138 protein-coding genes (1 of these 138 running past the window's edge) are annotated in these 171,663 nt (G+C 40.8%); 86 read left to right on the forward strand and 52 right to left on the reverse strand.

The genetic code is table 11. The features are described from left to right. Positions 1-922, reverse strand: the 5' portion of a protein-coding gene (locus QTN47_RS03880; protein ID WP_369328006.1) for an aconitate hydratase. 1,349 nt of this gene lie to the left of the window's left edge; 922 of the gene's 2,271 nt are visible here — the first part of the coding sequence; the start codon lies at positions 920-922; its stop codon lies off the left edge, out of view. A gap of 362 nt (positions 923-1,284) precedes the next feature. Here QTN47_RS03880 and QTN47_RS03885 point away from each other — a divergent pair, with 362 nt between their 5' ends. The 3 genes from QTN47_RS03885 to QTN47_RS03895 are packed head-to-tail and all read left to right on the forward strand — an operon-like array spanning position 1,285 to position 3,492. Then, positions 1,285-1,506 carry a PspC domain-containing protein gene (locus QTN47_RS03885; protein ID WP_369328007.1) on the forward strand — a complete coding sequence of 74 codons (222 nt, stop codon included), beginning with the start codon at positions 1,285-1,287 and terminating at the stop codon, positions 1,504-1,506. Between the two features lie 13 nt (positions 1,507-1,519). Next, positions 1,520-2,470, forward strand: a complete 951-nt coding sequence (locus QTN47_RS03890; protein WP_369328008.1) for a helix-turn-helix domain-containing protein — start codon at positions 1,520-1,522, stop codon at positions 2,468-2,470. Positions 2,471-2,481: 11 nt separating this feature from the next. Next, positions 2,482-3,492 (forward strand): helix-turn-helix transcriptional regulator, encoded by a 1,011-nt coding sequence (locus tag QTN47_RS03895; RefSeq protein ID WP_369328009.1) that lies wholly within the window; start codon positions 2,482-2,484, stop codon positions 3,490-3,492. 98 nt (positions 3,493-3,590) lie between these two features. On the opposite strand, the gene kdsA is transcribed toward QTN47_RS03895, so the two are convergent. Then, complete coding sequence (gene kdsA, locus QTN47_RS03900; protein WP_369328010.1) at positions 3,591-4,412, reverse strand: 3-deoxy-8-phosphooctulonate synthase; 822 nt, start codon at positions 4,410-4,412, stop codon at positions 3,591-3,593. A 331-nt stretch (positions 4,413-4,743) separates the two neighbouring features. Between kdsA and QTN47_RS03905 the strand changes: the two genes are divergently transcribed. From QTN47_RS03905 to QTN47_RS03950, 10 genes are all read left to right on the forward strand, one after another. Beyond that, positions 4,744-5,691: an NAD-dependent epimerase/dehydratase family protein gene (locus QTN47_RS03905; protein WP_369328011.1), complete on the forward strand. Its 948-nt coding sequence runs from the start codon at positions 4,744-4,746 to the stop codon at positions 5,689-5,691. A gap of 236 nt (positions 5,692-5,927) precedes the next feature. Continuing rightward, positions 5,928-6,830 carry a ribonuclease Z gene (locus tag QTN47_RS03910; protein WP_369328012.1) on the forward strand — a complete coding sequence of 301 codons (903 nt, stop codon included), beginning with the start codon at positions 5,928-5,930 and terminating at the stop codon, positions 6,828-6,830. Positions 6,831-7,026: 196 nt separating this feature from the next. Further along, the gene (locus tag QTN47_RS03915) at positions 7,027-7,956 is read left to right on the forward strand and encodes a hypothetical protein (RefSeq protein WP_369328013.1); all 930 of its coding nucleotides are present in this window, start codon (positions 7,027-7,029) and stop codon (positions 7,954-7,956) included. A gap of 37 nt (positions 7,957-7,993) precedes the next feature. After that, positions 7,994-8,884: a hypothetical protein gene (locus tag QTN47_RS03920; RefSeq protein ID WP_369328014.1), complete on the forward strand. Its 891-nt coding sequence runs from the start codon at positions 7,994-7,996 to the stop codon at positions 8,882-8,884. Positions 8,885-8,938: 54 nt separating this feature from the next. Next, a complete protein-coding gene (locus tag QTN47_RS03925; RefSeq protein WP_369328015.1) occupies positions 8,939-9,856 on the forward strand; it encodes a FimB/Mfa2 family fimbrial subunit in 918 nt (305 codons plus the stop codon). Positions 9,857-10,181: 325 nt separating this feature from the next. After that, positions 10,182-11,102, forward strand: a complete 921-nt coding sequence (locus QTN47_RS03930) for a hypothetical protein (protein ID WP_369328016.1) — start codon at positions 10,182-10,184, stop codon at positions 11,100-11,102. A gap of 43 nt (positions 11,103-11,145) precedes the next feature. Continuing rightward, positions 11,146-12,060: a FimB/Mfa2 family fimbrial subunit gene (locus QTN47_RS03935; protein ID WP_369328017.1), complete on the forward strand. Its 915-nt coding sequence runs from the start codon at positions 11,146-11,148 to the stop codon at positions 12,058-12,060. A gap of 38 nt (positions 12,061-12,098) precedes the next feature. Next, a complete protein-coding gene (locus QTN47_RS03940; protein WP_369328018.1) occupies positions 12,099-12,992 on the forward strand; it encodes a hypothetical protein in 894 nt (297 codons plus the stop codon). A gap of 32 nt (positions 12,993-13,024) precedes the next feature. Next, positions 13,025-13,954 (forward strand): hypothetical protein, encoded by a 930-nt coding sequence (locus QTN47_RS03945; RefSeq protein WP_369328019.1) that lies wholly within the window; start codon positions 13,025-13,027, stop codon positions 13,952-13,954. Between the two features lie 41 nt (positions 13,955-13,995). Then, positions 13,996-14,922, forward strand: coding sequence for a hypothetical protein (locus tag QTN47_RS03950; RefSeq protein WP_369328020.1), 927 nt, complete (start codon positions 13,996-13,998; stop codon positions 14,920-14,922). A gap of 69 nt (positions 14,923-14,991) precedes the next feature. On the opposite strand, the gene QTN47_RS03955 is transcribed toward QTN47_RS03950, so the two are convergent. Together QTN47_RS03955 and QTN47_RS03960 are read right to left on the reverse strand one after the other, a co-directional pair. Continuing rightward, positions 14,992-16,143 carry a M28 family metallopeptidase gene (locus QTN47_RS03955; protein ID WP_369328021.1) on the reverse strand — a complete coding sequence of 384 codons (1,152 nt, stop codon included), beginning with the start codon at positions 16,141-16,143 and terminating at the stop codon, positions 14,992-14,994. A gap of 152 nt (positions 16,144-16,295) precedes the next feature. Then, complete coding sequence (locus QTN47_RS03960) at positions 16,296-17,429, reverse strand: alpha/beta hydrolase-fold protein (protein ID WP_369328022.1); 1,134 nt, start codon at positions 17,427-17,429, stop codon at positions 16,296-16,298. Between the two features lie 104 nt (positions 17,430-17,533). Between QTN47_RS03960 and QTN47_RS03965 the strand changes: the two genes are divergently transcribed. Next, the gene (locus tag QTN47_RS03965) at positions 17,534-18,436 is read left to right on the forward strand and encodes a hypothetical protein (protein ID WP_369328023.1); all 903 of its coding nucleotides are present in this window, start codon (positions 17,534-17,536) and stop codon (positions 18,434-18,436) included. Between the two features lie 199 nt (positions 18,437-18,635). On the opposite strand, the gene QTN47_RS03970 is transcribed toward QTN47_RS03965, so the two are convergent. The 6 genes from QTN47_RS03970 to QTN47_RS03995 form a co-directional block, all read right to left on the reverse strand. Next, positions 18,636-19,619 (reverse strand): DUF6515 family protein, encoded by a 984-nt coding sequence (locus QTN47_RS03970; protein WP_369328024.1) that lies wholly within the window; start codon positions 19,617-19,619, stop codon positions 18,636-18,638. A 16-nt stretch (positions 19,620-19,635) separates the two neighbouring features. Further along, positions 19,636-20,370, reverse strand: a complete 735-nt coding sequence (locus QTN47_RS03975) for a DUF2092 domain-containing protein (protein WP_369328025.1) — start codon at positions 20,368-20,370, stop codon at positions 19,636-19,638. Positions 20,371-20,592: 222 nt separating this feature from the next. After that, positions 20,593-21,480 (reverse strand): 4-hydroxy-tetrahydrodipicolinate synthase, encoded by an 888-nt coding sequence (gene dapA / locus QTN47_RS03980; RefSeq protein ID WP_369328026.1) that lies wholly within the window; start codon positions 21,478-21,480, stop codon positions 20,593-20,595. A gap of 30 nt (positions 21,481-21,510) precedes the next feature. Further along, positions 21,511-22,482, reverse strand: coding sequence for an acetyl-CoA carboxylase carboxyltransferase subunit alpha (locus tag QTN47_RS03985; RefSeq protein WP_369328027.1), 972 nt, complete (start codon positions 22,480-22,482; stop codon positions 21,511-21,513). 217 nt (positions 22,483-22,699) lie between these two features. After that, on the reverse strand, positions 22,700-23,350 hold the full coding sequence (rpe, locus tag QTN47_RS03990; RefSeq protein WP_369328028.1) for a ribulose-phosphate 3-epimerase: 651 nt from the start codon (positions 23,348-23,350) through the stop codon (positions 22,700-22,702). A gap of 142 nt (positions 23,351-23,492) precedes the next feature. Then, positions 23,493-24,314, reverse strand: a complete 822-nt coding sequence (locus QTN47_RS03995) for a tetratricopeptide repeat protein (protein ID WP_369328029.1) — start codon at positions 24,312-24,314, stop codon at positions 23,493-23,495. Positions 24,315-24,647: 333 nt separating this feature from the next. On the opposite strand from QTN47_RS03995, the gene QTN47_RS04000 reads away from it, so the two are divergent. Then, entirely contained in the window at positions 24,648-25,103 is a 456-nt protein-coding gene (locus QTN47_RS04000; protein ID WP_369328030.1) for a hypothetical protein, read from the forward strand. Between the two features lie 159 nt (positions 25,104-25,262). On the opposite strand, the gene QTN47_RS04005 is transcribed toward QTN47_RS04000, so the two are convergent. The 5 genes from QTN47_RS04005 to QTN47_RS04025 form a co-directional block, all read right to left on the reverse strand. Then, entirely contained in the window at positions 25,263-26,063 is an 801-nt protein-coding gene (locus QTN47_RS04005) for an SDR family NAD(P)-dependent oxidoreductase (protein WP_369328031.1), read from the reverse strand. Beyond that, entirely contained in the window at positions 26,060-27,052 is a 993-nt protein-coding gene (locus QTN47_RS04010) for an SDR family oxidoreductase (RefSeq protein ID WP_369328032.1), read from the reverse strand. The genes QTN47_RS04005 and QTN47_RS04010 overlap by 4 nt, the downstream gene beginning before the upstream one ends. Before the next feature lie 548 nt (positions 27,053-27,600). Then, on the reverse strand, positions 27,601-28,005 hold the full coding sequence (locus QTN47_RS04015; protein ID WP_369328033.1) for an RrF2 family transcriptional regulator: 405 nt from the start codon (positions 28,003-28,005) through the stop codon (positions 27,601-27,603). Positions 28,006-28,141: 136 nt separating this feature from the next. Beyond that, positions 28,142-29,248: a carboxylate-amine ligase gene (locus QTN47_RS04020; protein ID WP_369328034.1), complete on the reverse strand. Its 1,107-nt coding sequence runs from the start codon at positions 29,246-29,248 to the stop codon at positions 28,142-28,144. A 61-nt stretch (positions 29,249-29,309) separates the two neighbouring features. Then, positions 29,310-30,284 (reverse strand): ATP-grasp domain-containing protein, encoded by a 975-nt coding sequence (locus tag QTN47_RS04025; RefSeq protein ID WP_369328035.1) that lies wholly within the window; start codon positions 30,282-30,284, stop codon positions 29,310-29,312. Between the two features lie 249 nt (positions 30,285-30,533). Between QTN47_RS04025 and QTN47_RS04030 the strand changes: the two genes are divergently transcribed. Then, positions 30,534-31,349, forward strand: a complete 816-nt coding sequence (locus QTN47_RS04030; RefSeq protein WP_369328036.1) for an alpha/beta hydrolase — start codon at positions 30,534-30,536, stop codon at positions 31,347-31,349. A gap of 178 nt (positions 31,350-31,527) precedes the next feature. On the opposite strand, the gene QTN47_RS04035 is transcribed toward QTN47_RS04030, so the two are convergent. After that, positions 31,528-33,252 (reverse strand): M14 family metallopeptidase, encoded by a 1,725-nt coding sequence (locus QTN47_RS04035; protein WP_369328037.1) that lies wholly within the window; start codon positions 33,250-33,252, stop codon positions 31,528-31,530. 54 nt (positions 33,253-33,306) lie between these two features. On the opposite strand from QTN47_RS04035, the gene QTN47_RS04040 reads away from it, so the two are divergent. Further along, positions 33,307-34,005 (forward strand): response regulator transcription factor, encoded by a 699-nt coding sequence (locus QTN47_RS04040; RefSeq protein WP_369328038.1) that lies wholly within the window; start codon positions 33,307-33,309, stop codon positions 34,003-34,005. Continuing rightward, on the forward strand, positions 34,002-35,360 hold the full coding sequence (locus tag QTN47_RS04045) for a HAMP domain-containing sensor histidine kinase (RefSeq protein ID WP_369328039.1): 1,359 nt from the start codon (positions 34,002-34,004) through the stop codon (positions 35,358-35,360). The genes QTN47_RS04040 and QTN47_RS04045 overlap by 4 nt, the downstream gene beginning before the upstream one ends. Positions 35,361-35,557: 197 nt before the next feature. Here QTN47_RS04045 and QTN47_RS04050 read toward each other — a convergent pair whose 3' ends face one another. Further along, complete coding sequence (locus QTN47_RS04050; RefSeq protein WP_369328040.1) at positions 35,558-36,805, reverse strand: metallophosphoesterase; 1,248 nt, start codon at positions 36,803-36,805, stop codon at positions 35,558-35,560. A 318-nt stretch (positions 36,806-37,123) separates the two neighbouring features. Between QTN47_RS04050 and QTN47_RS04055 the strand changes: the two genes are divergently transcribed. From QTN47_RS04055 to QTN47_RS04080, 6 genes are all read left to right on the forward strand, one after another. Next, complete coding sequence (locus QTN47_RS04055; protein WP_369328041.1) at positions 37,124-37,810, forward strand: metal-dependent hydrolase; 687 nt, start codon at positions 37,124-37,126, stop codon at positions 37,808-37,810. A gap of 70 nt (positions 37,811-37,880) precedes the next feature. Further along, the gene (locus QTN47_RS04060) at positions 37,881-38,681 is read left to right on the forward strand and encodes a ParA family protein (protein WP_369328042.1); all 801 of its coding nucleotides are present in this window, start codon (positions 37,881-37,883) and stop codon (positions 38,679-38,681) included. A gap of 181 nt (positions 38,682-38,862) precedes the next feature. Further along, the gene (locus QTN47_RS04065) at positions 38,863-39,795 is read left to right on the forward strand and encodes a ParB/RepB/Spo0J family partition protein (RefSeq protein ID WP_369328043.1); all 933 of its coding nucleotides are present in this window, start codon (positions 38,863-38,865) and stop codon (positions 39,793-39,795) included. Between the two features lie 15 nt (positions 39,796-39,810). Then, positions 39,811-40,482 (forward strand): DUF5683 domain-containing protein, encoded by a 672-nt coding sequence (locus QTN47_RS04070; protein WP_369328044.1) that lies wholly within the window; start codon positions 39,811-39,813, stop codon positions 40,480-40,482. A 177-nt stretch (positions 40,483-40,659) separates the two neighbouring features. Next, positions 40,660-41,376 carry a 4-hydroxy-tetrahydrodipicolinate reductase gene (gene dapB / locus QTN47_RS04075; protein WP_369328045.1) on the forward strand — a complete coding sequence of 239 codons (717 nt, stop codon included), beginning with the start codon at positions 40,660-40,662 and terminating at the stop codon, positions 41,374-41,376. Between the two features lie 771 nt (positions 41,377-42,147). Continuing rightward, a complete protein-coding gene (locus QTN47_RS04080) occupies positions 42,148-42,819 on the forward strand; it encodes a DUF5683 domain-containing protein (protein ID WP_369328046.1) in 672 nt (223 codons plus the stop codon). 86 nt (positions 42,820-42,905) lie between these two features. On the opposite strand, the gene QTN47_RS04085 is transcribed toward QTN47_RS04080, so the two are convergent. Next, positions 42,906-43,430: a hypothetical protein gene (locus QTN47_RS04085; RefSeq protein ID WP_369328047.1), complete on the reverse strand. Its 525-nt coding sequence runs from the start codon at positions 43,428-43,430 to the stop codon at positions 42,906-42,908. A 246-nt stretch (positions 43,431-43,676) separates the two neighbouring features. Between QTN47_RS04085 and QTN47_RS04090 the strand changes: the two genes are divergently transcribed. The 4 genes from QTN47_RS04090 (at position 43,677) to bioB (ending at position 47,817) form a co-directional block, all read left to right on the forward strand. Then, positions 43,677-44,156 carry an RNA polymerase sigma factor gene (locus QTN47_RS04090; protein ID WP_369328048.1) on the forward strand — a complete coding sequence of 160 codons (480 nt, stop codon included), beginning with the start codon at positions 43,677-43,679 and terminating at the stop codon, positions 44,154-44,156. Positions 44,157-44,158: 2 nt separating this feature from the next. Further along, positions 44,159-45,586: a porin family protein gene (locus QTN47_RS04095; RefSeq protein ID WP_369328049.1), complete on the forward strand. Its 1,428-nt coding sequence runs from the start codon at positions 44,159-44,161 to the stop codon at positions 45,584-45,586. Between the two features lie 132 nt (positions 45,587-45,718). Next, the gene (locus QTN47_RS04100) at positions 45,719-46,669 is read left to right on the forward strand and encodes a hypothetical protein (protein WP_369328050.1); all 951 of its coding nucleotides are present in this window, start codon (positions 45,719-45,721) and stop codon (positions 46,667-46,669) included. Positions 46,670-46,821: 152 nt separating this feature from the next. Next, on the forward strand, positions 46,822-47,817 hold the full coding sequence (gene bioB, locus QTN47_RS04105) for a biotin synthase BioB (protein WP_369328051.1): 996 nt from the start codon (positions 46,822-46,824) through the stop codon (positions 47,815-47,817). Between the two features lie 217 nt (positions 47,818-48,034). Here the strand turns inward: bioB and QTN47_RS04110 are convergent, their stop codons facing one another. Beyond that, complete coding sequence (locus QTN47_RS04110; RefSeq protein ID WP_369328052.1) at positions 48,035-49,042, reverse strand: WD40/YVTN/BNR-like repeat-containing protein; 1,008 nt, start codon at positions 49,040-49,042, stop codon at positions 48,035-48,037. A gap of 52 nt (positions 49,043-49,094) precedes the next feature. On the opposite strand from QTN47_RS04110, the gene QTN47_RS04115 reads away from it, so the two are divergent. From QTN47_RS04115 to QTN47_RS04125, 3 genes are all read left to right on the forward strand, one after another. Beyond that, a complete protein-coding gene (locus QTN47_RS04115) occupies positions 49,095-49,817 on the forward strand; it encodes a tRNA threonylcarbamoyladenosine dehydratase (protein ID WP_369328053.1) in 723 nt (240 codons plus the stop codon). 495 nt (positions 49,818-50,312) lie between these two features. Beyond that, on the forward strand, positions 50,313-51,158 hold the full coding sequence (locus QTN47_RS04120) for a helix-turn-helix domain-containing protein (RefSeq protein ID WP_369328054.1): 846 nt from the start codon (positions 50,313-50,315) through the stop codon (positions 51,156-51,158). A gap of 117 nt (positions 51,159-51,275) precedes the next feature. Next, positions 51,276-52,049, forward strand: a complete 774-nt coding sequence (locus tag QTN47_RS04125) for an MBL fold metallo-hydrolase (protein ID WP_369328055.1) — start codon at positions 51,276-51,278, stop codon at positions 52,047-52,049. Between the two features lie 177 nt (positions 52,050-52,226). Here QTN47_RS04125 and QTN47_RS04130 read toward each other — a convergent pair whose 3' ends face one another. Continuing rightward, a complete protein-coding gene (locus QTN47_RS04130) occupies positions 52,227-53,546 on the reverse strand; it encodes a 4Fe-4S dicluster domain-containing protein (protein WP_369328056.1) in 1,320 nt (439 codons plus the stop codon). Between the two features lie 340 nt (positions 53,547-53,886). Further along, positions 53,887-54,831: an NAD(P)-dependent oxidoreductase gene (locus tag QTN47_RS04135; protein WP_369328057.1), complete on the reverse strand. Its 945-nt coding sequence runs from the start codon at positions 54,829-54,831 to the stop codon at positions 53,887-53,889. Positions 54,832-54,963: 132 nt separating this feature from the next. On the opposite strand from QTN47_RS04135, the gene QTN47_RS04140 reads away from it, so the two are divergent. Further along, positions 54,964-57,576 (forward strand): DUF3857 domain-containing protein, encoded by a 2,613-nt coding sequence (locus QTN47_RS04140; protein WP_369328058.1) that lies wholly within the window; start codon positions 54,964-54,966, stop codon positions 57,574-57,576. Positions 57,577-57,721: 145 nt separating this feature from the next. On the opposite strand, the gene metG is transcribed toward QTN47_RS04140, so the two are convergent. Continuing rightward, positions 57,722-59,884, reverse strand: coding sequence for a methionine--tRNA ligase (gene metG, locus QTN47_RS04145; protein WP_369328059.1), 2,163 nt, complete (start codon positions 59,882-59,884; stop codon positions 57,722-57,724). 250 nt (positions 59,885-60,134) lie between these two features. Here metG and QTN47_RS04150 point away from each other — a divergent pair, with 250 nt between their 5' ends. The 3 genes from QTN47_RS04150 to QTN47_RS04160 all read left to right on the forward strand — a co-directional run bounded on the left by QTN47_RS04150 (position 60,135) and on the right by QTN47_RS04160 (position 62,643). Further along, positions 60,135-61,160 carry a S66 peptidase family protein gene (locus QTN47_RS04150; RefSeq protein ID WP_369328060.1) on the forward strand — a complete coding sequence of 342 codons (1,026 nt, stop codon included), beginning with the start codon at positions 60,135-60,137 and terminating at the stop codon, positions 61,158-61,160. Positions 61,161-61,392: 232 nt separating this feature from the next. Beyond that, entirely contained in the window at positions 61,393-62,301 is a 909-nt protein-coding gene (locus QTN47_RS04155; RefSeq protein ID WP_369328061.1) for a S66 peptidase family protein, read from the forward strand. A 63-nt stretch (positions 62,302-62,364) separates the two neighbouring features. Further along, a complete protein-coding gene (locus QTN47_RS04160; RefSeq protein WP_369328062.1) occupies positions 62,365-62,643 on the forward strand; it encodes a hypothetical protein in 279 nt (92 codons plus the stop codon). 480 nt (positions 62,644-63,123) lie between these two features. Here QTN47_RS04160 and QTN47_RS04165 read toward each other — a convergent pair whose 3' ends face one another. The 4 genes from QTN47_RS04165 to QTN47_RS04180 form a co-directional block, all read right to left on the reverse strand. Continuing rightward, complete coding sequence (locus tag QTN47_RS04165; RefSeq protein WP_369328063.1) at positions 63,124-64,194, reverse strand: dipeptidase; 1,071 nt, start codon at positions 64,192-64,194, stop codon at positions 63,124-63,126. A gap of 107 nt (positions 64,195-64,301) precedes the next feature. Further along, positions 64,302-65,402 (reverse strand): D-TA family PLP-dependent enzyme, encoded by a 1,101-nt coding sequence (locus tag QTN47_RS04170; protein WP_369328064.1) that lies wholly within the window; start codon positions 65,400-65,402, stop codon positions 64,302-64,304. Between the two features lie 141 nt (positions 65,403-65,543). Further along, complete coding sequence (locus QTN47_RS04175) at positions 65,544-66,005, reverse strand: RidA family protein (protein ID WP_369328065.1); 462 nt, start codon at positions 66,003-66,005, stop codon at positions 65,544-65,546. A 178-nt stretch (positions 66,006-66,183) separates the two neighbouring features. Beyond that, on the reverse strand, positions 66,184-67,500 hold the full coding sequence (locus QTN47_RS04180) for a gluconate:H+ symporter (protein WP_369328066.1): 1,317 nt from the start codon (positions 67,498-67,500) through the stop codon (positions 66,184-66,186). A 204-nt stretch (positions 67,501-67,704) separates the two neighbouring features. Here QTN47_RS04180 and QTN47_RS04185 point away from each other — a divergent pair, with 204 nt between their 5' ends. Then, positions 67,705-68,640, forward strand: coding sequence for a hydrogen peroxide-inducible genes activator (locus QTN47_RS04185; RefSeq protein ID WP_369328067.1), 936 nt, complete (start codon positions 67,705-67,707; stop codon positions 68,638-68,640). A gap of 209 nt (positions 68,641-68,849) precedes the next feature. Here QTN47_RS04185 and QTN47_RS04190 read toward each other — a convergent pair whose 3' ends face one another. Together QTN47_RS04190 and QTN47_RS04195 are read right to left on the reverse strand one after the other, a co-directional pair. Beyond that, complete coding sequence (locus QTN47_RS04190; RefSeq protein ID WP_369328068.1) at positions 68,850-69,158, reverse strand: rhodanese-like domain-containing protein; 309 nt, start codon at positions 69,156-69,158, stop codon at positions 68,850-68,852. 169 nt (positions 69,159-69,327) lie between these two features. Then, on the reverse strand, positions 69,328-71,355 hold the full coding sequence (locus QTN47_RS04195) for a KUP/HAK/KT family potassium transporter (protein WP_369328069.1): 2,028 nt from the start codon (positions 71,353-71,355) through the stop codon (positions 69,328-69,330). Between the two features lie 307 nt (positions 71,356-71,662). On the opposite strand from QTN47_RS04195, the gene QTN47_RS04200 reads away from it, so the two are divergent. Beyond that, positions 71,663-73,183 carry a hypothetical protein gene (locus tag QTN47_RS04200; protein ID WP_369328070.1) on the forward strand — a complete coding sequence of 507 codons (1,521 nt, stop codon included), beginning with the start codon at positions 71,663-71,665 and terminating at the stop codon, positions 73,181-73,183. A 161-nt stretch (positions 73,184-73,344) separates the two neighbouring features. Further along, positions 73,345-74,325 carry a DUF6427 family protein gene (locus tag QTN47_RS04205; protein WP_369328071.1) on the forward strand — a complete coding sequence of 327 codons (981 nt, stop codon included), beginning with the start codon at positions 73,345-73,347 and terminating at the stop codon, positions 74,323-74,325. Between the two features lie 239 nt (positions 74,326-74,564). On the opposite strand, the gene QTN47_RS04210 is transcribed toward QTN47_RS04205, so the two are convergent. Continuing rightward, the gene (locus tag QTN47_RS04210) at positions 74,565-75,593 is read right to left on the reverse strand and encodes a LacI family DNA-binding transcriptional regulator (RefSeq protein ID WP_369328072.1); all 1,029 of its coding nucleotides are present in this window, start codon (positions 75,591-75,593) and stop codon (positions 74,565-74,567) included. A 216-nt stretch (positions 75,594-75,809) separates the two neighbouring features. Between QTN47_RS04210 and QTN47_RS04215 the strand changes: the two genes are divergently transcribed. The 10 genes from QTN47_RS04215 (at position 75,810) to QTN47_RS04260 (ending at position 91,994) form a co-directional block, all read left to right on the forward strand. Next, positions 75,810-77,309 carry a xylulokinase gene (locus tag QTN47_RS04215; RefSeq protein WP_369328073.1) on the forward strand — a complete coding sequence of 500 codons (1,500 nt, stop codon included), beginning with the start codon at positions 75,810-75,812 and terminating at the stop codon, positions 77,307-77,309. A gap of 196 nt (positions 77,310-77,505) precedes the next feature. Continuing rightward, entirely contained in the window at positions 77,506-78,834 is a 1,329-nt protein-coding gene (gene xylA / locus QTN47_RS04220; protein ID WP_369328074.1) for a xylose isomerase, read from the forward strand. Between the two features lie 754 nt (positions 78,835-79,588). Beyond that, positions 79,589-81,148 (forward strand): hypothetical protein, encoded by a 1,560-nt coding sequence (locus QTN47_RS04225; RefSeq protein WP_369328075.1) that lies wholly within the window; start codon positions 79,589-79,591, stop codon positions 81,146-81,148. Positions 81,149-81,187: 39 nt separating this feature from the next. Beyond that, positions 81,188-81,871: a hypothetical protein gene (locus QTN47_RS04230; RefSeq protein WP_369328076.1), complete on the forward strand. Its 684-nt coding sequence runs from the start codon at positions 81,188-81,190 to the stop codon at positions 81,869-81,871. A gap of 73 nt (positions 81,872-81,944) precedes the next feature. Beyond that, positions 81,945-82,586: a hypothetical protein gene (locus tag QTN47_RS04235; RefSeq protein ID WP_369328077.1), complete on the forward strand. Its 642-nt coding sequence runs from the start codon at positions 81,945-81,947 to the stop codon at positions 82,584-82,586. A 722-nt stretch (positions 82,587-83,308) separates the two neighbouring features. Then, a complete protein-coding gene (locus QTN47_RS04240; RefSeq protein WP_369328078.1) occupies positions 83,309-85,528 on the forward strand; it encodes a peptidase domain-containing ABC transporter in 2,220 nt (739 codons plus the stop codon). Further along, positions 85,518-86,846, forward strand: coding sequence for an HlyD family secretion protein (locus QTN47_RS04245; protein WP_369328079.1), 1,329 nt, complete (start codon positions 85,518-85,520; stop codon positions 86,844-86,846). Before QTN47_RS04240 ends, QTN47_RS04245 begins: the two co-directional genes overlap by 11 nt. Before the next feature lie 181 nt (positions 86,847-87,027). After that, positions 87,028-88,659, forward strand: a complete 1,632-nt coding sequence (locus tag QTN47_RS04250; RefSeq protein ID WP_369328080.1) for a sodium/sugar symporter — start codon at positions 87,028-87,030, stop codon at positions 88,657-88,659. Between the two features lie 225 nt (positions 88,660-88,884). Continuing rightward, a complete protein-coding gene (locus tag QTN47_RS04255; protein ID WP_369328081.1) occupies positions 88,885-89,766 on the forward strand; it encodes an inositol oxygenase family protein in 882 nt (293 codons plus the stop codon). 188 nt (positions 89,767-89,954) lie between these two features. Continuing rightward, positions 89,955-91,994, forward strand: coding sequence for a M13 family metallopeptidase (locus QTN47_RS04260; protein WP_369328082.1), 2,040 nt, complete (start codon positions 89,955-89,957; stop codon positions 91,992-91,994). Between the two features lie 334 nt (positions 91,995-92,328). Here QTN47_RS04260 and QTN47_RS04265 read toward each other — a convergent pair whose 3' ends face one another. Beyond that, positions 92,329-94,020, reverse strand: a complete 1,692-nt coding sequence (locus QTN47_RS04265) for a M1 family metallopeptidase (RefSeq protein ID WP_369328083.1) — start codon at positions 94,018-94,020, stop codon at positions 92,329-92,331. Positions 94,021-94,048: 28 nt separating this feature from the next. On the opposite strand from QTN47_RS04265, the gene QTN47_RS04270 reads away from it, so the two are divergent. After that, a complete protein-coding gene (locus tag QTN47_RS04270; protein ID WP_369328084.1) occupies positions 94,049-95,719 on the forward strand; it encodes an ABC transporter substrate-binding protein in 1,671 nt (556 codons plus the stop codon). Positions 95,720-96,132: 413 nt separating this feature from the next. Here the strand turns inward: QTN47_RS04270 and QTN47_RS04275 are convergent, their stop codons facing one another. Next, on the reverse strand, positions 96,133-96,804 hold the full coding sequence (locus QTN47_RS04275) for a hypothetical protein (RefSeq protein WP_369328085.1): 672 nt from the start codon (positions 96,802-96,804) through the stop codon (positions 96,133-96,135). Positions 96,805-97,024: 220 nt separating this feature from the next. Further along, a complete protein-coding gene (gene msrA / locus QTN47_RS04280) occupies positions 97,025-97,594 on the reverse strand; it encodes a peptide-methionine (S)-S-oxide reductase MsrA (protein WP_369328086.1) in 570 nt (189 codons plus the stop codon). A gap of 324 nt (positions 97,595-97,918) precedes the next feature. On the opposite strand from msrA, the gene QTN47_RS04285 reads away from it, so the two are divergent. Beyond that, positions 97,919-100,027 carry an endonuclease MutS2 gene (locus QTN47_RS04285; RefSeq protein WP_369328087.1) on the forward strand — a complete coding sequence of 703 codons (2,109 nt, stop codon included), beginning with the start codon at positions 97,919-97,921 and terminating at the stop codon, positions 100,025-100,027. A gap of 161 nt (positions 100,028-100,188) precedes the next feature. Beyond that, entirely contained in the window at positions 100,189-100,605 is a 417-nt protein-coding gene (locus QTN47_RS04290; protein ID WP_369328088.1) for a response regulator, read from the forward strand. Between the two features lie 83 nt (positions 100,606-100,688). Here QTN47_RS04290 and QTN47_RS04295 read toward each other — a convergent pair whose 3' ends face one another. The 4 genes from QTN47_RS04295 to QTN47_RS04310 form a co-directional block, all read right to left on the reverse strand. Beyond that, positions 100,689-101,075, reverse strand: coding sequence for a DUF423 domain-containing protein (locus tag QTN47_RS04295; protein WP_369328089.1), 387 nt, complete (start codon positions 101,073-101,075; stop codon positions 100,689-100,691). Continuing rightward, entirely contained in the window at positions 101,068-101,625 is a 558-nt protein-coding gene (locus QTN47_RS04300) for a shikimate kinase (protein WP_369328090.1), read from the reverse strand. Before QTN47_RS04300 ends, QTN47_RS04295 begins: the two co-directional genes overlap by 8 nt. 145 nt (positions 101,626-101,770) lie before the next feature. Next, positions 101,771-102,127: a four helix bundle protein gene (locus QTN47_RS04305; RefSeq protein WP_369328091.1), complete on the reverse strand. Its 357-nt coding sequence runs from the start codon at positions 102,125-102,127 to the stop codon at positions 101,771-101,773. Positions 102,128-102,277: 150 nt separating this feature from the next. Beyond that, complete coding sequence (locus QTN47_RS04310) at positions 102,278-103,462, reverse strand: acyl-CoA dehydrogenase family protein (protein ID WP_369328092.1); 1,185 nt, start codon at positions 103,460-103,462, stop codon at positions 102,278-102,280. Between the two features lie 216 nt (positions 103,463-103,678). On the opposite strand from QTN47_RS04310, the gene QTN47_RS04315 reads away from it, so the two are divergent. Continuing rightward, positions 103,679-104,068: a YciI family protein gene (locus QTN47_RS04315; protein WP_369328093.1), complete on the forward strand. Its 390-nt coding sequence runs from the start codon at positions 103,679-103,681 to the stop codon at positions 104,066-104,068. Between the two features lie 310 nt (positions 104,069-104,378). After that, complete coding sequence (gene tilS / locus QTN47_RS04320) at positions 104,379-105,734, forward strand: tRNA lysidine(34) synthetase TilS (RefSeq protein WP_369328094.1); 1,356 nt, start codon at positions 104,379-104,381, stop codon at positions 105,732-105,734. 99 nt (positions 105,735-105,833) lie between these two features. Here tilS and QTN47_RS04325 read toward each other — a convergent pair whose 3' ends face one another. After that, positions 105,834-106,475 (reverse strand): rhomboid family intramembrane serine protease, encoded by a 642-nt coding sequence (locus QTN47_RS04325; protein ID WP_369328095.1) that lies wholly within the window; start codon positions 106,473-106,475, stop codon positions 105,834-105,836. A 388-nt stretch (positions 106,476-106,863) separates the two neighbouring features. Beyond that, positions 106,864-107,337: a 23S rRNA (pseudouridine(1915)-N(3))-methyltransferase RlmH gene (locus QTN47_RS04330; RefSeq protein WP_369328096.1), complete on the reverse strand. Its 474-nt coding sequence runs from the start codon at positions 107,335-107,337 to the stop codon at positions 106,864-106,866. A 434-nt stretch (positions 107,338-107,771) separates the two neighbouring features. Between QTN47_RS04330 and epsC the strand changes: the two genes are divergently transcribed. The 16 genes from epsC to QTN47_RS04410 all read left to right on the forward strand — a co-directional run bounded on the left by epsC (position 107,772) and on the right by QTN47_RS04410 (position 125,657). Further along, positions 107,772-108,581, forward strand: coding sequence for a serine O-acetyltransferase EpsC (gene epsC / locus QTN47_RS04335; RefSeq protein WP_369328097.1), 810 nt, complete (start codon positions 107,772-107,774; stop codon positions 108,579-108,581). A gap of 169 nt (positions 108,582-108,750) precedes the next feature. Next, the gene (cysK, locus tag QTN47_RS04340; RefSeq protein WP_369328098.1) at positions 108,751-109,662 is read left to right on the forward strand and encodes a cysteine synthase A; all 912 of its coding nucleotides are present in this window, start codon (positions 108,751-108,753) and stop codon (positions 109,660-109,662) included. Positions 109,663-110,369: 707 nt separating this feature from the next. Beyond that, positions 110,370-111,275, forward strand: coding sequence for a DUF4249 domain-containing protein (locus tag QTN47_RS04345; RefSeq protein WP_369328099.1), 906 nt, complete (start codon positions 110,370-110,372; stop codon positions 111,273-111,275). An 82-nt stretch (positions 111,276-111,357) separates the two neighbouring features. Continuing rightward, a complete protein-coding gene (gene trxB, locus QTN47_RS04350; protein WP_369328100.1) occupies positions 111,358-112,311 on the forward strand; it encodes a thioredoxin-disulfide reductase in 954 nt (317 codons plus the stop codon). Between the two features lie 613 nt (positions 112,312-112,924). Further along, a complete protein-coding gene (locus QTN47_RS04355) occupies positions 112,925-113,755 on the forward strand; it encodes a prephenate dehydratase (RefSeq protein WP_369328101.1) in 831 nt (276 codons plus the stop codon). 122 nt (positions 113,756-113,877) lie between these two features. Continuing rightward, positions 113,878-115,032 (forward strand): pyridoxal phosphate-dependent aminotransferase, encoded by a 1,155-nt coding sequence (locus QTN47_RS04360; protein ID WP_369328102.1) that lies wholly within the window; start codon positions 113,878-113,880, stop codon positions 115,030-115,032. Positions 115,033-115,384: 352 nt separating this feature from the next. Continuing rightward, entirely contained in the window at positions 115,385-116,224 is an 840-nt protein-coding gene (locus tag QTN47_RS04365; RefSeq protein WP_369328103.1) for a prephenate dehydrogenase, read from the forward strand. A gap of 217 nt (positions 116,225-116,441) precedes the next feature. Next, positions 116,442-118,109, forward strand: coding sequence for a DEAD/DEAH box helicase (locus tag QTN47_RS04370; RefSeq protein ID WP_369328104.1), 1,668 nt, complete (start codon positions 116,442-116,444; stop codon positions 118,107-118,109). 110 nt (positions 118,110-118,219) lie between these two features. Next, positions 118,220-119,308: a chorismate mutase gene (locus tag QTN47_RS04375; RefSeq protein WP_369328105.1), complete on the forward strand. Its 1,089-nt coding sequence runs from the start codon at positions 118,220-118,222 to the stop codon at positions 119,306-119,308. A gap of 183 nt (positions 119,309-119,491) precedes the next feature. Continuing rightward, positions 119,492-120,517: a 3-dehydroquinate synthase gene (gene aroB / locus QTN47_RS04380; RefSeq protein WP_369328106.1), complete on the forward strand. Its 1,026-nt coding sequence runs from the start codon at positions 119,492-119,494 to the stop codon at positions 120,515-120,517. A 122-nt stretch (positions 120,518-120,639) separates the two neighbouring features. After that, entirely contained in the window at positions 120,640-121,935 is a 1,296-nt protein-coding gene (aroA, locus tag QTN47_RS04385; RefSeq protein WP_369328107.1) for a 3-phosphoshikimate 1-carboxyvinyltransferase, read from the forward strand. 163 nt (positions 121,936-122,098) lie between these two features. Next, a complete protein-coding gene (locus QTN47_RS04390) occupies positions 122,099-123,103 on the forward strand; it encodes a chorismate synthase (protein WP_369328108.1) in 1,005 nt (334 codons plus the stop codon). A gap of 12 nt (positions 123,104-123,115) precedes the next feature. After that, a complete protein-coding gene (locus QTN47_RS04395; protein WP_369328109.1) occupies positions 123,116-123,421 on the forward strand; it encodes a DUF952 domain-containing protein in 306 nt (101 codons plus the stop codon). A gap of 134 nt (positions 123,422-123,555) precedes the next feature. Next, complete coding sequence (locus QTN47_RS04400) at positions 123,556-123,855, forward strand: thiamine-binding protein (RefSeq protein WP_369328110.1); 300 nt, start codon at positions 123,556-123,558, stop codon at positions 123,853-123,855. A 111-nt stretch (positions 123,856-123,966) separates the two neighbouring features. Beyond that, positions 123,967-124,347: a VOC family protein gene (locus QTN47_RS04405; RefSeq protein WP_369328111.1), complete on the forward strand. Its 381-nt coding sequence runs from the start codon at positions 123,967-123,969 to the stop codon at positions 124,345-124,347. A gap of 41 nt (positions 124,348-124,388) precedes the next feature. After that, positions 124,389-125,657 (forward strand): retropepsin-like aspartic protease, encoded by a 1,269-nt coding sequence (locus QTN47_RS04410; RefSeq protein ID WP_369328112.1) that lies wholly within the window; start codon positions 124,389-124,391, stop codon positions 125,655-125,657. A gap of 116 nt (positions 125,658-125,773) precedes the next feature. On the opposite strand, the gene QTN47_RS04415 is transcribed toward QTN47_RS04410, so the two are convergent. Then, complete coding sequence (locus tag QTN47_RS04415; protein ID WP_369328113.1) at positions 125,774-126,448, reverse strand: M15 family metallopeptidase; 675 nt, start codon at positions 126,446-126,448, stop codon at positions 125,774-125,776. Between the two features lie 81 nt (positions 126,449-126,529). On the opposite strand from QTN47_RS04415, the gene QTN47_RS04420 reads away from it, so the two are divergent. The 3 genes from QTN47_RS04420 (at position 126,530) to QTN47_RS04430 (ending at position 128,312) form a co-directional block, all read left to right on the forward strand. Continuing rightward, entirely contained in the window at positions 126,530-126,922 is a 393-nt protein-coding gene (locus tag QTN47_RS04420) for a septal ring lytic transglycosylase RlpA family protein (protein WP_369328114.1), read from the forward strand. 386 nt (positions 126,923-127,308) lie between these two features. Further along, positions 127,309-127,926: a hypothetical protein gene (locus QTN47_RS04425; protein ID WP_369328115.1), complete on the forward strand. Its 618-nt coding sequence runs from the start codon at positions 127,309-127,311 to the stop codon at positions 127,924-127,926. A gap of 155 nt (positions 127,927-128,081) precedes the next feature. Continuing rightward, positions 128,082-128,312, forward strand: a complete 231-nt coding sequence (locus QTN47_RS04430; protein ID WP_369328116.1) for a hypothetical protein — start codon at positions 128,082-128,084, stop codon at positions 128,310-128,312. A 305-nt stretch (positions 128,313-128,617) separates the two neighbouring features. Here QTN47_RS04430 and QTN47_RS04435 read toward each other — a convergent pair whose 3' ends face one another. The 4 genes from QTN47_RS04435 to QTN47_RS04450 form a co-directional block, all read right to left on the reverse strand. Then, positions 128,618-129,100 (reverse strand): hypothetical protein, encoded by a 483-nt coding sequence (locus QTN47_RS04435; RefSeq protein ID WP_369328117.1) that lies wholly within the window; start codon positions 129,098-129,100, stop codon positions 128,618-128,620. A gap of 184 nt (positions 129,101-129,284) precedes the next feature. Beyond that, a complete protein-coding gene (locus QTN47_RS04440; RefSeq protein WP_369328118.1) occupies positions 129,285-130,841 on the reverse strand; it encodes a S53 family peptidase in 1,557 nt (518 codons plus the stop codon). A gap of 385 nt (positions 130,842-131,226) precedes the next feature. Next, positions 131,227-132,549 (reverse strand): Gfo/Idh/MocA family protein, encoded by a 1,323-nt coding sequence (locus QTN47_RS04445; RefSeq protein ID WP_369328119.1) that lies wholly within the window; start codon positions 132,547-132,549, stop codon positions 131,227-131,229. Positions 132,550-132,573: 24 nt separating this feature from the next. Next, positions 132,574-133,527, reverse strand: a complete 954-nt coding sequence (locus tag QTN47_RS04450; protein WP_369328120.1) for a formylglycine-generating enzyme family protein — start codon at positions 133,525-133,527, stop codon at positions 132,574-132,576. A gap of 131 nt (positions 133,528-133,658) precedes the next feature. On the opposite strand from QTN47_RS04450, the gene QTN47_RS04455 reads away from it, so the two are divergent. Next, positions 133,659-134,582 carry a hydroxypyruvate isomerase family protein gene (locus QTN47_RS04455; protein ID WP_369328121.1) on the forward strand — a complete coding sequence of 308 codons (924 nt, stop codon included), beginning with the start codon at positions 133,659-133,661 and terminating at the stop codon, positions 134,580-134,582. Between the two features lie 616 nt (positions 134,583-135,198). Beyond that, positions 135,199-135,954 (forward strand): helix-turn-helix domain-containing protein, encoded by a 756-nt coding sequence (locus tag QTN47_RS04460; RefSeq protein ID WP_369328122.1) that lies wholly within the window; start codon positions 135,199-135,201, stop codon positions 135,952-135,954. Between the two features lie 286 nt (positions 135,955-136,240). On the opposite strand, the gene QTN47_RS04465 is transcribed toward QTN47_RS04460, so the two are convergent. Together QTN47_RS04465 and QTN47_RS04470 are read right to left on the reverse strand one after the other, a co-directional pair. Continuing rightward, on the reverse strand, positions 136,241-137,668 hold the full coding sequence (locus QTN47_RS04465) for a SusD/RagB family nutrient-binding outer membrane lipoprotein (RefSeq protein WP_369328123.1): 1,428 nt from the start codon (positions 137,666-137,668) through the stop codon (positions 136,241-136,243). Positions 137,669-137,678: 10 nt separating this feature from the next. After that, positions 137,679-140,939, reverse strand: a complete 3,261-nt coding sequence (locus tag QTN47_RS04470) for a SusC/RagA family TonB-linked outer membrane protein (protein WP_369328124.1) — start codon at positions 140,937-140,939, stop codon at positions 137,679-137,681. Between the two features lie 368 nt (positions 140,940-141,307). Here QTN47_RS04470 and QTN47_RS04475 point away from each other — a divergent pair, with 368 nt between their 5' ends. Next, positions 141,308-143,839 (forward strand): ligase-associated DNA damage response DEXH box helicase, encoded by a 2,532-nt coding sequence (locus QTN47_RS04475; protein WP_369328125.1) that lies wholly within the window; start codon positions 141,308-141,310, stop codon positions 143,837-143,839. Positions 143,840-144,176: 337 nt separating this feature from the next. On the opposite strand, the gene QTN47_RS04480 is transcribed toward QTN47_RS04475, so the two are convergent. Next, positions 144,177-144,959 (reverse strand): DUF4249 domain-containing protein, encoded by a 783-nt coding sequence (locus QTN47_RS04480; RefSeq protein ID WP_369328126.1) that lies wholly within the window; start codon positions 144,957-144,959, stop codon positions 144,177-144,179. 17 nt (positions 144,960-144,976) lie between these two features. Continuing rightward, positions 144,977-147,307 (reverse strand): TonB-dependent receptor, encoded by a 2,331-nt coding sequence (locus QTN47_RS04485; RefSeq protein ID WP_369328127.1) that lies wholly within the window; start codon positions 147,305-147,307, stop codon positions 144,977-144,979. Between the two features lie 867 nt (positions 147,308-148,174). Between QTN47_RS04485 and QTN47_RS04490 the strand changes: the two genes are divergently transcribed. Beyond that, positions 148,175-149,452 (forward strand): metal-dependent hydrolase family protein, encoded by a 1,278-nt coding sequence (locus tag QTN47_RS04490; protein WP_369328128.1) that lies wholly within the window; start codon positions 148,175-148,177, stop codon positions 149,450-149,452. Positions 149,453-149,579: 127 nt separating this feature from the next. Beyond that, a complete protein-coding gene (gene pdeM / locus QTN47_RS04495; protein WP_369328129.1) occupies positions 149,580-150,239 on the forward strand; it encodes a ligase-associated DNA damage response endonuclease PdeM in 660 nt (219 codons plus the stop codon). Positions 150,240-150,446: 207 nt separating this feature from the next. Here pdeM and QTN47_RS04500 read toward each other — a convergent pair whose 3' ends face one another. Continuing rightward, entirely contained in the window at positions 150,447-151,217 is a 771-nt protein-coding gene (locus tag QTN47_RS04500; protein ID WP_369328130.1) for a DeoR/GlpR family DNA-binding transcription regulator, read from the reverse strand. Positions 151,218-151,451: 234 nt separating this feature from the next. On the opposite strand from QTN47_RS04500, the gene QTN47_RS04505 reads away from it, so the two are divergent. From QTN47_RS04505 to QTN47_RS04520, 4 genes are all read left to right on the forward strand, one after another. Then, entirely contained in the window at positions 151,452-153,014 is a 1,563-nt protein-coding gene (locus tag QTN47_RS04505) for a glycerol-3-phosphate dehydrogenase/oxidase (RefSeq protein WP_369328131.1), read from the forward strand. Positions 153,015-153,116: 102 nt separating this feature from the next. Continuing rightward, positions 153,117-154,616, forward strand: a complete 1,500-nt coding sequence (glpK, locus tag QTN47_RS04510) for a glycerol kinase GlpK (protein ID WP_369328132.1) — start codon at positions 153,117-153,119, stop codon at positions 154,614-154,616. A gap of 108 nt (positions 154,617-154,724) precedes the next feature. Beyond that, positions 154,725-155,438, forward strand: coding sequence for an MIP/aquaporin family protein (locus QTN47_RS04515; RefSeq protein ID WP_369328133.1), 714 nt, complete (start codon positions 154,725-154,727; stop codon positions 155,436-155,438). 339 nt (positions 155,439-155,777) lie between these two features. Then, positions 155,778-156,545 carry a hypothetical protein gene (locus QTN47_RS04520; protein ID WP_369328134.1) on the forward strand — a complete coding sequence of 256 codons (768 nt, stop codon included), beginning with the start codon at positions 155,778-155,780 and terminating at the stop codon, positions 156,543-156,545. 150 nt (positions 156,546-156,695) lie between these two features. On the opposite strand, the gene QTN47_RS04525 is transcribed toward QTN47_RS04520, so the two are convergent. Together QTN47_RS04525 and QTN47_RS04530 are read right to left on the reverse strand one after the other, a co-directional pair. After that, positions 156,696-157,670, reverse strand: coding sequence for an ROK family protein (locus QTN47_RS04525; protein ID WP_369328135.1), 975 nt, complete (start codon positions 157,668-157,670; stop codon positions 156,696-156,698). Between the two features lie 83 nt (positions 157,671-157,753). Beyond that, positions 157,754-159,391 carry an MFS transporter gene (locus tag QTN47_RS04530; protein WP_369328136.1) on the reverse strand — a complete coding sequence of 546 codons (1,638 nt, stop codon included), beginning with the start codon at positions 159,389-159,391 and terminating at the stop codon, positions 157,754-157,756. 216 nt (positions 159,392-159,607) lie between these two features. On the opposite strand from QTN47_RS04530, the gene QTN47_RS04535 reads away from it, so the two are divergent. Both QTN47_RS04535 and QTN47_RS04540 read left to right on the forward strand, forming a co-directional pair. Continuing rightward, positions 159,608-161,026, forward strand: coding sequence for a glycogen synthase (locus tag QTN47_RS04535; protein WP_369328137.1), 1,419 nt, complete (start codon positions 159,608-159,610; stop codon positions 161,024-161,026). An 11-nt stretch (positions 161,027-161,037) separates the two neighbouring features. After that, positions 161,038-162,321: a glucose-1-phosphate adenylyltransferase gene (locus tag QTN47_RS04540; RefSeq protein WP_369328138.1), complete on the forward strand. Its 1,284-nt coding sequence runs from the start codon at positions 161,038-161,040 to the stop codon at positions 162,319-162,321. Between the two features lie 243 nt (positions 162,322-162,564). Here QTN47_RS04540 and QTN47_RS04545 read toward each other — a convergent pair whose 3' ends face one another. After that, positions 162,565-163,320: a GLPGLI family protein gene (locus QTN47_RS04545; RefSeq protein WP_369328139.1), complete on the reverse strand. Its 756-nt coding sequence runs from the start codon at positions 163,318-163,320 to the stop codon at positions 162,565-162,567. Between the two features lie 15 nt (positions 163,321-163,335). After that, a complete protein-coding gene (locus QTN47_RS04550) occupies positions 163,336-166,101 on the reverse strand; it encodes an outer membrane beta-barrel family protein (RefSeq protein WP_369328140.1) in 2,766 nt (921 codons plus the stop codon). A 531-nt stretch (positions 166,102-166,632) separates the two neighbouring features. Between QTN47_RS04550 and glgB the strand changes: the two genes are divergently transcribed. The 3 genes from glgB (at position 166,633) to QTN47_RS04565 (ending at position 171,176) form a co-directional block, all read left to right on the forward strand. Continuing rightward, the gene (gene glgB, locus QTN47_RS04555; protein WP_369328141.1) at positions 166,633-168,585 is read left to right on the forward strand and encodes a 1,4-alpha-glucan branching protein GlgB; all 1,953 of its coding nucleotides are present in this window, start codon (positions 166,633-166,635) and stop codon (positions 168,583-168,585) included. Positions 168,586-169,059: 474 nt separating this feature from the next. Then, on the forward strand, positions 169,060-169,665 hold the full coding sequence (locus tag QTN47_RS04560; protein WP_369328142.1) for a YceI family protein: 606 nt from the start codon (positions 169,060-169,062) through the stop codon (positions 169,663-169,665). 89 nt (positions 169,666-169,754) lie between these two features. Continuing rightward, positions 169,755-171,176, forward strand: coding sequence for a hypothetical protein (locus tag QTN47_RS04565; RefSeq protein WP_369328143.1), 1,422 nt, complete (start codon positions 169,755-169,757; stop codon positions 171,174-171,176). The last annotated feature ends 487 nt before the right edge of the window (positions 171,177-171,663 follow it).

The raw sequence follows: 171,663 nt of genomic DNA on the forward strand, positions 1-171,663 counted from the left end.
AATATTTTTCAGGGTCAGCGTAAACTTCAGCATCGGCGGTCAGGTGCTCTTTTACGCCATTTGCCATTTCTGCAACATCACCACGGCCGGTTGCACGCAGGTAACGTTCCATGCTTTCGTCGTAACCAAAGGTTGATGTGGTTGCACCAATCTCGGCGCCCATGTTACAAATTGTGCCTTTTCCGGTACAGCTCATGCTTGTTGCACCTTCGCCAAAATATTCTACAATACAACCGGTACCACCCTTTACAGTTAAAATGCCGGCTACTTTCAGGATAACGTCTTTAGGAGCGGCCCAGCCATTTAATTTGCCGGTGAGTTTAATACCGATCAGTTTGGGCCATTTCAGTTCCCATGGTAATCCTGCCATCACGTCGCACGCATCAGCACCACCAACACCTATTGCAATCATACCTAAGCCACCGGCGTTAACCGTATGGCTGTCGGTTCCTATCATCATTCCGCCAGGGAACGCATAGTTTTCCAGAACTACCTGGTGAATAATACCGGCGCCTGGTTTCCAGAAACCGATACCATATTTATTAGATACAGATGCAAGGAAATCATATACTTCCTTGCTCTCATTTACTGCTTTTTCGAGGTCAATTTTGGCTTCGGTTTTTGCTGTGATCAGGTGGTCGCAGTGAACGGTAGAAGGTACTGCCACTTTAGGGCGTCCCGCCTGCATAAATTGCAATAAAGCCATTTGAGCGGTAGCGTCCTGCATGGCAACGCGGTCAGGAGCAAAGTCAACATAGCTTTTACCTCTCTCAAAACCCTGTAAAGCCTGGTCTGTATGCAGGTGCGCAAATAATATTTTTTCTGATAATGTTAAAGGCCTGCCGAGGAATTTACGAGCGGCGTCAACTTTTCCTGGTATCTCTGCGTATACCTTCTTGATCATTTCAATGTCAAAAGCCATAATGATAAAATTTTATAGTATTATATCTGGGTTCGCAAATTGAAAATAGGTTAGATGCAGGATGCGTGTTACATGGCAACTTTCAATCTGCATTTTGCGTTGCGAATTTACGTTAAAAAAAATGTCTGAACCGGTATTTTTCACATAAAATGCCGCAGTATTGTTAATTACATAAAGCCGCAACGGTTAGAAAAGTCTTAAAACAAATGGTTATATGTTTTTGCCTTTTTTTATAATATATTGCCCTTAAGTATAGATAACCGGCCAAAATGCCAGATGCCTGAACAACAATTATTTAACCTATAATAGTTTTTTTGAAAAATTGATTGTTGCAAATTGAATCAATTTTTTAAATTGCGTATATGAACAAGTTGAGAAATTTCATCGAATGGCAGGCATTTGGTGTATGCTCAGCCATTGGGGAAAGACTGGGTATAGCTACCTCCCGTATCAGAATGTGGTTTATCTACATTTCTTTTTTAACGATGGGGTCGCCACTTATTGTGTATATGGTAATGGCCTTTTGGCTTAATATTAAAAAATACATGTTGAACGCAAAACGCAATCCTATTAAATACCTATAAAATCCAATAGCTTTTGCTTGAAGTCAATTATAACCAAACCAATTTTGAAGAACTCTTAAAGCATTTTTCCCGTACGTTTAAGGTGAAGGTGAAAACTGACACCATCTATTTGCCGGAGGACATCGGAGAAGGATATTTCCGCATTTTTTCAATCAACGGCCTGGAAATTCTTATATCCAACTATACGCTTAAACAAAATGTATTGTTCAAAAGGAATAAGATAGCTAAAGAGATTTACACTTTCAGGTTTGATGAAATGCTGCAGGAAACAGGCGAATCTTCGCCGAAATCTTCTGTGTTGCTATCCTGTACAACGCACGACTGGCTTTTTTTGCACCCCGCAGGCGTTCATCTGAACAGTGCATCCGTGATCATTTCTAAAGAGTGGCTACACAATTTTTTAGGAAGTGAAGAGAGTGCAAATGATATCCGGAAATTTCTGATGCTGCAAACAAACCTGTTTATTTACGAACCGCTGGATGCTGAATATAAAACGGTTTTGACGGATTTGATCTGCTGTTTGAATGACAAACGTTTTGAGCAACTGAGTGTTTTTAACAGAATAATGCTTCTTATTGAACGTTTTTTTACAAGAATTCTTTATAAAATCAATGAAACAAATTTTGATGTAAAAGTTTCAACCGAAGACATTGAGCGTTTGAAGAAAGTTGAGGCTGAATTATTGAAAGATTTTACCGCCGAGCCCCTGAGTATTAACAAGCTGGCCAAACTGGCCGCTATGAGTCCTACCAAACTTAAATCAGTGTTTAAGGAAATATATGGCATACCTATATACCAGTATTTTCAAAAATCACGTATGAACAAAGCGAAAGCGATGTTACTTTCTAAAAAATATAGTGTAAAAGAAGTAGGACTTGAATTGGGGTATACGAACATGAGTAATTTTGCGAAGGCGTTTAGTAAATCCTTCGGTCAGCTCCCCAGCGAAGTGTCCGGTAAATAAAAAAATAACCTGTGGAACTTTTATATAACAGCACTAACTACATTGACTTTCTGAGGCTGCTGGCGATCCAGTTTGGCGCGAAGGTGCACAATAATTTTATTCGTATACCAGACGCCATCGGAACGGGGTATGTTTGGGCTGAAAATCTTTCTGACGGGTTATCTATCCTGGTTACAGATGGGGTCCTTAAAAAGGAATATATTTTCAACCGGCATCCTTCACATACGCAATCATATATCCTGCATTTCAATGATATAAATGCCGAATCTGACGGAGGGGGTGATAATCCGGACCTTAAAAACGGCGATTCACAAATACTTCAGCAGGCGGTTTTACTGGCCAACATTAATATAGCTACCAAGTTTGTATTGCCTGCAAATGTGCGGCTGCGTACAGTAAAAATCATTTTTGAGAAAAACAGCCTGCTTCCTTACATGACCAGTGAAGTGTTTGATGAATTTGTGGGAAGTTATTTTTCTGAAATGGCTAAAACCCGTGTAATTGAGCCGCTCGATGCGGAATACAGGGATATTGTGGGGGAACTGATAAAGGAAAAAATAGATCATCCCCTCAGGAATATTTTTATTAATAACCGGGTTCGATTGTTGCTGGAAAGATTTGCCGTCAAAATTATGACACGCATATCTTCAAAATCCGACATGCAGAAATTGAGTGATGACGAAATTGCGCGGCTGATGATGGTGGAAGCGTTGCTGGTTAAGGATTACTCACTTTCTCCTCCTACGATAGATAAACTTTCCAAGCTTTCCGCAATGAGCCCGACAAAGCTCAAAAGAGATTTTAAATCCATGTATGGATCGCCGATATACGAATACTACCAGAAGAACAGGATGGCTTATGCAAAAAAGCTGCTAACAAGCGGCAAGTATTCCATCAAAGAAATAGGTATGCTCGTTGGTTATAGTAACCTTGGCCATTTTGCAGCCGCTTTTAAAAAGGAGTTTGACGTTCTACCCAGCGAGATGATCAATACCAAAGATATACGACTCGAATTTCAATAGCCGTGAGCTTTCAGCCATTAGCCGTCAGCTCACAGCCCTCTTACACGTCTTACTATCTTACGATCTTACTGTCTTACTGTCTTACGGTCTTCCCCGTCTCAGATGGCTTTCCTCAATCTCACCAGCTTTTCCAACAACCCTTCCAGCAGGTCCAGTTTCAGCATATTCGCTCCATCGCTTTTAGCAACGGCAGGGTTGGGATGTGTTTCGATGAACAAGCCATCCGCACCTGTTGCGATTGCTGCTTTGGCGATGGTTTCAATAAGCTGCGGATTTCCGCCGGTAACGCCTGATGTCTGGTTGGGCTGTTGCAGGCTGTGTGTGCAATCCATTATTACAGGAGCGTTGTGCTCTTTCATCCATGGAATGTTTCTATAGTCTACAACAAGGTCCTGGTAGCCAAAAGTGGTTCCGCGCTCAGTCAGCATCACCTTGTCATTGCCGGCCTTTCTAATTTTTTCAGCAGCGAATTGCATAGAAGGTCCGCTAAGGAACTGGCCTTTTTTTACATTCACTATTTTGCCTGTATCTGCTGCCGCCAGAAGAAGATCAGTCTGCCTGCACAAAAAAGCAGGGATCTGAAGTATATCAATGTATTCAGCCGCTACGGCAGCTTCATCATGCGCGTGAACATCGCTTGTTACCGGCAGTTTGTAATGTTCGCCTACTTTCTTCAACAAATGCAGACCGGTATCATCACCCAATCCCGTAAACGAGTTCGCGCTTGTACGATTGGCCTTTCTGTATGATGCTTTAAAAACGTAGGGAATGCCCAGGTTGCGACAAATGCCATATACTTTATCGGCAACTTCCATTACCAGTTCTTCACTTTCTACCACACAAGGTCCGGCAATAAGGAAGAAGTTATTGGAATCATATTGCTGATTGCTAAACAGATCTGAAAGAAATGGTGCTAACATAACTAAGTATTTGCTTTTTCAACTGCGAACTTACTGTAAGTTTTTCTTTTCTTTGCTGCCCGAGAAGAAAGGTTTGAACCACGGCGACACGAAGGCACGAAAATCGCCCAGATTCCAGGACATATATGTGGCGGCTACCAATAGGCTGATACCTGACAGCTGATACCTGATAGCTAAACGTGCATCTTATTGCCTTTGAGCCTTCGTGGCCCAAGCTGATAGCTCAAAGCTGATAGCTGACAGCTAAAAGAGTGCAAGCGATTGACTACTTTTCGAGCCATCGTTTTTTATACTTTCAATTTTTGAAAAAATACTACTTAAATATTCAGTCATGGTAAAAGAAAAAATTTTAGTGATAGGAGCCAGCGGCCAGATTGGCGTTGAGTTAACACTGGCACTCAGGAAGATCTACGGAAATAACAATGTCGTAGCTTCCGACCTGCGCGAGGAAAATGAACTATTGAAAGGCACAGGACCGTATGTTTCGCTGGACGTTATGAATAAAGAAATGCTGCACGTGCAGGTGATCAGGCAGAATATCACTCAGATTTATCTTTTGGCTGCAATATTGAGCGCGACAGGTGAGAAAAACCCAAATCTCGCCTGGCACCTGAATATGCAGAGCCTTTTGAATGTACTGGATATTGCGCGTGAAGAACATTTGCACAAAGTGTACTGGCCTTCGTCAATAGCTGTTTTCGGGCCAACATCTCCAAAGCAATATTGTCCGCAGCAGACAGTTATTGAACCAATAACGGTATATGGTATCAGTAAATATGCCGGTGAATTCTGGTGCAATTATTACAATCAGCGTTACGGGGTTGATGTAAGAAGCCTGAGGTATCCTGGTTTGATCAGTTATAAATCAGCACCCGGAGGAGGAACAACTGACTACGCCGTAGAAATATACCACGAGGCCCTGGAAGAAAAGAAATATGAATGCTTCCTGAAAGAAGATACTTATTTACCGATGATGTACATGCCGGATGCGATTAAAGCGACGATTGACCTGATGGAGGCTCCAGCAGAAAAGATCTCAATAAGAACTTCTTATAACCTTTCGGCAATGAGCTTTTCTCCAAAAGAAATCGCTACGGCCATCCAACAACATATCCCTGACTTTCAAATCGACTACAAACCGGACTATCGGCAGGCTATAGCTGACAGCTGGCCTCAGAGCATTGATGATTCTGTTGCCCGCAACGACTGGGGATGGAGCCATGAATACGATCTTGAACGCATGACAAAAGATATGCTCGAGAACTTAAAAAAAGCCTAAAGCATAGAGCTTAAAGCCTAAAACTAAATGTAGTCCCACTCGAGACACTCGCAGAATGAAAAGTGGATCTTAGGAAGAGGGTTAATGATAAAATCGGTTTAGTTAAAGGCTACCCGGAAGAAGTACATTAACTCAGGCGACAATAGTTTTAGGCTTTGGGCTTTAGGCTTTCGGCTTTAATTTTTTAGCTTTAAGCTCGCCCTCAGCTTTTAAAATAACTTCCTTATTTTTAGCACATGTTTGGAGTGACCATTTTAGGAAATAATTCAGCCATACCGGCTTATGACAGACATCCGACCGCCCAGGTGGTTACTCTGAACGAACAACTGTTCCTGATTGATTGTGGCGAAGGTACACAGATGCAATTGAGCCGTTTTAAAATAAGAAGGAGCAAGATCAATCATATACTTATTTCCCATCTTCACGGAGATCACTATTTTGGTCTTGCGGGTTTAATCACCAGCATGGGACTTCTGGGCCGCGATCATGACCTTTACCTGCATGCTCCTGAACCGCTTTGGGAAATAATACAACTGCAGCTGAAAGTTGCCGATACCAGGCTGCCGTTCAATTTACACTTTCAGCCACTTATTGAAGAAGGGCTTATTGTAGACAATGATAAGTTTACAATTGAGTGTTTTAAAGTCTATCATCGCATACCGTGCTGGGGATTTGTTATAAAAGAAAAAAAGAAGCCGCGCAAAATTGACCGCGAAAAAGCTGTGGAATATGAGGTGCCCGCTATCTTCTACGAACGTTTAAAGAATGGCGAAGATTATGTAGTGAAGGATGGTAATGTTATTAAAAATGAATGGGTGACAATTGCCAACACACCACCCAAAAGCTATGGGTATTGCGCTGACACAGTTTACACAGAATCAATAGCGGACAAGGTAAAAGACTGCACGTTACTGTACCACGAAACAACCTACCTTAAAGATTTAGAAGAACGTGCAGCTGCACGTTACCACACCACTACTGTCCAGGCCGCCCAAATTGCCAATCTGGCAAATGCCGAAAAACTACTCATTGGCCACTTCAGCAGCAAATATGAATTGCTGGATGAGTTTTTGAATGAAACGCAAGAAGTGTTTGCTTCAACGCAACTGGCGCTGGAAGGGGTGACTTACCTTGTTTAACGAATTTTAATTTTAATTTGGTTTAAATATAGAGGGATATATATTTGCTGTTAGAACAACATGCAATGCCTACACCTGTGATAAAGCCCAACAAAATCAATCCTTTTTTTGAAGAACCTGCGTACATATTCTCTCATGAAACACCTCTAACCAAATTCAAAACAAAAATTAATTACCTTTTTTAACTAACCTTCACGTGAAAGCAAAACTACCACTGTTATTTATTGTATGTACTGTTGCCGTATTAGGTTGTGCCAAGTCTACCAACAAACCAGACGTGCAGAATGAGCCCAATTCAGGGGACAAGCAGGTCTTACACAGGGTAAGCCTGAATCTTGGCAAATTTGAAGTCGACTACGCACGGAAAGCCAACGCAAAAGAAATGAGTGCAGCCGAGTATTTGCAGTATTTATCCTATTCAATATTCGATTCAACAGGAAAGCGGGTACACGGAATAGAACAAAGGAGCTTTGCTCCTCCCTATCTTCCGGTAACGGGCGTTATATCGGATTCTTTGCCATCAGGTATGTACACCGTTGTATTGGCAGGAATGAAGATCGACAATGATTCCAGCATGTTTATAAAATCACCCGAAAATATTATGACCATGCAAATTCAAAATCGCCGAGCGTTGTGGTATGGTGGTTCAAATATATTTTACAAAAAATTTGCTTTAAGGGTATCTAACAGTGACACGTCATTAAGCAGTATTAAACTTGACAAAATAACCGGAAAGCTTGAACTGAATTTGCTTGACTCAGCTCTTCCCGCTAATGTTTACGGAGTATCTCTTGAGTTTCGTAACACACCTGCTTTCTTTAATGTTGGTAATGAATTGGTGTCAAATGTTGATACACTTAACAGGTACTATTTTTGGCCTGCTCCAGGACATGTTTTTCCTGATATGAGTAGTTTTCATATTGGATCGGAAAACAGGCTTGTTGTTACAATACGTGCTTATGACAGACAAGGAGCACTCCTAAAGGAAAAGGTAGTAGGTGGTGTCATAATTTACAAGAATAAAAGAACGATTCTTTCAGGGAAACTTTTCCCCGGTCCGGCAGATGTTGAAATTCCGGTAACGGTGGATCCTGATTTTCCCGAAACTACATATCAGACTTTCTAACAAAAAAACGTTTTTAATTTATTACAGTAAATCAGATATGGTTAGATTATTAGTTCTTATTTCGATTATTTGTTCTGTTGCAGTTAGCTGTAATAAAACGAATGACATTCAGCTTAAAAATAACAGTGTACTTACTAACGGAAATATGCACAAGGTCAGTTATAAACTGAATGGCCTCGGTGATTTGGGCAACGGCAGGACAAATAGCAAAGAAGTTGCAGCTGGTAGTTATCTGGACTATCTTTTTTACGCCGTTTATGATTCAACAGGAAAACTGGTTCACAAAAAAGAGCAAAGAAAAATATTCTCACCGGATAACTTTGGTTTTATTTCTGATTCACTATTGACCGGATCATACAATGTTGTGGTGGCAGGAACGAAAGATTCACTTCTGTTTGCTAATGGATATAATCAGCTAAATACACTGCAACTTTCGGGTAATTTTCCGCAGGATGTTTTCTGTTCAAAGTTTTCTCTGTCTGTTGGAAATAAGGATACATCGCTGAATAATATTCGACTGGACAGACTAACGGGGCAACTTGAGATCGTACTGACGGATAGCCTTTTGGCGCTTTTATATCAAACAATAACATGCTCCGTCACAAACCATCCCCAGGCATATAACGTAATGGCAGATTCAACGGTGGGTAGTACATATGCGGGTCGTACTTTTTATGGTTATCAGATGGGACAAAAAACATCCGTTTTTGATGCATTCTTTTTGGGATCGGATTCAACTTACACGATAGAAATTCTCGCTAATACAGGTTACTTAGGGGGAAATGTGTCTAAGAAAATAAAAAATGTAAAGCTTTACAGGAATAAGAAAACCATCTTAACGGGTAGCTTTAATAATGCATCATCAACTGTTAATGCGAACCGAGCCGGTGATGTTACGGACAAACATTTCATCATTCAACATTTTTAATAATCAGGTCGTCCAATTGGACGGCCTGTTAATCCAAATATCAACTTAATAACCATGAGATTAACTTCAATTGTACCGCTTGTATTTCTTTCTTTGATTTTTAATTCGTGTTCAAAAAACGCGGGTATCGATCAGCAGCCTGTTGACCAAATACCCGATCTGTCCAAAACGCATAGTGTAGCATTTGATTTTAGCAATTTTAAAGTCAGTTATAACGAGCGGGCATCTAACAAGGAAGTTGCGGCGAAGGATTACCTCTCAATAATATCTATAATAGCTTTTGATTCCGCCGGTAATCATGCAAATAGCGTTGTACAAAGCACTTACGGTGGTAACACTTCCGGTTTTGATGCAATTTCTCTTCCATTAAAAGCAGGTACTTATACTTTTTTAGTTGAAGGAACTGCCAAAGAAAACCAGCAACTTTTTACCGATTTTTCGGAGCTGAGCACAACCCGGTTGATGACATCTTTAAGTCATGATGATCGCCATGGTTCTGATGTTTTCTACAACAAATTCGTTTTAACAGTTGGCGATCGCGATACAACAATAAACACGTTAAGGCTCGAGAGGTTAACTGGACTGTTAGAAATTCAATTCACAGACACTTTGCCGGAAAACGTAGAAAGGGTAGACGTTAAACTGTATGATGCTCCATTCTCTTATTACGTGGCTGAGGATAGCGTAAAAGGTAGGGACAGCATGTTTGTTGGGCAAATAGCAAGAAATACAAACATAGATTCACTGAAGGTTAGCAATTTCTTTTTTGGAACAAATACACCGGTGACTGTTGTAATAAAGACATATGATAAGAATGGCAATTTTATGTTTGAAAAACGTGTTGATAACATATTTGTTTACAGAAATAAAAAAACTATCCTTAAAGGAAAATTGTATCCGACAAATTTATCTGTAGGAATGCCGGTGACAGTTGATCCTGACTTTGCGGAGATAATTAATCAGAGTTTCTAACGAAAGCAGCTCAATTGCTTTTTCTTTTATAATACTTATTACCCGGCTCAGACTTAAGGAGCCGGCTTAAATGCTTCAGGACACCTTACGCTAGAAGGTATTACTTGTTTAACAAATTTTTAAAATTTAATTTGATTGAAATATAACCGGCTATATATTTGTGCCATTCTAACTAAATGATTAAACTCTAAACCTGTGAAGCTAATCCGTAAAAATTACATTCCTTTTTTGAAGAGACCAGATAATTCAACATCACCTGTTTTTTTAATTGTAAAGCAATAAGCCGACTTTTTGCTGGAATGTATATTTTTTAATAAACCTGGATATGAAGACAGAAGCATCAATATTATTACTTGCTTGCAGCTTTACCTTATTTGCGTGTACAAAATCTTCCGAAAAGACTGAAGAAAACGCACCGCTTCCAATAGAACACACATTTGATCAAGCCAAATATGCCGTTACTTTTAGCCTTGGAAATGTTGATGTTGACAAAGGTGGACGAATGGGCAATAAAGAAATGCAGGCGAGTGACTACTTGTGGTCATTCTTTTACGCAGCATATGATTCAACTGGAAAAATGGTGAGTTCTCTGATCCAAAATAAATTTGATGAGAATGATATGCCCACATCCCATTTCGGTCTTGTATTAGATTCTCTTGCGACAGGAAGCTATACTATCGTTCTGGCAGGGTCCAACAAGTTTATTGAAAGCCAGGCAATAAACTTGGAAACCTTGCCTGGTCTACAATTTAAGAACTTTTTTGGAACGGATTTTTTCTATAAAAAACTTAGAGTAAATGTTGTAAATAAAGATACCTCATATACAACGGTAAAGTTGAACCGGCTGACAAGTCGTTTACACGTTAAATTTAAGGACACATTTCCTCAAGCTGTTAACCATGTTGTTCTGACGATAGATAATATGCCATCACTACTTTCTCCGGTTGATGATTCTTTAAGTATGCCAGTCTCCGGGGATTTTAATATGGGACTTGTGGATAATGTAATGCAACAGGAAGCCGATTTGGATTGCATTGGATCGTACAATGGACTTCGCATTACAATTAAAGCTTACGACGTTCACAACGTGATTCTTCAACAAAAAGTAGTCGATAATATTTACCTGTATCCCAATAAAAAAGTAATCCTAACAGGTAATCTTGATAATATTTCCGACGGCGGTTCGAATCCAATTGTAGTTACGCTTGATCCGGATTACGATGAAACAAGTACGGTAGAATTTTAATAAACATAATAAAACTTCTGAATCTCTAAAAATATTTAAAGAAATGATCGCAAAATTATATTTGATCGTATCCGCGGTTTGCATAGCGGCAGTCGCTTGTACTAAATCAGCAAGTAAGCCGGATATAGAAGCCGAAAAGCCAGCTATCGTTGAAACTGAACCACAATTGCATAGAATAAGCTTTAATTTTTCTGATTTTGAAATAAGTTATCAAGGTGGAAAAGCGATAGCCAAAGAGATGGCTGTGAAAGATTTTCTCAAATCCTTGTATTACGCGGTATATGATTCCACAGGTGAAGAGATTAAAAGGATTGACTTTGGGAGTAACTCTTATCCAAATAAACTAGTACCCGCGCAAATTCAAGATTCGTTGAAAGCTGGCAAATACACTATTGTATTTGCTGGAGGAAAGGATACCCTTTGTGTAAATCCAGGCAAGACTACTTTATCCGATCTGTCGATAATGAATTGGTTTAATCAGGATATATTTTATAAAAAATTTGTCTTAACGGTTTCGGATCATGACACTTCTCTTACTAGTATTCGCTTGGAGCGAATAACTGGCAGTCTGGAAGTAACGCTGAAAGATTCTGTGTTGCCTGCTAACGTGGCGAGCTTGGTCTTTTTGACCAGAAATAGACCTGGCTACTTTGGCGTGATGCAAGACGTTATAGTAGGGCTTGATAGTTCGTATGCTGGTGATTTTAACCCGGGTTTTAATTCGTATCCAGTTAACATTACTAGTTCTTATTTTGGATCCAATAGCAACTTGCAAGTTGTAATTCGTGCTTACGATAAAACTCGTGCAATCATAAAAGAGAAAATTGTTGATGGAGTACACGTATATGTAAATAAGAAAACCGTGCTTTCTGGAAAGCTGTTTCCGACACCCTCAGAAGTCGAAATACCCATAACAGTCGATCCTGATTTTGCAGAAACAATCAACCAAACTTTCTAATCACAAGTTCACTTCAATATCAACCTCAACCAATAATTATGCTCAGGATATTTGTTTATTCATTGCTCGGTTATGTTATTGCAGCCGGTTGTAAAAAGGATCTGGCAAACACTGTTGCACAAGACAATTACCAGGGTCAGGAAAAAGTGTATCAGGTTAGCTATAGTATGAAGGGGTTTGGTATTACGGATAAAAGCAGTTTGACTAACAAGGAAACCGCGGCTAATGACTACCTTGATTATCTCTTTTATGGCGCCTACGATTCAACGGGTAAACTTGTACGCAAAATTGAGCAGGCAAAACGTGCGGGGACTGAATTTGGAACGATTTCCAATTCATTGAAAAGTGGTAATTATACTATCGTGCTGGCAGCGACAAAGGATTCAATCTTATATACATCAGGCGTCGATCAATTGAATACCTTGCAATTGTCAGGACAGTTTCCCCAGGACATTTTTTATAAAAAATTCTCGTTGAATATTGCAGATCGCGATACGTCATTCGATAACATTCGTCTGGACAGGTTGACTGGACTGCTGGAAATAGTGCTTACAGATACCGTCACATACACTAACATTTCAATGTTAGTTACCAGTATAGACAACTCCCCGGGATTTTATAACGTAGCGGGGGACTCATTAACCGGAACGATTGCTACCTACCATGAATACCATAGTCTCTTATTCGGGTCGCAGGATCCGTCGACGTTTTTTGACGGATTTTATTGGGGTACGAATCAGCCGTTGACTTTAAAAATTATTGCACTGGACTGGAGCCGTCATTTTTACATGCAAAGGATAATACAAAACGTGCATATATACCCCAATAAAAAAACTGTTCTCACCGGCAATTTTATGAGCGGTACTGAAACAAGCACTGCCAGCAGGATTAGTTATTCGGTTGACAAACGTACCGTCACTCAACATTTTTAACTGTCCATTTTAAACACCTTAAGTTAACGGTAATGAATAAAATATTATTAACTGCAATAGTCATAGGGTTACTAAGTGCGACATCATGTTCCAAATCTACTAATAACCCAGGTTCCAATCAGCCTGAGCCTCCTGATCCCCCGCAGCAACCTGAACAGCCGGTCACAAAAACAAAATATGGGATAACGTTTAAGTTTTCCAGTATTGATGTGCAGGCAAACGGCAGAGTTAGTTATAAGGAAATGCTGCCTTCAACCTATCTTAAATATGTATTTTACGGTGCATACGATTCGAGTGGTACATTGGTGAGTAAAAAAGAATTGGATAAAGTAAACGGAACCTACAGCGGCAGTTTTGATGCGGTATCCGATTCATTGAAGCCGGGAAAATATACTGTGATACTGGGAGGTTCAAACGGCACTATATTGGAAGAGAACACAAGTAGTTTATTGAAGTTTCTTCAATTTTCAAGTAAACATTCTGAAGACGTTTTTTATAAAAAAATGCAGGTAAATGTATCTGCAACAGATAGCACTTATAATGGCGTACGATTGAACCGCATAACAAGTCTGCTGGAAGTTAAATTGACAGATACATTGCCGGGCTTCATAAGCCACGTGTCTGTTGCAATAGATAATCAACCGACAATTTTTAATGTAGGTACTGAAACTTTCACTAATGCTGATTCTGTAAAAAACGTAGCTGATTATCTCCAATCTCAGGATCCTTTGCTTACCGTTTTATTGCGATGCTTTGCTTCTGACAATAAACATACCGTAACCATTACGGCATATGGCAACGACGGCAACCCCGTTTTTCAAAAAACAATCACTAATGTAACTGTTTCTGGCAATAATACAACTCAGCTCACTGGAACGCTTTCAGATGCGCCAGTAGGGTTAAAACCTTTTGTCGTAACACTTGATCCGGACTATGATGAAACCACAACGATCGAGTTTTAATATTTAAATACAATTTCATTCTTATTAAACGCTTAAATAACATGAGCAAAAAATTTTATGTAATTGCATTGGCTGCATGTATCGCGGCAGTTGCATGCAGTAAATCATCGTCCAGACCAGAAGAAAATCAGCCAGGGGGGGCACAGCCACAAACCGGCTCGTCATCTGTCAAATATCCTGTGCACTTTAGCATCGGAAATATTGAGGTGACCGAGAATGGGCGCACAGGAAACAAAGAAGTTCCCGCAGCAAATTTCCTGCGTTATTTCTTCTACGGTGCTTATGATTCTTCAGGCAGACTGATCAGTAAAAAAATACAAAGTGCGGATGATGTTATTGCTTATCCATGGAATAATGGAGAGGTATCAGATTCATTGCCTGCCGGAAAGTACACGATCGTTTTAGCTGGTGCCAACTGGTCTTTTTTTGAGGAAGAGAATCGCGAGGATAGCTTGCTTAATGTACTTAAGTTGGCGTCAAAACATGGCCAGGATATCTTTCACAGGAAATTTGACGTCACTGTTTCAGAAAAAGATACAACTTATGGAAATGTTCGCCTAAGCAGGCTGAGTGGCTTGTTTCAATATAAAATAACAGATACATTACCTGATGAGGTGATTGCGATTTCTGTGCTAATTGATAACATGCCTACTTATTATAGTCCTGCTAATGATTCACTCACTGCAATTGATAATATTAGATTTTATAATTACTACGATCGTGGAAACAGTCCGTTTATATCCGGTCAGTTCAGTTTCCTTGGGTCTCAAAATAAACACAGAGTAACCATTTCGGGACGCACAGCTTCTGATAAAACTTTATATGAAAAAGTAATTGAAAATGTTTTTATAACACCTAACAAGATAACCATCTTAAGAGGTACATTATCTGATGCTCCTGTCGGTGGAAATCCAATTATTCTCACTGCAGATCCGGATTATGCGGATACAACCTATGTAAACTTTTAATAAAGTCTGTAGAATTACTGAAAGCGAAAAAAGAGTAACAATAAAGCTGGTATCCACAAAATACCGGCTTTATTTATTCAAATACCCCACAAATCCCTTAATTAACTCACTCATGCTATTAATGCTATTCATAGGCAGTGCGTGCGATACATCGAACACATCATGGTAAGCAGTGGGGCCGCCCATTGTGTACATGAAAAATGCCGGTACGCCTGCTTCGCTGAACCAGTAATGGTCGCTGTTGGCAGCTTTTCCGCGGGATTTGATTTCAGGAACCAGCTTTTGAGAGTTGTTTATATTTTGCAACGCTGTAAACGCTTCGGGATATTCGGTGGCGTTTACAACTGTAATGCCTTTTTCGCCGGTTCCAAGTAAATCAAGGTTGACTACAAAACGAATTTTATCAAGAGATACCAGAGGGTTCTCTACAAAATAACGGGATCCGATAAGCCCGGCTTCCTCTGCCGCAAAGCAGATAAATCCAATAGAATATTTTTGAGGATGTGCGGCATAATAATTAGCAAGTGTTAGCAATAAACTTACACCGCTTGCATTATCGTTGGCACCCGGAAAAAATACATTATTCCCCATACCGCCTAAATGGTCATAATGTGCAGTGATAAAAATGATTGAATCCGGCTGTTCTGTTCCTTTCACAAAGCCGCAGACGTTGGCTGCAGTAAAATCGCTGACTAACTCGTTTTGTATGTCAGTCTTTATTTTTCCTGGTATTCTCCTGACTCTGTTCTTGTCGATAATAATGGTGGTTTGGTTGCTTTCTTTATGTGCTACTGACCATGTTAGCTTGTTAGCGAGAATTACCTCGATCTTTTTACTTGTATCAAAAAAGTGAATGCTATCAGTGGCCGTTAATCTTCCTTTTGCTTTAGTTCCTTTGCTATCCGGAGATACTATAAAATCTTTCCCGGCATAAAGGCGTTTACCGTTAAGCTTCACTTTCATCTTTCCGGGGAAAGTATTTACGGGAAAAGCAAATGATTGGGTGTATTCCTCTCCATTCAATGGTCGCAAGCCAATTGTCTTAAACTGCCGTTGCAGAAAATCAGCTGCTTTGCTCATTCCATTTTTCGTGTATCCGCGTCCCCAGTACGCAGCACTGGTTAACGTATCTACAATCTTACGTGCATAAGTGGAATCATCGGCATGCACACCGCAAACAATAAAACACAATAATGCAAAAATCAAAACCTTCTTCATCATACTTACATTTCAAACCTGACACCAGTATGAACCTTGTGTCTTCATTTGGCTAAAGCCATTGATGTCAAACGAATTCTCATCCGTCGGCTAAAGCACGACGGTAATGAACCAGAGCTTGCAGAAACCAGGTAATCTCAAATTTCAAATCTCCATTACCTCACCAACCACCTGTAAAACTCTGGAAAATATCTTCTCCATGTTTCTTCATTATGTTGCCCTAGCGGGAACGTGACTTCACGAATGTCATATTTGCTTTTTGTACTGATCAGATCAGTCATCTTCTTCATGTCGTTTACCATCGTTTCACTTTCTTTATTTCCGGCATAGAAGAAGAACCGAGGATTGGTGGTCCATTTAGTTTTTTGTACTTCATCATACATCTGGGGAACAACCTGGAATGAAGGAGAAAAAACGCCCACAGCTCCAAATACATTAGAGTACTTTAACATCGCGTAAAGGCTTATAATAGCGCCCATACTGCTTCCGGCAATGTAGGTGTGTGCCGGGTCTTTAAGTGTTCTGTATTGCTTGTCGATATAGGGCTTTAGTGTTTGAGCAAGAAAATCAACATACTGTGCGCCTTCACCTTTACCATATTTGCTGTCAAATGGATTGTATTCAGTCATTCTTTTATCTCCGCCATTTTCAATACCAATAACGATGCACTCTTTATGTAGAACGTTACTCAGAGAGTCGAGGCATTCATCAATTCCCCATTCGCCAAAAGCTGCTGTTCTTTCGTTAAAAAGATTTTGTCCATCCTGCATGTACAGAACAGGATAGGCTTTTCCTTTGGTCTGGTTATAACTTTTTGGAAGATAGATCCATATTTTTCTTGTACGGTTCAATTGCGGAATGAAGAAGGCGGAGTCCATTAGCGACACTTGCTCCGTGGCTGTGAACGGTTTCACTTTATCCGGGTAATCATCTTTCCATCCTTTAATAAAAAACTCCATGGTAGTGTCGGCTGAAACTTCAATAATATGATTGTCTATCTCAGTTCCGTTTGCTGCTGTCTCTACCTTTTCAAAACTTCCCCTGGTGAACTTAAATTCATAATGTCCGGGAGCAACGTTTTTGAGAACAATTGCTTTCCTGGTTCCACCAAATGGTTTGAGTTTGTAGCCGGCATCGTTTGGGTTCCAGTTATTGAAAGTGCCGGTAGCGTATATGTCTTCAAGCTTTTTAGTAGCGCTGTTTGTTACAACGAGCCGAACGGTATATTGTGTAAAAGCAGCCACCGATAAGAATATAAAGGTTAGAGAAAGCAATGTTTTTTTCATCATTCCAAAATTATTCGAGGATGGAAGTTAAGTTATAAAATGGTTGATATTTTTTTCTTTTGACATAATTGAAATTCCTTTTCTTCGTTAAAGAAAAAACAATTTCCATGAAAAACACGCTTGTTGCCCTGGGGGCAATACTGTTGCTTGCATCGTGCACCAAAGAGCAACAAACCAACTCATCCACTGCTAAACTGGTATTTAAATTCAAGTTCGATTCTACACAGGTCAGGTTGAATAATGTAGGACAGCCCGCTGTTATCCCTGATGGAAATGCAGGTCAAAGTCCGAGGTTCAATTCCATGAGTTCGCATTATATCGAGCTGACTCCCACAGGATTAACGCCTTTGGGTAAAGGTGCGGTCGTATACAAAGCCCCTGAAACAACAGCAGGCGGAGCGAATGCGATCGACTTCGAAAAATCAACACTTGCAGGTAACAATGAAACTTTTTATTCTGCTCCAATTAGCGGAATAGCTCCGGGAAGTTATGAATGGTTGAGAGTTTCATTGGCTTACCAGAATTATGATATTACTTACCATGTAGATACAACAAACAGTCATTTTTCTTATAAAGCTGACTGGACGGGCACCATTGCTTCCTTTATTGGGTTCAATACCTATATCAAAACATTAACTGTAAAAACACAATCAGTAGATGTAAATGCGAATAAAAAGCAAGGCTTTTGGGCATTTGAATTTCATCCTGAATTAAATCTGAAATTACCGGTTGCGACGGGGCAAGCGCCTGAGGGAGCAACAACTGTAGTAAATCCGATTTTCGCCACATCGCCCATTCCGCAGGGATCCTGCGTTGTTACGGCGCATATGCAGCCTGGCAAACTTGTAATTACAGGAAAGGAAACTGAAGATATTGTGATAGAGGTTTCTCTTTCTACCAACAAAAGTTTTGAATGGAAAGAAGTTGTAAAAGACGGCAAATGGGAGCCACTAAAAAAGGAGCAGGTAGTTGATATGGGGATAAGAGGAATGATCGCCACAATTAAGTAGTTGAAAGTTGAAAATTGACAATTGAAAATGATGGGCCCGTTTTTGCATTGATGACCATTCATTTTCAATTGTCAATTCAACAATCTCCCAAAGTTGACGATCCGTCCTAATTAAAAGATTTAAATCAATAGTTGAAAATAATGTCTAACTCTCCGCTCCGATCATTATCCATTTTCAATTGTCAATTTTCAATTAAACCTCAGCTTCCCTGCTCAACCTGTGCCACTTCATATTTCGGCTTGCCATCAACCTGCACCGGCTGATAATAAGTTTCTCCAACTTTGACATAAGTCTGATCGCCAATCTTGACTTCTTCTCCACCTTCCGGAAGGTTATCTACAACAGCTCCCGCAGGTGGCGGAACAACTTTGTATTGGGTTCCTGATTGTTGATAATATGCACCACCATAATAGTAGTTCGTAGTATTATTTACAACCACCGTTTGGGCATTAGAAGGTATGGTAGTAATCGTTCCTCCAACCGGTGCCTGAACTACAGTATAGCCTCCGCTGGAAGGAGCATACCATACGCCCTGATCATAATGATAAGTTTCGTTTGCAACTGCAACTACGATGGCTGTTGTAGCAAGCGTTGCTATAAAAAATCCCCAGGGATGCCATACCGGTCCCCAATAAAACGGCCGGTAAGGATGATAGTAATACGGGTGATAGGCATAATAGCGCGCGCCTCCCCAAACATAGGGCGGGCGGGTATATGTAGCTATTGCATTTCTTTGTACAACTGTATTGCGGTTGTTAACTACATTTACATCTCTGCTTCTGTCAACATTTATATTAACAGTATTGCCACTTATGTTCGTGTTATTGCTGTTGCGGGTATTGTTGCTGTTGCGGTTGTTTACAGTATTTGTTTTGTTGCCGACATTCTGCCTGCCCGTATTGGTTCGGTTACCAATATTTTGATTGGTTGCGCCCGGGATATTTCTGTTGGTATTGTTCGTTCTGTTTGTTGCTCCTGAAAGATTTCTGCTGGGTGCAGCTGCGGGCCGGTTGTTTGTTCGAATACTTCCGCCGTTGATTGAACGGTTGTTTGCAGCTGGCCTTGACATTGCACCGCGTGAGGCACCATGGTTCATACGTTGTGCTTCGACCTGGACACTGCTGGTCAGCACTAAAATTGTGACTGCAAAGAAAATGGTATGTATGTTTTTTACTTGTTTCATGGCAGGTGTTTTTGGTTTACTGATCGTTCTTTGACATGATCCTGATTTCATGTGCATTGGGTGGTGGCAAAAATGTAAACATCGCAGCTGGTAAATCAGGATTGATCTCCCACTCAGAAAATGAGGCAAGGTATTGCGGACTACCTTTTTGTGTTTTATAAGTGATCACAAATCTCGCCGGAAGGGTATAGGCATCATTGCTGATCCAGAATTCAAAATTCTTTTCCTTGCCGGATGCCTGTATATCAAAATATTCTTTGCCTCCGACTGTAACGATTCCGTTGTAACGTATTATGTCTGCATCTTCCATAAGATCATCAGTAAATGCAGGGTAGAAAAAATCAGCTGCAGGAAATTCCACATCATAGTGTGTATGAACGCTGTCGATCATTTTTATAATGGTTTCAGGCGCAGGTATAAGACCATAGTTATTCTCGTCAAAAGAATAATAGGCAACCTGGCTACCATCATACATGTATTGCCTGTGACCTTTATGACCATGTGCGTTGATCAGCATTTTATCCGGCCCGCTCATGTACACTGAATAATCAGAAAATTCTTTTCTTAAACCAAACGACGAATCAGCATAATCGTTGGCCGCGTTTAATTTAAAACTACAGGACCGTAGATCACCAATAACATCGGCCATCCTGTCGATGATCAACAAGGCAGTGGTATCAAACTGCTTATTTTGTGCGGATAAGGTAAGAGAGATAAATACCGGCAAAAAACAACCCAAAAGCTTTTTCATACTTGTTGTTTTATACTCAAAGTGTGATTTGGCGTTAACCAATCTTTGTTGTGTAACAACTAATTGTTGGGAATGTTTGAAATTGCTGTGGCGTATTTGACGATGAAGGGAAGATATATGTTATGTGGTTGCAGGTAAAAAGCAACGTTTTAGGGCTGATCGCGAATAAAAAAAGCATTCCGTTATTGCGGAATGCTTTTAAATTTTATTTGTTCTTGCGACTTACTTATTCGTCACCATATAAGCTTTAATCTTATTAAACAATTCGTCACTTACCGGTGTAACGGGTAAACGAAGTGCGTTGCTTATTAAGCCTGCATTTGCCATAAATGCTTTAACGCCGGCAGGATTATTCTCTGCAAACATCAGATCATAGGCTTCGATCAGTTTATCATTCATCTGCTTCGCTTCAACAAAATCATTGCGAAGACACTGACGGATCATTTCGGAAAATTTGAATGGATAAGCATTGGCGGCAACGCTTATGATGCCTTCCATGCCACATGCAATTTGCGGTAATGCCAAACCATCATCTCCACTCACAACCAAAAAGTCTTCCGGCTTATCACGCAATATTTTCATCACCTGCGCCATGTCGCCGCTGGCTTCTTTTATCCCAGCAATATTTTCAACTTCCCGGGCGAGTTTCAATGTAGTAGCGGCTTCTACATTACGGCCAGATCTTCCTGGAACATTATACAGCAATATTGGTTTCGGAGCAACTTTGGCCAACGCTTTATAGTGCTCGAAAATTCCTTGTTGAGAAGGTTTGCTGTAATATGGCGATGCACTTAAAATAGCGGTAGCATCATCCAGCGGAAAGTTGCCCAGCTCATTTTCCAGCTCTTTTGTATTATTTCCTCCGATTCCAACAACTACAGGTACACGCTTATTCACGCGCAGGTAAGTATATTTTATTATACTTGTTTTTTCCGTTTTATCCAGCGTAGGAGTTTCACCTGTCGTGCCTAATGTTACAATGTATTCTACCTTGCCATCAATAACATGATCTATTATTTTACCAAGAGCATCGTAGTCTACGTCACCGTTAGCATTAAAAGGAGTAACAAGTGCTACCCCGGTTCCTTTAAGTTGATTGCGTAAAGACATTTATGTAATTGTTGAAATTATTTGTAGTTCCTACTCGTTCCAGAAGCCCATTCTTCCAAATTTTTCGATTCGCTGGTTAACGCGATCTTCAGGAGAGATATTCTTTAATTCATTAAGTGCTTTAACGATAGAGTCCTTAAGATATGCAGCGGCTTCGGTATAGTTCCAGTGAGCACCGCCGCTTGGTTCTGGTACGATCTCGTCTACCAGTCCAAATCCCTTCATATCTGTAGAAGTTAAACGTAATTGTTGTGCTGCAACTTCCTTTTTTTCCCAGCTGCGCCAAAGGATAGCGCTACAGTTTTCAGGCGAAATAACTGTGTACCATGTGTTTTCCATCATTAAAACCCTGTCTCCGACACCTATTCCTAAAGCTCCGCCACTGGCACCCTCACCAATGATTACGCATATCACCGGGACTTTCAGCCGGATCATTTCATATATGTTGCGTGCAATTGCTTCCCCCTGTCCGCGTTCTTCGGCTTCCTGACCAGGAAATGCACCCGGAGTATCGATCAGTGTAATTACAGGTTTGTTGAATTTTTCGGCCAGCTTCATCAGACGCAACGCTTTGCGGTAGCCTTCCGGGTTGGCCATACCAAAATTGCGTTGCTGACGCATTTTGGTATTGATACCTTTTTGCTGACCTACGATCATTACCGTGTGGCCATCAATTTGGGCAAAACCGCCAAGCATCGCTTTGTCATCGCGCACATTTCTGTCGCCATGCAGTTCAACGAAACCCGTGGTCATTTTTTCAATATATTTCATGGTGTACGGCCTGTCCGGATGACGGCTCAGCTGCACACGCTGCCATGGTGTTAAGTTGGCGGTGATTTCCTTACGTTTTTCAACAATCAGATCTTCTAATTGCTGAATATTGGAAGAATAATCAATTTTTGTATTTTTCTCAGCCATCTTTTTGGTCTGGTCGATCTGTTCATACAACTCCCTGATCGGCTGTTCAAAATCTAAAAATTGTCTATTTGGGTATTGCGGCATACTCGATTTACGAATGTTGGGGGGTAAAATTACAGTTTCAATACATACGGAGAACTAATTTTTAAAATTAAGTGAATAAAATGGACAACTGTCTATATTAACAAATATTAGTAATTATGCCATTGACTCACTTTCGTTATGGGTTGAAGTATTGTTAGCTCCTGTTAAACGGAATTTCGTTCACGCATAATTCAGGATTTACATAAGCCAGGGACCGTTAGCCGATAGACTTTAGCCTTGCAATTGCTGCTTTGGGATCCTTATCTTTAAATACGGTACTGCCTGCAACAAGAACATCAGCTCCGGCGGTAACAATCTCTTTCGCATTTTCAAACGTTACACCACCGTCTATTTCAATTAGAACAGAAAGTTTTCTTTCCTGGATCATCTGCCGTAACTGCGCAATTTTGGTTAGGGTAAAAGGAATGAATTCCTGCCCGCCAAAACCGGGGTTAACACTCATCAGGTTCACAAAATCGATGTCATGAAGTATGTCAGAAAGAAAATTTACCGGCGTATGCGGGTTAACGGCAATACCGGCCCTCATTCCCAGAGATTTTATTTGCTGGATATTGCGATGAAGGTTCGGGCACGCTTCTATATGTACGCAAAGATTGTCGGCCCCCGCATTTTTAAAAGCTTCTGCATAGTTGCCCGGCTCTTCGATCATCAGGTGAACGTCGCATACTTTTTTAGTGGTTTTGCGTATTGCGGCAACTACCGGAAGCCCAAAGCTGATATTAGGAACAAAACGTCCATCCATAATATCCAGGTGAAACCATTCCGCCTCACTTTCGTTTACCATAGTGCATTCATCCGCCAGGCGTAAAAAATCCGATGCTAAAAAAGAAGGAGCGATTATGGGCATATGATTCGTTTAAACAAAGTAAAAAGTAAAAAGTCAAAAGTCAAAAAGTGAATAGTGAATGGTCAATAGTCAAAAATGCAGCATCTTGAATCTTGGTGCAGCCTTAATTTCAAATTTCAAATCTCAAATTTCAAATCTCCTCTTATTCTCCCAATCTTTTCAATCCCTCTCTGGCTTCGGTAAGATTTTTATCAAGGCTAAGCGATTGTTGATATTTCATGATGGCGCTGTCCTTTTTGCCGGTCATTTCGTAACAACGTGCAATATAATAATATGCATCTGCATATAGATTATTAACGGAGGAAGCAAACTGAAAAACTTTCAGGGCCTCATCATATTGTTTGTTATCAAAATAAACCAGACCTTTTTCTATGTAAGCCGGCATATAAGTAAAATCTGCGGCAATGCACTGATCAAATAACTTAACGGCCTCGGCTATATGTTTCATTCTGGAATGATAAATGCCTGCAATGAAATTGCAATGTGCATCGTATTCACGGCCCAGCCCCATATCAAGAATACGGTTGCAGATTTTGAGTGCCTTGTCATTCTTTTGCTCCGCATACATATTGGCGAGAGCCAGTTGTGCATCAGGAGAGGGATATATCCTTATAGCATTGATATAACTTCTTTCTGCGCTGGCAGAGTCTTTTGCGTCTTCTTCAATTTGTCCCCGGGTAAACCAAAGGCCATAGTTGAGGCTGTCTTTCCTGATCAGCGTGTCCAAATGAATAAGCGCCTCTTTATACTGACCAATACTGTCCAGCGCCGTAACATATTTCAGGCGCAGGCCAACACTATCAGGTTGAAGTGCTACAGCTTTTTTCAGACCTGTTACGTAAGCTGGTATTTCGTCTTTTTTAGCGACTTCATTTGCCGCTTGCTTTTGATCATTACTGCCGCAGGATGAAAACAACGTCACTAGTGCAAATACTGTGATAGAAGTAAGAATATATGTCCTCATGGAGGCAAATGTAATAAGCTATTAGCTGTCAGCTATCAGCTATCAGCTTTCAGCCGGAAAAAAATCACCGGATGTTGACCCGCAATAAGGTTGCATAGTAGGATTTGTCTTAAGAAGCCTTCGGAATATCAAGATGCAAATCAGAATAGAAAAGAAGAAATGTTTCAATAAACTTTCCGGAATATCAAGTTGTCAATATTGATTAACCGGACCAAAACTGAACTGGCTGATAGCTGATAGCTAATAGCTGATAGCTTGTTTTTCCACTTTATGCTCTATATTCGCATGGGCTGAAGAATAGTGGGTTTTATTCCGTTGCTAAATATTTAAAACATGTATACAGGACTATTGCATTTACACAGTTTTTTAAGATGGATTATTTTAATCTTACTTCTGGTAAATATCTTCAAACATTTTTCAGCAGGAAACAGGCCTTTTACTGCAGGTGATAAAAAAGCCGGATTGTTTTTAATGATAGCGGCTCATACTACTTTTTTGGTTGGTTTGTATTTATGGTTTGCAGGCGCACGAGGCTACCAGCTTATTGCAAATAATGGCATGTCGGTAGTAATGAAAGACAGCACAATGAGATTTTTTGCAATAGAGCATATTACGGCAATGCTAATCGCGATTGTACTGATCACAATTGGCAGAGGCGTATCAAAGAAAAATCTCCCAGATGCTACAAAGCATAAGAGATCAGCAATTTTATTTTTGATTGCCCTGATCATTATTCTCGCTTCTATTCCGTGGCCATTCAGAGCTGCACTAGGCAGTAACTGGATCTAGTCAAAATATTTGATCTGAAAATATAAAGCCCCACCGGTTAAGGTGAGGGCTTTTTTAATTTATAAAGAAAGATTTAATCGACAAGCATGTATGGAAATAATTAACCTCGCGTGTTTGATGCGCCCAGCTGATAGCTGATAGCTAAAAGCTGATAGCTACCTAATAATTATGTTTTCCGACATGTTTGAACGCCCGGCGAATAAAATAGCTTTTTACAAACTCAGGTACAATGCAACTAATACTATAGCCTAATCTGTTTATTGTTCCGGGAATAATTCTTTCTTTCCTTTTCAGCATTTGATCTATCGCTATAAATGCTACTTCCTCCGGCTGAAGAATAGATTTTTTAGCAAGCCCTTTCAGATCAGCATTGATTGCAGTTGTATTCGGATTACTATCGGTTCCTCCGGGACATAGCACGCTTACAGAAATATTGTAATCTCTTAATTCCAGTGCGAGGGATCTTGAAAACGTATAAATATATGCTTTGGACGCAGCATAAACAGATTTATGTGGCATGGCGAAAAAACCGCCCATACTACCTGTATTCAGAATATGAGAAGGTGCGTTTTGCTTAAGATCATCCATAAACAAACGCGTAAGAGAACTGGTTGTCGTTACGTTGAGATGAATCTGTGAAACGTAAAAATCAAGCGGCAATTTTTCAAAAGCGCCTTTTGATCCAACTCCTACGTTATTGATTAAAACATTTACCCGGTAATTATTTTCCTTTACCCAATTATACACTGCGGTAGATGAACAATGCTGCGATAGATCGATTCCGAAACCGTTACACGACACGTTGAATTTATCTCTTATGTATTCAACAAGTGAATCCAGTTCTTTGCAGGGAAGGGATATTAGCAGCAGGTTCATTCCACGTTTAGCACATTCTATAGCCAGTGCTTTGCCAATGCCGCTGCTGGCTCCTGTAATTAAAGTGAAATAGCTAGGTGTCATTCTTTATTTTGTTGTTTTATCCAGTCAACGGTTTTTTGCAGACCTTCTTTTAACGGAATATAAGTATAACCAAGTTCGCGTTCAGCTTTTTCGCAGCTTAGCGACCAGTTGTAAAAATATTTTTTGATCCATTTGGGGGTTAGCAAGGGAGCCTTTCCAGTGAGTTTAGTTCTAATCATCAATGCGTAGCCGGCAAGCATCATCGCCCAAACAGGTAAATTTATCAGCTTCAGTTTCTTTCCTGTTATATCTCCTAATATATCAAAAAATTCATTGTAAGAAGCATTTACGCCCGATAAAATATACCGTTCTCCACTTCTGCCTCTTTGCATGGCAAGTATATGCCCGTTTACAATATCATCTATGTACACATAGCTACCGGTTTTGGTGCCGTCACCAGGCATTATTTTCCATCTTCCACTCATGTATAGTTTAGTAAGCCTTGTTACTGCGTTACTTTCCGATTCTATCCCAGGGCCATAAATACGTGGCGGATTTACAATAACGATATGCATTCCGTATTTGTTACAATACTCCTTACACAATTCTTCGGCTTGTGTTTTTGTGTCTTCATATTCGTTAAACACATTCCCTAACCTGGCGTCATCTTCTTTAACCGGATGACTGCCTGATGGTCCTAAAACGCCTCCTGTCGAGGTAAACACAATCTTCTGAACGCCACATTTTCTGGCGGCATCTAAAACAAAGCGTGTTGCTTCCACATTCATTTTGTAAAAGGTACTTACATCTTTGGCCCATACCCTGGCGAATGCAGCCAGGTGATACACCTGTTCACAACCTTCCATTGCTTTTTCTAAAGAATCGGGTTCTGTAATGTCCCCTTCAAAAAGTTTAATGTTAGGATGATTCAGCAGGGGAGCCTTGTTTACCGAACGGATTAATGCATGAACCGTATTACCTTCCCTCGCGAGCCTTAATGCGAGATTATTTCCTATATATCCTGTTGCGCCTGTTATAAATATTCTCATCCGTAACAATTTTATTTAATAGAACAATCTATCCGATAAGTCCGGGCAATAGTAATACAACGGACATAACAAATACCCCTATTGCAAGGATAAATTTTATTTTTATGAAAGATAGGGAAAAGCCGTCAGGTGTGAGCTATCAGCTGTCAGCTATGAGCTATTAGCTTGGGGAGGTATCAGGTATCAGGTATCAGGTATCAGGTATCAGGTATCAGGTATCAGGTATCAGGTACCAGGTGTGAGGAGTAGGGTATAAGGCATGAGGTATCGGTATGTTAGGATATCCGGGTGAAATTTTTTAACAATAACTGTCCGGGCAACAGTCGCGATCTCAAAATTAATTACTTCGTAAATCGTACTTCATACTTGCGGCACACTTACATTTTGATGCAACCCTATGCAATAAACGTGTTAAAGAAATTATAGTGATTTCAAAATTGAGTACTTCGTAAATCGTACTTCGTACTTGCGGCATGCACATTTCACATCTAAAATAGTACATCTGACACCGTACATCTAACATCGTACATCTAACATCGTACATCACCTCACCTTATGTCTTCTACTGTTTTTTTCTCCAGTATTGCAAGATTGGCGTCCCGTACCTCGCACATAACGCGATTGAGACCGCAGTGTTTTTCATCGCAGTTCTTGCATTTTTCGTAAAAGTGAAGGCTAACGCAGGGGAGGAGGGCAATGGGACCGTCGATTAGCCGCAAGACTTCCGCCAGGTAAACTTTGGCCGGATCTTTAGCAAAAAAGTAACCGCCGCCCTTTCCTTTCTTACTGTCAAGAATACCCGCTTTTTTTAATTCTAATAGGATGTTTTCCAGGAATTTCAAGGGAATTTTTTTCTTCTTTGAAATCTCAGCTATTAAAACAGGGCCTTCTTCTTTTTGTTGTGCCAGATACATAAGCGCTTTAAACGCATATTGAGTCTTTTTCGAGAGCATGAAACTTTTATTAAACAAACAAAAATGAGAAAATTTATTCGATTAGCAAGTTTTATACGGTTCTCCGATGCTTTTAGTAGGAATACGAGATTGAATTCTTGCGCTTTTTTACTACAGAAGGTTTATAATGAATGTGTTATTTAAGGAAATTATCATGAATATAATCCACTACGCTCACCAGGCTGTTAGTGCTGTTGTACACTTCCAGTTGTCTGTCGGCACCTGTGCCATGTTCAAGTATCTTGTGGATATAGGATATTGCATGGCGGCTTCCAAGATGATCTACCACGTCATCAACAAAGTCTAACAATTCAAATATCAGCACCCTGGTATTGACTTCAGTTTCCTTACCAAAGTCAATTAGCGAGCCATCAATGCCGTAACGGCTGGCGCGCCATTTATTTTCGTTAATTAATGCGCGGTGATAGGAGATAAAGTTCATGTTTTGCGTCCGTAGCTTATACAGCTTTACACAAATGGCCTGGAAAATCGCGGTGATAGCAATTGTTTCGTCTACAGTGAGGGGTACGTCGCAGATCCGGAATTCAACTGTGTTGAAGAAAGGATGCACGCGCAGATCGTACCAGATCTTTTTTGCATTGTCAATGCAATTGGTTTTAATCAAAAGGTTGACATAGTTATCGTAGGCTTCAATGCTTTGAAAATGATCCGGGATGCCGGTACGGGGGAACTTATCAAATATTTTCGAACGATAAGATTTGTAGCCGGTTAACCTTCCTTCCCAAAAAGGTGAATTGACACTCAATGCATAAACGTGAGGCAGAAAATACCGGGCGGAGTTGGCAATATGCAGCGCCATTTTCCTGTCTTCCATACCCACATGCACATGCAGGCCAAATATAAGGTTGCTGCGGGCTGCTTCCTGCAGCTCATTTACTATCTGGCTATAACGGGCGTGGTCCGTGATAAGCTGACTTTGCCAGTGACTAAAGGGATGGGTACCTGCGGCGCCCACCCAGTAACCGAGGTCTCCGGCTATTTGAGAAATGGTCTGGCGCAACGTCATCACATCATGATAGGCATCCTCCACATTGCGGCAAATATCAGTGCCAACTTCTACCACTGCCTGGTGCATTTCCGCTTTCACCTTGTCTTTGATCACTTTGTGTCCCTCGTTCACAATCTGCTGCTCATGGCTCTTCAGCTCCCTTGTTACGGGATCAATTACCATGTATTCTTCTTCAACACCGAGTGTGAAATTGTTATAGTTGATATCTGCCATTGCTGTCTTTGTTTTCAGGCGGGCCAAAAAAAGGAGTGTAAATTAGGTTGATTTTTTTACTTTAAATGTTCTGCTCATCATTCTTTTCAGCTGCGTGTACACTGTGCTTCACAAATGCGCCCCACGTTAAATTGTTTGCTCCGTTACCAGGATTAAATGCTTTTGCTTTTTCAATGGCAAAATTCCCCATTGCTTCTACCACCCAGGCAAAATTTTCTTCGCCAACACTGTTCCGGTCAGCATCCGGAGCCGGATTGCAAAAATCGATAGCATAAGGAACGCCATCACGAATAGCCAGTTCAACAGTGTTAAAATCGTATCCCAGGTTTTGGTTGATACGCAAAACAATGCTTTCCATTTCTTTATACAATTGTTCCGAAGGCGTAAAACCAGCCGAATACCGCAGGTGATGCGGGTTGCGCGGTTCATATGGCATTATGTGGACATGTTTGCCTCCTACACAATAGCAACGGTAATATTCAGTAAAAACAATTTCCTCCTGTAAAAGCATTACCAATCTCCCGGTTTCTGCATATTTAGAGAAGAAGTCAGTCGTATCTTCCAGTTTGTATACGCTTTTCCAGCCTCCACCCGCGAAAGGCTTCATGTATGCAGGAAATCCTATATATTCAAAAATGCTGTTCCACTCAAGTGGGTATGATAGATTGTTGAAGGACTCTTCTGTTGTTTCTTCCGGCATATCATGTGATGGAAGTATTACTGTTTTAGGTACCGGAACGTTTATTTTAGTGGCAAGACAGTTATTGAAAAATTTCTCGTCTGCGCTCCACCAAAAAGGGTTATTGATCACTGCGGTGCCATTTAGTGCAGCATTTTTAAGATAGGCGCGATAAAAAGGAACATCATGGCTGATTCTGTCGACTATTACTGCATAGGGAGAAGGAGCACCCTGTTCAACCTTGTTGATATTTACGGACTCCGCCACTATGTCCGGCAAATTCATACGATTGATATATTCAACAAATCCCTGAGGAAATGTTCGTTCCTGGCCATAAATAATACCTATTTTTTTCATAAGCGCCAGTTATATTGTCCCGTTGCTATTACCGGTTAAGAGTGCGTAGACATGCATATTTCCTTATGCCCGGAGCAACAATATTGACCTTTTGGTAATAAATATTTACCCACTGAATGTAGAATATTTTTTGTTTTTCCTCAACTAAAAGTGTTTGAAAAAATAATGATATGTTGACCCACAAAAAAATAACCGGTCTCTGATTTTGACCCATGTACCCGTTTGTTGCTTATTTTTGGAAATATGAGAATGTCGCGAACCCGTGTGTATAACAGTTTGCTGGTGCAACAAAAAGTTTTTTACTCCGTATTTCTGGAAAGAGATATAACGATAGATGCATATTTACCAAAAAATATCGCTCGACCTGAAAACCTGAGTCTGCTGCTGATCAATGACGGGCAGGATCTTGGTTCAATGGATTTTGGATCGCTGCTTGACGACATGATCTCAGCCTCAACTATTTCTCCTCTTATCTGTATTGGAATTCACTGCGGCGAGGAACGAAAAATGGAATATGGTGTGGCATATAGTGCAGATTACCAGGGACTGGGCGCAAAGGCGGGATTGTATAGCAAGTTCATTCTTGATGAACTTATTCCTTTGATTCGCAAATCATATAATATAGCTTCTTTCAAAGAAAAATGTTTCGCGGGATTTTCTCTTGGAGGATTGAGTGCCCTTGACATTGCATGGAATCATGCCAGAGAATTCAATAAGGTTGGCATTTTTAGTGGTGCGTTATGGTGGAGAAGAAGATCTTATGAGGATGGATATTCGGATGATAGAGACCGTTTGATGCACTTGCAGGTCCGCAATGGGTACTACTATCCCTGGATGAAATTCTTTATTGAATGCGGAGCGCTTGACGAAACTGCGGATCGCAACAACAATGGTATTATTGACAGCATTGACGACGCGCGGGATCTTATCAAAGAATTGAAAGGCAAAGGCTATACAGAAGAACAGATCTGCTATAAAGAATTACCTGACGGCCGCCACGACGTTGCCACCTGGGCGAAAGTGATGCCAGAGTTTCTGAAATGGGGTTTTTCTGTTGAAAATTGACAATTGAAAATGACCGGTCTCTTGCAAAACACTATTAATCTCTGTTGCAGGTTCTGGGTAGGACTACGTGTGAAGCGCTTAATATTATAACTCTGACTAAACGACTTAGAACTGACAATTGAGAATGCTGGCGCCACTACCTTCATTTTCAATTGTCAATTTTCAACTGTCAATTAAATTAATTGATCTTATAAACCGGGTATCTCAAATGCGCTGGTTCGTAATACGGAGAATGTGTATACACAAATCTCAATTGCTCTTTGGCGGATGCGGCAAATACGCTATCCTTCTGCTTTTTTTCATTCAGCAGTTGCTTAACCTCAGGGTGAGCTGCAATGTATTTGGCTGCTACGTCTTCCCACCGGTAGTCACTGTAACCTTCCTTTTGTTGTAGTATGGCATCAAAAAAATTCCAGCTAAAAAAACTGTCGTCGCTTTGAGGTTCAAGCGTTTCAACGATATAGCGGTCTGTTGCCTGACCAGTATAAATTAGATAATCTCCTTGTCTGAACTGGAGCGATTGTTTGCTGGTGGCAAGCTTTACATCATAATTGCGGTGGTGCTTTTCAAATGGTTTGGGATAACTCTTATAATCTTCTATACGATAAGCTTCTACTTCAATTGTCGTGTCAGTTTTTAACTGCTGCATTTTCACTCCGTTTAATGCAAGCAGATCGGTTACATTGTGCCATCCTTGCGGTATAATGTATGCTTTTGCTTTTGTGGTAACATTTACGGGATTGAGATAGTTGTAAAATTTAACCGCTGTTTCAAATGGCTTTTCATGGTTATAGAATAAACGCTTCATACCGGTAACTGCGCTAACAATGCTGTCACCTGTGTAGCCTTTAAAACGGATCATATCAAAACGCGCAGTATCAGGTTTCCAGCTTAACGCAAACTCCATTTGTTTTTTTACATCTTCTATAGAAGCCTTTCTTGTAGCAATGATCTTATCTGCATATTTAGATGCTTCTTCAATCATTGTCTGCATAAGCGCGTATGTACTTAATACCCTGTCTTTAAAAGGTTTTAGCATATGGGTTTCGGACATAAATGAAATAGTCTGAAACAAAGTAGCATAACCGGTGCTATATCGCGGCGCGTCATAAAAAGCGGTCCAGCCTTTTTGCATATTTCCGTCTTCAAAATTCACGTACGGCGTCATTAACATGTTCTTTTTGTTCATGCCTTTGTACAGGGCTGGTTCGAACTCATCGTGTAAAAATTTGCCAACTTCACCACCAAGTTTATCGTGTTGAGTTGTGAGAAGCGTCATTGTATATTGATAGTCTGCTCCATCACTTACATGGTTATCCAGGAATATATCAGGGTTTACTTCGTGAAATATTTGTGTAAAAGCAATGGCGTTGCGGCTGTCACATTTAATAAAGTCCCTGTTCAGATCCAGGTTTTGCGCATTGCCTCTGAAACCGTAGCTCTCGGGTCCATCTTGGTTTACGCGGGAATAAGTGTTGCGGTTAAGACTTCCTCCGATATTATAAATAGGTATAACGGCCAATACTACATTTGGTGGAACTTTAATTGCTCCCGTGCAGGCATCGCGCAACAACATCATGCTGGCATCTATGCCATCAGGTTCACCGGGATGTATGCCATTGTTTATAAGCATTACAATCTTGCCCTGCTGGTGCCATTTGCTGGGATCAAATTGCTTATCCGAACTGTAAATCAATAAATGTAAGGGTAAGCCTGCGTCTGTAATGTTTTTTTTAGTTATTTTTAAGCTACCAAAACTGGCAGATAAAGCGTGATAGAACTTAATGCAATCAGAATATGTAACTGTTTGTTTTCCGGAGCTTTTTTCAAAAGTTGTTAATGGGCTTTGTGCATGTAAAAAGTGTATAAAGAAAATAGATAATGTTAAAATCGTTTTTTTCATTAAATTGTATTTAATTTTCCTTAAATATTTCTTATATAAAATCAGGTAAAAATAATGGAAAACACTTACCGTATTCTTTTAGCTGAGGATGAACCTAAACTTAGCCAGGTTATGCAGGATGAGCTAGCCCGCCAGGGATACCATGCCGATGTTGCTTATGATGGATTGATTGCCGAAAAGATGTTTAGACAGCATAACTATTCCCTTGTCATATTGGACATCAACCTGCCCTACAAAAACGGTCTGGCATTGTGTAAAGAATTCAGAACCCTTAACAAGAACGTTCCTATTATTATGCTCACCGCTTTAGGTGAACTGCAGGATAAGATGGATGCTTTTAACCTGGGCGCTGATGACTATATAGTAAAGCCTTTCCATTTCGATGAATTGTTTGCACGCATTAAGGTGTTTCTGAAAAGAGCCGATGCTGCAAGCGAACCTGCGGAAAAAGTAACTGTTGCTGACCTGGAGATTGACATGGAAAATAAAACTGTGACAAGGGGAGGCAAAAACATTAATCTTACTGCAAAAGAATTTGCATTACTGGTATTGTTGTGTAAGAATAAAGGAAAAGTGATTGCAAAACAGGATATCCTGGAAAAGGTGTGGGATTTGAGTTTTGATACTGGTACCAATACTATTGAAGTATACATTAGCTTTTTACGGAACAAGGTTGACAAACCTTTTGAAACCAAATTAATACATACCAAACCAGGCTTCGGTTATTATGTAAGAGAAACATCGCTTTCATGAATTTAAAACTCAAGTTTACTTTATTATTATGTTTACTGGTTTCGGTTGTTCTTATTTCGTGTATTAGTGTAATCTATCTGCTTTACGCCAATACGCGGAAAGAAGCATATACCAACAGGCTTTGGTCCAAGGTGTGGGGAACCTACCAGCATGAGTTTAAAATCGACAGCCTGCCTGCGCGCGTGCAGGATCAGGTGGAGCGATACCCTGCGGGCTATTTTGCAGATGTATATGTGATTGGGGTAGATAGTACCGGCTCAATTTTTTACAGAAATCCGGATTCACTTTTTGTAAAAAGGCCTTCTTCGCAGTTATTGGATGAAATAAAGCGTCGGCCGTCTTTTGAATTTGAAGATGGTGAAAGAGAAAATGTCGGGATTTACTTTAAGGACCAAAACTGCATATTTATAGCATCCGGCTGGGATTTAAACGGAAAGGGAAGACTTGAGAAACTAAGACTTATCATGGGAGGAGTGTTGCTGGGCGGCATTGTGCTTGCTGCTTTTGCAGCATTTGTATACGCTAACCAGGCAATCAAACCTTTGGTAAAGCTGGGCAACCAGATGGATAGCATCTCTGCCAATAATTTAAAGGAGCGTATTAATGTAGGTGACAGTTATGAAGAGCTGAAACTGATCGTGTCTAACTTTAACGATATGCTTGACCGGTTGGACAAATCTTTTGAGACGCAGAAAAGCTTTGTGCATCACGCATCTCACGAATTAAGAACGCCCCTGGCAAGTATGCTGTCTCAAACGGAGTCGGCTTTGCGAAGAGATCTGGATAACGGTGACTTCAATAAAGTGTTGCTGTCTTTAAAAGAAGACCAGCAGAACATGATTGATCTTACGAATTCACTGCTTACTCTTTCTCAATACGAGCGTATCACGCACAATAAGGAGTGGAATGTAATCAGGCTTGATGAGATTCTTTATGAAGCCATTGCTTTTGTAAAGAAATCCTTCGCTGATATTAATATAACCGTCGATTTCCTCACTGTTCCGGAAGATGAACTTTCGCTCTCCATTCACGGCAGTGAGCCTTTGTTGCGCTCCGCTTTTTTCAATCTTTTGAAAAATGCTTATTATTATTCCGATAATAAAAGTGTGGAAGTAATACTGGCAGAAGATGAGCATTATATTACGTTATCATTTCTAAATACGGGGCAAACCCTTACGGAAACAGAACAGTCTCGTTTATTTATCCCTTTCTTCCGTGGAAGTAATTCACAAAGGGAAAAAGGCTTTGGTCTTGGTTTGCCAATCGTTAACAGAATAGTTAACGTACATAAAGGAGAAATCACTTATTCAATACAAAACGGCAAAAACTGTTTTAGGGTTTCATTCGCTAAGTAGCTAATAGGTGTCAGCTGTGAGCTATCAGCTATCAGCTACTTAGGTGTAACCTGTTAATGTTTATTTGAGAAACACTAACTGCCGAAAAGGCTCTATCACTTCCTTTAATTTGCAATAGAAAATCTTCAAATATTTGTTTGAAACTTATGCAAAACGTAAGATCCGAGATCAAAAAATCAGACATCAGCGATCTGCTTTTAAGCCAGCTCGATCAACGTGATCTCCGGCAAAATGCCCACACGGCCGGGATAACCAATAAATCCGTAACCGCGGTTTACATATAATTTTTGTGATCCTTCACGATATAGGCCGGCCCATTGTTTATATACCCACTGTACAGGGCTCCACTTGAAATAATGATTTTCCACACCGAACTGCATGCCATGCGTATGACCTGCAAGCATCAGGTCAATATCCGGATATTTAACCCTCACTTCGGCATCCCAATGGCTCGGGTCATGACTCATTAAAATCTTAAAAGGATATTTTTCAGAACCCGGGTAGGCCTGGTCCATTTTTCCATATTTAGCGAAATTGGCTTTGCTGCTCCAGTTTTCAATGCCAATTAACGCAATAGATTCACCGTTTTTTTCGAGAGGGATATGTTCATTCATAAGCAAACGCCATCCCAGATCCTTGTGTACATTCTTTAATCTTTCCAGGTTTTCAATTTTGGCTTCCTTGCTGGGCCATTGAACGTAATCGCCGTAATCGTGATTGCCCAATGTGCTAAACACACCCAGTGGCGCTTTTAATCTGCTGAACACATCCATGTAATCAGTCATCTCTTCGGCTCTGTCATTTACCAGGTCACCTGTAAATAGTATCAGATCGGCATTTTGTTGCAAAATCAGGTCAACCCCATGGCTAACCGCATGTTTATCATTGAAGCTTCCGCTGTGTATATCGCTTATATGAACAATCTTCAATCCCTTAAATGATGAAGGAAGATTTTTGAATGCCAGTTTTACTTTTTTTACGTGGTAGTTGTACTTGTTGGAAAAACCATACATCAGGCTGGAGAATAAACCACCACCAACAATAAGGCCCAGCCAGCTTAAAAAAGTGGAGCGGCCAAGTTTGTTTCCTGGTTCAACCACGTGGGCACCGGTTGTTGAAAATATTTTAGTCATCAACCAAAGGGCGCCACGCCTGACGTCGTCAACCAAAAAAAATACTGTCGCCACCACTTTTGCCAGGAAAAGTCCGACAAGAATTGCAAAAACATAATTTCTGAAAAAACGATGAGTCTGCAGCCACTGCCAGTAGGGGAAGAGCATGATTGTGATAAGCGCGGCCCCCGAAATGACCCAGTAAACCGAATAGATGATTATCCTTGTTTTTTCGCCAGCATTTTGAGTTAATGAACGAATGGCAGAAAAAATATATAGATCCAGCAGCAGTAAAATGAATAGAAAAATCCAGAGACCTCCTTTGCTACGCATAAGAAAAATTTCAGTGATGAGTAAAAATAAAGCAAAATCGTGTTGAAAGATGGCTAAAATCCACTAACGGACAATGCTTTTGGTAATGGTCAGATTAACGACGCCAATTTCCGAAGCCATCTTGCCCGGACATCCGATGCTGGGACTACGGCGACAAGGGTGTCAGCCAAATCTGCCAAAAATGTGGGTAAAATTATGCTTATCTATACTGCTAAAAGAATAATATTGTTTCGCTAAGTGGGCACGAAAAATTATTTTTGCTGCCTTTGAAAATATAGCTGCTAAAAAAATGGCAGGTATACATTAAAAAATAATCCGATGAAACTTACGTTCTATGCACATTCTTGTTTTGCTGTTGAAATAAAAGGAAAAAGAATTTTGTTCGATCCGTTTATTACAGGCAATCCAGCTGCGCAGGGGATTGACGTGAATAGCATCGGGGCGGATTTCGTGTTTTTATCTCATGGTCACGGCGATCATGTGGCCGATGCTGCAGGAATTGCAAAAAGAACGGGTGCGCTGTGCGTGGGAAATCCCGAAGTAATGGGATGGCTGGAAAGACAAGGCGTAACCAACACAATCCATATGAATCATGGCGGCCCGGTATCGCATGATTTTAGTTTCGGAAAAGTAAGAGGTGTTAATGCTGTGCACTCTTCGTCCCTGCCGGACGGAAGTTATGGTGGCAATCCGCTGGGTTTTGTATTTAACACAGAGGAGGGCGATTTTTATTTTGCCGGTGATACGGCTCTTACGCTGGATATGCAATTAATTCCGCTTTGGGCCAAACTGCAATTTGCTGTTTTGCCGGTTGGCGGTCATTTTACCATGGATGCAACAGATGCACTAAAGGCCAGTGAGTTTATAAAATGTGATACTATTGTTGGTGTGCACCATGGCACTTTTGGAATAATTAAGATTGATACCCAAAAAGCGGAGGATGATTTTAAAGCTGCCGGAAAAAAGCTTTTGCTGCCGGCTCCGCTGGAAACCATCAGCTTTTAATGAATCGGGGTTAATTATTCGGGAAAAAGCAACAACATCAAAATCCTTCAAAGGGAATAAGGATAAAAATATGGCAAGAATAATAGGCGTAGCAAATCAGAAGGGAGGTGTAGGAAAAACCACCTCGGCCATTAACGTGGCCGCAAGTTTTGCTGTTCTGGAGTACAGGACTTTGCTGGTGGATGCAGATCCTCAGGCCAACAGCACTACTGGTGTTGGATTCGATCTGCACAATATTACAAGCAGCTTGTATGACTGTATGGTGAACAATGCCACTGCTTCAGATGTGATATTGAAAAGTGAGATTCCTAATTTAGATCTGATCCCTTCACACATTGACCTTGTTGGAGCTGAGATTGAAATGATCAATTATCCCAACAGGGAAATGGTAATGAAAAATATACTTGATCCGGTTAAGGATCAGTATGACTTCATTATTATCGATTGTTCACCCTCGTTGGGTCTTATAACTGTTAATGCGCTTGTAGCCGCAAATAGTGTTATTGTACCTGTACAATGTGAGTTCTTTGCCCTGGAAGGTTTGGGTAAGTTATTGAATACTATAAAGATCGTTCAAAGCCGTTTAAACCCGGATTTACAAATTGAAGGTATTCTGATGACCATGTATGACGGCCGTTTGCGCTTGTGCAACCAGGTAGTAAGCGAAGTAAGAAGGCATTTTGATGAAATGGTATTTGATACAATTGTACATCGCAATACCAGGCTGAGTGAGGCTCCCAGCGTTGGCAAGCCGGTAATATTGTATGACGCTGAAAGTAAGGGTTCAGTTAACTATCTGAACCTGGCAAAAGAAATTTTGCAAAAGAATAATCTCACAAAGATGACCAACGAAGAACGGATCATCGAGTAGAACAAAGCAGTGTTACTTAGCCGCTTATGGAATGAATGTTGTTTGATTCATAAGCAAGGGCTGCGGACTGCAATTCGCAGCCGGAATGGCGAAATTCCAAATAATATTGCGATATAACCCCTGGGATTTACTTTTGCACCGTGAAAATGAAACAAGCCGTTTAGAAGTTGATGTACAAATTATGAAAAAAGAAATGAGCGCACCCAAACAAAATAAAGAGTTATTAGGTAAAGGCATAAGGTCTTTATTACAAAATATAGATGCTGATTTAAAAACTACAACCGGTAATTTAAAGAACTCGGTTGTGGAGCAGGCTACAGGCGTAACACGCATAGCTCTTACTGAAATTGAAATAAACCCTAAGAACCCCCGTAAAGACTTCGACGAACAGGCATTAAATGAACTGGCCGCATCAATTAAGTTGCACGATATTATTCAGCCACTTACTGTTTCAAGATTAGCCAACGGTAAATACCAGCTTATTGCAGGGGAACGCCGTTTCAGGGCATCAAAGATTGCCGGTATAAAAGATGTGCCTGCATATATCCGACAGGCAAATGACGCCGAATTGCTGGAACTGGCGTTGTTGGAAAACCTGCAGCGTGAAGACCTGAATGCTATTGAGATTGGCCTGAGCTACAAGCGTATGATGGACGAACTGACTTATACGCAGGAGCAGGTTGCCGAACGCATGGGCAAAGAAAGGAGTACTGTAACCAACTATATACGCTTACTCAAATTACCACCGGATATTCAACTTGGTGTGCGCAATGGAACGATGAGTATGGGCCATGCGAGAGCGCTGATCAACATAGATACAGTTGACAAACAACTGTATGTTTTTAACGAAATAAAGAACAAAGGACTGAGTGTTCGCCAGACAGAAGAATTGGTTCGCAACTTATATAAGGCTGAAAATAAGGATGTTAAAGTTGCACCAAAATCAGATCTGCCTCCTGCTTACAAAAGAATACAGGATAATTTAGCTTCTCATTTTGGAACTAAAGTTAAACTGGCGCATAACAAAAAAGGTTATGGAAGCATAACCCTTGAGTATTACTCATTGGAAGAATTGAATAAACTTCTTGACCTTATGAGTGTGCAAGCCAGCTAATAAGCGTAGCATTTCATGAAGATCCATTTTATTTTATTGATATTGATTACGCTCGTTCTGCGCGTAAACGCGCAGGATGCTAAACAGCAGCTTGGACAAACAAATACTTTTGACACGACAAAGCAGGCTAATATTAAAGCCGATAGCATTGTTGGTGTAAAAAAAGATTCTATTGTCGTAAAAAAACATCACGATCCCCACAAAGCCACAAGGCGCTCCGCCATTATTCCCGGTTGGGGGCAGGCATACAATAAAGAGTACTGGAAGATTCCTATTGTTTATGCTGCTATTGGAATTCCCACTTATACATTTCTGTACAATAACGAATGGTATAAAAAAACGCGGGATGCGTACAGCATTGTTGTTAATAAGGAATATGACCGTTATGACGAGATAGATCCTGCATTGATCAACAAAGAAACCGGCCTGCCTATTGACGCGAATGCGTTGCAGAACTACCGTAATGAATTTAGAAGGAACAGAGATTATTCAATCATCTTTTTTATGATAGCGTGGGGATTGAATGTGGTAGATGCGACCGTTTTTGCGCATTTAAAAGAATTCGATATCAGCGAAGACCTTAGTATGCGGGTAAAGCCAGCTTACGATTTTAATACAAAGGCACCGGGACTTACATTTGCATTCAATTTCAAAAATCCGGTTCCGAAGCAGTGGATAGTTAAGTAGGAATTGAAAATTGACAGTTGAAAATTGACAATGTGGGCGGTGATGACAAGTTGAGCCTGTTAGATTTAAGGAAACAAGATTGTGATTAGGTACTTCGTACTTCGTAACTCGTACTTAAAATATTTATACCAAAGCTGATAGCTCATTAATTGCTTTCAGCTCTTAAACGAATTGAATATGAAAATTGCGCTTATTGGATACGGCAAAATGGGTAAAGCCATTGAAGAAATTGCATTGGAAAAAGGCCATGAAATAGTGTTGAAAATTGATGCTGACAATCAGGGTGATTTTACTGCTGACAATCTTAAGAAAGCGGATGTTGCAATTGAATTTACAAGTCCGCACAGTGCAGTTGAAAATATTAAAAAGTGCCTGGAGTTTGGCGTTCCGGTAGTTAGCGGCTCAACAGGCTGGCTTGAACACTGGAACGAGGTAAAAGAAAAATGTGAGGATAAAAATGGTGCACTTCTTTATGCAAGCAATTATAGTGTGGGAGTGAACATATTTTTCGAACTGAACAAATACCTCGCTAAAATGATGCAGCCACACCAGGAATACGATGTAATGCTGGAGGAGATTCATCATACGCAGAAAAAAGATTCGCCAAGCGGTACTGCCATCACACTGGCCGAGGGTGTTATGCAGGCTTTTAAAAACAAAAAGCAATGGGTTAACCATATTAGCGATAACGTGGATGATCTGGAAATAATCAGCGAAAGAGTAGATCCTGCTCCTGGCACACACAAGATCAAGTATCGCTCTGCTATTGACGATATTGAAATCATTCACACCGCCCATAACCGCAAGGGCTTTGCCGGCGGCGCCGTATTAGCGGCAGAATTCCTGGTAGGGAAGAAGGGTATTTATAGCATGAAAGAGGTGTTGGGACTGTAAGTGAATGTGCGAATGAGTAAATGTGCAGATGTGCGAATGAAGGAAATACAGATGCCCATACTTTATAAAAAAGGGTTTAAATGAATAAATAAAAAACTTGCCTTCAGGCAAGTTTTTTATTTTAATACTTCGCTTCGATAAACGTATAACGTAAAACTTATAACGTACAACGTCAAAGCCCGATCCTGAACCCCGCCTTAAATGAAAACCACGAATTCCAACCTGAAGAAACGCCGTTGGTTCCGGCAAATCCATCATAATTAATTCCAAGATCTAACGGTCCGACCTTTGCTCCAAGGCCTGCATCAGCGGTAAACCGGGCAGAAAAGAAATCGGCGAACCGAAAAAATAAAGAGTTAGATAAGCTCCACTGTTTACTGCCGGATATAAAATTGGATTTAAAATCGTATGATTATTCATAGAGTTTCTGTAATAAAGAATCTGTGGCGTCAATCGCTCACCCTATCAGAAAGGTGGAGAAATCCAAAAATCACTCAAAGAATTTGTTGAAATAAGTGTTGATTGACTTAATGTTTCATAAAGCTTCACATTATTGTCAATCTCTTAGTGTCATAGCAATTCCATCTAAAAGATTATAATATTGAAAATAAGTATGTTAAAGTTTGATAAAATGACATATATCATTTATTTATCAAGGCATACGGGGCAACTTGTCTTATTCTTGGGAAGCGAAGTAAAGCTGCCACATAGTAAAAAAGGATATGGCAGTATAGTCTCAAGTATAGCTAATTAAACAAGTTGTATTATTTCATGAAGATGCGCTTGACCCTGTCTATATTGTTATTTATTTCCATGCTGTATATCAATGCCCAGGAAAGCAGACAACAGCTTAAGCAAACTAATGAGTTCGATAGTAGCATTAAAGCTCCAATTAAATCAGAAAACGCTGCAAATAATAAAAATGACTTCCCAGTTGTAAAGCATCACAATCCACATAAAGCCACAAGACGTTCTGCTGTGTTGCCCGGATGGGGACAAGCCTACAACAAAGAATATTGGAAAATTCCTATTGTATATGCTGCTATCGGTATTCCTACTTATACATTTTTATACTATAATCAATGGTATAAAAAAACAAGAAAAGCTTATACAATTGTCGTAAATAAGGAATATAATCGGTATGATGAAATTGATCCAGCTTTAATTAGCAACCGAACCGGATTACCTATAGATCTCAACTCGTTGCAAAATTATCGTAATGAGTTTAGGCGAAACAGGGATTATTCGATTGTATTCTTTGTAATTGCCTGGGGACTGAACGTTGTAGACGCAACGGTTTTCGGACATTTAAAGGAGTTTGATGTAACTGAAGATTTAAGCATTAGTGTGCAGCCTGCTTTTGACATTGCCACCAACTCGCCTGGACTCACATTCGCATTTAATTGGAAAAACTCTTCACCCAAGCAATGGTTAATTAGATAGGGGAAACGCCCAAAATTTAAAGCATCAACTAGCTAATTCTACTTCGCTTCGATAAACGTATAACGTAAAACTTATAACGTACAACGTCAAAGCCCGATCCTGAACCCTGCCTTAAATGAAAACCACGAATTCCAACCTGAAGAAACGCCGTTGGTTCCGGCAAATCCATCATAATTAATTCCAAGATCTAACGGTCCGACCTTTGCTCCAAGGCCTGCATCAGCGGTAAACCGGGCAGATCCACTCATCAGCTTGTTGTCGACGCTGGCAACGCCCGCATTCAGGTTAAAGAACAATAGTTTTGTGACAAGGTAATGCCTCAGGCCGACTTTTATAGGTACATATTTAAGATCCCCCGCTGGGCTTCCACTCTTGTTGAAAAAGTTTGTATAACCAATAGTGCCTGTGAGAAATGTTTTATTTAGGCCTATACCAACGCCGCCCTCTACACCTAATCCATAATTGTAATAATTAGCCATCGAGCCGGTTGGCGCATCGTAAATGCCATGCCCGAAAAGAAAAACGAGCTTTTGAGCGTTCAGTTTTTGCATGGAAAAGCCAAAAAATAACAGGAGAAATAAACAGGATGATTGAATTAACGTGCGCTTCATGCTAAAAAATTTTATATGTAAAATTGTCTCTCTTATGCCTGTTCTAAATATTATGCCATGTTTTTGTGAAGAGCGGCGTTAAAATTACCCGGCGGACAGCGTTGAAATTCAATACAATTTTACCTTGCAGGCAACGTTTTGTGCGAGGATGGTATCTTTTTCACGTAGATGTTTTAAAACTGAATTTATTTGACGGAGCAGGAGATGATTAAAGGGTGCATTCAGAAGGATGCAAGCTGCCAGCGTATGCTGTTTAACACATATGCCGGCAAGATGATGACTGTCTGCCTGCGATATGCCTGCGACCACGCTGAAGCGGAAGATATTCTACAGGAAGCCTTTATAAGAGTGTTCACATACATAGCCCAATACAAGAACGAAGGATCCTTCGAAGGTTGGATAAGAAGAATTGTAGTAACTACTGCACTGAAAGTAATCAACAAAAGAAAGATAAGGTTTAATGAATTGAATGATGTGGTTGAAGGCTCCGCACATACGGAATCGTATGCGCTGACAAATCTTAGTGAAGAAGAGTTGTTGAAGATGATAAACGCGTTGCCGGATGGATACAGGCTTGTATTTAACCTGAATGCCATTGAAGGATACAGTCATGAAGAGATCGCGAAAATGCTGAATATTCAACCTGGAACAAGTCGCAGTCAGTTGGTAAAAGCCAGGCGCATGTTGCAGGACCAGATAAAATTATTTCAAAAAATTGCCGTATAGTTATGACAGAGAACGAATTTGACGAGTTTTTCCGGCGAAAGTTGCACGACTTTGAAAGTCATGTGCCGGAGGACAGCTGGAGTAAGATACAGCGACGGGTTGATGACGACAGGAGGCGCCCATTCCTGTGGTGGACGCTCGCGGCGGTACTGTTTATCGGAATAGCTACCGGGGGGTACTTTATGCAGCAGCAACATGGGCAGCGCAACGGCCAGCTGGCAGGAAAACATCAATCAACACAAGAAAAAGATCAAACAAAAACAAATGCGAATGATTTAAATTCTACACAAACAGATTCATTGGTTTCTACAGATACAAACAACAATAACTCATCTGAAAATAAAGCGGCTGAAGAAAATACGGCAAGTGACAAACGGGCCGGCATTGCCGCAGTAAATGCCCCTGCCGGAAAAACTAAATTGCAAGCCAACGATAAAAGCACAATCGCAAAATCTTATGGCAGGGACAACCCGGCGTTGATAAAAGATGCAGAAGCCCATACTCAGGTGCCTGGCAATGCAGAAAAAGCAAAGAGCATTGACGAAAAAAATGAATTGAATGCGTCTGATGTTACAGCAAAAACAAGCAATGATCAAACAGTATTGGGCGTTGACACGGCTGCGGGTAATGCTGTGGTAGCCAATAAAGCTGTGCCTTCTACACAAAAACAAACTACAGAAACTGCGGTAACCAAGAAGAAGGAAAAACAGTCCACATCAACATCGAAGGACAGGTTTATAGAAGTATATGCTTCTCCTGCTTATAGCTGGCAGAAAACTGATGCAAAAGCAGGGTATGAAAATTATGTTTCTGAAAAAAATGCAGCAGAAAAATCATCAATATCATTCAATGCAGGCTTTCGACTCACACAAAAATTGAACGATCACTTTTTTATAAAGTCAGGTCTGCAATACACCCAGGTCAATCAAAAATTTACATACAATACACCAAATGTGTACAGGGATGTGCCGGTAACGGTGCAAAGGTATATCACGACCGATGCAGGTGCCGTTAATTCATTTGTGAGTGTAAGCATGGCCCGTATGATAGGCTATAGCACGGTGACTGTTAATAATCACTACTCGAGTCTTGAATTACCGGTGCTGGTCGGGTACGAAACCAATGGAGATAAGTTTAAAGCGGCTTTTTCGGCCGGTGTAATCTTCAATCTTCATTCGTGGTACAACGGCTCTATTGTCGATACATTTTATAATGCAAGCAGTATAAAAGATTTTGATCCGTACAAGAATAACATGGGATTAAGCTTGTATTTCGGTGTGGGATTATCAAGAAAACTATCAGAACGAGCATCATTGTTTGCAGAACCTTATTTGCAATACAGATTGGGCAATATGACAAAATCGTCGGCGCCCTTTACGCAAAAGATTAACGTGGGAGGCTTGTCGCTGGGTTTAAAATATAAATTTTAAAGCACAGGCAACGATTTAAAGTGAGTAGTTATCTATTTGATACCACATGTTTGGGCAACGATAAGCTATGTCAATCTTAAAAAATATCGTGTTGGTTACATGTGGTTAAACTATCAATTTTTTACAAGATATATGAAGCGGATTTTCTTATACTCATTTATTGTCTTTTTGCTGGCAGGCTGTGCCAAAGAAGCATCCAATGAGTTTGTGGCTTATCCGAATAATCCGCAGAACGACACTTCGTGGAAGGCATCAATCAGTAACGACGCTCCCGTTAATGCTTTATTATCCCTTCTTTCATCACCGCCTGTTGTGGACTCGTTTGATATAAGTACAGGCGGTGTTTTGCATTGTGCAGAAAATGCTGTGATCATCTTTCCTGCAAATTGTACAAAAGAGACAGTTTCCGGTAAAATTATAGTTGAGGCCATCTTCCTTAAATCAAAAGGTGATATGGTTCGCTTTGGCAAGCCTACTGTAAGCGATAATTATGTGCTGGTTAGTGGTGGTGCTTTTCACATAAAAATTGTAAAAGACGGGCAGGAATTGCACGTATCGGATGCTGTGCGTATTTCTGTTAAATATGTCAGTCAGGAGTTGGATAAGAAAATGAAGGTTTTTTACGGAGACACATCTGTAAATGCAACAGATGGATTTAATTGGGTTCCGGCAACCGATTCATCCCGCATTGATTTGTGGCAGGATGGTGCATTGTCGGGTTATAATATCTTCCCAAAGAATATAGGTTGGATCAATTGTGACAAGTTTGCCGACAGTACGGTGCCTTCAACAAAGCTAAATGCAGTACTTCCGGTTAATTTTACCAATATCAATACAGCTGTTTTCATTGTGTTTAAAGATCAGTGGTCAGTGCTGCGGATGAGTGCTGATGTGCCTAACAGGTATTTTTATACACATAAGGTTCCGCTTGATAAAAAAGTAATAATTGTAAGCATTTCTCTTATCGGAACGGATCTTTACATAGGAGCAAAAGACACGGTTGTTACGGCTGATGCGGTAATTGAATTGCAGCCTGTGGTTAAGAGCAAAAAAGATATTATAGATTTTCTTGCTGCCTTGTAGCATTGCAATAAATAACTTGTATTTGTGAGGTGTTTTTAGCCTTGTCATTTTGGGGGATGACAGGGCTTTTTTGTTTTATAGAAAGATGCTACTACCCTCTGTGAATTTCTCATTTAATTTTACACCTTTATATTTGCCTTCAAATTGATGTTATGAGTATAGCAATAAGAAACGACTGGACCCTTGAAGAGATTCATGAAATTTACAATACACCGTTGCTGGAGTTGGTTTTTAAAGCTGCTAACGTTCACCGTGAATATAATGATACTGCCGAAGTGCAGGTTTGTACACTATTAAGCATCAAGACGGGTGGTTGCACCGAGGATTGCGCTTATTGCCCGCAGGCTGCGCGCTATAACACAGGTGTTAACGTACAGGCATTGATGAAGAAAGAGGAAGTGCTTGCTTACGCTCAAAAAGCAAAAGATGCAGGAAGTACACGTTTTTGTATGGGAGCTGCCTGGCGCGAAGTGAGGGATAACAGGGATTTTGACCGTGTGTTGGAAATGGTGAAAGGAGTTAATGAGATGGGAATGGAAGTTTGCTGTACGCTCGGTATGCTGACTGAAGACCAGGCCAAGAAACTGGCTGACGCGGGTTTATATGCTTATAACCACAACCTGGACACATCCAGCGAATACTATGAATCAATCATTACTACCCGTACATATGAAGAGCGTTTGAATACGTTGGATAATGTTCGCAAGGCCGGTGTTTCCGTTTGCTGTGGTGGTATCATTGGTTTAGGTGAGACGCATGAAGATAGAATTGGCATGTTGCACACACTGGCCACAATGCCTCAACATCCTGAAAGCGTTCCCATCAACGCGTTGGTTCGTGTTGCCGGAACACCGTTGGAAAATAATCAAAAGACAGATATTTGGGATATGGTAAGAATGATTGCCACTGCACGCATTCTGATGCCAAAAACTATGGTGAGATTAAGCGCCGGAAGAACAGAGATGAATGTGGCAGAACAAGCGCTTTGCTTTATGGCTGGCGCGAATTCAATTTTCGCGGGCGATAAACTGCTTACTACGCCAAATCCTTCATTTGATGAAGATAACCGGATGTTCGATTTGCTTGGATTGAAACCAAGAGAATCATTCAAAGCTGAAAAACAGAAGTTAGCGGAAATGTTTGAGTAGCTGTGAGCTGTCAGCTATAAGCCATTAGCTATTAGCTATCAGCTATTAGCCTTCAGGTCTGACAAGTTCAAGTCATCTATACAAGAAAGCGCCAGTGGAGTTCTCTTTACTGGCGCTTTTGTATTATAAGTTTTTAGATCTTGCCAGTCAATCCTTATATGCAGAAGAAACAAGGAGTGCGACGAATAGCTAAAAGCTGATAGCTGACAGCTAATAGCTACTTCACCATTCTCCCAATCTTTGTATTGCCCCCGACAAAAAATACGGCATCGCTGTTCTTTGCTTTACGTACTGCGTGAAAGCTTTCAGTTGAAATGTTCTTCCACGTAATACCATTATCGCCGCTGATATCAACACCGTTCAAACCGCAGGCAATGATCTGGGCAGAAGAAATAAAGGTTACGCCGGAATGGTAATTAAAAGGTGTTTTAGGAAAAGTTGCAAAGCGAAGACTTCCCGCCTTTCTGAATTCATCAAAGAAAACATAGCAACTGTCATGTCTGTCGCGCTGGTTGAAATCTCCCCCGACAATTGAAATACTGTTGTTGAATACGGCCAGTGCATTGGCGCCGGTTGATTCTTTTCCTTTCATGAGAGGAAGATTGTATGGCGTGGTATTATAAAAGAGCCTTGAATTTTTTCCGCCTGTCACCGCCAGGAAATTCTTCCCGCGCATCAGTTTTATATTGCCGCCACTGGAAGCAAAGCAAGCTTCGCCTTCATCAACTTTCGGGCGTTTTTCCATGGAGGCTGCCTGCCATGTATCGCCATTGTTGTCTGTAAATGCAATAAACAATTTACCGTCGATTGGGTCGCCTACAACCACACCTGTGTTATTGTCGTAAAAGTCCATTGCATCGAGAAACATACCTTTTGTACTGTCGAGAAATACAGTTTTCCATGTTTTGCCGGCATCGGTTGTTTTCAATATGGCTGCTGGCTCTGCAATAGCTATAATGATGGCCGTATTGGCGTCGAAAGCCTCAATGTCCCTGAAATCACGTGTTTCAAAACCTTTCACTGTTTTCCATTCCCATGTTCTGCCGCCATCTGTAGAGCGGCCAACATTGCCGTTGGAACCACTTGCCCACACTACGTTGTCATCAATGGGAGAAACGCCTCTTAATGAAGCTCTTGAGCCTGTAGAGAGCACTTCTACATGCTGGGCAACAGCAGTGAAACCAAGGAAAATAAAAACAATCAACAAGATTTTTGGCAATTTCATATAACTCTGTCCAATTTTGCAGCCTCAATTTAATACATAATCTAACAAGAATATGATTCCTTACTGGATGAGCAGAACGCAATTGCTGCTTGGAGATGAAAAAGTTGAAAACCTGATGAACAAGCATGTGCTGGTGGCCGGCTTGGGCGGTGTTGGTGGTATTTGTGCAGAAATGATCGTGCGTAGCGGTGTGGGTAAAATAACTATTGTTGATGCAGATGTAGTTGATCTTAGTAACTGCAACAGGCAGGTAGTGGCGCTGCAAAGCAATGCGGGTAACCTGAAAGCTGAAGAGATGGCTTCAAGGTTGCAGGCAATAAACCCGGATTTGCAAATTACTGTTGTTACGACTTTCCTGAATGTAGAAACAACAGCCGGAATTCTGGATGCACATCCGTTAGATTATGCTGTTGACTGTATTGATACGCTGGGTTCAAAAGTTTTTTTTATAAAATCCTGCATGGAAAGAAATATCCCCATTGTAAGCTCGATGGGTGCGGGCGGCAAGGTAGATCCGTTACAAATAAAAATAGAAGATATTAGTCGTAGTTATAATTGCACACTGGCAAAATATGTTCGTAAGAGACTGCACGAAGTAGGAATTCGGACCGGTTTTAAAGTAGTGTTTAGTCCGGAAGAAATCGACGAGACCCGCGTAATCGTTACAGAAAAAGCGCATCCCAAAAAAACATTGATCGGCACCATCAGTTACATGCCAGCGATTTTTGGATGTATGGTGGCAAGTGTGGTGATAAGGGGCATGATGGGGGAATAGGATGATGTGAATAGTGAATAGTCAATGGTGAAAGGTGAATGGTCAATAGTGAATAGTGAAAGGTGAAACTTGCTGATAGGTGTGCTTGTTTGATTAGAGCCCAGAGAATAGTTGATAATCAGATTATGTCCAAATAGTTTCGTGTTGAAAAAACGCGATCATTAACGTTACGATTCAACTTTTTATTTAGCGGAGTCAATTACACAACATGCCTGTGTGATTGAAGTAACCACAATGCCCAAAACAGGTTCATGCGTGGAAGGCAGCCCTGAAAGGGCGTAAGCACCAGCGCAGGGCAACGCCCTGTGTATTTTAAGCAAAATACAATCAAGCCCTGAAGGGGCGCAAGCGTCAATTTTATCACAACAATAGTATTAATCAACAGCGTTCCGACTGCACACGTATTCCCGGATCGTTACAATCAGTTCCTGAGCTTTGGGCTTTAGGCTCTAAGCTTTAAGCTTTGCCTTTCCCCTTTCCTTCTTAACTTTAACCATGCAGTTTCCAAAAGATATTATTGCGCGTTATTGCAACACAGGCGTTAGGCGGGCAGAAATGAAAGCGGTGGTTATTCCTGCTGACAATTCATTTAAAGGTGGTGATGTGTTGCAGACAATGCACTGCCTTGAATTAGTAATATCGGGAAACCTGCATGTCCGGTACAATGACGAATTGATAAAGATTGAAAAAGATGATATCCAATTCCGTAAACGCGGCAATTATATTATACATCCATCCATAGATTATTCTGCGATATTGTTTTTTATGGATGACGAATTTATACGTGACTTCATCAAGGAGATTGACATCTTTTCAAAAGAAACTTTTACTGCGGAATTGCCGCCGTTTGTTTTCAAAAGTTCTGCATTCATCAATCACTCGATAGAGGAATCAATCGGTAAAATAAAGCGCCAGGAAGTGTTTACACCATGCATAGTAAAGCTAACTGCATTGCAGGCAATGTTTCATATTTTCTCTAACGAGCCATCCCGGACTTTTGCAACTTACCTGCGATTTCTCGTGAGTGAACGGAAGATTGATTTATCCTACTTTATGGAGACGAATTTTTCCCAAAACATGAGTCTCGAGGAAATGGCGAAACTTACCGGACGCAGCCTGAGCACTTTCAAAAAAGAATTTTCTGAATTGTATAACGATACGCCGCAAAAATGGCTGATTAACCGCCGTCTGCAGCATGCGCACTATTTATTAAAAGAAACCAATCAGCCTGTAACCCAAATAGCCTATGACTGTGGGTTTGAGAATAATTCCCATTTTTCAAAAGCATACCGCACCAAATACGGGGTGGCGCCAACTTCCTCACGCGCCCAACTACAATAATTTTTTCTACTGACTTTTCAGCACACAATAAAAACTTTTCAGCAAACAGGAGAGAAGGGATGTTCTGCAATTTTGAATTGCAAATAATTATTCAAATCAAAGATGAAAAGTCAGGTTATGAAAAAAGATATAAACGTACGATTGATAAGACACGCAACAATTGTTATAGAGATCGGTGATGTAAAATTTTTAGTGGATCCGCTTCTGGCTGCAAAAGATACTTATGATCCGGTTGCAAATTCCGGTACGCAGATCCGCTATCCGAGGATCGAATTGCCCATCGGGCAGGACGAACTAACAGCCTTAATTAAAGATGTTGATGCAGTGCTTGTGACACATACACATCGTGACCACTGGGATGATCTGGCGCAACAAATGATTGATAAGGAAAAACCTTTATTTTGTCAGCCTGCAGATTTGGAGAAAATTCAATCACAGGGTTTTACAAACCTGAAGGCCGTTGCAGATGAACTATCTTTCAAATCGATAAAAATAAACAGAACTGGTGGTCAGCATGGCACCGGCGAGATCGGTAAAAAAATGGGTGTCGTTTCTGGTTTTGTGTTGAATAACGGAGCTGCCTCTGTGTACGTTGCTGGCGACACAATCTGGTGCGGGGAAGTAAAAGACGCTTTACAAATGTATCATCCCGATGTTACTGTTGTAAATGCAGGTGCGCCTCAATATACCACCGGAGATCCGATCACCATGACTTCAGCAGATATCGTAAAAGTCTATAAAGAATTGCCTTCAACAGATATTATTGCTGTACACATGGACACTATCAGTCATGCTAAAGTCAGCAGAAAACAACTCAGGGAACAATTGACCGAATGTGGTTATTTGGAGAAAGTGAGTATTCCGGAAGATGGAGAGGTGGTAAGACGGTAAGACGTGTAAGACGTGTAAGACGTGTAAGACATGTAAGACATGTAAGACATGTAAGACCGTAAGATAGTAAGAAGGAGATAGAAGTGCAAGATTAATAAGATAATAAATGTCTGATCCTTGGCTTATGCCTTACGCCTTATGCCTCAAACCTGAAACCTGACACCTGATACCTCACTGCTACTCCGCCCACGCATCGCGCTCATCTGGGGAGAATTTCCAGGGGGCGAAATTGTTTTCGGTATTGCTGAACATGGCGTTCCACTCCTGGGGTGCATTGCTTTCTTCCATAACAAGGTAGCGGCGTAATTGTAAAATAATATCAAGCGGATTAATGCTAACAGGGCATTGCTCCACGCAGGCATTACAAGTGGTGCATGCTCTTAATTCTTCTTCGGAAATGTAGTCCCGCAACAATGTTTTGTTATCGTCAACAAAGGTTTTGTTCTTGTCAATGTTTCGTCCGATTTCTTCGGACCGGTCACGGGTCTTCATCATAATTGTACGCGGACTCAATAATTTTCCTGTAATGTTTGCCGGGCAGGCATCGGAGCAACGGCCGCATTCTGTGCAGCTATAAGCGTCCAGCAGATTTTTCCAGCTCAGATCGGCTACGTCTTTAGCACCGAATTTTTTATGATCGGATTGTGCAGCGTCTCCGGCAGGTGCCAGTTCCGGCTGCATGGCATACAATACTTCGTTCTGGATCTCAGGCATATTGGTCATCTTGCCTTTCGGTTCCAGGCGTCCGTAGTACGCATTTGGAAATGCAAAAATGATATGCAAATGTTTAGAATAAGGCAGGTAATTGAGGAATGCAAAAATGCCTGTAATATGTAACCACCAGCAGATCCGTTCAAAAACTACAATCGTCGAATTGCTGAAACCGCTTAATAACGGATGCAGCATTTGTGAAAAGAAAAAATTGCCTGTAAGATGTTCGCCGTAATCGCCATAATTCTGTTGCTGGAGATAAGTGTCGCATGCATTCATTTTCAGGAAAAGGATCATTAACAAGATCTCAGTGATCAGAATATAGTTGGCATCGCTTCTTGGCCAGCCATCCAGATCTTTACTGATGAAACGACGCAGTTTGATGATATTTCTTCTGATCAAAAAAGCCGCACAAACGATAATAACACCAACTGCCAGGAATTCAAAAGCATTGATCAGCCAGGTATATACTTCGCCCATTGGTTCTGCAAAAAGCCGGTGCTTCCCTAAAATGCCATCCAGGAAAATTTCTGCAACTTCGAGATTAATAATTATGAATCCCGCATAAACAATAAAGTGCATTACCGCAACCAGCGGTTTTTTAAACATCTTTTTCTGGCCAAATGCAAGCAACAATACATTCTTCATGCGCTCAGACGGACGATCATTGATCTGTTCATCTCTGCCCAGCAAAATGTTTCTTCTTATTGCAGATATCTTTTTTGAGAAGAGCCAGATAGCAAATCCTGCAAGCAGTATAAATAATGTTTCCTGAATCAAATGCATACGGCCAAGTTGTGTGCTAAGATAATGCTTTTAAGCTATCAGCTGTCAGCTTTCAGCTATGAGCTTTGTGCTTTCGCAATTGATGAACAGCATCCAATTACAAGAATAATTTAGAAACCGCTTAGAAGATCAATCTCCATGGTAAACGAGAAATAGCTGAAAGCCGATAGCTGTCAGCTTTCAGCTATGAACTTTGTGCTTTCGCAATTGATGAATAGCATCCAATTAAAAGAATAATTTAGAAGCCGCTTAGAAGAACAATCTCCAGGGGAAACGAGAAATTGCTGATAGCTGATAGCTGATAGCTGATGGCTGATTGCTGATAGCTGAAAGCTGACAGCTAAGAAAGCGCCAACGCGAGCGCCGTAACATCATAATCTCCCATGCCTTTCTCTATACATTTATTCATCTGCTGCTGCAGCAACTTTCCCAACGGCATGTTGGCTTGCGTTTCTGAGGCCTGTTCTGCTACCAGGTTTACATCTTTTAGTGCAAGCTTTAAACTGAATGCCGCAGGCTGATAGGCTTCTTTCAACAAAAGGTTGCCATAGTTGATGTATGCCGGTGCTGCAAAAATGGTCTGTGTAAGCATGTTCATCCATTGTTCTGCATCAATGCCGCTGTGCCTGGCAAGGCTAATGCCTTCAGACATTGCCTGTATGGCAGATACAATCAAATAGTTGCTGCAGAGTTTGGCTGTATTGGCTGCGCCTGCATCTTCTCCATAGGTCCATATATTAACAGCACCAGCATCATGCAGAATAGGTTCAATTACATCCTGTAATTCTTCGTTGCCTGATACGAGAAAATTAAGCTTCCTTGCTTTTGCTGCTTCGGGTCTGCCAAGTATTGGAGCTGTTATATAATTGTTGTTATGTTGCTGATGCAGTTGCGCAAGTGCAATTGAAGTGGCAGGCAATATGGTGCTCATGGAAATATGGATGCCTTCGGCTTTTAAATTGGCTGCAATTCCGTTTTCGCCCTGCGTAATATTATTAATGGCAGCATCGTCAGATACAATACTGATAACAATATCGCACAAGGACGCCAGTTCCTTTACTGACTGGCAAAGCGTTGCTCCTTTGGCGATCAAATGCTGTGCTTTTGCCGCAGTTCTGTTGTAGACATATAGTTCTTTCCTTTTCTCCAGTAAATTTTCTGCAATAGGCGTACCCAGGTTTCCTAAACCAATAAAGCCGATTTTCATACATTGATTTTTGTGGTGAGGAATGACGTTTTTTCTTACACGGACCTTTTTCAAATATAAAAAACTAGGGTCATACAAGTACCGGTTTGGACTTAACTTGTTTAAAAATTATTATAAAGTAATATGTGTTTGAGGCAAATATTTTAATCGGCGGAACGATTTGCGAATTTCATTTTACTGTATGTTTGGCAACTAATTTATACCTTAACAATGTCTGCAAGATTAGTACCCTTTTTACTCTGTATCCTGTGTAATGTACTCTATGCCTCGGAAAAAGTATCCATCAAACCAGCGCCTTCATGGCTGCTGAAGATGCATGTGGATTTGAATCGCAAACCAAATCAGCGAAATATAAGTGATGGATATTATATGGAGTTGAGTGACAACCAGGTAAATATTTCTCAGCAAACATCTTACTTCCATTTTATCCGGCACATTGTTAATGAATCCGGCGTTCAAAATGGTTCGGAGGTCTCGGTGACTTTTGCGCCCGCCTATGAAAATGTTTCTTTCCATGAGATTACGATCTGGCGTGAAGGAAAAGTAGTAAGTACACTTTCAAAAGAGCAGATAAAGATTGCCGAGGAAGAATCCGACGCATCTTCTTATCAATATAATGGAACAAAGCGGACGTATGTTCTGCTGAAAGATGTGAGAAAAGATGACCGCATAGAAGTGGCTTATTCCGTCAAGGGGTTTAATCCCGTATTTAGTGGCAAGTATGAAAGTGAATTTTATTTTGTTAAGACCACGGAGATCTGCAATTATTTCAGGACTGTAATTGCACCGAAAGGAAGAACATTCTATTTCAAATATTTTGATCATGCACCCGCCCCTGTAGAAAGTGATCAGGGAAACGATCATATTTATCAGTGGGATAATCCAGAATTAAAACTGTATGAGAGCGAAAATAACACGCCAGGATGGTACTATGGTTATCCCTATGCATCGATGACTGAATACAGCAATTGGAAGGATGTAGCTGACTGGGGATTACAAACATTTAAAAACTATGACTATAATATTTCTGGTGCTTTAAAGGAGAAAATTGCACAATGGAATAAGGAGACTGCAGGCGATCAGGATGCATTTATTGAGAAAGCTTTGCAGTTTGTGCAAAACCAGGTCCGTTATCTTGGGTTGGAGATGGGGGAGAATACACACAAACCACATTCGCCGGACGAAGTTTTCAAGAACAGGTTCGGAGATTGTAAAGACAAATCCCTGTTGCTAACTGCAATTCTTAAGCAGCAAAATATCTCCGCCTATGTTGTGCTGGTGAATACCAATATGCGTAGCAAATTGACAGAATCAGCGCCGGGCGCAACGCAATTCAACCACGCTATTGTTGCCATTGAAAGAAGTGATGATTTATACATTTATGTCGATCCCACTTTTACGCATCAGATGGGAAGCATCGCAAACATCTATGTGCCGGCATTTGAATGGGGATTGATGTTGCGGAAGGGAACCAATGATCTGAGCCGGGTAGTTCAGGGAGGCATCACATCAACTGCTGTTAAAGAAACATTCTATATCACAGCAAAAGGCAAGGGTGAAAGCAGGATGGAAGTTCAATCTGAGTATAAAGGTGGCGCCGCTGATGATATGCGAAGCACTTTCTCAGAAAACAGTTTCCGGGATCTTGAAGACAGCTATGTGAAATATTATGCAAAAAGCTATGAAGGCATTAAGCAGACGAATGAATTTAAGATAGTGGACGATAGTCTTGCCAACAAACTCACCATCAACAAGTATTATACAATACCCCAGATGTGGACGACCGAAAATGGTGTGGACAAATTTAACGTTACCAGCTTCCCGATCTACAACAGCCTGCCCAATCCAACTACCTTAACAACTGATGTTCCACAGGTTTTGGAATTTCCGTTAAATATACAGCATACGTTGAGCCTCAACATGCCTTCGGAGTGGTCATTCGACTATGATCCGGTAAGAATCTCCACTGATTCCTATGAGTTTGTTTTTTTGCCATCGGTGGTTGGTAATAAAATAGAACTTGTTTATAGCCTTAAAACACTTAAAGATCATGTACCGGTAAAAGATCTTGCAGCATATAAAGAAGATTATAAAAAGATGGTTGATCTGTTAGAGTTTAAGTTTACTTCGAATGGAAATGTGCCGTCCAAAAAACAGACGCATGGTGTTAGCGGTGATGCGTTTAATACTTGGTCCGCGTTATATGCCGCAGTAGCGCTTGCGCTTTTTTTCCTGCTGTTCATCTATTTAAACAAACAGTCTGTTCATACAGAAGCTTTTCAACATTGGCATGAGGAACCTCGTTTGACAGGATGGGTTATAGTACTGGGTATAACGCTGGGTCTTTCGTTGCTATTGAACGTGGTAAGTTTTGTAAAGATCAACTACTTTAGCAATGGATCATGGGAGGCAATTACTGCTTCAGGGGGCAAAACCATGCAGTTTATTTATGTGTTTGAGCTTGTCTGTTTTCTTTTCCGGATTTGCGGATTAATCGCATTGCTCTATTGGTACTTTCAAAAGCGGGATATATTTCCGCGTATGTTTATAGGCTTCAATGTAAATGTAATTATGCTCAGCTTTTTACTGACAACAACCTATAGTACTGTAAAGTCAAATCCAACGTTCGGCGATCTTACCAAAAACGGCGTGACCTCGACTGCCCGAGCCTTTTTTTATGCAGCAATCTGGATTACTTATGTACTTAGATCGGAACAGGTGAAAAGAACGTTTATCTACCCATTCAGCAAAAAAGGAAAAGCGAATCAAGGTAATGGCAATAGAGTAGCCGAAGCACTCGAAGAAGAGTTTAAAAATGAATAGCGTAGCTTGTTCTTCATAAAAGAAAAACCGCAGACAAAGTACATCATCTGCGGTTTTTTTATATAGTTAAAAGTTCAACAGTTTTAAAGTAAAGTGACCTGTTCAAAATTGAGCACCTCGTACTTCAAACATCGTACTTCGTACTTTAACTGACTCCTGCGCCAGCGTTGATCTGCTCTTCAGGATTTACAAAATGAAGTTTGCCACTTGCATCTTCAGCCATCAATATCATGCCGTTGCTTTCTATGCCGCGCATTTTACGTGGTGCAAGATTTATAACAACAACAACCTGTTTGCCGACGATATCTTCAGGTTTGAAATGCATTGCAATACCTGATACAATTGTTCTTGTTTCGAAGCCTAGATCGACGGAAAGCTTCAATAATTTGTCTGCTTTCTCAACTTTTTCTGCGGTAACGATTTTTCCCACGCGAAGATCCAGTTTGGCAAAATCATCATATACGATTTCTGATTTCACCGGAGCCGTTTCTTTTACCGGTTCAGTAGCAGGTGCGGCAGTAGCTTTCTGTTTGGATGCTTCCTGCAATTTTGTGATCTGGGCTTTTACTTCATCATCTTCAATTTTTCTGAACAGCAATTCAGGAGCGCGGAGTGTGTATCCTACACTCAACAATTTCATGCTTCCTGCATTGCTCCATTCCAATACTTTATCAACCAGCTTCATCATGTGCAGCATTTTCTTGGCTGTGAATGGAAGGAAAGGATTGATAAATATTCCCAGGTTACCACACAGTTGCAGGCAAATATGCAGTGTATTGTCAATTGATTTTTGCGCATCAGGATTTTCTGCAAGTTTCTTTGCTACGATCCACGGTTCTTTATCCTGCATGTATTTGTTACCCTTGCGCGCAAGATCAATTACTTCAAACAATGCCTCGCGGAACTTATACTGTTCTAACAGTCCCTCAACTTTTGCTTTGGTCTGCTGAATATCCTCTACTATTTTTTTGTCAGCATCGTCAACAATATCAGTATGCAGTACTGGCACTTTGCCGCCACACAATTTGTGCATCAGTACAAACGTGCGGTTTACAAAGTTGCCGAATATGCTCACAAGTTCACTGTTGTTGGCATCCTGGAAGCCTTTCCAGGTAAACTCACTGTCCTTTGTTTCAGGAGAGATAGTATTCAGATAATAGCGTAAAACGTCCGCCATCTGGCTTCCCCCATTTTCTTTTTTGATAAAATCATCAATGTAATCCTGCATATCCAGCTTCCAGTTTCTGCTGGTGCTCATTTTATCTCCTTCAAGATTCATGAATTCATTGGCAGGCACATTTGCCGGAACAATATTTCCGTGCAGCTTAAGCATTACGGGGAAAATGATGCAGTGGAAGACTATATTATCCTTGCCGATAAAATGGACAAGTTTAGTGTCTTCGTTATACCAATAGGGTTTCCAGTCTTTATTATTGTCAATTGCCCATTGTTTTGTGGCACTGATGTAGCCAATAGGAGCATCAAACCAAACGTACAACACTTTGCCTTCTGCATCGGGCAAAGGAACTTTAATACCCCAGTCAAGATCACGAGTGACAGCACGTGGTTGTAGTCCACCATCTATCCAGCTTTTACACTGACCAACTACGGTTGGGCGCCAGTCGCTTTTATGTTGTTCCAGGATCCACTCGCGAAGCCATTCTTCATGTTTGTTCAAAGGGAGATACCAGTGTTTGGTAGGCTTTTTTATTGGTGCTTTTCCGCTGAGTGTACTAACCGGGTTGATCAGCATGTCTGGACTTAGCGATGTTCCGCATTTTTCACACTGGTCGCCAAATGCATTTTCAAATCCGCAGTTAGGACAAGTACCTTTTATAAAACGGTCAGCGAGGAAGGTTTTTGTCTCCTCATCATAATATTGCTCGCTGTCTATTACTTCCAGTTCATTGCGATCATTCAGGTAAGTGAAAAACTCCTGAGTTGTTTCATGGTGAATGGGTTCGCTTGTTCTGTGGTAGATATCAAATGAAATTCCCAGGTCATCAAAATTCTGTTTAATGATGGGATGGTATTTGTCAATAATAGCCCTGGCAGTTGTTCCTTCTTTCATGGCCTGAATGGGGATAGCAGTGCCATGCTCATCACTTCCGCAAACAAAAACAACATCTCTTTTTTGCGCGCGCAAATATCTTACATAAATGTCCGCCGGAAGATATGCACCCGCAAGGTGCCCTATGTGCTTTAAACCATTGGCATAAGGAAGCGCCGCCGTAATTAAATATCTGGTGGGAGTATTCGTCTTTTCTGTATTTGCCACTGTATCAATCTTGCCTGTTTCTGTACTCATTAGTCGTAATAATTTTTGTATTTGCTCGAATGTGGTTCGTCCGCCCCAAAACGAACAAACGGCTGCAAAAATAAACAATTAAGGGCAAAGGTTCGTGGAAGGGTGAGTTTGGGGCTAAATCCTTCAAACTCATAGCAGAAAAATATTTAATTTACCGTTCTTAGAAGTTTTACGTTGTAAGTTATACGTTGTACGTTTGCTCAAGCGGTGTTTAGTCGGCTTACAACCCTTATACATAATTTATTGTCAGGTGAATAGAAAAAACTTCCTTCAACATACAGGCCTACTAATAGCTGGGGCGGGTGTATCCAACAGTGTGATGGCTGCAACAAACTCTTCAGCACATTCCTGGATCATTCCACCATATTTGCAAAAAGGTGATACGATCGGGATAACATCTCCTGCAGGGTATATTCTTGAAAAAGATATTCAGTCCGCCGTTCAGAAGATCCAATCCTGGGGCTTTAAGGTTGAAATAGGAAAGACGATTGGTACACGCGACGGAAGTCTTGGTGGTACAGATGCCGCGCGACTGACCGATTTTCAAAACATGCTTAACAGCCGGCATATTAAAGCAATTTTATGTGCGCGTGGTGGCTATGGCCTGGTGCGGATCATCGATCAGATGGATTTTAGCAAGCTGCGTGCTCATCCAAAATGGATCATTGGATTTAGCGACATAACGGTGCTGCATTGCCACATCAATAACAATCATCGGATTGCAACTATTCATTCGAAAATGTGTAATAGTTTCCCGGATGACTGGGCAAAAGCAGATCCCGTTCAGGTGCAAACAATTGAATCCATACAAAAGGTTCTTACCGGCACAAAAATGAGCTATAATGCGCCTTATAATGCTTTCAACAGAACTGGAAAAGCTTCGGGTATTTTGGTTGGGGGCAATCTTAGAACAATGGAAAACCTTGCTGCTACAGATTCTGATATTGATACGCACGGCAAAATATTATTTGTGGAAGATACCGGGGAATATCTTTACAATATAGACCGGATGTTCTGGAGTTTTAAACGCACAGGCAAATTAAAGCATCTTGGAGGGTTAATTGTTGGCGGCTTTAATACCAAAGCAGAAACTAATCCTGACGATGAGTTTACAAAAAGCCTGTTTGAAATAGTGATGGAAAAAGTAAAGCCTTATAACTATCCCGTTTGTTTTGATTTTCCTGTGGGACATCAGAAGAATAATTTTGCGCTGAAATGTGGTGTGAGACACAGGTTGACTGTGGCGAGCGAGGGAAGTTCTTTAATTGAAAATTGAAAATGGACAATTGAAAATGATGGCTAAATGTGCGAATGTGCGAATTTGTAAATGTGCGAATCCGTGTACTTCGTATTCGTACTTAAAACGATTTATTAGAAAACAATATTCATAATAATTACAACATTCAATTGAGTTAGTAGAGCTGATAGCTGATAGCTGATAGCTCAAAGCTATTTTCAATTGTGTCGATAAAGCTGACAGCTGATAGCTGAAAGCTCAAAGCTCTACTATGATTATTCCTCCTTATCTTAAAAAAGGTGATACTATTGGCATTGTTTGTCCTTCAGGATATATGCCATTTGAAAAAGCGCAGACCTGTATTGATACGCTGCAACAATGGGGCTACAAAGTAAAAGTGGGTAAAACATTGGGCAATCAGTCCAATTATTTTTCAGGAACTGACGAAGAGCGGCTTGCTGACCTGCAGGCTATGCTGGATGATAAAAGTGTGCATGCTATATTGTGTGGAAGAGGAGGATATGGTTTAAGCAGGATTGTTGATGATATAGATTTCCGTCATTTTAAAAAACATCCGAAGTGGATCATTGGTTACAGTGATATTACACTGCTACATGCGCATTTATATACAAAATTGAAAACGGCGTCCCTGCATTCTCCGATGGCTGCAGCGTTTAATGATGGCGGTGCTAAAAATGAATTTGTGCTGTCTTTGAAAAAAGCGTTAGAAGGGAAACACTCCCAATACAACACACTGCCACATGCATTAAACAGAAAGGGTGTTGCACAGGGAGAACTTATTGGGGGAAATCTTTCCTTAGTGATCAATATCATTGGATCAGTTTCAGACTTCAAAACAAAAAGTACAATATTGTTTTTGGAAGATGTGGGTGAATACATCTACAGCGTTGACAGAATGATGATGCAATTAAAGCGCGCCGGTAAATTAGATAATCTTTCCGGTCTTGTAGTCGGTGGATTTACCGATATGAAAGACACCACGATTCCTTTTGGTCAAAACGTATACGACGCCATTTACGATAAGGTTAAAGAATATAGTTACCCTGTCTGTTTTGACTTTCCGGTGAGCCACACAGATCGCAATTATGCCTTAAAAGTTGGTGTAAATCATGAACTTACGATAAATAAAACCAAGGTATTGCTGAAAGAATTACATTAATGCTGTACCGTTAATTGTGGCTATGCTGGCACAGAATTTTCATTACAATTCTAAACGTTAGTTATGAAAAAGGAAGCTGCAAAAGATACCCATCCCATCACAAAGAAAGAGGATGTCCAAAAAAGCAATGACGAACATATAGACCAGGATTTTGAAGGTTTTCCTCATAATCCCGCGAAAGAAGATATCATCAATCCAAAGACAAAAGAAGATGCAAAAACGGCAGGCTTAAAGAAAGAGGATATCAAAAAGATGGAAAAGAAGGATGATGACGAGATATATTCCGTTGGCTCCGGCGGCGCATTTGACGCAACGGAAGATGTGAGCGAAGACGAAGATTAGGGTGAACCACGGAGACACGACGACACGAAAGAAACACAAAGGTTTTTGAAACCCGTCCGATCCGGCACGGGCGGGCACGAAAGCACGAAGGACACAAAGGTGCACAAAGTAAGTATTGCATATTATGCTTGAACGCCACTAATATATACAATTGAACCAGGAAGGCGCACTACCTAAAGAAACATAAAGGTTTTTGAAACCCGTCCGATCCGGCACGGGCGGGCACGAAGGACACAAAGGTGCACAAAGTAAGTGTTCCATATTATGCTTGAACGCTATTAATCTATATAATTGAACCAGAAAGGCACGCGACACGAAAGAAACACAAAGGTTTTTGAAACCCGTCCGATCCGGCACGGGCGGGCACGAAGGACACAAAGGGCAAAAGCGTCAAGAGATTTTCCGCTCCGATCATTGTCAATTCTCCATTTTCAATTTTCAATTAACTAAGTGTTCCTCCGTGTCGCCCTGTCTCCGTGGTTACAAAGCTTTGCGCATGAAGCGCAGCCAGTTGCCGTGCATCACGTTTTTAATATCTTCCTGTGAATATCCCCGTTTGCTTAACAACACAGGAACTTTCTGTAAATCTGCTATCGTTTCAAGATCATAAGGGCATTGCTCTTTTCCAAAAGCGCCGTCAAGATCACTGCCAATTCCAATGTGAAGTGCGTTGCCTGCAAGCTGGCAAATATGATCCATGTGATCCACCATCTTTTCCAGGTTACAATTCATCTGCTCCGGTGTAGACTGGTGGCGTATCCAGCCGGGAACCATCATCCATGCATCAAGCGCACCGCCGATTACAGCGCCTCTTTCAATCAGTACTTTGATTTGTTCATCGCTGAACTGGCGATTGTGATTCACCAGTGCTCTACAGTTATTATGGCTGGCCCAGACATTTCCTTTGAAAATTTCCATGGCATCCCAAAAGGCATCATCACACAAATGTGTTGCATCCAGGATCATATCCAGCCGGTCCATCTCTTTTAAAAGTTGCTTGCCTTGCTCGTTCAGGTGACCAGTTGCATCAGTTCCATTTGCATAGCGGCCGGGTCCGTAATGAGCTGGTCCTACGGCGCGCAAACCATTTGCATAAGCCCGTTCAAGATGTTGTATTGTAACGAGGGAGTCGGCGCCTTCCAGACTAAGAATAAAACCAATGGGTTTGGCTGTGTTCTCAATGTCCTCGTTTGTCCATAAAGTAATATGCTGCTCAAGGCCAGCAACATTTTTTATCATTACCATTTCGCCGGCTGCTTCCATTGACTTATACCATGATAATTGTGCCTGAGTTTGCGCCCAGGCCTGTTCAGGTGAATGCCACCCCGGTAAAGGATTGTCCGGTGCAACATATCTCGCGATCTGTGTAGCCACCACAAGACCAATATTTCCCTGTCTCAACGCGGGCAGCGACACCGTTCCTTTGGCTCTGTCCGGTTTATCAGTAAGGCCTTTTTCTCTTTCCCTGATGTTTGCAATGCTCTCGCGCAGATCCCTGTTCCACTCCATTGCATTCATGCTTAAATCTAAATGAGCGTCTATTGTAAACATATTCAAAGTTCAAAAGATTGTGTAATTGAAAATTGAAAGTTGACAATTGAAAATGATAGAAAACCGGCAGTAACCTTCATTTTCAATTTTCAATTGTCAACTTTCAATTAAATGTTTATTTTTCTTTTTCTCGCAACAACATCCCAAAAGCCAACTGCATTGTTGTTTTCTATCACAACAGCAGTATCATATAAGGCAACGGTGGGGCATATATGTACCGGTACGGCATACAAAACATCCCCGATGGTATATATGGAAGCGTCCGGCACTTTAATCACCATATGCTCCTCACTTTGTGAAACGGGTAATGCTTCAGGTGCATTGAGAAAAGCTACCCTTGGCAGGGGATTTTCAGCAGCAACAGATTTGTGCCCCAGATCAAGACAGACAGTCTGATGATCAATCAATGAGATTACACGCGTAATAACAAGTGCCGCGTATTCAAAAGGTTCATCCGGTGCGATCTGTTTGTAACCCCAATCCCAGAAAACAAATGTCCCGGGACTACATTCGACATTTTCGCGATGTATATGCGTGGGGAATGTTGGCGTGCCACCCACTACCACGGTCAAAGGGTGGTTCGTTACAGACTCAAGGGCTTCTGAAAGTATAAGCACTTTTTGAAAAGCCTCGTCACTTTTATGTTGGCGAACGGTCAAATCAGTATCGCGAATGTTGCCATCATATGCATGCAATCCAATTACCCTTATGAATGGCAACAATTGAATCGCTTCGAACAAATACAAAGCGTGTGCTGGTTGTATACCGGTTCTGTTCATGCCGGTGTTTAAGTCGATGTACACATGTATTGTCTGCTCATATTTTTGACCCAGCTCTGACAAATGCTGCGCAGGGACGATGTGATCAACAAGACAGGAAAAATAAGTAGCCGGATACTGCTTGATGAGCTCAATAAACCTTTCGGCTTTTGGACCAACAGGTTGATAAGCCAGCAATACATCTTTTGCGTTTATCTGTGCAAGCATCTCGGCTTCAGCAATGGTTGCGCATTTAAACTTGCTGATGCCTGCATCCATCATCAGGGAGCAAACTTCCGCAATCTTGTTTGTTTTAACATGTGGCCGCAACTTATTTGGATCGCCAATCATTCTAACGGCACGCGCAATATTTTGTCTTACGCGATCCCTATAAACAACCAATGCAGGAGAGTCTATCGTGGAAATATTTTCTATCTCAAACCAATCCATAGAACTTACGTGTTTTGAGAAAAAATAAAATTGAAGTCAAAATTCAAAAATCAAAATTCAAAACGATGAATGTTTGTAACTGGCTTAGTTGTTTGCCTGCGGGATACTATTTTGAATTTTGACTTTTAACCTTTGAATTTATTACTCTAGTTCAAATAAAGCTTCTATTTCAACAGGAATGTTTTCTGGCAGTGAGCCCATGCCCACGGCGCTTCTTACGCCGATGCCATTGTCCTCGCCCCAGATCTTTGTAAATAATTCGCTGCATCCGTTGATGATATAAGGATGTTTTCCAAAATCAGGCGTGCAGTTCACCATACCCAGCACTTTAATCACTCTTTTTATTTTATCCAGCGAACCAAGATTGGTTTTTATGGTAGATAAGATGGTCAGGCCAACCTGTTGAGCAGCCAGTTTTCCTTCGTCTTCATTTAATCCCTGGCCAACGCGGCCAAAAATTAAAGTGCCGTCAGTCTGAACAGGACCGTGTCCCGATACATAACAATGCTTGCCATCTATAACTAAAGGCTTATAAACACCCTTGGGTGCCGGAGCTGGAGGAAGTGTCAATCCAAGTTGTTCGAATCTTTCGTCTGCGGTCATTGTGTTGATTTTTATAAGAAATAGGTCAAAAGTAAAAAGTCAGAACTAAAAAAACATCACAGCCGGGAGTCACAGTTCAACTACCTAAAATACTATATTTTTTCTGTGATAGCGCCGCAAAGGTTTTTAATGCATTCACGCTAATGAACGTGCGAGGATGCAGAAGCGTTCAGCACATTTATTTTACAAAATAGTTCAACATAAATACACCAATTAACCCGACAACGGAAACGATGGTTTCCATAAAGCTCCAGGTTCTTATTGTTTGCTTGAAAGACAGGTTGAAATATTCTTTGAACAGCCAGAAGCCGGGGTCATTTACATGAGAAAACATCAGGCTGCCGGCGCCGGTGGCCAATACCATCAAACTGGGGTTTACACCACTGCTTGCAATAAGTGGTGCTACAATACCTGCCGTTGTGAGGCCTGCAACAGTTGCAGAACCTACGCTTACTCTTATTATGGCGCTAATGCTCCACGCAACAAACAGCGGATGAACGTTCATGGTTTGCAGAGAGCTTGCAATCTGGTTGCTAATGCCTGTATCTGTAAGCACTTGTTTTAAAGCACCTGCGCCGCCTATTACAAAAATGATCATTGAGATGTCCTTAACCGCATCACCTAGTGAATTGCTTACATCGTTAACGGTCCTCCCTTGACGAACACCCAGTGTATAAATACCGGTGATAACGGTAAGCAGCATTGCGGTAACCGGTTCGCCGAGGGATATGATAATTGTTTTTAACATGGATTCTTCGTGAAGAACCGATTTGGTTATGGCTGCGGTTGTTATTAAAATAACGGGAAGAAAAGCTGTTATAATACTATTGAACATGCCCGGTAGTTCATTTTCCTGTTTGTGTTTAACAGCAAAAGTATCTATTGGTTTGGCGTTGAAATTTCGCAATGTCATAGCAAATACAGGACCTGCAAGTATAATAGCCGGTACAGCTACAATCAATCCTAACAGCAATGTTTGTCCCAGGTCTGCATGAAACTGTTGCACCAAAGCTGTCGGAGATGGGTGTGGTGGCAGATATCCATGTGTAACAGATAATGCGGACAGAGCCGGCAATCCAATATAAACAGCCGGTAACTTGTATCGTGATGCAATGCTGATAATCAAAGGAACAAGCAGAACAAATCCGACATTGTAAAATAGCGGAATGCCAATTACAAAAGCTGTAACTACCAGTGCCCAAACCAGGTTTTTTCTTCCGAACCCCTTCACCAATCCATTGGCAATTCTTTCGGCTGCCCCGCTATCAGCAACCAGCTTACCCAGCATGGCACCAAGGCCGATGATAGCAACAAGCGACCCCAATATATCGCCGATCCCTTTTTGAACCGAAGTGCTTATTGAAATAATATCCTGTCCATGCGCAAGACCAATGAGAATAGAAACGACAAGAAACGAAAGAAATGCATTTAGCTTAACACCCGTTATTAAAACGATCAACAAAATAATTCCGGCAATAAGTATGATATATGACATGCAAGCTAGTTGGTTGTTTTAAGTAATAGAAAAGGAAGATAGCCAATATTTGCCTATTAATATTCCATCATTTCGGTGAGATTGGAATTTTTAAGGATATGGCTGTTGATTAGTTGGCATGAATTGTTTATCGAACTTCCCGGCACGATTCATTATCGGAATCAATTAACTTTGCGTTTTAATAGATAAAAATTATCAGTAGAGATGACCTTTACACAGTTAGAATATATAGTTGCGGTAGATACATACAGACATTTTGCAGAAGCGGCTTCACAATGCTATGTAACCCAGCCAACCCTGAGCATGCAGATTCAGAAGCTGGAAGAAGAACTGGGCGTTAAGATTTTTGACAGGAGTAAACAGCCGGTATTGCCAACCGAACCTGGCATTGAAATTATTGAACAGGCAAGAAAAGTTCTTGCTGAACGCGATGCACTTACCGAAATGATAGAAGCTAAAAAAGGTATTGTAAATGGCGAACTGAAAATTGGCATTATTCCAACGTTGGCGCCCTATTTACTGCCCTTGTTTATACCCGGATTTGCGAAGAAATATCCCAAAGTGAAAGTTATTGTGCACGAATTAACTACAGATCTGATACTGGCTCGGTTGCGTGAAGGGAAAATAGATGTGGGCGTACTGGTTACTCCGTTGAATGAGCATGGTATTAAAGAACATATTCTCTTCTATGAAGAGCTGCTGGTGTATGTTTCTAAAAACAACGATGCGTACAAAAAGAGTTATGTTCTTGCAAAAGATATTGACCCCAGCAAATTGTGGTTGCTGGAGGAAGGCCATTGTTTCCGTTCCCAGATCATTAACCTGTGCGAGCTGAAGAAAAGTAGTAAGGAAGGTAATCTCTTCGAATATGAAGCAGGAAGCCTGGAGACATTGCGCCGGTTGGTGGATCTAAATGATGGCATAACCATTCTTCCGGAACTGGCAACGATGGATATTTCTCCCAAACAGCAACAGAACCTCCGTTATTTCAAAAATCCCGTTCCTGTAAGGGAAGTGAGTATTGTAACACACCGTGATTTTGTAAAAAAGAAATTGGTGGAGCTGTTGAAAAAAGAGATCCTTGCTTCAATACCGGATAAAATAAAGAAGAATAAAAAGACGACGGTAGTGCCTATTTAATGGAGAATTGAAAAGGGAAAATTGATAATGGGATTAGAGTTGTCTGGATCCGGATTTATGGGATGAAAGGATTGTCAGGATTAGAATCGTTTGGTGAATGGCGACAGCACAATATTTAATTCAGATATCCGGGCATCCAACATCAGACATCCCAAGATCAGAGATCAACAAATCAGACATCAGCGATCAATAAGTCAGAGATCATCATCTCAGGCCTCTTTCTCAAATTCTTTTCTCCACGCGTCCATACCACCCTTTAGGTTAAAGAGATTAGTGAATCCAAATTTTTGGTGCAGACGTTGAATGGCTATGCCGCTTCTGATGCCCTTGCGGCAATAAAAAATGACGGGTTTATCTTTGGGTATTTCTTCCGCGCGGGTCATAATGTCTTCCATTGGAATTAACAGACCGCCGATGTTAAATTCTTCGTGCTCATGAGGTTCACGAACATCAATTAAATGGATATTTTCTCCGGCCTCCATTTTCTCCTTCAACGCTGTAACAGATATCTGATGCATACAAAAAACAGGGCCCACTGAAATCTCAATGGGCCGAATTAAGTTCTATAATTATTGAAAAGCTACGAAAGAATTAGCGAGCCTAAGATTAGGTACTTCGTACTTCGTAAATCGTACTTTGCGAAAGTTCGAGGTAAGACAGCACCGGTTCACCATTCACTATTCACGCTTAAATGTGTTCATGTTCCGAGAAAATCCGCTTCAAAGGAATAGTCGCAACAGGCGAAACGATCAATGGGAATTTTTCAACGGTAACAAAGCTGGGGTCAAGTCCAAAGCCTCTCTCTTCGCTCAGGCTTATTTCCTTCAGCCAGAAGTAAAGCTTCATGATCATCTTTTCGAAGATGGGCAGCTCGTTGTCACTGGACAGATACTTTTCCATCACAATAAACTGGAAGTCGCCAACAACATTGTTTTTCTCCAGGCTCTCGTACCGGCTCGTGATGTTTACTTCCTTGTTATTTACCAGTTCTTCCACAACTTTTCTGAACATCAGGTTGATCTTTTGCTCAACACGGAAGCCAACCCTGAACTCGATACGGATGATATCGTTCGGAATAATGTGATCAACAATATACTCGCAAGTGTAAGGATCGTCCAGCACATCTACGTGCACAAACCAATAGATATCCGCCCGTTTGGGCTTTTTATTCAAAATGGAGTAGATGATCTTATGCTCAATTTCCTTAGGGTTATTGGCACTGGTCATATACACCAGGTGCGTAGCATATTTTGGAACAGTTTTGTCGTTGCTTAGTTCCTGGATCATTGGCAGATAATGTTCCAACCGCACAAATTCCACATAGCGATTCTTGATCTTCCTGCTGCGGAACCAGGTATACATAACACAAAAAAGCCCACCACCCATAATAAGTGATACGAAACCGCCGTGCGGGAATTTATCCAAATTAGCGAAAAGGAAACTGCCCTCAATAGCGAAATAGACAAAGAGATACAGATATATTAATGCCGGATGCGTTCGTTTCGAGACGAGATAATTGGCAAACAAAACAGAGGTTGCGATCATACACATGGTAATGGCCAGACCGTAAGCCGCCTCCATGTTGCTTGATTCTCTGAAATACAAAACAATGCCAATACAGCCAAAGAACAATAACAGGTTAATGCCGGGAATATATAATTGCCCCCGCTCTTCTGTAGGATAATTGATTTTCATCTTTGGCCACAGGTTGAGTCGCATAGCTTCACTGATCAATGTAAAGCTTCCGCTGATCAACGCCTGGCTCGCAATAATGGCTGCCGCGGTCGCAATTACTACACCCGCAATGGTAAACCATGGGGGCATAATGCCATAAAATGGATTGATTAGCGAAACCGCATTTGGAAATTCTTTGATGAAAACCGGATCATGCAACATTTTGTCTGTTGCGAATACGGTACCGTGATGATGGGATAAAAGCCATGCCCCTTGTCCGAGGTAGTTAAGTATCAAACAGGTCTTTACAAATATCCAGGAGTACCTGATGTTCCATTTACCACAGTGGCCAAGGTCAGAGTAAAGCGCTTCGGCCCCTGTAGTACAGAGGAAAACGGCACCCAACAGCCAAAATCCTTTAGGATAAGTGATTAGTAATTTAATACCATAATAAGGATTCAGCGCCTTGAAAATCTGCATATCATCGCTTAGGTGCGAAATACCGAGTATCGCCAATATGGTAAACCACAAAAACATGATAGGCCCAAATAGCTTTCCGATTGAAGCAGTTCCAAATTGCTGAACAAAAAACAATATTGAAATAATAAGCACTACAATATATACAATGGTATTGGGGCCCATAAGATGTTCAAGCGCTGGCATTCTGCCAAGCTCCTCAATTGCAGAAGTAACAGTAATAGGAGGGGTGATCATTCCATCCGCCAAAAGCGCGGCTCCTCCAAGCATTGCCGGTATAACCAGCCATTTTTTTCGCCGCCTTACCAACGCATACAATGAAAAAATGCCACCTTCACCCCGGTTATCGGCTTCAAGGGTCAGTAGCACATATTTGATGGTAGTTTGTAAAGTTAGCGTCCAGATAATGCATGAAACGCCGCCAAGAATAAGGTTTTCTCCAATTGGTTTGCCTCCTATTATGGCGCTCATTACGTATAAAGGAGAGGTTCCAATATCTCCGTAAATAATTCCTAAAGCAACGATTAAGCCCGCCATCGTTACTTTATTGTGATTCTTGCCCACTTAGTAATAATTTGTCTTAAAATCTAAAAATCTTAACAAATGTATAGTGAAAAAGTTATGTGACTGTAAAAATGATTTTCAGCAAAAAACGTTACTGAATGTTATTTGAATTATTTAACCAAATAATGGACCGTTTTATGCTCGTTTAACGTTTTTTTGTAAAGCAAAAAGGTTAAACAGGTTTTGTTTCGTTATGAAAATTCTTTGATTTAACTTAACCTCTCCTTTACTGAAGTTTGTTGTTAATTATAAAAATTTTGCAAGCTTTAAGCTTACATTTGTTAGGAAAATATTAAGCGGCCAGATTATGATTAGAAGGACATTATTTTTTGCTACTTTATTGCTTTGCCTGTTCTCATTTGCAAATGCCCAGAAGATAACTTATTCCGACCCGGATAAAGACGATCCCAGACAAGTAAACTTTGATATAATTGGTAGATTGAATGATCATTTTCTTGTGTATAAGAATACCAGGAACGCTTTCAACATTACTGTTTATGATAGCGAAATGAAGCAGGTTGGTAAACAAGATCTTGCATTTCTTCCCCAGCGTACACTAGGGGTAGATTTTTTGGCTTACAAGGATTTTGTGTATGTGTTTTTTCAGTTTCAAAGAAAAAACAGCGTTTATGCAGCTTACGTTAAATTAAATGCTGAGGCGAAATTGATGATGGACCCGGTTATTCTGGATACGACTGAGGTAAATTACAGCAGTAGTTCCAAGATCTATACATTCATAAACAGTGATGACAAGAAGAAGATTGCAGTATTCAAGATCAACAGTAAAAATGATCGCAGCTATGTGGTAACAACAGTGTTGTTTGATCACGATATGACCAGGGTGAATAAACGTCAGGTAAAGGTCGCGATGGATAACAAAAATGATTTCCTGAATGAGTTTACAGTTGATAATGATGGTGACCTGGTCTTTTTACGTTCTTCCGGTTCCTCTCAGAAGAACAATATAACAAAACTTACATTGTTCTATGCAGGAGTGACGGAAGATTCTGTAACTGCATACGACCTTACATTGTCCAAAATTTACCTGGATGATATTCGTGTAAAGGCCGATAATATCAATAAGAATTTTCTCATCACTTCTTTTTTCAGCTCAGGGAAAAAAGGCAATGTAGACGGTTTGTACGCAACATTGTGGAGCAAAACAAGCAAAACAGAAAGGGCTACAACCAATACGACTTTTAACGAAGACCTGCGTAATGAAGCAAAAACTGAAGGCAGCCTTAAAGCCGCTTTCAATAATTATTACCTGCAGAACATAGTAATGAAAAAGAACGGTGGATTTTTTGTGGCTTCTGAATCCGTGTACACTTCTTCCCGGGGTGGTATGTACAACCGTTGGGATTACATGTACGGATCACCCTTTATGTCGCCGATAGATTACTATTATTACAGCCCATACTACAGCGGTTATTACCCCTGGGGAAGATGGGGTGGCTTCAATAATATAACAAGGTATTATGCGGACAATATCGCTATCCTTTCTTTTGACTCTACTGCAAACCTTGATTGGGGAAATGTGATCACCAAATCACAGTTTGATGATAATACCGATAACTTTATCGGCTATACAACTTTCAATACTGGCAGTGAGGTTCATTTTATTTACAACCTGTCAGAAAAAAGAACCCTTTTGTTAAATGATCAAAGCATTGATATAAAGGGACAGATCACCAGAAATCCAACCTTCCGCAACCTGGATAAGGGTTACGAGTTTATGCCAAGGTATGCGAAGCAGGTTGGTTCGCATACTATGATAGTTCCCTGCCAGTACCGGAACTACATCTGTTTTGCAAAGATTGAATTCTAAATAGTTGAACAAATATTAACATCATAACGTTAGTACATTATGCATTCGCCGGATAAAACGAAGAATCGTTCCGGTGATTAAGTGAGAACCGGACTGTGAAGATTTTAACATTAGCAAGCTGAGAGCACTCTTTCAATAAGGCTGCTTATAAACAGATAGATTTGATATCAATTTTCAGGGACCGTTCATCGGCAAATGTTTTCTGGTTAATATTTTTCAGCGTGTTGCTGCACGCACACTTTCTTGTGCGCCCCGTAGAAGTTCCGGCCTTTGTAGAACAGGGCTTTTTAGGGTATTTTGTTCAAAAATATATCTCTCCACTACCTTCTGTGGCGATTACCCTTCTTTATCAGGTCATCGTGTTGCTTCAGGCACTGCGTTTAAATTATATTTTGAATGATGTAAGAATGTTTCAACGGCAGTCGTTCACGCCTGCATTGTCTTATGTGCTGCTAACGGCTTTGCTACCCGAATGGAACACACTTTCGCCTGCACTTATCGCCAACAGTTTTATTATTTGGCTGATCTACAGATTGCCAAAATTGTACAATACGCAAAGTCCCAAAACGCTTATCTACAATATGGGTATCATTGCAGGTATTGCTGTAATGGCCTATTACCCGTCATTACCGCTTATTTTGGTGGTCTATTTCAGCATTGCAATTCTGCGGCCTTTAAAACCCAACGAATGGTTTATATTGTTGATGGGAATACTTACGCCCTTTTATTTTTGGGCGGCATGGTTGTTTATTAATGACCGTTTGCCAGACATTAAAGCGTTTATTCCCCGTTGGCAACCTCATATAATTGTAGTGAAAAATTATGTGCACGCAATTATCACATACAGTCTACTGGGCATTTGTATTTTAGGCGGCTTAATAACATGGCAGAACAATAACGGCAGAATGCTTATACAAGTAAGAAAAGTCTGGGCCGTTCTGCTCATCATGCTGGTATTGTTTATTCCCATGGTTTTCCTGGTACCCAACGTTTCAACAGAAGCATTGTTGTTAAGCATTGTGCCTGCCGCGGCTATTCTGGCCAATCTTTTTCTTTACCCAAGAAGTTTGGTTTTACCCACGATAATATTTGTATTGTGCATAGCCCTCGTTATTTATAACAACTGGGATTTAGGCTTTTAGAATTTTCAGTAATGAGTTTCGGATGGCTTATGTCGGATCTTGTGATCTCTGATTTCGGTGGTAATGATGGTTCTTGCATTTATTGAAAATGCAAGTGATCGAGTGTGTTTGTTTCATCTTAGAATAAGAAGAGTCAAATATCGTTTTAAGGTTGAACAGGAAGAAATCAGACATCAGAGATCCTCAGATCAGCGATCCTCAAATCAGAGATCATTCAACTGCCCGCCACTTATAGCTTCTTATTTTTTCTTCAGCGAAGATTTACGCACGATCAGCTCTGCATCAACAAAAACCATTTCCGGCTCATGATGTTCATGTGGTGCACGCAATTGTTCAACCAGCTTCAAAGCGGCAGCTTCTCCTATTTTGATGCCCGGGTAATTGATCGTAGTTAGGCGCGGCTCTACGATCTTGCTGATAACGTCATTGTTAAAACCAACAACGGCAATATCTTCAGGGATGCGTATTCCTTTTTCCTTAAGCGTTTGCATTACCACTGCGGCGCAGAAATCGTTCGTGATAAAGATGCCGTCTGGCATCGGATTCATTGACGCAATTGTATCGGCAGCTTCAATACTTGCATGTTCACTCAAATCGTTAATGATCACCAGCTCTTCTTTATAGCAAAGCGCGTTATCGTTAAGCGCCTGTTTATACCCCTGAAGCCTTTCGTTATATACATTTCGTTTTAAGCTGGCCGTAATATGTGCAATGCGTTTGCAGCCTTCATCTATCAAATGTTTTGTAGCGGCGTAGCCTGCTGCGTAGTTATCTATCACAACTTTGGTTGCAGGAGTGTCTTTATCCACGCGGTCAAAAAATACAACGGGAATTCCTTTTTTCAGAAAAGGGTCATAGTGCTGAAGACTTTCAGTATCGTACGCCAACGATGCAAGCAGCCCGTCAACTCTCTTATGAAAAAGATTGTTTGCATTGGCAGCTTCTTTTTTGCTTGTTTCGGAAGAGTGACCAATGATAAGATCGTAACCACTTTCTGTAGTAACTTTTTCAATGCCTGCGAGAACCGAGGTAATAAAGTTACTGTTCAGTTCATGCACAATAACGCCAATGGTATGTGTCTTTTGCTGGCGCAGGTTACTGGCAAAGTTGTTGGAGCGGTATCCCAGTTCTTTGGCAAGTTCCTGGATCTTATTTTTGGTCTCCATTTTTATGGCAGGATGGTTTTTCAGTCCCCTGCTCACGGTAGCAGGCGAAATTTTCATAATCCGGGCCAAATCGTAAATGGTAACTTCTTTTTCTCTTTTCATAAGTGTTCAGTCCACAAGCTAAAATTGTTTATTTAATTTCAAAACAAAAAATCAATGCAATCGGTTGCAAATTTGAAATTTCCTATTATATTTACGTCCGCTATCAGTTTTTAGAGGCAAATTAATAGTATTGCATCGCCATATGGACAACTTTCTGCTGCATAGCCCGCCAGAATCTTCCATGAGTAACATTGATAGTTAAAATTGAACCATAATATGCTATTGCTGGGAATAGATGTAGGAACATCATCAATAAAAGTGTCTGTGGTAGATGCAAATTCACAACGTTGTGTTGCATCCGCCTTTTTTCCGGAAACAGAAGCGGAAATTATATCGCATGAAAGTGGTTGGGCTGAACAGTCTCCCGATTCGTGGTGGAATTTCGCCCGTCAGGCGATAAAAAAGGCGCATGCTTCTAAATTGTACAATCCGAAAGATATAGCTGCAATTGGTATTGCTTACCAAATGCACGGATTGGTACTGGTAGATAAGGATCAGCAGGTGTTACGGGATTCGATCATATGGTGCGACAGTCGTGCAGTTCCTTACGGTGACAAAGCGTTTGCAACTATTGGAGAAGAAAAATGCCTGAGTCATTTGCTAAACTCCCCGGGGAATTTTACCGCAGCCAAACTTGCCTGGGTAAAAGAAAACGAGCCGGAGGTTTATGAAAAGATTTATAAATTAATGTTGCCGGGTGATTTTATCGCCATGAAATTAACCGGTAGTATCTCTACAAGTGTATCCTCTCTGTCAGAAGGTATTTTTTGGGATTTTAAGGAAGATGCTTTGTCAGAAGACGTGTTGACTTTCTTCGATTTCGATCGCAGTGTAATCCCATCTATACAAAATGTATTTAGTGAGCATGGTCGGGTATCCCAAAGTGTGGCGGATGAATTGCAATTGACAGCGGGTATTCCTGTAAGTTATAAAGCCGGTGACCAGCCCAATAACGCATTATCTCTAAATGTTCTGGAACCAGGTGAAGTTGCTTCAACTGCAGGTACATCCGGAGTTATTTATGGAGTTAGCGACCAGCTTGCGTACGACCCGCTATCAAGGGTAAACAGCTTTGCACACGTTAACTACACAAGCGATAATAAGCGGATAGGTGTGCTGCTTTGCATTAACGGCACAGGTATATTGAACAGGTGGTTGAAAGAAACTGTGGGAAGGAATGAAAGTTACGCGGCCCTTAATGAAGCTGCTGCCGACATTAAACCGGGCAGCAACGGATTATCCATTTTACCTTTTGGAAATGGTGCCGAACGCATTTTAAATAACAAGATCGTGGGCGCACAAATTCATAATATAGATCTTAACAAACATACTCCGGCCCACATTTACCGGGCAGGGCAGGAGGGAATTGCTTATTCCTTCAGGTATGGTCTGGATATTATGCGCGAGAACGGAATGACGCCATCGGTGATACGCGCCGGTAAGGCAAATATGTTTTTGAGCGATGTGTTTGCCAGGGCATTTGTGAATGTTACGAATGTACCGGTTGAATTATATGATAACGATGGTAGCGTTGGTGCTGCGCTGGGTGCAGGCATAGGATGTGGCTTCTTCAGTACGCAAAAAGAAGCATTCACAAACATGAAGCGTTTGACGACCATAGAGCCTTCGGCCAATAACGACGGGTACGAAGCATATTATCAACAATGGAAAACAATTTTAAAAAATGTTATTGGCGGTGTAAGGCTTGAGGTGTAAGGTATAAGGTGTAAGGTATAAGGTATAAGGTATAAGGTGTAAGGTATAAGGTGAAAGGTATGAGGTTTTCTGGTGATGAACATAACTGGTTATGCGGGAGAAAAGGCGCTAACATAATCCGTCAATCCCCAAATCTGATAAATCCAGATACAAACAAAATTCCAAATCAATTTCATAAATAATAAATCAAACAACTATGTCAGTATTACTTGGTGAGAAAGAATATTTCAAAGGCATCGGGCAAATTAAATACGAAGGTGCACAAACAGATAATCCGCTTGCTTTTCGCTGGTATGATGAAAACAAAGTAGTGGCAGGCAAAACCATGAAAGAGCATTTGCGTTTTGCATGCGCATACTGGCATAGCTTCTGCGGTAACGGTGGCGATCCTTTTGGAGGCCAAACTCATTTTTTTGAGTGGGACAAAAAAGCTGATGCAGTTGAAAGAGCAAAAGATAAAATGGATGCTGCTTTTGAATTCATCACCAAGATGAATATGCCTTACTACTGTTTTCATGATGTGGATGTTGTTGATTATGGTAATGATGTAGTTGAAAATGAAAGAAGACTACAGGCATTGGTTGATTATGCAAAGGAAAAACAGGCAGCCACGGGCGTTAAACTGTTATGGGGTACAGCAAACCTGTTTTCCGCAGTGCGTTATATGAATGGTGCTGCAACCAATCCGGATTTTAATGTGCTAACGCATGCTGCGGCACAGGTAAAGGCTGCGCTTGACGCAACAATAGCTTTAGGTGGAGAAAACTATGTGTTCTGGGGCGGAAGAGAAGGCTATATGTCATTGCTGAACACCAACATGAAACGCGAACAGGAGCACCTGGCAATGTTCCTGCATAAAGCCAAAGATTACGCAAGATCGCAAGGGTTTAAAGGAACATTCTTTATCGAGCCAAAACCATGCGAGCCAACCAAACACCAGTATGATTATGATTCAGCAACAGTAATTGGTTTCCTGCGCCAGTTTGATTTAATTAATGATTTTAAACTGAACGTTGAGGTAAACCATGCTACATTGGCGGGACATACTTTCCAGCATGAATTGCAGGTTGCCGCGGATGCAGGCTTACTGGGTAGCATTGACGCTAACCGTGGTGATTATCAAAATGGCTGGGATACTGACCAGTTCCCCAACAACATCAATGAGCTTACTGAAGCAATGCTGATCATTCTTGAAAATGGCGGTTTTGGCGGCGGCGGTATCAACTTTGATGCTAAGCGCAGAAGAAACTCTACAGATAACGAAGACTTGTTCTATGCACATGTTGGTGGTATGGACACGTTCGCAAGAGCGTTGATCGTTGCTGACAAAATATTACAGAACGGTGAATACAACAAGATCCGCAATGCCCGCTATGCTTCTTTTGATAACGGCGATGGTAAAGCGTTTGAAGAAGGTAAGCTGTCATTAGAAAATCTTCGCGACCTTGCAGCTAAAAACGGCGAACCTGCAGTTACCAGCGGCAGACAAGAGTATTTGGAAAATTTGATCAATAGATTTATTTAGTGAAAAGTGAATGGTGAATGGTGAAGGGTGAATAGTGAATAGTGAAATGTGCGGCACCATAATAATACGCCTCCGGTTTACTTGATTGAAGATATTGACGATAAAAGTTTGACGAAATTGTCCGATTTATATAACAGGCTACTTCGAAAAGAGGTAGCCTGTTTGTTTATTGCCCACTTTGGTGACTTTGGTGAAAAGTGAATGGTGAATAGTGAAATGTGTGGCACCATAATAATGCGCATCCGGTTGAAGACATTGACGACAAAAGTTTGCCGAGATTTTATATAACAGGCTACTTCGAAAAGAGGTAGCCTGTTTGTTTATTGCAATCCAGTGACCATGGCCATTGAAACGATTCTTATTCACTATTTATAGAACAATCTATAAAATCGGATATCTTTTCTTTTTTTGAATCATTTTGTGTTTTGGCCATTAGCATAAACTTAAGCTTTAGGGCTATTTTAGTGGCTTTTGCGAATACTTTCCCAGATAAGGATAATGAATCTTTCTTCAAAGATGGCAATCCGAGAATTTGTATTCAATTTTCTTGTAGCTGCTTAGCCCCATTTCACGGGTATTTATATAATTTTTTCGACGCCTTTACATTCTTTATCCATACTACTTTTACTTTATATGCATTTACTTTTATAAGTTAAAGCTAAATGTGTGAAGGGTATCAGGCTACATTAGATTTTTAGCTTTCATACCAAATCTTTCGGATAGAATTAAGCAATCCCATAAAAATAAATACGGTTTGGAGAAAAAGGATTTAATACCAATTTTAAAACAATATTTCCCGCATTCGGTCGGATGCATGTTGAATGGCAGCCAAGTAAGAAATATTCAACTTTCGTCAGGATCGGACATCGATGTTTTTATTTTTGATCTTTTGTTCTCACATATAACGACCTATTCATTTGAGCACGACGGATATTTGTTGGATGTAACAATTATCCCCCTTATTGATATCCAAAATGTTCTTTCTGACGCTTGTAATGAAGTGCGAGGCGCAATGCTAACGGCTATTATAGAGAGCGAAATTCTAGATGATACCAATTCAATAATTAGAGATATTCAACATAAGGCAACTGAGTATTATACGATACCTAATCCCGGGAGGGCCATGATTTATAATGACCTGGTATATCAGTTAAAGAAGATTGCAGTTAAGGCAAAGAAAAAAATATCGCCACTTGAAAAAATAATTTATGTTTCAGATTTTATTGGCCACATAACCAGTGTCGAATGTTTTCGTGCCTCAGGATGGATTCCAACCAAAAAGGCAAAAGCAGATTTTTTGTTGAAAGAGAGGCCAGATTTTGCTGAAAAAATAATACATATTTTTAATGAGGTTGTAGTCGAATCAAAACTGGACTTTTTGTCTCAATACGTTGAGGATTATCTGAAAATGATACCACCCATTGAAAACTTTTTTACAGCTTCGGATGAACTTGTACTGGATATTTCTATCGGTGGCATTGAAAGAAAAGACGATGCTTTTAAATTGATATTCCTTATAAAAGACAACAGTCTGCTCAATTCTCATTTTAGGTATTTTTTCTTCTCGCCTAAAAAATATTTTCACACATTCAAAAACGACATCTGCATTGTATTTAAATGTCGCGATCTTTCATTAGAGCTTGTACTGCTGGACGCGTTGAAAAAACTATATTATTCTGCATTCCATAACGAGTTGGTCTGTTATAAAATATTTGGTTGGCAATTCCGCCTTTTAGCTTCTAATGTCAAACCTTATGTCGATGCGCTAAAAGAGCAGATCTGCAGCTTTCTTTTAATCACATACATTGAAAGGAGGAATGAAACTCTTTTTCTTGCATTTATTATCTGCGTGTTAGAAGAGGTTTTAATGCAATGCCGGACTGAGTTGCAAGATTGCATTAAGGCTAATTTTATTTTGATGCAACGGTTGTTATTTGCAACAGGACAGGAGGCCGATATAAGATCTTATACCGAACTAATAAACGAACGGAATTTCAGGTATGGCTTTTTAGAAGATAAATATATGAATATAGCTAATGAACTTAAACTGCTTATTGAAAAACAAGGACGCCTGCCATGCAATATGGTCGAAACTATTTCTCAAATGATTGCTCATAGCAATGAGTATAACAAATCATTACCACCGTATCTGAATTCAGTATTACAGTTGTTTGAAATAAAACCGGTCTCCGTTGTGACCGTATATATGTTGCTAGTGGAAGAAGTGTTATCAATGTGTTACAATTCTGATGATGGGCTATTAGTTTTATACTATTTAACAAAAATGCATCAATCCAAAGATAAACGTCTATAACACAACAACATGTTTTTTTAATCTCAAAAAATATAGCGTATGAAATTTGTAGAGTTTCTTACCCAGTTTCCTGTAATGGACGACGCTGAACTGCAGTCAATTAAAGGCGGAGGAACACTTCCGCCGGTAACAGTTACAACCTATATCGGTGGAGGGGGGAGCGGAGGAAGTGGTGGAGGCTCCTATGATTCCAGTCAAATAGTGAGTATAAGCCAAGGATTTAATGATACATCTCAACCCACTTATACAACTTCCATGGATTATTTTAAAGCGCATTTTCAAAATTTTAAAACTAATCATCCCGTTGTTTTCGTTGACAATGAAGCACCGCCCGGATATACAATGAATGGGGATAGGAGATTTGTAGATGCCAGAGGGAACGTTTCAGATGCTGCTACCAAACTAGTTAACGGATTTATATTTATTTATGTGGATAGCTACGTTTTGAACACAGAAATGCCAGATTTTGTAAGACAGGAAATCTTAGGCCATGAACTAGTGCACGCAAAGCAAATTGAAGAACATTATGACATGTATGTTAATAATAATGCTCAATTTACATTAAACAGTGAATACGCGGCATATCAATATTCTCTAAATTCCGCCAAAGCAGCTGGTGATCAGGTCGGTATCCAGTTTTTTCAAAATCTTTTGAATACAGACTATTCGGGTGGAAAGGCTGCGAATTGGACTAGTAATTATTCTGACGTACCGACTAGATAGAGCATTTTAAAATTCAAATTTATAAAGCTGCCATTTGATGTGAGTGGCAGCTTACTAACATAAAAGATAAAATATGACTAAATATAATCTAGTTCTCCTGGTGTTTATCCTATTTGGATATACTTCAAGTGCTCAATCTGGCTTTCGATCGAAAGTTGAAGTAGAATTGAAGTTAATTCAAAAACAAGACAAGCAGTCTGGACAAATTATGGCGCTCAGTTTGACTATTATTAATAGGTCGGGGAGTGATATTTTTATACCTGGTTTTTCTGCAGAAATGATTTCTGGTCTAACTGTTTACAAAAAAGAATTAAGCGGGTACAAGAAGACTTCATTGTATCCCACGGTTGCGGGGTGTGCCGTGCCTCCAAGGCCGAATAAAATTGTTGGAATGTTGCTTAAGCAAGATAAATTGCGCTTTACACTTCAGGACAGTATTTTCCAGGCATATTTAAAAACAGAAACCTCAGATAACAGACTAAGACTAAATAATGCTATTGATCAGCCTTTTTTTTTGAAAGCAAATCAAAGGGTAGAAAACTATACCGTAGTTGGACTTGAAGAATTATTGAAGACTAATGCAGAATACAAAATCTGTTTTGAACCAAGAGTTCATGAGAATGCTAAGGAATTTCCTGACAACATTTTTAATTATCAAAAGTATATACCAATTGAAGTCGAAGCTAACACAATATATTACCAGGTAATAAAATAGAAGGTTGCAATAAAAAAAATAGTTTTGGCAGCTATAATGCTGTTGAAAAATGCAAGTGCAGGGGATGATTCAATCCGAAAAATCCACGCACAATTATACCTCATTCAAAAAAGCGTGATAATAATACTTGTAAGTGCTTGCCTGTGGGAATATCAGTTTTTAACGACTCGGATGAGGATGTTTTTGTTCTGTTTTTTTAGCCAGATTGGGCGACGGATACATATTTGTAAAAAAGATTCCGTTGATAACTTAAAGAAAATCTCCTTATTGGATGAAGTGAAAGGATGCGACATCTGAAAAAAAATGTCATCATCATTATTGCATATGCGCTTTTTACTTTTATGATAAACGGAATAGCCAAATCACTAGGCGGTCAATGCAAGAAACAAATCGAGCTCAGTGTAGTATTTTTAATGCGTTAGTCCAATCTGAGAATACTGAAAAATACAGTTCAAGTAAATGAGGAGACTGACCAGCCGTTATTTTTAAAGGTAAATGAGAGTCTGAAAAATTGGCGGGTAATTGCTTTAGTCAACATCTTAGTACGTCAGCGGAGTACAAGTTCATCCATACTAAGAGTAATCGTGATGCTGCCGAAGTTTTCTTGATGCCATCTTTGCATAAAAACGTTACATCTTGGCTAAAGTAGAGTATAATAGCTTTATTGCGAGGTGATGCATTAGAGCTATTCTCCAATGATTAACTTTTAAATCCTTAACGCCTTGTTTCCACACGAATACCAGCTAGATGCAAAAGATTGCGGCCCTGCATCAATTAAAATTATAGCTAAATACTATGGGCGTTTTTATAGCCTGCAATTTTTACGGGATCTTTGCGGCATTACACGCGAAGGCGTAAGTTTCTTGGATATTAGTCACGCTTGTGAAAAAATAGGCCTTCGCACACTCAATACAAAAATAACCTGGGAGGAATTGCAAAGGGCGCCGCTTCCGTGTATAATACATTGGAATGAAGATCACTTTGTAGTCTTGTACAAGATTAAAAAGAGAAAGAAGTTTATTGGACAAAGCAGCAATGAGCCAAATCATACAGTTTATATATCTGATCCTGCGAAAGGATTATTAAAATATTCACAACAAGATTTTAAAAAAGGTTGGCTCGGTAACAGGGATCGTTGGGCTGTAATGCTGATGGAGCCAATGGCAGATTTTAAACAACGAGATGTTGTTGAAAAGAAGGAAAGACTAAAAACGGTGGAAAACGTTCTGGGCTACTTTACTCCCTACAAAAAGGCCTTCAGAACCCTGCTGTTTGTAATGTTGATTGTAACATTGCTTCAGTCGCTGTTGCCATTTATTTCAAAGTCGGTAATCGATGTAGGGATCCAAACAAACGACGTCAATTTTATTTATCTTGTTTTAATCGCAAACATAGTTATCATTCTTAGTACGCTTCTTTGTAACGTGGTGCGAGACTGGATTCTGTTACATCTTACCTCAAGAGTCAATATTGCGATTATTTCTGATTATCTCATTAAGTTAATGCGATTGCCCATTACATTTTTTGAAAATAAACTTGTTGGTGATATTATTCAAAGAGCCAATGATCATGAACGTATTCGGGCTTTTGTGATGAACAACTCACTAAGCTTTCTATTTTCAACACTCACTTTTTTTGTGTTTATCGGTGTATTATTCTCATATAACCAGTTATTAGCTGTTATTTATATCGTTGGAAACGCTCTTTATATTGGCTGGATATTCCTGTTCTTTTCAATCAGGAGGAAATTAGATTGGGAGTATTTTGAGCTTGTTTCAAAGAACCAAAGTTTTTGGGTTGAAACTATCGGCGGTATCCTTGATATAAAGGTTAATAACTATGAGAACAAGAAAAGGTGGCGGTGGGAAGGTATTCAGGTGAGAATGCACAAACTCAACCAGAAAGTACTCGCGATAAATAGCATGCAAACGCTAGGAGGGCAATTTTTTAACCAGCTTACAAATTTATCTATAACTTTTTTTTGTGCAGTTCAAGTGCTGAAAGGTCAAGCGACTTTCGGAGTTATGATTGCTACACAGTTTATAATTGGCATACTCGGTGGACCCATTGCTCAATTCATTTCTTTTATCCAGTCGTTCCAATATGCAAAAATTAGTTTTTTTCGTTTAAATGAGGTTCATCAACTTGAAGAAGAAGAGGAACGGGTAACTGGTTCGGTTTTATTTCCTGATAGCAAAAGTCTTTTTTTAAAGAATGTTAGTTTTCAGTATTCTGTAAATACAGCTCCCGTACTACGCAATATTTCATTGATCATTCCGCAGCATCAGGTTACCGCAATTGTAGGTGATAGCGGAAGTGGAAAATCGACACTTTTAAAGGTTATCATGCGACTGTATAAACCAACGTATGGAAATATTTATATAGGAAATACGAATCTGGAAAATATCAGCCTACGTGACTGGCGAAACAACTGTGGCGTGGTACTGCAAGATGGAAAAATTTTTAATGACACTATATTAAACAATATTGTACTTGAAGATGATAATATCGATTACAGTCGTTTAAGAAAAGCAGTGCGAGTCGCAAATATAGAGGGTGAAATAGACGCAATGCCGTTAGGGTATCAGACAATGATGGGTGAGGAAGGCAGAGGTCTCAGTGGCGGGCAAAAACAAAGAGTATTAATAGCGAGGGCCCTCTATAAAGATCCTGATTATCTGTTTTTTGACGAAGCCACAAACTCTCTGGATGCGATAAATGAACAGAAAATAGTTGATGCGTTGGATGCAGTGTTTAATAATAAAACAGTGATTGTAATTGCGCACCGTTTAAGCACTATTGTCAAGGCTCAACAAATCATTGTCATCCACAAGGGAAGTGTTGTAGAAATTGGGAATCACGACATTTTAATGAAAAAAGAAAACGGGCATTATGCTGCTTTAGTGAAAGCTCAAATGGGAGGAATGTTATATGCAAGCTGAAAAAGAAGCAGTAATGCACTTATCTTTACGACAGCATAGGTCCGAAGAAGTAACGCACATTTTGGAGCGTATGCCGAACAGATTTGGAACAGTCATTTGTGTTATTGTTTTTGTTTTAGTATCTGCAATGTTGTTCTTTGGATGGATTATTAAATATCCCGATGTTTTAAGAGGAGAGGTTACTATCAACAATTTATCTGCTCCTGTTAAATTAGTTTCTAATAGTGAAGGTAGATTGTCGTTATTAACCGATACTGGTAAATATGTTAATGAAAGTGATTATATAGCTGTAATAAAAAATCCAGCCGGCATTATAGACGTTCTTCATGTTGACAGTCTTGTTAAGAACGTAGATATTCGCAAACTAGCTTACAACGTGCACCGGCATTATTTTCCCGAAACTGTTTCGATAGGAGAAATTAATCAACCGTATTTCGATTTTTTGACTTCACTCTATCAATATCTGGATTATTATCACGAAAAGCCCTTCGAGATTCAGCGAAGCATTTTGCAAAAACAATCATTGTCGCAGCAATCATTATTGCGAAATGCACATAATAATTATAAAACAGAGCATGAAAAATATAAATTAAGTCAAGGATTTTATTACCGCGACTCAATTTTATTTCATCAAAAGGTTATTTCTGCTGATGAATTTGAAAAAAATAAACTGGCCCTGGAAAACGGCAAACAGCAGTATGAAGCACTGGAGAGAGATATTACATCTAGCAAATACCAGATTGAAGAGACCAATAGTAAAATACAGCAGCTTAATGTGCAACAAATTGAAAAGGAACATAACCTGGAGATAATTCTATATAATGCTTATTACCGGCTTGTAGATGCGATTAGGCAATGGGAGCATAAGTATGTTTTCGTGGCCCCTTTCGCTGGCAAAGTTGAATTTTTAAATTTCTGGAAAAACAATGATTATATAGAGAAAGGAACTGAAACATTTTCTATAATACCGGAAACGTCCGCATTAAGGGGCCAAGTTCATCTTCCAACCAGTGGTGCAGGGAAAATTAAAGTAGGTCAAGACGTAATTGTTAAACTCGACGATTATCCTTATATCCAATTTGGTTCAATTCAAGGGCGGGTACAGGGCATATCGCTGATTGCGAATCAGCAAATGAATGTGAATAATCAAAGGGTAACCAACTACCTCGTAACAATATCGTTTCCAAATAGTTTAAAGACAAATTACGGCTCATTGCTGAAATTTCGATCTGAGGCAAGGGGAACAGCTGAGATCATTACAGAGAAGAGACGCTTAATTGAGAGGATATTTGACAATTTAAAGTATTCCGTGCATTAATGCATAGTTTAAAATCATGATGAATCATTTTGTCATGATTAAAGCCGAGCATTGATTGCTTTGGTCTACTAGATATTGTATGAATTCAATCTGAAATCACTTCCGCTTCTTCACTATTCACCATTCACTATTTGGCTTTCTGATGAATTTGTTATAAATTCCTCACTCATTTAACTTGCTTATGAATCGCTTGCTAACCGCAGACTATATCGTTTTTGCCATTTACTTTGTCATTGTTGCCACGTACGGTTATTTTATCTATCAAACCAAGAAAGCCAAAACACTTAATTCAAAAGATTTCTTTTTAGCAGAAGGATCTCTTACCTGGTGGGCAATCGGCGCATCGCTTATTGCTTCTAATATTTCTGCGGAACATTTTATCGGTATGTCCGGTTCCGGGTTTGCTTTGGGATTAGCCATATCAACCTATGAGTGGATGGCAGCAGCTACACTTATAATCGTCGCAATCTTTTTTATTCCGGTGTACCTGAAGAATAAGATTTACACCATGCCGCAGTTTTTATCGCAGCGGTATAACGATACCGTGAGTACAATTATGGCGATATTCTGGTTGCTGGTATATGTGTTCGTTAATCTTACTTCCATCATTTACCTCGGCGCGTTGGCTGTTTCTTCGATTTCAGGAATAAGCTTTGAATGGTGCATGGTAGGGTTAGGAATCTTTTCCATTATTGTAACATTGGGAGGGATGAAAGTGATCGGGTACACCGACGTTATCCAGGTGTTGGTACTTATTATGGGAGGACTAGTGACGACCTATCTCGCTTTGAACCTGGTTAGTGAGCGGTTTGGTTATGGGAAAGATATTTTAAAAGGACTAAGTGTAATACATGAAAAAGCTTCGTCACATTTTCACATGATCTTCGATAAGTCGCATCCTTATTATAAAGATTTGCCTGGCCTTTCTGTATTGATCGGTGGTATGTGGATCAACAACCTGAATTATTGGGGATGTAATCAATATATAACCCAACGTGCATTGGGTGCGGATTTAAAAACGGCAAGAAGCGGATTGTTGTTTGCAGCTTTTCTAAAATTGCTTGTACCATTAATTGTTGTAATTCCCGGCATTACCATGTTCGTAATGCATCAGAATGGAATGTTCCAGAAAGAGATGGTTGATGCCGCAGGCGTAATAAAACCTGATCAGGCCTATCCAACTTTAATGAACCTGTTACCTCCGGGTTTGAAAGGGCTGGCTTTCGCTGCGCTTACTGCGGCAATTGTGGCATCGTTAGCTGGTAAGGCGAACAGTATTTCAACCATTTTTTCGCTTGATATCTATCACAAATATTTTAAGAAAGATGCAACAGAAAAGCAATTGGTAACAACCGGGAGACTAACAGTTGTTGTGGCGATGTTACTCGCTACAATTGTTGCTCCTGCTTTAAAATCGCTGGACCAGGCTTACCAGTTTATCCAGGAATATGTTGGCTTTATTTCTCCTGGTGTATTCGCTATTTTCCTGTTGGGCTTTTTCTGGAAGAGGACGACTTCTGCAGCAGCACTTACTTCAGCGTTGTTAACCATTCCGCTCTCAGCGGTGTTGAAGTTTTTGCCGGTTTGGACAAACGGAGCTTTTCCTGATTATCCTTTTCTGGACCGCATGACCATTGTTTTCGCAATTCTGATTGCACTTGTGATTATCATAAGCCTGTTAAGTTCGCCCGGAAAAGAAGAACATAAAGCCCTGATCGTTGATAAATCCATGTTTAAAAGTTCGCCCGGATTTATTTTCGGCTCAGTGATCATTATGGGGATTTTGACGGCCCTGTACACAATTTTTTGGTAGTTTTTTTTAAGCTTAAAGCCTAAAGCCTAAAGCCCAAAGCCTAAAGCTGGTGGTTCAGTTTTAAACATGCTGATGCATTTTAGGGCACTTTAGCGTAAAACATTCATTAACAACTCATAAACAGACTTGCATCATAGACGGTTTAGTTTTAAGCTTTAAGCTTTAGGCTTTGAGCTTTCTTCTTTCCGCTTTTTTTTGTAAATTTCACTATTAAAAACCGCTTGCATGAAAAACGAAACGACATTTTCGGCTGATGAAATAGCCCCATTACATAGTATTGAGCAATGGGAAGATGACGTGTTGGAACGCTATCCCGAACCAGGAGAGCCCGCAAAAACAAAAGAAGAATTTCGCAATTATGATAATCCCGGACGTGATACCGTACGGGAGTTTTACAGGCTGAATCACAAATACCAGACCTACGATTTTGTTATAGAGAAAGAAAAAGATTTTCTTCAGTTCAACCGCAAAGAATTGAAATGGTGGGACGCGATGGAATTTCTGAACACATTGGTAGATGATTCAGATCCTGATATTGATCTGGATCAGCTGCAACACTTGTTGCAGACTGCAGAAGCTATCCGCGCCGATGGTCACCCTGACTGGTTTGTACTGACAGGTTTCATTCATGATATGGGTAAAGTTTTGTGCTTGTTTGGAGAACCCCAGTGGGCCGTTGTTGGAGATACATTTCCTGTGGGCTGTAAGCATTCAGACAAAATTGTTTATCCTGAATTTTTCAAAGACAATCCGGATTCATACGACGAACGTTATAATACAAAATATGGTATTTATGAACATGGTTGCGGATTAAGAAATGTTCATATGTCATGGGGGCACGATGAGTACCTCTATCAAATGCTCAAGGATTATATGCCCGAACCGGCATTGTATATGATCCGCTATCACTCTTTCTATTCCCAGCATCGTGAAAACTCCTATGATCATTTACTGGATGATCATGATCGCGAGATGTTTGACTGGGTGAGAAAATTTAATCCTTATGATCTGTATTCAAAGAGTCCGAAACCTCCGGTGGTTTCAGAGCTAAGGCCTTACTATGAAGATCTGATCGCGAAATATTTGCCTTCAACAATCAAGCTGTAAGCTATTAGCTGTCAGCAATGAAGGTCAGTCTGCAGGTTCCGGAGTTCGCAATAAATCAGACATCCGGGATCATAACATCAGACATATCCAATCTGATTCCGGATAAAAAAGTTGAAAACACCACGTTTTCAACTTTTTTTGTTTATCCTCATTACTGCCTCTATTTTTACCCGTTATTCAACATTCACATGAAAAAGAAAATACTCCTGGCCACAGCTTTAGTGGCCATATTTGCCGCCTGCAAACAGGCTGACAATAAAAAAGAAGGCCTACAGGGTGATATCCTTATTACAAACATGGACACAACCGTAAATCCGGCACAGGACTTTTTTGACTTTGCCAACGGAGGATGGCTGAAAAAGAATCCGATTCCGGGTGATGAAACCGGTTGGGGGATCGGCCAGCTGGTTAACAAAGAGCTATACGAGCGCAAGCTGAAAATTAACCAGGATGCGGCCTCAAAGAAAGATGCCAAAGGTGTTGAACAACAAATCGGCGATTTTTGGAAAGCCGGGATGGACACAGTCAGCATAGAAAAAATGGGACTTGATCCGCTTAAGTCCGGGTTGGCAAAAATTAACGCCGTTTCAAATATTGCAGGGTTAATGTCTGTTGCTGCGGAGTTACATAAAATGGGCGTAGGCGTCTTCTTTGATGAAGGAATTTCCCAGGACGCGATGAACAGCGATGTCATGTCATTTCAATTGTGGCAGGGTGGACTTGGGTTGCCTAACCGCGATTACTACTTTAAAACAGATGAGCGTACTACTAAAATACGCAATGCATACCCCGGTTATATATCCAAAGTTTTTCAGCTAGCAGGTAACGATACAGCAACAGCCGCAAAAAAAGCAACAGCCATTGTTGCGCTGGAAACGCAGTTGGCAAAAGCTTCGCGCAAGTTGGAGGACCTGCGTGATCCTTATAAAAATTATAATAAGATGAGTGTTGCCGGTCTGCAAAAGACTGCGCCCGGCGTTGACTGGAACAGGACCTTCCTGGAAATTGGATTGCCTAAATTAGATACTGTAATAATTGGTCAGCCGGAATTCTACAAAGCGCTGAATGAAGTAGTAACGAAAGAGTCTTTACAAACCCTGAAGGACTATATGTCTTTTCATTTGGTGAATGATTTTGCTCCATATCTAAGTAAGGCATTTGTTGACGCAAAATTTGATTTCTATAATAAGACAATCCGTGGCGCACAAGAGCAGCGTCCGCGTTGGAAGCGTGTGCTGGATGCAGAGGAAGGCGCCATGGGAGAAGCGCTGGGACAATTGTTCGCGAAAGAATATTTTAACGAGAAAGCCAAAGCCCGTTATGAAGAAATGGTTGAACGCGTACGTTTAGCTTACAAAGCGCGCATAGAGAAACTGGACTGGATGGGCGATAGCACAAAACAGAAAGCCCTTACTAAATTAGCCGGTATCAAAAAGAAAGTTGGTTACCCGGATAAGTGGAAAGATTTTTCTGCAATGAAAATCACGCCAACATCTTACGTGCAGAATATCATTGCATCACGTGAGTGGTGGAACCAATACAACATCAATAAACTTGGTAAGCCTGTTGATCGCGATGAATGGGACATGACACCGCAGACATACAATGCCTATTACAATCCCTCCAACAACGAAATTGTTTTGCCTGCCGGACAGTTTACTGTGCCTGGTTACAGGGATGAACAATTGGATGATGCGTTGGTGTATGGTTATGCTGCTGCATCAACTATTGGTCATGAGATTACGCATGGTTTTGATGATGAAGGCCGCCAGTTTGATGAAAAAGGTAATCTGCACAGCTGGTGGACAAAAGAAGATGAAACCAAGTTTACGCAGCGTGCACAATTGCTCGTTAATCAGTTTAATAACATTGTTGCTTTGGATACGATGCATCTGAATGGCAAAGCATCATTGGGAGAAAACCTGGCTGATCTTGGCGGAATCCTTATAGGGCTTGATGCCTTCAAACAAACAGATGCCTACAAGAAAGGAGAGAAGATCAACGGACATACACCGCTGCAGCGCTTCTTCCTGGGCTATTCACTTGGATGGCTGTATCAGAATCGTAAAGAACAATTAGCCAGCCAGATCCTGACTGATGTACATGCGCCTGCTAAATTCCGGGTAAATGGTCCGTTTCCCAATGTGCCTGAATTCTATGAAGCATTTAATGTTAAACAGGGCGATAAAATGTATTTGGCGGATAGTTTGAGGGTGAAGCTCTGGTAATTGACAATTGAAAATGGAAAATTGAAAATTGGGTAGATGTGCAAATGTGCAAATATGAGAATGTGAGGATGTGCAAATATGTAAATGTGCAAATGCAATAACCGTGGACTACTGACAGCCTTGCTAAAACCCGAAGGGTTGAAATTATTATAGCTCTTACATAATGAGATGAACTAAAATCCCGAAGGGATGACATTATATGAAGATGGGTTCGATAACCACCTATGGATTGATAGAATAAAGAAGGTTGAAAGTTTTTACGCTTTCAACCTTTTATTTATCCAACAATTTCTGTGTCAGTGCTTAAACAAATCAGACATCAGCAAATCAGAGATCAGCGATCCTTCTTATTTTTTGTTTCTTTCGCCGTCACATAAAACATCTTCTCAATTCCCTCTTTCGTGATCAATGCTTTTTGACCTTCTGAAATATTGCTGCTCTGCCATTTTGTGGTTGGCTTAATGGAGATTGAGCTGCTTTCATTCTGCAGCACTACCGGCAGGTTAAAGCTGTTGATGCAATTGGTCCATTTATAAGATACTTTCTTGCCATCTTCAGAGAAATAATATTCCAGAACGGGAATAGTTGTATTGCGTAAATACTGATCAAATACCGGCGCGAAATTTATTCCGCTTTCTTTGATAATGTATTTCTCTATCTCCTGTGTTGTTACAGTTGAATGGTAGAACGTCTTACTCAATCCGCGCAATATATTTCTGAATTTTTCATCATTGTTAATTGCATGGCGGATTGTATGCAGCAGGTTGGCTCCTTTGGGATACATATCGCCGCTACCTTCCTGGTTAACGCCATAATGCCCGATAATGGTCGCCCTGTTTTGAATACCACGGCGTTGTCCGTAATTGTATTCATTCGCTGCTTCTTTACCGCTTTGGCATTCAGTGAACAAGGTTTCGCTGTAGTCAGTAAATCCTTCATGCACCCACATATCAGCTATGTCTTTGCTGGTAATGTTGTTACCAAACCATTCATGGCCACTTTCATGAACAATGATATAGTCCCATTTCAATCCCCAGCCTGTACCTGAGAGATCCCTTCCGAGATAGCCATTCATAAACTTATTCCCGTAGGCTACTGCACTTTGGTGTTCCATGCCAAGGTGTGGCGACTGAACAAGCTTATAGCTGTCTTCATAAAACGGATAAGGTCCGAACCAATGCTCAAAGCAGGAAAGCATCGGCTTTACTTGTTTAAATTGTTCTTTAGCCTGATCTAAATCCTCCTGCAATGCCCAGAAGCTCAGATCAAGTTTGCCTTTTTCGCCATCAAACGAATCAGTAAAGTTCACATACTTACCTATGTAAGGTATAATGTCGTAGTTGTTAATTGGATTTTTTACCTCCCATTTATACGTAGCCAGTCCGTTTTCTTTTTTAAGATCTGTCATTCGTCCGTTGCCAACCGCTACTAATGTGTCAGGCACAGTTATGGATAGACTTGCTCCATTATCCGGCTCATCGCTCTGATGATCTTTGCATGGATACCACACGCTGGCCCCCAGACCCTGGCAGGCCACACTCATCCAGGCATTACCGTTACGGTCATGTTTCCAGATCCAGCCACCATCCCAGGGTGGGTTCACCGCTTCTTTGGGAGTACCATGGTATTCAATGGTCATTTTTCTTTCGCCTGGTTTTATCTTGTACTTTTTATTGGTATCGCGTACATAAGCCCAGCATACGTTATCCTCCTGTTTAAAGGAGATATCTTCATTTTCGTCACCTTGAATTTTGTCAACAATTAAGGGCTTCTGCAAATCAATCTGCATAGTATAAACGCCGCTGTCGAAATAAGTGATGGTCGTTTTTCCCAGGATGCTTTTGGTACTATAATCAGGTTTTACCCAGATGTCATATTTCAATACATTCCAGTTTCTTCTTTCTGGGGTTATTGAGCCACGCAAAGTATCTGCGTGCGTGTATTTTGCGTGATCAGTCATTAATTGAGCATGTAAATCGTGTCCACAGAGAAATGCCACGGAAAAAAATAGTAATAGTTTCTTCATAAAATAAAAATAGGATATTCGATTAATTATGGCAGAGAAGTTTTACAGGAACGGCGTAAGAAGCTACGCTTATCACAATAAATGGTCAATATTTGGCTATTTGATGATAGTGTTTGTCTGTGCCTGTATTTCCTGTAATTCCGGGAGAACTGAAAATAAACAAGTGTTCATTTATAATGAAGTTACCGGTATTGCCACACTTGATCCCGCCTTCGCAAAGAACCAGTCCGTTATGTGGGCAGTTCATCAACTCTACAACACATTGATTGAAGTAGATGAAAACATGAAAATCGCTCCATCCCTTGCAACGCGTTGGGAGATCAGCGATGACAGGCTTACATATACATTTCATTTGCGTACAGATGTATATTTCCAGGACAATGATGCCTTTCCCAATGGCAAAGGGCGCAAAATGACCGCGACTGATATCGCTTATAGTTTACAACGAATAAGAGATGCTAAAACTGCAAGCAGTGGTGCATGGATCTTTAACAACCGGGTTGCTGAGGATGGTTTTGTAGCAGTAGATGATTCAACTTTCAAGGTTAAGCTCATCAGGCCATTTCAGCCAATTCTCGGCATTCTCAGCATGCAATATTGTAGCATCATCGCGCGTGAAGCTGTAGAAAAATATGGGCCGGACTATAGGCGTCATCCGTGTGGAACCGGACCTTTTCAATTGAGTTTGTGGGAAGAAGGCCAGGCGATGATTCTGCAGAAGAACCCGCATTATTGGGAAAAAGATACTAACGGAGCTGCATTGCCGTACCTGGATGCGGTGAAAATAAGTTTCTTCGATAACAAGGCAACGGAGTTCCTGTTATTCAGGCAGGGACAGTTAAGTTTTATCAACGATATTGATCCTTCTTTTAAGGATGAAGTACTCACTAAAAAAGGAGAATTGCGTAAGGAATGGCAGGGAAAAATTGTTCTTCAAAAGCATGAATATCTGAATACAGAATATTTCGGGATACTGGTGGATGATAAAAGTAATCTTCTTGCAAATTCACCGGTAAAGATCAAGGCTGTGAGGCAGGCCATGAACTATGCAGTCGATAAGAGGAAACTGGTAATGTATCTCCGCAATTCAATCGGGCTACCTGCGGAATCAGGTATTGTGCCGGATGGATTTCCTTCTCAAAATGTACAAATGGTAAAAGGGTATACTTATGATCCATCGAAGGCCGCAGCCTTATTGAAGGCTGCGGGGTTTGATAAAGGTCAGGGATTGCCGCCGGTTAAATTGCTAACAATACCGATCTATGAGGATATTGCCAGCTTTTGTGCAAAGCAGATGGAAGAAGTTGGTTTAAAAGTCCAGGTGGAAGTAGTGCAAAAGGCATTGCTGCTTGAACAGACCGCAAAATCACAAGCTTTATTTTTCAGGGCGAGCTGGATGGCAGATTATCCTGATGCGGAAAATTACATGACGATGTTTTATAGCAAAAATCCCGCTCCGCCAAACTACACAAGATATAAGAATCCAGCCTTTGATGTATTGTATGAAAAAGCGTTGCAGGAAACCAATGATTCTTTGCGCTATGCTTTGTACCGGCAAATGGATCAAATGGTAATTAACGACGCCCCGGTAATGCCGATATTTTATGATGAAGTAATTCATCTTGTAAACAATCATGTCGAAAACATGCACGCCAATGCGTTAAATCTGTTAGAACTGAGGAAGGTAAAAATTAAGTAGATTTTTTTATTGAACTATATAAGTAAGGTGTGGCCGCGCCAACATTTCTTTGTAAACAACTGAGAAAGCCCAAAGCCTAAAGCTGACCGAAGCGAAGTTTTTTAAACCATATAAGTCATATAAGGGCGTGTAAGACCTTACCACCCGAGGTTAATGCTGATTAGGGTAGTTTATGCCTACTCAGCCAGTTTGTGCCCTTCACCATTGACCAATTGACTATTCACCAGTTGTTTAGAAGATACATAAGAAAATATAAGGTTTGTGACTGGATTACCTGAAAACTTACTGCTTCTAATACTCAAATAATTAAATCCCTAATTGCATTAAATTATTGTAGGACGGTGCAAGAATTCTCGCTCGCAAACTTAAATGTCCTTATATGTCTTATATGGTTCAAAAAAAATCTTATTGTTTTAAAAGCTGAATTTGACGCCAAGTTGAGGCAGCAGCATGTCTGTTTCAGATGATTTTTCAGTAAACACAACATTGCCCGCGTCATCTATTTTAGGATCTGTGAGGTATTTGTTATTCTGCCCAAGCAGGTAAGACATTTTAGCTTCCAACCATAAATTGCCTCTTTTGTTTAACGCAATGTCAACGCCGGCGGAGCCTCCATATGCCAATGTCCATCTTGCTTTGCTGGAATTGGAATAGCCATTGTCATAGTCGCTGTAGTAAGAACTCACGTTAATAGAAGAATAAAAATCATTAAATCCAAACATGCCATCAATAAAAGGTTTAACAGTCGCTTTGCCCGGAGGCTGCAATCGCATGTTGAAAAAGATAGAAAAAACATTGCTGCTGGCCGTAATTCCATACTCATCATAATAACCGTTTACATAGCCATAAAATGTTGAGGATCTAAGACCTCTTACCTGGTAGCCTAGCTCAAGCCCAACATAAACAGGCGCCATATCTGAGGGCTGGTACAAAAAATTGAATCTCGCGCCAACAGCCGTTTTATCACTTACATCCTTGAACTCACCCACAGGAATACCTGCGTTTACATTAAACACCGCGGAAAATTTCTGCCCAAACGAAAACTGTACAAGGCAACAGGCAATTATTACTATAATAACTCTCATTTGTAAGTTTGATACAATAATACGACGGCCGTGATGTATGTCCATGTCCGTTCATCAAAAATGCAGCTTAAAAAGGGACTCGCGAGGAGGAAGACGATCGATCGGGAAGTCATTTACGGGGCAGTGCCGTTCATCAATCTAATTGAAACAAAAAAAGCCAATGAAAGAATTCATTGGCCTTTGGTTTTAAAATCATAGGGGGAAGATTTCAAAACGGTATTTATTTTTTAAGCTTATCCTTAAATATTTTTTCAAATTTTTCAACCTTGGGCTGGATTACATATCTGCAATACATCTGTCCGGGATTGCTGTTGTAGTAATCCTGGTGATATTCTTCCGCCGAATAAAAAACTGTATAAGGTTCAATTGTAGTAACCACAGGTTTGTCGTATGCGCCGCTTTTATTTATCTCATCTTTATAATGCTGCGCTTTTTCTTTTTGTTCTTCATTATGATAGAAAATAGCGCTGCGGTATTGTGTTCCCACATCATTTCCCTGCCTGTTAAGTGTGGTTGGATCGTGCGTTTTCCAAAATACCTCCAGCAATTCATCATACGTAACCTTTTTAGGGTCATAAATTATCTGGCACACTTCTGCATGATTGGTTGTGCCAGTACTAACCTGCTCGTAGGTAGGGTGAGCAACATTGCCTCCGCTATAGCCGCTGACAACTTTTACAACTCCTTCCAGTCGTTGAAACACCGCTTCGGTACACCAAAAACAACCAGTGCCAAAAGTGGCAGTGTCCGTCGCGACATGTGCAGCCGCCAAAGGTTTGTCTTCGCTCATACTTTTCTTCTGATTTATTTGACCTGCACAGGAGGTTAATACCAGTGCGGTGATGAATGTAGCATTAAAAGCTTTAGATAATCTAGACCACATGGCTGCAAATAGCAATTATTATGTTGGTTGAACAAGTTAATTAACATTTTTACAATAATGCAGCCGGAATAGAAGAAAGTTATGGAAATTAGGAGCTAATTTAAATAACAACAACCGACAGCTAATTTGTTTACCCGGCGTTTGATCGATTTTAAGAAAAAGTTGTAAAAACAGCAGTTTGTATGCGACTGAACAAATAAATTAACTTTGCCGGTCAATTGGATTTATTACATGAAATTATACCCGGAATCAGCGAGCACGCAGTTGGAGTTTGATAAGGTAAAGGCGTTATTAACAGAACATTGTAGAACGGTTTATGCTAAAAATAAAGCAGAAAACTTACGTATACACACCAAAAAAGAATTTATAGATACGGAGCTGCAACAAACGAATGAGTTTAAGATGTTGCTGCTGCAGAGCCAATATTTTCCCAACGATTTTGTGCTGAACATAGCCAGAGAGATTAAACTGCTCAGCATTCCCGGCAGCATGCTGGGAGGGGAGCAGCTTATGTTTGTGCGTAAACTGGCCGATTGTGTTCAGAATATTTTCAGATGGTTTGATAGCGAAAAACGTCTCGCCTATCCGGCGATGACCAGGGTGATAGAAGGTACATATTATGAAAAAACTATTATAGAGCTGATTGATGATGTGCTGGATGAATATGGAAATGTAAAAGACAACGCATCGCCGGAATTGCAGAAGATACGCATGAGTCTCTTTAGAAAACGGAACGAATTGCGCCGTGTTTTTGAAAGGGTGATTGCTAAGCTGGCAAAATCCGGCTACACCGCCGATATTGATGAAAGCTTTAGCAATGGGAGAAGGGTTGTGGCCGTTTTTTCAGAATACAAGAGACAGGTAAAAGGTATTCTTCACGGTGAAAGTGATAGCAGGAAAACAGCTTACATTGAGCCTGAAGAAACCATCGAACTGAATAATGATGTGTTCTCCCTGGAGAACGAGGAGCAAAAGGAAGTAACCCGGATATTGCGTGAGCTTACAGCAAAGCTTTCAGTATATAGCGCGTTACTGCAAGTCTATCTGCAGGTAGTTGGTGAATTTGATTTCATCAGGGCGAAAGGGAGGCTTGCCGTTGACATGAACGGAAACTATCCGAATGTGCTGGATAAGGCGATCATTGACATGAAAGATGCTTATCATCCACTATTGTTTCTCTATAACAAACAATCAGGAAAGCCTACTATTCCGGTTACATTAACGCTCGATGGTAATCAGCGCATTCTTGTGATCAGCGGTCCGAATGCTGGTGGTAAAACTGTAACCATGAAGACCATCGGATTGAACCAGATGATGTTGCAAAGTGGTTTACTGGTGCCTGTTAGTCCTGTTTCTCAAATGGGTATCTTCAAGCAGTTGTTTATTCACATAGGCGATACACAAAGCATCGAGTTTGAGTTGAGTACGTATTCATCTCACCTGTTGCATATGAAGCATTTTATTGAAAATGCCAATGGCAAAACAATGTTCTTTATTGATGAGCTGGGAAGCGGGAGTGATCCCAACCTTGGTGGTGCTTTTGCCGAAGTGATTATGGAGGAATTGGCGCGCAGGCATGCTTTTGGAATTGTAACCACGCACTATCTCAATCTTAAAGTGATGGCGAACCATACGATTGGAATTGTGAATGGTGCAATGGCTTTTGATGAAAAGAACTTGCAGCCCTTGTATAAATTAATGGTAGGAAAACCCGGAAGCTCCTACACTTTTTCGATAGCGGAACGCATCGGTTTACCGCAACATCTCATTAATCGCGCAAAAAAGCTGGTTGATGAAGATCATTTCAGACTGGATAAGTTGTTAAACAATACGGAGCAGGATCTTCAGAAGCTGGATAAGGAAAAACGTGATCTGCAGCGTTTATTAAAAGAGAACGAAAAGCTGAAGAAAGAGATGGAGGTGGTGCTTGATAAAGAAAGGCATAAACAACAGGTTGAATTGATCAGGCACCAAAACAAGATTACAGAGGAACGCATTAATGAATTAAAAGATACTGAAAGGAAGCTAAAACAGATCGTATTAGAGTGGCGCAAGTCTGAGAACAAGGAAGAAGTGATGCGCAACGTGCAGAACCTGCTGTTTAAAAAGAAAGAGCAGGTAGTGAATAACAAGCTGGCGAAAAAAGTTGAATCTAAATACCGTGAGACTGCCGCTGAAATAGCAATTGGCACCAAAGTGAAAATGAAAAAGAATCACCAGGTGGGAATTGTAAAGGAGATCAGGGGACGTCGTGCTGTTGTTCAGATCGGGTTATTACCGATGAGTGTGGATTTAAAAGATCTTGTTGCAGTTGAAGAAAAAATTATTACAACTGAATAAAGGTTTTATATTTGATAATTATGTTGTTTTCGGGATCATTCCCGGAAACAACATAAAATCAAAACGATAGCTTATGATGCCTGATTACTCAGGTAGTTGAGTAATTATGCCATAGCGCCGTTTATCAGCATTAAATTCCCAATGAAACACTCAAATATCCCATGGCTAGCTTTAACAACGTGTTGTTAATTGAAGACGATCCTGTAACGGTAATCGTATGTGACCGCATTACTAAGTCAACCGGATTTTCCAAATCTTTTAATTACGTAGAAAACGGTCTTGAAGGACTTAACTACATCAAGCGCAAGGCAACTGAAGCAGATCCGAGCCTGCCTGATTTAATTCTGCTTGATCTGAATATGCCTGTTATGGATGGGTGGGAATTTCTGGACCGGTTTAGTGAAATCGCGCATCTGTTTCCTAATCAGCCAGCCGTTTATATATTGTCATCTTCTGTAGATGCTGAAGATCAACACAGGGCACTTGCGTATCCTATGGTGAAAAACTTTCTTTCCAAGCCGCTCAATAAAAAATATCTCGAGAAGATTACAACGGAATGCAGTGTGAGTTACTATTAAGAATTTCAGCAACTAAATGATATAATACATAAAGGCAATCGCGTTATGAGAAGATTACGCGGCTGCCTTTATGTAAATTGACATTATTTCTTTATAACTGCGAATACCAGCAATAACCATCCTGCAATAAAGCATAATCCGCCAATAGGAGTAATAGCCCCCAGCCAGTTCATGCTGGTATTGTTATTCGCTCTGAAAAAAGTAAGCAGGTATAATGATCCACAGAAAAGCGCAGTTCCAGCAATAAATAATCTTCCGCTCCAAAGCAATGCACCACTGCCAAAACTTTGGAAAAGTATGCTTACTGCCAGCAGTGCAAATACGTGATAGAACTGATATTTTACTGCTGTTTCAAAAATGTTCAGTACATCTTCTCCTACTTTACCTCTAAGACCATGAGAACCGAACGCACCCAATGCAACGCTTAGCGCGCCGAGAAGGCCTGCTACAACCAGGAATGTTTTATGCATGTTGTTTAATGATTTCGATGATGTTCTTTTCTGAAAGCTTGTCGCCCGATAAACGGTATTTTGCCTGCGAATAAGCCGGAGTTCTTTCGACCAGTTTACTGCTTAGGAAGTCTACTAATTCATTATCAGATAAATCGCTGATCAATGGTCTGTGAGCTTTTCCCGGTTTCAATCGTTCCGCCAGTGTTTCAGGAGTCTCATCAATCCAGATGGTAATACCATTCTTGTTCATCCACTCCATGTTGTTGTTCAGGCAGGGCGTGCCACCACCTGTAGCAAGCACAAAACTTTTCTTTTCACCAAACCATCTCAAAAGTTTTGCTTCTGCTTTGCGGAAGTATTCTTCACCATCTTCAGCAAATATTTCTGCTATGGATTTTTCTTCAAGATTTTCAATAAGGTGATCAAGATCGTATGATCCGCACTTTAACTTCTTCGCTAATTTAGAGCTCCAATAGCTCTTGCCCGAGCCCATCATTCCGATTAAGAAAACTTTATATCCATTAACCGCTGTCTCCGTAGCATTATTTGTTGCTGTCTTCTTTTGCATGTTTGATTGTTATACTTAAGGGATGCGCAAAAGTAGGGAAATGTGCGAATGGGTAAATGTGCGAATATGCGAATGGAAGAAAACTTGTCTCCCGAAAATGCAAATGATAATTTCCGGAATTTTTTATGCAATGAATATGTGCGGATTATAAAGCCAGCGTCTTTTTCGATGTGGAAATTATTTTCCCTAAAATTTTGAGAAGTGTTTCGAGTTGAAGTAAGAGTCTATTCGGATTAGGATATGATTTTGATGCCTCGCAAAGTTTCAGCCAATAAATTGTTTCTTCCGCTTCTTTGTATGCAATCTTCATCTTGTGCACAAAATCCTTTTTGCTTTCTGCAGCCTGAGCTTCTTTTACATTGGCTCCTATGGACGTGCCGCTTCTTAATAATTGATTAGCAAGGGTGTACTTTCTTTTTTCTTCCAGCTGGTCGCAAAACTCAATTATCTCTAAAGCAAACGCAAAACTGAGCGTTACGATTGGGTTGGGTTGACCATTCATTGTTTTGACTATTTATAGGGTTGTTCTTTAAAAAAGATAAAAATTAATGCTATTACCGCACATTTTCATACTCGCACATTTGCACATTCACCCATTTGCACATTCGCACATTTACTCATTCGCACATTTACTCATTCGCACATTCACCAGCTATTTGAATGCATTAAACCCTGTCACATCCATTCCCGTAATTAACAGGTGAACATCGTGTGTGCCTTCGTAAGTGAGAACGCTTTCAATATTCATCATGTGGCGCATAATGGAGTATTCGCCGGTAATGCCCATCCCGCCGAGAACCTGCCGCGCGTCGCGGGTAATGTCTGCCGCTATTTCACAACTATTGCGTTTGGCCATACTTACCTGTTGAGGTGTTGCTTTTCCTTCATTCATTAATACACCCAATCTCCAGACAAGCAGCTGGGCCTTTGTAATCTCAGTGATCATCTCGGCCAGCTTTTTTTGTTGTAACTGAAAAGCTCCGATGGGTTTATCAAACTGAATGCGTTCCTTACTATAGCGCAGAGCTGTATCATAGCAATCCATGGCTGCTCCTAATGCACCCCAGGCAATGCCATAACGTGCTTTTGTGAGGCAGCTCAATGGTCCTTTCAATCCTTTAATATCTGGTAGCAGGTTTTCTTTTGGAACTTTTACATCGTGAAAGACGAGCTCTCCGGTTGCACTTGCTCGAAGGCTCCATTTACCATGGGTTGTCGGCGTTGTAAAACCTTCCATGCCGCGCTCAAGAATTAGTCCGCGGATCTCGCCGGCTTCATCCTTCGCCCAAACGACAGCAACCTGGGCATATGGCGCATTGCTGATCCACATTTTAGAGCCGTTCAATACATAATGATCTCCTGCATCACTGAAATTTGAAAGCATTCCGGATGGATTGCTTCCATGGTCAGGTTCTGTAAGACCAAAACAACCGAGCCATTCGCCGCTAGCCAGCTTAGGTAAATATTTCCTGCGCTGCTCTTCTGAACCGTACGCATAAATAGGAAACATGACAAGAGAACCCTGCACACTGGCAGTAGAACGAACACCGCTGTCGCCCCTTTCAAGCTCCTGCATCATCAGGCCATAGCTAATATAATCAAGTCCGCCGCCACCATATTCCACAGGAATCGTTGGGCCAAAACACCCCAATTCGCCCATCTGCCTGACAATGTGTTCCGGAAATTCAGCGCGTTGTGCATAATCCTCTATAACAGGAGAAATTTCTTTCTTTACATAACTGCGCACTGTATCCCTGACCATCTTTTGCTCTTCAGTCAACAACTCATCCACCTGAAAATAATCGGGCGATTGAAATAAATCTGTTTTGGCTGCCATAGACGTTTTGCTTTTTGTGGTTGCCCGGTGAACGGGCCGAATATGTTGTTAGGGTAAAATAACAAATCAGCATCGCCAGCCCTGGCTATTTAAAAATCATTCTGCTTCACACTAAGGCCAACGCGAATTAAAATACTAACCTTTGTTCACAAATTTATATGTATTCGCTATATACTCGTCATTATTGTACTTTTATTTCACACCAAAAACCTGCGTATGAAAAAATTATTTTGCTCCCTTATAATGCTTTTTCCACTATTGTTGTTTGCTCAGACTAAGGGAAAAAATGACAATGAAAAATTCGAACCCATCCAGCTATATTTCGTTATGCTGGTAAAAGGGCCTAACCGGACACAGGACTCTATTACCGCGGCCAAAATTCAGGAAGGTCAGATGGCCAATATTGGAAAGCTGGCGAAGGAAGGTAAGTTAATTGTGGCCGGTCCTTTTATGGATGATACAAACTGGAGGGGACTTTTTATATTAAAATGCCAGGATGCCGCTGAATGTGAGAATTTGTTGAAGACGGATCCCGCAATATCTTCGGGCAGACTGACTTACGAAGTCCACCCGTGGATGACGGGTAAAAATTGTCTTTTTAAATAATTCCTGTACAGGCTGGCAATAAAAAGCTTGCACATGTATAATGTGCAAGCATCTATCGAAAAAGGAAACCAAACTCCAAATAAAAACAGTTAGTATCACCCAAGAAATCAACCTGGTCACAAGGCAGATAATTCCGGAAAATACTTCGGAACACCCGAAGAGAATTAAAATAATACAATACACAGCATATTAAAAGAACTAATGATTGATTGGTAGTATCAGTTGTGTGTACGGCAGACTGGCTGCTATAAAAGCTAATTAACAGGAATGAATTTGTCGCGTTTCAACTGCCGCCCTCTATTTTTGTACCATGGACCTACTATTGAAGTTCAAACAATTTATCGCGAATGCGGTTCCTCAGCTACATCCTTCAAACGATGAACTATTGGTTGCGGTGAGTGGAGGAATTGACAGTATTGTGCTGACTGATCTTTTAATAAAAAGCAAGTTTGATGTAGCCATAGCCCATTGTAATTTTCAGCTTAGAGGAGCTGAAAGTGACCGGGACGAGGCTTTTGTTCATCAATTGGCGGATCGTTATGGTGTCCCGCTTTTTGTACAACGATTTAATACAAAACAATTTGCGGAGGAGAACAAATTATCCATCCAGGAAGCTGCGCGCAAACTCCGGTATGACTGGTTTGGGGAAATATTAGAAAACAAGACAGCGAAATCCGGTAATCCTGCTTATCTGGCAACAGCACATCATGCTGATGATAATGTTGAAACAATGCTAATGCACTTTTTCCGGGGAACAGGTATACAAGGATTGACCGGCATGCCCTTTTATCATAAGGAGAGGAGAATGGTTCGTCCATTATTATTTGCCTCCAGGGAGGAGATTCTGGTTTATGCGAACGACCACAGATTGGCATGGGTCGAAGATTCTTCCAATGCGTCTGATAAATATACCCGTAATCTTTTCCGCAATAAGATCATCCCGTCTCTTAAAGAAGTGTTTCCTCAATTAGAAGAAAACTTGCAGGGTAATTTGCAACGTTTTTCAGAGATCGCAGAATTGTATACTGAGGTTGTAGCACAACATAAAAAGAAATTAATTGAAACCCGGGGAAGCGAGGTCCATATTCCTCTTTTAAAACTGCAGAAGACCAGTCCTTTAAAGACAATAATTTTTGAAATCATTAAAGAATATAATTTCTCGAGTGCCCAGGTTGATGAGCTGATCAAACTCTTTGATGCCGATAACGGAAGTTTCATTGAATCAGCATCCCGCAGGATTATAAAAAATCGCGGCTGGCTAATTATAGCGCCTAAAAAGAATGATATAGCTGATCATATAATAATCGAAGAAAAAGAGACGCATGTTCATTTTTCCAATGGCGAGCTGCATATCAAAAAACTTGATGGTGCAAACATTCAGGTGTCAGCAGATAAAGACGTTGCCCTACTCGACGCTTCGGCAATCCGGTTCCCGTTATTGTTACGCAAATGGAAGCAAGGCGATTATTTTTATCCGCTTGGCATGAAAAAAAAGAAAAAACTCAGCCGCTTTTTTATCGACCAAAAATTATCTCTTGTCGATAAAGAAAGCGCCTGGGTGTTGGAGATGGATAAAAAGATTGTGTGGGTTGTTGGCCATCGCATAGATGACCGTTTCAAACTTACACCCGGAACGAAGAATGTGATTGCGATTAAGAAGCTGTGAGCTTTTAGCTCTCAGCTATCAGCAATGGAATCATGTGTTACCCGGTAGTATCCTCAGAAGTAAGTATTGACTTCATTGTCAAATATCTATTTTCCATTGTCAATTGAAGTAGCTCTGTACCTGGAAAATAAAGTTCTCCACCGGTCTGTAATCGCTCAGGAAATAAGACATTACTATAACGAAAGCAATGCCGAAAACAGCGCCCCAGAAGTGGGCTGAATGATTGATATTGTCACCGCCTCGTTTAGACATATAGGCTGTTAAGCCAAGATAAAGTGGACCGAAAACAAATCCGGGAATAACGGGAGGAATAATAAACAATCCAATTTTTGCAAGCGGCACGAGGAAGATGCCGGCAAAAACAACAGCAGATACAGCACCGGAAGCTCCGAGACTGCGATAATAATAGTTGTCTTTATTCTTTGCATAAGTTGGGATCATACAAACCACCAATGCAATTACATACATTGCCAGGTATAACAACTTGGCTCTCTCTCCGAAGATCTGATGAAAATATTTTTCAACAAGATCTCCAAACAGGTATAAGGAAAACATATTAAATGCGAGGTGGCCAAGATCGGCGTGAATCAAACCACATGTGATAAAACGATACCATTGGTTTTGTTTGCTGATAGCCGGTGGATAAAAAATCAGATCCTCTGTAATCTTGGAATTGGAAAAAGCCGTAAAAGAAACAATACAAGTTATGATGATGATGATAAGTGTTAATGATAAAGCCATTTACGCGGTTTAAGAAGGATAAAAATAGGGAAATGATTTGGATAGTCTGGATCTGGATTTTTTTCTGGACCGGGATTTTGAGGATTAAATGATTAAAGGATTGTTATAATTGAAAATGTGCGAATGGGTGAATGTGCGAATATGCAAGTGGGAGAATATGCGGATGTGAAAATGTGCGGATGTGAAAAATGCGAATATCTGATGTCGGATTTTTTTATGTCTGATTTCTCTCGGTTCAGGAGGCTAATTGAGCGCTATCAACTTTGGAAAGCACGCTTAGCTGAAGTAATATTTTCAATTGCCTGAAATCAGTCTGCTCCCGCACCTTACCCCTTACGCCTAACGCCTCATACCTCACGCCTGATACCTGATACCTCACGCCTCACAGCTACACATGGTGATACTTCTCATTTTTAATGATCGTACACGCCCGGTAGACTTGTTCGGCAAGGATCAATCTTACGAGCATGTGCGGGAATACAAGTTTGGAAAGGCTCCAGGTATAATTTGCACGTGCAGAAACTGTGGCATCAACGCCAAATGCACCGCCGATAAGGAAGACGATACGTTTGGTGCTTTCGTTGGCTCGTTGCTGAATAAATGTAGCCAATTCGGGCGATGTTAATTGTTTTCCTCTTTCATCCAGCAAAACAAGAAAATCGTCTTGTTGAACTTGCTGAAGGATAAGTTTTGCTTCCTGCTTTTTCAGTTCTTTTTCGTCAAGCGATGCGGCATTTTTTGGCGGCGCAATGATTTGCCAGTCCGCACTGAAATACCTGCTCACCCGTTTGGTGAAATCATCTACCCCTGCCTTTATGTAGGCTTCATGCGGTTTGCCAACTGAGTAAAATTGAATTTTCATATATTAGGTATCAGGTGCCAGGTATCAGGTGTGAGGCTTGAGGTGTAAGGCTTGAAGTGTAAGGATTCGCCCTCACATCGTACACCGTACCCGCCCGAACGTGCCGTCGGTACGGGCGGGCATCTAACATCGTGCATGTCCCTCACATCGTACATCGTACATCTCACATCGTACATATCCTCACATCGTACATTCGCCTGCCGTTTACACCGCGAAAGTAACTACTCAACACGTTTCCCGCGCCATCATTGTAAAATGTTTTCATTTCTCGTTTGGGTTATGTAATTTAGTCCACCAATTTAGTAGTTAAAAGAAAATGCTATGCGTGGTAAATTCTGTTGTTGTTGCGGAGTGAGATAATAAGAGAGAATTTAAAGGCAAACGATATTATGCCCTTCTCTCTGTGAGAAGGGTTTATTTTTAATACACCAAATATGCGATATCCGGGTTTTATTTTAAGTGATAACCTGCCTTCCAGCAAAGAGATTCACACTTTTACAGAATCCCTTATAGCATATCTTTTTCCTGTTACTGATGAACCTGAACTGTTTTTGGAACATCACGAGGCCACGATGTACAAGTTGCAAAAGCAACTTGCGTGTTTAATTGAATCCGTAGATCGAAGTCAGGAGTTGGAAAAAGAACTAATAGCCGACGATTTTTTTAATTCCCTGGAAGACATAAAAGATCTGTTAGTAAAAGACGCGCAGTTGATCCTTGATTTTGATCCTGCGGCAACATCACTAGAGGAAGTTATCTTGTCATATCCCGGTTTTCAGGCTTTGATGGTTCACCGGCTGGCGCATAAATTATACCAAGCAAAGGTTCCGCTCATTCCAAGAATTATAAGTGAGTGGGCACATAGTAAAACAGGGATAGATATAAATCCCGGAGCTCAAATCGGTTCACCGTTCTTTATCGATCACGGTACTGGCGTAGTAATTGGCGAAACCACCGTCATCGGTAATAACGTAAAAATATACCAGAGCGTAACACTTGGTGCGCTGGCTGTGCGTAAAGAAGATGCTTCCAGCAAACGTCATCCCACTATAGAAGACAATGTGATCATTTATGCAGGGAGTACAATACTTGGTGGCAACACTGTAATAGGTCATGATAGTATTATCGGCGGAAATACCTGGATAACAAAAAGTATCCTCCCTTTCAGCGTCGTTTATCACAGAAACCAGACAGTGGTTAATGACAGAAAGGATTTTGAAGAGCCGATCAATTTTGTAATTTAAGAGCTGTCAGCTATCAGCTATCAGCTTTTAGTTTGTTGATGAGTTATGATCAGCACGCTTTAATTCATCAGTATATAAGGTTAGTAGAAAAATAATTAATAAATCAATACTCAATGAGCCAGGGCTGAAAGCTAATAACTGACAGTGGCAGCTCCAAAAATCTCAACGGATGAAAGCAAACAGTATCCTTGAAACGATAGGAAATACCCCGCATGTAAAGATCAACAGATTGTACCCCTCCAACATAGAAGTTTGGAGCAAACTCGAAAGAGCAAATCCGGGTGGCAGCATTAAAGACCGTATTGCATTGTCAATGGTTGAAGATGCAGAAAAAAAAGGATTGCTAAGTTCTGACAGTGTTATAATTGAACCTACGTCTGGCAATACAGGTATCGGGCTGGCAATGGTTGCTGCTGTAAAAGGCTACAAACTTATTCTTGTAATGCCTGAGAGCATGAGTGTTGAGCGCAGAAGACTGATGAGCGTTTACGGCGCTACATTTGAGCTTACGCCACGCGAAAAAGGAATGAAGGGTGCAATTGAAAAAGCAAAGGAACTGGTTGAATCAACACCTAATGCATGGATGCCACAACAATTTGATAACCCGGCAAACGTAGATGTACATATCAGGACAACCGCGGAGGAAATAGTAAAAGATTTTCCTGAAGGTCTGGACTTTTTAATTACAGGTGTTGGCACCGGCGGACATATTACCGGCGTTGGTGAAGTGTTGAAAAACCATTTTCCTAACCTGAAGGTTTTTGCAGTTGAACCTGAGCTTTCTCCGGTTATCAGTGGCGGAAGTCCCGGTCCGCATCCTATACAGGGAATTGGTGCAGGCTTTATTCCTGCAAACCTCCATACAGATGTACTTGATGGCGTGATCCTCGTTAACAAAGATGAAGCTTTTGAATACACACGAAGAGCAGCAACAGAAGAAGGCATTTTTCAGGGTATTTCAAGCGGCGGCACTATGGCTGCACTTGCTAAGAAATTGCCTGAAATTCCTGCAGGTAGCCGTGTGCTGATCTTTAACTACGATACGGGTGAAAGGTATTTGAGTATTGAAGGACTTTATTAGAAGACCGTAAGACTGTAAGATAGTAAGACCGTAAGACAGTAAGACAGTAAGACGTGTAAGATGGGTAAGATGGGTAAGAAAAATAAAACCTGTCAGGATTGTCAGAAATGGTAAGATTTGTCTGATGGGGTGTAAGATGAAAATAAGCAAGATGAATACAGGTACTTCGTACTTCGTAAATCGTACTTGTTTCCAATCAAGATTGTCAGAAATGGTAAGATTTGTCTGATGGGGTGTAAGATGAAAATAAGCAAGATGAATACAGGTACTTCGTACTTCGTAAATCGTACTTGTTTCCAATCAGGATTGTCAGAAATGGTAAGATTTGTCTGATGGGGTGTAAGATGAAAATAAGCAAGATGAATACAAGTACTTCGTACTTCGTAAATCGTGCTTGTTTCCAATCAGGATTGTCAGAAATGGTAAGATTTGTCTGATGGGTGTAAGATGAAAATAAGCAAGATGAATACAGGTACTTCGTACTTCGTAAATCGTACTTGTTTCCAATCAAGATTGTCAGAAATGGTAAGATTTGTCTGATAGGGTGTAAGATGAAAATAAACAGGATGAATACTGGTACTTCGTACTTCGTACTTCGTAAATCGTACTTGTTTCCAAATTAACGGTACTACTTTTGCTATATGAACGAGCGATTGAAGCAATGCGATCCTGAGAAGATGGCATTGCTTTTTCAACGTTAACATAGCATGAAGAACAAACTTTCAATATTCCTTGTATTTTTTATCAACTGGTTCTGTTCGTGTGAAAAAACAATTCACCTGACTGTCGCAGATCAGCCGGCAAAGCTTGTTGTTGATGGCAGTATTGAAAATGGACAGCAACCTCTCATTTTTCTCTCAACATCGCTCAATTACTTCAGTACGATTACACCAGAAGAACTGGCTTCGAGTTTTGTACACGATGCAGTGGTGACTATTAGTGACGGAATAAAAACGGTCAGGTTAAAAGAATTTTCTTACAAAGATTCAGTATCGGGATACACAGGTTATTTTTATACAACAGATCCTTTGTTGCCTTCTCAGGCATTTAGAGGTAAAGTAAATACAACTTATTCGCTACAAATACAAACTCCGGATTCAATTACTTATACAGCTTCTACTACTATCCCGGCAATTGCAAAAAAATGTGACTCTTTGTGGTGGTTGCCCGCGCCAGCTGCAAATGACGACACAACCCTGGCAGTTGTTATGGGGCGTTTTACTGACCCACCGGGACTTGGAAACTATGTAAGGGGATATACGCGCGTGAACAGCGAACCCTTTTATCCACCGGCAAATTCAGTATTTGACGATCAGTTTACCGATGGAACCACGTATGATTTCCAAATTGTTAAAGGACAGCGAAAAGGAGGCTCCAATACCTTTAATAATGATACAGATGATTTCTTTCACAGGGGGGATACTGTTACACTCAGACTTTCAAACATAGATAAGGCTACTTACGACTTTTGGCGTACCTGGGAGTTCAGCTATCAGAGTGTAGGTAACCCGTTTGCCTCGCCCACAAAGGTTTTGAGCAATATTTCGGGTAACGCTCTGGGCGTTTTCGCAGGTTATGGCTCTCAATACAAAACCATCGTTATCCCCAAATAAATCACCATTAACGCATCTATTACGGAATTAATAAATATTGAATCCTTTGGTTCAATATTTTTGCAGACTTAAATAAACCAGTATGGAAAATGAAGTTGTAGAAAAAGTACATTGTTTGATCATTGGTTCTGGTCCTGCAGGCTATACAGCAGCCATTTATGCAGCGAGAGCAAATATGAAACCTGTATTGTACCAGGGTATTCAGCCTGGTGGACAGTTGACCATAACTACAGAGGTAGAAAATTATCCCGGGTATCCCGAAGGCATACAAGGACCAGAAATGATGGTTCATTTTGAAAAACAGGCCGCACGCATGGGGGCCGATATCCGTTTTGGACTGGCTACAAACGTAGATTTTACCGGTCCTGTACATAAAGTTCAGATTGATGAAGACAAGTGGATAGAAGCTGACACAGTGATCATTTCAACCGGCGCTTCAGCAAAATGGCTTGGCCTGGAAAGTGAGCAGCGTTTGAATGGTTACGGTGTAAGTGCCTGCGCAGTGTGTGATGGATTTTTCTTCCGTGGAAAAGAAGTAGCGATCATTGGTGCCGGCGACACTGCCTGCGAAGAGGCGGTTTATCTTTCAAAACTTGCGACTACAGTGCATATGATTGTGCGTAAGGGTGAAGACGGAATGAAGGCAAGTAAAGTAATGCAGGACAGGGTAAAAAGCACACCTAACATCAAGGTCTACTGGAACTCTGAAACCGTTGAAATACTTGGTGAGCATAAAGTTGACAGTGTTAAGATCAAAAACAATATCAGCCATGAAGAGCAGACGATTCCTGTAAGTGCATTCTTTGTTGCGATAGGCCACCAGCCTAACAGCGACATATTTAAAGGATGGCTTGAGATGGATGAGACTGGTTATATTCAAACAATTCCAGGTACATCTAAAACAAATATCGCTGGTGTATTTGCAGCAGGCGATGTGCAGGATAAGATCTATCGCCAGGCTGTAACCGCCGCTGGCAGTGGATGTATGGCAGCACTTGATGCAGAGAGATATTTGAGTGAGAAGGGCGTTGTATAGGAGGAGGGCTTAAAGCTAAAGCGCAAAGCTTAAAGCTTGGTGAGTTGTACGTTGTAAGTTATACGTTGTACGTTGATCGAGGAGTGAGGTAGAAGGCTTGAGGTATGAGGTATAAGGTCTAAGGTATGAGGCATGAGTAAGATTGCCGTACTTTGATTGAAGAGCAGGTTTTGAGTGACAATAGGTGTTTTAAACCTAAGCCTTTGTGTTCTTTAGCGCATTCGCGCCTTCTTTAAAAGGTACTCAATTTCTTTGACTCCTTTGTGTCCTTCGTGTCTTCGTCTTTCAAACTGTATTTCTCACTTGTTTGTAACAAAAACAGCATAAAAAAAATTATGCACTCTTATACTCTGAACAGTAGCTGATAGCTGATAGCTCATAGCTGACAGCTTACTAACATTCGTTTAAAACTTGTGAAAAAAATTTGTTGCGAATTACATTGTAACTATATTTGAGCCTCAATGATGACAAAAGCAAATACATACGGTTACTTTTACTTCTTTTTCTTTTACTTTTTTAGAAGCAAGAGCCGGGTCGTGTTTGCTACGATATAAGATTAAATAAAAAAATCAGCAATACAGTCCCGGCAAAAAGCCGGGACTTTTTTTGTTATATGGCAACGAAAGTCTCAATACAAGGATACGAAGGCAGTTTTCACCAGGTGGCTGCACAGCAATATTTCGGCAAAGATGTAGAAGTGATTGCCTGCGCAACATTTAGAGAAGTAGTTAAAATTGCAGCTAACAAAAAGGAAAGTAACGGCGGTGTAATGGCCATCGAGAATTCCATCGCCGGAAGCATTTTACCCAACTACACGTTGTTACAAAAAAGCAATCTGAAAGTGGTGGGCGAAGTTTACCTCCAAATCAGGCAACATCTTTTAGTTAACCCCGGTGTTAAGTTTGAAGACATACGTGAGGTGCACTCTCACCCCATTGCCATATTACAGTGCATGGATTACCTGGATAAACACAACTGGAAACTTGTAGAGACAGAAGATACAGCCCTGAGTGCAAAACACATCCATCAGCACAAAAGCAAACATATAGCAGGTATAGCAAGCAAGCTGGCTGCAGAACTTTTTCAACTGGAGGTAATCGCGCCCAATATTCACACAATGAAAAACAACTACACACGTTTTCTTGTGTTGCAGAGAGAAGATGAGGCGCAAACAGTTCCGGATGCAAATAAGGCATCCGTTAATTTTCATACAGACCACTCAAGAGGAAGTTTAGCCAGAGTGCTTACTACCATTGCAGATGGCGGTATCAACTTAAGCAAACTGCAAAGCTTTCCTATTCCCGGAACGGAATGGAAGTATAGCTTTCATGCAGACATGGAATTTGATTCTCTGGACCAGTTTGAATCCGTGCTGGGCAAGATGAAGAAAGTTACCGAAGACATGAAAGTGTATGGTGTATATAAAAAAGGAAAAACGATCTAAAGCAGCAAGTACGAAGTTAGAAGGACGAATTACCGGATCAACAACTTGCTCCTTTACAAAACTTCCAACAAATTGCAAATGACAAAAAACGTACAACGTAGAACTTATAACGTATAACTAACATGACAACGGCGAAAAGACTAAACGGCATAGGTGAATATTATTTTTCTCAAAAGCTAAGAGAAATAGACGAACTGAATAAGCAAGGCAAAAACATTATCAACCTGGGTATTGGAAGTCCGGACCTTCCGCCACATCCTGATGTGATTAAAGTTCTGCAGGATGAAAGTGCAAAGCCCAATGTGCATGCTTATCAGAACTACAAAGGTTCTCCTGTATTACGTAAGGCTTTCGCTGATTGGTACAGCAAATGGTATGGAGTTGAGTTGAATGTCGATACGGAAATACTACCACTGATCGGAAGCAAGGAAGGTATTATGCATATCTGCATGACTTACCTGAACGAAGGCGATGTAGTATTGGCACCCAATCCCGGTTATCCAACGTATAGAAGTGCAGCTAAGTTAGCCGGTGGAACTATCAAAGAATATTCTTTAAAAGAAAGCACCAACTGGTTTCCTGATTTTGAAGAGTTGGAAGCTTTCGTCAGGGAGGGTAACGTTAAGTTGATGTTCGTGAACTATCCGCAGATGCCAACAGGCCAGCTTCCTACAACTGAGTTGTTTGAGCAGTTGGTGGCATTTGCTAAAAAGCATAATGTCCTGCTTGTTCATGATAATCCGTACAGCTTTATCCTGAATAACAATCCCCAAAGCCTGTTAAGTGTGGCGGGCGCAAAAGATGTGGCGATTGAACTAAATTCATTAAGTAAATCACAAAATATGGCGGGCTGGCGCGTAGGGGTGCTGGTTGGTGCTAAAGATAGAATTGATGAAGTATTGCGTTTTAAAAGCAATATGGATAGCGGCATGTTCCTTCCTGTACAACTGGCGGCTGCAAAAGCTTTGAGCCTGGAGCAGGACTGGTACGATAGCGTAAATAAAGTGTATGGGGAAAGACGTTCTAAGGTTTATGAATTACTCGATACACTAAAATGTGAATATTCAAAGGACCAGGTAGGTATGTTCATGTGGGCGAAGATTCCTGATGATTATAAAGATTGCTATGCAATTGCAGATGAAGTGTTGTACAACAGCAATGTGTTTATAACACCCGGAGGAATATTTGGAACAGAAGGCGAGCGCTATATAAGAATTAGTTTGTGCGGTTCAATCGAACGCTTTGAAGAAGCAATAAGGAGGATATCTGATGTCTGATTTTTTGATCGCTGATCTCTTAAGTGCAACAGCAATAGTAGATATCAAAACGGTTGATTTTCGGACTTTATAAAATTAATCAAAAGCTTAGCACCAACGCAGATCAGACATCAGACATCAAAAAATCTGAGAACGAAGAAGAATCTCTGATTTTTTGATCGCTGATCTCTTAAGTACAACAGCAATAGCAGATATCAAAACGGTTGATTTTCGGACTTTGTAAAATTAATCAAAAGCTTAGCACCAAAGCAGATCAGACATCAGACATCAAAAAATCTGAGATTAATAATTGTCACGCTCTCGCATTAAAACAAATCAGAGATCGGACATCTAAAAATCAGCGATAAAGAAAATGGTTGTTACAATAATAGGCATAGGATTAATCGGGGGTTCAATGGCTCTGACATTGAAGGAGAAGGGTTTTGCCGATAGTGTAATCGGTGTGGATGCAAAAGAAGAACATCAGCAAAAGGCGTTGGAACTGGGACTTGTAGATGAAATACTTCCGCTGGAAGAGGCAGTAAAAAAATCAGACGTTGTTGTGTTGGCCATCCCGGTAAATGCCTGCGTTAAAGTATTGCCGCAGATCCTGAACTGGGTAGACAAACAAGTGGTGATAGATGCAGGTTCAACGAAAGGCAGTTTAATAGCAGCCGTAAAAAATCATCCTAAAAGAAAAAGATACGTCCCTACACATCCGATGTGGGGGACGGAGTATTCCGGACCTGAAGCAGCAATAAGAGGTGGTTTCGTCAATAAGGCAACTGTTATCTGTAGCAAGGAGGATAGCGATGCGGACGCGGTTGAGGTTGCAGAACAATTGTACAAAACACTTGGTATGCACCTAGTGTACATGAATGCAGAGGCCCACGATGTACATGTGGCATATATCAGTCATATTTCTCATATAACATCATTCGCCCTGGCTAATACCGTATTGGAGAAGGAAAAAGAAGAGGACGCCATTTTTGAACTGGCAAGTGCGGGTTTTGAAAGTACTGTGAGGCTGGCGAAAAGTAACCCGGCCATGTGGGTGCCGATATTCATGCAGAATAAAGAGAATGTATTAGATGTTTTAAATGAGCATATTTCCCAGTTGCGCAAGTTCAAAGCCTGCCTCGAAAAGGAGAACTATGAATACTTGCAGGAGTTGATTGAGAATGCGAATAAGATCAGGAGGATCATTAAATAATTGATAATGGACAAGTGATAATTGACGATGCGGTTCGGTTTGGGATGGAATACGATTTAACAAATAGCGCAGCGGAGATAACTAAAAGCTCACAGCTGATAGCTTGAAAATCAGCATGAATTATAAAAAAAATAATATAGCATAGAGCAAGGATAATCCAACAAATCAATTGATACGTGCTTTTTCGGGGTTACCTTTGCGCAAATATTAAATAGTAATGATAACATTTGAAGGATTGGGATTAGAAGAGCGATTGGTAAAGGCTACCAGTGAATTAGGCTTTGTTAATCCTACTGCCATACAGGAAAAGGCTATTCCTGTTTTGTTAAGTGGCACAAAAGATTTGATTGGTCTGGCGCAGACCGGTACGGGTAAAACAGCTGCATTTAGTTTGCCGTTGTTGCAGTTGATTGATGCGGAACAAAAGCATCCTCAGGCGTTGGTGGTTTGTCCAACACGTGAGCTTTGTCTGCAGATAGTTAAAGAAATAGAGCAATTTAAAAAACATATAAAAGGTGTTCATGTAGTTGCGGTTTATGGTGGAGCTTCAATCGGATTGCAGATAAGAGATTTGAAAAGAGGTGTGCAGATTGTTGTGGCAACTCCGGGAAGATTGATTGATCTGATTGAGCGTAAAGCCATCAACCTGGAAGAAATTGAATATGTGGTTTTGGATGAGGCGGATGAAATGTTGAACATGGGCTTTAAAGAAGATATCGAATTCATTCTTCAAAACACGCCTAAACGTGAAAGTACCTGGTTGTTCAGTGCGACAATGCCGCCAGAAATTCGCAAGGTGAGCAAACGTTACATGACAGACCCGATTGAGGTTACAGTTGGCAAGGTTAACACCGCCAATAAAAACATCGATCATCAGTACTACGTAACAACTGCACATCAACGTTATCAGTCGTTGAAAAGACTGATCGATTTTAATCCTGGTATCTATGGCATCATCTTTACGCGTACCAAAGCTGATGCCCAGGAAATTGCAGAGAAACTTACTCGTGAGGGTTATGATATAGATGCATTGCATGGTGATTTAACCCAGCAACAACGTGATAAGGTAATGGGGCAGTTCCGCGATAAAAGTCTGCAGTTATTAATTGCTACGGACGTTGCGGCAAGAGGTATAGATGTTCAGGGAATCACACACGTAATTAACTATGAGCTTCCTGATGATGTGGAAGTTTACACACACAGAAGCGGTAGAACAGGACGCGCGGGCAACACTGGTATTTGTATGAGCATTGTGCATGCAAGGGAATTGTACAGGCTAAGACAAATTCAGAACATTGTAAACTCGCCTTTCAACAGGTTGGAAATACCAAGCGGTAAAGATGTTTGTCGCAAGCAGTTCTTCTACTTTATGGATAAATTACTGCAAACAGATATCAGCCATGGGGACTATGAAACTTATGTTCCAATGCTCGCTGAAAAATTTGCAGACGTTTCTAAGGAAGAAGTACTGAAGCGGGTAGCGGCAATGGAGTTCGATAGATTTTTGAAATATTATGAAAATGCCGAAGATCTGAATGTTAGAGAGCAATCACGTGATGCCCGCGGAAGAGACAGGGCTGGTGCTAGAAGAGACGATCAAAGAGGTGGCCGTGAAAGAGGAAATTACAATGCAGCCGGTAACGGTGAAATGACGCGACTCTTTGTAAATCTTGGAAGCAAAGACGGTTTCTATAAAGCAAGTTTCCTTCAGTTCATTCTTGACATGAGTGATTTGAGAAAAGATGTGTTAGGAAGAATAGACATGAAGGAAATGAATAGCTGGATCGAAATTGACAAACGTGCAGCTGGACAAATGATCAAAGCCATTGATGGTAAAAACTACAAAGGCAGAAGGATCAGAATGAACGACGCAAACAGCAGATAGTAATTGATAATTGACAATGGATAATTGACAACTGACAATTAATTCCAAGCGTTCATTTTCAATTATCCATTTTCAATTTTCAATTAAAAAAATAAAGTAAAGACCACGATATGCAAGCAACACAATCAGCAGCCAAAGAATTGGTGCAGGAAAAATGGAACAAGCGTCCATTGATTATTTCCGGTCCGTGCAGTGCCGAGACCGAAGAGCAGGTATTGGAAACAGCCGTACGTTTACATAAAACAGGTAAAGTAGATGTAATGCGCGCAGGTATTTGGAAACCCCGTACCAGGCCCGGAAGTTTTGAAGGCATTGGAACCAAAGGCTTGCCCTGGATGCAACAGGCTAAAAAATTAACCGGTATTCCGGTTGCAGTGGAAGTTGCTACAGCTAAACAGGTAGAAGATGCATTGCATTTTGATGTAGATATTCTTTGGATTGGTGCACGCACAACCGTGAACCCATTCAGCGTACAGGAAGTTGCAGATGCTTTGCGTGGCGTAGATGTTCCTGTATTGATCAAGAACCCGATCAACCCTGATCTGGAACTGTGGATCGGTGCAGTTGAACGTGTAGCCAAAGCAGGTATTAAGCAAATCGGTTTAATTCACCGTGGCTTTAGCTCTTACGGTAATACAGAATACCGTAACGCGCCAATGTGGCACCTGGCTATCGAAATGAAACGCCGCAATCCTGAGTTGATGATGATCAACGATCCTTCACATATCTGCGGCCGCAGAGACATTCTTCAGGATGTTGCTCAAAAAGCAATTGACCTGGATTTCGATGGTTTGATCATTGAGAGCCATATCGATCCTGATAAAGCATGGAGCGATGCTAAACAACAGATCACTCCTGAGCGTTTGGCTGAAATGCTAGACAGCATTGCATGGCGTAAAGAAGATGTTGCATCTGAAGAGTATCATGCAGCATTGGAAAAATTACGTCAGCAGATCAACCACCTGGATGATGAGTTGATGCAGATTCTTGGTCAGCGTATGAAAATTGCTGAGAACATAGGTCAGTACAAGAAAGAAAACAACATCACCATCCTTCAGACAAACCGCTGGAACGAGATCCTGGAAAGAGCTTACAACAGAGGCGAGAAAATAGGATTAAGCAAAGAGTTCATCACCAAATATTTTGATGCGGTACACATGGAAAGTATCAACCATCAGAATAAGATCATGAATTCATAGTCAATACAAAGTACGAGTTACGAAGTTAGAAGTACTTAGTTTTTCGGCTTCGTAACTCCATACTTACCCGTTTCCAACCATTTCAGCGTGATCGATTAAGTGAACGGCTTACACCTGGGTACTTCGTACTTCGTAATTCGTACTTTAACCGCCTTCTCGCTTTAACCAACGCTTCGCCTCGTAATGACAAAAAAAGTTATTAGTTTTTCCACGGCATCAACTTCCTTTTACTTCGATGCATCTTTTGATCTTCTCGAAAAGCTTACATCAAAAGAAAATTCAGTCATCATTACTGATGAAAATATCTTCAACAAAAACGGTAAGAAATTCAAAGGCTGGAACACAATTGTATTAAAAGCCGGAGAAGAATTTAAAGTGCAGGCAACTGTTGATTCTATCATAGACCAGATGATCAGTTACGGCCTGGACAGAAAATCTTTTGTGGTAGGTGTTGGTGGAGGTGTGGTTACGGATATTGCAGGATATGTGGCTAGTATTTACATGCGTGGTGTTAAGTTTGGCTTTGTGCCAACATCCATACTTGCAATGGTAGACGCTTCCATAGGAGGTAAGAATGGTATTGATGTAGGAGCCTATAAAAATATGGTTGGCCTTATTCGCCAGCCTTCTTTTTTGCTGTACGATTATTCTTTGCTGAAGAGCTTGCCTAAAGAACAATGGGTAAATGGATTTGCTGAAATTATTAAACATGCCTGCATTAAAGATGCCGCCATGTTTAAACTATTAGAGCAACATAAACTTACCGATTTTCAAAAGGATAAGATTTTGCTGAATAAACTCATTCAGCGTAACGCATTGATAAAAGCCAAAGTAGTTGAGCAGGATGAATTTGAGCAGGGTGATAGAAAACTGCTGAACTTTGGTCACACACTTGGCCACGCTATTGAAAATAAATACCAGTTACCACACGGTTACGCGGTATCAATAGGAATGGTAGTAGCGGCTTACTTAAGTGTAAATGAGGCTGGTTTTAAAGGAGTAGAAAGATTGGTGAGCCTGATTGAAAAATATGGCCTGCCTGCTTTTGCTCAATTCGATGTAGAAGAAGCGATCCAAATGATGCGTGCAGATAAAAAACGCATCAAAGATGAATTGCATTATGTGCTGTTGGAAAAGATTGGCAAAGGCATCATTAAACCATTAACAACAAAAGAAATTCAGCCGATTCTTGAGCAATTGGCAGGGTAGAGGTAGTGAAAAGTGAATGGTGAATAGTGAAAGGTGAAGCATGCTGATAAAACTCAAGCCTTACACCTCAAACCTTACACCTGAAGCCTTACACCTGGAACCTTACACCTAATACAACAAACATGAGCGACACACATACATCATATAAAGCAACGGTACAACCATCAGTATTAAAGGGAAATATTTTTGCGCCGGCATCTAAAAGCTCCATGCAAAGAGCATGTGCTGCTGCGCTGGTAAGAAAAGGAGAAAGCAATATCACCAACCCTGGTATCAGCAACGACGATAAAGCGGCACTTGGCGTAATAGAAGCACTGGGAGCAAAATGGAAAATCGAAGACGAGATTTTAAAAGTGAACAGCGAAGGCGTTAATGCTGCCGGAAATGAGATTAATTGCGGCGAGAGTGGACTTGGTATTAGGATGTTTGCGCCACTGGTTGCATTAAATAAGCATGAAATCACCATCAATGGGGAAGGAAGTTTGCTGACAAGGCCGATGGACTTCTTTGATGAAGTACTTCCTGCGTTGAGCGTTTCTGTTAATTCTAACGGAGGCAAATTACCGTTGAAGATAAAGGGGCCTTTGCAACCTTCAAATATTACCATTGACGGATCACTGAGTTCTCAGTTTTTGACCGGTTTGTTGATGGCTTATGCAGCTGCAGATGCGAGTGATGTGAGCATTAAGGTAATTGATCTTAAAAGCAAGCCTTATGTAGACCTTACATTGAAAGTGATGCAGGATTTTGGCCTGAAACTGCCTGAGAACAGGAATTATGAAGAATTTTATTTTCCTGCAATACCGGTAAATCAAAATGCGACGGTAATTGATTACACTGTGGAAGGAGACTGGAGCGGCGGCGCATTTTTACTGGTAGCCGGCGCTGTTAATGGTGATATTGTTGTGAAAGGATTGGATGTGGCTTCTACACAGGCCGATAAGGCTGTGTTGCAGGCTTTGATTGATTGTGGCTGTAAGATTTCCATCCAGGATGCACAGATTGAAATAAGCAGTGCTCCGCTAAAAGCATTTCATTTTAATGCGACGGATTGTCCTGACCTGTTTCCTCCATTAGTAGCTTTGGCTTCTTATTGCGAAGGGACAACGGTTATTGAAGGCGTTCATCGCTTAACACATAAAGAAAGCAATCGTGCATTAACGTTGCAGGATGAGTTCGGTAAGATGGGCGTGGAAATAGAATTGCAGGATAACCTGATGCTGATTAAAGGCGGCAAAGGTGTAAAAGGTACGAAAGTGCATTCCCGTTACGATCACCGTATTGCAATGGCTTGTGCTGTAGCAGCATTAAAAGCAGAAGGCGATACAGAGATCGAAGAGGCTCAGGCGGTAGGAAAATCCTATCCTAATTTCTTTGAGCATATTCAACAACTAGGCGCGAAAGTGGAGAAAGCGTAAAGCGTAAAGCTTAAAGCCCAAAGCCTAAAGCTGAAAACTTAGAACTCATTGAAGATTGTAAACATATTTAAAGTTGGGTACTTCGTACTTCGTAATTCGTACCTGGAACAAAGTGTGATTGAATAGAAAGCACGATCTCAACTATTAATTTAACTAACTTGATATGAATAGCTTCGGACGTATATTTCGTGTAAACATTTTTGGTGAATCGCACGGCGAAAGTGCGGGTATTAATATTGACGGTGTTCCGGCAGGATTGGCATTGAGTGTTGAAGATTTTTTAGAGGATATTGAAAGAAGAAAAGGTGGTACACAAAAAGGAACAACACCAAGACAAGAGAGCGATCTGCCTATTTTCAAAAGCGGCATTTTCAATAATACGACAACCGGTGCGCCCATCACCATTTTGTTTGAAAACAACAATACACGTTCCGGTGACTATCAAAAGCAACGCGCTGTTCCACGTCCGGGTCACGCAGATTTTGTTGCACATAAGAAGTTTGGTGGATTCGAAGATTATCGTGGCGGCGGACATTTCAGCGGCAGATTAACTGTTTGTCTTGTTGCTGCTGGTGTTATTGCAAAAAAGTTGCTGGATCAAATCACCGTAAAATCAACCATCCTTGAAATTGGTGGTGAAGCTGATCTGGAGAAAGGCCTGCAAAAAGCTATTGATGCAAAAGATTCTATTGGTGGTATTGTTGAATGCCGGGTGAATGGTTTGCCAATTGGATTGGGAGAACCATTCTTTGACAGTGCTGAGTCCTTACTGGCCCATGCCGTGTTCGCTATTCCTGCTGTTCGTGGTGTTGAATTTGGTACAGGTTTCGCGGCTGCAAAAATGTTTGGTGTAGAACATAACGATGCAATCCTTGACGAAAGCGGTAAAACACGCACCAACCACGCCGGCGGTATTGTTGGTGGCATCACAAACAGCAATGAACTGGTATTTCGCATCGCTATAAAACCAACATCATCTACACCAAAAGAACAACAGACGTGGAACTGGGAGACAAATGAAATTGAGTCGTTCTCGGTTAAAGGTCGTCATGATCTTTGCATAGCGTTACGCGTGCCCGTTGTTTTGGAAGCAGTAACTGCCATGGTTCTTGCCGACTTAATGTTGCTTGAGCAGCATATTCCGAGAATTTTACCAGCTAAAGCTTAAGAATCTTCAGCTATGAGCAATAAAATAATTTATCACGTAACAACAAAAGGAGAGTGGGAGATAGCGTTAGATAATGGCTTCTATGAAGCCCCCTCTCTTTACGCTGAAGGTTTTATTCATTGCAGCGAAGAACACCAGGTGGAAGGTGTGCTAAAGCGATATTTTGAAGGAAAGGCGCCTTTAATTAAACTGGTAATTGATCCAAATAAATTAAACCAGCGGCTGCAGTATGATTTTTCGCCGAAAATGAATGATACATTTCCCCACATCTACGGCAGGATCAATATTGATGCGATCATTGAGGCGATAGAGTTATAACATGACGGCTAATTCAGACGATTTTTTTTGGGATAATATTTGTTCTACACTTTCAAAGTCATAGCTTATTTGTCCTACACTTTGAAAAGTGTAGGACAAATAAGCTGATTTTTGAAGCCTTCAATAAATATTTTATGCATGATTTTATCATAAACGCATCTATTCAAATTGTTCCGGTTGTACAGGACAGACATCCCTATGAGTGGGTAGATGAAGCCATCGCCGTTATTCAGCAATCAGGCATCAAATATGAAGTAGGAGCTTTTAATACGGTGCTGGAAGGGCGATATGAAGACGTGATGAAAGTGATCGACGATGTAAATGAATTCCTCTACTTTAAAGGATGCAGTGAATGGATCAGTAATGTGCAGATCCAGATCCGCAGTAACGGCGATATAACTGCTAATGAAAAGACCGATAAATTCCGGCAATAAATTTTTTTCAGATCGTCGCTAAGCGGCACCTTTAGACAATACACATATTTATAGCGTCGTCTTGCATTTTCTTACTATCTTACGGTATTACTGTCTTACTATTTTAATACTATGGCGCAAAACAAATGTCTTTTTAATCACGGCATAGATACCGTAATTATCAGGGTGTCTGATATTAAGGAAGCAAGAAAGTGGTATTGTGATGTTCTTGGATTAACGCCGGTTTGGGATGATCCTGTCGAGGATCTTGTAGTATTTGAAACGGGCGGCATGACAAGTCTTACAATATGGCAAAGTGATCAGCCCATTAAAGTTGATAAAAAAACAGGTTCTTATCCCATCTTTAAGACTACAGAGATAGAAAAGGCTTATCAGCAATTGAAAGATAAAGGCGTTAATGTGGACGAGCTGGTTGATGAAACATTGTTGAAATACTTTTTTTTCTATGATGGAGACGGAAATATCTTGGAGGCATGCCAGGTAGAGCAGTAATTGCATTTACTGATTATCGATCAACGGTCAAATTCAAATCCATGAAACGGGGCATCCTTTTATTTCTGTCATTTATAGTCTCTGTCCACGCTTTTTCGCAACAATCCATAAATCAACTGATCCTCAAAAAAGACTATCTGTCTGTTAAAGAAAGCTTGCTCCAACAACAAGCACCGGTACTTTCCGGGGATCAATTTGCTATTTATTCCGCCGTACTTTTAAATGCGTTCGGCAATGCGGACAGCTCTATGCAAATACTTAGCCGGCTTGAAAGAATAGATGGCATAAAGGATGATACGTTGGCGTACCTGTATTATAAAACGGTATATGATAATTACATAAAACTTTTTGAGTACAAAAAAGCGTTTGATGCGGGGACTGCATTGCTTCAACGATATCCGCAGTTTATTGATCCAGGTGATCTGGAAGATGAAAAAGAAGCCCTTAAAATCTGGCAAATGGTTCAAAATATTCCTCCTCAAAAAATACTTCAACCAGATAAAACCAATATTCATTTTACAAAAGATAAAGCCAACTTGTGGAATCTTCCGGTAGCTAATAAAGACAGCAGCTACGATTTTGTCTTTGATTCAGGAGCCGGTATTTCAACTATTACGGATACCTATGCCGGGTTACTTGGTCTTAAGTATATCAACAATGCGACTGTTAGTATCAGAAGTGGTATCACTGGCATTCCTACCCGGGCGAAAATGGCCTATGCAGAGTCATTGCGTATTGGCGATATCGAAATAACGAACAGCTTGTTTCTTGTCTTTCCGGACACTGCATTAAGTTTTGCAAATGGTGCATATAATATCAATGGGATCATCGGCTTTCCCGTTATTAAGGAAATGGGAACACTTAATTTTTCAGAAAATGAACTAGAGGTTACCAGGAGCCGGCGAGAAAATGATCCTGCTCCCAATCTGGCAATGGATGAATTAAAGCCGGTTATTTATCTTAGTTACAAAGGGGGATTGCTGCCGTTTACATTTGATTTCGGCGCTCAAAGCACCATGTTTAGCGATGTTTTCTACAGATCTTTTAAAAGCGATTTTCAGACCAATTGCGTAGACACAGTTTTACGCGTTGGAGGAACCTCAGGAGAAAAAGTAATGCAGGTTGTTAAATGTCCGATGCTGGAATTGAAATGTAATAATGCAGTAATAAAGTTAACGGATGCAATTGTCAGCAAGGACACACTTAGTACCAATGCAGATATTTATTATGGCAATATTGGCCAGGATGTAATCGGGCAATTCAAAACCATGATCATCGATTTTAAGCAGAGCTATGTAAAATTTGAATAACTAAATACAGTTACTCAGAGTAATACGGAGTAGACGTGGAGTAGACGTGGAGTTGCACAGAGATAAAACCCAACGTAAATGAGGACAGATTTCATCTAAACGAAATTGTAGTGCTATTACTTGCCTAAATCATCAAAACTCACATCAAGCGCTTCAAAGTTTCCGGGCCATGAATAATGCCACCATTCAGTCTCAAGAGGCTTAAATCCATATTTGATCATCGTTTCTTTTAAAAGCTTTCTGTTGGCCAGAACTTTTGGAGGTAAAGCAGTGTAGCTGTGATGCGCCGAATCCGTAAAGTTGTCAAAAGCCGTCCCCATATCCAATTCTTTCTTTGTCTTCAGATCAATGATCGTCAGATCCACCGCCGCACCTTTATTGTGACCGCTCGCTTTAGCCGGATTTGCAACGTAGCGCTCATCATTGATAAGCTCCCAGAATTTTTTGGTAACGCTATAGGGTCTGTATGCATCAAATATTTTGAGTCCGTAATTTTTTGAAGAAAGTGCTGCCTGTACTTTCTGCAAGGCTTTAGCTGCAGGCAATCGCAAATATGTATCGTTGGTTTTAGAAGGGTATAATGCCTGGTGTGTAAAGTTATTGGTGGATGCATAAGAAAGTTCTATGGCTATGTCAGGAATAAGCGTTGATAAGGATACCATCTGTTTATTGCTGTCAAGATCAATAGTATGTTCAAGCAATTTTTTTGTAGTTATAACTGCTACCTTATATTTGTTTTTCGGCACAATAATTGACGATTGGGCCGCGACATAACCCGAAACCAATAACATGACAAGGAATTTCAAGAAAGAATACCTATATTTCATCATAGCAACGCAAGGATACAAAAGAAAATATCAAATAGCTTGATTATGAAATTTGGCGCTGTAATTATTTTTTTACTGTGTGTTTCTCCATTGCTTGCTCAGTCTGACGCTGCAGATAGCAGCCATGTTGTTTATGGAATAGCCAGTTTCTATAGTAAAAGTCTCCAGGGAACCAAAACGTCTACCGGGGAAAAATTCGATCACGATTTGCCTACTGCGGCCAGCAACAACTTTAAGCTCGGCACATGGGTAAGAATAACAAATCTGCGCAATGGTAAATCTGTTGTTGTGAGGATCAATGACCGCATGCATAAGAGCATGTCAAAGAAAGGGCGCGTTGTTGATGTAACCCGATCAGCGGCTGTTGAACTTGATTTTGTCAAACGAGGCCTTACGAGAGTAAAGGTAGAGGAGGTACCGAAGGGAACGACAGAGTGAGGAGGATGTACGATGTTAGATGTACGGTGTTAGATGTAAGGAGATGTCTGATTTTTATGTATGATGTACGATTTTAGATGTTCGATGTAGATGCAATGTTAGATTTAGATGTACTGGTTAGCGATATGTGTGATGTATGTTTTTTTATTTTCCGATTTTTTTGATATCTGACTTGTAGGTGCTGATTTCGCCTTCACCTGAATTGATACCTGGACAACAGAAGATTAGCTCATAGCTTACAGCTTACCTGATACCTTACGCCTGATACCTAATGCCTCACGCCTCCTGCCTTCCCAAAATTTCTTCTCCACTCAATGAAACATATTTTAAAATTTGTGCTATTTTAGTAAGATTGAAAATCACTGTACCTATTATAAATTGCGTGTATGAAGAAAGTGATGCTTTCTCTTTTTACATTTACCCTTGTTTTTGTTCATGCCCAAAAGACAAGTTTTAAAAAGAAGCCCACTCTTGCTATACATCTTGTGCTGAATGATTTCAATACTGCAGACCTTATCAAGAAAAATTCTTTGGGATCTGTGCTGAATAATAAAGACTGGAGCAGGATAAAAGATATGGACGCGGGATTTGCTCTCCAATATTTACAGGGAATAACGAACGGAATAGATCTCGCTGCAAGAATGGATATAACATACCTTGATTATCTGTTTAAGAACAGACCTCCTTTGGGTACGGATAATCCGTTGCTTGAAACAGACTTCAGTGCACATGCCAAGTTGCTTCCGGACAATTATCTCGTTTCTCCTTATGTTGCATGCGGAGTAGGTATATCCAAATACACCTCATACTGGGGCCTGTATATGCCGCTGGGCGCCGGCTTACAAATAAGTCTTGGTCCTGCGGAAGTTTATTTCTTTACGGACTTTCAATACCGTGTTCCACTTACATCGAACGTAAACAATCATTTCAACTATTCTATAGGGTTTGGTGCACCAATAGGTGGAAGAAATAATGATAAATCGACTCCTGTATCTCCATTTTAATTTATACTCAACTGATAGTTTGTGAGTTAACTGATTGGTGTTTCGGCGCTGATAAATAAGTTGCTATTGCGTAGCGTTTTTCTTAAATTGTATATTCAATCCCGTGTTGTTAAGCGAGTGTTGCCCTAATTTGTTCACCATTAAAACAAGTGCCAATGAATATTGAATTTAAACATATCGGGCAGTTGGTAACTGCAACAGTAATCCTCAAAACCGGTCAATTGCGTGACACCGTTTTGGTTATCCCGAAGAAGATCATGCAGGGTATAAGTGAGTTGCTGTTTTACCAGGATCCGGATGGAGAATGGCGCACTGATACAGAGTTCGAAAAAGATTATCCTGCTACGGTAAATAATATCAAATCAGCCATTTTTTACGATTGCTAAATTGCCCGGACTTTTGAAACGATTGCCTGTTATTCAACTCTTTTATTGCCATTACTTCTGTTTCCAGTCCTGACTATCTTACTACATACTTAATATTAGCCTGCTTTAGGTAAAGCAAGATTTAAAATTATGTACAAAAATAAAAGGCCGTTAAAGGCCTTTTATTTTTAACTGTACCTGGTATATGATTGGTTTGTCAAACCTGGAGTTGTTGAAAGGAATGAAGCGCCTCATAATTATGTACTTCGTACCTGCCTGAACGTGTTCAGTACGGGCAGGCTTCGTAAATTGTACTTGCCATACGATTAATCATCATGTCCATGACCATGTCCGCGTCCATGACCTTTATAATGTCCGTTGCCGTTACCATGACCACCTTTGTATTCTTTTACTACATAGTGCCTGTTGTCACGAATAACCTGTTGTTTGCCATACCATCCTCTGTAGCATGAATATTTATCACGATAGTAAGGAGCACGCAAATAGGGTCTTGGCTCATTAACTACAACTTTATAGCCTCTGTACATATCGTAATTCCTGTAGCGTACTGGTAAAGATGCAGCAAAGATCCATCGGCCACCGTCCAGGTAAACATACTGGCGTTGCGGTACATTATAATAGACGTCAATATCCGGCATGTAGTAATAGTCTACGTAATCGTATCCTACAGGGCCCCAGGCTGGCTGGCTGCCAATATTAAGATTCACATTTACTCTAACCTGTGCAGAAGCATTATTGTAAATAAACCCTGCGGCCATTACCATTGCTATTAGTGTTATCTTTTTCATTGTTAGTTGTTTACTGAAACTAATACCTAATAGCATGCCAGTGGCAATTTGAATTTGTTTAAGAAATGTGAAAGCATTTAAAAAATTACAGGTTTAATCTAATAGCCGAAAAGTCTGCGCATTTTGCCGTAATATCCCAACTAAAATGGCGGCATAAACGCAATTTTTTTAAAAAAAATCTGTTTCAAATCGAATTCATCACGCCCCATCCGGTGCACGCATCCCAGCCTTTTTTCGCCTTGTATCCTTGCTGGGTTGACGTGGTAATGTTGTTACCTTTTGTAATATCTCTGCAAAACTTAGCCGGTGTGCTATACAAGCCCGGGTGTACATAGCCGGCAGCCATGCCTTTCGCCTCGTTAACCAAAGCAATTAAGCCGGCCATTAACGGGGCCACCGCACTTGTGCCTCCAATGGGAAATGTTTGTCCGTCAACCCGCACTCTGTAGCCGGTTTGAGGATCGGCGTTTCCTGCTATATCCGGCAGTCCTCGTCCTTTAAAACCGGTACTTACAGATTTTGGAATTTTTGTTTTGGACTGAAAAGTTGGTCTTGTAAAGAAATCACTTACTCCGCCTCCTGTTGCACCCATATTTTTAGCTGATTCGTTCCAAACAATTTCAGAGGAAACGGCATTGTTCTGAATGGCCAGTTTGGTGCCCCCGCAAGCAAGTATATAAGGACTGGAAGAAGGAAAGTCAACATGTGCTTTTCCGTCGCTCACGCGGTCTGCAGAACCGTCATCCCCTGCTGCTGCGCAAATCGTAATGCCAAGCACTGCTGCAGCTTTGAAGGCTTCATTATAACTGTTTAGTGATTGGGTTGTCCATGCGTTTTCTGCAGCTCCCCAGCTGATTGAAATAACCGATGGCTTGTTCTTCGTATCATGTACTGCGGTTGTAATTGCATCGAGAAAGCCCTTGTCCGTGTTGGGAGCGAAGTATACTACTATTTTGGACTTAGGAGCTATTGCGCCGGCTACTTCAATGTCCAGCGCCACTTCAGCATCCGCGCTGTTGATTTCTCCTGTTGGCGTATTTTTTCCTCCATCAATTGACACAGCTTTCACTGAAGGGCTGCTCACGCCTATACTTTTGAAATAAGCAGTAAGATCCTTTCTCTTATAACCTCCCCCAAGTTCAATTATGCCGATGCATTGTCCCTCGCCTGTCTGGTTAGGCGGAAATCCATAAGCCATTCCTACATCCACTGGTGAATATCCCTGGAAAGTGGCTGCGTTAGGGCGTATCATACCAACCGGCTGACTCATTCTGAACATTGGCCTGGCCACCGGACGGTTATCCAATCCAAATACACCTTCTATCACGTTTTCCAAATCGGCCGGTACATTGATGTAGCCGGTGCGTGTTCTGAAAACAGTGCCGTCCGGATGCTTGTGATGGGACAGCGTAAGTTGAAAAGCTTTTTCAAAATCGATGGCTCTTCCATGTGCAATAATTGTGCGGCGGGCGCTGTCAGATTCCACAACTGAAAGTTTATTTTCTTTGAGAAACTTTTCAACCCGGGCCATATCTTCTGCAGATGCACCGAACATTTTCTCGTATTCGGCATGCGAGTATCTTTTTCCCTGTTCCAATGTTTTTTCAATGCTTTGTTTTCTTCTGACCCGGATGGTGACATCCATTTTTTCGTTCCTGCTACCTTTTGTGGTTGTAGTTTCCGGGGATGGCGCGGCTTTTGCGCTGCCACGCAGTTGTACATAATTTGTTTTTGTTGGCATATAGCAACGTTTTTTATGCCTACTCTTGTTCCGTTTTCGGCTTTCCGGTGCTTACTTGTTTTTTTAAAGTCGTGTTTCTGCGATTAAACGACTATTATTCAGCAGGGAAATTGAAAAGACCTGGCAGCTAATCCTTCGTGCATAAAACAATAGCGGTTTTTGTTAAATGAGTGCATCATTTTTTTGCCGTCTATGCAACAAAGTATTTGCTTATGCATTGGGGGTACTTACAAAATATTATTGAAGGTTGACAACTATCTACCGGCAGCAGGAGAGACTACAAAGTTTGAAAATGCCCGTGAAAGTTGCAAGTAGAAAATGTGAAAATTAGGGCATAAAAAAAGACCGGAAAAATTCCGGCCTTCCTGAATATTGATTGTTTCTGTTAAACATATTTGGTAACACCTGGTTTTGCAACGGCGTAGTAGCCTTCTGCATCAGGGGTAACGGGAGGAACAGTATCCCATGTATAAGTTTTAGGATGAAGATCAAGACCGCTATTGATAGCTTTGTCCCATTCAATAATCTGTCCGCTATAAGTTGCCATTCTACCCAGAATTGATGTCATAGAGCTTTTGGCGCCGTTTTCAGCCTGGTCAAATTTGTATTCACCTTTGGCAATTGCTTCAAACAGTTCATCATGCTCTGTCTGGTATGGGTTATTTTCAGCTTTTCTATCGTACTGGTATAACACTTTTCCTTTATGATCAACAATGTTAGCAGCACCTGTTTGGATCTTTCCTTTGGTACCTACAAACAGCTCATCCACTTTGCTCATAGTACCAGGAATGTGACGGCACTGGCTGTTCAGAATAAATCCATCAGCATAATGGAACTCAACATAGTGGTGGTCGAAGATTTCGCCGTACTCTTTACCGGTACGTACCTGTCTTCCGCCCATACCTTGCGCCTTGATTGGATAGCTTCCTTTAAACCAGTTAATAACGTCAAGATTGTGAATATGTTGTTCAGTGATATGATCACCACACAACCAAACGAAATAGTACCAGTTACGCATTTGGTATTCCATTTCAGTTTGACCCGGTTTGCGCGGACGAACCCAAACGCCATCGTTATTCCACCACGCCTGTGCAGATGTCATTTCACCGATCAGGTCTTTACGTTTGATCAGTTCGCGGTATGAATTCTGGAAATGGCGTTGCAATCCAACTACCACATTCAGTTTCTTTTGTTTGGCAGTCTGTGCCGCAGCTAAAACCCTTTGTACACCTGCAGGATCAGTAGCCACAGGTTTTTCCATGAAGATGTGCTTGTTTTGTTTTACAGCTTCTTCAAAATGGATGGGGCGGAAGCCGGGAGGTGTAGCCAGGATAACTACATCGGCTAACGCTATGGCCTTTTGGTAGGCATCAAAGCCTACAAATTTGCGGTCCTCAGGAACGTCAATACGGCTGGCGTCAATTTCGCCATTGGTAGTAAGTTCTTTGTATGCACCGTCAAGCCTGTCCCTGAAAGCATCAGCCATGGCAACAAGCTTTATGTTCTGTTTGGTAAGCAGAGCCTGGCTTGCAGCGCCGGTTCCGCGGCCGCCACAGCCAATTAGCGCGATTTTTATTACATCGCTGGAGCCGGAAAAGTAATTGGCTCTTGTGAGAAAAGGAGCAGCCATCAAGCCGCCTGCGATAAGTGATGTTTGCTTCACAAAGTTGCGGCGTGAAGTTTGGTTGTTGTTTGCATCGTTAGTCATACAAAATTTTGTTTTAAAGTGGTTTTATTTTGTACCGAGATATTTATTGAAAAAAGCGTTTATTTCATCTGCCGAGGGCTGCTGTAAAGGGCGAACCAACCTGAATCCAACCTGCATGCCGTCTGTCAGCCACCATTTGCTTTTGGGCATCTGTGGGTCTCTTTTGTTCCATGAAGCTAGCGATTTATCACGAGCTGCGCATCTTAAAGCAGATGCATTATCCATGTAACCGCCGCCTCTTACTGACTTTGGATATTTGCTTGCGGGTGGAATAACAGGATTATTTGCGGTGGCGCCTATTGTTGTAAAATAATTTGCATCATATTGATCAAGCGTCCATTCAGCAACGTTGCCGAGCATATCGTATAATCCCCATGCATTGGGCTTCTTTTGCCCAACCTGGTGATATTTATTTCCACTGTTTGATGCGAACCAGGCGTATTCTTTCAATTTAGAACTGTCATCTCCAAAATAATAAGCTGTTGGTTTACCTGCGCGGCTGGCATATTCCCATTCAGCTTCGCTTGGTAAACGGTAGAACTGACCGGTTTTCTTGTACAGCCATCTGCAATACATTAAAGCTGTCATATGAGACATGCTATTTACGGGATATCCGCCAACCTTACCCATTCCCCAGCTTAGATCTATATATTGTGGTGTTGGTCTTGTTACTGCATCAACCTCTGAGTTTACGCTGGTATTCTGATCATTAAAGAAAAGGAGAAACTCATCATAAGTAACTTCATGCTCGCCCATCCAGAACGCGGCAATTGAAACACTTTTTTGGGGTCCTTCATCGGGTTTATGAAGTTTGTCTTTATCACTGCTTCCCATTGTGAATGAACCACCCTGAATAGGAACCATTTTAAATTTTACTGAAGAACCCGGAATAGTTGTCTGATAAGCGGTAAAATCTTTGTTTTGAGCGTTAATAACTGAAAATAATAGTAATCCCTGTAAAAGAAGTAAACATTTCATGATGGTATAGTGCAATAATGAGGGCTAAATATATTCAACATTCGGTTTTAAACCGCGCCCGGCTAATAATTTTTTGCTAGTGTGAAGCGTTTGTGCTTAAATTTAAACCTCAATTATACAATTATTAATCTATGCAACGTAGAAAATTTGTGCACCAATCACTGCTTGCGGGTGCCTCTGTTTTTGCTGCCTCTGCCGTTAAAGCTGCCAACGATGAAAAAGATCTGTCAGTTAATGCTGACAAGCCTTTTAACCTCAATTACGCTATTCATGATGGAATGTTTAAAAATAATGGCGGCAAAGATTTTGTCGATCAGATAAAATACGCTTACGATTTGGGATTCAGATCAATTGAAGATAATGGCATGACCGGCCGCTCAGTTGAAGACCAGAAAAAAATAGGTGATACACTGACAAAACTCGGTATGACGATGGGCGTTTTCGTAGTAGATAAAGGTGGCAACTCTGCAAATTCACTTTCTACCGGTAAAGCCGAATACCTGGAAATATTTTTGAAAGGATGCCGCCAGGCCGTTGAAGTTGCCAAACGTGTAAATGCAAAATGGGTAACTGTTGTTCCGGGAAATTTTGAAAGGCATTTGCCGATTGGGATCCAAACCGCGAATGTTGTTGATGCCTTACGCAAAGGCGCAGCCATTCTTGAGCCAAATAATATTGTGATGGTGCTGGAACCGCTGAGTGACTCGCCTGATCTGTTCTTACAGACATCTGATCAGACGTACGAAATATGTAAAGCTGTAAACAGCCCGTCCTGCAAAATATTGTTCGACATGTACCACATGCAAAAAAATGAGGGAAACATGATCCACAATATTGATCTCTGCTGGGATGAAATAGCTTATTTCCAGATAGGTGACAACCCCGGAAGAAATGAACCAACAACTGGTGAGGTTAACTACAAAAATATTTTCAAACACATCTACAATAAAGGTTACAAAGGCGTTCTCGGTATGGAACACGGCAATTCTCAACCGGGTAAAGAAGGTGAGATGGCATTGCTGAAAGCTTACCGCGACAGTGATAGCTTTATGTAGCTGTGAGCTATCAGCTCTTAGCTCTTAGCCGTTAGCTGCAAATTTTTTAAGGCCGTTCACATTTTTGTGAGCGGTTTTTTTTGAGGTATCAGGTTTCAGGTGTCAGGTATCAGGTAGCACAAAGTGTGAAGCATAAGGTATAAGGTGTAAAATATAAGGTATAAGGATTAAGGTATAAGGATTAAGGTATAAGGATTAAGGTATAAGGCGTAAGTTAAGAGTGCTTAGGTTTAAGAGCCAGGTAAGGCTGTGTCAGGCAACTATAATTTTTAATTTAGCTATAGCTGTGCTCTAAAGTTGATTGCACCCAATTAGCCTGCTGCACCGAAAGAAATCAGAGATGAAAAAATCCGACATCAGACATTCGCATATTTCCCATCCGCACATTTGCACATCTACACATTTGCACATTCGCACATTTTTCCATCCGCCATTTTCCCCGCCTGACTGACGCAGTCGGGCAGGAATTCTCCACTTTCAATTTTCAATTATATCAATCCTTAAATCCACCAATCCCCTAAATCCCGGTCCAGAAAAAAATCCCAATCAAAAAAAATCTTTCCAATCTTAGCGTTTGACTAAAAAAATTAGTATTTTGCAGCTAAATCACTTAGTTATGAGTTATGCCGGAAAAAATCTTCGTTATCTGCGCAAACTTCGCGGCTGGACACAAGAAGAATTTGCGAACAAACTTAAAATTAAACGTTCGCTGGTAGGTGCTTATGAAGAAGAGCGGGCTGAGCCACGCCTTGATGTGCTTGAAAATATCTGCAGCATTTTTAAGTTGAGCCTGGATGACTTGCTGTTGAAAGATGTTACAGCGCAAAAAAGCGGAGGCAGCTACTTAGATAAAAGAAGGCAGTTAAAAATGAGCTCTGACAGCCAGGTGATCCATTTTGTTCCTGTTAAGGCTGCAGCCGGCTATCTGGCAGGTTATGCAGATCCTGAGTTTGTGGACGAGCTGAATACTTTTACTTTACCAATGCTGGCGCCGGGCCATTACCGCGCGTTTGAAATTGTCGGCGATAGTATGTTGCCAACACCCAGCGGCAGTGTTATTGTAGGAGAGAAGGTGGAAGATGTGGAAGACTTGAAGACAAACAATACCTATATAGTTATATCCAAAAACGAAGGCATTGTTTATAAAAGAGTGGTCCGCAACAACAAAGTAAAGACCCGTGTAACACTGGTTAGCGATAACCCGCAGTTTGAGCCGTACCAGGTTAGCGTAGAGGACATTCTGGAAGTATGGAAAGCACAAATGGTTATTACCAAAGCCAATACTGTTCAACGCTGGGATGTGAATCACCTTGCTTCTTTGGTAACAGATTTGCAGGACCAGGTGAGTAGTTTGAAGAAGAAAATGAACTAGGAGGCAATTCAAAATTCAAAAGTAAAAATTCAAAAATAGTTTCGACTATAAATGAAACTATGTTTCACTTGAATATTTGAGTTGACGATTGGCAGGTAAAAAACTAAAGCTCTTGCAAATGGTCATCGTTTTGACTTTTGACTTTTGACTTTTGACTTTTGACTTCGCCGACCATCACGCGATTACTTTTAACTATTTTGGCTTTTTCATTGGGGGTTATAAATTAAGAAAGGGTTGCAATTGCAACCCTTTCCATTTGACCTATCTAAGCAAACATGAGAACATCTTAATACTTATCCCAGAAAAGTTTGGTTTCAACATCGTCGCCACCAATTTTAGACGCAGCGCTTGTGTAGTTTTTACCATTTAACTGTTGCTCGTTACTTGGGTAAGTAAGCCTGGTAGGGAAGCCTGATATAGCAGCCACAGGAGGCGTTAATTTAGGATAATCCATTCTTCTCAATTCAGTCCATCCTTCATACGGGCGGTTGTACATTGCCAGCCATTTTTGGAAGCCGATTTTTTCTTTCCAGTCACCTTTTGCAGTTGCATAAGCAACATCAGTTCTTGCTAAATAAGCGTTAGCATCAGCTTCAGTTCCACCCCAGCCAATGATTGACGCCTTTATTGCGTTATTGTAATGAGATTCTGCAGTACCTGATACATTATATCCACGTTCTTTGGCTTCTGCACGGTAGAATTCTGTTTCTACATAATCCATAAATACCTCTGGTGCAGTAGCGGCAGAAACTTTATCACTTGGTTTTGACATGTCAGAGAAGGTATTAACTTTCCCAACAACACCACCTTTATATAATCCATCATTGTTAACACCAAAGTAATTCGCCTTTCTTGGATCACTCATAGAAATAAGAAGGTTCATTAGATCTTCTGATGCAACATAGTCCGGACGTCCGCCTAAAACTATATCAGCATACAGTGGATTTGTATTGGGAGTGCTACCCTGGTAAGTCACCTTTGCATCATCTGCAGAAGAAGACAGCGCCGCTGCATCTGAAGCTTCAACATTTGCCTTAGCTGTGTTGCCATCACTATCAGCCAGAAGCATACCCATTTTCATGCGCAGCGAGTTGGCGAATTTTTTCCAGCTGCTAACATTTCCTTTGTATAACAAATCTTCAGAAGATGTAAATGCTACACCGGCTGTGTTTAGTTTGGTCATATCATCAGCAACCCTTTTCAATAGATCTGCATAAACGGTTTGTGCATCATCATACACAGGGAAAAGATTGCTTGGGTTAAGCGCCTCTGTATAGGGGATATCACCAAAAGTATTTACAAGTATATCAAATGTATAAACCTGCATCAGATCGATAATAGCCAGCTTGTTGGCTTTAACAATCGGATCTAAAGTGTTGTCAGCTGTAATAAGCCTTGCAGATTCGTTCAGATCAGCCAAAACATCCTTGTACATGATTGTCCACCATGTTTGAGGAATATTACGTGTTGCAAAATCGTACTGAGCCTCGTCCTGGTAAACGGCCATTGCCCAATGCTTTACTGTAAACCTGAAAACGTTGGTGTTAACGCTCGCTGAAGCCAATGCATCAGACAGGTTTCTTGTTGCATTAGAAAACAAAGTTGGCGCAGGAACGTTGGCAGGCCTTTTTGTTTCATCGTTGAAGTGCGATATATTCTTTGTGCAGCTCACAAAGAATAAACCCGATGTTATTATAAAGAGTAATTTTTTCATGTTGTTTTTTTTAGAACTTAACTTTTAAGTTTACACCAATAGATCTTGTAGTTGGGTAAGCGCCACTTTGAACACCCTGAATGTTACCTGCAGTAAGGTTTTCTTCAGGATCTGCATAAGGCAGGTTTTTGTAAATCAGCCACAAGTTTCTGCCTACCAGTGAAAAATCTGCGCCTTTGATAAATCTTATGTTGTTAAACATTTTTTGAGGGAAAGTATAAGTAATAGTAGTCTCTCTCAGCTTTACATAACTTGCATCGTACGCATAACCTGCACGTGGCATTGCTGGGGAGTTGGCATCTATTACAACTCGTTGTGTATTTACTTTTCCATCAGCAGTAACGCCATCCAGAATTCTGCCACCGCCATCTGCCAGGCTGTTTCTTACTGGTTTGCCCAGATCATTCAAGCCTGCGCTTTCAGGATAAATACCTGTGTAGTTGGTACCATAAAACATGTCTAATGACCATACTGTACCGCCACTGCGTGTATCTATCAAAAAGCCCAGGGTTACGTTTTTGTATTTGAAGCTGTTGTAAACACCACCGATCCAATTAGGGTTGTAGTTACCCAATACATTGGTTGTTGTAGTGGTTGTAGCATAATAGCCATTATCCTTAACAAGTTTGGGGCTTGATCCGTCCCATGCTTTAGTTTTTGTTGGATCTTTAGGATCTATCATCATCCATGTGTTGCCCTGAATTGTTCCATAAGGCTGACCTTTAGTAGCGTTTACGGTAATCCCAGCCTGGAAAGAACCTAGCAAAAGGTTTTCGCTCTTGTCATACAATTCAACTACTTTATTTCTGTTCATGCTCCAGTTTACATTAACATTCCAAACGAAGTCTTTTGTTTTAACCGGAGTGCCATAAACTGATAATTCAACACCTTTGTTTGCTACTGTACCGGCATTTACATACTTGGTTGAAAAACCGGTAGCTGTAGATGTTGCAGCCGGAATAATCTGGTTGATCGTATTTGTCATGTAATAAGTTGCATCAAAACCAATGCGACTCTTCAAGAATGACATTTCCAAACCAATCTCTTTACTGGATGTTATTTCAGGTTTTAAAGTGCTGTTGTTTTTTGTGTTTGGTAACGAGAACAGGATTGTGCTTCCAAATGCATTAGGCTGGTCGTATATGTCTTTAATACTTCCCCAGGGCGCACCGTTACCTACTGTAGCGTAGTTGAGCCTTAATTTACCTGAAGAAAGCCATGTTAAATCCTGTAAATGATGAGAGAACAACCAGCTACCTGAAACACCGTAGTAATTGTATGCGTTGTTATCAGCTGGTAACGTGGAGAATCTGTCCCTTCTGATAGTTCCGTCAAGTGTTAAGAACTCTTTATATACAAAAGTTGCACCTGCAAAATAACCATCAACAGCTATTGGCTGATTAGTTTCTACGGGGTTAGGCAATGTACCTTTAGAGTTGGCTATAGAATATAAATCCGGAACAATTAAGCCACCTGAAGTTGTTTGGTAATTGGTTCTGATATTGTTTCTTCTGATATTGGTACCGGCAACCGCTTTGAAATTCAGGTCCCTTGTCAGTTGCTTGTCAACATTGGCCATCAGGTCATAGTTGGTTTCGCTGTAATTTTTGTCAAGGCGGCTGTACATGGGTGTGTTTTGGCTACCTACAGCTATACGTTCTTCCTGGAAGTCAGTATAAGTATCAAGTGTTACTCTTCCCAACAGGTTTAACCAATCGGTGATTTTATAGTTCAATGCTACGTTTCCAAAAACTCTGGATCTGCTATCTTGTTCATAGTTCTTGTAAACGGTCCAGTAATAGTTGTCGGTGTACGCTGGTACTGTTCCGGCAGCTGTTGACGGATCTTTCCAGTTCCATGTAATGTTTTGGTTGTTTCTAAAATAAGCTGCTTTTTGTTCCTGGATATCTACGTTAGTCTGGTACCATTGGCGGAAGTTTTGGTTTACGTTTCTACCACTATAGCCGGTGCCATAACGTCCTTTACCATTTATTAAGGAATAGTTTGCAGCAGCACTAACACTTACTCTGTCGGTAATGTTATAAGATGCACCAAAGTTGATGATGTTCTTTTTGATGCTACTGTTGGGCAACGTACCTCTTTCAATATTGTTTGTGTAGCCAAGTTTAAAAAAGCCTTTATCTGAAGCCGTGTTCAAAAAAATGCTGTTGTTGGTAGAAACAGCCGTTTCATAAAATGTTGACGGATCATTTTTTGCTGCAACCCACGGTGTTGCTTTGTGATAAGTAGGAGAAGATGGATCAAATGCATCCCATTGGTATACCATCAGATTAGGATCGAACTTGGCACCATAAGAAGCATCTTCTGCAGTTGGTGTAACAAGATCCTTAACGCCGTCTCCATCTACATCAAAATAATAAAAACCATCTTTTTGATAAGAATCAGAATAACCAGCGCCATAGCTTTTCTGGTATTTAGGGAAGGTTTTTTTGTCAATTTTGCCAACGATAACGCCAGAGTTAACAATGATGTTTAATCCTTTCTTACCTTTCTTAGTGGTAATCATTACTACACCATTAGCTGCTCTTGAGCCATATAGCGCTGTAGCTGCGGCGCCTTTTAACACGTTCACAGACTCAATGTCATCAGGGTTAATATCTGCAGCGGCATTTCCATAGTCGTAACCGCCGCGCCCTCTTGCCTGATCAGTGTTTCCTTTTGTAGTAGAAGTTTCGGTGCTGGCAATTGTATTGTCAACGGGTACACCATCAACAACAAATAATGCCTGGTTATTACCTGTAAGCGATTTAACGCCACGCATTACAACGTTAGTAGAACCACCGATAGAATTGCCTTGCCTGATTTCTAAACCAGATATTTTACCAGATAAAGCACTGGCAAAGTTACTTCCTCTTGTAGCACTTACATCGTCGCCTTTAATTTGCTGAGCTGCGTAAGGAAGTGAGTTTTTACTTCTTTTAATACCTAACGCTGTTACAACAACTTCTTCAAGTTTAACGTCAGCAGCAGTAAGTACAATGGTGAAATTTGATTTGTCTGCGATAGTTACTTCCTGGTTATTATGGCTAACTGAAGTAACGACAATAGCCTTTGCATTAGCTGGAACACTAAGTGTAAAAACACCTTCCTCGTTGGCTGAAGTACCAACACTAGTTCCCTTTACTTTAATTGATGCAAGGGGGATAGGCAGCCCTTTGTCATCCGTTACCTTTCCGGTAATTGTCCGGTTTTGAGCATGAGCCACAATAATACATAGGCACATACTCATGAGTACGAGCAATTTTCTCATGTGATCGTTTTTTTTAAATTGAAAATTGAAAAAGAAAAAAACTTATATGAATGGTTACAGTATTATTTTTTCAATGGGATTTACGTATGATGGACTGATTGGAATTGGGACGTAGCACGTCTTTGGGTACAAATAAATCATTTGCATTGAAGAGTATTTTTTTCATGTTTGTTTGGCCAAAATAGTCATAAAATGATGTTAACAAATCGTTACGGATTTTTTTTATCCAATTTTAATTCCTTTTAATTGGTGTAAACGGGGAGATTAAAAGAGATTAAAAAAATATTAATGCATCAATGTTGGTGATTTGAAAAAAACACCCGGGCACTTTTAAAAACAGCTATATTCAGCACGAGGAACAAGGCGAAATGAAATTAGAACAGACAAAAGGATATAACATAATTCAAAAGTGGTTGAGGGCCAAAGGGTTTAAAGCTTTTGATTTTCAAAAGCAGGCCTGGCAATACATCGTTAATGATGAAAGTGGACTTGTTAATGCTCCAACAGGGTTTGGTAAGACTTTTTCTGTCTTCCTGGGAAGTGTCATTCAATTTATTAACGATCATCATGAAACATATCTAACCGCTTCCAAAAATGGCCTTCAGCTCTTATGGGTAACGCCTTTGCGGGCTTTGGCTAAGGATATTGGCCGCGCGATGGAGGATGTGATTAATGAATTGGGTATGCAATGGAAAGTGGGCATCAGGAATGGTGATACGGATCTTAACGAGCGCGCCAAACAAAAAAGGCAAATGCCTGAGGTTCTTATCATTACACCGGAAAGCCTGCACCTATTGCTTGCACAAAAAGAGTATCCGTTAGTATTCAGAAACCTGAATGTGATTGCTGTGGATGAATGGCATGAACTGTTGGGAAGCAAACGTGGCGTTCAGGTGGAACTTGCTTTATCAAGAATTGTAAGCATGCGTAACAATGTGGAAGAGATAGAAGTGAGTAAAAAGAAACGGTCGTCAAGAAAACTCTGCCTGTGGGGGATAAGCGCTACTGTCGGTAATCTGCATGAAGCTGCGGACGTTTTGTTGTCGCCGTTGAAGCGGTTCATAAATGACGAAGGTGATGAGAAGGGCTATTTCATTATAAAAGCAAATCTTGATAAGAAGACAGATGTGTTATCTGTTATTCCGCCAGAGATTGAGAAATATCCATGGGCTGGACATTTAGGAATTAAATTGGCCGCGCAAATAGTTCCTATTATAGAGCAAAGCAATACCACCCTCATTTTTATCAATACCAGGGGAATGAGTGAGTTGTGGTATCAAACCTTATTAAATGTAGCGCCCCAACTTGCAGGGGCTATTGCACTTCACCACGGCAGTATTGAGCAAGAGTTGCGGATTTGGGTAGAGGAGGCATTGCATACACAAAAGCTAAAGGCAGTTGTGTGTACCGCAAGTCTTGATCTTGGTGTCGACTTTCGTCCTGTTGATACTGTTATCCAGGTTGGATCTCCTAAAGGTGTATCACGTTTTCTGCAACGCGCAGGCCGCAGCGGTCACAGGCCCGGAGATGTGAGCAGGATCTATTTTTTGCCAACGCATTCGTTGGAGCTGGTTGAAGCAGCTGCGCTTAAACAGGCCATAAAACAGGGATTGATAGAAGGGCGGGAACCGCTTACGCTTTGCTTTGATGTGTTGATCCAGTACTTATGTACACTCGCAATTGGCGAAGGTTTTAAAGCTGAAGAAATATTTGAAGAAGTAAAAAGCACTTATTGTTTTGCAGATATAAATGAGGCAGAATGGCTGGAAGTATTACACCATATCACAAACGGTGGTGATGCTTTGCAGAATTATGATGAATACAAAAAAGTGGAACTGGAAGATGGTTTGTACAGGATGAAAAGCAGGCGCATGGCCATGCGCCACCGGCTACATATAGGCACCATCGTTAGTGATGCTATGATGAAAGTGAAATTTATGGGCGGAGGTTATATCGGTGTAATAGAAGAGTATTTTATCAGCAGGTTGGAGCCGGGTGATGTATTTACATTAGCAGGAAGAAACCTAGAGCTGGTAACTATTAAAGACATGACGGCCTTTGTGCGTAAATCATCTGCAAAAAAAGCAATTGTGCCGAGCTGGATGGGGGGACGCATGAGTCTGACAGCAAACCTGGGGCGCATTCTACGCTACACCTTCGATAAGATCATTGATAACAATTACGATGAAATTGAATTAAAAAGCCTCAAGCCTTTGTTTGATCTGCAACGCGAACTGTCTCATATTCCCAAGGCGAATGAATTGCTGATGGAGCATTTTGAGGATGGCGACGGATATCACCTTTTGGTGTATCCTTTTGAAGGACGTCAGGTGCATGAAGCAATGAGTTCGCTAATAGCTTATCGCATCAGTAAATTCAGACCGATCACATTTTCCATTGCTATGAATGATTATGGCTTTGAATTGTTGAGCGATCAGCCCATTCCTGTAGACGATACAAATGCGTATGATCTTTTTACATCGGACAATCTTATGGCAGATATACAGCGTAGTGTGAACAGTGTTGAGATGGCTTCGCGTAAATTCCGTGATATTGCTGTAATTGGCGGCCTGATCTTCCAAGGATATCCGGGAGAACAAAAGAAAGCGAGACATCTGCAATCTTCAGCATCTCTTTTGTTCCGGGTTTTCTTAGAGCATGATCCGGATAATCTTTTGCTGCGCCAGGCATACCAGGAAGTCTTCTCTCAACAAATGGAGGAATTGCGTTTACGCAATGCCTTAGAGCGTATTCAGCAGAGCAATATAGTTATAACCGTTCCCGAAAGATATACCCCGCTTTCATTTCCGATCATTGTTGATGGATTAAGCCGGTATAATCTTTCTTCTGAAAAACTCGCCGACCGTATTAGAAGAATGCAGGTGAGAATGGAAAAATAATGGACAATTGAAGTTGATAATTGAAAATGAGGGAGAATGTGCGAATGTGCGAATGTGTAAATGTGCGAATGAAGGCATTGTCAAGCTGAGATCTATGTGAATTAATAATTACTGTAATTGTTCGTTTTCTCTCTGTGTAACTGTATTTTAATCATTTACATAAATCCCAAAAAAATAGTTAGACCAATTAAGATCTAACTATCAATTAAAACATTGTATATAGCACTGTTATTTCATTGTGCATGTTTCACATTTGCACATTTACTCATTCGCACATTTGCACATTCGCACATTCGCACATCATTGTCAATTATCAACTTTCAATTGTCAATTGATCTCACTTCACAACAATCTCTGCAATTTGGCTGGTGTGCGCACTAAAATAACCTAACGCACCACCCTTTATGTTGCTTACAGGGTTGGCCGGTGCTGTGCCTGATCCTGTAGATTGTTCAAGACTTGTCCAGTAGTTATATACATTATCATCAACGCATTGCATTTCCAACCGGGCAATGTCGTTTGTTTTAAAAGCACTGTCGCTTTCATTCATGATCAGCGGTCGTGAATTAACCTTGCCATCAGAAAATTCATCGTTCTGACTATATAAGGTTTTATCAAGAATACCATTTTTGTATTGTTCAAAATGGTAGTTGTTCTTTGCATTCTTCGGGTCTGTAAATGCTGGTATCAGACATTTAATTGTGCTTCCAAAAAAGTCAAGCGAGGTAATGTAAATGCTGTCCAGGTTCACTTTTGCAGGCATGGTGGAAGATGCAGAAAAGGAACTGCTTCCAATATTTACCAGCAGGTTATATGTGCGTCCTTGTAGCCCAATTATACGGCTGGTAGTATAGCTGCCGCTGGATGTTTCCTTGAGTGTGTCTTTAATGCCGGTGTTGTCAGAAATAATAACCTGTGCGCCGCTAATGGTCGCAAAGTTGTTATCGGCTGAAAAGCTATTGGTCTGCGAGATCTTGACTGTATATGGGCCGGCGCCATCATTAATGATGCCTTCAATAACATACTTTTTATCGGCGTCTTTAAGATCAATGTTGACCACTTTCTGGCAGGCATATAATGTAACTGCACAAAAAATAAATATGTATGTAAGAACTTTCATGCTAAAAAAGTTAAGCGTTAAAATTTGAAGTTGTAAGAGACAGAAGGCACCCATTTGAATAATGTAGTTTGCACTGCTTCTGTTTTATTGGGGTCATTTTCTCCTTCACGGAAAGTGATCGTGTAAGCGTTCTCCCTTCCATATGCGTTGTACAGACTGAATGCCAGCTCTGACGAAAATTTCTTTGTTTTCTTTAGCTGAAGTGTGGCGCCAAGATCAAGTCTGTGGTACGCTGGCATGCGATATCCGTTGCGTTCTGTGTAATAGAAGATAACACGGTCATCAACCTTGTATTTGCCGCTTGGGAACGTTACAGCATCTCCGGTATAATACACCCAGTTGGCTGATAAGCTCCATTTTTTGTTGAGTTGATAAATGCCCACAATAGCAATGTCATGCGTTCTGTCCTGCCTTGCATTGTACCATTGAAAGTTATTAATGCCGTCAATCTTCTTTTCAGATTTTGATAAAGTATAGCTTAACCAGCCCGTGAATTTTCCAGCCTTTTTCTTAAACAACCATTCAATACCGTACGCCCTTCCTTTACCATACAATAGCTGTGTTTCTATGGCATCATTGTTGTAAATGTTCGCGCCGTCGCGATAGTCAATCTGGTTTTGCATGCTTTTGTAATATGCTTCAACAGTCAATTCATACATCAATCCAATGTTTTTGTAGTAGCCAACAGAGAATTGATCACTTATTTCCGGCTTGATCATATTATTACTTGCAACCCATTTATCCGTTGGCGTGCTGGATGTTGAGTTAGAAAGTAAGTGAAGATTTTGTACGTTGCGCACATAAGAAGCCTTAACGGATGATGTTGCATTTAACTGGTAACTTGCTGCTAATCTCGGTTCGAGATTGAAGTATGTTTTTGCAACTTCGCCTGATTTATAATGTAACGTATCAGTAATTTTTCCGCTGCTATCAACATTGTAAAAATCACCCGGGCCTATTATACTAAATGCAGTTAGCCTTAATCCGTAGGTAATATTCAACCTGTCGGCAGCCTTCCAGTTATTGGTAACATAAGCTGCATTCTCCCATGAATATCTTTTCTGAAACGCAGTGTTATTTATGCCCGATGTTGCAGATGCAGTAATCTCACCGGGAGTTATTGTGTGATGAATGGCATTCACTCCGAAGCGAAGGTTGTTCTTATTGTTTAAGTACCATTGAAACTCTTCTTTCAGGTTCCAGTCTTGTAGCTGCGAGAAGATAGAGAAATCATTACCGCCGTTGCGTATGCGTATTTTATAATTGTAATTACTGAAAATAATAGAAGTGTTAGAAAAAAGCTTGTTGCTAAAAATATGATTCCATCTTAAGGTTCCGGTACCGTTGCCCCATTTGATGCCAAAAGTTTGTCCTACGCCGAGATTGTCGTTACCGAAATACCCTGACAAATACAATCTGTCTTTTTTGCCAAGTATATAATTAAGCTTAGCATTAAGATCATAAAAATAGAGCGAGTTATTGTTGATAGATGAATCGGGGGATAGCTTTAAAAATACATCTGCATACGTTCTTCTTGCAGAAACAAGAAAAGATGATTTGTCTTTTTGAACAGGTCCCTCAATATTCAGTTTCGCAGAGATCAAACCAATTCCACCACTCACATTATAATCCTGGTTATTGCCATCATTCATCTTAACATCTACTACAGACGAAAGTCTTCCTCCATATTGTGCCGGCATGCCGCCCTTGTATAAGGTTACATCTTTAATGGCATCTGAATTAAACGTAGAGAAGAAACCAAGTAAATGTGATGCATTATACACGGGCGCTTCGTCGAGTAATATCAGGTTTTGATCAGACGCACCGCCGCGTACATAGAAACCTGCGTTGCCATCGCCTGCAGACTTTACACCGGGCAGCAACTGAATAGCTTTTAACACATCTCTTTCCCCTAGCAGCATAGGGATTTTTTTTGTGTCATTGATGGAGATGTGCTCCATTCCCATTTGAGCACTACTAAGGCTTCTGCCTTTGGTTGTTGATGTTACAGTAACATTTTCAAGAGCAGCGGCTTCATCTTCCAATAAAATATTCAGTTCAACATTTTTGGTAAGATTTACATCGATGGATTGTTGCGAGAATCCTATCGCGCCTATTTCAAATGTATATTTTCCTGATGGCAGGCTTATTGAGAAGAAACCGTAATCGTTAGTGGTAATTCCGAAAGTTGTTCCTGAAGCTTTTACTGATGCGCCGATAATACTTTCTCCTTTCGTCTTTGATTTAACCGATCCGCTGAAGGTAAATTTTTCCTGGGCGTGAAGTTGCAGGGAAAAAAATAACAACGCGAGCGAAGTGATCAAAAGCCTTGTCTTGCTTGCTTTCATGTTGTTTTAATTAATGGGCGCAAACATAATTTTAATTTGTTAGTCAATTGTAAACAAAATGATAAATGGAAAACCAACCTCGTTTAGTTAAGCAGGCATCATCAACTTTGGGAGATGTCTCCTATTATCTATATAACGATCCTGGCTGATCAGAAAAAGTAATCACAACCACACTAGTAACAAGTGCATAATAATGTGCAAGTGTGAAACCGCATCGTCAGCTCGACTGGGGGTTTGGCTGTCACAATCAAAGATGTAATGACAGGACTCTGTCACAACCACACCGACTGACTCCGATTCATTGCCATCTGCTTTAGCAGACGGACAGTGGTTTATCTTTAAACCGGGCTTTAGCCCAAAAATCGATTGTGTGGCTAAGCCATATTCAATTAGTTTCATTTTCCGTCAGCTGAAGCAGACGGCAATGAAAAAACAGCCTTAATCTGTCATTGGCAAGACGGGTGAGGTCTCACGAATATTAACCTGATCATGGCATTGTACACGCATTGCATATTGCCAACTCTTAATTAAACGACATTGAAATAGAAAATGGTCAAAAATCATTTTTTACAACGTAATAGTTTGCGTACCCTGTTTAAAATTTACACACCTTGTTGAAATATGTATTACCGTCATTACCAAACATATGGATGTCTGACAATAGGTTGAAGATTTTTCTTTTCAACTTCGGCTGCTTTAATTTGTTGATTCTTTGATGTATTTAATTACTACCGGTGATGATTGTACTATTGACAACTGATTGATTGTTTACCCCTACACCTGAATTTGATTTTTTATTTAAATTCCCTTTCACTTCCATACACGTCGCGAAAATTGTATTTTGCCATTTCATTTTTGATGCTGTTTATGAAACAAATATTTACATGGATATTACTGTCATTGACAGGTGCATTCTCTGCATTTTCACAACAGTCAGATACAATTGTGGTTATAAAAGCTGATCGCCTTTTTGACGGGGAAGCAATATATGCAAACTATGCTGTGGCAGTGAAAGGCAATAAAATTATAGCTACCGGTAACGAAAAAGATTTTCACCTGGATGGAGTAATTAAAAGGATTGAATTGCCTGGTTGTACTATTTTGCCCGGTTTGATAGAAGGACATTCACATTTATTTCTGCATCCTTACAATGAAACGAAATGGGACCAACAAGTGCTAAATGAATCAATTGCTGAACGTACGGCACGCGCTGTTGTTCACGCAGAAAAAACCTTGATGGCCGGTTTTACTACGGTAAGAGATTTAGGTACGGAAAGTGCCGGATATGCCGATGTTGGCCTTAAGGACGCAATTGAAAAAGGTATAATCCCCGGTCCGCGTATGATTGTTGCGACACGTGCAATTGTGGCAACCGGTAGTTATGAACCTAAGCTGAAAAATAATGCGCACAATATCATAAAGGGTGCAGCTGAAGCAGATGGGGTTGAAGGACTGACAAAAGAAGTACGTACCCAGATCGGAAACGGTGCCGATGTAATTAAAGTGTATGCAGATTTTAATTGGGGGTTGAATAAAACAGCTGAGCCAACATTTACGGTTGATGAATTAAAAGCTGTAGTCGCTGTAGCTTCATCAAGTGGAAGAAAAGTTGTTGCCCATGCCACAACAGCCGAAGGGATGCGCAGGTCTGTCTTGGCAGGCATCAGCACAATTGAACATGGCGATAATGGAACTGCTGAAGTATTTGATTTAATGGTTAAAAACAAAGTCCCGCTTTGTCCAACCATTTCAGCAGACATAGCAGTAAGTGAATATGCAGGATGGAAAAAAGGAATGCCGGAGCCCGATCGCATAAGAGAAAAACGAAAAAGTTTTGGACTGGCCCTTCAAAAGGGTGTAACGATTTGTTTTGGTGGTGATGTTGGTGTTTACGCGCACGGCGATAATGCCCGGGAAATGGAAGCAATGGTAGAATACGGAATGAAACCATTCTATGTATTGAAAAGTGCGACCTCTGTTAATGCTGATGTTTTTGGCTATAGCGATTTTATCGGAAGAATAAAAGCCGGCCTGTATGCAGACATCATCGCCGTCGAAGGTGATCCTGTCAACAACATCAGCGACATAAGAAAATTAAAACTGATCATGAAAGATGGAAAAATATACAAGTTGCAACAAGAATAATCTGTTCTTTGTTATACACTTCCGTAGCAAATCTTCCATCTTACTTGATCCCATGCTGATAGCTAATGGCTAATTGCTAATTGCTGATAGCTGAAACCTGAAACCTGACACCTATATTTGCACCCTTATGGCTTCAGCGGTTCGTTATAGTATTTATGGCAATACATTTCATATTTTGCCGCAACGTGCATTGTTTTGGGAAGAAGAGAAAGCACTTATAGTCGCGGATCTGCATTTGGGTAAGACCGGGCATTTCCGCAAAGCCGGTATTGCAGTTCCCCAGACAGTGTACAAAAATGATCTTCACCGGTTATTCAGTCTTGTACAGCAGTATAACGTGGAGAAACTGATTATAGCCGGCGACATGTTTCATAGTGTAGAAAATAAGGAAATTGAACTTTTTATCCGGTGGCGAAATGATCTTGAGTGGCTCGATGTTTTTTTGATAAAAGGTAACCATGATATTTTACGTGATGACTTTTACAAAAGAGCAAACATCCGGCTTTTCGATGAGCAGTTGTTAATAGGTAAGTTTTGTTTTGTGCATGATCAGGAGTCTTGCAATGATGAAACAGAGAATGAGATTTTTTACTTCTGTGGACATATTCATCCCGGCGTATTAATAACCGGCGGAAGCAGGCAGGCGCTTCGTTTTGCCTGTTATCATTTTACGCGCACTCATGCTATTTTACCCGCTTTCAGTGCTTTCACGGGGTTGTATACCATAAAGCCAAAAGCCGGAGAAAAGGTATTTGCAATTGTGGAGAATGAGGTGATGGAGGTGTGAGGACTCGAGGTGTCAGGTATCAGGTTTCAGGTGGCAGTCAGCTTTCAGCTATGAGCCATCAGCTTATCTTTCGAATATTGGTGTTTGTTCTACAGAAAGTTATGTCAGCGATAAATAAATCAGACATCAAAAAATCACACATCAGACATTTTTTCACATCTAACACCATACATCTAACATCGTACACCGCACACCTAACATCGTACATTAAACCACCATCACCTCAACCCCCATATCCTCCAAAGATTTCACTGTCCGTTCACTTACGCCGGAGTCGGTAATAATCCTGTCAACCTGGTCAAAATTGCAAATGCGGCCAAAGCCACGTTTACCGAACTTGGATGAGTCTGTAAGAATAATGGTTTCTTCGGCAGCCTGTATCATACTCTGGTTAATATTGGCTTCCATCATATTGCTTGTCGTGCAGCCATATTGAATATCTATGCCATCCACACCCAGAAATAATTTACTGCAGGCAAATTGTGTAAGCATTTGCTGAGCGAACGGTCCACTGACAGAAGTTGATGTTTTTCTGATAATTCCCCCGAGCTGAATCACTTCTATATCCGGTTTTTTAATGAGCGCCATTGCCACATTTATTGCTGACGTTAACACAGTCAATTGCTCTTTTGCCTCAATGAGCAATGCAAGTTGTAAAACAGAAGTGCCTGATGCAATAATGATGGCATCATTTGGTACGATTAATTCAGCAGCTTTTTGGGCTATTCTTATTTTTTGATCGATGTTAATGAGCTCCTTTTCATTGACGTGAATATCCTGGATATATGGATTTTGCTGCGTGATACTGCCATGCGATTTAAAAAGTAATTTTTTTGTTTCCAACTGTTTTAAATCCTTTCGAATTGTTACCGGCGAAACTTCCAACTCTTCCGAAAGGTCAATGACCCGGATCTCTTTTTCTTTTGAAAGTTTATCCAGAATATAGGCGTGTCTTTTAGACATGGACAGTTTCATCATCGCTTTCTTTTTAGTAAATCTCTTTCTTTATGTATTCTGGCTGACTGAGCTATCATCAGCTGTTCATCTCAAAGCAAAATTATTTAAACTCTTTGTTCCGCTATTGTGTTTTATTCTCAAGATAATCCCGTGTTTTTGAAAAACATAACAAATATCATCTTTTAGAAATAAATAGTAATTATTTTTGTTTCGAAATGTTTCTAAAGTGTTTCGAATTGTTTCAAAATGCAAATTATGAAGAGAAGCGAAATAATCAACCGGATAGAAAATGATGAGGTTTGGGATTTTATAATTGTTGGCGGAGGCGCAACCGGTCTGGGCACTGCATTGGATGCGGCAAGTCGCGGATATTCCGCCGTATTATTTGAACAAGCTGACCTGGCGAAAGGCACATCAAGTCGTAGTACGAAACTGGTTCATGGCGGAGTGCGGTATATGGCCCAGGGGGATATTGGATTGGTGCGTGAAGCCTGTCACGAACGCGGATTGCTATTGAAAAATGCACCTCATCTAACCAAAAATCAATCTTTCGTTATACCCAATTATTCATGGTTTGATAATGTTTTATATACGGTCGGTCTGAAATTTTACGATATGCTCGCCGGAAAGCTGAGCCTTGGAAAATCGAAATACATCAACAAACGCAAGACTATTGAACAACTGCCTACAATTAAGCAGAAAGGTTTAAAAGGTGGTGTGTTATACTACGACGGGCAATTTGATGATGCACGTTTGGCGGTGAATATCGCACAAAGTGCTGTTGAACAGGGCGCGGTGATTATGAACTACGCAAAAGTTGTAGGATTAAACAAAGACAATGCCGGCAAAGTGGCCGGGGTTGAAGTTAAAGATATCGAGACGGGAAGAGTTTTTAAAATTAAAGGACGGTCCGTAATCAATGCTACCGGGGTTTATGTTGATGATCTCCTGATGATGGATAATCCCGCAGGAAAAAAAATGGTCCGCCCCAGTCAGGGTGTCCATTTGGTTTTTGAAAGATCATTTCTCGACGGAGAAAGTGCATTGATGATCCCGAAAACAGATGATGGCCGTGTTTTATTTGCAGTTCCCTGGCATGATAAACTGGTTGTAGGAACAACCGACACGCTCCGTGATCATCCCGAACTTGAGCCACATGCTTTGGAGCAGGAAATTGAATTTATCCTTCAAACAGCAGGCCGTTACTTAACACGCAAACCTACACGAGCCGATGTGCTTTCTGTGTTTGCCGGATTAAGACCTTTGGCTGCTCCTCAGGGTGAAGGTAAAAGCACTAAAGAAATATCCCGGAATCATAAAATAATTGTGTCCCGAAGCGGGCTTGTTACCATTACAGGAGGCAAGTGGACAACATTTCGGCGCATGGCGCAGGATACTGTTGATAAAACGATCGCAACAGCCCGGCTTGAGTTTAAACCGTGTGTAACGCAACATTTCAAAATCCATGGCTACGCCGAAAATGTTGACAGATCGGATCACTTGTATGTGTACGGATCAGATATCCCTGATGTAAAAAAGATCATGGAACAAGAGCCTGGGATGAACGAAAAACTCTCAGCAAAATATGGCTATACAAAAGCTGAAGTAGCCTGGGCTGCACGATATGAATTTGCCCGTAGCGTGGAAGACGTGCTTGCACGCAGATGCCGCTTGTTGTTTACAGATGCACATGCAGCCATAGAAGCTGCGCCTGCAGTGGCACAAGTGCTTGCAAAAGAACTTGGGCATGATGAAGACTGGGTGCTTAAACAGATTGCTTCATTCGATCAAATAGCCCGGGGCTATCTGTTAAATTAAAACTTAAGGCTTTCATCGCATGTCTTTATTATCGTCTTATATTTATTGTTTGCGTGAAGAGATCGCTGCGGTGCGCCATTTTTATAACTATAAAACTTCCATATGAAAGATGAGAAATTTATCCTGGCGCTTGATCAGGGTACAACGAGTTCTCGCGCGATAGTTTTTAATCACAAAGGAGAGATCGTTGCACTTTCCCAAAGACCTTTTGAACAGATTTTTCCCAAGCCAGGATGGGTTGAACATGATGCAAGTGAAATCTGGTATTCCCAATCTTCTGTTGCTGCCGAAGCCATTGCCCGGGCTAATTTAACCGGTAAAGAAATTGCTGCCATAGGTATAACCAATCAGCGTGAAACGACTGTTGTGTGGGATAAAGAAACAGGCCTTCCTATTTATAATGCAATCGTGTGGCAGGATAGAAGAACGGCTAAGCATTGTGATGAATTAAAAGCGCAGGGACTTGATGCGAAGATCCGCGAAAAAACAGGACTGGTGATCGATGCTTATTTTTCTGCTACTAAAGTAAAATGGATACTGGATAATGTGGATGGTGCACGCGACAGAGCTGAAAGAGGTAAGCTGTGTTTTGGTACTGTTGATAGCTGGCTTACATGGAAATTCTCACGCGGCAAAATGCATATTACCGATGTTACAAATGCCAGCCGCACCATGTTATTTAATATTAACACAATGGAGTGGGATAAGGATCTGTTATCCATTTTCAACATTCCTGCCAATATGCTGCCGGAGGTGAAACAGAGTAGCGAAATATACGGTGAAACTGCTACAACTTTATTTGCTACAAAAATTCCGATTGCAGGCATTGCCGGTGATCAGCAAGCTGCATTGTTTGGCCAGATGTGTGTAGAACCTGGTATGGCGAAGAATACATACGGTACAGGATGCTTCCTGTTAATGAATACCGGCGATAAACCAGTTCAATCAAAAAATAATCTTATTACTACTGTTGCATGGACAATAAATGGTAAGACAACTTATGCTTTGGAGGGAAGTGTGTTTGTCGGCGGAGCGGCTATCCAATGGTTGCGTGATGGCTTGAAAATCATTGATAACTCTGCAGAAAGTGAAACCATGGCGGAATCAGTTCCTGATAATGGTGGTGTTTATTTTGTTCCGGCTCTTACCGGGCTTGGTGCGCCTCATTGGGATCAATATGCGCGTGGTGCAATTCTTGGGATCACCCGCGGAACTACTGCAGCCCATATTGCACGTGCAGCGTTGGAAGGTATAGCTTTCCAGGTGCATGAGCTACTATCAGCGATGGAAGCTGATAGCGGTAAAAAAACAGTCGAGCTGCGTGTTGACGGGGGAGCAGTTGCCAATAACAGGCTGATGCAGTTTCAGTCAGACATTTTCTCCAGCAATGTAATCAGGCCAAAAGTGTTGGAGACAACTGCTTTGGGCGCGGCTTATCTTGCAGGTCTTGCTGTAGGGTATTGGAAAGATATAGATGAGATCAAACATCAATGGGCGGTGGACAGGCAGTTTGAACCTTCTATGAAAAAAGAAGATGTTTGCAGCTTGCTTCGCTATTGGAAGAAAGCTGTCGAAAGATCCAAAAATTGGGTCGAGGAATAACGATATGGAATTGTTTGTCAATAATCAGTTTTCAATTTCTGTTAACCTGAAACAATAAAAGCTGATAGCTCATAGCTGATAGCTGACAGCTTCATAAAAACAATCAATATGAACCTCCTTGTTTCTGAATTTATAGGCACCATGGTCCTGATACTTTTAGGGGATGGTGTAGTAGCCAACGTTGTTCTTAAAGGTACTAAAGGACATAACGGCGGCTGGATCGTTATTACAACCGCATGGGCATTTGCAGTATTCTGCGGTGTAATTGTTGCGGCGCCAAGTGGCGCTCATTTGAACCCGGCCGTAACCATCGGCCTGGCCGTTGCAGGAAAGTTTGCGTGGGCAAATGCACTGCCATTTATCATTGCTCAGATTCTTGGGGCAATGGTTGGTGCATTCCTGGTATGGATAATTTATAGAGATCATTTCGATGCATCTTCTGATGATCCGGGAGGACAATTGGCCGTGTTTTCGACAGGTCCTGCCATTCGTAACCCGTTTAGTAATATTGTGAGTGAAATCATTGGCACCTTCGTCCTAATATTTGTTATCCTCTATTGTGGCGCGGGATCAAATGTGCAGGGGCTTGCGGCTTTAGGGCCTTTGCCTGTCGCAATACTTGTGTTTGCCATAGGTTTATCATTAGGTGGAACTACTGGCTATGCTATTAATCCTGCCCGTGATTTTGGTCCCCGCGTTATGCATGCCCTGTTGCCGATGAAAGGCAAAGGGAGTAGTGACTGGGGTTATGCGTGGATACCCATTTTAGGACCAATTACCGGAGCTGCTCTTGCCGCACTGGTATTTGCGTTGCTTCAATAAATGAGTCTTCATCAATACCGCTCGTGATTACTGCATCATTTTATTGCGGCGGTATTGATCTCTTTAATCCCTTCTTTTTAAAAAACTACAACCATTTCCTTCTTGCCGAATACATTATTCGTGCAGAACTCACTCATTTATAATCGAACCTTTTTATTGCTAACCGGTCTTGTCTGGCTGTTTTTGTATTGCCAGGTAAGTAGTTGTCTGTACACCTGTTACGTGTTTTTTACAAGAACGCGAACTCGTGAATGGCCGGGTCATGCCTTTTAAAAATGGGTTATAATAGAGTGGGTTTAGAATCGGTAAAAGTGCTGGTTGTGGTTAAAATTTTATATCATGAGAAAAATACACTTTTTAGCAGGGTGCCTGTTCTGTATGGTGTTGGCAAGCAGGCTGCATGCGCAGACGAATGACGAGAAGGCCTCTGCATTTAACCCTGTTGATTTTACCATGCAGCTAAAGAATATGCATTTATGGCGTGGCTATGTGGTAAGCAATACTGCCCTGGCAGATGTGGATCTCGGTGTCAAAACGAAAAACGGTGAATGGAAGGCAGGTGTTTGGGGCGCTGCCGGCTTTACCGGCGTGTATAAAGAGTTCGACTATTACCTGTCTTATACCAAAAAAGGATTCACTGCCGCATTTTGGGATATTTATAATTTTTCAGAAAATGCTACCTGGAACAATAAGGAAGTATTTAATTACAAAGATGGTCAGTGCGGCCATATTCTTGATCTCTCCGTGACTTATCAATTGCAGGGAAAGTTTCCCCTAAAAGCAAGCTGGGCAACATTGTTGTATGGACGTGACAAAGATTCAAAGAATGATAAGAACCGTTACTCGACGTATGTAGAGTTGGGTTATCCTGTTTTAAAAAGTAAAAAGGTAAATCTTGATTTTGGAATCGGCGGTGCATTCGCCTTAAAACCGGAAACCGGCTGCGACGCGAATTTTTATAGCAGCAAGCCAAATATCGTCAACATAAATTTCACTGCATCCAAAACGGTTGTGTTGGGAACTTATGCGCTCCCTGTATCGGCAATGGTAATGTGGAATCCTGAATTGAATCATGCCAACATTCAACTGGCGCTGAATATCTTCTAGGTAGATTCATTAATAGCCCGGAGTCTTCTCTGCGAAACCCTGTGTAACTGTATCCCTAAGGGAGCTGCATGCATCTGCACATATCCCTAAAAAAGAAAGCAGGAAGTGATTTTCCTGCTTTCTTTTTATTCCTCATAAATTAAGTTCTCTCTATTCCCATGCAAGGGCACTTGCTCCTAAAATGGCTGCGTCTGATTCTTTCAGATGACTTACCAGTATCTTCACTTTGTTATGAAATACCTGGATCAGGTTAGCTTCCATATGCTCTCTTGTTGGTTTCAAGATCAGGTCGCCCGCTTTTGTTAAACCGCCAAAAAGAATGATCGCTTCCGGGCTGCTGAACATAACAAAGTTTGCCAGCGCCATACCTAAGATCTTACCTGTATATTCAAATATTTCTTTTGCTACTTCATCACCCTGCATTGCTGCATCGTAAACATGCTTTGAATTCAATTCATCTTTTGGCAGGTCTCTCAAAGAGCTTGGTTTGTCTGTATGCTCCATTACTTCAAGCGCTGTAAGTCTAACGCCGGTAGCTGATGCATAACTTTCCAGAGAGCCTTTTTTGCCGGTTCCTTCATGATAGCGACCGTCCGGAATAGTAATGGTATGTCCCAATTCACCCGCAAATCCATCATGCCCGTAGATTAATTGGCCATTGGCTACAATGCCACTTCCTACGCCGGTTCCAAGCGTTATCATAATAAAATCTTTCATGCCTTTTGCTGCACCATACATCATTTCTCCAATAGCAGCTGCGTTAGCATCATTGGTCAAAACCACAGGAAGCTGAAATTTGTCCTGTATCAATTTTGCCAAAGGAATAATACCTCTCCATGGAAGATTTGGAGCATATTCTATTGTACCCGTATAAAAATTTCCGTTAGGAGCGCCTACACCAATACCCTTCATACGGCCAATCCCGCCAGCTTTTTGAATCAGGACACTCAGGCTGTCATACAGTTCATCAATAAAAGTTTCAATCGTCTTGTGCTTTTTTGTGGAGATCTCACTCGAAAACAAAACATTACCCACTTTATCAACTATGCCGAATTTGGTACCGGTTCCTCCGATGTCAATTCCAATTGCCAATGCTTCGAGGGAGGGTGAGATTGTGCTGCTCATAATTTGAATTTATATATTAAAATTCTCCCTTCGCTAAATAACGAAGGGAGATAAAAACTATGTTTCCTAAAACAAAGGATTAATTAGTGCCCTCCGCCGATCTGCTCGTCAAAGTTAAGACCCTGTGCCTTCAGTACAGATCTTAGTTTAACAGCGAGGAATGCAAGGAATGCAAAACCGGCAGCTGCTACCAGGTAAGACTGGTGCATGTAGTGTGTGCCATCAGGTTTGGTAATATCACCCAATGCACCCTGGAATGGAGGGATAATAGCGCCACCCAAAATCATCATGATGAGGAACGCTGAACCCTGGCTGGTATATTTTCCAAGTCCGGCAACGCTTAGAGAGAAGATACATGGCCACATGATAGAGCAACATAAGCCACCTGCTATAAATGAGTACACCGACACAATACCTCTGGTGAACACACCCGTCAGCATTAATGCAGTTGCTAATAAAGCGAGGGTAAGCAGTGTTTTTACCGGTTTCTCCTGTCCAAAAAGGAACGCAGCAATGGCAACAGCTATACAAATAGTGTAAGGCAGCAATTCACCGATGGTGTTGCCATACAAATGGTTCACAAATAAAATCACGCCGAAGGCTACAAACGGAACAATAACTGTAGCAATCTTCTTGCCCGTCTCAGAAAGGTTGAAAACACCAATAGCACCGGTCCATCTACCAATCATCAGGCTTCCCCAGTAGAGAGAAACGAACTTGGAGATCTTGCTTTCATCCAATCCTTCGGGTGTAAGATATCCCGGAGTTTTTAACAATGCGCCGAAGTTGTTATCAATAGTAACCTCAACACCTACATATACAAATATGCCGATCATACCATAGATAAGCTGAGGATATTTCATCGCTCCCCAACCTTCACTGTTTTTAATGGCGCGGCTATTTGAATAAAAAAGAATTGACACTACCATGATCAATGTAAGTACCAATAACGGCAATTTCTGAATATTCGTCAACTGGCCTACAATGATAATTGCAATGATTAAACCAGTCATGGTGATAAGCGATTTTGAAGCCTTATGAGAAGCTTCAAATTTCGAATCATCCTTGCCATCCGGTAATTTAGAAAAGGTGAAGAACAAGGCTACCGCAGCAAATACCGCAGCAACAATCATGTAAAGTGTGTTAACATTCGTAACCGTAACATTGGTTTGTTCGCCGCCAACTGATCCAAACAGGAAGAAGCTCACAATGATTGGTCCTAATGTCGTTCCGAATGAGTTAACGCCGCCGGCAAGGTTAAGCCTGTGCGAACCTGTAGAAGGATCTCCAAGAGAAATTGCGAAAGGTTGTGCCGCAGTTTGTTGTAGTGAGAATCCAAGTGCCACAATAAAAAACGAAGCAAGAATAAGCGGGAATGAGTTCATGTTCGCAGAAGGAATAATACCTAATGCACCCACAACTGAAATTGCAAGACCGTAGATGATACCTTTTTTGTAACCGATTTTGTTCAGGATGTCATAACCCAGAGCGCTGGATATAAGATACAGCGCCAGGGAGCCAATAAAGTAAGCTCCATAAAAAGCAGATCCTATCAATTGAGATTCGAACTGAGTTAACTTAAAATGCGTTTTACAAAAGGGGATAAAAATGCTGTTGCTGGCTGCTATGAAGCCCCAGAAGAAGAATACGATCACCAACGTGGCAAGCGCTCCGCTGTTCGTTTTAATTGTTTTCGGGGTGGTTGTTAATGTTTCACTCATGTCAATCAATTCAATTAGATTTAAAAAGATTGCCGAAAGTAATCCACAATTTAGTTCCGAAAAAATTTTATATGTTTTTAGCCTTTATATAGATAAGACGCGTTAACTTGTCGTAGGGTTTAAGTAGCATATTGTTTCGGCTACACAAAATCTTTTTCGCTCAAAAAAAGTATGTAATATTATTCTTTTTTATTACGTAAATCTTCAAAGCATTCAATGGAAATAATACATGTATCGGCAGAATGTTATCCTGTGGCAAAGGCAGGTGGATTGGGAGATGTGGTGGGGGCTTTACCAAAATACCAGGTGAAAATGGGGCATAACGCCAAAGTGGTTATGCCTATGTATAAGACCAGGTTCCTTTATAAGAATGAATGGGTGGTTGATTTTAAAGGAAGGGCCAATCTTGGCGACTGGTGGTTTGACTTTACAATCATCAAAGAAAAACACAATGTTCTTGGATTTGACCTTTATCTTGTTGACATAGACGGTTTGCTCAACAGGGAAAAAATATATGGTTATGACGACGATACTCAAAGGTTTGTTGCCTTCCAGATTGCAGTAATAACCTGGTTGAACAGTTGGCAACATAAGCCGGATGTGGTACATTGTCATGACTATCATACAGGGTTAATTCCCTTTATGATGAAATATTGTATTGATTACAGCTACAAATTATCCGGTATACCTTCTGTTATTACTATTCACAATGCGCAATACCAGGGATGGATGACCTGGGATAAAAGCGTTTATATTCCGCGATGGGATGCCTGGAAAAGTGGTTTGCTTGAATGGGGCGGTGTGATCAATCCACTGGCCGCAGGTATTAAATCCGCCTGGAAAGTGACCACAGTAAGCTGGAGCTATCTGCAGGAACTGCGCGAAAGTGCAAACGGGTTGGAAGCGCTGTTTGAATATGAAAAGGGTAAATGCGTTGGTATCCTTAACGGCATTGACGCAGATGTATGGGATCCTGCAATTGATAAGTACATCCAAAAAAACTATACCATTGATGAAGTGAACGCCGGCAAAGAGGCCAATAAACTTGCTTTATGTAAAGAGTTTAATCTTGATCCGGAAAAACCTTTGGTTATATTTATAGGAAGGCTGGTGGGAGAGAAGGCTGCTGATGTTTTGCCTGATGCTATTATGTCTTCCATGTATGCAACATCTAACGGTGTAAACTTCCTGATCCTTGGTAGTGGAGAAACGCATGTTGAATGGCAGCTGAGTAGCCTGAATCATCAGTTCAATGGCAACTACCACGCAGTTATTGGTTATAATGAAACGTTGAGCCATAACATGTATGCGGGAGCAGATTTTCTGCTGATGCCAAGCAGGGTTGAGCCATGCGGACTTAACCAGATGTACTCTATGAAATACGGAACCGTTCCCGTGGTGAGAAATACGGGCGGCCTGCGTGATACGGTTGTTGACATGGGTGATTGGCAAGGCTGGGGCATAAGATTCAATAATGCCAGTGTTCAGGACATTACTTATTCAATTGACAGGGCAGTTGAAGTATATAAAGATAAAACGCATCTTAACTGGATGAGACAGCACATGATGAACCTTGACAATAGCTGGGAACATTCAGTTCAGCAATACCTAAACATTTATAAAAGTTTAAAATAAAAACGTGTCATATGTTTTCACTAGCAAATTCCGTAGTAGCAGTAATTCTTGGAGGTGGCGCGGGAACCCGGTTATACCCCCTTACAGCAAGCCGTTCAAAACCAGCTGTGCCGATTGCCGGTAAATACAGGCTGGTTGATATTCCGATCAGTAACTGTATCAACTCAAACATTAACCGAATGTTTGTGCTGACGCAGTTTAACTCGGCATCTTTGAACAAGCATATTAAAAACACTTACCAGTTTAGCGCGTTCAGTAATGGTTTTGTAGACATCCTGGCAGCCGAACAGACACCTGAAAACCAGGGCTGGTATCAGGGTACAGCCGATGCGGTGAGACAATCGCTGAGACACATTGCCAATAATGAATACCAGTATGTGTTGATATTAAGTGGCGACCAGTTGTATCAAATGGATTTTGCAGAAATGATCACGGAGCACAAAAAGAGAGGTGCCGACATCTCGATCGCCACAATACCGGTAGGCGACAGGGATGCTCCTGAATTTGGTATCATGAAAAAAGATGAAAACAATTATATCACGTCTTTCATAGAAAAACCTAAAAAGGATATCTTAGGCGAGTGGGTTAGTGATACCGGCGATGCAATGCGCAGAGAAGGAAGAAATTATCTTGCTTCTATGGGTATCTATGTTTTTAGCAAGAGTGCGCTTGATGATCTGCTAAAAAATGAATATCCCGATGCTACGGATTTTGGTAAAGAAATAATTCCTCACTCCATCGATAAATACAAAGTAGTCAGCTACCAGTATGATGGTTACTGGACAGATATCGGAAATATCTATTCCTTCTTCGAAGCCAACCTGGCTTTAACGCAGGATATACCGCCGTTTAACATGTTTGATAACAGCAGAACGGTATACAGCCGCGCCAGAATGTTGCCTCCGGCAAAGATCAGCGGCAGCACGCTGGAGAAAACAGTGATTGCAGATGGGTCAATAATTATGGCCAGCAGGGTAGAAAATTGCGTTATAGGCATCAGAGCAAGAGTTGGGCATGGAACAACACTGGTGAATTGTTATATTATGGGTAACGATTATTACGAAACCCTGGAGCAGATATCTGACTATTCATCTAAGGGAATTCCGATGATAGGCATCGGTGATCGTTGCTATATCAAGAATGCCATTATTGACAAAAATTGCCGTATTGGAAACGATGTACGCATTAATGGTGGGCCGCATCTGGAAAATACTGATCATGCATTGTACACCGTTAAAGAAGGTATCGTTGTTGTTAAAAAAGGCGCGGTTTTGCCAAACGGGTTTGTGATATAATTTAATTTACGCGTACGCGTAGAGACGTTGCATTGCAACGTCTCTACAATTGCAACGTCCCAACGGTTGCAACGCCCCCAACGTTGCACCCCAAAAAACAAATGCACATCGCAAGATGTGCATTTGTTTTTTCATCAATCAAAATCCACAAAAAAAGAGACGTTGCCTTTGCAACGTCCCCGATCAAAATCACGTTAAATAAGGGTAAGAGGAATATTGTTAATAATTATTTCGAATTGATCGTCAAATTCCGCTTAACCAGGCATTTCTTGTGCCATTTTTTCCCCAGTCTTTCATCGCTTCTTTTAACTGGACCTGCAGCTCTTTATTGGTAATCTTTTTTCCTTTCTTAGGAGCAACAAGGCTTTCAGGTTTTACATCAATCAGCTCAAGCTTTGTGGCGAACCAGGTTGTATTTAGTCTCGGGATTGCAATTCCGAGGATCATTCCGGGTAAACCTGTAAATGATTCCGGACCTCCGGAAGGAATGATCTGATCCGTGTAAAATGCAATAACATATACAGAATCCATAATAATGCCAACAGCCTTCCTGCACTCAAAACCTGCTATCGTGCGCGTGTCCATCGTAATGCGCCAGTTAATGTTTCTGATGCTGTCATCAATCAGAAACGTATTATCATAGACTTTTTTTAGTGCTATGTTTTGATGCTTGTCAAGGTCTGAATACACAATGTTTTCATTGGCTGGACCAACTAACCAGTCGTTCACCCTTTGCGGTGGCGTCACATCGCGTCCTGGTTTGTACAATGTTTTATCGTCATTGAAGGATAAATCAAAGTAAGCTGTATATGTCTGTGGTGTTACTTTCTTAAAAGATTCGAGCCATGCTCTGTCCTCGCCGTCGGCCATGCCATCTATCGTTTTATGAAGATTGATCTTTTTCTCGTACTCAATCTTTCCTTTTGTTATAAATACATCTTGAGCTTTAACGGTACACAGTAACAGCAGTGCGAATATTGTTGATATGATCTGTTTCATTCTTTTAGTTTTTTTTTAGTTTGCTCCAGCCGGGTTTCTTGAAAAGTTCCAAACGAAGCTTAAAAGGAAATACCTTGTGAGGGTTTGATAATTTGATTGAGTCATTACACTTGAGCTGATATTTCTATTATAACCTTTGTTCTGGTTAAGAATGTCATAGCCAGAAAATTTGATCATACCCTTGTCGTCTTTCAATAATTTGCGGCCTATGTAAGCATTCCACAAGAACACGTTGTTGTTGTTGTCGAACACCACTGTTTTCTGACGAAGATTTACTTCCAGCTCATTGTTCAATTCAAACTTGCCAGGTAGCTGAATATTGATATTCAGGTTGTGATATTGCGTCCAGTAATTTGTTTTTACACTGGAGTTGACAGATGATGTCGAGTAGTTGTAGTTGGTATTTCCGTAGTACCAGATATCAAATTTCTTCTCTTTAGATTTGCTAAAAGAGTAGTTCATGCCCGGTGCGTAGTTTTTGGTTACGTTGTTCACATTGTTCACAAAATTGGTGTATTGTGATGCGTTGAAATTGAGGCCTACATTAAACCGGAAATCGAACTTCTTCACTTTCATACCATAGCCGCTACCGAAGTAAGTATTATAGTTGCCGTTGGTATTTATATATTGATAAACAGTTCTACCGTTTTGATCAATGTATGTAGACTGCACTATGGCATTGCTGGTTGTACTGAAATTACCATACATGTAAATACCGCGCTGGCTAAGTACTTTATAAGAGTTGTAACCAAAATCAAAACTGTGCCTGAATGCTTGTTTCAATAACGGGTTACCGACTGTTACAACCAACGGATTGGTATTGTCTGCAACCGGCTGAATCTGGTTGATAGAAGGTTGCGTGGTACTTCCATTATAATTTAAACGCAGGCTTGAGCTTCCGCTGAACTTGTATTGCAAGTTGGCTCTTGGAAAGAAGTTGGTGTAATGCCTTGTAAAAGTTGTGTCTTTAAAAAGGTCTTCCTGGTTAAAGTTCTGGAAGGCAACATCTGATCCCGCAGACGCCGTTAACTTTTTACCATTGTACCTAAATGCCGTACCCGCCGTATTGGTTAGCACATCAAACTTGTAATGATTACTCAAAGTGTCTGCAAGATCATCATATTTTCCTCCGGCGGATTTGTTATAGGACAATCTTTCCGCATCATTCTTGTTTGTTCTAATCGCGTAGCTCAATTCCCAGAATACCCTCTGGGCAAGTGGTTCGGTGTAAACCAGTTTGGTGTTTAGGGTTGAAATATGCTGGTTATTCTGTTTCAACTGGTCGGTAAGACTATCTTTCCATATCCCTTCAGTTGGTTTGGATGTAAGTGCATACAGATAACCACTCGATGTTGAATTAGTTGTTAGCTGATCAACATTCAGCGATATCGTTCTGCCCGCCTTTTTAAATTTATGACGCAGCAATGCTGTTATTTTGAGATTGTCGCTTTCTCCGTCAGATGTATTTTTTCTGACGCTTCTCAATATCGTGTCGCCATAACCATTGAGGTTTACATTGGCGTATTCCGAATAAGAGGAAGACTGTCCTTTATAACCATTCAATGTTAATTTTAAAGACGTGGCACTGTCTATATTGTATTCATAAATTCCGCTGACTGAATGTCTGAATCTCGTGCTGAAAGTTTTGCGAGCTTCTGTATTATAAAATGCTCCGTTTTTGCCGGTATCACTGGTGAGAGATTGCGTAATTGTGTTACCAACGCCCTCTACATTCAATTTATTGAATCTGTAGCTGGCATTTATATTCTGTTTATCATTATTGTATTTGTTAGAGTAGTTAGCACCTGCAGCCCAGCTTTTTGGCAAACCGTCACCGTAATAGCTAAGATCATCACCGCTTCCGGAGGAGAAGTAATAGCCAAAATCTTCGTTGTAATCAATATTGCTCCCGCCGCCGTAGCGTGAGTTTTCATCCCAATTCAAGCCTGTTTTACCAGTGCTGCTGGCAATTCCGTATACCGAGAATTTCTTTTTCGCCCTGAACCGGTTGAACATTACACTATTGTTCCATCGGTCATTCAACCCGCCGCCCAGGTCTATCTTTCCAAAATAGCCTTTCTTCTTATCTTCCTTTAACTTGAGGTTGATGGTTTTTTTGCTTTGCCCGTCATCAATACCGGTAAAGGCAGCCTGGTCGCTCTTTTTATCAAATACCTGCACTTTGTCAATGGCATCAGCCTGCAAGTTCTTGGTTGCGACGGTTGGATCGTCTCCAAAGAATTCTTCACCGTCCACCAAAATCTTTTCAATATTGGTACCCTGCGCAGTAATCTTTCCATCCTTATCTATGGTAATGCCGGGCATTTTTTTTAGCAGTTCTTCTACAGAAGCTCCGGGCCTTACTTTAAAGCTATCGGCAGTGTACTCTGTTGTGTCGCCCTTCATGCGGATAGCGGCCAGCTGCGAACGAACAGTCACATCCGCCAGCAGGTTAGCTTTCAGCGTAAGCATCACTTTTCCAAGGTCCAGATTGCTGTTGCTTTGAAGAGAAATATGATCTGCGTAATCAGCATATCCTTTATGGGTGATTAAAATGCCGTATTGGCCGGAATCAAGCTGCGAGAAATTAAAGGAGCCGTCCTGTTTGCTCCTCGTAAATTTATAAAGGGATGAGTCTGATGATCGCAATAGGGTAATAGTTGTATTAACAAGGTTGGTTTTGTTAGTGGTATCCCGTATGGACCCCTTAATTGTTGCTTTTTGGGCATGGGCACAATAACAGGTACCTGCACATAGTAACAGCGCAATAAGTCTCTTCATTTGGTGGTAGTTTTGTTGCGGCGCAAAAAGCACACGCTTGTTTTTACAAGGATTATTCTAATGGTCCGGCTAATACTTTTTTTGCATCTAAAAATGTGTTACATGGGGTAGTGTTACACATAGCAAATAATGAAGAAACACATTCGCACGGGTCACTCTTCGCAGTGCATTATTTCGGTTTGTATAACGTTATGATAAGGTCTCTCCGATCAGTATTCCTTCCCGGAGGTAATGTTGTCTCAAATGTATAACTAAAAATTTAGTTAAAGGTAAACGTTTAGTTAATTATGAGAGATGCGGATATTTTTCTTTTCCATAAACAGTTTCGAAAAAAAATTATTGTTCTCTAAATCAGAAAAATATGCTTGGCAATTTCTTTTATTTCCTTAAAAATTGCGCCTTAATAGTCCTAATTTTACGTTAATGGTAATCATTCAGTTATAAGCGGTAAATCTGTATTGTGTTTTTCTGCAGACTGCCCGCTTGGATAAGCATAGCCGCGGGTAACCTTTCAAAAAAAAAATCTTCCTTATGCCACAGACACACGAAAAGTACGAGGATATACATTTTGTTGACAGTTCTAAACCGGTATGGAATTATTCATTGTTCTCAGACGAAGATATCAGGAACTTTCAGAGTGGCACGCACTACAGGTTGTATGAATTGTTTGGGAACAAACAAATAGAGTCCTTGCAAACATGGGGAACTTATTTTGCTGTCTGGGCGCCTAATGCCACGCAGGTAAGTGTTATAGGTAATTTCAATCATTGGGACAATCAGGCGCATAAGCTATATGTACGGTTGGATAATTCCGGGATCTGGGAAGGATTTATTCCTAATATTCCCGCCGGAGAGTCTTATAAATATCATATACACGGAGCGAATGGAATAACGGTTGACAAAGGCGATCCTTTTAGTCACTTATGGGAAAAGAGACCGCTCACCGCGTCCATTACATGGGGGACTTATTATGAATGGAATGACGGTGCATGGATGAAAGAACGTAAAAAGCACAATTCACTGAATGCCCCGTGGAGCGTGTATGAGGTTCACCTTGCAAGTTGGATGCGGCCTGATAAAAACGACGAAGAGTCTTATAATACATATGCCCAGATAGCCGAGCGTCTTGTTCCTTATGTAAAGGAAATGGGATTCACACATGTGGAATTGATGCCGGTAATGGAACATCCCTTCGACGGCAGTTGGGGCTACCAGGGAACAGGGTATTTTGCGCCGACATCCCGTTTCGGAAGTCCCCAAGGGTTTGCTGCACTGGTAGAAGCTTTTCACCTGGCAGGCATTGGTGTTATACTTGATTGGGTGCCTTCGCATTTTCCCTATGATGCGCACGGTTTGTTTATGTTTGACGGAGCCCATACCTACGAATATGCGGATATGCGCAAAGGGTATCATCCGGACTGGAACAGTTACATATTTAACTATGCAAGAGGCGAGGTGAAGAGTTTTCTGATAAGCAGCGCGCGGTTCTGGTGCGACAGATTTCACATAGACGGATTAAGGGTTGATGCAGTAAGTTCGATTCTCCGACTTGATTACAGCCGTAATGAAGGTCAATGGGAGCCAAACGCCTTTGGTGGAAATGGCAACCTGGAAGCTATTGCTTTTGTGAAAGACCTGAATGAAACATTGTTTCGCGATTTCCCGGACATACAAACCATTGCTGAAGAAGCTACAGACTGGCCGCAGATCAGTAAGCCTACATTCGAAGGTGGTTTAGGTTTTGGCATGAAATGGATGATGGGATGGATGCATGATACGCTGGACTACTTTAAAATTGATCCCATTTTCAGACCTGCTTACCAGGATAAATTTTCGTTCAGTATGATGTATTTCTATGACGAGAATTTTATGTTGCCTTTGAGTCATGATGAAGTGGTTCATGGTAAAAGCCCTATGTTGTACAAAATGCCAGGCGATGAATGGCAGAAATTTGCGAACCTGCGCACATTATATACATATATGTTCACCCACCCTGGCGCAAAGTTGCTGTTTATGGGTAATGAATTTGGAGCAACCAACGAATGGAATTATAAAAGTGAACTTCAATGGGATCTGTTGCAACATGTGAGTCATGGTGGCATGCGTTATTGTGTTAAGCAGCTAAATGAACTTTACCGGAAGGAGCCGGCATTGCATGAAAAACAATTTTTACCCGGCGGTTTTGAATGGGTAGATCTTGATCATAGAAGCGAATGTATTATTGCTTACAAGCGCCGCGGATTAAAACCGGAAGATGATGTGGTTGTTGTATTGAACATGACACCTGTGGTAAGGCATAACTGGGAAATATATGTATATGGTAAGTCCACCTGGAAAGAGATCTTCAACAGTGATTCTCCTCAATATTGGGGAAGCGGGGATGTTTACAATCCTGAAATAAAAACGGAACTGGTCGAAAAGGAAACAAGAAAATATAAGCTGATCTTACAATTGCCACCATTGTCCGGCATTGTGATAAAATAATTTGCTCTACTCATATAACGGGAAGAAGGCGCTGAAAGTCTTCTTCCCGTTTTTTTATGCCCTGAAGTCAATTGTGACAAAACAACGAACACCGGTAATTCCAGATCCATACGGAGCTATTTTTTGAACGCTGATAAATGTCTTTGATCTGGCATCATTAAAAGACGGCATTAGATATTTATTGTCATTTATTTTTTCTTGCTGATATTATAGTAAGCTGAAGTTCCTCATGCCACTAATACGAATTTTTTCAATAAATGATTTGAATGTGGTGAGAAGATTTATTTATGTGTCAATCCTTACAAGCCTTGCAGGGCAAAGGGTTCATAAATGCGTCATGCAAGAAAATGATTTTTGTCATAATTATTTATGAACTGTATCATAATAACATGAAACAAACGTCATTTCACAGGGGTGTTTTCTGTTCTACGTTTGTGCTGATTTAAACATCGTGCATCACTAAACACCATTATTATGAAAATGAATATTATCAGGAGTTTCAAAACTCTACTAAACTACTCCTTACTCGCTTCTGCGTTCGCTTTCATATCTTTTTCAGGAAAAGCTCAAACTCAATACCATCTTACTACCAATAAGATGACTATAGAAGGTACATCCAATATCCACGACTGGTCAATGCAATCTTCCAGTGCGACCGGAGGAGCTGTGATAACAACAAATCCCACGAATTTACTGACAGATTTAGCTAACGTAAATTTTTCCGTACCCGTGGAAACGCTAAAAAGCGAGAAAAGCGGTCTGGATAAAAACGCTTACAAAGCTTTGAAAACAGACAAATTCAAATCCATTGTTTTTCACGCAGTAAAAACTACTATCGCTCCGGCTAGTGGCAACACCTACAATCTTTCAGCTGCAGGAAAACTTACTATCTCTGGTGTAGCCCGCGATGTGGTGCTTACAGCGGTAGGAGTAATGGCAGGCGATAAAAGCATTAATGTTAAAGGCGCATACAAATTAAAAATGACTGACTACTCAGTGGAACCGCCATCTCTGATGTTCGGAGCCATTAAAACAGCCGACGAGGTTACACTACGATATGAAATAGTATTTAAACCGTAATAAGCCCCTTTTTAAATCCAGTTTATCCAAGATTATTCCCGGGTTAACCCGTGGCCAAGAAACAACAACCATTCAACAAAATGAATTTTATGAAACCTAATCGCACAAAACTATCTCGTGCTGCTCTCTTAATGATGGTAGGATTACCTCTAGCTACTTTTGCACAAGACACCACAAAAGACTCAAAAGATTTTTCCTACGGAAAACCCAGTTTCTGGCGTTCTTACGATCAAAAAGGTATCAACGTTTTTGAAACCGGTAAACAAGATTACAACAAACCTTATGATGGAATGAAGATCCGGTTTGGTGCATCTTTCACCCAGCAGTTTCAAAACCTGAAACATAAAAATCCGGACGCGCAGGACAACCAGGGCGTGAATAAACTATATCCCATTTCAGATGCATTCATGACTGCACAGGCCAATTTGTTCCTGGATGCGCAACTTGCGGATGGTATTCGCCTGAATGTTACAAGTTACCTGTCTTCACGTCACCACAATGAAACCTGGGTAAAAGGCGGATACATTCAATTTGATAAACTTCCCTTCAAAGGCAAAATATGGGATGATATTATGAAAGTAACCACCATTAAAATTGGTGAGTATGATGTGAACTATGGTGATCAGCATTTCAGAAGGTCTGATGGCGGACATGTGCTTTATAATGCCTTTATGGATAACTACATTATGGATGCGTTCACAACAGAAATAGGTGGTGATATTACTGTACAGAAAAACGGATTATTTGGAGTGCTTGGAATTACAGGCGGTACTTTAAAAGGCTACGCAGATTCTGTTTGGCAGAACACTGTAAACCCCAAAGGTCAGTTACAGCCTTCTATAATCCTTAAAGCAGGCTTCGACAAACAAGTGAACGAAGATTTGCGAGTACGTGTTTCCGGCAGCTGGTACCACAATGGAAATACAGGTAATAAATGGAACACTTTGTATTGGGGCGACAGAACCGGTTCTAACTACCAGAACGTGATGGAAAAATGGAAAGGTGCAGACGGCAACGTGCAGGCGTTGACAGCTATTCCATGGTCAGGCAGATTGAATCCACAATTCAGCCAGAGAGTTGACGCGTTTATGCTGAATGGCTTCCTGAAATATAAAGGCTTTGAATTCTTTGGTACATATGAAACCGCATCAGGATGCAGTGGTACCACGTATTCAGGCGCCAATACAAAATTCACAGACAGCGTAAAACGCACAATGAATCAATATGCAGTTGAAGGTATTTACAGATTTAGCATAGGAAGGCCAGAAAACTTGTTTATTGGTGCACGTTATAATTCAGTATCCGGAAAACTGGCAAATACACCAACCATTACCTATAATGGTGATATCACAGTTAACCGCGTAGCCTTAAGTGCAGGTTGGTTCCTTACAAAGAACGTGTTGTTGAAAGGTGAATTGGTGAACCAGCAATACAAAAATTTCCCTGCAGCTGACTGGCGCAGCGGCGGAAAATTCAATGGTTATGTAATTGAAGCCACCATTGGGTTCTAAGATTTTTTCAAGGTTCGATGTATATTTGATGTAGCCGGTTCTTTAACCGGCTTTTTTTTGTTAAAAGCCTAAAGCCTAAAGCTGAAAGCCTAAAGCCTAAAGCTGAAAGCCTAAAGCCTAAAGCTTATAAAATCGTGCCTGAGGTTATTTTCTTAATTTATGACTTGTTGATGTCCTACGGGCAATAAGGGCTAATAGGTTGTTCGCTCTATTGAGCTTTATGCCCTACCGGCAAAATTAAGATCGCGAGACGATAAAGACATTCTTTTAGATCAACGTTAAGTGGTAGGATAAAAGCTGAAAGCTTATGTAATCGTTCCTGAGGCGATTGCCTTATTCTTCGGCTTGTTGATGTCCTACGGACAAGAAGGACTAATAGGTTGTTCGCTCTATTGAGCTTTATGCCCTACGGGCAAAAATAAGATCGCGGGTCGATAAAGACATTCTTTTAGATCAACGTTAGTGGTAGGATAAAAGCTGAAAGCTT

The sequence above is a fragment of the Danxiaibacter flavus genome, assembly GCF_041060425.1.
In the GTDB taxonomy this organism is placed as follows: domain Bacteria; phylum Bacteroidota; class Bacteroidia; order Chitinophagales; family Chitinophagaceae; genus Danxiaibacter; species Danxiaibacter flavus.

What these genes read in the sequence shown, in the direction of transcription:
- QTN47_RS03885 (WP_369328007.1), top strand. Translation starts at nt 1,285, where the DNA reads ATGAACAAGTTGAGAAATTTCATCGAATGGCAGGCATTTGGTGTATGC.
- kdsA (WP_369328010.1), bottom strand. Translation starts at nt 4,412, where the DNA reads ATGTTAGCACCATTTCTTTCAGATCTGTTTAGCAATCAGCAATATGAT.
- QTN47_RS03905 (WP_369328011.1), top strand. Translation starts at nt 4,744, where the DNA reads ATGGTAAAAGAAAAAATTTTAGTGATAGGAGCCAGCGGCCAGATTGGC.
- QTN47_RS03910 (WP_369328012.1), top strand. Translation starts at nt 5,928, where the DNA reads ATGTTTGGAGTGACCATTTTAGGAAATAATTCAGCCATACCGGCTTAT.
- QTN47_RS03920 (WP_369328014.1), top strand. Translation starts at nt 7,994, where the DNA reads ATGGTTAGATTATTAGTTCTTATTTCGATTATTTGTTCTGTTGCAGTT.
- QTN47_RS03925 (WP_369328015.1), top strand. Translation starts at nt 8,939, where the DNA reads ATGAGATTAACTTCAATTGTACCGCTTGTATTTCTTTCTTTGATTTTT.
- QTN47_RS03930 (WP_369328016.1), top strand. Translation starts at nt 10,182, where the DNA reads ATGAAGACAGAAGCATCAATATTATTACTTGCTTGCAGCTTTACCTTA.
- QTN47_RS03935 (WP_369328017.1), top strand. Translation starts at nt 11,146, where the DNA reads ATGATCGCAAAATTATATTTGATCGTATCCGCGGTTTGCATAGCGGCA.
- QTN47_RS03940 (WP_369328018.1), top strand. Translation starts at nt 12,099, where the DNA reads ATGCTCAGGATATTTGTTTATTCATTGCTCGGTTATGTTATTGCAGCC.
- QTN47_RS03945 (WP_369328019.1), top strand. Translation starts at nt 13,025, where the DNA reads ATGAATAAAATATTATTAACTGCAATAGTCATAGGGTTACTAAGTGCG.
- QTN47_RS03950 (WP_369328020.1), top strand. Translation starts at nt 13,996, where the DNA reads ATGAGCAAAAAATTTTATGTAATTGCATTGGCTGCATGTATCGCGGCA.
- QTN47_RS03955 (WP_369328021.1), bottom strand. Translation starts at nt 16,143, where the DNA reads ATGATGAAGAAGGTTTTGATTTTTGCATTATTGTGTTTTATTGTTTGC.
- QTN47_RS03960 (WP_369328022.1), bottom strand. Translation starts at nt 17,429, where the DNA reads ATGATGAAAAAAACATTGCTTTCTCTAACCTTTATATTCTTATCGGTG.
- QTN47_RS03965 (WP_369328023.1), top strand. Translation starts at nt 17,534, where the DNA reads ATGAAAAACACGCTTGTTGCCCTGGGGGCAATACTGTTGCTTGCATCG.
- QTN47_RS03970 (WP_369328024.1), bottom strand. Translation starts at nt 19,619, where the DNA reads ATGAAACAAGTAAAAAACATACATACCATTTTCTTTGCAGTCACAATT.
- QTN47_RS03975 (WP_369328025.1), bottom strand. Translation starts at nt 20,370, where the DNA reads ATGAAAAAGCTTTTGGGTTGTTTTTTGCCGGTATTTATCTCTCTTACC.
- dapA (WP_369328026.1), bottom strand. Translation starts at nt 21,480, where the DNA reads ATGTCTTTACGCAATCAACTTAAAGGAACCGGGGTAGCACTTGTTACT.
- QTN47_RS03985 (WP_369328027.1), bottom strand. Translation starts at nt 22,482, where the DNA reads ATGCCGCAATACCCAAATAGACAATTTTTAGATTTTGAACAGCCGATC.
- rpe (WP_369328028.1), bottom strand. Translation starts at nt 23,350, where the DNA reads ATGCCCATAATCGCTCCTTCTTTTTTAGCATCGGATTTTTTACGCCTG.
- QTN47_RS03995 (WP_369328029.1), bottom strand. Translation starts at nt 24,314, where the DNA reads ATGAGGACATATATTCTTACTTCTATCACAGTATTTGCACTAGTGACG.
- QTN47_RS04000 (WP_369328030.1), top strand. Translation starts at nt 24,648, where the DNA reads ATGTATACAGGACTATTGCATTTACACAGTTTTTTAAGATGGATTATT.
- QTN47_RS04005 (WP_369328031.1), bottom strand. Translation starts at nt 26,063, where the DNA reads ATGACACCTAGCTATTTCACTTTAATTACAGGAGCCAGCAGCGGCATT.
- QTN47_RS04010 (WP_369328032.1), bottom strand. Translation starts at nt 27,052, where the DNA reads ATGAGAATATTTATAACAGGCGCAACAGGATATATAGGAAATAATCTC.
- QTN47_RS04015 (WP_369328033.1), bottom strand. Translation starts at nt 28,005, where the DNA reads ATGCTCTCGAAAAAGACTCAATATGCGTTTAAAGCGCTTATGTATCTG.
- QTN47_RS04020 (WP_369328034.1), bottom strand. Translation starts at nt 29,248, where the DNA reads ATGGCAGATATCAACTATAACAATTTCACACTCGGTGTTGAAGAAGAA.
- QTN47_RS04025 (WP_369328035.1), bottom strand. Translation starts at nt 30,284, where the DNA reads ATGAAAAAAATAGGTATTATTTATGGCCAGGAACGAACATTTCCTCAG.
- QTN47_RS04030 (WP_369328036.1), top strand. Translation starts at nt 30,534, where the DNA reads ATGTCGCGAACCCGTGTGTATAACAGTTTGCTGGTGCAACAAAAAGTT.
- QTN47_RS04035 (WP_369328037.1), bottom strand. Translation starts at nt 33,252, where the DNA reads ATGAAAAAAACGATTTTAACATTATCTATTTTCTTTATACACTTTTTA.
- QTN47_RS04040 (WP_369328038.1), top strand. Translation starts at nt 33,307, where the DNA reads ATGGAAAACACTTACCGTATTCTTTTAGCTGAGGATGAACCTAAACTT.
- QTN47_RS04045 (WP_369328039.1), top strand. Translation starts at nt 34,002, where the DNA reads ATGAATTTAAAACTCAAGTTTACTTTATTATTATGTTTACTGGTTTCG.
- QTN47_RS04050 (WP_369328040.1), bottom strand. Translation starts at nt 36,805, where the DNA reads ATGCGTAGCAAAGGAGGTCTCTGGATTTTTCTATTCATTTTACTGCTG.
- QTN47_RS04055 (WP_369328041.1), top strand. Translation starts at nt 37,124, where the DNA reads ATGAAACTTACGTTCTATGCACATTCTTGTTTTGCTGTTGAAATAAAA.
- QTN47_RS04060 (WP_369328042.1), top strand. Translation starts at nt 37,881, where the DNA reads ATGGCAAGAATAATAGGCGTAGCAAATCAGAAGGGAGGTGTAGGAAAA.
- QTN47_RS04065 (WP_369328043.1), top strand. Translation starts at nt 38,863, where the DNA reads ATGAAAAAAGAAATGAGCGCACCCAAACAAAATAAAGAGTTATTAGGT.
- QTN47_RS04070 (WP_369328044.1), top strand. Translation starts at nt 39,811, where the DNA reads ATGAAGATCCATTTTATTTTATTGATATTGATTACGCTCGTTCTGCGC.
- dapB (WP_369328045.1), top strand. Translation starts at nt 40,660, where the DNA reads ATGAAAATTGCGCTTATTGGATACGGCAAAATGGGTAAAGCCATTGAA.
- QTN47_RS04080 (WP_369328046.1), top strand. Translation starts at nt 42,148, where the DNA reads ATGAAGATGCGCTTGACCCTGTCTATATTGTTATTTATTTCCATGCTG.
- QTN47_RS04085 (WP_369328047.1), bottom strand. Translation starts at nt 43,430, where the DNA reads ATGAAGCGCACGTTAATTCAATCATCCTGTTTATTTCTCCTGTTATTT.
- QTN47_RS04090 (WP_369328048.1), top strand. Translation starts at nt 43,677, where the DNA reads ATGCTGTTTAACACATATGCCGGCAAGATGATGACTGTCTGCCTGCGA.
- QTN47_RS04095 (WP_369328049.1), top strand. Translation starts at nt 44,159, where the DNA reads ATGACAGAGAACGAATTTGACGAGTTTTTCCGGCGAAAGTTGCACGAC.
- QTN47_RS04100 (WP_369328050.1), top strand. Translation starts at nt 45,719, where the DNA reads ATGAAGCGGATTTTCTTATACTCATTTATTGTCTTTTTGCTGGCAGGC.
- bioB (WP_369328051.1), top strand. Translation starts at nt 46,822, where the DNA reads ATGAGTATAGCAATAAGAAACGACTGGACCCTTGAAGAGATTCATGAA.
- QTN47_RS04110 (WP_369328052.1), bottom strand. Translation starts at nt 49,042, where the DNA reads ATGAAATTGCCAAAAATCTTGTTGATTGTTTTTATTTTCCTTGGTTTC.
- QTN47_RS04115 (WP_369328053.1), top strand. Translation starts at nt 49,095, where the DNA reads ATGATTCCTTACTGGATGAGCAGAACGCAATTGCTGCTTGGAGATGAA.
- QTN47_RS04120 (WP_369328054.1), top strand. Translation starts at nt 50,313, where the DNA reads ATGCAGTTTCCAAAAGATATTATTGCGCGTTATTGCAACACAGGCGTT.
- QTN47_RS04125 (WP_369328055.1), top strand. Translation starts at nt 51,276, where the DNA reads ATGAAAAAAGATATAAACGTACGATTGATAAGACACGCAACAATTGTT.
- QTN47_RS04130 (WP_369328056.1), bottom strand. Translation starts at nt 53,546, where the DNA reads ATGCATTTGATTCAGGAAACATTATTTATACTGCTTGCAGGATTTGCT.
- QTN47_RS04140 (WP_369328058.1), top strand. Translation starts at nt 54,964, where the DNA reads ATGTCTGCAAGATTAGTACCCTTTTTACTCTGTATCCTGTGTAATGTA.
- metG (WP_369328059.1), bottom strand. Translation starts at nt 59,884, where the DNA reads ATGAGTACAGAAACAGGCAAGATTGATACAGTGGCAAATACAGAAAAG.
- QTN47_RS04155 (WP_369328061.1), top strand. Translation starts at nt 61,393, where the DNA reads ATGATTATTCCTCCTTATCTTAAAAAAGGTGATACTATTGGCATTGTT.
- QTN47_RS04160 (WP_369328062.1), top strand. Translation starts at nt 62,365, where the DNA reads ATGAAAAAGGAAGCTGCAAAAGATACCCATCCCATCACAAAGAAAGAG.
- QTN47_RS04165 (WP_369328063.1), bottom strand. Translation starts at nt 64,194, where the DNA reads ATGTTTACAATAGACGCTCATTTAGATTTAAGCATGAATGCAATGGAG.
- QTN47_RS04170 (WP_369328064.1), bottom strand. Translation starts at nt 65,402, where the DNA reads ATGGATTGGTTTGAGATAGAAAATATTTCCACGATAGACTCTCCTGCA.
- QTN47_RS04175 (WP_369328065.1), bottom strand. Translation starts at nt 66,005, where the DNA reads ATGACCGCAGACGAAAGATTCGAACAACTTGGATTGACACTTCCTCCA.
- QTN47_RS04180 (WP_369328066.1), bottom strand. Translation starts at nt 67,500, where the DNA reads ATGTCATATATCATACTTATTGCCGGAATTATTTTGTTGATCGTTTTA.
- QTN47_RS04185 (WP_369328067.1), top strand. Translation starts at nt 67,705, where the DNA reads ATGACCTTTACACAGTTAGAATATATAGTTGCGGTAGATACATACAGA.
- QTN47_RS04190 (WP_369328068.1), bottom strand. Translation starts at nt 69,158, where the DNA reads ATGCATCAGATATCTGTTACAGCGTTGAAGGAGAAAATGGAGGCCGGA.
- QTN47_RS04200 (WP_369328070.1), top strand. Translation starts at nt 71,663, where the DNA reads ATGATTAGAAGGACATTATTTTTTGCTACTTTATTGCTTTGCCTGTTC.
- QTN47_RS04210 (WP_369328072.1), bottom strand. Translation starts at nt 75,593, where the DNA reads ATGAAAAGAGAAAAAGAAGTTACCATTTACGATTTGGCCCGGATTATG.
- QTN47_RS04215 (WP_369328073.1), top strand. Translation starts at nt 75,810, where the DNA reads ATGCTATTGCTGGGAATAGATGTAGGAACATCATCAATAAAAGTGTCT.
- xylA (WP_369328074.1), top strand. Translation starts at nt 77,506, where the DNA reads ATGTCAGTATTACTTGGTGAGAAAGAATATTTCAAAGGCATCGGGCAA.
- QTN47_RS04230 (WP_369328076.1), top strand. Translation starts at nt 81,188, where the DNA reads ATGAAATTTGTAGAGTTTCTTACCCAGTTTCCTGTAATGGACGACGCT.
- QTN47_RS04235 (WP_369328077.1), top strand. Translation starts at nt 81,945, where the DNA reads ATGACTAAATATAATCTAGTTCTCCTGGTGTTTATCCTATTTGGATAT.
- QTN47_RS04245 (WP_369328079.1), top strand. Translation starts at nt 85,518, where the DNA reads ATGCAAGCTGAAAAAGAAGCAGTAATGCACTTATCTTTACGACAGCAT.
- QTN47_RS04250 (WP_369328080.1), top strand. Translation starts at nt 87,028, where the DNA reads ATGAATCGCTTGCTAACCGCAGACTATATCGTTTTTGCCATTTACTTT.
- QTN47_RS04255 (WP_369328081.1), top strand. Translation starts at nt 88,885, where the DNA reads ATGAAAAACGAAACGACATTTTCGGCTGATGAAATAGCCCCATTACAT.
- QTN47_RS04260 (WP_369328082.1), top strand. Translation starts at nt 89,955, where the DNA reads ATGAAAAAGAAAATACTCCTGGCCACAGCTTTAGTGGCCATATTTGCC.
- QTN47_RS04265 (WP_369328083.1), bottom strand. Translation starts at nt 94,020, where the DNA reads ATGAAGAAACTATTACTATTTTTTTCCGTGGCATTTCTCTGTGGACAC.
- QTN47_RS04270 (WP_369328084.1), top strand. Translation starts at nt 94,049, where the DNA reads ATGGCAGAGAAGTTTTACAGGAACGGCGTAAGAAGCTACGCTTATCAC.
- QTN47_RS04275 (WP_369328085.1), bottom strand. Translation starts at nt 96,804, where the DNA reads ATGAGAGTTATTATAGTAATAATTGCCTGTTGCCTTGTACAGTTTTCG.
- msrA (WP_369328086.1), bottom strand. Translation starts at nt 97,594, where the DNA reads ATGAGCGAAGACAAACCTTTGGCGGCTGCACATGTCGCGACGGACACT.
- QTN47_RS04285 (WP_369328087.1), top strand. Translation starts at nt 97,919, where the DNA reads ATGAAATTATACCCGGAATCAGCGAGCACGCAGTTGGAGTTTGATAAG.
- QTN47_RS04290 (WP_369328088.1), top strand. Translation starts at nt 100,189, where the DNA reads ATGGCTAGCTTTAACAACGTGTTGTTAATTGAAGACGATCCTGTAACG.
- QTN47_RS04295 (WP_369328089.1), bottom strand. Translation starts at nt 101,075, where the DNA reads ATGCATAAAACATTCCTGGTTGTAGCAGGCCTTCTCGGCGCGCTAAGC.
- QTN47_RS04300 (WP_369328090.1), bottom strand. Translation starts at nt 101,625, where the DNA reads ATGCAAAAGAAGACAGCAACAAATAATGCTACGGAGACAGCGGTTAAT.
- QTN47_RS04305 (WP_369328091.1), bottom strand. Translation starts at nt 102,127, where the DNA reads ATGAATGGTCAACCCAACCCAATCGTAACGCTCAGTTTTGCGTTTGCT.
- QTN47_RS04310 (WP_369328092.1), bottom strand. Translation starts at nt 103,462, where the DNA reads ATGGCAGCCAAAACAGATTTATTTCAATCGCCCGATTATTTTCAGGTG.
- QTN47_RS04315 (WP_369328093.1), top strand. Translation starts at nt 103,679, where the DNA reads ATGAAAAAATTATTTTGCTCCCTTATAATGCTTTTTCCACTATTGTTG.
- tilS (WP_369328094.1), top strand. Translation starts at nt 104,379, where the DNA reads ATGGACCTACTATTGAAGTTCAAACAATTTATCGCGAATGCGGTTCCT.
- QTN47_RS04325 (WP_369328095.1), bottom strand. Translation starts at nt 106,475, where the DNA reads ATGGCTTTATCATTAACACTTATCATCATCATCATAACTTGTATTGTT.
- QTN47_RS04330 (WP_369328096.1), bottom strand. Translation starts at nt 107,337, where the DNA reads ATGAAAATTCAATTTTACTCAGTTGGCAAACCGCATGAAGCCTACATA.
- epsC (WP_369328097.1), top strand. Translation starts at nt 107,772, where the DNA reads ATGCGATATCCGGGTTTTATTTTAAGTGATAACCTGCCTTCCAGCAAA.
- cysK (WP_369328098.1), top strand. Translation starts at nt 108,751, where the DNA reads ATGAAAGCAAACAGTATCCTTGAAACGATAGGAAATACCCCGCATGTA.
- QTN47_RS04345 (WP_369328099.1), top strand. Translation starts at nt 110,370, where the DNA reads ATGAAGAACAAACTTTCAATATTCCTTGTATTTTTTATCAACTGGTTC.
- trxB (WP_369328100.1), top strand. Translation starts at nt 111,358, where the DNA reads ATGGAAAATGAAGTTGTAGAAAAAGTACATTGTTTGATCATTGGTTCT.
- QTN47_RS04355 (WP_369328101.1), top strand. Translation starts at nt 112,925, where the DNA reads ATGGCAACGAAAGTCTCAATACAAGGATACGAAGGCAGTTTTCACCAG.
- QTN47_RS04360 (WP_369328102.1), top strand. Translation starts at nt 113,878, where the DNA reads ATGACAACGGCGAAAAGACTAAACGGCATAGGTGAATATTATTTTTCT.
- QTN47_RS04365 (WP_369328103.1), top strand. Translation starts at nt 115,385, where the DNA reads ATGGTTGTTACAATAATAGGCATAGGATTAATCGGGGGTTCAATGGCT.
- QTN47_RS04370 (WP_369328104.1), top strand. Translation starts at nt 116,442, where the DNA reads ATGATAACATTTGAAGGATTGGGATTAGAAGAGCGATTGGTAAAGGCT.
- QTN47_RS04375 (WP_369328105.1), top strand. Translation starts at nt 118,220, where the DNA reads ATGCAAGCAACACAATCAGCAGCCAAAGAATTGGTGCAGGAAAAATGG.
- aroB (WP_369328106.1), top strand. Translation starts at nt 119,492, where the DNA reads ATGACAAAAAAAGTTATTAGTTTTTCCACGGCATCAACTTCCTTTTAC.
- aroA (WP_369328107.1), top strand. Translation starts at nt 120,640, where the DNA reads ATGAGCGACACACATACATCATATAAAGCAACGGTACAACCATCAGTA.
- QTN47_RS04390 (WP_369328108.1), top strand. Translation starts at nt 122,099, where the DNA reads ATGAATAGCTTCGGACGTATATTTCGTGTAAACATTTTTGGTGAATCG.
- QTN47_RS04395 (WP_369328109.1), top strand. Translation starts at nt 123,116, where the DNA reads ATGAGCAATAAAATAATTTATCACGTAACAACAAAAGGAGAGTGGGAG.
- QTN47_RS04400 (WP_369328110.1), top strand. Translation starts at nt 123,556, where the DNA reads ATGCATGATTTTATCATAAACGCATCTATTCAAATTGTTCCGGTTGTA.
- QTN47_RS04405 (WP_369328111.1), top strand. Translation starts at nt 123,967, where the DNA reads ATGGCGCAAAACAAATGTCTTTTTAATCACGGCATAGATACCGTAATT.
- QTN47_RS04410 (WP_369328112.1), top strand. Translation starts at nt 124,389, where the DNA reads ATGAAACGGGGCATCCTTTTATTTCTGTCATTTATAGTCTCTGTCCAC.
- QTN47_RS04415 (WP_369328113.1), bottom strand. Translation starts at nt 126,448, where the DNA reads ATGTTATTGGTTTCGGGTTATGTCGCGGCCCAATCGTCAATTATTGTG.
- QTN47_RS04420 (WP_369328114.1), top strand. Translation starts at nt 126,530, where the DNA reads ATGAAATTTGGCGCTGTAATTATTTTTTTACTGTGTGTTTCTCCATTG.
- QTN47_RS04425 (WP_369328115.1), top strand. Translation starts at nt 127,309, where the DNA reads ATGAAGAAAGTGATGCTTTCTCTTTTTACATTTACCCTTGTTTTTGTT.
- QTN47_RS04430 (WP_369328116.1), top strand. Translation starts at nt 128,082, where the DNA reads ATGAATATTGAATTTAAACATATCGGGCAGTTGGTAACTGCAACAGTA.
- QTN47_RS04435 (WP_369328117.1), bottom strand. Translation starts at nt 129,100, where the DNA reads ATGAAAAAGATAACACTAATAGCAATGGTAATGGCCGCAGGGTTTATT.
- QTN47_RS04440 (WP_369328118.1), bottom strand. Translation starts at nt 130,841, where the DNA reads ATGCCAACAAAAACAAATTATGTACAACTGCGTGGCAGCGCAAAAGCC.
- QTN47_RS04445 (WP_369328119.1), bottom strand. Translation starts at nt 132,549, where the DNA reads ATGACTAACGATGCAAACAACAACCAAACTTCACGCCGCAACTTTGTG.
- QTN47_RS04450 (WP_369328120.1), bottom strand. Translation starts at nt 133,527, where the DNA reads ATGAAATGTTTACTTCTTTTACAGGGATTACTATTATTTTCAGTTATT.
- QTN47_RS04455 (WP_369328121.1), top strand. Translation starts at nt 133,659, where the DNA reads ATGCAACGTAGAAAATTTGTGCACCAATCACTGCTTGCGGGTGCCTCT.
- QTN47_RS04460 (WP_369328122.1), top strand. Translation starts at nt 135,199, where the DNA reads ATGAGTTATGCCGGAAAAAATCTTCGTTATCTGCGCAAACTTCGCGGC.
- QTN47_RS04465 (WP_369328123.1), bottom strand. Translation starts at nt 137,668, where the DNA reads ATGAAAAAATTACTCTTTATAATAACATCGGGTTTATTCTTTGTGAGC.
- QTN47_RS04470 (WP_369328124.1), bottom strand. Translation starts at nt 140,939, where the DNA reads ATGAGAAAATTGCTCGTACTCATGAGTATGTGCCTATGTATTATTGTG.
- QTN47_RS04475 (WP_369328125.1), top strand. Translation starts at nt 141,308, where the DNA reads ATGAAATTAGAACAGACAAAAGGATATAACATAATTCAAAAGTGGTTG.
- QTN47_RS04480 (WP_369328126.1), bottom strand. Translation starts at nt 144,959, where the DNA reads ATGAAAGTTCTTACATACATATTTATTTTTTGTGCAGTTACATTATAT.
- QTN47_RS04485 (WP_369328127.1), bottom strand. Translation starts at nt 147,307, where the DNA reads ATGAAAGCAAGCAAGACAAGGCTTTTGATCACTTCGCTCGCGTTGTTA.
- QTN47_RS04490 (WP_369328128.1), top strand. Translation starts at nt 148,175, where the DNA reads ATGAAACAAATATTTACATGGATATTACTGTCATTGACAGGTGCATTC.
- pdeM (WP_369328129.1), top strand. Translation starts at nt 149,580, where the DNA reads ATGGCTTCAGCGGTTCGTTATAGTATTTATGGCAATACATTTCATATT.
- QTN47_RS04500 (WP_369328130.1), bottom strand. Translation starts at nt 151,217, where the DNA reads ATGATGAAACTGTCCATGTCTAAAAGACACGCCTATATTCTGGATAAA.
- QTN47_RS04505 (WP_369328131.1), top strand. Translation starts at nt 151,452, where the DNA reads ATGAAGAGAAGCGAAATAATCAACCGGATAGAAAATGATGAGGTTTGG.
- glpK (WP_369328132.1), top strand. Translation starts at nt 153,117, where the DNA reads ATGAAAGATGAGAAATTTATCCTGGCGCTTGATCAGGGTACAACGAGT.
- QTN47_RS04515 (WP_369328133.1), top strand. Translation starts at nt 154,725, where the DNA reads ATGAACCTCCTTGTTTCTGAATTTATAGGCACCATGGTCCTGATACTT.
- QTN47_RS04520 (WP_369328134.1), top strand. Translation starts at nt 155,778, where the DNA reads ATGAGAAAAATACACTTTTTAGCAGGGTGCCTGTTCTGTATGGTGTTG.
- QTN47_RS04525 (WP_369328135.1), bottom strand. Translation starts at nt 157,670, where the DNA reads ATGAGCAGCACAATCTCACCCTCCCTCGAAGCATTGGCAATTGGAATT.
- QTN47_RS04530 (WP_369328136.1), bottom strand. Translation starts at nt 159,391, where the DNA reads ATGAGTGAAACATTAACAACCACCCCGAAAACAATTAAAACGAACAGC.
- QTN47_RS04535 (WP_369328137.1), top strand. Translation starts at nt 159,608, where the DNA reads ATGGAAATAATACATGTATCGGCAGAATGTTATCCTGTGGCAAAGGCA.
- QTN47_RS04540 (WP_369328138.1), top strand. Translation starts at nt 161,038, where the DNA reads ATGTTTTCACTAGCAAATTCCGTAGTAGCAGTAATTCTTGGAGGTGGC.
- QTN47_RS04545 (WP_369328139.1), bottom strand. Translation starts at nt 163,320, where the DNA reads ATGAAACAGATCATATCAACAATATTCGCACTGCTGTTACTGTGTACC.
- QTN47_RS04550 (WP_369328140.1), bottom strand. Translation starts at nt 166,101, where the DNA reads ATGAAGAGACTTATTGCGCTGTTACTATGTGCAGGTACCTGTTATTGT.
- glgB (WP_369328141.1), top strand. Translation starts at nt 166,633, where the DNA reads ATGCCACAGACACACGAAAAGTACGAGGATATACATTTTGTTGACAGT.
- QTN47_RS04560 (WP_369328142.1), top strand. Translation starts at nt 169,060, where the DNA reads ATGAAAATGAATATTATCAGGAGTTTCAAAACTCTACTAAACTACTCC.
- QTN47_RS04565 (WP_369328143.1), top strand. Translation starts at nt 169,755, where the DNA reads ATGAAACCTAATCGCACAAAACTATCTCGTGCTGCTCTCTTAATGATG.